Source organism: Mesorhizobium sp. M0848 (assembly GCF_040319805.1).
In the GTDB taxonomy this organism is placed as follows: domain Bacteria; phylum Pseudomonadota; class Alphaproteobacteria; order Rhizobiales; family Rhizobiaceae; genus Mesorhizobium.
In genome coordinates this window covers 57,672-288,357 of the sequence record NZ_JAMYOM010000005.1, presented here as the reverse complement: position 1 = coordinate 288,357, position 230,686 = coordinate 57,672, and the positions used below count along the sequence as shown (strand labels likewise).

The 230,686-nt window shown below is 63.1% G+C and carries 197 protein-coding genes, 1 tRNA gene and 2 pseudogenes (2 of these 200 only partly in view); 107 read left to right on the top strand and 93 right to left on the bottom strand.

The window, feature by feature from the left end; translation table 11 throughout:
* The 4 genes from NKH95_RS07955 to NKH95_RS07940 all read left to right on the top strand — a co-directional run.
* Nucleotides 1-335, top strand: the 3' portion of a protein-coding gene (locus NKH95_RS07955) for a polyamine ABC transporter substrate-binding protein (protein WP_023809177.1). 763 nt of this gene lie to the left of the window's left edge; the window shows 335 of its 1,098 coding nt (coding positions 764-1,098); its start codon lies beyond the left edge, outside the window; it ends in the stop codon at nucleotides 333-335.
* An 84-nt stretch (nucleotides 336-419) separates the two neighbouring features.
* Entirely contained in the window at nucleotides 420-1,559 is a 1,140-nt protein-coding gene (locus NKH95_RS07950) for an ABC transporter ATP-binding protein (protein ID WP_013530249.1), read from the top strand.
* Between the two features lie 8 nt (nucleotides 1,560-1,567).
* Nucleotides 1,568-2,542, top strand: coding sequence for an ABC transporter permease subunit (locus NKH95_RS07945; RefSeq protein WP_352891289.1), 975 nt, complete (start codon nucleotides 1,568-1,570; stop codon nucleotides 2,540-2,542).
* 4 nt (nucleotides 2,543-2,546) lie between these two features.
* Nucleotides 2,547-3,365 (top strand): ABC transporter permease, encoded by an 819-nt coding sequence (locus NKH95_RS07940; RefSeq protein ID WP_013530251.1) that lies wholly within the window; start codon nucleotides 2,547-2,549, stop codon nucleotides 3,363-3,365.
* 23 nt (nucleotides 3,366-3,388) lie between these two features.
* Here the strand turns inward: NKH95_RS07940 and NKH95_RS07935 are convergent, their stop codons facing one another.
* Entirely contained in the window at nucleotides 3,389-5,242 is a 1,854-nt protein-coding gene (locus tag NKH95_RS07935) for an AsmA family protein (RefSeq protein WP_352891288.1), read from the bottom strand.
* Between the two features lie 290 nt (nucleotides 5,243-5,532).
* Here NKH95_RS07935 and NKH95_RS07930 point away from each other — a divergent pair, with 290 nt between their 5' ends.
* Nucleotides 5,533-7,491 (top strand): acetoacetate--CoA ligase, encoded by a 1,959-nt coding sequence (locus tag NKH95_RS07930; RefSeq protein ID WP_352891287.1) that lies wholly within the window; start codon nucleotides 5,533-5,535, stop codon nucleotides 7,489-7,491.
* A gap of 268 nt (nucleotides 7,492-7,759) precedes the next feature.
* Here NKH95_RS07930 and NKH95_RS07925 read toward each other — a convergent pair whose 3' ends face one another.
* Complete coding sequence (locus NKH95_RS07925) at nucleotides 7,760-11,530, bottom strand: PAS domain S-box protein (protein ID WP_352891286.1); 3,771 nt, start codon at nucleotides 11,528-11,530, stop codon at nucleotides 7,760-7,762.
* Between the two features lie 247 nt (nucleotides 11,531-11,777).
* On the opposite strand from NKH95_RS07925, the gene NKH95_RS07920 reads away from it, so the two are divergent.
* From NKH95_RS07920 to NKH95_RS07895, 6 genes are all read left to right on the top strand, one after another.
* Nucleotides 11,778-12,236: a phasin gene (locus NKH95_RS07920; protein WP_013530255.1), complete on the top strand. Its 459-nt coding sequence runs from the start codon at nucleotides 11,778-11,780 to the stop codon at nucleotides 12,234-12,236.
* A 358-nt stretch (nucleotides 12,237-12,594) separates the two neighbouring features.
* Nucleotides 12,595-12,671, top strand: a tRNA-His gene (locus tag NKH95_RS07915).
* A 515-nt stretch (nucleotides 12,672-13,186) separates the two neighbouring features.
* Nucleotides 13,187-15,736, top strand: coding sequence for a caspase family protein (locus NKH95_RS07910; protein WP_023809172.1), 2,550 nt, complete (start codon nucleotides 13,187-13,189; stop codon nucleotides 15,734-15,736).
* A 17-nt stretch (nucleotides 15,737-15,753) separates the two neighbouring features.
* Nucleotides 15,754-16,053 carry a hypothetical protein gene (locus tag NKH95_RS07905; RefSeq protein WP_245273064.1) on the top strand — a complete coding sequence of 100 codons (300 nt, stop codon included), beginning with the start codon at nucleotides 15,754-15,756 and terminating at the stop codon, nucleotides 16,051-16,053.
* A 186-nt stretch (nucleotides 16,054-16,239) separates the two neighbouring features.
* Nucleotides 16,240-17,346 carry an OmpA family protein gene (locus NKH95_RS07900; RefSeq protein WP_023809170.1) on the top strand — a complete coding sequence of 369 codons (1,107 nt, stop codon included), beginning with the start codon at nucleotides 16,240-16,242 and terminating at the stop codon, nucleotides 17,344-17,346.
* A 7-nt stretch (nucleotides 17,347-17,353) separates the two neighbouring features.
* Nucleotides 17,354-18,598 (top strand): caspase family protein, encoded by a 1,245-nt coding sequence (locus NKH95_RS07895; RefSeq protein WP_352440785.1) that lies wholly within the window; start codon nucleotides 17,354-17,356, stop codon nucleotides 18,596-18,598.
* Here NKH95_RS07895 and NKH95_RS07890 read toward each other — a convergent pair.
* Nucleotides 18,580-19,209, bottom strand: a complete 630-nt coding sequence (locus NKH95_RS07890) for a DUF6931 family protein (RefSeq protein WP_245273063.1) — start codon at nucleotides 19,207-19,209, stop codon at nucleotides 18,580-18,582. The two genes, NKH95_RS07895 and NKH95_RS07890, sit on opposite strands and share 19 nt — an antisense overlap.
* A gap of 161 nt (nucleotides 19,210-19,370) precedes the next feature.
* Between NKH95_RS07890 and NKH95_RS07885 the strand changes: the two genes are divergently transcribed.
* The gene (locus NKH95_RS07885) at nucleotides 19,371-19,907 is read left to right on the top strand and encodes an OmpA family protein (protein WP_352440784.1); all 537 of its coding nucleotides are present in this window, start codon (nucleotides 19,371-19,373) and stop codon (nucleotides 19,905-19,907) included.
* A gap of 37 nt (nucleotides 19,908-19,944) precedes the next feature.
* Here the strand turns inward: NKH95_RS07885 and NKH95_RS07880 are convergent, their stop codons facing one another.
* The 8 genes from NKH95_RS07880 to tagH (NKH95_RS07845) all read right to left on the bottom strand — a co-directional run bounded on the left by NKH95_RS07880 (nucleotide 19,945) and on the right by tagH (NKH95_RS07845) (nucleotide 34,499).
* The gene (locus NKH95_RS07880; protein WP_023809167.1) at nucleotides 19,945-21,558 is read right to left on the bottom strand and encodes a caspase family protein; all 1,614 of its coding nucleotides are present in this window, start codon (nucleotides 21,556-21,558) and stop codon (nucleotides 19,945-19,947) included.
* A gap of 216 nt (nucleotides 21,559-21,774) precedes the next feature.
* Nucleotides 21,775-24,144: a M23 family metallopeptidase gene (locus NKH95_RS07875; protein WP_352891285.1), complete on the bottom strand. Its 2,370-nt coding sequence runs from the start codon at nucleotides 24,142-24,144 to the stop codon at nucleotides 21,775-21,777.
* A complete protein-coding gene (locus tag NKH95_RS07870; protein ID WP_023809165.1) occupies nucleotides 24,141-24,551 on the bottom strand; it encodes a DUF1036 domain-containing protein in 411 nt (136 codons plus the stop codon). The genes NKH95_RS07875 and NKH95_RS07870 overlap by 4 nt, the downstream gene beginning before the upstream one ends.
* A 105-nt stretch (nucleotides 24,552-24,656) precedes the next feature.
* Nucleotides 24,657-27,125: a serine/threonine-protein kinase gene (locus NKH95_RS07865; protein ID WP_023809164.1), complete on the bottom strand. Its 2,469-nt coding sequence runs from the start codon at nucleotides 27,123-27,125 to the stop codon at nucleotides 24,657-24,659.
* The gene (locus tag NKH95_RS07860; protein WP_023809163.1) at nucleotides 27,125-27,904 is read right to left on the bottom strand and encodes a PP2C family protein-serine/threonine phosphatase; all 780 of its coding nucleotides are present in this window, start codon (nucleotides 27,902-27,904) and stop codon (nucleotides 27,125-27,127) included. Before NKH95_RS07860 ends, NKH95_RS07865 begins: the two co-directional genes overlap by 1 nt.
* Nucleotides 27,905-28,069: 165 nt before the next feature.
* Nucleotides 28,070-31,627: a type VI secretion system membrane subunit TssM gene (gene tssM / locus NKH95_RS07855; RefSeq protein WP_023809162.1), complete on the bottom strand. Its 3,558-nt coding sequence runs from the start codon at nucleotides 31,625-31,627 to the stop codon at nucleotides 28,070-28,072.
* Between the two features lie 22 nt (nucleotides 31,628-31,649).
* The gene (gene tssL, locus NKH95_RS07850; RefSeq protein WP_023809161.1) at nucleotides 31,650-33,149 is read right to left on the bottom strand and encodes a type VI secretion system protein TssL, long form; all 1,500 of its coding nucleotides are present in this window, start codon (nucleotides 33,147-33,149) and stop codon (nucleotides 31,650-31,652) included.
* A 303-nt stretch (nucleotides 33,150-33,452) separates the two neighbouring features.
* Nucleotides 33,453-34,499, bottom strand: a complete 1,047-nt coding sequence (gene tagH, locus NKH95_RS07845) for a type VI secretion system-associated FHA domain protein TagH (protein ID WP_352609940.1) — start codon at nucleotides 34,497-34,499, stop codon at nucleotides 33,453-33,455.
* A gap of 240 nt (nucleotides 34,500-34,739) precedes the next feature.
* Between tagH (NKH95_RS07845) and NKH95_RS07840 the strand changes: the two genes are divergently transcribed.
* Genes NKH95_RS07840 through NKH95_RS07830 form a run of 3 tightly spaced genes read left to right on the top strand, consistent with a single transcriptional unit; the run spans nucleotide 34,740 to nucleotide 38,674 of the window.
* Nucleotides 34,740-37,067, top strand: coding sequence for a type VI secretion system Vgr family protein (locus tag NKH95_RS07840; protein ID WP_023809159.1), 2,328 nt, complete (start codon nucleotides 34,740-34,742; stop codon nucleotides 37,065-37,067).
* Nucleotides 37,068-37,077: 10 nt separating this feature from the next.
* Complete coding sequence (locus NKH95_RS07835; RefSeq protein WP_378978123.1) at nucleotides 37,078-37,500, top strand: DUF6484 domain-containing protein; 423 nt, start codon at nucleotides 37,078-37,080, stop codon at nucleotides 37,498-37,500.
* A gap of 10 nt (nucleotides 37,501-37,510) precedes the next feature.
* The gene (locus tag NKH95_RS07830) at nucleotides 37,511-38,674 is read left to right on the top strand and encodes a hypothetical protein (protein ID WP_352891284.1); all 1,164 of its coding nucleotides are present in this window, start codon (nucleotides 37,511-37,513) and stop codon (nucleotides 38,672-38,674) included.
* A gap of 1 nt (nucleotide 38,675) precedes the next feature.
* On the opposite strand, the gene NKH95_RS07825 is transcribed toward NKH95_RS07830, so the two are convergent.
* The 18 genes from NKH95_RS07825 to tssA are packed head-to-tail and all read right to left on the bottom strand — an operon-like array spanning nucleotide 38,676 to nucleotide 58,667.
* Complete coding sequence (locus NKH95_RS07825; protein WP_352752372.1) at nucleotides 38,676-39,728, bottom strand: hypothetical protein; 1,053 nt, start codon at nucleotides 39,726-39,728, stop codon at nucleotides 38,676-38,678.
* A complete protein-coding gene (locus NKH95_RS07820; RefSeq protein WP_050592625.1) occupies nucleotides 39,716-40,801 on the bottom strand; it encodes a DUF2169 family type VI secretion system accessory protein in 1,086 nt (361 codons plus the stop codon). Before NKH95_RS07820 ends, NKH95_RS07825 begins: the two co-directional genes overlap by 13 nt.
* A 3-nt stretch (nucleotides 40,802-40,804) precedes the next feature.
* Nucleotides 40,805-41,284, bottom strand: a complete 480-nt coding sequence (locus NKH95_RS07815) for a hypothetical protein (RefSeq protein WP_023809154.1) — start codon at nucleotides 41,282-41,284, stop codon at nucleotides 40,805-40,807.
* Nucleotides 41,285-41,287: 3 nt separating this feature from the next.
* Nucleotides 41,288-41,713 carry a hypothetical protein gene (locus NKH95_RS07810; RefSeq protein ID WP_023809153.1) on the bottom strand — a complete coding sequence of 142 codons (426 nt, stop codon included), beginning with the start codon at nucleotides 41,711-41,713 and terminating at the stop codon, nucleotides 41,288-41,290.
* Between the two features lie 9 nt (nucleotides 41,714-41,722).
* Nucleotides 41,723-42,568: a DUF4150 domain-containing protein gene (locus NKH95_RS07805; protein ID WP_196815287.1), complete on the bottom strand. Its 846-nt coding sequence runs from the start codon at nucleotides 42,566-42,568 to the stop codon at nucleotides 41,723-41,725.
* 19 nt (nucleotides 42,569-42,587) lie between these two features.
* On the bottom strand, nucleotides 42,588-43,136 hold the full coding sequence (tagF, locus tag NKH95_RS07800) for a type VI secretion system-associated protein TagF (protein WP_023809151.1): 549 nt from the start codon (nucleotides 43,134-43,136) through the stop codon (nucleotides 42,588-42,590).
* Nucleotides 43,118-46,654: a type VI secretion system membrane subunit TssM gene (gene tssM / locus NKH95_RS07795; RefSeq protein ID WP_352440780.1), complete on the bottom strand. Its 3,537-nt coding sequence runs from the start codon at nucleotides 46,652-46,654 to the stop codon at nucleotides 43,118-43,120. The genes tagF and tssM (NKH95_RS07795) overlap by 19 nt, the downstream gene beginning before the upstream one ends.
* A gap of 1 nt (nucleotide 46,655) precedes the next feature.
* Nucleotides 46,656-47,978 carry a type IVB secretion system protein IcmH/DotU gene (icmH, locus tag NKH95_RS07790; protein WP_023809149.1) on the bottom strand — a complete coding sequence of 441 codons (1,323 nt, stop codon included), beginning with the start codon at nucleotides 47,976-47,978 and terminating at the stop codon, nucleotides 46,656-46,658.
* Nucleotides 47,979-47,982: 4 nt separating this feature from the next.
* A complete protein-coding gene (tssK, locus tag NKH95_RS07785; protein ID WP_023809148.1) occupies nucleotides 47,983-49,317 on the bottom strand; it encodes a type VI secretion system baseplate subunit TssK in 1,335 nt (444 codons plus the stop codon).
* 39 nt (nucleotides 49,318-49,356) lie between these two features.
* Nucleotides 49,357-49,809 carry a type VI secretion system lipoprotein TssJ gene (gene tssJ, locus NKH95_RS07780; RefSeq protein WP_023809147.1) on the bottom strand — a complete coding sequence of 151 codons (453 nt, stop codon included), beginning with the start codon at nucleotides 49,807-49,809 and terminating at the stop codon, nucleotides 49,357-49,359.
* Nucleotides 49,810-49,812: 3 nt separating this feature from the next.
* Complete coding sequence (tagH, locus tag NKH95_RS07775) at nucleotides 49,813-51,285, bottom strand: type VI secretion system-associated FHA domain protein TagH (RefSeq protein ID WP_023809146.1); 1,473 nt, start codon at nucleotides 51,283-51,285, stop codon at nucleotides 49,813-49,815.
* Nucleotides 51,282-52,349 carry a type VI secretion system baseplate subunit TssG gene (gene tssG / locus NKH95_RS07770; protein ID WP_352440779.1) on the bottom strand — a complete coding sequence of 356 codons (1,068 nt, stop codon included), beginning with the start codon at nucleotides 52,347-52,349 and terminating at the stop codon, nucleotides 51,282-51,284. Before tssG ends, tagH (NKH95_RS07775) begins: the two co-directional genes overlap by 4 nt.
* Entirely contained in the window at nucleotides 52,313-54,187 is a 1,875-nt protein-coding gene (gene tssF, locus NKH95_RS07765) for a type VI secretion system baseplate subunit TssF (RefSeq protein ID WP_023809144.1), read from the bottom strand. Before tssF ends, tssG begins: the two co-directional genes overlap by 37 nt.
* 1 nt (nucleotide 54,188) lies before the next feature.
* Nucleotides 54,189-54,944 carry a type VI secretion system baseplate subunit TssE gene (gene tssE, locus NKH95_RS07760; RefSeq protein WP_023809143.1) on the bottom strand — a complete coding sequence of 252 codons (756 nt, stop codon included), beginning with the start codon at nucleotides 54,942-54,944 and terminating at the stop codon, nucleotides 54,189-54,191.
* Nucleotides 54,931-55,392 carry an Hcp family type VI secretion system effector gene (locus NKH95_RS07755; protein WP_027035516.1) on the bottom strand — a complete coding sequence of 154 codons (462 nt, stop codon included), beginning with the start codon at nucleotides 55,390-55,392 and terminating at the stop codon, nucleotides 54,931-54,933. The genes tssE and NKH95_RS07755 overlap by 14 nt, the downstream gene beginning before the upstream one ends.
* 47 nt (nucleotides 55,393-55,439) lie before the next feature.
* Complete coding sequence (gene tssC / locus NKH95_RS07750; RefSeq protein WP_023809141.1) at nucleotides 55,440-56,945, bottom strand: type VI secretion system contractile sheath large subunit; 1,506 nt, start codon at nucleotides 56,943-56,945, stop codon at nucleotides 55,440-55,442.
* Between the two features lie 3 nt (nucleotides 56,946-56,948).
* A complete protein-coding gene (gene tssB, locus NKH95_RS07745) occupies nucleotides 56,949-57,488 on the bottom strand; it encodes a type VI secretion system contractile sheath small subunit (protein ID WP_352440778.1) in 540 nt (179 codons plus the stop codon).
* Between the two features lie 6 nt (nucleotides 57,489-57,494).
* Nucleotides 57,495-58,667 (bottom strand): type VI secretion system protein TssA, encoded by a 1,173-nt coding sequence (gene tssA, locus NKH95_RS07740; protein WP_352440777.1) that lies wholly within the window; start codon nucleotides 58,665-58,667, stop codon nucleotides 57,495-57,497.
* A 312-nt stretch (nucleotides 58,668-58,979) separates the two neighbouring features.
* On the opposite strand from tssA, the gene tssH reads away from it, so the two are divergent.
* Nucleotides 58,980-61,760, top strand: a complete 2,781-nt coding sequence (tssH, locus tag NKH95_RS07735) for a type VI secretion system ATPase TssH (protein ID WP_352440776.1) — start codon at nucleotides 58,980-58,982, stop codon at nucleotides 61,758-61,760.
* 731 nt (nucleotides 61,761-62,491) lie between these two features.
* On the opposite strand, the pseudogene NKH95_RS07730 reads toward tssH, so the two are convergent.
* A pseudogene (locus tag NKH95_RS07730) lies at nucleotides 62,492-62,707 on the bottom strand (L-2-hydroxyglutarate oxidase); the annotation flags it as partial.
* A gap of 318 nt (nucleotides 62,708-63,025) precedes the next feature.
* On the opposite strand from NKH95_RS07730, the gene NKH95_RS07725 reads away from it, so the two are divergent.
* Nucleotides 63,026-64,372, top strand: a complete 1,347-nt coding sequence (locus NKH95_RS07725; RefSeq protein ID WP_352752469.1) for an NAD(P)/FAD-dependent oxidoreductase — start codon at nucleotides 63,026-63,028, stop codon at nucleotides 64,370-64,372.
* 57 nt (nucleotides 64,373-64,429) lie between these two features.
* On the opposite strand, the gene NKH95_RS07720 is transcribed toward NKH95_RS07725, so the two are convergent.
* From NKH95_RS07720 to NKH95_RS07695, 6 genes are all read right to left on the bottom strand, one after another.
* Nucleotides 64,430-65,698, bottom strand: a complete 1,269-nt coding sequence (locus NKH95_RS07720) for a D-tagatose-bisphosphate aldolase, class II, non-catalytic subunit (protein ID WP_352891283.1) — start codon at nucleotides 65,696-65,698, stop codon at nucleotides 64,430-64,432.
* Nucleotides 65,698-66,684, bottom strand: coding sequence for a tagatose kinase (locus tag NKH95_RS07715; protein WP_128302642.1), 987 nt, complete (start codon nucleotides 66,682-66,684; stop codon nucleotides 65,698-65,700). The genes NKH95_RS07720 and NKH95_RS07715 overlap by 1 nt, the downstream gene beginning before the upstream one ends.
* Before the next feature lie 155 nt (nucleotides 66,685-66,839).
* The gene (locus NKH95_RS07710) at nucleotides 66,840-67,469 is read right to left on the bottom strand and encodes an HAD family hydrolase (RefSeq protein ID WP_128302641.1); all 630 of its coding nucleotides are present in this window, start codon (nucleotides 67,467-67,469) and stop codon (nucleotides 66,840-66,842) included.
* Complete coding sequence (locus tag NKH95_RS07705) at nucleotides 67,469-68,989, bottom strand: FGGY-family carbohydrate kinase (protein WP_352774192.1); 1,521 nt, start codon at nucleotides 68,987-68,989, stop codon at nucleotides 67,469-67,471. The genes NKH95_RS07710 and NKH95_RS07705 overlap by 1 nt, the downstream gene beginning before the upstream one ends.
* A 160-nt stretch (nucleotides 68,990-69,149) precedes the next feature.
* A complete protein-coding gene (locus tag NKH95_RS07700) occupies nucleotides 69,150-69,950 on the bottom strand; it encodes a BtpA/SgcQ family protein (protein WP_023809131.1) in 801 nt (266 codons plus the stop codon).
* 39 nt (nucleotides 69,951-69,989) lie between these two features.
* Complete coding sequence (locus tag NKH95_RS07695) at nucleotides 69,990-70,850, bottom strand: DeoR/GlpR family DNA-binding transcription regulator (RefSeq protein ID WP_352609946.1); 861 nt, start codon at nucleotides 70,848-70,850, stop codon at nucleotides 69,990-69,992.
* Nucleotides 70,851-71,014: 164 nt separating this feature from the next.
* Here NKH95_RS07695 and NKH95_RS07690 point away from each other — a divergent pair, with 164 nt between their 5' ends.
* From NKH95_RS07690 to NKH95_RS07665, 6 genes are all read left to right on the top strand, one after another.
* Entirely contained in the window at nucleotides 71,015-71,815 is an 801-nt protein-coding gene (locus NKH95_RS07690; RefSeq protein WP_352610107.1) for an SDR family NAD(P)-dependent oxidoreductase, read from the top strand.
* Nucleotides 71,816-71,990: 175 nt separating this feature from the next.
* A complete protein-coding gene (locus NKH95_RS07685; RefSeq protein WP_023809128.1) occupies nucleotides 71,991-73,166 on the top strand; it encodes an ABC transporter ATP-binding protein in 1,176 nt (391 codons plus the stop codon).
* Entirely contained in the window at nucleotides 73,163-73,987 is an 825-nt protein-coding gene (locus NKH95_RS07680; protein ID WP_081734746.1) for a carbohydrate ABC transporter permease, read from the top strand. The genes NKH95_RS07685 and NKH95_RS07680 overlap by 4 nt, the downstream gene beginning before the upstream one ends.
* Nucleotides 73,988-74,082: 95 nt before the next feature.
* Nucleotides 74,083-75,378, top strand: a complete 1,296-nt coding sequence (locus NKH95_RS07675) for an extracellular solute-binding protein (RefSeq protein WP_081734745.1) — start codon at nucleotides 74,083-74,085, stop codon at nucleotides 75,376-75,378.
* A 113-nt stretch (nucleotides 75,379-75,491) separates the two neighbouring features.
* Nucleotides 75,492-76,406: a carbohydrate ABC transporter permease gene (locus NKH95_RS07670; protein ID WP_128302633.1), complete on the top strand. Its 915-nt coding sequence runs from the start codon at nucleotides 75,492-75,494 to the stop codon at nucleotides 76,404-76,406.
* A gap of 59 nt (nucleotides 76,407-76,465) precedes the next feature.
* The gene (locus tag NKH95_RS07665) at nucleotides 76,466-76,999 is read left to right on the top strand and encodes a hypothetical protein (RefSeq protein WP_352555009.1); all 534 of its coding nucleotides are present in this window, start codon (nucleotides 76,466-76,468) and stop codon (nucleotides 76,997-76,999) included.
* 44 nt (nucleotides 77,000-77,043) lie between these two features.
* On the opposite strand, the gene NKH95_RS07660 is transcribed toward NKH95_RS07665, so the two are convergent.
* From NKH95_RS07660 to NKH95_RS07615, 10 genes are all read right to left on the bottom strand, one after another.
* On the bottom strand, nucleotides 77,044-77,637 hold the full coding sequence (locus NKH95_RS07660; protein ID WP_352891282.1) for a hypothetical protein: 594 nt from the start codon (nucleotides 77,635-77,637) through the stop codon (nucleotides 77,044-77,046).
* Nucleotides 77,634-78,224, bottom strand: coding sequence for a L,D-transpeptidase (locus tag NKH95_RS07655; RefSeq protein WP_352891281.1), 591 nt, complete (start codon nucleotides 78,222-78,224; stop codon nucleotides 77,634-77,636). Before NKH95_RS07655 ends, NKH95_RS07660 begins: the two co-directional genes overlap by 4 nt.
* Entirely contained in the window at nucleotides 78,208-79,371 is a 1,164-nt protein-coding gene (locus NKH95_RS07650) for a CpaE/TadZ family protein (RefSeq protein ID WP_352891280.1), read from the bottom strand. Before NKH95_RS07650 ends, NKH95_RS07655 begins: the two co-directional genes overlap by 17 nt.
* Nucleotides 79,368-79,955 carry a TadE family protein gene (locus NKH95_RS07645; protein ID WP_352584239.1) on the bottom strand — a complete coding sequence of 196 codons (588 nt, stop codon included), beginning with the start codon at nucleotides 79,953-79,955 and terminating at the stop codon, nucleotides 79,368-79,370. Before NKH95_RS07645 ends, NKH95_RS07650 begins: the two co-directional genes overlap by 4 nt.
* A gap of 41 nt (nucleotides 79,956-79,996) precedes the next feature.
* Nucleotides 79,997-80,491 carry a TadE/TadG family type IV pilus assembly protein gene (locus tag NKH95_RS07640; protein ID WP_128302627.1) on the bottom strand — a complete coding sequence of 165 codons (495 nt, stop codon included), beginning with the start codon at nucleotides 80,489-80,491 and terminating at the stop codon, nucleotides 79,997-79,999.
* Between the two features lie 7 nt (nucleotides 80,492-80,498).
* Nucleotides 80,499-82,040 (bottom strand): TadE/TadG family type IV pilus assembly protein, encoded by a 1,542-nt coding sequence (locus NKH95_RS07635; protein WP_128302626.1) that lies wholly within the window; start codon nucleotides 82,038-82,040, stop codon nucleotides 80,499-80,501.
* 51 nt (nucleotides 82,041-82,091) lie between these two features.
* Complete coding sequence (locus NKH95_RS07630) at nucleotides 82,092-82,382, bottom strand: hypothetical protein (RefSeq protein WP_128302625.1); 291 nt, start codon at nucleotides 82,380-82,382, stop codon at nucleotides 82,092-82,094.
* Entirely contained in the window at nucleotides 82,369-83,811 is a 1,443-nt protein-coding gene (locus NKH95_RS07625) for a type II and III secretion system protein family protein (RefSeq protein ID WP_352774181.1), read from the bottom strand. Before NKH95_RS07625 ends, NKH95_RS07630 begins: the two co-directional genes overlap by 14 nt.
* A gap of 54 nt (nucleotides 83,812-83,865) precedes the next feature.
* Nucleotides 83,866-84,906: a Flp pilus assembly protein CpaB gene (cpaB, locus tag NKH95_RS07620; protein WP_352584244.1), complete on the bottom strand. Its 1,041-nt coding sequence runs from the start codon at nucleotides 84,904-84,906 to the stop codon at nucleotides 83,866-83,868.
* Between the two features lie 89 nt (nucleotides 84,907-84,995).
* Complete coding sequence (locus NKH95_RS07615; protein ID WP_352891279.1) at nucleotides 84,996-85,265, bottom strand: Flp family type IVb pilin; 270 nt, start codon at nucleotides 85,263-85,265, stop codon at nucleotides 84,996-84,998.
* A gap of 473 nt (nucleotides 85,266-85,738) precedes the next feature.
* Between NKH95_RS07615 and NKH95_RS07610 the strand changes: the two genes are divergently transcribed.
* The 5 genes from NKH95_RS07610 to NKH95_RS07590 are packed head-to-tail and all read left to right on the top strand — an operon-like array spanning nucleotide 85,739 to nucleotide 90,203.
* The gene (locus NKH95_RS07610) at nucleotides 85,739-87,127 is read left to right on the top strand and encodes a TadA family conjugal transfer-associated ATPase (RefSeq protein ID WP_352584248.1); all 1,389 of its coding nucleotides are present in this window, start codon (nucleotides 85,739-85,741) and stop codon (nucleotides 87,125-87,127) included.
* Nucleotides 87,127-88,098 (top strand): type II secretion system F family protein, encoded by a 972-nt coding sequence (locus tag NKH95_RS07605; protein ID WP_352584250.1) that lies wholly within the window; start codon nucleotides 87,127-87,129, stop codon nucleotides 88,096-88,098. The genes NKH95_RS07610 and NKH95_RS07605 overlap by 1 nt, the downstream gene beginning before the upstream one ends.
* A 47-nt stretch (nucleotides 88,099-88,145) precedes the next feature.
* Entirely contained in the window at nucleotides 88,146-89,066 is a 921-nt protein-coding gene (locus NKH95_RS07600; RefSeq protein ID WP_502895170.1) for a type II secretion system F family protein, read from the top strand.
* A gap of 53 nt (nucleotides 89,067-89,119) precedes the next feature.
* Complete coding sequence (locus NKH95_RS07595; protein WP_352584254.1) at nucleotides 89,120-89,662, top strand: tetratricopeptide repeat protein; 543 nt, start codon at nucleotides 89,120-89,122, stop codon at nucleotides 89,660-89,662.
* A gap of 1 nt (nucleotide 89,663) precedes the next feature.
* Nucleotides 89,664-90,203, top strand: a complete 540-nt coding sequence (locus tag NKH95_RS07590) for a prepilin peptidase (protein WP_352891278.1) — start codon at nucleotides 89,664-89,666, stop codon at nucleotides 90,201-90,203.
* 181 nt (nucleotides 90,204-90,384) lie between these two features.
* On the opposite strand, the gene NKH95_RS07585 is transcribed toward NKH95_RS07590, so the two are convergent.
* The 6 genes from NKH95_RS07585 to NKH95_RS07560 all read right to left on the bottom strand — a co-directional run bounded on the left by NKH95_RS07585 (nucleotide 90,385) and on the right by NKH95_RS07560 (nucleotide 97,035).
* Nucleotides 90,385-91,320: a nucleoside hydrolase gene (locus NKH95_RS07585; RefSeq protein ID WP_502895172.1), complete on the bottom strand. Its 936-nt coding sequence runs from the start codon at nucleotides 91,318-91,320 to the stop codon at nucleotides 90,385-90,387.
* Nucleotides 91,321-91,328: 8 nt separating this feature from the next.
* Nucleotides 91,329-92,342, bottom strand: a complete 1,014-nt coding sequence (locus NKH95_RS07580; protein WP_352891276.1) for a nucleoside hydrolase — start codon at nucleotides 92,340-92,342, stop codon at nucleotides 91,329-91,331.
* Between the two features lie 11 nt (nucleotides 92,343-92,353).
* A complete protein-coding gene (locus NKH95_RS07575) occupies nucleotides 92,354-93,340 on the bottom strand; it encodes an ABC transporter permease (protein ID WP_352679203.1) in 987 nt (328 codons plus the stop codon).
* The gene (locus NKH95_RS07570; RefSeq protein WP_352891274.1) at nucleotides 93,328-94,368 is read right to left on the bottom strand and encodes an ABC transporter permease; all 1,041 of its coding nucleotides are present in this window, start codon (nucleotides 94,366-94,368) and stop codon (nucleotides 93,328-93,330) included. Before NKH95_RS07570 ends, NKH95_RS07575 begins: the two co-directional genes overlap by 13 nt.
* Nucleotides 94,365-95,894: an ABC transporter ATP-binding protein gene (locus tag NKH95_RS07565; protein ID WP_502895171.1), complete on the bottom strand. Its 1,530-nt coding sequence runs from the start codon at nucleotides 95,892-95,894 to the stop codon at nucleotides 94,365-94,367. The genes NKH95_RS07570 and NKH95_RS07565 overlap by 4 nt, the downstream gene beginning before the upstream one ends.
* A 136-nt stretch (nucleotides 95,895-96,030) precedes the next feature.
* Complete coding sequence (locus NKH95_RS07560; RefSeq protein WP_013530296.1) at nucleotides 96,031-97,035, bottom strand: BMP family lipoprotein; 1,005 nt, start codon at nucleotides 97,033-97,035, stop codon at nucleotides 96,031-96,033.
* Between the two features lie 254 nt (nucleotides 97,036-97,289).
* On the opposite strand from NKH95_RS07560, the gene NKH95_RS07555 reads away from it, so the two are divergent.
* Together NKH95_RS07555 and NKH95_RS07550 are read left to right on the top strand one after the other, a co-directional pair.
* Nucleotides 97,290-97,874 carry an amino acid synthesis family protein gene (locus tag NKH95_RS07555; RefSeq protein ID WP_023809103.1) on the top strand — a complete coding sequence of 195 codons (585 nt, stop codon included), beginning with the start codon at nucleotides 97,290-97,292 and terminating at the stop codon, nucleotides 97,872-97,874.
* Nucleotides 97,871-98,455, top strand: coding sequence for an amino acid synthesis family protein (locus NKH95_RS07550; RefSeq protein WP_352891272.1), 585 nt, complete (start codon nucleotides 97,871-97,873; stop codon nucleotides 98,453-98,455). Before NKH95_RS07555 ends, NKH95_RS07550 begins: the two co-directional genes overlap by 4 nt.
* Nucleotides 98,456-98,458: 3 nt before the next feature.
* Here the strand turns inward: NKH95_RS07550 and NKH95_RS07545 are convergent, their stop codons facing one another.
* The 3 genes from NKH95_RS07545 to NKH95_RS07535 are packed head-to-tail and all read right to left on the bottom strand — an operon-like array spanning nucleotide 98,459 to nucleotide 100,930.
* Nucleotides 98,459-99,652 (bottom strand): amidohydrolase family protein, encoded by a 1,194-nt coding sequence (locus tag NKH95_RS07545; RefSeq protein ID WP_352461271.1) that lies wholly within the window; start codon nucleotides 99,650-99,652, stop codon nucleotides 98,459-98,461.
* Between the two features lie 44 nt (nucleotides 99,653-99,696).
* Complete coding sequence (locus tag NKH95_RS07540) at nucleotides 99,697-100,236, bottom strand: MarR family winged helix-turn-helix transcriptional regulator (RefSeq protein ID WP_352440745.1); 540 nt, start codon at nucleotides 100,234-100,236, stop codon at nucleotides 99,697-99,699.
* A gap of 49 nt (nucleotides 100,237-100,285) precedes the next feature.
* A complete protein-coding gene (locus tag NKH95_RS07535; protein WP_127319596.1) occupies nucleotides 100,286-100,930 on the bottom strand; it encodes a cysteine hydrolase family protein in 645 nt (214 codons plus the stop codon).
* Between the two features lie 232 nt (nucleotides 100,931-101,162).
* Between NKH95_RS07535 and NKH95_RS07530 the strand changes: the two genes are divergently transcribed.
* Both NKH95_RS07530 and NKH95_RS07525 read left to right on the top strand, forming a co-directional pair.
* Nucleotides 101,163-102,017 carry an NAD-dependent epimerase/dehydratase family protein gene (locus tag NKH95_RS07530; protein ID WP_352440744.1) on the top strand — a complete coding sequence of 285 codons (855 nt, stop codon included), beginning with the start codon at nucleotides 101,163-101,165 and terminating at the stop codon, nucleotides 102,015-102,017.
* Nucleotides 102,014-102,820, top strand: coding sequence for an SDR family NAD(P)-dependent oxidoreductase (locus tag NKH95_RS07525; protein ID WP_352440743.1), 807 nt, complete (start codon nucleotides 102,014-102,016; stop codon nucleotides 102,818-102,820). Before NKH95_RS07530 ends, NKH95_RS07525 begins: the two co-directional genes overlap by 4 nt.
* On the opposite strand, the gene NKH95_RS07520 is transcribed toward NKH95_RS07525, so the two are convergent.
* From NKH95_RS07520 to NKH95_RS07495, 6 genes are all read right to left on the bottom strand, one after another.
* Nucleotides 102,817-103,887 carry a Gfo/Idh/MocA family oxidoreductase gene (locus tag NKH95_RS07520; RefSeq protein WP_352891270.1) on the bottom strand — a complete coding sequence of 357 codons (1,071 nt, stop codon included), beginning with the start codon at nucleotides 103,885-103,887 and terminating at the stop codon, nucleotides 102,817-102,819. The two genes, NKH95_RS07525 and NKH95_RS07520, sit on opposite strands and share 4 nt — an antisense overlap.
* A gap of 1 nt (nucleotide 103,888) precedes the next feature.
* Nucleotides 103,889-104,797: a carbohydrate ABC transporter permease gene (locus NKH95_RS07515; protein ID WP_352440741.1), complete on the bottom strand. Its 909-nt coding sequence runs from the start codon at nucleotides 104,795-104,797 to the stop codon at nucleotides 103,889-103,891.
* Nucleotides 104,797-105,732, bottom strand: coding sequence for a carbohydrate ABC transporter permease (locus NKH95_RS07510; protein ID WP_352440740.1), 936 nt, complete (start codon nucleotides 105,730-105,732; stop codon nucleotides 104,797-104,799). The genes NKH95_RS07515 and NKH95_RS07510 overlap by 1 nt, the downstream gene beginning before the upstream one ends.
* Entirely contained in the window at nucleotides 105,729-106,667 is a 939-nt protein-coding gene (locus tag NKH95_RS07505) for a sugar phosphate isomerase/epimerase family protein (RefSeq protein WP_352891269.1), read from the bottom strand. Before NKH95_RS07505 ends, NKH95_RS07510 begins: the two co-directional genes overlap by 4 nt.
* Before the next feature lie 110 nt (nucleotides 106,668-106,777).
* The gene (locus NKH95_RS07500; RefSeq protein WP_352440738.1) at nucleotides 106,778-108,130 is read right to left on the bottom strand and encodes an ABC transporter substrate-binding protein; all 1,353 of its coding nucleotides are present in this window, start codon (nucleotides 108,128-108,130) and stop codon (nucleotides 106,778-106,780) included.
* 260 nt (nucleotides 108,131-108,390) lie between these two features.
* Nucleotides 108,391-109,176 carry an SDR family NAD(P)-dependent oxidoreductase gene (locus NKH95_RS07495; protein ID WP_128302613.1) on the bottom strand — a complete coding sequence of 262 codons (786 nt, stop codon included), beginning with the start codon at nucleotides 109,174-109,176 and terminating at the stop codon, nucleotides 108,391-108,393.
* A 98-nt stretch (nucleotides 109,177-109,274) separates the two neighbouring features.
* Here NKH95_RS07495 and uxuA point away from each other — a divergent pair, with 98 nt between their 5' ends.
* From uxuA to curA, 27 genes are all read left to right on the top strand, one after another.
* Entirely contained in the window at nucleotides 109,275-110,459 is a 1,185-nt protein-coding gene (uxuA, locus tag NKH95_RS07490; RefSeq protein ID WP_128302612.1) for a mannonate dehydratase, read from the top strand.
* 341 nt (nucleotides 110,460-110,800) lie between these two features.
* Nucleotides 110,801-112,210: an LLM class flavin-dependent oxidoreductase gene (locus NKH95_RS07485; protein WP_128302611.1), complete on the top strand. Its 1,410-nt coding sequence runs from the start codon at nucleotides 110,801-110,803 to the stop codon at nucleotides 112,208-112,210.
* Nucleotides 112,207-113,445 (top strand): acyl-CoA dehydrogenase family protein, encoded by a 1,239-nt coding sequence (locus NKH95_RS07480; protein ID WP_352440736.1) that lies wholly within the window; start codon nucleotides 112,207-112,209, stop codon nucleotides 113,443-113,445. Before NKH95_RS07485 ends, NKH95_RS07480 begins: the two co-directional genes overlap by 4 nt.
* Nucleotides 113,446-113,453: 8 nt before the next feature.
* Complete coding sequence (locus NKH95_RS07475; RefSeq protein WP_352440735.1) at nucleotides 113,454-114,878, top strand: LLM class flavin-dependent oxidoreductase; 1,425 nt, start codon at nucleotides 113,454-113,456, stop codon at nucleotides 114,876-114,878.
* Nucleotides 114,875-116,020 (top strand): LLM class flavin-dependent oxidoreductase, encoded by a 1,146-nt coding sequence (locus tag NKH95_RS07470; protein WP_352891268.1) that lies wholly within the window; start codon nucleotides 114,875-114,877, stop codon nucleotides 116,018-116,020. Before NKH95_RS07475 ends, NKH95_RS07470 begins: the two co-directional genes overlap by 4 nt.
* Nucleotides 116,021-116,070: 50 nt before the next feature.
* Nucleotides 116,071-117,333, top strand: a complete 1,263-nt coding sequence (locus tag NKH95_RS07465) for an acyl-CoA dehydrogenase family protein (RefSeq protein ID WP_206637988.1) — start codon at nucleotides 116,071-116,073, stop codon at nucleotides 117,331-117,333.
* A complete protein-coding gene (locus tag NKH95_RS07460; protein WP_128302608.1) occupies nucleotides 117,330-118,547 on the top strand; it encodes a GNAT family N-acetyltransferase in 1,218 nt (405 codons plus the stop codon). Before NKH95_RS07465 ends, NKH95_RS07460 begins: the two co-directional genes overlap by 4 nt.
* A 123-nt stretch (nucleotides 118,548-118,670) precedes the next feature.
* Nucleotides 118,671-120,428, top strand: a complete 1,758-nt coding sequence (locus NKH95_RS07455; RefSeq protein ID WP_352891267.1) for an ABC transporter substrate-binding protein — start codon at nucleotides 118,671-118,673, stop codon at nucleotides 120,426-120,428.
* Between the two features lie 29 nt (nucleotides 120,429-120,457).
* Nucleotides 120,458-122,104, top strand: coding sequence for a dipeptide ABC transporter ATP-binding protein (locus NKH95_RS07450; protein ID WP_352891266.1), 1,647 nt, complete (start codon nucleotides 120,458-120,460; stop codon nucleotides 122,102-122,104).
* The gene (locus NKH95_RS07445; RefSeq protein ID WP_081734743.1) at nucleotides 122,097-123,062 is read left to right on the top strand and encodes an ABC transporter permease; all 966 of its coding nucleotides are present in this window, start codon (nucleotides 122,097-122,099) and stop codon (nucleotides 123,060-123,062) included. Before NKH95_RS07450 ends, NKH95_RS07445 begins: the two co-directional genes overlap by 8 nt.
* Before the next feature lie 4 nt (nucleotides 123,063-123,066).
* A complete protein-coding gene (locus tag NKH95_RS07440; RefSeq protein ID WP_352553670.1) occupies nucleotides 123,067-124,059 on the top strand; it encodes an ABC transporter permease in 993 nt (330 codons plus the stop codon).
* Between the two features lie 238 nt (nucleotides 124,060-124,297).
* Complete coding sequence (locus NKH95_RS07435) at nucleotides 124,298-125,875, top strand: ABC transporter substrate-binding protein (RefSeq protein WP_352891265.1); 1,578 nt, start codon at nucleotides 124,298-124,300, stop codon at nucleotides 125,873-125,875.
* An 18-nt stretch (nucleotides 125,876-125,893) separates the two neighbouring features.
* Nucleotides 125,894-126,871, top strand: coding sequence for an ABC transporter permease (locus tag NKH95_RS07430; RefSeq protein WP_023809082.1), 978 nt, complete (start codon nucleotides 125,894-125,896; stop codon nucleotides 126,869-126,871).
* A 4-nt stretch (nucleotides 126,872-126,875) separates the two neighbouring features.
* Entirely contained in the window at nucleotides 126,876-127,718 is an 843-nt protein-coding gene (locus NKH95_RS07425; RefSeq protein ID WP_023809081.1) for an ABC transporter permease, read from the top strand.
* Nucleotides 127,715-129,352 carry a dipeptide ABC transporter ATP-binding protein gene (locus NKH95_RS07420; protein WP_352610007.1) on the top strand — a complete coding sequence of 546 codons (1,638 nt, stop codon included), beginning with the start codon at nucleotides 127,715-127,717 and terminating at the stop codon, nucleotides 129,350-129,352. The genes NKH95_RS07425 and NKH95_RS07420 overlap by 4 nt, the downstream gene beginning before the upstream one ends.
* Nucleotides 129,353-129,528: 176 nt before the next feature.
* The gene (locus tag NKH95_RS07415) at nucleotides 129,529-130,581 is read left to right on the top strand and encodes an isopenicillin N synthase family dioxygenase (protein ID WP_023809079.1); all 1,053 of its coding nucleotides are present in this window, start codon (nucleotides 129,529-129,531) and stop codon (nucleotides 130,579-130,581) included.
* A 29-nt stretch (nucleotides 130,582-130,610) separates the two neighbouring features.
* Complete coding sequence (locus tag NKH95_RS07410) at nucleotides 130,611-131,936, top strand: O-acetylhomoserine aminocarboxypropyltransferase/cysteine synthase family protein (RefSeq protein ID WP_023809078.1); 1,326 nt, start codon at nucleotides 130,611-130,613, stop codon at nucleotides 131,934-131,936.
* Nucleotides 131,937-131,996: 60 nt separating this feature from the next.
* Nucleotides 131,997-133,031, top strand: coding sequence for an ABC transporter substrate-binding protein (locus NKH95_RS07405; RefSeq protein WP_352891264.1), 1,035 nt, complete (start codon nucleotides 131,997-131,999; stop codon nucleotides 133,029-133,031).
* Nucleotides 133,032-133,042: 11 nt separating this feature from the next.
* Nucleotides 133,043-134,044 carry an ABC transporter permease gene (locus NKH95_RS07400; protein WP_352891263.1) on the top strand — a complete coding sequence of 334 codons (1,002 nt, stop codon included), beginning with the start codon at nucleotides 133,043-133,045 and terminating at the stop codon, nucleotides 134,042-134,044.
* Nucleotides 134,038-134,829 carry an ABC transporter ATP-binding protein gene (locus NKH95_RS07395; protein ID WP_352795679.1) on the top strand — a complete coding sequence of 264 codons (792 nt, stop codon included), beginning with the start codon at nucleotides 134,038-134,040 and terminating at the stop codon, nucleotides 134,827-134,829. The genes NKH95_RS07400 and NKH95_RS07395 overlap by 7 nt, the downstream gene beginning before the upstream one ends.
* Nucleotides 134,826-135,164, top strand: a complete 339-nt coding sequence (locus tag NKH95_RS07390) for a hypothetical protein (protein WP_023809074.1) — start codon at nucleotides 134,826-134,828, stop codon at nucleotides 135,162-135,164. Before NKH95_RS07395 ends, NKH95_RS07390 begins: the two co-directional genes overlap by 4 nt.
* A 2-nt stretch (nucleotides 135,165-135,166) precedes the next feature.
* Nucleotides 135,167-136,186, top strand: a complete 1,020-nt coding sequence (locus NKH95_RS07385) for an isopenicillin N synthase family dioxygenase (protein WP_128302598.1) — start codon at nucleotides 135,167-135,169, stop codon at nucleotides 136,184-136,186.
* Nucleotides 136,187-136,631: 445 nt separating this feature from the next.
* On the top strand, nucleotides 136,632-137,654 hold the full coding sequence (locus tag NKH95_RS07380; protein WP_127293017.1) for an amino acid ABC transporter substrate-binding protein: 1,023 nt from the start codon (nucleotides 136,632-136,634) through the stop codon (nucleotides 137,652-137,654).
* 58 nt (nucleotides 137,655-137,712) lie between these two features.
* Complete coding sequence (locus tag NKH95_RS07375; RefSeq protein WP_352553657.1) at nucleotides 137,713-138,861, top strand: amino acid ABC transporter permease; 1,149 nt, start codon at nucleotides 137,713-137,715, stop codon at nucleotides 138,859-138,861.
* Entirely contained in the window at nucleotides 138,858-139,940 is a 1,083-nt protein-coding gene (locus tag NKH95_RS07370; protein WP_032908639.1) for an amino acid ABC transporter permease, read from the top strand. The genes NKH95_RS07375 and NKH95_RS07370 overlap by 4 nt, the downstream gene beginning before the upstream one ends.
* Nucleotides 139,941-140,106: 166 nt before the next feature.
* On the top strand, nucleotides 140,107-141,429 hold the full coding sequence (locus tag NKH95_RS07365) for an LLM class flavin-dependent oxidoreductase (protein ID WP_352440725.1): 1,323 nt from the start codon (nucleotides 140,107-140,109) through the stop codon (nucleotides 141,427-141,429).
* A 24-nt stretch (nucleotides 141,430-141,453) separates the two neighbouring features.
* Nucleotides 141,454-142,473 carry an NADPH-dependent curcumin/dihydrocurcumin reductase gene (curA, locus tag NKH95_RS07360; protein ID WP_352440724.1) on the top strand — a complete coding sequence of 340 codons (1,020 nt, stop codon included), beginning with the start codon at nucleotides 141,454-141,456 and terminating at the stop codon, nucleotides 142,471-142,473.
* A gap of 169 nt (nucleotides 142,474-142,642) precedes the next feature.
* Here curA and NKH95_RS07355 read toward each other — a convergent pair whose 3' ends face one another.
* The 5 genes from NKH95_RS07355 to NKH95_RS07335 are packed head-to-tail and all read right to left on the bottom strand — an operon-like array spanning nucleotide 142,643 to nucleotide 147,624.
* Nucleotides 142,643-143,959, bottom strand: coding sequence for an aspartate aminotransferase family protein (locus tag NKH95_RS07355; RefSeq protein ID WP_352440723.1), 1,317 nt, complete (start codon nucleotides 143,957-143,959; stop codon nucleotides 142,643-142,645).
* Nucleotides 143,956-144,723, bottom strand: coding sequence for an N-formylglutamate amidohydrolase (locus NKH95_RS07350; protein ID WP_352440722.1), 768 nt, complete (start codon nucleotides 144,721-144,723; stop codon nucleotides 143,956-143,958). The genes NKH95_RS07355 and NKH95_RS07350 overlap by 4 nt, the downstream gene beginning before the upstream one ends.
* Nucleotides 144,723-146,045: a type I glutamate--ammonia ligase gene (locus NKH95_RS07345; RefSeq protein ID WP_352440721.1), complete on the bottom strand. Its 1,323-nt coding sequence runs from the start codon at nucleotides 146,043-146,045 to the stop codon at nucleotides 144,723-144,725. Before NKH95_RS07345 ends, NKH95_RS07350 begins: the two co-directional genes overlap by 1 nt.
* Entirely contained in the window at nucleotides 146,042-146,689 is a 648-nt protein-coding gene (locus tag NKH95_RS07340; RefSeq protein WP_023809063.1) for a cysteine hydrolase family protein, read from the bottom strand. Before NKH95_RS07340 ends, NKH95_RS07345 begins: the two co-directional genes overlap by 4 nt.
* Nucleotides 146,686-147,624, bottom strand: a complete 939-nt coding sequence (locus tag NKH95_RS07335; protein ID WP_023809062.1) for a MurR/RpiR family transcriptional regulator — start codon at nucleotides 147,622-147,624, stop codon at nucleotides 146,686-146,688. Before NKH95_RS07335 ends, NKH95_RS07340 begins: the two co-directional genes overlap by 4 nt.
* Nucleotides 147,625-147,769: 145 nt before the next feature.
* Here NKH95_RS07335 and NKH95_RS07330 point away from each other — a divergent pair, with 145 nt between their 5' ends.
* From NKH95_RS07330 to ocd, 7 genes are read left to right on the top strand one after another with little or no spacing between them, the layout of a single operon-like run.
* Entirely contained in the window at nucleotides 147,770-148,936 is a 1,167-nt protein-coding gene (locus NKH95_RS07330; protein ID WP_023809061.1) for an NAD(P)/FAD-dependent oxidoreductase, read from the top strand.
* A gap of 14 nt (nucleotides 148,937-148,950) precedes the next feature.
* A complete protein-coding gene (locus tag NKH95_RS07325) occupies nucleotides 148,951-150,792 on the top strand; it encodes a branched-chain amino acid ABC transporter ATP-binding protein/permease (RefSeq protein ID WP_245486042.1) in 1,842 nt (613 codons plus the stop codon).
* Nucleotides 150,793-150,836: 44 nt separating this feature from the next.
* A complete protein-coding gene (locus tag NKH95_RS07320) occupies nucleotides 150,837-152,003 on the top strand; it encodes an ABC transporter substrate-binding protein (RefSeq protein ID WP_023809059.1) in 1,167 nt (388 codons plus the stop codon).
* A gap of 4 nt (nucleotides 152,004-152,007) precedes the next feature.
* Nucleotides 152,008-152,712 (top strand): ABC transporter ATP-binding protein, encoded by a 705-nt coding sequence (locus tag NKH95_RS07315; RefSeq protein WP_023809058.1) that lies wholly within the window; start codon nucleotides 152,008-152,010, stop codon nucleotides 152,710-152,712.
* Nucleotides 152,713-152,717: 5 nt separating this feature from the next.
* Nucleotides 152,718-153,599: a branched-chain amino acid ABC transporter permease gene (locus tag NKH95_RS07310; RefSeq protein ID WP_027035600.1), complete on the top strand. Its 882-nt coding sequence runs from the start codon at nucleotides 152,718-152,720 to the stop codon at nucleotides 153,597-153,599.
* 4 nt (nucleotides 153,600-153,603) lie between these two features.
* Nucleotides 153,604-154,233: an FMN-binding negative transcriptional regulator gene (locus NKH95_RS07305; protein ID WP_352866080.1), complete on the top strand. Its 630-nt coding sequence runs from the start codon at nucleotides 153,604-153,606 to the stop codon at nucleotides 154,231-154,233.
* A gap of 29 nt (nucleotides 154,234-154,262) precedes the next feature.
* Nucleotides 154,263-155,309 (top strand): ornithine cyclodeaminase, encoded by a 1,047-nt coding sequence (gene ocd, locus NKH95_RS07300; protein WP_352891262.1) that lies wholly within the window; start codon nucleotides 154,263-154,265, stop codon nucleotides 155,307-155,309.
* Nucleotides 155,310-155,321: 12 nt separating this feature from the next.
* Here ocd and NKH95_RS07295 read toward each other — a convergent pair whose 3' ends face one another.
* From NKH95_RS07295 to NKH95_RS07280, 4 genes are all read right to left on the bottom strand, one after another.
* Entirely contained in the window at nucleotides 155,322-156,425 is a 1,104-nt protein-coding gene (locus NKH95_RS07295; RefSeq protein ID WP_023809054.1) for an alcohol dehydrogenase family protein, read from the bottom strand.
* Between the two features lie 8 nt (nucleotides 156,426-156,433).
* Nucleotides 156,434-157,813 (bottom strand): aspartate aminotransferase family protein, encoded by a 1,380-nt coding sequence (locus tag NKH95_RS07290; RefSeq protein ID WP_023809053.1) that lies wholly within the window; start codon nucleotides 157,811-157,813, stop codon nucleotides 156,434-156,436.
* 38 nt (nucleotides 157,814-157,851) lie between these two features.
* Nucleotides 157,852-159,345, bottom strand: a complete 1,494-nt coding sequence (locus NKH95_RS07285) for an NAD-dependent succinate-semialdehyde dehydrogenase (RefSeq protein WP_352795660.1) — start codon at nucleotides 159,343-159,345, stop codon at nucleotides 157,852-157,854.
* A 129-nt stretch (nucleotides 159,346-159,474) separates the two neighbouring features.
* On the bottom strand, nucleotides 159,475-159,966 hold the full coding sequence (locus NKH95_RS07280) for an Lrp/AsnC family transcriptional regulator (protein ID WP_023809051.1): 492 nt from the start codon (nucleotides 159,964-159,966) through the stop codon (nucleotides 159,475-159,477).
* An 81-nt stretch (nucleotides 159,967-160,047) separates the two neighbouring features.
* On the opposite strand from NKH95_RS07280, the gene ehuR reads away from it, so the two are divergent.
* The 11 genes from ehuR to NKH95_RS07225 all read left to right on the top strand — a co-directional run bounded on the left by ehuR (nucleotide 160,048) and on the right by NKH95_RS07225 (nucleotide 171,052).
* Entirely contained in the window at nucleotides 160,048-161,433 is a 1,386-nt protein-coding gene (gene ehuR / locus NKH95_RS07275) for a MocR-like ectoine utilization transcription factor EhuR (protein ID WP_023809050.1), read from the top strand.
* A 125-nt stretch (nucleotides 161,434-161,558) separates the two neighbouring features.
* Entirely contained in the window at nucleotides 161,559-162,344 is a 786-nt protein-coding gene (gene ehuA / locus NKH95_RS07270) for an ectoine/hydroxyectoine ABC transporter ATP-binding protein EhuA (RefSeq protein WP_352891261.1), read from the top strand.
* 87 nt (nucleotides 162,345-162,431) lie between these two features.
* Nucleotides 162,432-163,283, top strand: a complete 852-nt coding sequence (ehuB, locus tag NKH95_RS07265) for an ectoine/hydroxyectoine ABC transporter substrate-binding protein EhuB (RefSeq protein WP_023809048.1) — start codon at nucleotides 162,432-162,434, stop codon at nucleotides 163,281-163,283.
* 172 nt (nucleotides 163,284-163,455) lie between these two features.
* Nucleotides 163,456-164,115: an ectoine/hydroxyectoine ABC transporter permease subunit EhuC gene (ehuC, locus tag NKH95_RS07260; protein ID WP_023809047.1), complete on the top strand. Its 660-nt coding sequence runs from the start codon at nucleotides 163,456-163,458 to the stop codon at nucleotides 164,113-164,115.
* A gap of 34 nt (nucleotides 164,116-164,149) precedes the next feature.
* The gene (gene ehuD / locus NKH95_RS07255) at nucleotides 164,150-164,809 is read left to right on the top strand and encodes an ectoine/hydroxyectoine ABC transporter permease subunit EhuD (protein WP_352440712.1); all 660 of its coding nucleotides are present in this window, start codon (nucleotides 164,150-164,152) and stop codon (nucleotides 164,807-164,809) included.
* 3 nt (nucleotides 164,810-164,812) lie between these two features.
* Nucleotides 164,813-165,589: an ectoine utilization protein EutA gene (gene eutA, locus NKH95_RS07250; protein WP_352440711.1), complete on the top strand. Its 777-nt coding sequence runs from the start codon at nucleotides 164,813-164,815 to the stop codon at nucleotides 165,587-165,589.
* Between the two features lie 186 nt (nucleotides 165,590-165,775).
* Complete coding sequence (gene eutB, locus NKH95_RS07245) at nucleotides 165,776-166,768, top strand: hydroxyectoine utilization dehydratase EutB (protein WP_352440710.1); 993 nt, start codon at nucleotides 165,776-165,778, stop codon at nucleotides 166,766-166,768.
* A gap of 232 nt (nucleotides 166,769-167,000) precedes the next feature.
* Nucleotides 167,001-167,993 carry an ectoine utilization protein EutC gene (gene eutC, locus NKH95_RS07240; protein WP_352440709.1) on the top strand — a complete coding sequence of 331 codons (993 nt, stop codon included), beginning with the start codon at nucleotides 167,001-167,003 and terminating at the stop codon, nucleotides 167,991-167,993.
* Nucleotides 167,994-168,144: 151 nt separating this feature from the next.
* Nucleotides 168,145-169,323, top strand: coding sequence for an ectoine hydrolase DoeA (gene doeA, locus NKH95_RS07235; protein ID WP_023809042.1), 1,179 nt, complete (start codon nucleotides 168,145-168,147; stop codon nucleotides 169,321-169,323).
* Between the two features lie 5 nt (nucleotides 169,324-169,328).
* A complete protein-coding gene (gene doeB / locus NKH95_RS07230; RefSeq protein ID WP_023809041.1) occupies nucleotides 169,329-170,327 on the top strand; it encodes a N(2)-acetyl-L-2,4-diaminobutanoate deacetylase DoeB in 999 nt (332 codons plus the stop codon).
* A gap of 470 nt (nucleotides 170,328-170,797) precedes the next feature.
* Nucleotides 170,798-171,052: a DUF768 domain-containing protein gene (locus NKH95_RS07225; protein WP_023809040.1), complete on the top strand. Its 255-nt coding sequence runs from the start codon at nucleotides 170,798-170,800 to the stop codon at nucleotides 171,050-171,052.
* A 53-nt stretch (nucleotides 171,053-171,105) separates the two neighbouring features.
* On the opposite strand, the gene NKH95_RS07220 is transcribed toward NKH95_RS07225, so the two are convergent.
* The 3 genes from NKH95_RS07220 to NKH95_RS07210 form a co-directional block, all read right to left on the bottom strand.
* A complete protein-coding gene (locus NKH95_RS07220) occupies nucleotides 171,106-172,224 on the bottom strand; it encodes a DmpA family aminopeptidase (RefSeq protein WP_352440708.1) in 1,119 nt (372 codons plus the stop codon).
* Nucleotides 172,225-172,228: 4 nt separating this feature from the next.
* A complete protein-coding gene (gene xseA, locus NKH95_RS07215; protein ID WP_352891260.1) occupies nucleotides 172,229-173,860 on the bottom strand; it encodes an exodeoxyribonuclease VII large subunit in 1,632 nt (543 codons plus the stop codon).
* 83 nt (nucleotides 173,861-173,943) lie between these two features.
* Nucleotides 173,944-174,900, bottom strand: a complete 957-nt coding sequence (locus NKH95_RS07210; RefSeq protein ID WP_063170125.1) for a LysR substrate-binding domain-containing protein — start codon at nucleotides 174,898-174,900, stop codon at nucleotides 173,944-173,946.
* Nucleotides 174,901-175,078: 178 nt separating this feature from the next.
* On the opposite strand from NKH95_RS07210, the gene NKH95_RS07205 reads away from it, so the two are divergent.
* Complete coding sequence (locus NKH95_RS07205) at nucleotides 175,079-175,369, top strand: DUF1127 domain-containing protein (protein WP_127254768.1); 291 nt, start codon at nucleotides 175,079-175,081, stop codon at nucleotides 175,367-175,369.
* 157 nt (nucleotides 175,370-175,526) lie between these two features.
* Here NKH95_RS07205 and NKH95_RS07200 read toward each other — a convergent pair whose 3' ends face one another.
* The 4 genes from NKH95_RS07200 to NKH95_RS07185 form a co-directional block, all read right to left on the bottom strand.
* A complete protein-coding gene (locus tag NKH95_RS07200) occupies nucleotides 175,527-176,576 on the bottom strand; it encodes a DUF937 domain-containing protein (RefSeq protein ID WP_352891259.1) in 1,050 nt (349 codons plus the stop codon).
* 100 nt (nucleotides 176,577-176,676) lie between these two features.
* Nucleotides 176,677-178,050, bottom strand: coding sequence for a glutamate--cysteine ligase (locus NKH95_RS07195; RefSeq protein ID WP_127292773.1), 1,374 nt, complete (start codon nucleotides 178,048-178,050; stop codon nucleotides 176,677-176,679).
* A gap of 143 nt (nucleotides 178,051-178,193) precedes the next feature.
* Nucleotides 178,194-178,928 carry a 16S rRNA (uracil(1498)-N(3))-methyltransferase gene (locus NKH95_RS07190; RefSeq protein WP_352891257.1) on the bottom strand — a complete coding sequence of 245 codons (735 nt, stop codon included), beginning with the start codon at nucleotides 178,926-178,928 and terminating at the stop codon, nucleotides 178,194-178,196.
* Between the two features lie 31 nt (nucleotides 178,929-178,959).
* Nucleotides 178,960-179,607: a hypothetical protein gene (locus NKH95_RS07185; protein WP_128302576.1), complete on the bottom strand. Its 648-nt coding sequence runs from the start codon at nucleotides 179,605-179,607 to the stop codon at nucleotides 178,960-178,962.
* Nucleotides 179,608-179,695: 88 nt separating this feature from the next.
* Between NKH95_RS07185 and NKH95_RS07180 the strand changes: the two genes are divergently transcribed.
* Both NKH95_RS07180 and NKH95_RS07175 read left to right on the top strand, forming a co-directional pair.
* Nucleotides 179,696-180,394, top strand: coding sequence for a type 1 glutamine amidotransferase (locus NKH95_RS07180; protein WP_127292765.1), 699 nt, complete (start codon nucleotides 179,696-179,698; stop codon nucleotides 180,392-180,394).
* A gap of 292 nt (nucleotides 180,395-180,686) precedes the next feature.
* The gene (locus NKH95_RS07175) at nucleotides 180,687-180,818 is read left to right on the top strand and encodes a hypothetical protein (protein WP_013893872.1); all 132 of its coding nucleotides are present in this window, start codon (nucleotides 180,687-180,689) and stop codon (nucleotides 180,816-180,818) included.
* A gap of 39 nt (nucleotides 180,819-180,857) precedes the next feature.
* Here NKH95_RS07175 and NKH95_RS07170 read toward each other — a convergent pair whose 3' ends face one another.
* Genes NKH95_RS07170 through NKH95_RS07160 form a run of 3 tightly spaced genes read right to left on the bottom strand, consistent with a single transcriptional unit; the run spans nucleotide 180,858 to nucleotide 183,626 of the window.
* Complete coding sequence (locus tag NKH95_RS07170; protein ID WP_352440702.1) at nucleotides 180,858-181,631, bottom strand: metallophosphoesterase family protein; 774 nt, start codon at nucleotides 181,629-181,631, stop codon at nucleotides 180,858-180,860.
* 35 nt (nucleotides 181,632-181,666) lie between these two features.
* Entirely contained in the window at nucleotides 181,667-182,803 is a 1,137-nt protein-coding gene (locus NKH95_RS07165; RefSeq protein WP_127254774.1) for an alpha-hydroxy acid oxidase, read from the bottom strand.
* A gap of 19 nt (nucleotides 182,804-182,822) precedes the next feature.
* Complete coding sequence (locus NKH95_RS07160) at nucleotides 182,823-183,626, bottom strand: FadR/GntR family transcriptional regulator (protein WP_352891255.1); 804 nt, start codon at nucleotides 183,624-183,626, stop codon at nucleotides 182,823-182,825.
* Nucleotides 183,627-183,829: 203 nt separating this feature from the next.
* Between NKH95_RS07160 and NKH95_RS07155 the strand changes: the two genes are divergently transcribed.
* The 4 genes from NKH95_RS07155 to glcF all read left to right on the top strand — a co-directional run bounded on the left by NKH95_RS07155 (nucleotide 183,830) and on the right by glcF (nucleotide 189,698).
* Nucleotides 183,830-185,152 carry a DUF3422 family protein gene (locus tag NKH95_RS07155; protein WP_352440700.1) on the top strand — a complete coding sequence of 441 codons (1,323 nt, stop codon included), beginning with the start codon at nucleotides 183,830-183,832 and terminating at the stop codon, nucleotides 185,150-185,152.
* Between the two features lie 272 nt (nucleotides 185,153-185,424).
* Nucleotides 185,425-186,921 (top strand): FAD-linked oxidase C-terminal domain-containing protein, encoded by a 1,497-nt coding sequence (locus tag NKH95_RS07150; protein ID WP_292459771.1) that lies wholly within the window; start codon nucleotides 185,425-185,427, stop codon nucleotides 186,919-186,921.
* 235 nt (nucleotides 186,922-187,156) lie between these two features.
* Nucleotides 187,157-188,362: an FAD-binding protein gene (locus NKH95_RS07145; RefSeq protein ID WP_352722352.1), complete on the top strand. Its 1,206-nt coding sequence runs from the start codon at nucleotides 187,157-187,159 to the stop codon at nucleotides 188,360-188,362.
* 10 nt (nucleotides 188,363-188,372) lie between these two features.
* Complete coding sequence (gene glcF, locus NKH95_RS07140) at nucleotides 188,373-189,698, top strand: glycolate oxidase subunit GlcF (RefSeq protein WP_023809025.1); 1,326 nt, start codon at nucleotides 188,373-188,375, stop codon at nucleotides 189,696-189,698.
* 176 nt (nucleotides 189,699-189,874) lie between these two features.
* Here glcF and NKH95_RS07135 read toward each other — a convergent pair whose 3' ends face one another.
* On the bottom strand, nucleotides 189,875-190,795 hold the full coding sequence (locus tag NKH95_RS07135; RefSeq protein WP_023809024.1) for a bifunctional 5,10-methylenetetrahydrofolate dehydrogenase/5,10-methenyltetrahydrofolate cyclohydrolase: 921 nt from the start codon (nucleotides 190,793-190,795) through the stop codon (nucleotides 189,875-189,877).
* Between the two features lie 259 nt (nucleotides 190,796-191,054).
* Nucleotides 191,055-191,792 (bottom strand): L,D-transpeptidase, encoded by a 738-nt coding sequence (locus NKH95_RS07130; RefSeq protein ID WP_023809023.1) that lies wholly within the window; start codon nucleotides 191,790-191,792, stop codon nucleotides 191,055-191,057.
* 215 nt (nucleotides 191,793-192,007) lie between these two features.
* On the opposite strand from NKH95_RS07130, the gene NKH95_RS07125 reads away from it, so the two are divergent.
* Complete coding sequence (locus tag NKH95_RS07125) at nucleotides 192,008-192,646, top strand: DNA-3-methyladenine glycosylase I (protein WP_023809022.1); 639 nt, start codon at nucleotides 192,008-192,010, stop codon at nucleotides 192,644-192,646.
* A 29-nt stretch (nucleotides 192,647-192,675) separates the two neighbouring features.
* On the opposite strand, the gene NKH95_RS07120 is transcribed toward NKH95_RS07125, so the two are convergent.
* Nucleotides 192,676-192,930 (bottom strand): hypothetical protein, encoded by a 255-nt coding sequence (locus NKH95_RS07120; protein ID WP_023809021.1) that lies wholly within the window; start codon nucleotides 192,928-192,930, stop codon nucleotides 192,676-192,678.
* A gap of 227 nt (nucleotides 192,931-193,157) precedes the next feature.
* Between NKH95_RS07120 and hisS the strand changes: the two genes are divergently transcribed.
* The 5 genes from hisS to NKH95_RS07095 all read left to right on the top strand — a co-directional run bounded on the left by hisS (nucleotide 193,158) and on the right by NKH95_RS07095 (nucleotide 200,141).
* Nucleotides 193,158-194,663 carry a histidine--tRNA ligase gene (gene hisS, locus NKH95_RS07115; protein WP_352676024.1) on the top strand — a complete coding sequence of 502 codons (1,506 nt, stop codon included), beginning with the start codon at nucleotides 193,158-193,160 and terminating at the stop codon, nucleotides 194,661-194,663.
* A 178-nt stretch (nucleotides 194,664-194,841) separates the two neighbouring features.
* Nucleotides 194,842-195,963, top strand: coding sequence for an ATP phosphoribosyltransferase regulatory subunit (locus NKH95_RS07110; protein WP_023809019.1), 1,122 nt, complete (start codon nucleotides 194,842-194,844; stop codon nucleotides 195,961-195,963).
* Complete coding sequence (gene hisG, locus NKH95_RS07105) at nucleotides 195,960-196,658, top strand: ATP phosphoribosyltransferase (RefSeq protein ID WP_023809018.1); 699 nt, start codon at nucleotides 195,960-195,962, stop codon at nucleotides 196,656-196,658. Before NKH95_RS07110 ends, hisG begins: the two co-directional genes overlap by 4 nt.
* 418 nt (nucleotides 196,659-197,076) lie before the next feature.
* The gene (locus tag NKH95_RS07100) at nucleotides 197,077-198,849 is read left to right on the top strand and encodes an AMP-binding protein (RefSeq protein WP_352774882.1); all 1,773 of its coding nucleotides are present in this window, start codon (nucleotides 197,077-197,079) and stop codon (nucleotides 198,847-198,849) included.
* Nucleotides 198,850-199,037: 188 nt separating this feature from the next.
* Nucleotides 199,038-200,141: a calcium:cation antiporter gene (locus NKH95_RS07095; protein ID WP_352676029.1), complete on the top strand. Its 1,104-nt coding sequence runs from the start codon at nucleotides 199,038-199,040 to the stop codon at nucleotides 200,139-200,141.
* A gap of 48 nt (nucleotides 200,142-200,189) precedes the next feature.
* On the opposite strand, the gene NKH95_RS07090 is transcribed toward NKH95_RS07095, so the two are convergent.
* Complete coding sequence (locus tag NKH95_RS07090) at nucleotides 200,190-201,098, bottom strand: LysR substrate-binding domain-containing protein (protein ID WP_352676030.1); 909 nt, start codon at nucleotides 201,096-201,098, stop codon at nucleotides 200,190-200,192.
* A 101-nt stretch (nucleotides 201,099-201,199) separates the two neighbouring features.
* Here NKH95_RS07090 and NKH95_RS07085 point away from each other — a divergent pair, with 101 nt between their 5' ends.
* A complete protein-coding gene (locus NKH95_RS07085) occupies nucleotides 201,200-201,721 on the top strand; it encodes a DUF8737 domain-containing protein (protein WP_352891254.1) in 522 nt (173 codons plus the stop codon).
* A gap of 72 nt (nucleotides 201,722-201,793) precedes the next feature.
* Here the strand turns inward: NKH95_RS07085 and NKH95_RS07080 are convergent, their stop codons facing one another.
* Entirely contained in the window at nucleotides 201,794-202,471 is a 678-nt protein-coding gene (locus NKH95_RS07080; RefSeq protein WP_013530368.1) for an MIP family channel protein, read from the bottom strand.
* Between the two features lie 182 nt (nucleotides 202,472-202,653).
* On the opposite strand from NKH95_RS07080, the gene NKH95_RS07075 reads away from it, so the two are divergent.
* From NKH95_RS07075 to guaA, 4 genes are all read left to right on the top strand, one after another.
* Nucleotides 202,654-203,943: an RsmB/NOP family class I SAM-dependent RNA methyltransferase gene (locus NKH95_RS07075; RefSeq protein WP_352891252.1), complete on the top strand. Its 1,290-nt coding sequence runs from the start codon at nucleotides 202,654-202,656 to the stop codon at nucleotides 203,941-203,943.
* A 124-nt stretch (nucleotides 203,944-204,067) separates the two neighbouring features.
* Nucleotides 204,068-204,526 carry a PaaI family thioesterase gene (locus tag NKH95_RS07070; protein WP_013530371.1) on the top strand — a complete coding sequence of 153 codons (459 nt, stop codon included), beginning with the start codon at nucleotides 204,068-204,070 and terminating at the stop codon, nucleotides 204,524-204,526.
* Between the two features lie 141 nt (nucleotides 204,527-204,667).
* A complete protein-coding gene (locus tag NKH95_RS07065; RefSeq protein ID WP_352891251.1) occupies nucleotides 204,668-205,336 on the top strand; it encodes a 5'-methylthioadenosine/S-adenosylhomocysteine nucleosidase in 669 nt (222 codons plus the stop codon).
* A gap of 55 nt (nucleotides 205,337-205,391) precedes the next feature.
* Nucleotides 205,392-206,954: a glutamine-hydrolyzing GMP synthase gene (gene guaA, locus NKH95_RS07060; protein WP_352795646.1), complete on the top strand. Its 1,563-nt coding sequence runs from the start codon at nucleotides 205,392-205,394 to the stop codon at nucleotides 206,952-206,954.
* A gap of 522 nt (nucleotides 206,955-207,476) precedes the next feature.
* Here guaA and NKH95_RS07055 read toward each other — a convergent pair.
* The 8 genes from NKH95_RS07055 to NKH95_RS07020 all read right to left on the bottom strand — a co-directional run bounded on the left by NKH95_RS07055 (nucleotide 207,477) and on the right by NKH95_RS07020 (nucleotide 216,573).
* Nucleotides 207,477-208,577 (bottom strand): histone deacetylase-like amidohydrolase, encoded by a 1,101-nt coding sequence (locus tag NKH95_RS07055; RefSeq protein WP_352753669.1) that lies wholly within the window; start codon nucleotides 208,575-208,577, stop codon nucleotides 207,477-207,479.
* A 10-nt stretch (nucleotides 208,578-208,587) separates the two neighbouring features.
* Complete coding sequence (locus NKH95_RS07050) at nucleotides 208,588-210,171, bottom strand: GMC family oxidoreductase (RefSeq protein WP_128302562.1); 1,584 nt, start codon at nucleotides 210,169-210,171, stop codon at nucleotides 208,588-208,590.
* 10 nt (nucleotides 210,172-210,181) lie between these two features.
* Entirely contained in the window at nucleotides 210,182-211,249 is a 1,068-nt protein-coding gene (locus NKH95_RS07045) for a branched-chain amino acid ABC transporter permease (RefSeq protein WP_352891250.1), read from the bottom strand.
* 26 nt (nucleotides 211,250-211,275) lie between these two features.
* Nucleotides 211,276-212,163: a branched-chain amino acid ABC transporter permease gene (locus NKH95_RS07040; RefSeq protein ID WP_023809005.1), complete on the bottom strand. Its 888-nt coding sequence runs from the start codon at nucleotides 212,161-212,163 to the stop codon at nucleotides 211,276-211,278.
* Nucleotides 212,164-212,167: 4 nt separating this feature from the next.
* Nucleotides 212,168-212,896: an ABC transporter ATP-binding protein gene (locus tag NKH95_RS07035; protein WP_023809004.1), complete on the bottom strand. Its 729-nt coding sequence runs from the start codon at nucleotides 212,894-212,896 to the stop codon at nucleotides 212,168-212,170.
* Nucleotides 212,893-213,717, bottom strand: coding sequence for an ABC transporter ATP-binding protein (locus NKH95_RS07030; protein ID WP_031212363.1), 825 nt, complete (start codon nucleotides 213,715-213,717; stop codon nucleotides 212,893-212,895). The genes NKH95_RS07035 and NKH95_RS07030 overlap by 4 nt, the downstream gene beginning before the upstream one ends.
* Before the next feature lie 70 nt (nucleotides 213,718-213,787).
* The gene (locus NKH95_RS07025) at nucleotides 213,788-215,086 is read right to left on the bottom strand and encodes an ABC transporter substrate-binding protein (RefSeq protein ID WP_031212361.1); all 1,299 of its coding nucleotides are present in this window, start codon (nucleotides 215,084-215,086) and stop codon (nucleotides 213,788-213,790) included.
* A 53-nt stretch (nucleotides 215,087-215,139) separates the two neighbouring features.
* Nucleotides 215,140-216,573, bottom strand: a complete 1,434-nt coding sequence (locus NKH95_RS07020; protein WP_352866128.1) for an amidase — start codon at nucleotides 216,571-216,573, stop codon at nucleotides 215,140-215,142.
* 131 nt (nucleotides 216,574-216,704) lie between these two features.
* Between NKH95_RS07020 and NKH95_RS07015 the strand changes: the two genes are divergently transcribed.
* The 12 genes and pseudogenes from NKH95_RS07015 to NKH95_RS06960 form a co-directional block, all read left to right on the top strand.
* The gene (locus NKH95_RS07015; RefSeq protein WP_352891249.1) at nucleotides 216,705-217,673 is read left to right on the top strand and encodes a LysR family transcriptional regulator; all 969 of its coding nucleotides are present in this window, start codon (nucleotides 216,705-216,707) and stop codon (nucleotides 217,671-217,673) included.
* Nucleotides 217,674-218,092: 419 nt separating this feature from the next.
* Nucleotides 218,093-219,070, top strand: a complete 978-nt coding sequence (gene coxB, locus NKH95_RS07010; protein ID WP_352866130.1) for a cytochrome c oxidase subunit II — start codon at nucleotides 218,093-218,095, stop codon at nucleotides 219,068-219,070.
* On the top strand, nucleotides 219,067-221,595 hold the full coding sequence (gene ctaD, locus NKH95_RS07005; protein WP_352866133.1) for a cytochrome c oxidase subunit I: 2,529 nt from the start codon (nucleotides 219,067-219,069) through the stop codon (nucleotides 221,593-221,595). The genes coxB and ctaD overlap by 4 nt, the downstream gene beginning before the upstream one ends.
* Before the next feature lie 7 nt (nucleotides 221,596-221,602).
* Complete coding sequence (locus NKH95_RS07000) at nucleotides 221,603-221,977, top strand: hypothetical protein (protein WP_352866136.1); 375 nt, start codon at nucleotides 221,603-221,605, stop codon at nucleotides 221,975-221,977.
* Complete coding sequence (locus tag NKH95_RS06995) at nucleotides 221,974-222,594, top strand: cytochrome c oxidase assembly protein (protein ID WP_352891248.1); 621 nt, start codon at nucleotides 221,974-221,976, stop codon at nucleotides 222,592-222,594. Before NKH95_RS07000 ends, NKH95_RS06995 begins: the two co-directional genes overlap by 4 nt.
* A gap of 41 nt (nucleotides 222,595-222,635) precedes the next feature.
* On the top strand, nucleotides 222,636-223,658 hold the full coding sequence (locus NKH95_RS06990) for a c-type cytochrome (RefSeq protein ID WP_352891246.1): 1,023 nt from the start codon (nucleotides 222,636-222,638) through the stop codon (nucleotides 223,656-223,658).
* A 38-nt stretch (nucleotides 223,659-223,696) separates the two neighbouring features.
* Nucleotides 223,697-224,886 (top strand): annotated as a pseudogene (locus NKH95_RS06985) (PQQ-dependent sugar dehydrogenase).
* Nucleotides 224,887-224,967: 81 nt separating this feature from the next.
* A complete protein-coding gene (locus tag NKH95_RS06980) occupies nucleotides 224,968-225,171 on the top strand; it encodes a hydroxymethylglutaryl-coenzyme A reductase family protein (protein ID WP_352891245.1) in 204 nt (67 codons plus the stop codon).
* Between the two features lie 234 nt (nucleotides 225,172-225,405).
* On the top strand, nucleotides 225,406-226,386 hold the full coding sequence (locus NKH95_RS06975) for an AraC-like ligand-binding domain-containing protein (protein ID WP_023808993.1): 981 nt from the start codon (nucleotides 225,406-225,408) through the stop codon (nucleotides 226,384-226,386).
* Between the two features lie 104 nt (nucleotides 226,387-226,490).
* Complete coding sequence (locus NKH95_RS06970) at nucleotides 226,491-228,518, top strand: hydantoinase/oxoprolinase family protein (protein ID WP_352610064.1); 2,028 nt, start codon at nucleotides 226,491-226,493, stop codon at nucleotides 228,516-228,518.
* 3 nt (nucleotides 228,519-228,521) lie between these two features.
* Nucleotides 228,522-230,489: a hydantoinase B/oxoprolinase family protein gene (locus NKH95_RS06965; RefSeq protein WP_352610065.1), complete on the top strand. Its 1,968-nt coding sequence runs from the start codon at nucleotides 228,522-228,524 to the stop codon at nucleotides 230,487-230,489.
* A gap of 136 nt (nucleotides 230,490-230,625) precedes the next feature.
* On the top strand, nucleotides 230,626-230,686 hold the beginning of the coding sequence (locus NKH95_RS06960) for an FAD binding domain-containing protein (protein ID WP_352794549.1). It continues 791 nt past the right edge of the window; only the first 61 of its 852 coding nucleotides appear in the window; it begins with the start codon at nucleotides 230,626-230,628; the stop codon falls past the right edge of the window.

The window sequence follows — 230,686 nt, the reverse complement described above, 5'->3', positions numbered from 1 at the left end:
AGGGCGTCGAGATCGGCTATTCCGTGCCGAAGGAGGGCGCTCAGATGTGGTTCGACCAGATGGCGATCCCTGCCGATGCGCCGCATGTCGCGGAGGCGCTCGAGTTCATCAACTACATGATGAAGCCGGAAGTTATCGCCAAGTCGTCGAACTACGTGCTCTACGCAAACGGCAACAAGGCCTCGCAGCAATTCGTCGACAAGGCATTGTTGGAGGATCCTTCGGTTTATCCCGATGCCGAGACCATAAAGAAGCTCTACACCGTCTCGCCGTACGATCCCAAGACCCAGCGCGTCATCACGCGCACCTGGACCAAGATCGTCACTGGCCAGTAAGCAATCCGACACGGTCCCGGCAGCCACCTGCCGGGACCGTTTCTACCTGGGGCAAGAAGCAAGAAAATCAGGACGGAGTGGGACATGAAATCGCTTGGCAGCATCCGCAGGGATTTTGCACCGTGGAACGACCCGAATGCCAAGCCGTACATCCAGTTCGACAACGTCACCAAGAAGTTCGGTGACTTCACCGCCGTCAACAATCTGTCTCTGACCATCTTCGAGCGCGAGTTCTTCGCGCTGCTCGGCGCCTCCGGTTGCGGAAAGTCGACGCTGCTCAGGATGCTCGCCGGCTTCGAGGAGCCGACAGCCGGCCGCATCCTGCTTGACGGCCAGGACCTGCGCGGCATCCCGCCCTATCGGCGGCCGGTCAACATGATGTTCCAGTCCTATGCGCTGTTCCCGCACATGACGGTCGAGAACAACATCGCCTTCGGCCTCAAGCAGGACGGCATGCCGAAGCCCGAAATCGCATCGCGCGTTGCCGAGATGCTGAAGCTGGTCAAACTCGAGCAGTTCGCCAAGCGCAAGCCGCACCAACTATCCGGCGGCCAGCGCCAGCGCGTCGCGCTCGCCCGCTCGGTCGCCAAACGGCCGAAAGTGCTGCTGCTCGACGAGCCGCTTGGCGCTCTCGACAAGAAGCTGCGCGAAGAGACGCAGTTCGAACTGATGGACCTCCAGCAGAACCTCGGCCTGACCTTCGTCGTCGTCACCCACGACCAGGAAGAGGCGATGACCATGGCCGATCGCATCGCCATCATCGACAAGGGCGAGGTGATGCAGGTGGCAACGCCGGCCGAAGTCTACGAGGCGCCGGGGTCGCGCTTCGTCGCCGGCTTCGTCGGCAATGTGAACATGTTCGAGGGCAAGATCGCGCGTGGCGAGGCCGGCAGCGCCAGTATCGACGCCGGCAACGGCATCACCATCCGCACCGACAATGCCGGGACGGCCGGCGCCGGGACGGCCGTCACCTTCGCCATCAGGCCCGAAAAGATCAAGGTGTCGTCGAAAAAGCCGGCCGAGGCGGTCAACGCCATCGAGGGCGAGGTCTACGACATCGCCTATCTCGGCGACATGACCGTCTATCATGTCAGGCTGGACGACGGCCAGGTGGTGCGCGCCAGCACCATGAACGCGGCCCGCATCACCGAGGATCCGTTGAGCTGGAACGACCGCGCCTGGGTTTCCTTCCGGCCCGACGCCGGCGTCGTGCTGACGCGGTAGGGGCGACCATGTCGAGCGCCGCCGTCACCACCGCATCAGCCTCTCCGACGACCAATGCCGGCAAATCCATCCTCGCCAGGCTGGGTGCTGCCTTCGTTGGCCGACTGGTCATCATCATCCCTTATGTCTGGCTGCTGTTCTTCTTCCTCATTCCGTTCGTCATCGTCTTCAAGATCTCGCTGTCGCAGACGGCGATCGCCATTCCGCCCTATACGCCAGCACTCGATTTCAGCGGCGGCGTTTCCGGGTTCCTTGCCCAGTTGAAACAACTCAGTCTCGACAACTACACCTGGCTGACGCAGGACGCGCTCTACTTCAATGCCTATGTGACCAGCGTCATCATCGCCGCGGTCTCGACGGTCCTGACATTGCTCGTCGGCTATCCCATCGCCTACGGCATGGCTCGCGCGCCGGCGACGATCCGCCCGACTTTGCTGATGCTGGTGATCCTGCCGTTCTGGACCTCGTTCCTGATCCGCGTCTATGCCTGGATCGGCATTCTCAAGCCCGAAGGACTGCTCAATCAGCTGCTGCTCGCCACCGGCGTCATCCACCAGCCGCTGATCATCCTCAACACCTATACGGCGATCTTCATCGGCATCGTCTATTCCTACCTGCCGTTCATGGTGCTGCCGCTCTATTCCGCGCTTGAGAAGATGGACTATTCGCTGATCGAGGCAGCCAAGGATCTCGGCTGTCCGCCGACCAGCGCGTTCTGGAAGATCACCTTCCCGCTATCGCTGCCCGGCGTCATCGCGGGCTGTCTGCTGGTGTTCATTCCGGCCGTCGGCGAGTTCGTCATTCCCGATCTGCTCGGCGGATCGCAGACGCTGATGATCGGCAAGACGTTGTGGAACGAGTTCTTCGCCAATCGCGACTGGCCGGTATCGTCGGCCGTCGCCGTCGTCCTGCTGTTGCTGCTGATCGTGCCGATCATGCTCTTCCAGCGGGCCCAGGCGCGCGCTCAGGAAATGGACAGGTGACCTCATGAACGCCACCTGGAGCCGCTTCAACATCACCTCGATCGTGCTTGGATTTGCCTTTCTCTATCTGCCGATCGTGCTGCTCATCGTCTTCTCGTTCAACGAATCGAAACTGGTCACGGTCTGGGGCGGTTTCTCGACCAAATGGTACGTCTCGCTGTTCCACAACCAAGGCCTCATGGACGCGACCTGGGTGACGGCGCGTGTTGGCCTGATCTCGGCCACGGTTGCGACGGTGCTGGGCACCCTGGCGGCACTCACCTTGACCCGCTACACGCGCTTCAAGGGCAGGGTGCTATTCTCCGGCATGGTCTTTGCGCCGCTGGTCATGCCGGAAGTCATCACCGGCCTGTCGCTGCTGCTGCTCTTTGTCGCCGTCGGGCTCGACCGCGGCTTCCTCACCGTGACGCTCGCCCACATCACGCTGACCATGTGCTTCGTCGCCGTGGTCGTGCAGTCGCGCCTCATGACCTTCGACCGCTCGCTGGAAGAAGCCGCGATGGATCTTGGCGCAACGCCGGTGAAGACCTTCTTCCAGATCACATTGCCGGTTATCATGCCGGCGATCGTCTCCGGCTGGATGCTGGCTTTCACCCTTTCGCTCGACGATCTGGTCATCGCCAGCTTCACCTCCGGGCCGGGCGCGACGACGCTGCCGATGAAGATCTACAGCCAGGTTCGCCTCGGCGTGACACCGGAAATCAACGCCGCCTGCACCATCCTGATCGCTGTCGTGGCGATTGGCGTCATCATCGCCTCGCTTGCCAACAAACGGCGTGAGGTGCAGCGCCAGCTCGACGAGCAGGCCGCGCAGCGCGGGTGAAAGACAGAAGGCGCGGTGGCGGCCTATTCCCCCGAAACGCCGCGGCTGATCGGGGAAATGAACGGCGTGCTCCAGGTTCCGCCGACGAAGAACGACGACTGGTTGGGACCTTGCTGGCCGTTGGCCTGCGTTGCCGCCTGGTCTGGCTGAATGACGCCGCCGGACAAGGCCAGTCCGCGCCCGGCGTAGGACGCGATGCCGGACAGCCAGATCTTGTACTTCGCTGAATTGGCCTCGGCCTTGTCGAGCCGCGCCACGCCCTTCGAAATGGTGGCCTTGATCTCGGCGCCGTCGATCGGCAATGTTCCGTCAGAGACATCGTCGAGCGCGAAGAAGCCGCCCTGTTCGGTATGTTTGAGGAAGGCCGGCAGGTTGAGCTTGCTCAACGCACCCGGCCCGAAGGTCGCCGAGACCGAGCCGTCGGCATTGTCGAAGATGGAATCCCAGGTTCTGCCCGGCCCCTTGAGGATCACCGAGACGGTGCCCGTGCCGACCGGCACCAGCCGCGTCATCCCTGCCGCCGTACCGAAAGCACCGCCGTCGATGTCGGACGCCAGAAGGCGGATTTCGACCTGCGAGCCTTCCGGCTTGCGATCGAAGCGAAGGCTGGTCTGGATGTTGCCGCCGAAGGCCGAGGCATCGGAGATGTCGAAGACGGACAGACCATCCTTGACCTGGGCGGTGGCGGCGACGTCGGCGAGCTGGATCGGCCCCGCCGTGGCGTGCGCCGCCGACAGCCTGAGATCGAGATTGATCTTGTCGGCGAAACTTGTGTCGATTTCGCCGGGCCCCGCCCCTCCGGTCGGCACCAGCGGGGTGAAGGCTGACAGAAACGATCTGAGGTCGAGCGTGTCGAAGGCGAGCGTGCCGGAGATTACCGGTTGTGCTTCACCAAGCGAGAGGTCCAGCGCACCCATCCCCGGATTGTTGTCGAGCGCAATCGCCGTGTTGTCGAACTTGACGCGCCCGCCGGTCGCGGTGATCTTGCTCGAAATGCTGACCGAGCCGATCGCCGCACCCGGAGCGATGCCGGCCTGCGACCATTCCAGGACACGCCGCAGCGAGGGTGCCGAGAACTTCGCCTGACCGTCGAAATAGGTATTTTCAGACATGCTGGCCGTGCCGTCGAACGAGAAGGTGGCGGGTGCCGCCTTGAAGGACAGCGTCAGCGGCGCCGTGCCGCCAGCAAACAGCACAAGCGGTCTGGCCGAGGCGACGTCCAGCGCGACGCTTTCGCCCCGCCAGATCCCTGTTGCCGACAGCGTCGCATTGCTGTTCATCGCCGCCCAATTCGCCTGACCGTTCAAACTGCTCAGGATCTCGACGTCCTTGCCGCCGATGGAGGCGACCATACGGCCGTCGCGAAACTCGACCGTGCCGAAGGTGTCGGTAGGCAGCTTGTCGAGGTCCGGCTTGGCGGGGTCGGCATTGACCACGCCGCGCGCCGTGTCGATGGAACGCGTGATGCGCCCGCCGGTGGGGACAGCGGGCAGGAAAAGGCCGGCAGGTGTGCGCTGGACCCGGATCGTCGGCCGCACCAGCCGCGCCGTCGAAAACACCACGTCGCCGCGCAGCGCCGCCATGGCGGAAAGGTCGACCTCGACCCGTTCTGCCTCGACCACAGGCGGCGCCTCGGTGTCGGTCCATTGTGAAAGCGTCACATCGGTCAGGATTGCCCGGAATGTCGGCCAGACCTCGATGCGCGGCGAACCGTCGATGGCGACCCGGAAGCCGCTCCACGCGCTCATTTCCCAGGCGATGCGGTCGCGCACGATACGGGTGGAGGCGATCAGCGGCAGGGCGGCAACGACCAGCGCGACGACGATCACGGCAGCGCCGATCGCCCATATTCCGCGCCGGATCATAGATGATGGCATATGGCCCCGTATGCTTCCATTCCGACAAATCGCCCGACGGGTGTAACCCAGTCGTCACCACGACTTCCAGTCGTCACCACGACCCCCAGTCGTCACTACGACTGCAGTCGTGACCACACTTCCGGCCGCCACCACGACTTCAAGTTGTCACTACGACTTAGGGCTGAGGCATTTCAAGTCTTTATGGCCCGGCGATGGCATTTGCGCACATCTGGTCGCATCAGCCGAACAAAATCTTGCTCTGCTGCGCTGCGATATGCATAAGCGATGGCGACCGTGGAGGAACGATTATGGCTGCCGGACAACCGCTCTGGACCCCGACGCAAGACCAGATTGACGCAGCACCCTTGACCGCCTTCACCAAGGCCGCCGGAGTGAAAGCCGGCGTAGCGTTTTCCTCGTATTCGCAGCTTCACGCCTGGTCGGTCGAGGACCGTGAAGGGTTCTGGAGCCTGATCTGGGATTTCTGCGGCATCGTCGGCGACAAGGGCGATAACCTGCTCGTCGACGGCGACAAGATGCCCGGCGCTTCTTTCTTTCCCGATGCGACACTGAATTTCGCCGAGAATCTGCTGAAGAAGACCGGCTCAGGCGACGCAATCGTGTTTCGCGGCGAAGACAAGGTCGAGCGCCGGCTGTCCTGGAACGAGTTGCACGCGCTGACCTCGCGGCTGCAGCAGCTTTTCCTGTCGCTCAAGGTGAAGAAGGGCGACCGCATTGCCGCCATGATGCCCAACATGCCGGAGACCGTCGCCGCCATGCTGGCCGCCGCCTCGATCGGTGCCGTCTGGTCGTCCTGCTCTCCCGATTTCGGCGAGCAGGGCGTGTTCGACAGGTTCGGCCAGATCGAGCCCGTCGTCTTCATCGCGCCGGATGGTTATTGGTACAATGGCAAGGCGATCGAAGTCGCCGACAAGATCGCCGCGGTCGCGGCCAAGCTCGGCACTGTCCGCAAGATCCTGGTCGTCAACTATCTCGGCACATCGAGCGATGTCGCCGGGACCATCGACAAGGCGGTAGCGCTGGAAGAGGCGCTGTCGCCCTTCGCCGGCAAGCCTGTCACTTTCGAGCCGCTGCCGTTTTCGCATCCGCTCTACATCCTGTTTTCGTCGGGAACGACCGGCATTCCCAAATGCATCGTCCATTCGGCCGGCGGCACGCTGATCCAGCATGTCAAGGAACACCGGCTGCATGCCGGTCTCACCGATGGCGACCGCTTCTTCTACTTCACCACCTGCGGCTGGATGATGTGGAACTGGCTGGTGTCGGGGCTCGCTTCGGGTGCCACGCTGCTGCTCTATGACGGTTCGCCCTTCTATCCCGACGGCAATGTGCTGTTCGATTTCGCCGATGCCGAGAAGATGACCTTTTTCGGCACCTCGGCCAAGTTCATCGATTCCGTGCGCAAGGCTGGTCTCAAGCCGATCCGCACGCATGATCTGGCCACTGTGCGGGCAATCTCCTCCACCGGCTCGCCGCTGTCGCCGGAAGATTTCCGCTTCGTCTATGACGGCATCAAGAAGGACGTGCATCTGGCCTCGGTCTCCGGCGGCACCGACATCGTCTCCTGCTTCGTGCTCGGCGTGCCGACGCAGCCGGTCTGGACCGGCGAGATCCAGGGACCCGGCCTCGGCCTGGCAGTCGATGTCTGGGACGACGACGGCAGGCCGGTCCGGCAGGAAAAGGGTGAGCTGGTCTGCGCAAAAGCCTTTCCGGCGATGCCGATCGGCTTCTGGAACGACCCCGATGGCAAGAAGTACCGGGCGGCCTATTTTGAACGCTTCGACAATGTCTGGTGTCATGGCGATTTCGCCGAATGGACCGAGCATGGCGGCCTCATCATCCATGGCCGCTCCGACGCCACGCTCAACCCGGGCGGGGTGAGGATCGGCACGGCGGAGATCTACAATCAGGTCGAGCAGATGCCTGAGATCCTGGAAGCACTGTGCATCGGACAGGACTTCGACAACGACGTGCGCGTCGTACTGTTCGTGCGCCTGTCCGCCGGCGTGCAGCTCGACGAGAATCTGGAAAAACGCATCCGCGCCAAGATCCGCAGTGGCGCCAGTCCCCGCCATGTCCCGGCCAGGATCGTTGCCGTGTCGGATATTCCCCGCACCAAGTCGGGTAAGATCACCGAACTCGCGGTGCGCGATGTCGTGCATGGCCGCGCCATCAAGAACAAGGAGGCACTCGCCAATCCAGAGGCGCTCGAGCTGTTCAAGAACCTGCCTCAGCTGGCCGAGTAATTGGCAGCCGGCATGGTTAACGAAATATCTCGCTAGAATTTACCTAGATTTCATGAGTGGTACACATTCGTAAATTTTCCGGCGCCCCGGTAAGGAGTTGTTAAGGTCCGGCGTCGATAGTCGCAGGTAACTTGAGGGAGAAATCCCGTTCCTCAGCCCCGAGGATCCGAATTCGCTCAAGCCCCCGTTGTGACAGCAATCCCATCTCTTAAGGCGTCCTTTGGGCGCCTTTTCTTTTTATCGGGACCGAACCGCGGAGAGGGCTGACCTATTCCGCGAGCACACGGGTCGACGGAAAAGCCACCTCGACCAGGGTGCCTTCGCCCGGTGTCGAATTGATGGTGAACCGGGCACGGTTGGCTTCCACCATCGCTTTGGTCAACGGCAGTCCAAGCCCGGTCCCGTCGCCGCGTCCGCGCTTCAGGGCGTTGATCTGCTTGAACGGCTTCAGCGCCTGCTCGATCTCGGCATGGCTCATGCCGATGCCGGTGTCGCGCACCCGCATGACGACGTCGCCCGACGTCTCATAGGCGGTCGAGACGATCACCTGGCCGCCGGCCTGGGTGTAGCGGATGGCATTCGACAGGATGTTGAGCGCGATCTGGCGCACGCTGCGCAGGTCGGCCACCACTTCCGGCAGCCGCGAAGCGAAGCTGGAGCGGATGATGACCCGTTCACGGTTGGCCTGCGGCTGCATCATCGCCACCGTTTCGGCCAGCGTGTCGTTGAGCGACACCGCCTCATAGGCCATCTCCTGCTGGCCAGCCTCGATCTTGGAGATGTCGAGCAGGTCGTTGACCAGGTCGAGCACATGATTGCCCGAGCGGTTGATATCGCGCAGATAGTCGCGGTAGCGGTCGTTGGCGACAGGTCCGAATTTCTCGTCGACCATCAATTCCGAAAAACCGATGATGGCATTGAGCGGGGTGCGGATCTCGTGGCTGATGCGGGCCAGAAAATCGGTCTTCTGCGAGGACGCGCGCTCGGCCACCGCACGTGCCTGCGTCAAGTCCTCTTCGGCCCGCTTCCACTGCGTGATGTCGCGAACGACGGCGCAGAAGCCGCTGTCGTTGGGCAGCCGGCCGATGGTCATGAACAGCGGAATGAAGCGTCCTTGCGATTCGCGCCCGATCACCTCGCGGCCGTCGTTCATGACACTCGCCACGCCGGGCTCGGACAGCCCATTGAGATAGTCGCGTGCCGCGCGCTGGCTTTCAATCGCAAACAGCGAGGCGAACGGCTTGCCGGTCACATCGTCGCTGTCGAAGCCGAACAGCGCTTCAGCCGGCCGGCTGATCGATCGGATGGTGCCGTCACGGCCGATCAGCACGACGCCGTCGGTGGCGGTGTCGATAATGGTGCGCATCTCGGCGATGCGCACCTTGAGCTCGGAAATGTCCGGCTGCGTCTGCTCGTCGCCAACCACATGCAGGCTCGGCGGCGCATCATCCTCGCCGGAGCGTCGCACGACCAGCATCAGCGCCTTGCCGTCGCGCCAGGGGACAGAGCGCAAAATGGCCTCGATCGGAAATTCTTGTCCGTCACGCGTTTTCAGCCGCAGCGCGTGATCGGTGCCGTCGGAAACGCCGTCCTCGGCATAGGGGTCGGCAAACAGCGCGCCGAGGCCGCCGGCATCCGCCAGATCGTCAAGCGCCTCGTAACCCGTCAGGCTGAGGAATTCCTCATTCGCATAGTGCAACTGGTCCCCGGAATGGATGAGCAGCGGCACGGGCAGCTTGCCGAGCAGCGACGTGTCCGGAGCCTTGTGTTCATCTCCGGTGGAAAACGCCGATGGCACGAATCCTTCGGTCTTGAGCGGCGGAACCCGCAGGCGAGGGCGCTCGACGCGTATTTCCGCAGCGTCGCCTGCATTGACGACTTCCTCGGCAACCGCCTGCTCGTCGGGCGGCGCGGCTTCCTCGTCGGGCTGCGCCCAATCCTCACTGTCTTCGGCATCGCGAAAATCCGCTGACGTCATGCTGTCGTCATCGAGGCCATCATGTGTCGCGTCAGTGGCTTCAGGCTCTTCGCCGGGCGAAACGGCAGCGGTGTTCTCTGGTTCCGCCGCCGCGGGGCCACGTTCGTCATCTTGGCCGGCATAGTCGAGCAACGAGCCCGTCACATTCATCCCAGGGGGGGCTTCACGAGCCGCTTCGTCCGCGTGACCGTCAAGCCGTACCAGATCCCGCTCGTCTTCGGCATCGACATCGGGTGGCTCGACCGGTTCGTTCTCTGGCCCTGACGCAGGGATGACGCCGCTGTGCATCGGGTCGTCGGACGGCTTGACCGGAGCCTCGGCCTCCGCTGTCGACGCCTCCGCAGTCTCAGCCTCAGGCGGCTCGACCGGAGCACTATCCTTCTTCAGCCGCTCGCCGATTTCGCGGAACGCGCTGCGTTCCAGGGTCGACAGGCCCTTGTCGTTGGCTGGCTGGCGATGTTCGGCGAGCCGGATCACCTTGTCGGCAAAGCGCCGCTCCTGTTTCGGCACGATGGTCAGCGCAGGCACCTCGCCCTTGAACGGATCCGATGCCTGCGTGTCCTCGGCCTTAGGCTCCTCGGCGTTCGGCTGTTCGGGCGCGGGTTGGATGGCTTGCGGTTCCGGCGTTGCCGGTGCCTGGCTATTGGGCACCAGCGCCATGCCGATGGCCTCCGGATCGACGACCGCGTCGCTGGCGCGGGCGACGCCGAAGCCGCGGAAACCCTCGAAGGCGCGGCTGCGCCCATAGACAGGCAGCGCCGCCAGGTCGACCGGTATCATCAGATCGGTGCCGACGACCGGCCACAGCACGGAGCGCCCGGACCAGGTATCGCGCCGTTCGAGAAGCCCCGATATCTCGCCGGAGGGGTCGAGGCCGAATGTAGCGGCGACATCCCTGAAGCGTCGGCCTATTACGTCGGCCGCCGGCTTGCCGACGATGTCGGCGAATTCCGGCGACAGCGCGCTGAACTTGCCTTCGGCATCGGTGCGCCAGACGAAGCGCACCGGCGCCGCTGCGCGGTCCATCGCCGAGACGGTCGTCGGCGTGGCCGCGGAAGTGGACTGGATTTCAAGGGCCCCCGGTTCGGCCGGAGCTTCAGGTCCGGGCGCGGCAGGTCGCGGCGCCTGTTGCCCTCCGTCCTCGCCAGCGTTGAAGTACCAATGGTCGTGCTGCGCCGGCGTGCGCTCCAATGCCGGCTGATCGCTGTTGGCCGCTGTCGGCGTCTGTACGGTCGCGTCGGCGATCGCATGCGGCCGCGATCCGGCGACGTCCTCGGTCGGCAGCGAGGCGCCTGGTTCGTCGGTCTCTGCGCCCTGTTCCGGCCGGGAGGCCGCGTCGCCAGCCGGTGCTGCCTCGGCAATGGTTTGCGTAGGATGTTCGCCCGCAGGGGCGGTGTCGTCGAGCTGGTCCTCGTCGATCACCACCAGCAGATGCCGCTCCTCGGTCAATCTTGCCAGCCCCGCTGGATAGGAGGCCGTGCCGCCGGGGACAAGGCGCTTGACGATGCGGTCGCTCTCGGCTGCGACGTCGGCAACCAGTGCCGCCAGCGTCTCCGGCAGGATGCCCAGTGCCGAAAATCCTTCCGAGGCCGCCTCGACGCTGCCCCTGGCATCGACAAAGGCGATGAAATGACCATCCTCGGTGAAGCCGCTAATGGCGCGCGCGGCGATTTCGCTGGCATTGCGTGACCCGGTCTGAGCCGCCGGGACTGCCAGCATGATCGCCTTTTCGGCGTCCGGCATGGTCACCGCACTGGCCAGGAAGCCGACGGCGCGGCTGGTCATTCCGGTCGCCAGCCGCACCATGATGGCGCGGTCACTGCCAATCTCGGGAAATCCGCTGGTCGCCATGATCTGGCGCCTGGCGATCACGGGCAACTGCGCCGAGGCGCCGATGATCGCCTCGATGTCGGGATACCCGAACATCGCGGCTCCTGGCCCGTTGGCCCAGATCACCTGCTCCAGATCCGCCGACAGGATCGCGATCGCGTCGCCTGCCGCAAAGCGCTGGCGGACCGCGTCGAGCACGGCGACATCGAGGAAGGAGTATTCGGACGGCATGCGCTTGGCGGACCTCACGGAGCGGCGATTTTGCAGTTAACGCTTTGTTAATAAAAGCCGGAGGCGCGAAGGTCCACAAGCCAGAACGTGCAAAGGCCGGAATCTGGGCTCTTGGTTAACGGCCCAAAGAAATTTATGGTGCACTGCAACAAAGATATTGCAATGCACAAAATTTGCCTTTATATTGCCATCATACATGAACGAGACGGCTTTCTGTCAAAGCCGCTGCCGCTGAAAAGGATGGAAAATGTCCAGGACCAAGACCGCCGAGACGATCGAAAACGTTGAATTCCCGAGCTTCGACGCTTCCAAGGCCACCGACCAGATCCGCGCTTTCGCCGAAAAGGGCGTTGAGCAGTCGAAAGAGGCCTACGCCAAGCTGAAGACCGGCGCCGAGGAGACCCAGAAGGCTCTGGAGTCGACCTACGAGACCGCCAAGACCGTTTCCAACGACCTGTCGCTCAAGACCATCTCCGCTTTGCGTGCCAATGCCGAGGCCGGTTTTTCCCACCTCGAGGCCCTGATCGGCGCCAAGTCGCTGTCGGAAGTCGTCGAGCTGCAGACCGCCTTCCTGCGCAAGCGCGTCGAATCGACCGTCGAGCAGGCCAAGGACTTCCAGGCCGTTGCCTCCAAGGCGGCCGAGGACGTCTCCAAGCCGATCAAGACCGCCTTCGAGAAGGCGATGAAGGAAATCAAGGTTGCCTAACATTTGCGCATGATCGGAAGATGCAACAAAAGGTCGCATTTTCTTAAAAACGATCGGGTGTATGATGGCAGCCATCAAGGAATACCCGGTGAGTGGAACCTCCTCCCTCTGCTCCCCGGGGTGACCAGCCAGCACCTCCTCCCGCTGGCTCGTAACAGGAAAAGGCCGGCACCTCCTCCCGCCGGCCTTTTTCTTTGTCCGGCGCCTGGTCTTCTTGCCAGGCAAATGCCGCGTCGATGTGGGGAAGTGACCTTTGCTTTCCAAAAGCCTTGAATTAGAATCCATAAGCCCGTAAGGACGCATCGCCGAACGACAGAGCGGGCGGATGAGTTTCTGTTTCGATCCGCTCGGGCAACGTGCCGTTGTAGCTCAGATGGTTAGAGCGCCGGATTGTGGATCCGGAGGTCGCTGGTTCGATCCCAGCCAACGGTACCATCGGTTTTCCAGTAAGTAATTGAATTTATTGTAAAAGTTTACCTTTGGGACATAATTTGTATCACAGTAGGTCTCACAATGTGTATCACAAATAGGAACTGGGTGCGCTCGGAAGCGACGCGAAGTGATTGATACCAAAAAGCTTTTTTGCGACACGCGATGATCATTGTCGGAAACCGCAGGATTCTTGGCGAAGAAAATCGAACCGGAAAGGCTTCGGTGGACCGCTTCCCGTCCACCGTGGGAGCCGATGGATGGCATCAGGCGCACCCGTCGTTGGATTGGGACTTGGCGGGTGCGTCGGATCCAGACAGCCATGCCGGCGCCGTTTGACACTCATTGCGGATGGCTCGGCTCTGAGGTAATTTAGATCCTGATCGGATGGGAAAGTGCCTGCTGTCGCGACGGTTTTTTGTTTTCTGTTCCTGTCTCGGCTGATTGTGAGCTCTTTAACAGCCTTGATACCGCAACCTTGGGGGCTTGTGGTCATCAGGTAGCGACGGTGGAAACAGGCCATGCTCCGACTTTGCGGATTCATCGCGGTCTTCTTCGTAGCGGCCCTTACGACCTTCGATGCGTCGGCCGATCGACGGGTCGCCCTGGTGATCGGCAATTCCGACTACCGGCAATTCCCGGCGCTGAAGAACCCGGTCAAGGATGCCGAGGACGTCTCCAAGACGTTTCGACTGGCAGGGTTCGAAGTTTTCGTTGCAAGCAATCTCACCAAGCTGCAGTTCGAAGAGCAGTTCCGCAATTATCTTGCCGCGATCGATGGCGCCGACCTCGCCGTCGTCTACTATTCCGGTCACGGTTTCCAGATCGGCGGCGAAAACTTCCTGATTCCCGTCGATGCCTCGTTGAAGCAGGCGGCGGACATCGAGGTCCAGGCCATCAAGCTCAACGATGTCCTGGAACAGATGCGTTCGAAATCGAAGATCCAGGTGATCGTCCTCGATGCCTGCCGCAACAATCCGTTCCCGCGCAAGAATTACTGGCTGAGAGACCAGCTTATCACCTCCGGCAACGCCGGGCTCGCGCAGGTCAGAAGCTCGCTGAACACGCTCATTGCCTTTGCCACCGAGCCTGGGGCGGCGGCCTATGACGGCAGCGGCGACCTCAGTCCGTTTTCGGCGGCGTTTTCCCGTCGCGCGCTGGCCCCGAACCAGGAGATCCGCACGGTCATGGCGGCGGTGCGCCGGGATGTGGTGGAGGCAACAAAAGGCCTGCAGGTTCCCTGGGAGAACTCGTCGCTGATCGACGAAGTGGTGCTGATGCGCCGCAGCAACCGCCCCTCGCTGCCGCCGGTGCTGGAGAAAATCGTGTTGTCGGGAGTGGGCCCAGTCGATCTCGGCCTGCCGGAACCGGTCGATGTCGACGGCGGAACGATCACCGTGAGCATCGAGAGACCACCTGCTCTCGGCCGCCTCATGCTGGACGGCGAACCTGTCGAGGTTGGCGAACCGATCCAGGGCAAGGACCTGCCGCGTTTGCAGATGGATGTGCCCAAGGGGGTCGACGCGCAGGACGAGGTGGATATGCTGGCCTACGCCACGCATGACAATTGGGGCGGTCAAAGCCAGGGCATCCTGGTGTTCCGGGTCAAAAGCGGCGAAGGCGCCCATGGCGAACAGGTCATGGCCTCGCTCGCGGCCGAGCAAAAGCAACAGGTGGTGGAGCGCGGCATTCATATCACAGGTGCCGCCGAGGCGATCGAAAACCGTGACATTGATGTTCCCGTTGGCGTGGGCCCGGTTGCGCTTAACCTGGATTTCCCGACCGACGATCCCGCGGTCAGTCTCAAAGTTTCGGCATATCCCGCGACAGGAACCCTTTCGCTCCCCGACAGAACCCTGTCACCTCAGTCCAGCCTGATGGCCGCTGAAGTCGACCGCCTGCGCTACGAACCTCAGATCGGCGTAGCCGCGCCGGTCGAGGTCGGCTTCGAAATCCGTGCGGACAGCAGTTCGTCCAAGCCCGCCACGATGAAACTGTCGCCAACCGTCGATCCGTGCGACTCCGCCGCCGGCGAGCCTCTGGACCTGCAAGGCGTCGTTCCCGGCCTGCTGCCGAACGAAATCGGCGCCGGCGCCGTGGAGGTTTGCGAAGCCGCTGTGAAGGCTTATCCCGATGTCCCACGCTTCCGCTACGAACTGGGGCGCGCGCTGCTCGCAACTGGCAAGGTCGAGGAAGCGAAGACAGCCATCGAGGAGGCCGCCAAGAAGGGACATGTGCGTGCTGTGTTCGAACTCGGCTACATGTATGCGACGGGAACCGGTCTGGTCATCGACCGCACGCAGGCCAACGCGCTTTACGCCGCGGCATCCGACAAGGGCGATCCCTACGGCATGACGTCGTGGGGCCGCGCCTTGTTCAATGGCTATGGCGTCAAGCCTGATACCGCCAAAGGTCTGGACCTGCTGCTCAAGGCGGCCGCGATGGGGCACACCTATGCCATGAACGATCTCGCCGCGATCTTCACGGAAGGCCGCAACGGCGTGACCGCCGACCCGGCCCGTGCAGTTGCCTTCCTGGAGGCCGGCGTCCAGCGACAGGACATGTATTCTATGAACCTTCTCGGCCGTAACTACCTGGCCGGCGTGGGTGTCGAAAAGGACCCCAAGCAGGCGCAGGGGCTATTCCAGAAGGCTATGGATCTAGGCCAGCCCTACGCTCCGGCCAGCCTTGCGCGCATGTACCGGGATGGCGTTGGTGTCGAGCAAAACCTCGACGAAGCGCAAAGACTGTTCGAGTTGGCCACGGCACGCGGCGATCAGTCCGGCGCATATGATCGCGCAGCGCTCGAAATGCAGAAGGGCGCCAATGCCGACCAGACGATAGCGGTGCGCTATCTGGCCTTTGCGGTCGCGCTTGATCTTCGCAAGGAATTGCCGGGTGCCCAGACGACGCTGACGAAATTCGAAGTGAAGACGAAAACGGCCGCGCTCAAGCAATTGCGTGGCGAACTCAAGTCGAAGATCCCGGCGAAGGGCTCGCTTGACGACCAACTGGTCAATGCGGCCAGAGCGGTCTGGGAGCAAGCCAATCCGCGTCGGGACTTGTTTTGATCAGTGAGGAGGCAATCGTGGGCAGGGCAGTGAAGCAGGCATTGATCGCCACAGTTCTATCCGGCGCTCTGGTGGCAGTAGCGGGCTGCATGTCCGTTGCGCCCGCGCCCAAGGCCGAACCGACGGTGACGACGACAAAGCACAGGCCGAAGCTCATTCGCACGACGACCACGCCAAAGATCACCAGGCAGAAGAAGGCTATCGCCAAGAAACTCGTCGAACCGACTGAGGAAACCGCACCTGTCGTCGTTCCACCTTTGGGCGGCGGCAATGGCGGCACCGGTGGCACTGGTGGCGGAGGCGGCGGCTGGGGATAATGCTAACAGCAGGTCAGGGTTTCGCGGCACCGCTCGCCGAGGCCGCCTGCCACCATTTGACACGCCAACTCTGCCCCCGGACCTTGACCGGAAGACCGGCTGCAACTGCTCGCCAACCAGCCGCAAGTGCTCTATGCTCTCGCCAGGTGTCGTGTCGATACGGTGGTCCTGGTCAGGGGGCGTTCCATGTTCGAAGTCGTCGCATTCTGGTGGAAGACGAGGCTGAAAGGCCCCGCCACACGAGGTCTTGGCCTGATCGTCGCGCTTTCCGGCTTGCTGCTACTCGCATCGCAAGCCGCCAACGCAGCGCCGAACTGGACGCTTGATCCCACGGCTTCGGTGATCACCTACCAGTCGGTGAAGAAAAACACGATCGTCGAGACAAACAAGATCAGGAACATCACCGGCACGCTCAGCTCGGCGGGTGATGCCAAGGTCACCTTCGACCTCAATTCGGTCGATACCGGCGTCGACCTGCGCAATGTCCGCATGCGCTTCCTGTTTTTCGAGACATTCAAATACCCGACGGCCGAGCTGACGGCCAATGTGGATCCCGCCGCATTCGCCGATCTCGCGACAAAACGCAGGGTGAAGTCGACGCTGCCTTTCCGTCTCAATCTGCACGGCGTCGACAAGGACCTCGAGGCCAGCATCGTCGTCACCATGATCAGTGACGACATGGTCTCCGTTGCTTCGGAAGCTCCCGTCGCGGTTCACGTGGAGGATTTCGGCTTGCTGCCGAACGTGGACAAACTCCAGCAGGCGGCCAACGTCACCAACATCGTGCCCACCGCGTCGGTGTCGTTCGATTTCGTCTTCACCGCCGACGGCAGCAAGCCCGCTGCAACCCAGACCGCCGCGGCGAGTTCGACCGATGTAGGTCCCGTTGCCACCGACGCCGCCAAGGCGAACTTCAGCGATGAGGAATGCTTGAACAGGTTTGCCGTGCTCTCACGCACCGGCGCCATCTACTTCCGGCCGGCCAGCGCGCGGCTCGATGCGAAAAGCCGCCCATTGCTGACGGAGGTCGAAGGTGTCGTTGGCAAATGCCCAAGCCTGAAGGTCGAGATCTCCGGCTATACCGATTCCGATGGATCGCCGGACGCAAACAAGCAGTTGTCGGAGCGGCGCGCCCACGCGGTTGCCGACGCCTTGATTGCCGAGGGTATTCCGCGCAATCAGGTCAGCGCCGCCGGCTATGGCGAGGAGCGGCCGGTTGCCGCCAACGATACGCCGAAGAACAAGGCGCTCAATCGGCGGATCGAGTTTTCCGCCACCAAGCCCGTGAACTGAGGTTCCGGTGAGGTCCGATCTGATCGCCTGTTGCGGTGGCCTCTTTCGTGCCGCCGGGCTTGCCGCGCTTGCCTTGCTTTTGACTGTAACAGCCGCCAGTGCCGAGCGCCGCATCGCGCTGGTTCTGGGCAATTCCCAGTACCAGCACGCGGCGCCGCTCGCCAATCCGGTGCGCGACGCCCAGGCCATGGCCGAACGCTTGAAGAAACTCGATTTTGAGGTCGTTTCCGGCTTCGACCTGACCAAGCTGCAGACACAGGCGACGATCGTGCAGTTCGCGAAACAGGTGCGCGGTGCCGACATCGCGCTGTTTTTCTATGCCGGCCACGGCCTGCAGGTTTCGGGCAAGAACTATCTGCTTCCAGTCGACGCTGCGCTGGAAGATGAAACCTCCGTCGACTTCGAAGCCGTGTCGGTTGATTTCGTTTTGCGCCAGATGTCGCGAGAGACCAGCATCAGTCTGGTGTTTCTCGACGCTTGCCGCGACAATCCCCTCGCCGAGGTGCTGGCCAAGACCGCGGGCGTCAACGGCGCCAGCAGCGGCCTTGCCGAGATCCCGGTAGAGAATGGTGGCACCGGCACGCTCGTCGCTTTCGCCGCCAGTCCCAATCAACTTGCCTATGACGGGTCGGGCGAACATTCGCCTTTCACCTCGGCGCTCCTCAAGCGTATCGGCGAATCCAACGTCTCCATCACCGACGCCATGAACAGGGTCACCAGCGACGTCTTCAAGGCAACCTCCGGCAAGCAGCGTCCCTGGATCAACGTTTCGCTGAAAACGGATGTCGTTCTGCACAAGGTCGATCTCAATGCGCCGTTGATCGTGGGCGAGGCGAGCGCACCTCCAACCGAAGGCGGCTCCGACGCAAGCAACACCGGCGCTGCAGGCGCATCAGGCCAAAGTGACGACCAGCTTGCGCTCGATGTGCTGCGTCAGAAGATCCCCAGGCTGGCTTCGGACGATCCGATCTTTTTCGACCATCCGATCGATTTCGGTGATCCGGCAATCGATGGCAAGAGCATCGCCCAGCTGATCAAGGGCAAACCCCTGTTCAGCCCGGTGGAGGGATTGGACAAGTCGGTATGGGAGGACAAACATTGCGACGGCTGCCATGAATGGGACGAGGCACGGCTATGCGAACAGGCGAAAAATTTCGCCACCAACGATGCTTCTGTTTTGCGCCTGCAACATCCACTTGGAACGCGCTTCAAGGTGGCGCTTGCCAAATGGGCTCAAGGTGGCTGCAAGTAAGCATCCGCCGATTGGCGCAGGGCCTCGATCTCGGCCATCTGGATGCCCATTTCGACAAACGCGGAAAGAACGGCAAAGCGGTCCACCAGTGCGACACGCGCCAGCCCGGCCAGAACACCCGCATTGATTGCATGGGCGGCAGGAAACGGCTGCAAGGCCGATGGTGCTTCTGCGCCGACAACAGATCCGACAATAAAGGAACCATTGTCACGCCATCCCGCCGCCCGGGCAATCCAGGCTCCCGGCGTTGTTGGCGGCGTTGCCTCTGCCTGGCTCACCGCGGGGCGATGGCTGTCCGGTTCACCGACCCAGTCGCGAACATAGGCGAGCAACTCGTGATCAGTTCCATCGAGCAACTCGCTCAGATGGCTCAGGCATTCATGCGCCCACCAGACCGCAGCCCGGTCGGGAAGCAGGTAGGCACAGAACGTGATCGCCTCTTCGGGAACGCGCCCGGCGAGCAGGTCGCGGCAAAACTCGATCGATTGCTGTTCGGTTGGAAGGGCTCTCATGTCCCGGGCAATAGCGGGACAAGCCATGAAGAGATCCTGTGCCGTTTTGAATCGGAGCTCATTGGCCATGACCGCCACGCCTTCATCGAGAAGCTCCAACCACTCAAGCCCCAGGCGCGGCGCGGGTCAAGTCTCAACCGGTGACGCTGCAACAACTGCCGGCACCGCCGCATCCCCTGGCGTTTATCGACAGACAATTGCCCCGGAATTTGGTATGATCACCACCATCGAAATCGGATGCTCAAACAGGAGTAACCGCTATGCAGTGGGGCAGTTCAGCCTTGGTGTTGGCAGTCGTGTTTTTCTCGACTCACGCTTCCGCCGACCCTGTTCAGAAATCAGAAGACATCGTGAAGTTTTTTGCCGGCGCCGCCGACCTCGGCAAGTCGCGAGGAATTTGTGTAGGAACCGAGGAAGAGTGCAACAGCAAGACCAAGGCAAAAGACGCGCCGGCCGAAAAATCCAGCCTCGATATGCTGATCAATTTCGGGTTGGATTCGGCCGAACTCGACGCGACAGCGCGCAGTGAACTCGACGAGTTCGCCAAGGCCCTGAAGGACAGGCGGCTGAGCACATTCAACTTCGTTGTCGAAGGCTACACCGATGCCACCGGCACGGTCCACTACAACGAGGGCCTGTCGCAACGGCGAGCGCAATCGGTGGCAGCCTTCCTGACGGCCAATGGTGTCGAGGCCGCCCGCATCAACCCGATCGGCATGGGCGAAAAGAATCCGCGCAGCCCCAACCCGTACGATCCGGCTAACCGCCGCGTGGAAATGCGGATAAAGACGCAATAGCACCTACCGCGTGCCACTGTTCCAGGAACGCCGGCGGTCAGTTCTTGAGCACGCCGCCCACAGCCACACCGGTGCCGAAGATCAGCGCCTTGGTGAGGAAGTCGTTGTTATCCCGGGGCGGCGGAAGATCATCATCCTGCCGCACCACTGTGTCCCGGTTGCGCCGCTTCTGAACGACCTGCTGTTGTTTGCGGGGTTTCTGTGCCACCGGTCTCTGCGTGCGGACCTTCTTTACCACCTGTTTTTTCGGCTGCGTCGCACGGGCCTGATCGGCAGCATATCTGGCGCGCACGGTTTCCATCATCGGATCAGTCTGGATCACGAGGAATGCAAGTTGCTCGCGTGTCAGATAGCTGGTCTGCGGCAGGCCGTTCTCCACCTGCCAGATACCGATCGCCTGGCGGGTCTGTGGGCCTATGTTTCCGTCGACGCGGCCAAGCTCGTTGCCCAACGCTTCGATGCGCAATTGCAAGTCGATGCGACCCTGGCGGTCGAGGCCAATGGCATTTTCCGTCAACTCGGTGCCCGGTGTTTGCTTCACCTCGTCGGGGACGCCGACCGAGGTGCGCACTGCGGAGCCGGAACTGGCGTTCGCCTGGTCCGTATCGAGTGCCGCGACCTGCCGGTTCTGGGCTTCCGGGTCGTTCAATTCGTCGATGTTCAGCCGCGCCACCGTGGCGAAGCGGCCGTTTGGGAACTGCTCGAGATAGGCCTCGTAGAACGGCACCGAGTTGCGCTTGGAGGCTTCATCCCAGAGCCGCTGCTCGACTTCCCAGGAAGGCGGGTCACCAACCACCAGCGTGGGGGCGGTTGCCGCCCCGGCATTGGCAGGCTGTGCTTCAGGCGCCGCCACGACAACGGGTTTTCCAATGAAGACCTCGCGCCCCAGCGACGCGTTGTGCCAAGGCCTCTGGCGACCTTGCGTCGTCTCGGTCACTTCGCCGCGCACGCGCGTCAGCGCGCTCTGGATCTCAATGCCGGGTTCGGTCAGGTGCCTGGCGAGCGCCGTGGAGTAAGGGCTGTTGACGCCGTTGCCGTCGAAAGCGATGGCGCCCGGATCCGTTGCATAGGCGATCAGGATGCCGCCCGTGCCTACGCCGTCCGATCTTGCTTCGATCGGTGCCAGACCGGACCCCAACGAACGCGACTTCGGCAGCGAGGCGGCCAACGTCCTGGCGAGTGGATTGTCGCGGCAGGCATCGAGTATGATGACGCCGACCGCCGGATCAGGCGGCAGCGCCGCCAGGAAGTCTTCGACCTGAATGGTGCGGGTCTTGAGATAGGCCGGCGACGTCAACTCGGCGTCGACCGGTATCAGGAAATTCTTGCCGTCGACCTGCATGCCGTGCCCGGCATAAAAGATGACGGCGAGGTCGGCATCGTAAGACTGCTCTGTGAACCGGCTGATGAGGCTGTGCATGCCGGCATTGTCCTGATCCATCCCCTCGATCACCTCGAAGCCGGCATTGCGCAGCGTGGAGGCGATGAGGTGCGCGTCGTTGGCGGGGTTGGGCAAAGCGACAGCATGAACATACTTGCTGTTGCCGATGACCAGTGCGACGCGCTTGGCGTCGGGCGCGGCTGCCTCAGCGCTGAACGCGGCAAGGATAAAAAGGAGAAATCCGCTCAGAAATACGATGAACGCTTTCATGGACCAGCCCTCCGCCCAGCAGGGCGCACTGTTGATGTCTGCGCATGCTCAATTTCGTCAGCGACAATGTCGCTTATGCCAAAATGGCTCTTGGGCGTATGTGATCCTGACCACGGTCTTGGTTCACAAAGGACCCGAAAAAAGTTGTCCATAGTAACACTTTGCAGCCGGAACACCAATGGTCTGACGGTGAACTCATGAACCGCGAGGGCAGGTTCAAAGGGTATTCTGAAGCGAGCTTATGACGGCCGTGATGGCTTGCTTGTATTCTTCGAACTCTGGCGACGTCTGGCGCACTTCCGTCGTGGTCGATACCGGTTGGCCTGCGCCGGTCCCCGCGGGGCTGAGCTTTCGGCCCATTTTCCTTTCGGCCCAGTCCACGACATAGCCGGCGGTCTTGCCGGTGAGGAACGGGTTGGCCTGAATGACGGCCGACCCGAGCACGGCGCTCAATTGCGCCGAACTCGACGCCGACAATACCTGATGGGCGCCTTCCATGCCCAGGAAATGGCAGAGATAGAGCCGGCCGGCTGTGATCTGGTGGCCTCGCGCCCGAAGATAGGCTTCACCCTCGCGCGCAAGATTGCGCACCATCTCGCGCGAGATCGTGTAGTCGTAGCGCAGAGCAAGGAGATCCGCATTTGAAAGTGTGCGCGCCAGTTCGGGACGGTAGGTGTTCATCATCCTGATCCAGGTCTTCGATATGAATTGGCCGGCACCGGTTGCTGAAGAAAGCGGGTTCTTGGCGCGGGCGCTGCCACCACTTTCGACATGAACGATACGGTCGGTCAGTGTTTCGACAGCAGGATCGCTCGTTGCGACCGCGGCGGTCACCGTGCCCAGCGGGTCGATCGCCCCGCCATTCTGATAGAGTTCGAAATGCAGATGCGGCCCGGTCGACAGGCCGGTGGTGCCGATATAGCCAATGATGTCGCCGGCCTTCACCTTTGTGCCGACACCGCTTGCTATCGCGAATTTCTGCATATGCGCGTAGCGCGTCTCGCGTCCGTTGGCATGCGCAATCTTCACCAGGTTGCCATAACCGCCGCCGTCGCCCTGGAAGGTGACCTCGCCGTCGAAAGCGGCCGCGATCGGCGTACCCACCGGAGCCGCCCAATCGACGCCCTTGTGGATGCGAACCACGCCCAGAATTGGGTGCTTGCGTGGACCGAAGGTGGACGTCATGACCCCGTTGACCGGCGTGACCATGCCGTTGATGACCGTCAGCGAGCGGATCTGATCGTCGCCGGTAACGCATGCAAACTGACCGTCGCTCTGCTGGAAGACGAAGCATTCGAAGCTCTTTTCAGCACCCTGCACGCCGACATACAGCACGCGTCCGTCGGTCTCGCCCTTGCCGCGCGGCGTTTGTGAATAGATCAGGACAAGGCGCTGGTCCTCGCTGGCGAAGGCGTCCAGGTCCCGTCCTCTCGATAGGTACATGATCGCTTCGCCGATCACGCCGGTCGGAACTTTGTTGCGCGCCGCCGTCGAATAGATTGCGTCGAGCAGGCGATATTGCCGCTTGTGCGTGCCTTCTTCCGGTGCACCCGAATAGTTGAACAGATCTTCGCGGACCCAGGGATCGACACCCGATACGAATGCACCCGCGGCGTTGCGCGTCAGCGTGCCGACAAAGACGCTCTTGGCGTAGATCGACACCTGCATGAGCGACATTGTTGTCGTCTCGCGCGTCGGCCTGAAACCACGCATGGCGACGACATAACCCGGTTCCAGGCCTTCCCGGTTGAAAAGCGCCTTCAGCGCTTCGCCCGCCCGCCTGGCGTCCTCGACGGAGAAATGCGCATCGAGCGCAACGCTGTCCAGGCTGCGGTCGTTGAGGATTTTCACGAACGTGTCTTCGGTCGCCTCGAACCGCTGATACTCATTCGTGACGGTTGCGACACTCGTGTTGTTTTCGATCTGTGTCTTCTGGAATGCGGGCAGGGCTGCTTCGCCTGCATCGATTGTTTCACCCCAGCCGGCTTCGGGATCGTCGGTGCCCATCTGCTGCCCCGAAGCAGCCGGAGCCTCGTTGGGGGCAGGCGAGGGCTGAAGATCGTTCTGCAGATCCCCCGCCGGCGGCTGAAGATCGTCCTGCAGATCGTTGGACGGCGGCGGGGCGGTCTGCCGTTGCGCCTGGAAGAATGCGAAGTCTTCCTGCGTCGACGGTATCGTCGTCATGAATTTTTCGCTGGCGCTGAGCATCACATCCGACAGGATTTCGATCTGCGGAGAAATCCCGGCCTGATCGAGATCCGCCGGCTTCGCGATCGAACGGCCCCTCGACGTGGCGTCGGCGTCGGGGGCAAGGGTGATCCACATCGGGTCCCCGGCAAGGTCGATAATGGCAGGCACATAGACCGATGCATCGGCCGGCACGTCGTCCACCCCTTCGACCGCGTGAAGCTCTTTGTCTTCGTCGCCGAACGACCAATAATCGGCGGTGAGGTAGAAGCCCACGGCGATCGACAGCATGATGATCGCGGCAAGACCGGCAAGCAGCCGGCGCAAGAGCCTGCGTCTGCGAAGCGCAAGGCGCGCCTGCTTCTTCTGCCTGAAGCTCGTGTCGATAGTGTGCGTCACGGGCTGTTTCCGGTCAGGAAGAACGTCCACCGCGCCTGTTCGAGCGTATCGACTTCGAGAAATTGCGCCGCGATATGGCCGCGTTGCCAGCATTCGTCGATGCCGCGGGTCGAGAAACGCCTTCGCTCGATGCACATTTCGGTCGATCCCGTCAGGATCGCGTGGCCGAAGACGTCCGTTGCGTAGATGTAGATGTAGCGGTTGGTCAGTTCCTCGCGAATGACATTCACGCACTGATTGGCGCCGATGGTCCACCAGCCGTCTGTCTGATCGGCATTGTCGACCTTCTGGCCGACTGCGAGATTGACGACGTCGAGTGTCTGATTGCAGACCGTGAATTCGGCTCGCGCTTCGCCGGATGACAGCACAGCCAGCAGCGCGGCGCCCGCGATGACCGCAAGCTTCATGTGGCCCGCCAAGGCGAGCAGGGCGCGAACCGGTTCACACTGCTTTATGGGCAGGTCGGCAGACGAGTGGGGCAAACACGAGCAGCGTTCCATCGGGCGCCCATGCTATCCGCCGAGCCGGAAATACTTGGCAGTGGCTGAGAACTGAGATCCGTTGGTCTCGATTTCCTCGAGAATTTTGGGTAGCAGCGCCGAGGCTGGCGTCGGCGCCGAGAATGCGGCCGCCTCAATATCCTGGGGTCCCGTGATCACCATTATGATCTGCGGCACGGCCTTTCCAGCGGCCTTGTCGGCGGCGCCGAGGCCAATCGGGATGCTGAAGGTGGCTTTGTCCGACTGTGCGACGATGCGATCGTCGAGATTAAACACCATGCCCTTGTGATCGATCAGCAACACGCTGGAAATGAGCCCGCCACGCGTCACCAGCGTGCCGCTGATCGGCGTACCGTTCGGCACCGACGTCCGGTCGAGAACAAGCTGCGGCTTGTCGGCCGCGGTCTGTCCCAGAAAGCGCAGAAAATTGGTGACTTCGCACTGGCTCGGCTCAATGAGGCGGACGCTGATGTCGGGCTCCACATGGAATTTCGCCTGGAAATCGCCCAGCATGCGTTCGAATGGCTGGACCGCTGTTCCAAATCCTTCGATCGCGGCTGCGGTGTCGGTTGGCGAATTCATGGTCGCATAGAAACAGTCGCCGCCGCCGAAGTCGCGAACCCAGGAGACTCGTTGCGCGATGTCGTCCACGGCCGGAGGAATGGCCGGTTTGGGTACGTTCAACGCGACGACAGGTTGGTCCGGCTGCTTGGCCGCCGGTGGCACAGTCTTTTGGCTCTCGGCGTTCGCGGCATCCGTCTGGCTTGCAGTGGGTTTGGGCGCCGGCCCGGCAACCTTGGGTTCTGCCGGCTGGCTGATCTGCGGCTCCGGTTTGGGCTTTGGGCTCTCCACAAACTCTGGCTGGGCCGGCGGTGTCTTTTCGGATGGCTGCTGCGCGTCCGTTGCCGATGACTCCGGGGGGCCCGCGGTTTGCGCGGGGACAGTGGGCTTGGCCGGCTCCGGCGTTTGCACTGCCTTGGCATCTGCCTGGCTTCCAGCCGGCGGCACGCCCGCCTCTGTTTGCGGTTGCGCTTCCATTGCCGGCGGTTTCTCAGATTCCTCGGTCTGCGAAGGGAGTTCGGCGGGCTTGGCCGGCTGCGGCTTTTGAGCCGCCGAGGCATCTGGCTGGTTTTCAGCCGGCGGTACGCTGGCCTCCGGCTGCACGGGCGGAACTGGCTTTGCCGGCTCAGGGGCGTTCGCGACTTTGTCCGTGAGGGTCGGCGCCGAAGTTTCCGGTGTAGGCTTTGACGGTTCGGGCGCGGAAAGCGATGTCTTGCCGGCAATCGGCGTTGCCGGCGTCATGAAGCCGCTCAGATACAGGCCCGCGCCTGAGGCGACAGCTAGTGTCGCCAGGGCAGCGATCGCGATAGTTGGGGTCTTTGTGGATTTCTTGGGCATATCCGCAGTGACCGCGCGCGGAGGGCCGGCGACCGGCGAAGGCAGCGGTTCGGACAAATGCGCGGGCCGGACATGCGGGACGAAGCGCTGCTCGCCCGGGCCCGTTGCCGTCGGCGCGTTGCGTCCCGCGACATTGGATGCCTGGCCGCCCTTGGGATCAGGAGTAAGGGTTTGCCCGGCTGGCCGGTTGCGGGGTGTGATGGACGTCGGCGGCGTTGTTCCTTCGTCTTCGCCACGCGTCATCCTGGCGATATCAGCCATGCTGACCGGCCGGTCTCGCGGATCCGGTTGCAGCATGGCTTCGACAATGTCACGAAAATCGTCGTCGATATCAGAGAGGTCAGGCACGGCCCGGCGCTTTTCGATGATCTCGAACTGCGATCCGCTCATGTCGATCGGTTTCCCGCGCAGAGCGGCAGCCAGCACCAGCCCAAGGCTGTAAATGTCGGACTGTTCACTGACGTCGCCGCTGTACAGCCCGAGCTGTTCGGGCGAAACGTAGTTGTACTTTCCCGCGAACTTCCCGCCGATCAGTGTCTCCCCGCCCACGGTCGCCGATCGCGCTATACCGAAATCGATGATCTTTGCGCGGTCGACCCGGCCCCCCGGCAGGATGATATTGTCCGGCGAGAGGTCGCGATGGATTGCTCCCGCTTGATGCACGGCGCTCAGGCCGGATGCGAGGCGATGGCAGAGCTTGCGCACCTCATCCGTCGGCATCGGACCACGTCGCATGATGTCGTACAGCGACTCGCCGTCGACGAATTCCATGGCAAGGTAGGGACGGCCGATCCCGGGATCGATGGTGAAGACGTGGTATCGCACGACCGCATCATGCGACAGGTGGTTGAGGATCGAGGCCTCCTTGCGGAACAAGGACAAGATCGTCTGGTCACGGGCAAATTCGGGCAGCACGATCTTGATCGCGACATGGTCGCCGGTCTGGATGTTGTGGCCGCGATAGACCTCGCCCATGCCGCCGAATGCGATCCGTTCGTCAAGTTCGTAGATGCCGCTGAGCTGCGTACCGACAGCGGTGTTGGCCACTTGCGGCGATATTCGCGTCTTGTCATCGGCGCTCATCAGCCTCGGCCCTCCGCTCTGGACAGATCAGGGTGGAGCGATTGTCCATTGCGCCCGTTCCCAATCTTAACCAGCACAATGGTGACATTGTCCGTTCCGCCTCGCGCCAGAACCGTTTCCAGCAGGTTTTCTCCGGCCGCCTGAGGTGTAGCCGACACGACGGCGGCCTCGATCTCGGGGTCGGTGACATGTGCCGTCAGCCCATCGGTGGCCAGCACGAAAATGTCTCCCGGCATCAGTTCGCCCTGCTGGAAATCGATGACGAAGTCGTCACTGACCCCGATCGCATGTGTGATGACATTGCGGCGTGGCCAGGTGAGCGCCTCGACCGCGCTGATCATGCCTCGATCCAAGAGTTCCTGCACTTCGGTGTGGTCTTTCGAAATCTGCGAGATCGCGGCGTTGCGGATCAGATAAACCCGGCTGTCGCCCGCCCACAGGCAGGCAAATCGTCCGTCCATCGCCAACAGGGCGGCGACCGTGGAGCCGATGGTGATGCCGCGCGATTCCGATATGCTGCGGATTTCGGCATTGGCCCGGCTCAGCCTGTCCTCGAAGCGGGCCCGAAGATCGGGTGCCGAGCTCGCGATGCCGATTGTTGACAGATGATCGACGATACTGGCGGAAGCGACCTCTCCGGCGTCATGTCCACCCATTCCGTCGGCTACCACCCAGAGGCCAGTTTGTGGCTCGACTAGATAGCTGTCTTCATTGAGCTCACGGACACAGCCTTTGTGGCTCACGCCGAAGCTTTCGATGGAAAGGGCGACAGTATTCAAATTGCCACCAAGCGCTTTTCAAGCGTCCTTCTGCGGCGCACCTTTGGACGCTCGCTGGCGCCACTTTGCCACAGGCTCGAACATTAAAGTACCGAAAACTAAGGAAAACCGGGGTTTGAACTCTGGTCAGCGGATCGGCGCCATGATCAGCAGATCAAACCCATCTCAAAACGCCTTGGGACAGCTGAATCCGGAAAGGGCCGGGAGGAAGAAGTGGTTGGAGCCTGAACCTGTCTGGAGCGTATAAGTAACGTCGCGTCCGCCAATCACGAAGCGTGCTTGCATGTTGCTGTCGTGGCCGGTGACGGCAGCCTTGTCCAGAAGTCGCTTCAGGGCCCACGGCCCTTCGAACTTGATGGCGGATTCGCGGCCTGGCATCTCCGGCGTCAGGCTCAGACTGGCGGATCCGGAAGCCGCGCCGCTCGGCCAGGTCACTATGCTCGGCATGTTGCCCGCTTGGTTGCTCTGGACGGTCTGGCCGTCGACATCGAGCACCGCCGCATCGGCATCGCCATGCAGTGAGAAGGGCGTGAAGGTCACGCTCACCGAGGGCACCGAACCGCCCTGGGGAAAAAAGGCGCTACGGATTTCGGCCGCCAGCTGGAAGTTCTTCAGCGTCGACTTCGACAGGTCGCGGCCGAAGCGAGCATCCTGTTTCCAGCTCCAGTCCTGACCGGTCATATCGATCAGCGATGCGAGGTTCTGTGCGAAGAACCGGTCCATCAGCCCGCCCGGAGCGAACAGTTTGGCGAAATCCGCCATCGCGATGTCCTCGGTGCCATTGCGGGCGAAAGGATAACGGCCGTTGACCGCCGCCTCGCAGGGCTGTGTGACCGTCTGGTCGAGCATCTGGTTCAAATTTGCCACCGAGGTCTCGGTGACGTTGCCTTCAAACTCGTCTGCCGTCGCATTGACCATCCGGCCGAGTTGCTTGGGCAGTCGCGAGACATTGGCGCGAAGGGTGGCTATCTGGAGCTGCAGGTTTGCGTTGACGCGTTCCGTCTGGGAGGGGACGTCGGTCGCCAGTTGCAGGCTCTGGTAGATATCGCGGAAATTCTGGGTCAAGGCATCGATCGGGCGGTGTCCGGCAGCACCGCTCACCAGGGCCTGGAACGGCCTGAATTGCGCTTCGATGTTGGCCCCGGGATTCTGGTTTTGCGCGCTTAAGGATCCCGTGCCGGCACGGGTTTGCGATTTTCCGGTGGCGATTTGTATGCCGATGCGAGCCAGACCCTTGGCCACGCTTGCTGCGTCCTGTAACTGGCCCGCGCCGCCTTCAACCCCGGTGGCTGAGTCCTTGCCGGAAGCAGCGTCCCGCGTCAGAGCGGTTTCGTCGGCGATCGCCGTAAACAGCAGTTCGATCGGCGAGGTTGGCGAGGCGACGGCGGAAAGCGCGATATAGCGCGGCTTGTCCTTCAGCATCGCCTTGAATTTCAACCCGTCGAGAACGCTGTTCCACGCCGTTGCGAACTCCTTGCCATAGCGGTCGAGAAGTTCGGGACCGAGCTTGGGCAACTCCTGATCGATGCCGCCTTGCTCGCCGCCGCCACCGAGGACCCACTGGTCGTCGACGAGCGTCTGGGCAATGCGCGAGAGTTGCACGAGATAGAAGCTGTTGAAGCCGGCATAAGTATAGAGGCCGGGAACACGAAGGCCTGACAGATCGCCGCCATCGACCCGCTCGAACAGTAACGGGGCTTCCGGGCCGCTTTTCAGGGAAACAGAAAAATCATCCAGAGCTGCCGCGTATACTGCGGATTTGACCAAAGCCGAGGCACGGTCGGCAAGGCTCATGCGCCCGAGCGACCGTTGAGCGGCTTGGACGAGCGGCTGGTTGAGTTCGAAAACCGGATCGTAGGCGTCGTCCAAGGCAAGCATGGCACCCAGGTGCTTTTCGAGATGCTCGCGTCCTTCGCGGTTGTTTTCACCTGGATACCGGTTCTGCTCCCAATCGTGCTTCATCCAGGAAATGATCAACGCGTCGTCGACCTTCGGCGCCTTGCCGCCAAGCATCAGGTAGATTTTCAACGGCTCGTAGAGCGCGGCGGGATCGGCCATCCTGGCCTGGATCGTCCGCTCGGCCTGGATCAGCAGGCGCGATCGGAACATTCGTTCCAGCGCTTCCCGGTAAGCCGTCTTGGATGCCGAAAGAAGTCTCTCCCGCTGGCTGAGGCCGAACGTCTCCTCGATCGGTGTCGGCACGTCGCCGGTTTCGAACCCAGCCGGCAGATTGCGCAACTGGTCGAGCGGGCCAATGACGTTTTCGAGGTCGACATCGGTGACCTCGGTGCTTTTGAGCAACGCGTCCGCCGTCTGGCGATACTGGCTTATGGCCTGCGTGGTGGAGGCGATCAGCGACCTGTTGGCTGTGAAGCTCAGGGCTAGGGTGCCGAGGGCCGCCGCAGCGATCAACGCGATGGCGCCAAGGCCGGCGAACCTGGCGATCGTTGCACGTCTTACAGCTGATTTGTCATACGAAACCCATCCGGATTCGGCAAAAATGACGCCCGTCAGCAGATCGTGCAAAAAGAAGCTTTTGCCGGTTCCGGAAAGATGGGCGCGGGGGCTGCTGCCGAAATTGCGACCGATCGCGCCCAACACCTGATCGATTGGCGTTCCCTCTTGCGTGCCTGAAGAGAAGTAGAGTCCACGCAAGCTGACATTCACCTGGCTGCGGGTCGGATCGAACAGGCTGGCGATGAAATTGGTAATTCGCTCCTTCAGCGCGCCAAACTGCGCCGGAAAGCCAAAGATGGATATACGCGCGACCGGATCGGCCTCTTCCTGGAGGCGGTCAGGCATCTCCTCCACCAAGCGTCTTGCCAGTGCATCGAATTCGGCCGGAGCCTCGGCGGCCATATTCTTGTTGCGATCCGTGGTCTGGAATGTCGCGCCCCAGACCTTGCGCCGGCGCGGCTCGTCGAAGCCGCCGAAGTAATCCATGAACCCTGAAACCAGGTCGGCCTTGGTGAACAGCAGGTACACGGGAAACTGGATTTTCAGCGTCTCGTGGATTTCCCGCAGACGACTGCGTATCTCGACGACGTGAGCGTCAAGCTGCTGATCGTCGAGGCTGACGAGGTCGGCGAGGCTGATGGCCAGGATGACGCCGTTTATCGGTTGCCGTGCGCGGGCTCTCTTGAGCAGTGACAAGAAGGCAAGCCAGCTCTTCTTGTCGGTCTCGGCATTGGAATCCTGCGTCGTGTAGCGTCCGGCTGTGTCGATCAGGACGGCCTGGTCGGTAAACCACCAGTCGCAGGAGCGTGTTCCGCCAACGCCCGCAACTGGCTGGGCATCACCCGAACCGGCCAGCGGAAAATTCAGACCCGAATTGACCAGCGCCGTTGTCTTGCCGGCACCGGGCGGGCCGATGACGATGTACCAGGGGATCTCATAAAGGAAATTGCGTTTGCCGCTCGACCGCTTGAGCGCCGCCACGGCCTCATTCACGCGGGCCTCGAGCACCCGCGAGTCGTCATCGCGGTCGTCATTGTGTGTGACCACGGTTTCGAGTGCTTTTTGCGCTTTTCTCGCTTGCCAGAAACGCAGGCCGTAGAAAAGCGTGAGCGCTGCCACGATCACCCCGATGATAGTCGCGCGCAGCCAGGCAGGCCCGAGAGGACGGGTATCGGCGAAGCGGATCAAGGGTCCGGCAAACCACACTGCCGCCGCAAAGCCGGCCAGCGCAATCATGCTGAATATCCGCAGCAGCCAACGCGTCATGGCCGCTCCCGACTGGCCGTGCTCACAATGTTTCCTCCTTGGCGATCATCACATCGACACGGCGGTTCTTGGTGCGGCCTTCCGGCGTCGCATTGTCGGCGATCGGTTCGTCCTCGCCCTTGCCGTCCACCGTTAGTCGCGAAGGATCACTGAACTTCGGTGCCATCATTGCTTCGACGGCCTTCGCTCTGGCGACGGAGAGATCGAAGTTGGACTTGAATGGGCTCGATTTCCGCGGCTTCACATTGTCCGTATGGCCGACAATCCTGATCGGTCCGCGCTCGGGTTCCAGAGCCGCGGCGATATCTGCGGCAATGGGCTGGAACTCCGGCTTCGCCTCGGCCCTGCCGGACTGGAACAGCAGGAGATTGTTGATTTCCACAACGATGAAGTCGCCCTTCGTGCCGATGGTCAGCCCGCCGCCTTCGACTTCCTTGGCCAGTGCCGAACGGATGCGATCGATCTGCGTGGTTGTGGCGACGGGTGGGACGATTTTCGCCGGCTCCGCCAACGGCGCCACGCTGGCCCGTTCGATGGTAATCGGCGTCGATGGGTTGAGCGCCAGCAATTCACCGGCGGCAGCGTCGCCTTCGTTGGTGATGAAGACCCGCAGTGCGAAGAACGCAGCAGTCAGCAGCGCCGACACGGCTGCCGCGACGACCCAGAGCGGCAGGCGTGTCGACGGCTGCGTCATGGTCGACGCCAAGCCCTGCCAGTGGGGCGAGATGTCCGCGTCCGCGCGTGCCCTGAAATAGCGAAGCGTTTCGTAGACGTCGCGCCGAACGCGTTCGAGATTGCTGTCTTCGCGCGTCAGGCCCCGGTACTGGCCCTCGAACCCCAGCGACAGGCAGACATGCATCAGTTCGAGCAGATCGTAGTGTGCCTCGGGACTGGCCAGGACCTTGTTCAGCGCTTCGAAGAAGCCTGTGCCGCTGGGCTCGACGTGAAAGAACTGCGACAGCATGCTGTGCTGCGCCCAAGTATCTTTCTGTGGCCAAGGCAGGTTGCCGACGAGATCGTCGGCGGTTTCGCAGAGGATGAATTTCGCAATCCGCGCATCCTCTTCGGCAACACCTGATTTCTCGACTGTCCTGTCGAACCTATCGATCGCCTCAGTGACATGTTCGGCCAACGGCTCGGCTTGTCTCTCGACGGGGATAAGCCTGAACTGGCCGAACAGCATCAGCAATGGTGCGGCCGCGGCAAGGATCGGGTTTGCCGCGGAATATCTGACACTGTCCGTGACATTGAGCAGGGTCTCCTGCCGTAGAGCTGCCTCGGAAGCGCCGCTTCCTGCCGAAGCGGAAGGGGCTCCTTGATAAATCACTGTCCCGGATGCCCAGCCCGGCGGTGTATGCCGGCCGATGCCGGGATCGAATACGGTCGAATCCTTGATCTGCGAGGTTTGCCCGTCATCCGCGACGGGCACTTGAGGGACCGGCGCCGGTTTTCGCTCACGCCGTGGAGGGGCGCGAATGACGGTCTTGCCAGCCGGGCCGAAAGGATCGTCCTTCGAACTCATGGACGATCGTCCGTGCAGGCGGTGTGCCCGCGACTGGGTGAGACAGGCGCAAAACGGTTTCTCGTCAGGTGAAGGAAACGCAACCCCTGCCGACCCTGACAGTGTCCGGAGGAAGGTAGGCTATATCTTACTATCCCGCCGAAAGATGACATTTGCCGCAGACCCCCAGGTCGATCAGCCTTAGCCGCTTAGCGAATTGTCGTATGCGATCGTAATCTCACAAACTCTCGATTGGAACCGGATGCCGCGCACCAAAGAGGTTTTCTTCGTCGACTTCAGCCTCGCATCCCCCTTTGGGCCTGTCTATTTCTGCTTGTCGGCCTTGGCATAGGCCTCGCTGAAATAGGCCAGGAATATGTCCAGCATGCCGTTCTCGTGGGCTTCCTCCATGGTTCGCCAGGTCGCGACAAAAGCGTCCCAGGCCTGGCTTTTCTTAGACGAGAACGATGTCGGGGGGAGTTTCTTTCCGATCGCCTCGGGCGACAGATCGTCGAGCAGCCGCGACAGCGCAGCTTGCATGGCGGCATAGGTGGCGAATTCGTGCGTCTTGAGATCGCGGAATGCATCTTTGATGCTGCGCCTGGCATCCAGATAGCCGGCCCTGCGGCGGGCGAACATGATTTCGAGGATGTCGTCGGTTCCCGGGCCGAACTTCAGGGGGTTGTTGTCGGCGGCGCTGATCATCGTCCGTTGTGTGCTCTTGGCCAGTATTTTCGCGGCCGTGCGCGCTTTCAAAAGCATGGTCAGTTCCTCGACCACAGTCCGCAGGACCGTGCCGATTTCGGCGGCAACTTCATGCGGATCGCGCGATTGAAGCAATTCCGGCGAGATGCCGGCCGCGATCGCGATTTCCCGCAGCACTTCGTCTCTGGTCGAGGGGAGAGGCGGTTGCGACGAGAACGCCGGAGCCGGAACCCGCTGCCCGGAATGTTGCTCCGAAGGAGTGAAGAACGGCTCGGCGGCGAATTCGAGCGGCCGGCCTGTCGCGGCCGGCATTTCTCGTTGTGTCGAACTGATATGGCCTGTCGTGGCGGGCTCGTCGTCGATCGATACGAAGATGACATGGCGGCCGATCAGCACCCGGTCGCCATGGCTCAGCCGATGCGGGCCGGTCATGCGCTGGCTCGATCCGTTGATGTAGGTTCCGTTGCGCGAGACATCGTGCAGCCAGAAAGCGCCTGCCTCGTAGCGAACCTCGCAATGCCGGCCGGAGATGAACTTGTCGGGGTCCGGCAAGGTCCAATCACAAGCCTCGCGTCCGATTTCGAAGCCGCGATCACGCGCCGCGTAACTGGTCGAGATGCCCGCAGGCAAGGCGTCGACATTGTTGATTTGCAGACTGATATACATCGAGGATCGCCGTCGAACGCTGATCGATACTCCACATTCTAGCAGTTTGCACATCCAGCAGGACAGCGGCGTTTCGAGCCAATGCATCGGCAGGGTAAGGTTTTTCCGCTGTGCATCTCTTTGGTCGGCCGGACAACATGTGGTAGGCTCAACATAGCCTGGTGCGGCGGGCCAAAAAGTTCCTGGATGCGGGAACTTCAAACCCACTGCCGGCGGCCGCGTCCAGGAGGGGCACGACCCATGCCGAACGAACGTGCCACGGTTGTGCAAACACCGGTTGGCGCCGAGCTGTTGACCTTCACGCATCTTGTCGGTCGCGATGAGATCAGCCGTTGTTTGGCCTATACGGTAGGGTTCGTCAGCCCCAGCCCCGATATCGATCCGCTGAAGATGCTGGGGGGTGTCGTTTCGGTGGAAGGCGAATCCGATCCGAAACGTTGGTTCAGCGGTCTTGTGTCCGAGTTTCGCCTGACCCGCATAGAAGACCGGCTGGCCTACTACGAAGCGGTCGTCAGGCCGTGGCTCTGGTTCCTCGGCAACACCACCGATTGCCGTATTTTCCAGAACAAGAGCGTCGTCGACATCGTCAAGGACGTCTTCAAGAAATACAGCACGGCGGAGTTCGATCTGCGTCTGCAGGGTTCCTACCCTCCGCGCGAATACTGCGTACAATATGACGAGACCGATCTGGATTTCGTCCAGCGGCTGCTCGAGCATGAAGGCATCCTGTATTTTTTCGAGCATGACGAGGGCAAACACACGCTTGTCCTGACCGATGCGATGAGCAAGCTGAAGCCGGCGCCGGGCTACGAGAAAGTACCTTATCATTTTGAAGGGCAGGGCTCCCGGCGCGATGTCGAATACATCACCGAATGGATACCGGGCAGTTCGGTGCGTCCGGGCGCCTATGCCCACACCGACTATGATTTCAAGAAGCCGGGCGCCGACCTTATGGCCAAGTCGGCCCAGCCGTTCAGTCACAAGCTGGCCGCCGGCGAAAACTACCGCCAGCCCGGCGCGCATCTCGAAGTCGGCCGGGGCGACAACCTGGCCGCGATCCGACGCGAGGAGATCCAGGCCGTCCACCAGCGTATCGCCGCGGTCGGCACCGTGCGCGGCCTGTTTTCGGGCTGTACGTTCAAGCTCGATGGCTTTCCGCGCGAGGACCAGAACCAGGAGTATCTGGTGGTCAGCGCCGAATACAGGCTGTTCGATCCGGGATACAGAAGCCATGCCGACGTCGACAGCGAGAACTTCAAGGTGATCCTGGGCGTGGCGCCGACCGCCTTGCCCTATCGTCCGCCACGGATCACGCCCCGACCGATCATGCGTGGGCCGCAGACGGCGACCGTGGTCGGTCCGTCAGGCCAGGAAATATTCACCGACAAATACGCCAGGGTGAAGGTGCAGTTCCACTGGGATCGCCTGGGCAAGAAGGACGAGAACAGCTCCTGTTTCGTGCGGGTCTCACAGACCTGGGCCGGCAGCGGCTGGGGCTTCATCCAGATACCGCGCATCGGCCAGGAGGTGATCGTCGACTTTATCGAAGGCGACCCTGACCTGCCGATCATCACCGGCCGGGTCTACAATGCCTCGCAGATGCCGCCCTACGGGCTGCCGGCGAGTGCCACGCAATCCGGCTGGAAGTCGGACTCCTCGCTCGGCGGCGGCGGCTACAACGAGCTGATGTTCGAGGACAAGGCCGGCTCCGAACTGGTCAATTTCCAGGCGCAGAAGGACCACAACCTTCTGATCAAGCATGACCGTACCAAGCTGGTGCAGCACGATCAGTCGGACCGCATCGACCACGACGCCAAGCATTCCGTCGGCCACAACCTCGACGAGGACGTCGGCAACAACAAGACAGTCAAGGTCGGCGTCGACCAGACAACCGACATCGGCAAGAACGATACCGAGACGGTGGGCGTCAACCGCTCGCTTACGGTTGGCTCGAACGAGACGATCGGCATCGGCGCGAACTCGACGGAGACGATCGGGTCCAATCACACGCAGACCGTCGGGTTGATCCAGACGATCACCGTGGGCGCGGCGCGAGTGGATTCAGTGGGCGCAGCGGAAACCCGAAGCGTTGGCGCCGTCCAGACGAATCAGATCGGCGCATCGCGCTCGATGACAGTGGGGGCCGGACAGACTCACACCATCGGAGCGGCGGACAATTGGACAATCGCGGCCGCGCAGAGCGTGAAAATCGGCGCGGACCAGAGTTTCGCCATCGGCGGCGCGCAGTCGTCGCAAATCGGCAAAGGCAGGTCGGCAAAAATCGGCGCTGACGACGCAACCGATGTCGGAGGCGGGCACGCGCTCAAGGTCGGCAAGGGCAGCGGAATCCAGATTGCGGACGACAGCTCGATCAAGGTCGGCAAGAACCTGGTGATCGAGGCGGGTGACTCGATCACACTCAAATGCGGCTCGGCGTCGATCACGATGAAAAAGGACGGCACCATTGTTGCCGACGGCAAGGACATAACGCTCAAGGGCAGCGGCAAGATTACCGTCAAGGCCGACGGCGACGTGATCGTCAAGGGAAGCACCATCAACAACAACTGAGGGCGTCATCATGGAAGTGCTGGATCGTATCGACGGCGTCGTGATCGGCCTGCTGATCGGTTTCGAGGGCGGGGCACCGCTTGTTGTCTTCGTTGGCAATCCGCGCGAGACGGCGATTGCGGCGCGCAGCCTGACTGAACTGGACATTTCGGCGATCGGTTCAGAACTGGCCCTTCTGTTCGAGGAGGGTGATCCAACGCGGCCGTTGGTCGTTGGACGCATCGTCGATCCGGCGCACAAGAACAGGGAGCTGAAAGTCGCTCGCGAAGGCGACCGTGTCGTCATCACCGGAGACGAGCGCATAGAACTGCGCTGCGGCCTGGCGTCGATCATTCTGGAAAAGAATGGCCGCGTGACCATTCGCGGCAGCCAGTTGACGAGCCAGGCCAGCGGGACCAACCGTATTCGCGGTGGGGCCGTGCATCTCAATTGAGGCGTTGCCTATGCACCGCGTCGCGACCATCGCCGCCATCGTGGATCAGCATGCCGAGGACGCGGCTTTCCTGTGGCTGCGCCGTCGTCGGGAGATCGACGGTCCAATCCTCGACGAAACCGATATCGGTCGCATAGACCAGCGTCTCGAAGCCAATCTTGAAGGGCTCATGGCAGCCGGCAAGGCCGGTTGGGAAGCTGCTCAAGCGCGCTTTGCTGACTACGCCGAACCAGGCGAACTTTTCGTGCTCGGCACTCTGGCAATGCGTTGGAGCGATGCCAAACTGGTAACCTCCGCAATCGACGCCGGCGTAAGCGTGGGTGAAGCCGGCTTTTCAAGCTTGTCCGCTGCGATCGCGCGCACGCCGCGCGATAACCTGCGTCCCTTCGTGGCGCAATGGCTGGACACAAGCGATGCGCGACTACGCTGCCTTGGGCTGTCTGCGCTCTGGCATCACCGCGTCGATCCGGGACCGCGCCTGCATGATCTGGCCAGCCATTCCGACGCGAACGTCCGCCGGCGCGCCGTTCGGCTCGCCGGTGGGCTCGGGCGGCGCGACCTGCTTCCGGCAGTCCTGGCTGGCCTTGATGGCGAGACGGCGAGAGAACGTCTTGCGGCCGCCTTCGCCGCTTGCCTGCTTGGTGAGGCGCGGTCCGCGCACCCAGTGATCGACAAGATCGTGCTGACGGAGACGGACCAAGCGGAGGCGGCGATCGAGATACGCCTGCTGACAACGCCGCCCAAGGCCGCGAAAGGTTGGTTGCAGACGCGCCTCGGCCAGCCCCTGCTACGCGTGGCGGCAACGGCGTCGATCGGCCTGTTTGGCGATCCGTCGCTGATGCCCTGGCTGATCGAGAAGATGCGCGAACCGGAACTTGTCTTTGCCGCCGGGCTGGCGATGCGCGATCTGTTCGAGGTGGATTTCAACGACACCGACCTGTTCACGATAGACCCGGCCGATTTGGGGAAGGCGTTTGAATCTCTGAACCACAGCCCGTTGCCTGTCGCCGATCGCGTTGCTGCTTGGTGGGACGAGGGACGGGGCGGGCGCGGCCGCACGCCTTTCCATTCGATGCGCCGGTTGCGGCTCGACGCGTTGCGCGCGGCCATCGCGGCAACCGATACGCCGCTGACCGATTGGCGCAGGACGCGCCGGTTCCCGGCCTGGATGTAATCTATCGGCGGTTCGCCCGCGCCACGACGGCGGCGGCGCGCAATCCGTTCTCGGATGCGACTTCGCACATGGCAATCGATCCCGGCGCATAATTCTGGACAAGACTGTCGGCGGCCAGCATCAGCGCCAGCGCGCCGCTGGCCGCGCCGGTGTCGCCGACCGTCATCGCCGGATAGGCCGTCGCCATCAGGGTGCGGTGCGTGCGATAGAAGCGCGGTCGGGCAATCAGCATCTCCCAGCCATGATAGCGCTCGCCATTGCCGTTCGAGACGACGAAGTCGATGTCGGGTTCCGATGGTCCCGATCCCGAAACGGCGTCGCGCAGCGCGCCGAGCATGGCGCGGCCCTGGCTGTAGCGCTCGGAAAGGATGCTGTCCGTCTCCTGGGCCATGCCGATGCCATGGATAGCGGCCACGACAGGCTCGCGGCCAGGTTCCCGCAGCAGCCGCACGAAGACGGCCGCCTCGCCAGGAACCAGTCCTTGGGCGTTGTCCGCGCCCTGTAAACGTCCGGTCCGGCTGAGCCGGCCGAGGTCGGTGTGGTTGACGAGGCTGTCGACGCCACCGAGCAGCACTTGTGCGGCGCCTTGATCCTCCATCAGTGCAAGCGCCCGTTCTATCAGTCCCACACTTGCCGCCGCGCCGCCGTCGATGACGCACGAGGCGTGGTGGAATCTCAGGCCTGTTGCGTCGACAACCGCGGCCAGGAAATCGCGCGCCGGAATATCAACGAAAGCCGGATGGTTGCGAAAGCTCTCCGGCGTCGTGATGAGCAGCGCGGTGGCCGCCGCGACCCCCGGCTCGCCCGCGCCGAGCGCTTCGTTGATAGCGCGGGCGGCCATGTTGACCAGCCATTCGCCTTCGTTGCGGCGCAGATGCCGGTGAGTGGGTATGCGCGCGACTACCTGTGGCACTCCGAACGGTTCGGCGAGCGTGATTTCCTCGAAGGCCGAAAGGCTCGCCCGAATGGCTGCGATCGTTTGCCGCGCGTTCAGCCCGGCGGGCGTGACGGCGCCGCCGCCGGCGACGTAGAGCGGCCGCTTCATGGCTGCCACACGGCGCGGTCGACTGTGCCGTCGCCGCCACGCGGGCTGAGATAGCTCTTGCGCTTGCGCCGGGCCACGAGAAAGGCGGGCGTGACATGGCCGAAGACGATTTCCCGCAGCGCCGGCGTGTTCCGTTTTGTCACGTGTGAAAAGCGCGCTTTCAGTGTGACGCGCCACAGATCCGGCTCGACAATCACCGTGTCCGCGGCAAACGGACGTTCCTCGACCCGGTCGTCATAGATCAGCCGCACAGGCGCAACGATGCGCGGCAGGCGGAAGTCCCAGCGGCCGTTCGGTGTCATGCCGATGATCGTGACAGTCTCACCGCCATGGATTGCCGGCAGGTGCTGGTCCGCCGGGGCGCACAGATTGTAGCGCGGATCGAAATCCCCGGGAGGCAGTGGCCACTGCGTGTCGATCCAGGCTTGGTCGTAGGTGCCCGCGAGCGGCAGTCTCGGCATCCAACCCCGCCCGAGCGGGCCGAAGCTGGCCGGTCTGGGCCGATCGGAGGGACTGAGATAAGGTTCGGCGGGGTAGGTGACATTCGGGGCTTGTGTTCGCACTGCCGGATCGGCGGACGAGGCATGGTGATAGCCGACGCCGACCGGGTTGCGTCGGTCAAGCCGGCCATCTGGCAGCGTCCCACCATAGGCGCGCTCGTAAACGATCGGCATGGTTCGGAACAGGGCCGGCGCACTGTAGCCGCCGGCATCGTAGATGCGGTCTCCGACAACGTTGAGCACCTTTTGCAAGCCACCGACGCGGAAACCGACCTGCATCTCCGCCACCGGACGGCGGTTCGGCGCGTGCGCCGAACCGTTGACAAGGATTTCGGCGGCCGGCTTATGCGGCGCAATATCGGCTTCGTAGCGATTGGAGGAATTGGCTGGATCGCCGAACGGGATATCCCAGAGCGCGACCGGCATCTGGTCTTCGCAGACGTCCAGTGCCGGTGCGCCGTCGAGCGCATCGAAGCTTGCCGAGAACATGACGACCAGGACTTCCTGGCCGTCGGCGTCGAGTTGCACATGTGTTGCGGTGGCGAACGGCGTGCGATTCTCGATCCCGACCGCGAACGCCATCGCTCAGCACCAATTGCCGTGTTCGTCGAGGCCGATCGGCCAGTAGGGCATCGCGGTCAGCAGCGTCGCATAGTCGTCATGGCCGCCCTGGATCAGCCACTCGAGAAGTAACACTTCGGGAGGCACCGCACTCGACGCGGAACGCCGGTTTTCCTTGTCGCACGCGAGCCAGTACTTGCGCACGAGCCAGACCACCCTCGGGTGGCCGGCGGGGCCGGCAAGCCCCTTGGCCTCGATCGTTCGGAGGATTGCCTCGCCCATCGGCAGGCCGGTCTCCATGCGCTCCTCGACACTCGCGTTCCATGTCTCGGACGCGACAGCGAACACGTCCACGAAATCGAGCAGATAGGCGGCGAACAGGCTGCGATGTCCAGCCGAGCCGGTCCCCGGCGCCGTCCCTTCCGCGCGGCCTCGGACGTCACCGGGCGCGCGCAGCAGCCGGTAGGTCCCGTTCTGGATGTTGTGGTTGACGAGCAGTGCCATCGCTCAGGACTCCTCGAATTCCGGATCTTCCCCGATGGGAATGAAGTCGAACGGCCTCATGAAGTCCGCCAGCTCGGGCTCGGTGTCGCCCAGCCAGGAGAGGAGCAACGTCACGGGTGGGACCGGCCCGTCCCCCTCGCTCCCTTCGGACAACTGCTTGGCCTCGGAGCCCCACATCTCGCTCCTCCCGGGCTCCGGCCCGCCGCCCGAAAGCAAGTCGTTCAGTCGCGTCGTTTCGAAGTAGTACTTCCGAAACAGGGCAATGACCCGAGGGTGACTCGCTGGTCCCGCCGGCCAGCGGGCGTCGACAAGCTCCCTGTTGACTTCCTGCGCACGAAGGTCATGCCACCATTCCAGCAATGGTGGCACGACGATCTTCAACTCGTCTGTCCAACGATCATAGATGTCTTGATACGTTATCGAGATCATTTCATATCTCTATATGCCCAGGCCGCCAATGTGCTTGTTCATCGCATCGTAAAGCTCGCGGCGATCCAGTGCGCGCATATCCTGGGACTGCTCCATGCTGTGAGCATGACAATGCGGCTGGCACGGAAGGTCGCGCATCCGCTGGGCGAAGCTGCCCGGATCGTGGCACGCTCCCATCTCCCACGCGGTCTTCTGCGGCGGCTGGTGATCGGCGATCATCGTGACCTTGCCGTCAGTCTGCCTTTTGATTTTCTTGTCAATGTCCTTCAGCGCCTTGTCCTTGGCTGGGCCTGAAGCCCGACGAAGGATGTTGGCGCGGTCCTTCTTGCACTGCCAGCAGGTCTGCCCCTGCACGGAAGCGCGCTGGGTCTCGGTCGTGGGGGTATAGTCCTCCGAGTACTTGTAGTCGCGCGGGCAGTCTTCCTTCATCGCGTCCTTGCCCAGCACCACCGAGAAGTCGACCATGGCGGACACGTCGACCGTGTTCGGCAGCGGGCTCGCGGTATTCTGCTCCATCGGATCGCCGTGGCGGCAGACTCCCTTGCCCTCGACCTTGACCGTGAACGACCAGAGCTTGAACGAGCCCTTACCCTTGATGCGATGGGTGACCACGCCGGCGCCAAGTCCAGGCGTGGCCGCTTCGTTGCCCGTACTCAGCGCCACTTCGGAAGAGTTCTCCAGCGCCGTCGGTGTTCCCTGCACCTTGACGCTCTTGCTGCCTTTGATGAGATCGCTGGCCGAAAGCATGTTGACATATGGAACCGGCACCGGTCCCGCTGGCGGCGGCGGCGGGCTGAGGCAGACGTCGCCCGGCGCGACGCCCTTGCCGCCGCTTGCCTGGTGGAAGAAGCCCATCTTTTCGGCGTAGACCGTGTTACCCATGGCTCAGGACCCCGCCGTCTCCGGCGATGCCGCGCATCGCGGGCAGGGCATTTTGAGCAAGGTCGTGGATGTCGGCGAAGCCGAACTCCCTGACCTCCCAGTCGTCGCTCCAGAATGCGATCTTGTCGGTCGCGGCGGCGGCGCCCGGAGGTGGCAAAATCTGAAGGCTTTCGGCCAGCCGGGTCTGCGCCCAGTAGTTGTCGACGCAGTTCTGAAGAAGCGAGGCCACTGCATCGTACCACGGGTCGCCCGGCTCCGGCGGGGCCCCAAGCCGGACGATGGCGAACGGATAACGGCGGCCGACGCGATCCTCGCTCATGCGCCAGACGCCGGCACAGGGCTGGTCGCCGAAAATGCCGCCCTTGACGATGAAGCGCCAGACACGCGAATCCAATTCCCCCTCGTCTGGCCTCTCGCGCAGTTCCATCGACATCCACCGGTCCCAGCGGTCGATGAACGCTCGCGGCAAGTTCGCGGCGACAAAATCTCCGGTCGCCGGAATCTTGCCGAAGAAGCCGGTGCTCATATCTGCGGCGGACATGAGAATTTCTTGAACATTTGCAGGTTGTAAGGGTTTTCGACGCTGGCGGCCTTGAGCTCGAAATCGGCGTACATGCCTTTCGTGCCCAGCCGCAGGCTGTAGACATCGGACAGCGAGGTTCCAGTGAATCGGCCGCTGCGCAGCATCCTCAGCCACGCCCAGCTGCCGGTCTCGTTGAGCATGATTTCGGGCGAACCATCGATGGGCTGGAAGGCGAGCGAGATGACCCCGGTGCCGTCCTTGCCGGGCCAGGTCATCGGTTGCGGCCGCGTCGCGTTGTTGAAGTAGACGAGGGTCTGGCCATCGAGATTGAGCGTTACGCGCGTGACGTTCGGAGACAGGTCCTTGGGTTCCAGCGTGAAGCTCATCACCGGTCCTGTACCGCCGGGAAAGAGATCGTCGCGTATCCGCCTGGCCTGCTCGAAAGCCGCCAGCGCCGAAGGGTCGAGGCCGAAATCGGCACGCCATTTCCACGGCTGGCTGGCGGTGTCGACATAGCTGATCAAATGGTCGTTGGTGAACGCGTCGATCAGGCCCGCCGGTCCGAACAGGCGGGCGAAGTCGCGGACATTGACGTCCACCGCGCTTTCGGGACTGAACGGATAGCGGTCGTTGAGCGCCGCCTGGCAGAAGGGCAGGATGTCGGCGCGCCAGATGGCGTTGAGCTCCGAGGTGACCGCCTTTTGCGTCAACCCGCTGGTGTCGCCGGCGACACCGCCGAGCCAGTCGTCGACCGGGTCGGGCAGGATTTGCGCTTGCCTTGCGACCGCCCCCGTCAGTTCGGCGAGGCCGCCTTGCTTCTTGATGGCATCCTGGGGATCGGGATTGGCCGTGACCGTCTGCAAAACGTTGGACAGCGCCGTCAAAGCCACCACCGCGGCGTCGAGTGCTGGCGGCTGGCCGTCGACCTCGGCAATAGCACCTTTGAGCGGCTTGAAGTGTTCGGCCACCAGGTTGCCGGTAAGATCCACCTCGTCAGCTGAGCCCGCGCGTGGAAGCAGCTTTGCCCCCGTTTTGACGATCTTGCCGAGCTTGCCGAGTTTGCCGAGCAGTTTCGAGCCGCCCTTGGCCGCCGCCTTGTCGTCGGCCGGCGCTTCATCGGACCGGGTAAGCTCGGTCTCCTGAACGACCGCCGTGAGCAGGCGTTTCAGCGCTGAATCGGCGCTGGAAAGATCCTTCAGATTCTCACTGGCGACATTGAGGTCGCTCAACGGCGCCAGCCTCATATCGCGCAGGAAGCTGTCCCACTGTGCGATATAGTCGTCGTAGTAGAGCTTCAGGATGTCCTCGGACAGCGCCGACACGGACGTTTCGGAGTTCTCGGAGCAGCCCCCGGCGAAGACCGCCCGATCCAGCGCCGCTTGTGCTGCCACATCCTCGATCCGGTCGAGAACGGCGTCATGGAAGCCTGCATAGGTGAATGCTCCCGAAATGCCGACGCGAAGCGTCTTGCCGGAGCGACGCGCAAAAACCTTGGCGCCGTTGGGACCGGCGAAATTCGCCGGAATCCATTCTTTGAGCCCGGCCACTACCGGATCGGCCAGCAATTGCTTGTAGGCACGCGCCGGCAATGAAATCGTGCATACCGTTTTCAGCGCTTCGGCAACCAGCGCCTGGTCGGGCTCGATATAGCTTTCGTCGACCGTCATCCGGCGGATGGCCGCAAGCTGATGCTCTTCGGCATCGGCGGTTGGAAATGGTGCTGCGGCCGCGAATTCGGGAAGGCTGTTGACCCACCAGTTCTGGGTGTAGTCGGGATCCATCTGCGACAGACCCGTCATCATACGATAGGTCTTGAGAGCGCCGAGCATGAAATCCGGATCGCGGATCTGCCGCCACATGGTGGCCTCGAGAAGGGCCACCATGTGCGGCTCAAGCACGTTGCGCAAGGCGTGATCGTAGGTGTCGGTCTGAGCCCGCACCAGTTCCGCCGAGGCCGATGGCCCTAGCAGATCCTGGACAGCGGCCGGCGGTGCTGTCCGGGCATTTGAGACCGCGTCCATTGCCTCGAGCGCGCCGTCGATGGCAGGCTGCTGCACCGATGCCGGGTTTGCGGCAGCCGAGGTCAACGGCGTCTGCAGCGCTTCGAACTGGCTTGCCTGGGCCGAGATCGCATTGCGGTTGTCGTAGTAGGACCAGGCAAACACCGCACTGGCCAGCAAGCCCGCTGTGGCACAGGCAGCCGCCGCGCCCCGCCAGATCCAGGCGCGGCGGCGTTGCGCCAGCGGGTCGAACGTACCCAGGCCTGCTTCCTTGAAGATGACTTCGGTGAGCAGGTTCTTCAGGAAGAAGCTGCGTTTCTCGACCCTTGGTGCGGGCAGGACCCGCCGTGGCGGAAGACCGAAAGACGACGACAGCGCCGCGGTCAGTCGGTCGATAGGCGCCCCTTCCTGAGTCGCCGACGTCAGGTAGAGGCCGCGCAGCCATGCAGCCTCTTCATACCGGCTTTCGCCGAACATCGCCTCGACCAGCACCTGGATCGGTTCGGACAGGCTTGCGAGTTGGGCAGGAAACCGGAAGATCTCTGCACGGGCGGCGAGTTTTTCCTCATCCTCCAGGCGCGGCACCAGCCGCCGCTCCAGCTCCGTCGCCAGCGTCGAAATTTCGCGTTCGATGGTCTTGGCATCCACGCGCGCATCCAGCGCGAAGGTCGTTCCCCACACCTGCTCGCGCGAGGCGGTGGACAGACCGCCGAAGAAGGCTTCGAAACCCTTGATCAGATCGGCCTTGGTCAGCATCAGATAGACCGGAAGGCGGATTTCGAGCCGGTCGTTGAGCTCGGCCAACCGGCGGCGGATCTTGCGGCCGTGCGCCTTGATGGCTTCGTCGCCCTCCGAAAGCACGTCGATCGAAAGCGCCACGATGACGCCGTTGAGCGCGCGGCGGCCGCGATGCTTCTTCAAAAGGTCGAGGAAGCCCAGCCATTCCGCCGCGTCCACATCGGGCTGGCTCTCCTGCTGCACATAGCGGCCGGCGGTATCGATCAGAACCGCGTTTTCGGAAAAGAACCAGTCGCAGTTGCGGGTGCCGCCGACCCCTTGCAGGTCGTCGGTGAGGTCGATCGGAAAATTCAGTCCGGACTGCCGCAGAGCCGTGGTCTTGCCGGTGGCCGGCGGCCCGACGATCACATACCACGGCATGTCGCGCAGAAACTTGCGGCCGCCCAGCTTGCGGCGCTTCAGTTCGGCCATCACCTCGGCGAACTTGGCACCCACGGCAGCGACGTTCTCTTCGCCGGGGCTCAGCGGCTTTTCCACCGCGGGCGCGGCAATGTCGGCGACGAACAGGCGGTTGGCGCGGATCGCCCGGCGCTGGGCGACGATCAGCCAGATCAGCCAGAAGATGACCAGCAGCGCGATGATGACGATGCGCACATTTTCAGAGGCGAACGGTTCGTAGGCACCGACCCTGACGATCGGACCGAACACCCAGATGACCAGGGAAAGCAGCGTGATGCCGATCAGCGTCCACAGCCAGCGCGATGTCAGAACCGCCCAGAGGAAGCGCAGGATGAACATCTCACAGCCTCTTTTCGACAAGCACCTCGGCGCGGCGGTTCAAGGCTCGCCCCTGGCGCGTGCTGTCGCTGGCCACTGGATCGGTGGCCGCGCGGCCCTCGGAATGGACGCGGTCCCGTGGCACTCCGTTCTGGACCAGCATGTCGGCAATCGTCTGGGCGCGAGCCTCGGACAGCCGCTGGTTGGTCGACAGCGGATTGGTCTTTTGCAGAGGAACGCCGTCCGTATGACCGATCACCGTGATGTTTCCGATCAGCTCCTGATTGGCGAGGATCACCTTGGCGATCGAACCGATCAGAGGCTCGAAGCCTTCGGTCAGTTGTGGCCGCGACGACTGGAACAGTTCGGGGTTGGAGGCCTGGATGATCAGCTTGGCCAGCGAGACGCTCTCGGTGCCGCTGAGGGCGGATCTGAGGTCGGCCGGTGCACCGGCCTGAAATTCCGGCAACAGCGCAAAATCCACTTTCTCCGGCGGCGGGGCCTCGACCTTGGGCGACGTACGGCTGATGTCGCCGCGTGCAGGCGGCGGCAAGGTGCGCACAAGTGCGGAAAGCTCGACCGCCTGGCTGCTCAGTCCCATCGAGAGCCCGATATGGATCGCTGTGGAAACAACCGCCGCACCGAGCGCCATGACCCAGATCGGAACGATGAAGCGCTGCGGCTCGTCGGATGCGATCACGCCCTTCCAGTTTGGCGACAGTGGCGCGCCTTCAGCGTCGGCATCGCGCAGGAAGCGTGCCGCCGCCACGCGAACGGCATTGAGCGAACGGTCGCCTGATCGCCCAGGCACGCGATATTTGCCGCGGAAACCGAGCGCCATGCAATCATACTGCAGTTCCAGCAATTCGCGATCGCGGTTGGGATGGCGTTCCAGTTCGTCGAGACGCGTGAAGAACTGCGTGCCGGCATCGACATCGCCACGCAGCATGACCACAAGCGGCTGCCGAGGCCAGGCGCTGGCCCCACCCCAGGGCGTGTTCAGAGCCAGATCATCGAGCAACGCCGCCACGATCCAGGCTGCCTGGTCGGCCCTCTCCATCGAGGATCCCGTCGACATTGCCATGTCGCGTGCCCGAACCAGTTCTTCGAGCAATCGGGTGCGCAACGTTTCCGGATTCTCCGGCGGCAGCGCACTCTCGAGCTCGGGAGCGAACTCGAGCAAGGGTGCGAATGCGTTGACAAGCGCGTTCGGGTGGGTCCGAGACCGCTTTACCACCGCCCCCGGCAACAGCGGCGCCATCGGTCGCGGCATCGGCGCGCCGGTCAGTCGTATGCGGGTGCGTTCGCGATCATCCGACAGTCCGAACGGATCATCGCGGCTCATGATCTCACCTGTTCACCGAATAGCAGTCCACCTGCGGCTCGCTTGGCAACACGCCCGAAACGCCGATGACAAAGCCGGGAGCATCGAGCAGCGAGGCCCAATGCTCGCTTTTCTGGTCCAGCTCGAGGCACAGCCGATCGCCATCGTAGGGGATCTCGCGCGGCTGGGAATGAAGCGGTTTCAGCGGAATGCCGGGCAATCGCGATTTCCACAGGCCCTCGAACTGGTCGGCCGAGCCGACAGTCGCCTGATTGACGAATATCTTGCGCAGCGCGTCCTCCGACAGCTCCGAACCGACCCGGATGACGATCCGGCTGGCCACCAGCAGCTTCGGGTTGTCGATGCGGATTTTCCAGACATTGGTCGAATGCCGCATGACAGGCAGCGCACGCGATTTAGGCTCGATGTAACGCAGGCTGAGGATGAGCGAGCGCAGCGCATCCGCCAGCGCCGAATAGGCGGGGCCTGGCGCCATGTGATCGTAAGCGGGTAATTCGCCCAGGCGCCGCGCGCTCGATCCGTAGGTCGCCATCGAACCAGCGAGCCCGGCAAGTTCCAGGTAAAGCTCGGCCGGATGGAAGACATCCTGCGCCAGCATGTGGGCGAGCCGCGGACGCGCCGCATTGGCGAGATTGAGCATCAGCAGATCTTCGACGCTGCGCCCAGGCCCGCCCATGACCATCTTGCCATGCGCCTCGGCGATCTGCTCGAGGCCTGTGACAACTTCCAGAAGCAATTGCCGATACCAGGCCACCGCGCCGGTAATCAGTGTCGGCGGCAGGAAGGTCTCGTCCAGAGAGACGCCACCATCGGCTCGAACCCCCTTGAGGTCGGCTATCGGCAAGGCTGTGTAGCCACCGACCGACTTGCCGGGTGCAAGCAGCAGCGCCTGCGGACGGGCGATCTCGATTTCTTCAGGATCTGAACCGCCCTGGACGGCGTCACGCACCGAAACGACCCGCCCGTGATAGCGTGCTCCCGAGGCGGCTGCGTGTGCCGGATCGAAGCCGACACCTCCCGGAGGCTCCAGAGGCAAGGCCACCAGCACCGGCCCGGCGCTCGTGTCCGGGGTGACCGGCAATGGTCGCGGCGCGTCCATCATGTCTGGAATGGAGAAAGGTGTTCCGTCCGGAAAGATGCCCCGTGCGGACAGGATCGAGATCTGGCCGGCCTCCAGCAATGCCTGATCCAGCGTCAGCTGCTGGAAGCCGAACGTATGCAACTGCCCGGCCTGCAACGCGCCGCGCACCGTCGCCTCGAAAAAGCGATCCTGCTGCTGGAAATGCTGGGTCCGGAGAAACAGACCTTCGGACCACAGCACCCTGTTTGCATCGCTCATGCCGCTACTCTCTGCATCGAGCTCCCCTTGCCCTGGCCGTTAGGCGGAAATGCCGCCGCTGCCAAGCGAGACGTTGACCGTAAATTGTGATCCCGCCGACACTGACTTGGTCGTCCGCCAGTTCCGGCCGCCGGGCTCGCGGATCAGTGCAACGAAGCCCAGCGCCGTCGCGTCCGGCTCGACCGTGATGGTCTTGGACGCGGTCTTTCCCGGCCCGACGGCTATCTGGTCGGATCCGATGAGGTCGCCTGCGAGTGCCGAACCGGCATCCCCCTGCAAGGCAAAGTAGTCGGCGGAATTGAATTTGCCGGTGCTGCGCAGCCGCATGACGAGGACCGTCACCGGCCGGTCGCCGCCGCCCGGTCCCGGGTTCATACCGGCCCCGCCGGTCAGTTTGACGGTGATCACCGATGGTTTCGGCGGCCCGCTCTGGCAAGCCGTAAGCAGCCCGGTTGCGCCCAAGGCGACAATGAATTCGCGTCGATCGATCATGTCTCACTCCTCCTCATATGCATCCCGAAAATCAGCGCCGATTTCGCCCAGAAAGCTTTTTTCCGCGCTCTCGGCGATTTCACGGTGGCGTTTCTGGTAAAGCTCCCACAGCTTGGCGCTGCGTCCGCCCGAAAGCAGCGTGCCGATCGCGGAATTCGATTTCAGCTCTTCCTCGATCGCTGTCGGGTCAAAACGGTCAATCATCCGCCGCAAGGCGCCCTGTACGCCGCGCCAGGCGCGCACGTGATGTTGGGCGAGGTCGCGAACCGCGTCGGCGATTGCCGCTTCGCCGGCGAGAAATCCAGGGCTGCGCTCGGCGAGAAGCGTGACGATGGCGTCGTCGACCGTCGGCAGAAACTTGAGCGGATTGACTTCGGAAGCCCCAACCATGGTCTGGGCGACGCGAGCGTTTCCCTTTTCCTCGGCCCGTTTGCGCAGAAGCTGCATCAGGCCTTCCATCATCAACCGATATTCGCGGCCAAACTTCTCCATTTCCGCAATGCTGTCGCGCTCGGGGAAATCGGCTTCCTCGACACCCATGCCATGCAGGAATGCGGAGCGGAGCGCCATGTCCCCCAGTTGCGGCGCTGCCGGCAGGCGGGCGGGTTTGGCAGCAGCACCTGCCCGCGCCGGAGGCGGGACGTCAGCCGCTTGCGCGGGCAAATCCCAGGGATTGGCGGATTGTGGTCGTTGGGCGATGCGCTCGCGCTGCCCGGCCGAGCCGGTGCCGTTTGCCGAACCGGGCGCCGCGGCCGATCCGAAACCAAAATCATCCTTGAAATCGGACGGCTTTCCATGAGCGGGCTCGGCTCCCCGGCTGGGAGACGGCACGGGGTCGAGGCCGAAGGGGTCCGCCTGGTTCGCCGCGCCGCCCGGTTCGCGGTAAGAGGCGGCATTTTTCGACACAGGCGTTGAAACCGGATCGAGGCTGAACGGGTCATCGAAACCAGGCGAACTGCGCTGGCCGGAGGTGGCACGCTCGAACGCGCCTGGAACCGGCCGTTCGAACGGGTCCGGCAAATCCGCCGGACGTGGCCGTCGCGGCTCTTCTTCGACCGTGGCGGAAAAGAAGTCGTCGTGGCCGATGCTCACCGGCGCCCGGGATGCCGGCGGCAGGCGTTCCGGAGCCGGCTGGCCGGCTGTGGGTGCTTGGGCGGTTGGCGTCTGCAGATCGACATAGACGACGTAGTCGCCCAGTCTTAGCCGCATACCGCTTTGAAGACGCGTCGACTTGCCGGCGCCGAGCGGGCTGTCAGAATCGTTTATGAACAATCCGCTGCTTGACGTATCGGTGACGAAATATCCATCTCGCCCGCCCGAGATCCTGCAATGAGCTCGCGAAACGAACATGTCGGGATCGTCGATCTGCCAGCCTGCGTCCGCGCTGCGGCCGATCACCAGGTCGCCTTCGTCCAGCCGGGTGTGCCGTACGGCCTGGGTGCGTGGCCCTTGCTCCAGCGTCAGCAGCAGGCTCATGTCGCGACCCCCGCCATTTCCGGCTGCCATCCGACGATTGTGCGCAGCCGCAGATCGTCAGCATCGCCCCTTTCGGCGGGCCGCGCAAGCCAGGCGGTCCGGCCGAGCTGGACCGCGCCGATACGCGGCGGCGGCACGGCTTCCCGCGCAAGCACGATGCGCAGATCGACGTCGAGCGATTCCCCGACCATGTCGCGAACGGCTTGCTTGAACAGTTTGAACCGCTGGCCACCGGGCAGGAACGCCTTGAAGTCCTCGTACCCCAGCGGGCCGACACGGAGCTCGATTCGGCTTTGGCGGTTGAAAACGCGCGGGCCGATTGTCGCTCCTCGGCCAAGCCCTGCATAGGCTTTTGCAAGACGGGTCTGGAGCCCGGTTGGGATGATTATCCAGGCGGCGATGAACTCCTTAATCTGAACCGGCACCTTGAACGCTTCCGCCAGGAACAGCGTCAGCCGTTCCGGGCCGTCGACCTGGCTGGCGAGCGAAGCCGCCTGGCGAAGCTTCACCGTATCGAGATCGGTGTTCTGGGTGCCCGGAAGTCCTATTCCCGCCATGGCTTCGAGCATGGCGCGAACGCGCCCGCCGACCGCGCGTTCGACCTGTACGGCCGGATGCGCATCCGCCCATGCCCGATAATACAGGGCGATCATGCGGTGCTGAAGAATGTTGACGAAGTCCACGAATGTCGTGTCGCTGGTTTGCTGGGCATCGGCGCCGGTGAACCAGCGCTGCGACAGACGATCGAGCACCCAGCGTGTCAGATGCAGCGGCAGCGGACCTTCGGGTCCCATCAGGCCGAGATTTGCGACGGTGACCCTGGCCGGAGCCTTGTCCTTCGCGTCGTGGAATTCAACCACGTCCCTGGCCGAAAAGCTAAGACGCACATGCTGTCCGAGCCTTGCAGGCTCGCGCTCTGGCGAGCCGGAATAGCCGAACAGCCCGCCCCTCCGTTCGAGTCGGCGCAACAGTTCGAAGAAGTCGAACGTCCCGGACAGCGCCTCGGCATGGTTCGGGTCGACTGTGTCTAGATCAGGTAGCGATTGCCGGGCGTCATCGGCCATGGCACATCCTCCTGCTTCTGCAGCAGCCGCGTACGGGTTCGCACGAAGCCGTTTATCCCGGCATGCCGGGCAAACAGCCGTGCCAGCAGGGCCGAAAGCAGCAATGTGCTTTGCCCTGCCAGGACCAACTGGTCGACATGCAATGTTACTTCCGTGCCACGTCCAAAGCACATCGGGCCGTCGATCTGCAGCCGTTCGATGACCGACCGCGAGTCGATGCGAACGATCGAATGCACGTTGCGGGCAAGGCTCGGATCTCCCCGGTCGGCGTAAAGATCAAGCAGCGCATGCAGCGGATCGACGCCGCGGCCTTCCTTGGCAAGGCTGAGAAAATTGAGCGCCAGTTGCGCCACCAGCCGCCAGGCGAGATTGTCGGCGCGCGATTCGCCCGCCGCGCCCGAAGGCAGCGCCGCGGGGATGGCCGGGCGAGGCGGACGCAACGCGCCGAGAAGCCGCACCGTTTCGACCGGGTCGCCGGCCTCCAGCGTCAAAGTGGGATTGTCATCGAGGATCGGCAGATCGCGGTTGGTGCAAAGCGCCACGATGTCGACACGCTTCAGCGACCGGTTCGCCTGGCTTTCCACCGGGCGTGAAATTGCCAGGAAAACATCGTCCCCTGCGTAGGAGGTGCGGGTCAGCCCGTCGCGCCGCTCGTCTTCCGTCGCGCGACGAGGACGCCGCTCGGTCGAGTAGACCCAGCCACTGCCACGATTCTGACCCAGGCTGAAGAGCTCCGGAATTTCGGCATCGCTGCCCCCGGTGTCGGCGTCCTCCACGCGGATGACCCGATAGATTTCGAAGTCACGCGCCCGCGTTCGGTCGGCATGCAGCACCTGGCGCGTCCTGCGCGGATCAAGCTCGATGACGTTGCACTCACGCTCGAAGAGATTGATGATCGGCGTTGCGAAAAGTTCGAAATCGGCCGGGGTCAAGTCGGCAAGCTCGGGCACTGGACGCCTGAACATGAAGATGATCTCGAGCCCGGCGGCGCATCGGCGCACGACGGGCTGCAGTCCGGAAACCCGCGCATAGTGAAAGCGCTCGGGCATCATGAAATATTCGCGCAGCAGACGGTACCCCTCGAATGTCGGACGGGTCCGAGGCATCAGGGCTTCGTCGTCGCTGATGCCGATCATTTCGGGTTCCGGCAAGGGCGATACGGGGTTGGTCTTGCCTTCCGCGCGTGCGCCAACGGCCGAACAAGCGCCAAAAATCGCGTCGAGAATCAAGGGTGCCTTGGTGCGCCCGGAAAAATAGAGATCAAGCTTGTCGAGCGACAATTCGTCGAGCCTGCCTTTTCCGGTTCGGGCCAGCACGATGCGGAGCGCCGCCTCGCCGGCCACACCGCCGATCGGCCCTATGCCGGCCGCCGCCAGCGCGCTGCGATCTTGAAAATAGCTTACCGAAGTCACCGCTATCGGCCACAGCGTGACGTCCTGGGCGGTGGTGAAGGTGCAGCGCGTCGAAAGGCCGGGCTGCAGGCCGGAAACCAGCCGGGTGTTGCGCTTGACGACATGGCCGGCAACCATCGTCTGGACCTGCTGGCCGGGTTTCAGCACCACCATAGCCGTTGCCGGCGCCGGCGTGACCAGATCGGGATAGAGGACATCCAGCACGCTGCGTGAAAACCGCGAGCGCTCGGCATCGACTTTCAGCCGGGTGCGCGCCGCGAGAAAAGCGACGCCGTCAAGCAACCGCTCGACATACGGATCCGGACACGGCACCGTGTCGAGGGAGAGATTGCGCGCCACCGCCGGATGCAGGTCGGCAAATTCCGCCGCCAGCGCACGGATATGGGTCAGTTCCTCCTCGTAATATTCCACGAAGACCCGATCCATCTCAGGCCTCCCTAAATTCGGTCCGCGCCAAGCCGTTGTCGAGATTGATCGTGGTGCGCAGACGCATGCGTTCCGGCGTCGGCGTCATGATCAGCACCGCGTCAATCTCGATCTTCAAACCCACGCTCTTGTCGCCAAGCGTCACCGTGACCTTCGTCGTACTTTCCTTGAGGCGTGGCTCGAAGGTAGCAAGCACCGAGCGGATCTCGCGGGCGAGCGCCTCGCGATCAAAATCGCGGGAGGAACGGCCCGAAAAGGAGGGCACGCCGTAGTTGATCACGCTTCGGCGCACCTCCGGGAAATCGGCGAGCGACGGCGGGTTGTCCGCTGCCTGCTCGCTTTCGAGATCGGAAAGAAGCGGAACAGCCTCGAAACGCTCGGTGTTGAACAGGGCCTCGATATCGCGCCGCACGGCCTCCCGGAGCACGCGGGCCGACACGACCACGCCGCGGCTTTCCATCTCCACGCGATGCTGGATCTGAAAGGCCAGGCGGTGCAGGCGCCGCTTCTGATCGGCCGTCAGCTCCGCATCGGCATCGATGAGCCGCGCGCTGCCCGCAACCAGACCCTCCAGCCGGTCGGCGCCGAGTTCGTCCTGCAAGGCCTGGCGCAGCCCGTCTATCTCGGAGGTCATGCCCGGCAGGTCGTTTACGAGGCGGTCCCAGAGAGAGGGCTGGACCGCTTCGCGTTTTGCTCGCGAACCAGCGGTGACCTGCAGCTTGTCCGCGTCGGGCCGCCGGCCCTCACTTGCCGACATAGACATCCATTTCGATTTCGTCATTGCCGTCATAGACGAACTTGATCTTCTTGTAGGCGAAGCTGACCTCTTCCTCGATCAGGTCTTCCTCATCCTCCGCCTGCGACAGGTCGTATTCCATGATCGAGGCGTCGGTGAGGGTGACGACCAGGTAATCATTCGTCTCGCCATCGATGGTCCGGCGAGCCGAGAACACCACTTCGTCCAGCGCCTTGTTCTCGAACAGTGCTTTCTTCAGATAGGGCGAGGACTTGTCGTAGTGCTTGGTGAACTTGATCATTCCCAAGGAGACACGGCCGCGGCGCGAGAGCGAATTCGGATCGTATGGCGCGACTATCTTGTAATCGACCCCATGGATTTCGATTTCGTCCTCGTGGCCGTCACGAACGCTTGGGCCTTTGATATCCGGAACTTTTAGAAAGCCATCAATCTTCGTACCTGTGGGCATTGTCTTTCTCCACCGCTTTCAAAAAACCAAGATGGTGTTGCTGCAATTCAAGTCTTCACGGACGGTAGTTCCGAGACCAGTCGGAGCGAGGCATTGATGCCCTCGAGCTGGTAATGCGGACGCAAATAGAAGCGGGCGTTGTAATAGCCCGGCCGCCCCTCAACGCTGTCCACCTGAACCTCGGCCGCGGCAAGCGGGCGCTTGGCGCGCGCCTTGTCGTCGGCGAAGGCCGGGTTGGCCAGCACATATCGGTTGATCCATTCGGTCAGCCAGATCTGCATGTCGGAGCGCTCTTTGAACGAGCCGACCTTGTCGCGCGCAATGGCCTTGAGGTAATGCGCAAAGCGCGAGACCGGGAAGAGATAGGGCAGGTTGGCACTCAGCCGCTCATTGGACTGCGCGTCGGGGTCGACCAGCCGCCCCGCCCGCGTCTCGTCGTCCTGCAGTGAGTGTGCGCCGATGAAGGCCGCGAGATCGGTGTTCTTTCGATGCAGGATCGGCATCAGGCCTAGCTTGGCCAGTTCCGCTTCGCGCCGGTCGTCGATGGCGACTTCGGTCGGACATTTCATCGCGATCGATCCGTCATCGGTCGGGAAGCTGTGCACCGGCAGGTTAAGCACCGTGCCGCCATTCTCGACGCCGCGGATCTGCGTGCCCCAGCCATAGAGCTTGTGGCTGCGGTTTATGTTCACGCCCATAGGGAAGGCGGCGTTCATCCAGACATATTTGTTGTGATCGCCCTGCACCTCTTCCTCGAAGGTGAAGCCCTTCACCGGAACGGTATCCGTGCCGTATGGCAGCCGCGCCAGAACACGCGGCATGGTCAGGCCGATATAGCGAGCGTCCTCGCTCTCGCGCAACGACTGCCACGAGGCATAGGCCGGGTTGGAGACGATCTGCTGGAGATCTTGCGGGTTCGGCAATTCCTGCCAGCTGTCCATGCGGAACAGGCGCGGCGAGGCGGCTGCGATAAACGGCGTGTGTGCTGAAGCACAGATGCCGGAGATGTTACGCAACAAACCGACGTCGCGCGGGTGGTTCGAGAATTCGTAGGCGCCAATCACACAGCCGATCGGCTCGCCGCCAAGCATCGAATACTCGTCCGTATAGACTTTCTTGAAGATCGGGCTCTGATCCCACATCTGGCCTTCATAGTCTTCGAGCGTGTCGGCCAGTTGCTCCTTGGAGATGTTCATCACCCGGATCTTCAGCTTCTGATCCGTCTCGGTGTTGTTGATGAGATACCAGAGGCCGCGCCATGTGCCTTCCATCTCACGCACTTCGGGCGCGTGCAGGATCTCGTTGACCTGTGTCGTCAGCATCTTGTCGATGCCCGCGATCAGCGACTTGATCGACTTGATCGCATTGGAGGAGATGGTGGTGGTCTCGGAACGGGACTGCGCCGCGAGTGCGAGATTGCGCACGAGTTGCTGCAGTTTCTCGCTGTCGTCCTTCTTGACCTTGAAATCCTTCTCGAGAAGCCCGCTGAATTCTCCAAGATCTATGGCTTCCGCCTCGGCGGCGACGGCGGCGGTCTTTTGCTGTTCGGCCATGATTTACTCCCCAACCTTGTCGTCGTCGGCCAGCGCCTGGCTGGCGATCTTGCCAAGAAGTGGTTCGTTGTTCAGAAGTTGCGCGATGCGTTTTTCGGCGTCGACGCGGCCATCCATGAAGCCAAGCAGCTCCTCGAGCTGGCGCCGCATCTTGAGGATCTCGGCCAGTTGCGGAACTTGCTCGGCAATCTTGTCCGGGGCGAAATCGCCCATTCTGGAAAATGTAAGGTCGAGCGCCAGTTCCTCGTCCCGCTCGGCGCCCTCAACCTGAGGCAGCGTATTCTTCACGCGGGCTTTCACTCGTGGTCCGAGCGCCTCCATGAATTTGGGGAAGCGGTTTGCGTCGGTCTCGACAAAGGAACGGTCCAGCACCGACTTTGACGCTTCCTTGGTCTGCGAAGCACCGGAAAGGTCGGCCATCACGCCCATGACAAACGGCAATTCGATCGTCGTCGGGCTACCGTAGGTTTCCACGTCGTAGGCGATCTGCACCCGCGGTGCGCGATTTCGTTCGATAACCTTCGCTTTGCTTTCGGCTGGCATGTGCTGTTACCTTTCATCCTTCTGAGCCGTCTTCTTGACATCGGGAACGCCGGCAAGGAGCCGGAATTCCTTCAGCCCCGACGGCGCGAGATCTTCCATCAGTTCAACGAAATCCATATGCACCATCCGGCGCACGCGCCGCGCTAGGTGCGGAATCGGGCTCGACGGTTCAGTGCGGTCATAAAAGGCGACGACGAGGTCGAGGCATTTCACCACGTCGTCGCGCGAGGAAATCCGGTTGGGAAGCCCCGTGCTCGAGTCCGCGTAGCTTGCCGCACTTGCCATAGTATCGGCTCCATGACCGTTTCGAGCAGGCGTTGCCGGTTCTGCCGGCGTGGGCGGCTTGGCCGCGCCATTCGCCAAGGCGCCGGCTGCCGAATTCCGTTCGAGGGTCGTCAGCAGACGCTGCAGAAACCGCTTCAATTCCGGAACAGGAGCGCCGCCGCCCTCGAGACGGGCGTTGAGAGCGGTCTCGACCGCATCAAGGGCTGCGATCGCTGCCCGGGCGTCGGCGACGAGCAAGACCATTTCTGCGTTGGCTTGATCCATCTGTGCCGCACATCCAGCACGCACCCGGTTCAACAATTGTCCGTGCGCACTGACCAGTGCGGCCTTTTCTGCCGCGTTCAATCCCGAGGCGGCTTCCTGGAGCATGACACGGTCGTCGAGCGCACACCTTTCCAGATCCTTGCCCTGGATCGGGCCGATCGCACGTGGCGCAAAGAACGTCATTTGCCGCAGGTTCGCCAACAACCCCTCCTGACCATTCTGGAGGTCGAGCAGCGCGTTGATACGGCGCAAGGCGGCATCGCGTGGCAAAGCGTTGGGCCGCAGTGCCGGATGCATTGTTTCCCAATGCTGATCGAAGGTCTGCGCAATAAGGGCCAGCCCCTGCGCGAGCCCGGCCAGTCCTTCTTCATTGGCCAGCGCGCGCGTGACGACGACGAGCAGGCGCAGGTCCCGGCCATGCGCACGCAATTCCTCCGCCTTGGCGAGCACCGCGGGCCAGTCGACCGGAATGGTGCTTTGCGAGGCGGGTTTGTTCTGGCCGTCGTGGACGACCTTGATCTCGGGTTCCGTCAGGCGCTCCAGCTCATGAAAAGCCGGGTCGTTGCGCAAATCCTCCCCTGACGGATTTTCACCGTCGAGCGGAGCAAGCCAGAGTGCGACATCAATCACACCAACCCCCAGCGATCGGCCCTCAAACCGTACGTGACCCTACGGTATCACACGGTTGCACTTTACCACAATTCAAGCACTGCTCAAAAAATTAACGAAAGCTGACCAAGCCGCGTCTTGGGTGCTGGAACCCTTGACCAGATTGCTGACCCTGTATGTGAAATGCATTACACCGAGGCGGACAATTGCGTGGTTGTTTGCATCTGATGGCGCGGCACTCTCCACAAGTGGAAGGGGCGCTGTTCATCACGCTTTGTCAAGTGACGGCTTATGTGGCAGGTTATCGACTGGCAGATTGCAGGAGCACGTTCGATGGAACAGCGCCGGTCATCGCAGACCTTCAAACGCAAGGAACTGGTCGGCAAGCTCAATCCTGTCGGTGTGCGCGCCTTCAAGGCTGCGGCCGACACCGCCAAACTGCGCGGCAATCCTTACGTCGAGCTCGTCCACTTCATCGAGCAACTGGTACTTTCCGACCGTTCGGATATGCAAATGATAATCGCCGATGCGGGCCTTGATGCGAGCCGGCTCACGGCCGATATGACCCGCGCCGTCGACAAGCTGCCTTACGGCGCAACGTCGATCGAGGAATTTTCCGACCATATCTTCCATGCCATCCAGGAAGCCTGGAACCTAGCCACGCTGGAGTTCAGCGTCGAGGAAGTCCGCAGCGCCCACATTCTCCTTGCCTGCCTGAAGACGCCGGTCCTGGAAGGCCTGCTGTCGAAGATCAGCGGCGAGTTTGACAAGATCGACGCCGCCGCGGTCATCGCACGGTTCGCCGTTGTCATGGAGGGCTCGCTCGAAGCCGGCGCCTCGACCACGGTCTCCACCGCAGAGGCGCCGCGGCGGCCTCCGGGTGGGGATTCGGCGCTGGCGAAATACGCCACCGACCTGACCCAGCGCGCCCGCGACGGTAAGATAGATCCGGTTGTCGGCCGCGATCCAGAGATCAGGCAGATCGTCGATATCCTGATGCGACGCCGGCAAAACAACCCGATCTTGACCGGTGAGGCCGGGGTCGGCAAGACCGCGGTCGTCGAGGGCTTTGCCTTGCGTATCGCTGCGGACGACGTGCCGCCGACACTGCAAGGGGTCAGTGTGCGCATGCTCGATGTCGGATTGATGCAGGCGGGTGCAAGCGTAAAGGGGGAGTTCGAAAAGCGGCTGAAGGCAGTCATCGATGAGGTGCAGTCTTCCGAAACGCCGGTCATCCTGTTCATCGATGAGGCTCACACCTTGATTGGCGCTGGCGGCGCGGCTGGAACAGGCGACGCGGCCAATCTGCTGAAGCCGGCGCTGGCGCGCGGCGAACTGCGCACGATCGCGGCAACGACCTGGGCCGAGTACAAGCAGCATATCGAGAAGGATCCGGCGCTGACCCGCCGTTTCCAGGTAGTCAAGATCGACGAGCCGTCCGAGGCGGTGGCCGTTCTCATGTTGCGCGGTATCGCCGGCGTTCTTGAACAGCACCACAAGGTGCAGATATTGGATGAGGCGATCGAGGCGGCGGTTGGTCTCTCGCATCGCTATATCCCGGCGCGGCAACTGCCTGACAAGGCGGTGAGCCTTCTCGACACCGCTTGCGCCCGTGTCGCCATATCGCAGCACGCCACGCCGGCGGAGGTCGAGGACATCATGCGCCGACGCCAGGCGCTGGAGGTCGAGCGCGGCATCATCGGTCGCGAGGCCGCGATCGGCATCGAGGTGAGCGACCGGCAGGCACGGGTCGACACCGGGTTAGCCGAAACCGAAGTCATGCTCGCCGCCGCACAGGAGCGTTGGGACGGGGAAAAGGCACTCGTTGCCGAAATACTCGAACTGCGCGCCAGGCTGCGTGGCGAAGGTGTGCCGCTCGATGCGGTGGAGACGCCGGAGACCAATAGGGAAACAGCAGGCACGGACTCGGTTGAGACTCCGCTGCCCAAGGTCGAAACGCCCAAGACCAAAACGGCCAAAATCAATGTGGAGGCACCGGCGGCTGCCAATGCCCCTCCACCCGATCCGGCCGCCGATCTCACCCGGTTGCGCGAACTGATGGTCGAACTGGCCGAGGCGCAAGGCGAGACGCCGCTGATCCTGCCGTCGGTCGACCGCAACGCCGTGGCGGCGGTCGTTCAGGACTGGACCGGCATCCCGACGGGGCGGATGCTGTCGAGCCAGACCGAAAAAGCGCTGCGGCTGGCCAGCACTCTGTCCGAACGCGTGGTCGGCCAGGATCACGCCATGGAGATGATTGCCAAGCGTGTGCAGACCAGCCGCGCCGGGCTCGGCGCGCCGGAGAAGCCGGTGGGCGTGTTCCTGCTCTGCGGCCCCTCGGGCGTTGGCAAGACCGAAACCGCATTGGCCTTGGCCGAGACGCTCTACGGCGGCGAGCAGAACCTGATCTCGATCAACATGTCCGAGTTCCAGGAGGCGCACACGGTCTCTACCTTGAAGGGGGCGCCGCCCGGATATGTCGGCTACGGCAAGGGCGGCATCCTGACCGAGGCGGTCCGCCGCAAACCCTATTCGGTGATCCTGCTCGACGAGGTCGAGAAGGCGCATCCTGACGTGCACGAAATCTTCTTCCAGGTCTTCGACAAGGGGATGATGGACGACAGCGAGGGCCGGCGCATCGATTTCAAGAACACGCTGATCCTGCTCACCTCGAATGTCGGCTCCGAAGTCATCATGGATCGGACCAGGAATGGCACGCTGCGGGCAGGGCTCGACGATCTGGACACCGCGCTGCGCAGCCCGTTGCTGAAGGTCTTCCCTGCGGCCTTTCTTGGCCGGGTGGTGACCATTCCTTACTATCCGCTTTCGGGTTCGATGATCGAAGCGATCACCCGTCACCAGTTTGCCAAGATCGCTCGCCGGCTGCGTGCGACCAACGACGCAGAATTGGTGATCGGCGATGGCGTCATGGACCTAGTCAAGGCCCGCTGCACCGAGATCGAATCCGGCGGGCGGATGATCGATGCCATCCTGACAAACACGCTGCTGCCGGAATTGAGCCGCGGCGTGCTGAACCGCTCGCTCGAGGGCGAAAGGATGACAAGGGTAACCGTCGGCGCCTCCAAGGAGGGCTTCACCTATTCCTTCGAGTAAGGAAAGTTGATGACGGTTTGCTTCGGCTTCTTCGTGCATAGGCAAGCTGAGCCGACTAGCCTGGGAGCGGCCGGTGGCGGTGAATTCGTATGACGCAATCGGTTAGAAGAATGACGGTATTCTTTTACCTGCCACGACACCGGATCTGCGAGTGGCTTTAGTCAAACACGCTGCGGCCGCTGTGGGCGAAGGCATCCAAGGGTCGCGGAGAAGGTGCTACAGATTGTGATACCTATTGTGATACAAATCGGACGTTGGAGCAGAAAAAACATAATAAAAACAATAGCTTGATCCGGGGATAGGTCCCAGCCAAGGGTACCATAAATAGTCAGGTCATTTCAAAGACTTAAAGATTTCTGGCTTAGCCAAGCTGGCTTGAGTGTCAGTGCATTCTGTGAACGTGTACCATAGGGAGCTCGTCGAGCTATGCCTATGACGGTCGAACCTGCGACGTCGGCCGTCGTTTCGCTTGAGATCTTTGCGCAGCCAAAAATGCCGGCGTCCACAGGAGGCTAACGCTTGCGGAAACCGCAGGCCTGAGGCCGAGCGGCTATGGCCGGCAGGCCAAGTACCTTCTCGCCGGGAGCGGAATTGCTGGCCCGGTGGTGAGCGGATCTGGTTCTGACGCAAAAGCTGCGTTGCCCGCGGCCGGTGCCCCAATCCCTTTCTTGGCCAAGACGGATACTCCAGCGTTCAGCGGGCGTTGCGGCTCCATGCATACCGCCTCGTTTTCAGCAGCCCTGCATGAGGCGATCTCGAATCATCTCTGCAATCGGGATCGCCGAGGAGGCGGCGGGTGAAGGGGCGTTACAGACGTGCAGCATGCGGTCCGTTTGTGCGAACAGGAAATCATGGATGAGGGCACTGTCTTTGCGCACGGCTTGCGCGCGGATGCCTGCTTCGTGCGGGAGCAGGTCGGCGAGGCCGAGGCTCGGACAGTATTTCCGGCCAACAGCATCAGGCTGCAGCCGGGATATGTCTCAACCAGCCGCATGGCCGTCGCCAGGCCGACGATGCCGCCGCCGATAACGCAATAGTGGGGCACGCTTGCACAGTCGCCAGCCTTTGGCCGGCAGTTTCAAAACTCATTGTCCAGAGGGGCTTCCAGACCCGCGATCTGTCGCCGTCCTTGTCGGCAAGCAGTAGCTGACGATCAATCTCCTCGCGTGGTATCGACATTTCACGGCGGCCAGATATCGCTGCCCAGATCTCGCTGCCAGCGTGGACCGGATGTCGCCGCAGCATACCAAGAAGGACGGTGCTCTTTGACAATCTTCCCCTTCACCGAAGCCACCCCGATCCAGTTCCAGCAGCCCCTGCCGAAGACTTCGGACGTCGTGATCATCGGCGGCGGGGTCATTGGCGTGAGCACGGCACTGTTCCTGGCGCGACGGAACGTCTCGGTGACGCTGCTGGAAAAGGGCCGCATCGCCGCCGAGCAATCCTCGCGCAATTGGGGCTGGATCCGGCAGCAGGGCCGCGATGCCGACGAACTGCCGATCGTCATCGAAGCGCAGCGCCTCTGGCGGCAACTGGCGCAGGAATGTGGCGAGGACATAGGACTGAAGCAGACGGGCGTTACCTATCTTGCGCGGACAGACAAGGAGATGGCCGGTTTCGCGAAGTTTCTCGAGATTGCCCAGGCTCATGGCGTCGACACGCGTCTCCTCGACCAAGGTGAGTTGGCAAGCCTGATCCCGGCCATGTCGCGACCGTTCAAAGGCGCAATGATCACCCCATCGGACATGCGGGCGGAACCTTGGGTCGCGGTGCCCGCGCTTGCTCGCCTGGCGGCCCGCGAAGGTGTGACGATCATCGAGAATTGCGCGGCACGTATGCTCGACATCTCCGCGGGACGCATCAGTGGCGTCTGGACCGAGAAAGGGCGCATCGCGACCTCGAGCGTCGTCGTCGCCAGCGGCGCGTGGACGTCGCTCTTTCTGCGCGCCCACGGCATCTCGATTCCGCAGCTCAGCGTCAGGGCGACCGTCGCCGCGACAGCACCGATGCCGGAGATCCACGCCGGTGCCGCCGCGGATGAACGCATCGCTTTCCGGCGCAGGCAGGATGGCGGGTATACGCTCGCATCGGGAGGCAGCAGCCAACTCTACATAGGGCCGGACGCATTTCGCCATGCGGGCAAATATTTCAGCGCCCTGATGGCCAATCCCTTCGGCACGCGCTACCTGCCGGCCGCGCCGCGAGGATACCCGGATGGCTGGTCGACGCCGCGCAGATGGAACGCGGATGAAGAAAGCCCTTTCGAACGGATGCGGGTCCTCAATCCCGCTCCCGAGACGTCGGCGCTCCGCGCCATCGACCGCGGGTTCAGGGAGCTTTTCCCTCAGTTCACGACTGTACCGCTCAAGGCGAGCTGGGCGGGCATGATCGATGCGATGCCTGATGTCGTGCCCATCGTCGATCGCGCCGCTGCGATCCCGGGTCTCGTTATAGCGACCGGGATGAGCGGCCACGGCTTCGGCATCGGACCCGGCATCGGCCGTGTGTTGTCCGACCTCGTCCAAGGCAACGAGACTGGGCACAACCTCTATAGGTTCCGTCAATCCCGTTTCAGCGACGGCAGTCCGATCCGATTGGGGCCATCGCTGTAAGCGTTCCTGCCGCCCGCCAGCCCATCCGCTCTGGCCTTGAAGGACCGGACGAGGATCTCAGGTGCCGCATGCCCGGGCGTAGGCCTCGATGCTCCGCCGGACGTGACCGATCGCGATCTCCTCGACGTCGCAGGCGCGGTCAGCCCATGTGACTGCAGAAGGCAGGTGCTGGAGAAACAGCATCACCGGCACCTTGCGGCCGTTCAACGTATCGAAGAGACGGTTGCAGGCGGCACGGGCTTGCGGGATCGCCCAATAATATCGGATGCGATCGGAATAGGAGTAGTGGCGCAGCGTCCGCTTGTCGGCATCGCTTCCATGATAGTGGCTTGCCCAATTCTTGGGGGTGCTTTGCATCAGCTCTTCCATTGCGTGGTAAAGCGGCCGCTCGCCATAGTCAGGCACCAGGTCGGAAGCGATCAGGTCGAGCGAGTACAGCGCCTCGCGCAGCTTGAAGGTCAGCTCGGGTCCGACCTTGAGGACGGCGAAGCCGTCCTCGACGAGTTCACGCAACGGCCTCTCACCCTGATAGTCCGTCGAATGGGCTTCGAAAATGAGCGACGGCAATCTGTCGAGGGTTGCCGCCAGGTCGCGGGCCTTTGCCCGATCGTAGAAAATCACATTCTGGTTGCCGAACTCCACGCCCGGCTGCACCACAAGCCCGATGACGCGGGAAAATGCGCTTTCAAGCCCGGCGGTTTGGAATGCCTGGGCGTGAATGGCATGTGTCTGGCTAGCCGCCTCCGGACTGGTCGGGGTGATCGCATCCAAAGCGTGATCGGCGCCACCGGGCGGCGGCACCTCCGTCCCGATGATGTAGACCGGGCTTGCCCCGCCGCTCTGCGCTGCCGCCTGCTCCGCGACGCCCGCCAGCCTGGCCGCGCGCCCGGCCACCGTGTGGTCGTCTAGCGTCGCCGGTTCACCCGCGCAGCCCATCGAAGCATCGAGGTGGATCTTGCGGAAGCCGGCGCGGACATAGGCATCGACCATCGTCCCGGCCTGCGCCATCGCCTCCTCGGCGGGCCGGTCTTTCCAGGGATTAGGACCGAGATGATCCCCGCCAAGCACGATCAGCTCTTCCGGGCACCGCTCGGCTGCCGCGAGCGCTTCCACCATCGCCGCGAAATCGGCCGGCGTCATGCCCGTATAACCGCCCAGATGATTGACCTGATTGCACGTCGCCTCGATCAGCACGGTGGTGCCGGTTTCCCGGCCGTGGCGCAGTGCGGCTTTAAGCACCAGCGGGTGCGCCGAGCACACCGAGGTTACCCCGATTTTCTTCCCGTCTCTGTGCAGGGCCGGCAAATCTTCGATCGCCACACGCATCAATTTCTTCTCGCCGTTCTTGCCATGAAATCTTCCAGCTCGGCCGGCGTGCCGGCTCCCTCCATGGGACCGTGGCGTGTGACGTTGCGCGCCCCTGCCGCGTTGGCGAATTCGAGCGCCGTCTGCAGCGCCATGCCCAGCCGCCGGCATGCGACATAGGCTCCCCCGAAACAGTCGCCGGCGCCGGTGGGGTCCGTTTCCTCGACGATGAGGCCGGGGCAATCGGCGCGGGCTCCGGTGCTTTGACGGGCTGACGCGCCATGTTCGCCGCGCTTCACAGCGATCTCCTTGACCCCTCGTCTGAACAGCGCCTCGATCGCGCGTTCCTCCCCGTCCGTGCCGGCGGCCAGGAACAATTCATTGCCCGACGGCAGCAGCAGGTCCGCTTCGTCCACCAGACCGGCGAATTTCTCCTCGGTCTGGCCGTGCGCCAGCAATTCCTTGCGCAGGTTCGGATCGAGCGACATCGTGCCGCCGCGTGCCTTGATCAGCGGGATCGCGCGTTCGGTGATCGCCCAGGCTGCGGGACTTGCGAACACCGTTCCCATGACATGGATATGCCCGCAACGCGCGATCAGCGCCTCGACCTGCGGGGTCCATTCCAATCGAGCGGCGGCGGATTTGGCGATGTTGTAGACGAAATCGCGGCTTCCGTCCGTGCGGTAGCGAACAAAGGCGCTGCCCGTCGGATAATCCGGGGAAACAGCGATGGCGGAAGTGTCTACGCCGTCCCGCTTCAGGCGCTCCACGTTGACGACGCCGAAATCGTCGTCGCCGACCACGCCCACCATTGCGGCCGCTCCGCCCATACGTGCGCATTGATCGATGAAGATGGCGGGCGCGCCGCTCGGAAAGGGGCCAATGAGGTCGATAGGTTCCCGGAAGCCGGTGCCTGTCTGCCTCGCGACGATCTCTACCAGGATTTCTCCAATCGTCACGGTTGGCCCGAGCGAGTCCGCTGCAAGTGTTTGGGGGAGGTCGTTCATCAAGCGTCCATCCTGGTGTGGTGTCGTTTGCGGTTTCACGACGCCGAGGCGCAAGGGGGATTCCTACCGGTCGATGTGAATCGATCAGTTGCCATCACGCTACGATCCTGATGCATGGTCAAGCGCACACCTGGAAGGTAACGACGCGCAAACCCTCAGCCTGGAAACAGATCCAGGATCGACGACAGACGGTTGGTGCTGAGATCGACGTCGCCGAGCAGGCCGCCACTGGGGAGATAGCCAACCACGAACAGACCGGCGGCTCGTGCTGCCTTAGTGCCGGTGCGGCTGTCTTCCACGGCCACCACCGACCCTGGAGCTACGGCGAGCTGCCGGCAGGCCTCGCAATAGGGCGTGGGGTCGGGCTTGCCGGCCGACACGTCGTCGAGGCTGATTGTGAGACTCATATGATCGAGCACGCCGAGCGCATCGAGATTGGCATTGACGACTTGCCGGCCGGAATTCGAGACGCAGACCTGCGGGACGCCGCGGTCAGCCAGGGTCCGAATCGTCTCGACCGCCTCGGGGATTGGGACGGCGTTCGCCCGGTTCGCGACGTAGTGGGCATTGATAGCGGCGAGCCACTCCGCCTGGTCGAGCCCGACTGGGAGACGCGGACGCAGCATTGTCCAGACGTCGCCCATATGGATGCCGCGAAAGGCTTGGTCGGGCAGGTCGTCAAGATCGACGTTCCAGTTGCGGCAGCCGGCGAGGAGGGATTGATGATGCAACGGCTCGCTGTCGATCAGCGTTCCGTCGATGTCCCAGGCGACGGCGCGATACATCACGATGACGATCCCGCTCTGGTCGCGCCAGGAGCCGACAGGCGCGCATAAAGATCGCGATAGCGGCGATAGCCGTCGCGGTAGATGTCAGCCTTGCGCGGGTCGGGATCGAGCCGGTCGGCGAAGCTGACGAAACCGGAAACGCCCGACCAGTCGTCGGTTAGGCCGACGCCGATCGCCGCCGTCCAGGCAGCGCCGATGCAAGAGCCGGGGTGCCCGGTCAGGCGTTGGACCGGCTTTTGCAGGACATCCGCGACAATCTGCATCCAGACCTTGCTGCTTGAGCCGCCGTCGGAGGCGAGATAGCGCTCGGTCCGGTGGCCCATGTCGTTGAGCACCTCGACATGATGCGCGATGGCAAAGGCATAGGCCTCGAGCAAAGCGCGCCAGACATGGCCGATATCGTGCGACAGCGTCAGCCCATCGATCACGCCACGGGCCGCTGGATCATGGATCGGCGTCTTCTCGCCGAGGAAATAGGGCAGGATGATGAGGCCATCGGCACCGGCGGGACGCTCTGCCGCCAGCGCATCGAGCCGCTGGTGTACCGAACTACCCTCGGCCTGTGCCGCGACCATCTCGCCGCCGGCGAAATTGCGTACGAACCAGTTGAGGCCCGAGCCGCCGGTCGACATGCAGCCATTGGGCATGAACAGGCCCGGCACCAGATGGTAATCGAGATACATGCGCGGATCTGGCTTGATCTGATCGGTGGCGATCAGGATATCAACCGAGCCGCCGAATTTCAGGAGGACATCGCCTGCTTTGGCAACTCCGGCGCCGAGCGCGGAAGCGATCATGTCGGCCGCACCACCGACGACAGGTGTTCCCGCCATCAGGCCGGTCTCATCCGCGGCCTTTGCCGAGACGGAACCGAGGATCTCATGCGAGGCGATCTTTCGTGGCACGGCCGAGCGCGGTATGTGAGCGAGCGCCACCAGATCGTCGTCGATCCGGTGCGTCGAAACATCGACGAAGCCTGCCTCCAGCGCCCAGTTCTGCTCGACCGCACGTTCGCCGGTGAGGCGCCAGTTGATATAGTCATAGGAGCCGAAAACGGTGGCGATGCGGCTGAACACCTCCGGCTCGTGACGCTCTATCCAGCGCAGCTTTGCGGTGACGAGCTGTTGGTTGATGCCGTTGCCGGCCTTGGCGATGAAAGCCGCCTCATCGCATTCGGTCCGCAGTTCGGCCACTTCGGCGCCACAGCGGCCGTCGCTCTGCTGAATGCTTGGCCGCAGCACTTCGCCCTGGTCGTCCAGGAGAACGACCGCCGGCAGCATGCCGGTGGTGCCGACCGCCACGATCTCCTCGGCCTTGATGCCGCTGGTCCTGAGCAACTCCTGCACGATGTCGCGGACATTGATCCACCATTGCGCGGGATCTTCCTCGGCCCAGCCCGCATGCTCGGAATGCAGCGTGACGGGGCGCGAGGCGAGGCCCAGCACCTGATCGGGAAGCCGGATCAGAATGCCGATCGTCGAGGTGGTGCCGATATCGAGACCGAGAACGAACGCCATGTCGAATCCATTGAAATGCCGGGAAGGGCAGGCGGGCGAACCTGTCTGCCTCGTTGTGTCCCACTGCTCGATACCAGTCGATCATTCCGGACGCCGGCCCGCAACGATCGATATGATCACCGCGAGCCGGCGGTGGCCGGCATCGCCGTGGAAGCCGTCCTCAGCGCAAGGTGGCGACAACGTCCATGAAGCGCTTGACCCGATCGCCGTCGACGGCGTTCCAGGTATTGCCATCGATCTTGAAATGGGTGCCGATCACGACGCCGCTCGCCAGCGAAAGGACATCGCGGACATTGTCGATGTTCACGCCGGTGTTGGCGAAGACCGGCACGTCCTTGATCGTCTCGCAGACGCTGCGCAGGTGGGACTGGTCGGCCGGCTGGCCAGTGATCGGACCGGAAACGAGGATGGCGTCGGCCATCGACGAGAACACCGCGCTCTTGGCGCGCAATTCAATAGGACGCTGGTCGAGCGAGTGTGCGAACTCTGCATTGATGTTGAAGAGAAGCTTCATGTCGTCGCGGCCAAGATTGTGCCGCAGGCGCGAGGCGGCGGCGCAATCGGGCTCCCACAAGCCCATGTCGGAAGCGAACAGGCCGGTGAAGATCTCGCGCACGAAACGGGCTCCGGTGGCAGCCCCGATCGCGACGCTGGCGGTCGGATCCCAGAGATAATTGACGCCAAACGGCACTTTCAGTTCGGGCTTCACCGCCTGGACGATCGCAGTCATGGCGGCAATGCCTTCCGGCGGCGCCTTGAAGACATAGGGGCGGTCGTTCTCGTTGCCGAACATGATGGCATCGACGCCGCCGCTCTGCAGCTTGCGGATGTCGGAGAGTACGCCATCGATCAGCTTGTCGAGGCCGCCATCGGCATCATAGAGGGGCGTTCCCGGCAGGGCACCGATGTGGGCCATCGAGATGACAGCCTTCTTCTTGTCGCCGAAAAATTCAAATACCATCGAGTCGTCTCCTTGGGGATAAAGTGAGAATGTTGCGCCTCAGTCGCGCGTCAGTGGCGGCGCGATGCGCAGGTCGACCTTGGCCGCGGCGAGCGCCGCGGCGATCTTGGCCGGCGGCTCGGCATCGGTGATGAGGATATCGATGTCCGATAGTGGCGCTATCCGCACCAGCGACATGCGCAGGAATTTGGCGGAATCGCAGAGCACGATCTTGGTGCCTGAGCGTCTCAGATAGGCGCGCTTCATATCGGTATCATCGAAGGAATAGTCGAAAAGGCCGTCCGCCGTGATGCCGGAGACGCCGATCACGGCGACGTCGAACCACAGCGCCTCGAACTGGGCGATAGCCGCGGGTCCGCCGGTCGACATCTCGTCGGCTCGTACGCGGCCGCCGGCAACATAGACTTCGGGCATACCGCCGTTCAGCGCCGCCGCGATCCTGAGGCTGTTGGTGAACACCTTGGCGTGCGGAAGGTCCTTGAGGTGCTCGGCCATCAGATAGGTGGTGGTGCCGACATCCAATGCGATCGTGCGGTATCCCGAAACCAAGGCGGCCGCGGCGGCGGCAATCGCGGCCTTCGGGTCACGGCGCTGGCGCAAGCGCGAATCGAAACTCGGCTCCTCACTGTCCATGGCGACCAGCGGCGGGTTATCGGCCTCGATCGCGCCGCCATGGATTCGCACCAGCCTGCCCTCGCGTTCCAGTTCGACGAGATCGCGGCGGATCGTCATGTCGGAAACGGCGAGTTCGGCCGCTGCCGCGGCGACGGTGAGCGACCCCGTCCGGCGCAGGAAAGCGAGGATGCGGGCTTGTCGATCGTGCGCGAGAAGGCGCTGACGATCGGCATCGCGCGGTGCGCCATGCGTGGATGTCTCAGGAGCGGCGGTGTCGTCTGCCATCGATGTATCCGGTGGGTAAGCCGCTGACGAAGCGGTCTGCAGTTTTGACTCTATCGCATGATCAAACATTTTCAAACAAAAATATGTTTGCAGTGTTCGAATTTATGGTATGCATCTCCATATCAACAGAACGCATTCCGTCACCAAGCAGAGAGAATACGACCATGCCGGCTGTCTCCGTCATTCCTCCAGTGCTTGCCGAACTCGCGGGCAAGCGTGCCTTCGTGACGGGCGGCGGCGCGGGGATCGGTCGCGCGATCGCGACCGCCCTGACGCGGCAGGGCGTCGCCGTGGCGATCGGTGATCTGGATCCCGACGCGGCACGCAAGGCGGCTGAGGAAATTGGCGGCGATGCCGCCGCCGTCACGGTCGATGTTCGCCGCCGCGATTCCGTCGAGACGGCCTTTGCCACTGTGCTGGAAGCGCTAGGCGGCTGCGACATCCTGATCGCCAATGCCGGCGTGTCCACCATGCAGCATGCGCTGGACCTGACCGACGAGGAGTGGGACTTCAACTTCTCCGTCAATGCACGTGGTGTATTCCTGGCAAATCAGATCGCTGGACGGCATTTTGTCAAGCAGGGCACGGGCTGTATCGTCAACACCGCCTCGCTTGCGGCGAAGGTCGGTGCGCCGCTCCTAGCGCATTATTCGGCGTCCAAGTTCGCCGTGCTCGGCTGGACGCAGGCCTTTGCCCGCGAGCTCGCGCCCAAAGGGATACGCGTCAATGCCGTCTGCCCGGGGTTCGTCAAGACCGGCATGCAATCGCGAGAAGTCGAGTGGGAGGCGCATCTGCGGCAAGTCACGCCCGAACGGGTGGTCGCCGACTATATCGCGCAGACGCCGCTCGGCCGGCTCGAGCTGCCGGAGGATGTCGCCGACGTCGTCGTCTTCCTCTGTTCGGATCAAGCCCGCTTCATGACTGGCCAGGGGGTCAACGTGACCGGCGGCGTCTACATGACCTGACGGCTTTTGGCGGCTGTAACCGGATCCTGATGCTGGCACGCGCCATCCAAAAAAAGTGAACACATATGATCAGAAGGCAGGCTTTCAATGTTATATTTTGTTCTCTAAGATGACCGTTCGCTCGACTCCGGCCTTCGGCGTTCAGCCGGGTCAGACGGGTTCATGAGGAAAGTCTATGGCGTCTATCGAGCTCGATCGCGTTTCCAAGCTCTACGGCAATGGCAATTACGGGGTGCATGAGGTCGATCTCACCATTCCTGACGGTGAATTCGTGATCTTTCTCGGCCCGTCGGGATGCGGCAAGTCGACGACGCTGCGGATGATTGCCGGCCTGGAGAGTATCTCTTCCGGCGATCTCCGCATCGGTGGCAAGAGCGTCGCCAATGTCGCGCCGCGCGACCGCAACGTCGCGGTGGTTTTCCAGAGCTACGCGCTCTATCCGCATATGTCGGTGCGGCAGAATATGGCCTTCGGGCTGAAGATGCGCGGCACCGACGCAGCGGTCATCGATGCCAAGATTGCGGACGCCGCTAACCTGCTCGGGCTGCAGAATCTTCTCGGCCGCAAGCCGGCAGCGCTTTCGGGCGGCCAGCGGCAGCGTGTCGCGCTCGGTCGGGCGATCGTTCGCGAACCGGCGGCCTTCCTGCTTGACGAGCCGCTGTCCAACCTCGATGCGCAGCTGCGTGCAGAGATGCGGCTCGAACTCGTCAAGCTGCACCGGCGCCTTGGCCGCACCATCGTCCATGTCACGCATGACCAGGTCGAGGCCATGACCATGGGCGATCGCATATGCATCATGCGCGATGGTCGCCTGGTCCAGGCCGGCCGGCCGCTTGAAGTCTATGCCGACCCGGTCAACACCTTCGTCGCGCGCTTCCTGGCGACGCCGCCGATGAACCTCATTCCGGCCACGCTTCAGCCCGCACCTGGCGAAGGGCTCTCCGTCGTGACCGACAGTGGTGCCGTGCTTACCGTCCCCGCCCGCCACCGCAACGCCTATGGCGAGCGTGTCGGGCGCCGCGTCATTCTGGGCGTTCGAGCCGAAGATTTCCACGAACGCGCCGACAAGCCGGACTGGCAGAAGATTGCCGTACGGGTCGTGGCCGTCGAGGCTCTCGGCGCCGAGAACGTCCTGATCGGCCAGATCGCGGGTCAGGCCACCGGCAAGGATCATGCCCACCCCGCCGGAGACGACAAGCCGTTGGAGATCGCCGCCCGCCTGAGCCGTTATTTCACGGCGCCCGTCGGCTCGATCGTCGAGCTCTACATCGACCCGCTGCCAATGCACCTGTTTGATCCCGAGACCGAACTGGGCATCGCGCGGCCGAGCCTCATGGGGGCCACTCGATGATGGACAGAAACGAACGGCCTGCCTTTCGCCGCCGCTTCGGCCTGCATTTCGGGCTGATTGTCGTTTGCGCCATCGTGCTGCTGCCGCCGCTCTGGGTGCTGCGGACGAGCTTCGTGCCCGAGCAGCTATCCTACAGCAACGAGCTGATGCCGGCCTTTACGACGGACAATTATTCGGCGCTGCTGTCAGGTCGCTTCGGTCAGTCCTACCTCAACAGCCTGATCGTCGCGCTCGGCTCGGTTCTGCTCGCTTTGCCTTTCGCCGCCACCACCGGCTATGCCTTCGCCCGCTTCCGTACGGGCGGTCGTTGGGCGCGCTTTGCCGTTCTGGCGACGCAAATGCTGCCGCCCGTGGCGCTGGTGCTGCCGACCTTCACGCTGTTCCGAAGCCTGGAGCTCAGCAATTCGCTGACCGGGCTGATCATCGTTTATGCCGCGCTCAACCTGCCTTTCCTGACCTGGATCCTGATGGGCTTCTTCGAAGGCATTCCAGTCGATCTGGAGTGGGCGGCGATGACCGACGGCGCGACCGCCTGGGGCGCCTTCTGGCGCATTGTGCTGCCGGTGTCGATGCCCGGTATCGCGGCCGCCGGCGTGCTCGGTTTCATCCTGGCGTGGAATGAGTTTTTGTTTGCCCTGGTTTTGAGCGGGCCGAAGACGGCGACCATACCGGTTGCGCTCGCCGCGTTGCAGACCTCGAACGGCGTCCAGATCGCCAAGGTTTCTGCCGGCGTCGTGCTTGCCATCCTGCCGCTGGTCGTGGCTTCCCGCTTCATCCAGCGTTTCATCGTCCAGGGCTTGACGTTCGGCAGCGTGAAATAGGCCGGCCGCTCCGAGAGCCGACATGGCTCGCTAGCCGGTTAGGAAATCGTGGCGGGATCACCGCCGCGTCCAGAGGGAAAGAGGAGTAGAGAGTTATGACTTGGAACAAGCAGACCTTGATCAAAATGCTGATGACGGCCGTGAGCGGGGCAGCTGTTGTCAGCGCATCGCTTCCGGCCAGGGCGGCTGAGCCCATCACCTTGCACGCCTTGATGGAGGACGTGCCGGAAACCAAGATCATCGAAGCGCTGTTGCCCGAATTCGAGAAGCAGACCGGCATCAAGGTCGAGTTCGAGAAGATCGGCTATCCCGACATGCACGACAAGCTGGTGTCCCAGCTGACCGCGTCGCAGAGCTACTACAATGTGCTCGAGGTCGACTTCCTGTGGGCCGGCGAATTTCCGGCGGCCGGCTGGCTGGCCGACCTGAAACCCTTCGTCGAGAAATCCAAATACGATCTGAGCCCCTTCATTCCCTCGACGCTTGACCTGCTCGGCCGGACCAAGGACCAGCTGTTCCTGGTGCCCATGTACAACTACTCGATGGGCCTCCTCTACCGCACGGACCTGATCGGCGACGAGAAGCTCAAGGCCGCCTACAAGACGGCAACCGGCAAGGAGCTCGCTTTGCCGACGACGCTCGAAGACTATGTGACGATTTCCAAATTCATGAAGGCCAATGCCGGCGTCGCCGGAGCCGCGATGCAGGGCCAGCGCGGCGATCCCAACAGCATGGAATTCTCCAATTACCTGTTCTCCGCCGGCGGCAGCTATCTCAATGCCGACGGCAAGGCGAGCCTCGACACGGCAGAGGCCAAGAAGGCGCTCGATCTCTATGTCGACAACATCCAGCACGGCGCCCAGCAGGGTGCCGTGTCGGCGACGCTCGATGACACCATGCGCCTGATGTGCAGCGGTTCGGCCTTCAGCATGGTCACCTATTGGTGGATGCTGCCGCAGATGGACGATGCCGTGAAGTGTCCGACGGTCGCCGGCAAGGTCGGCCTGTCGGTGATGCCGGGTGGCCATGGCGAAAGCGGCGGTTGGGGCTGGGGCATTCCCAAGAACACGTCGCCGGAAGAGCAGGAAGCCGCCTGGACCTTCATACAGTGGGTGCAGAGCAAGGATGTTTCGGTGAAGCGCGCGCTCGAGGGCCACGCGCCCGTGCGCAGCGACGTCTATGCCGATGCGGCGGTGCTGGCGAAATATCCCTTCTACAAGACCGCCGAGGATGTGGTGGCGACCGGCAAGTCGTTCCCGATCTTCACCTATTCGGCGCAATACGAGGATCTGCTCGGTACCCAGCTCTCGCTGGCGGCTGGCGGCCAGGCGACATCGGACGCAGCGCTGAAGGCGGCTTCCGACGGCCTGCAGGGGCTCCTCGATAAATAGCGGTCCGGCTCGGCAAGGAGATCCGGCGCGGCGGTGTCAGCCGCGCCGGATCTTGTCCAGACCCCGGATCCTGACGAGATCAGCAACGCCACCCCGACCAAGGCTCGGCTACGATGCACAATGCGATCAAAAAAGGATGGGCTGCCCGTGGCCGCGAGTGGCGGACCGGCTGGGCCTTTGCCTTGCCCGGCCTGCTGCTGCTGGCGATCGTGATGGGCTTTCCGCTGGCCTATGCCTGCATCCTCTCGATCTCCTCGATGACCTTGATCAAGCCGCAGCTTCTGCCGCTTGTCGGGTTCAAGAATTTCGCCTCGATGATCGGCGATGAGCTGTTCTGGAACGCGCTCTGGCTCACCGTGCGCTATTCGGCGGTGACGGTTGTCGGCGAATTCGTGATCGGGCTCGGTATTGCCCTGATGCTCAACCGGACGGTCCGGATGAAGCCGGTCTATTTCGCGATTCTGACCATTCCCATGGCGATGTCGCCGATCAGCGTCGCCTTGATCTGGCGCATGCTGCTCCAGCCCAATCTCGGCATCGCCAATCATCTGATGGAAACGTTCGGCCTGCCGCGCCTCGACTGGCTCGGCACGCCAGGCATGGCGCTCTGGACGATGGCGGCGATCGACATCTGGCAGCAAATGTCCTTCGTCGTGCTGATCCTCGCCGCGGGGCTCGCCGCTTTGCCGCGAGATCCCTATGAGGCAGCTGAAGTGGATGGCGCACGCGGCTGGCAGCAATTCTTCTACATCACGCTGCCGATGCTTCGGCCGGTCGCGGCGATCACCATCATCATCCAGCTGATCAACGAGTTCCGGACCTACGATCTGCCCTATGTCCTGACCAAGGGCGGGCCAGGCAATGCGACCGAAGTGCTGAGCTTCTTTGCCTATCGCCGTGCCTTTCTCGGCCTTTCGCTCAACGAAGGCGCGGCGGCCGCGTTCGTGCTGCTGCTGATCGTCCTTCTGCTCACCGTGATCTTCTTCGCCGTCCTCGAACGCTCGCAATCGGGAGAGGGCCGGAAGTAGGCTGTTAAGCCTTGAGCAATCTATACGGCCTATCCTGGCTTGCAGATTGTCGAGGGAACATGAAACGCAAGCCGCTTCTGCTTTTCGCCTTTCCGTTTCTCATTCTGGCGGTCCTGGCAGGGGAGCGCGTGGCGACCTTGTTGCTGGGCACCTATCCAGCCAGCCCCACCGCATGGTGGCTATGGCTTGAACTGCGCCCTCTGTCGACGGTGCTTTGGCAGCAGGTCGATGTCTGGCTGGGTGGTTCCATGGCTGTCGACGCCGTCATTCTTGCCGCGGCAGCGATCGTCTGCTGGGTGGCGTGCCACACCAAAAAGTCGGCATTCTCGTTCCTCGCCAACCACGTCGCCTTGATTTTCGCTGGCCTGATGATCGCCGTCGGCAGCCATTCGGAAACGGCGAGCACGATTGCCGAATTCACGTCGCCCAAGGGTCTTCCGTATTCGCTGGCCGTCGATTTCACCTTGAAAAACAGCCTGGTTCTGCTTTTGGGCATCGTGGCCTGTGCCTACTGCCACATCGCCTTCCTCACTGAGGCGCGGGAGCGGTCCGTCCGGGCCATCCGTATCCTGGCGCTGCAGCGCGATCTCTAGACCGATCGCCACCTGCAACCCGCCCGCTCCGGGCTCTGCCGGGTCTAGTTGATCCGGCGGTAATAGACCTTGCCGTCGGGCTGCTGGATGCGCTGGTAGTTGGAGCTTGGAGCAGGGGGCGAGGCCGATGCGATTCTCTTCCTGGGTGCGGGCGCTTCGATGACGCCGGGTTCGCTCACGCTCTCGCCGTCGAGGGCTTCGGGCGCTTGCGCCAGCGTGCTGGTGGCGAATTCGGACGGTTCTTCCGCACCCGGCATGGCCTCGCCGCCGGCGACCGGCGCATTCTGCCCCAACCGGGCAATGCTGGCATCGATCTCGTTGAAGCTGCCTTGCAGCTGGCTGTCCAGTTTCTCGAAACGGCTCTGGAAGCCGTTGTTGACCGTGTCGAGCCGTGCCGCGATCCGCTGCTCGAACGCGCCGAGCTGCTCCAGCCGCGCTTCGACGAAACGCAGGTCGCTCATGCCCCGATAGAGATAGACCGCGGCCGCCATGTTGATCGCGGTGATCAGAAGCGCGCCACCGGCGACGATGACGCCGATCGTCTTTGCCTTGCTGGGTTTCTCGGCGGCAGCCGATTTGCGCTGTTCCTGGTTTCCGATATCGATCGCCGGCATGTCCGGTTCGCTGATCATCGTCATTGGACCACCACCTTTGCGCCGACCGCGACGCGTTTGAAAAGATCGATCACATCCGTGTTGGTGAGACGAAAACAACCCGATGTCCCGTCGAAGCCGACACCCGATGGGTCGTTGGTGCCGTGTATGCGGTAGAGCGTGTCGCGCCCGTCCCGCGACAAATAGAGCGCCCTTGCGCCGAGCGGATTGTAGGGGCCGGCGGGCACCATTTTCGGCAGCTCCGGCTGGCGAGCCCGCATTTCCTGCGGCGGGCGCCACTCCGGCCATTCTGTCTTCGCCCCGACCTTGACGACGCCCGTCCAGCCGAACCCGTCACGCCCGACGCTGATCTGGTAGCGCAGCGCCTGGCCTTGGCGGGTCACCAGGTAAAGCGCCTTCTCGTCCTTGCGGATGACGATCGTGCCCGGCTGCTCGGCGGTTCTAAAGGCAACGGCCTTGCGCAGGCTGGGCCCCATCGCCGGCAGCGGCGGCCGCTCCGAAAGCGCCGATCGCGCCTCGGCGAAATCGTGGACGGACAGCGCCAGCGCCACGCCGAGCGCACATGCGCCGGCGAGCTTTGGGACGATCCGATATCTACCGGGCAGCGTCATCGAGCCGCTCTTTGAACATCCGCTTCAGATCCTTGTTGAAGCGCGCCCGTCCATCCACTTCCGATGGCGGGATGGCCCTGTTCAGCGCATCGGTCAGAAGCGCATTGTCCAGCGCCACCGACTTGATATGCGGCGCCTTGAAGATCTTTTCGAGTTCGCTGCGCGAAAAATGGTTCCCGAACCATTTGCGCTTGTGCTTGTTGGCGACCAGCGTGATCGAGACCGCATTGCCGCGCAGCTCGCGGATCTTCTTGTAGAGCCGCTTGCCTTGCCGCAGCGACGCGACATTGAGTTCGAAGACGATGAAGATCTCGTCGCTCGTCGACAGCACGGAATTGTGCCAGGGCGTTTCCAGATTGGGCAGGTCGATGACGATGTCGTCGAAGCGGTAGGCGACGAGGTCGAGCAGCCGGAAGACGAAATCGCTGCCATGCGGCTCGAACGGCAGTTGCGGCCGCTCGAACGCGTAGAGGGTGAGGCCGGACGGGCGCGACAGCTTGATGACGTCCATCAGCTCGACATCGAGCCGCTCCGGCTGGCCGATGATGCCGGCAAGGTCGAACTGGTTGAACAGATTGAGATAGGCGCCGCAATTGGCGCTCTGGAAATCCAGGTCGACGAGACAGGTGGACGCCGCGCGCTCGGCCGATTTCGACGCCAGGAATTCGGCCGCCGACAGCGCCAGCGTCGTGGCGCCGGCGCCGCCGCTGGCGCTGATGAAGGTGATGATCCGGCTCTTCGTTCCCTGGTTGCCGGTGTCGTGGAAGGTCACCGCATTGAGCAGTTCCTTGCCGTCGAGCGGCTTGTGCAGCCAGTCCGAGGCGTTCATGCGCACCAGCACGCGCGTCTGCTCCGAGCTCAGCTCGTCGGAAACCGCAATCAGCGGCACGCTGGCCCACAGCGCGCGCGCCTCGACGATGCCCGGCCTGCCGAGCAGCTCGCCATTGCCGAGATCGAGGATGACGATGCCCGGCCGCGTATCGGCCGGCGGTCCTCTGAGAAAGTCGCTCGTCTCGGAAACCCTGACGTCATAGATCGCCAGCGCATCGAGCCGCGTCGCCACATCGCGCTTGAAATTCGGATCCGACGAAAACAGCGCCACCTGCTTGCGCTTGGTCGGCGTAACCTTGGTGTTGATGGCATTCATGGCCAGGTACTCTTTAGGTCTTCGCCCGTAACCGTGCTCAGCATGGAGGGCATGGTGATGTTCCCGAATCCGAGCAGTCCGCCTAGGAAGAAGAACTGGAAGGGATGATTGGTGATGCTGACAGTGATGGTCGGCACCGGCCCGCTGGGACGCGTCCAATAGCCGAGACCGGACGCCTGATATTGTATCCGCACTTCGGACTTAGCCAGCATTGGCAGGAATGTCTTCATTCCGGCCCGGCTGCTGTTGCCGCTGAAAATGAAATCAAAGGCGGCCTGGCTCACATTGAGGTTCTGACACGTAGCGCCTGTGCCGCAAATGCAAGAGACGCTTCCGGCGGTATTGGCCGTGCAGATATAGTTATAGGTGTTTGCGGCCACCGCAGTGCCGACTTTGGTTACATCGCTCTGCGTTATCGTCTCGGCCAGGAGCCCGCTGGCGACGGGTGTAGAAATCTGCGCCAGCCTTGCGCCGGCTTGCACCGCTTTATTCCCTGCATTCCATTGGTAAAACGCATAGCCGAAATCGACGAAGCCAAGCAGAAGCGTCAACAGCAGCGGCATTGCAATGGCCATTTCGACCATTGCCGCTCCAGACTGGTTAGCCCAAAACTTGGTGCGTCCCGTCACCATCCAATGACTCGTTCCTGATGGGATACGCTAAGGGTCAGGGCCCCAAAGCCAAGATACGACCAGAATCCAACGCCCGGATAAGAATAGGACGTGCTGACGTCCACGACGTCGACATTGGCCGTGCTGCTAAGATAAAGCTGCGTGCCCGTGGCCACATCGACCGCCGGCGTGGACAAAGCTTTGGTGATCAAAACTGTGGCTGGAAGCCATCCGGTCACCCTAGCGCTACCGCCAGCGACCGCCCCATTGGCGGCAAGGTTTTGAGCCCGCGCCTTGCAGGTATCCCAATCGCTGCTGCATCGTGCCATGTAGCGACCCGCATCCTCGACGCCGGCTTCGAGAAGCAGGCGCGTGTTCAGGATGTTGGAGAACTCAAACACACCAGCCGATAACAGCAGCACGAGTGGTGCGGTAATCGCGACTTCCACCAAAGCAGCGCCACTTTCGTCGCCTCGGAACCGCCCAATGATTTTGCCGAACCTGGTCATGTCGACTTTACCGATACAGCTGGGCTTCGTTGCGGAATGCTTTGTCTAGAAGGGTGTTGTTGGCAAACCCTCCATCGACGTCGACGATCTCCAGACTGATGGGCTTCTCGCCGGCCGTGGAGTCCTCATCGTCCTTGCTGTTGTCCTGCTTCTGGATCGGGCTGTTCAAAAAGACGCTGGCATAGCCGTCCGGCTTGAGCTGGATATGGCCATTGATCTTGGCTCGGTTGGCAATGCAGTCGACGATCGCCATGTTGAGCAGCCGGCGATCGGGATCCAAGTTCGGCGTCGCGCCTTTGAAGCAGGCTGGAACGCCGGTTTCCTTTGTCGGCGCGAGGGACTTGTCCCCGACGAGCCCGTTCGCGATCTCGTATTTATAGACGTCATATCTGGAAGCCGGCACAGCGGCGCCGGTCGGGTTGGTGGTGCTAGGGACGTTGGGATATGACGCACCATGATTGATCTGCCAATAATTGCTGCGGTCCCATGTCGAATTCGTCATGCCCGTGGCGGAATCGAAGCTATCGCCCGGCGGCAGCGCCATGGCCGTTCCGTCTGTGTTGGGTGTGTATTTGTTGCAGTTAGCGGTCTTGTCCACGCCCTTGCGCACATTGGTTGCCGGCCGATATGCCCAGTCCTTGTCATGTGACTTAAGCGAGGAACTGTAGATGTCGAAGCGGACGTTGAGCCCAGCATTGACCTGACCCAAGGTGACGCCGGTTTTCGTGATGAGCTTGTCGCGTTGATAGCAAGTGCCTGCGGTACCGGTAGCCAGGGCGTCGCGCAGTGAGGCCAGGCTGTTGTCGATCAGCCCGAAATTGCCAGGGCCAGGATTCGAGTCAACCTTGAGAATACGGTACTCGCGGCTATAGGTGAGGCCGGCGGCAAAAGCCTGCTGGATGGTCTTGCTGGTTAACGGGTCGGTCGTCTCGAACGGATTGCACATGAAGATTGGCACCGTTTCGCAGATCGACTGGACAAATCCGGCCACAGCCTGGGGCCGGATGTCGAACGTATTGTTGCTGCCGACAAAGCTGGCCGGAAAAATTGTCGCGAAAGCACCGGGGCCATCCGCCAGGCCGGAAGCGTTCACCGTCACCAGAGAGAATGTCACGGCTTTGGGGTCGGTGCTTGCCCAGTTCACGCCATTGGTGTCGACACCGGCGGCATTCAACCCGATGCTGTCGTCGGCAGGTATTCCGGTCAGATATGTGACGGTCACATCAGCCACGCCAAGCGTGTGATCGTGAGAAGTGGGATCGTCGGAGGTAGAGAATTTGGTTTTGTTGGTAAGTAGGGTGGTCTTCGCCAAGTTGGCCCGAGTGATTGAATCGGCTCTGCCGTCCAGTTCCGCCGCTACAGCAAGCGCGAGCGCATCGACACCTTTCTGCAGATCGTTATGCAGTCCGTTGGCCCGGCTCATATCGATTGCCAGCAGAGCGAAGCCGATGATCACCGGCAGCATGATAGCCACGAGGATCATCGCAACGCCGCGTTGATCGTTCCAGAAGGCCCGAATGGTCCCCAACATGACCTTGCTTTCTCTCATTGCGCCAGGGCCCCTCGCATGCCCGGCGCCCTCCGCATCCTTCCGTTCAGTTCACTGCGTCACGCCCGACCCGCCGACATTGACCGTGATCGCCGGCGGCGGCGGCGGTGGCGGTGGAAATTTGTAGTTACGTGCGACAAGTGCGGCGCGCGTGCCGTCGCCTTCGATATGTGTGTTCCTGGACGCCGGGTTGAGCGGGTCGACCGTCTGCAGCATCGAATTGAATTTCTGCGTGTCGCCGGCGGCCAGGGTCACCGTGTCATAGTGGTTCAGATAGTCCGCGGCGCAACCCGACAGCGCACCGGCACAGAGAATGAGGATCAAGGCGCTATTTCTTGACATAGAGCATCTTGTCCTTCGATTTGAAGTCGAGCATGTGGCCATAGGGGCCGGTGACGCCTTCGCCCAGTTCATATTTGCGGACCATGTCCTTGGTCACTTCAAGCTGGCCCAGCACGAAGAATTCCGGATCGTTGGCGGGCCGTGTCTTGTCGAACGGCGTTGCCAGCTGCTCGCCGGGCTTCACCGGCCGCACGATGTGCGGCGTGACGATGACAACCAGCTCGGTCTCTTCCTTCTGGTTGCTCGAATTGCGGAACAGCGTTCCGATCACAGGCACCTGGCCGAGCCATGGCACCTGCTCCTGAAGCTTGGTGGTCTTGCTGGACAGCAGCCCGCCGACGGCGAAGCTCTGCCCGTCGCGCAATTCGACGACGGTGGCCAGCTTGCGGTTGGTGAAGATCGGGTCGCCGGCGGTGGTGAAGCCAGTCAGGTCGCTGACTTCCGGTGCCAGCCTCATGTGGATCTTGCCGTCGTCGAGTACCACCGGTGTGAACATCAGATTGACGCCGAATTGCTTGTACTCGATGCTTATCTGGCCATCCTTGTCGAGAGTACGGATAGGCACTTCGCCGCCGGCATTGAAGCTGGCTTCCTCGCCGGAAAGCGTAGTGAGGTTGGGGTTGGCGAGCGTGCGCACCACGCCCTTGGCTTCGAGCGCCTCAATGTACAAATCGACTTTGATGTTGCTATCAATGACGCGTGTCAGCAGTGCGCCAAACGGAGAGGATACAGACAGCAGGTTGCTGAGCAATCCTCCAGTGCCTAAAATCACGTTGTCTTTATCGGCAGCGGCGATGCCTGTTCCGACCTGAGTGGAGCCGTCGCGGTTCGTGGTTTTGATCGACACGCCGAGATCGCGGCCGGCGTTGCGCTTGGCTTCCAGCACGCGCACTTCCAGATTGACCTGCTGGCTGTCGTCTACGATGACCGAGTTGATGATGGCATCGGGTCCATATTGCTGCGCCACCTCCAGGATCGCCGCCAGCGTGGGGCCGTCCTTGACATGGCCCCCAAGCCTGACCCTGCCGTTGACCGAGCCGATTTCGATGCGCGACTTTGGCGCCACCTGGCGGATCGCCTGCGCCATGTCGCTGACATCGACGCCGACCTCGATCTGCAGGGCGCCGAGCGAACGCTTGTCCGTCGAGAACAGGTTGACCGTGGTGGTACCGGCCCCCTTGCCGATGACATAGAGCGTGCGGTCGGTCATCGGCTGGGCATCGGCGATCTTCTCGTCGCCGACGACGATGTCGCCCAGATTGGCGCTCACCTGGATCGTCACCGATTGCGACATCGGCAGGAAAACCCGGTGGACGCTGGGGGTCGACACGTCGATGAAGCGGTCTGCAGCCTGAACGGCGAAGCTAAACGACAGCAACACACAGAAAAAGGCCAGAACGGTGGTCAGTGATCCCCGAAATACGCGCATTAACACTACCCCCTCGCCGGCTGATTCGCTCTCCACGTATCTGATATGCCGGTGTTATTTTTGTCGCGGCACATCATATGTTTCAAGCTTTATACCCCGAAAGACACCGACTGTCGCCCGCGCCGGTGGTTCCGGCTGCACATATTTGACCACTTCCTTGACAACTTCTTTCACCTGCGGCTCAGCTGCCACAGCCGGCGCCGGTTTTACCTTGCCCAACTCATCGAGGCGGCTTCCCACTTTCTCCACAGCCTGGGTCAACCCGGCGATCTTGTCTTCGGCGCGCTTGCGCTCGGCTGCAGCCGCGGCTTCCGCCGCTGCCTTCCTGTCGAGCTCCGCCTGCCTGGCGACGACATCGGCCGGCGTCTCGCCGGTCAGGTCGGAAAGCGTCACGCGTTCCGTCGTCTCGCCCTTGCTGGCCGCGGCCTGGCGAAGCGCCAGCGACAACTGGCCGGCCCCTGCCGCCAGTGTCAGCTTCTGCGCGTCCCTGGTGCTGGCCTCCAGCGTCACGGACTTAACTACCGTCGGGCTGTCCTTGCTTTCGTCGGCCACCTGGTCGATGGCCAGCACCTTCATGCTCTGCAGCAGCACGTCGACGAAACTCTTGTCCGTGCCATCATCGCCGCGCGCCGTGCGGGTGAGTAGAATATCGACTCGATCGCCCGGGAAAACGAAGCCGGCAACGCCGAGCACGTCATTGACGCGGATGGAAACGGCCTTCATGCCTTCGCCAAGCACTGCCGAAAGTGTGGCGCGTTGGCCGGGGCCAGTAATCTTGGTAGCAAGAATCGGCTCATTGACGCCGATCGCTTGCAGTGCCTGCTTGGCACCGTCACCTGCTAACAGGTCTTTCGTTGTCTTGAACGCCCCGGCCGGAACCGCACCAGCAGGCCATGCGACTTCGCGCAATTTGTCTGCGCTAAGCGCATCGCCGAACTTCAGCGGCATCGCCGCAACGACAACCGTGCTGCCTTGGACGATGCCCGTTTGCGCAATGGCGCTTCGCTGACCAGCGAGCCATATGTTGACAAGTACGACCGCGAGAACGCCGAACACGCCGGCGAGCACGATCATGATCAGTGTGTTGGCACGCATGAACCCCAAGCCCCAGCAGACGCGGGAATTCGCCCGCAGCGATTTGAATCCAGGCCCGGAAGGTCAATTCCGGGCCTGGGGATTATCGATCAGCTGCCGGCACCAGTAGCGCAGGCGCCGACGCCGCTGGCTTGCATCGCTGCGCAAAGACCGGTGAAGCGGCCCGTTACCCACCCGCCAATGCCGATGATGAAACCAATCGCGGCGACCGCGATGATTCCGATCAGGATGGAATATTCGACCATGGCAGCGCCGTTTTCATCGTCGCGGAACTGCCGGGTCATCGTCATGAGCTTGTTCATGTCAATTTCTCCCTTGGAGTTTGAACCCGACGAGACAGAGCAAGAGATGAAATCCATACCCAAGCATCCCCCGTCATCTCGATCCTAGGTCCCGAGAAAACGCAGAGTCAAACGACATTAAGGGTTCCTTAACTTTCATGTACCTGATTCGGCAAGAAGATTGCAAAGCAGAATCTCGGCAAGGGATTGATTCGTTTGAATTTTCAATCTCCCTTAACCATTCGTTCACAATTTGGCCGCGGATGTGGCGGAATTAGGGAAGTATTAGTCATAACGCATATTCCTTTATATCTAAGGGGTTAGGGGGCAGTTCTTGCCGGGCTTTCCCGACAAGGACCGGGTGAACCGAAACTCGTGGCAAATGGGGAAGCCCCCAGCGCCGACCCGCATCAAATAAACAAGGGATTGCCAGCTCTTGCTCTTAACTATGTCTGAAGTAATGACCGTACGGAGGGCATCCAGGCGCTTGTGTCGTCGTTGGTTAACGTTTAGTTTCCGCTAATACGCAGCCGAGGGGAGTATAAGCGACTATGCTGGGGCGGTTCATCAAGGGACCAGGCGATCCGAAGGTCGAGGCAAGAGCCGAGCCGACAGCAGCGCTGACTGTTGTTCCAGCACTATCTCCGGCCCCCGAAATCGAATCGTATGGTGACGATTTCCTGACGCTCAAAGTCGAGCTTCATCGCCATTTGATTGATCGCTTCAATCTGACCGCTCTTGAAAATGCCTCCAAGGATGAGATCCTGAACGAGATCCGCCCCATCGTGCGCGAGTTCGTTCGTGCTCGTGCGGTGCCGCTCAATGCCCGCGAACTCGATCTGCTGACCAGCGACACTGCCGACGAGATGCTGGGACTTGGGCCGATCGAGCCCCTGCTCAAGGACGATTCGATTACCGACATCCTGATCAACACCCACAAGCGCGTTTTCATAGAGCGGCGTGGTATTGTCGAAGAAACGCCGATCCGGTTTCGCGACGAGGCGCATCTGTTGCGCGTCATCAACAAGATCGTTTCGGCCATCGGCAGGCGTGTCGATGAATCGTCGCCTATGGTCGATGCCCGCCTGGAAGATGGATCGCGCGTCAACATCGCGGTGCGGCCGGTCTCGGTCGACGGTCCCCTGGTGTCGATCCGCAAATTCTCGAAAAATCCATATTCACTCGAGCGTTTGATGGCGTTCAATTCGATCCGCCCGCCGATGATCGAATTGTTGCGGATCGCCGTGCAGGCGCGCAAATCGATCCTGGTTTCAGGCGGCACCGGCAGCGGCAAGACCACCTTGCTCAATGCATTGTCGAGTTACATCCCCTCGAAGGAGCGCCTGATCACCATCGAGGATGCGGCCGAACTGCAATTGCAGCAGCCGCATGTCGGGCGCCTGGAGACGCGTCCGCCCAATGTCGAGGGTCGGGGTGAGGTGCGCCAGCGCGAGTTGCTCAAGAACGCGCTGCGCATGCGGCCGGACCGCATCATCGTCGGCGAGGTGCGCGGCGAGGAAGCCTTCGACATGCTGCAGGCGATGAACACCGGCCATGAAGGCTCGATGACCACCATCCATGCCAACACGCCGCGCGATGCGATCTCGCGGCTGGAGCAGATGGTGGGCATGGCCGGCATGCCGATGACGCATGATTCAATCCGCGCGCAGATCGCGTCGGCCATCGACATCATCGTGCAGACACAGCGTCTTTCGGACGGCGGCCGGCGTGTCACCTCCATATCGGAACTGACCGGCATGGAGGGCAATGTCGTGCAGCTCCAGGAAATCTATCATTTCGTCCGCCGTGAGGTTACAGCCGAGGGCAAGGTCATCGGAGATTTTCGCGCAACCGGTGTCCGTCCGCGCTTCGCTCCGGAGGCCGCGACGCTTGGTCATCATTTCGCCAAGGACGCCTTCAACCCGCAGGTTGCCCTCTGATGCCGACCGGTCAAGCTCTGCTCTACTTCATCTATATGCTTGCGGCGGCTTCACTCATTCTCGCCGGCGAAGCCCTTTATCTTTCCTTTGCCGGCCGCCGCTCCCGGTCCATGGCAGTCAATCGCCGCCTGAGGCGGCTCGCCGGCGAGGTTCCGGCCGAACAAACGTTACAGGGATTGCTGCGGGAGCGTGGCCTCACGGACTCCGGCGATTTTCTTTTCGGCATGGTCTGGCTGAACAGGCTCTATACCCAATCCGGCATTACCGGAAATCCCCTGACCTTCGCCGCAACGTTCCTGTTTGCGGGGCTGGCGATGGCGTTGCTGCTGGCGTTCCTTTTCAATGTCTCCACCTTGGCATCGCTCATTGTCTTTCTGGTCGTCGGGCTCGTCTTGCCGCTTCTCGTCCTCCGGCGTGCCCGCAACAAACGAATTCAGAAGTTTGCCAAACAACTGCCGGATGCGCTCGACATGATCGTTCGTTCGCTGCGCGCCGGACACCCCGCTTCGGTCGCCATCGGTCTGGTCGCGCGCGAAATGCCGGATCCGCTCGGCACCGAGTTCGGCATCGTCTCCGATGAGATCACCTTCGGTCTCAGCATCGAGCAGGCCGTGCGAAAGCTTTCGCAGCGTGTCGGCTTCGAGGGCCTTCAACTGCTATCGGTGTCGCTGTCGATCCAGGCCAAGACCGGCGGTAATTTGACCGAAATTTTGTCCAACCTGTCTTCTGTACTCCGCGAAAGGCAGAAGCTTCGAATGAAAATCCGGGCGCTTTCCGCCGAGGGGCGCGTGTCGGCCTGGGTCATATCACTGTTCCCCCTCGTTATGTTCGCGGTCCTCCAAATAATTTCCCCATCTTATTATGGGGGCGTGTGGCACGACGAACTAATATTCCCAATCTTCACATTATTCGGGATGTTGGCTCTGCTAGGAGATTTTATCATGTATCGGATGGTGAATTTCGATTTCTGACAGGAGCGAAGAATAACTTGTCTCCATATATTCAGGATATTGGTTTCTTGGTGTCTATCGTCGTATTTGCGGCGGCGGCGTCCTTTTTCCTGTTCGGTGCGCTTGTCTTCTTGCCGGCTCTGCAAACACGAAAGCTTGTCGCGCAGAGCTTGATTGGGGAGGGAATTACAGACCGCCGGTCCATGCTTGGACAAGACGTGCTTGCCAAGGTTGCGGCGCAGCGGCCGGTCGACGCATATTTCAAGTCGATCGAGAAGGAACGCGATGAGCCAAATGCTTTGGAAGCGAAGCTCTTTCGCGCCGGCTTTTATAAATCAAGCGCGCCACTGCTTTATACTCTGTCCCGTCTGGTCGCGGTCTGCCTGGGGTTTTTGGCCATCTATGCGCTTTTGTCTCGGATACTTCCGCCACAACTGCCAGGTTTCATAACCTTTGCTGGATCTGCTCTGTTTGGCCTGGCCTGCATGGTGATTCCGAGCATCATGCTCGATCGCTTCGAGAACGGTCAGAAACGAATCTATCGCCGTGCCTTTCCCGACTTCATGGACATGATGATCACTTGCGCCGATGCCGGTATGAGCCTGGAGGCGGCGGTCGAACGTGTCAGTCATGAAATGGCTGCCACCCACAAATGGCTGGGAATACAGCTGTCGATCATGAATTTGCAACTGCGTGCCGGCAAGCCGTTGCGGGAGGCACTACGGGAACTCGCCGATCGCATCGGTCTTGAGGAGGCGAGGGCACTGGCGGTGCTGTTCCGGCAATCGGAAGAACTCGGCACCAGCCTTACCGATGCCCTGCGTGTTTATAGCGCCGAAATGCGCAGTCAGAGAATTCTGAGTGCCGAGGAGCGCGCCAATGCACTCCCGGTGAAGATGATGATTCCGTTGGGCCTCTGCATCTTCCCAGTCGTTATGATGGTGATAATGTTGCCGGTCATCATCCGGATGAAAGGCATTTTCTTCTAGTTTGCTATATGATTTTATCCTAATGTGAGTCGGGGGGCCAGGGGACACAATTTATGAAGAGGGTTATCGCGGCCGCGGCCTGTCTGCTCATGGCGGTGCTTGCCGGCTGCCAGACGGCGGACGTAACCGACGGTGTCGTTCGCACCAACGAACCGTCGAAAGGCGACCTGACGTCTTTTGGCGATGCTTTCGACGGGCTGAAGACGGTCAGCGATGTCGAATACTATGCCTCGGACCAGGCTGTCGCCGAAGCCAAGAACCAGTTCCGTGCCGAGAATTACGGCAATGCCGGCGCGCTGTTCTTCAAGGCGACGCAACTGGCGCCCAATGATGGTAACGCCTGGATGGGGCTGGCCGCCTGCACCGACCGGATCCACCGCTTCGACCTGTCCGACAAGGCCTATGCCAGGGCGTTCAAGCTGGTCGGCGCGACGCCCGAATATTACAACAATGTCGGCTATTCCTACCTGCTGCGCGGCAAGCTGCAGGATGCGCGCTCGAACTTCCTCAAGGCTTACGAACTGGCGCCCAACGACCCGACCGTCGCCAACAATCTGAAGCTTTTGTCGTCAAGCGTGCAGAACGTCGAGCGCTAGCATGCTGCTGGTCGAGGCGCTGCTGCTGAAGGTGCTCGCCATCCCTCTGCTGGCAAGGATTGGCTGGCTCGATTTCACCACCCAGAAGATTTCCAATCGCGACGTGCTGCTGCTGCTCTGCCTGGGCGCCGGGGGCCTGCTGTTGCTGTCGCTCCAGTCCGGCTCGTGGTGGGACATGGGGCTGAGCGCTCTCGCCGGACTTCTGCTGTTCGTCGCGCTCTTCCCCTTCTGGGCCTTGCGCAAGATCGGCGCCGGCGATGTCAAGCTGCTGGCAGTCGTGCCATTCCTGATCGGCGGCAGCGATCTCGCGGTGTTTTCAGTGCTGCTTCTGGTTTTCGCCTTGGCAACCGCGGTCATCGTGAAAAACCCGTTCATGCTGCCCGCGGGCGCTTTTCGGCTTGTCGTGCAGCATCTGGACCGCAAGGGCGTGGTGCCGTTCGGCGTGCCGATCTCGCTCGCCGCGATCTGTACGCTGGCGTTCCTGATCTACAGGAGTTTGATGGTCGCGAGCAGCTCTGGAATCCTCAACCAGCTCAACTGACCCTGACATCTCACGCGGCTGAATTTGTCAGGGAGATTTGACGGAGCATCAAACGAAAACCCGCCTGTGCGGCGGGTCACGGCGCAACTTTGCACCATAGCCAAAAATGTACCATAGCTGAGGGCAGGGTGTCAAGAAAAAATTCCTATCGTGAAACGCTGCCTGCGCCGCGGCGCTCCGTTCAGTCCCGCAGCAGATCGAACATCAGCTTGAAGAAGCGGTCCGCGTCGACCTCATGGGCGATGCGGGCATTGTCCTTTTCACCGCGCTCGCCCCAGTAGTCGGCGATGGTCGCGCCGAAGGCGTAGGTTCCGGACAGATCGACGCCGATATGGGCAGGGCGCGTGCGCACCAATGTCGGGTCGATGGCCAGCGCCAGCGCCAGCGGATCGTGCATGGCGCCGCCGACGCCCATCGAGCTGCGGTGCAGCTTCTCGTAGAACAGCAGCCAGTCGTTGACGAGCCGGCCGAGCGGCGTGTCGATGGTGGCCAGTTCGGCATATTGCGGCGCCTCGATCAGCACCTGCATGGTGACGTCGAGGCCGACCATCAGGATCGGCACGCCGCTGTCCAGAACGATCTTCAGCGCTTCGGGGTCGCAGAACGCATTGAACTCGGTCGGCGTGATGATCTCGCTCTTGCGGTAGAACACGCCGCCCATCCAGATCAGCTCCTTGATCTTGGGCAGCACGTCGCGATGCTTGAGGATCATCAGGCCGATATTGCTGAGCGGGCCGGTGGCGACGACCAGGATCGGTTCGGGCGCGGCGCGGAGCCTGTCGGCCAGGAAATCGACGGCGTGCTGGTCAACCGGCTTGATCGTCGCCTGCGGCAGGTAGGGCGAGCCCTCGAGCCCGCTTGGGCCATCGGCGGTGCCGAGCACCAGCGGGCGCGCCAGCGGACGGTGACAGCCCTGCGCGACAGGCACGTCGCCGGCGCCGATATACTCCAGGATGCGCAAGGCATTGGCGGTTGTCTTCTCGACTTCCGCATTGCCGCAGGTCGTGGTGACGCCGAGGAGTTCGATGGCAGGCGAACGATGCGCCATGACCAGCGCGATGGCGTCGTCGTGGCCGGGGTCGCAGTCGAACAGGATAGGAGTTGGCTTGATCATCATGTCGTCTTTCACGCCGCCCGCTCGTAGCGCGCTATGGTTTTCTTGAAGCCGTCGAGGAAACGCCGGCCGTCCAGGCCGGTGCAGATGCGGGTGGTCTTGGGCCCGCCGCCGGGCAGCAATTGCCGGCCGCGATAGGCGACGGTCTGGCCGCGCGCCAGCCGGCCGTCGAGCACGACGTCGGCGAACAGCGGCTCGGTCATCGTCGCCAGGCCCGGATCGAAAGCCAGCGCCACGGTGATCACGTCGTCCATCGGGAACCCGACGAGGTCGAAGAACTCGCGCCAGATGTCGATGTAGATCGGGAAGCTGTCGGCGATCATCTCAAGGACGGGATTGTCCCTGGCGACGGCCTGCATGTCGGCGATGTCGTCGCGTGTCAGCATCGAATCGGCGACGCGGTTGTCCTCGCAGATGTCGAGCGGGACGAGGATCTTCTCGACATCGGCGTTCAGCACGATGCGCGAAGCCTCCGGATCGGCCCAGATGTTGTACTCCGACAAAGGCGTGATGTTGCCGGGCGTCTGGAAATTGCCGCCGAGCACGATCAGCCGCTTCAGTGCAGCGGTCAATCCCGGCTCCTGCAACAGCGCCATCGCCGCGTTGGTCAACGGGCCGGTCGTCACCAGCGTGATCTCGCCCGGATTGGCCATGACCGTCTCGATGATGAAATCGACCGCATGTCCCGATGTGGCCTGGCGCACCGGCGTCGGCGCCGGCGGGTTGAACTTCTTCAGGCGATCGCCGAAACGGGCGACAAGCCGCTTTTCGAAATGCACCGGCGCCTCCATGTCGGCCTTGGCGTTGCCGACGATCGGCCGCCACGCGCCGGCGTGAACCGGGATATCGTCACGCCCGGCGAGCGTCAGCGTGTTGAGGACGACGTTGGTGACCTGCTCGATCGGGCCGGCAGCACCGGTCACGGTGGTCACGCCCTCGAGCCGGAGCTTCGGATTGACCGCTGCAAACAGCACGGCGAGAATATCGTCGCCGGCCGAATCCACGTCGAGGATTATGCGTTCCATAAAGGCTTCCTTCACTGGGGATTTTTGCGGCCGGGTTCAGTGTTCTTGTCTACCGACAGCAGCTTACGCATCGATTCCAGCGTCTCCGCGATAACCCTTGGACGCGCCCGGTAGGACAGCGCGAACAATGCGATCAGCGCGACGACATAGGGGACGGTGAGAACCAGGTAGGACGGATAGCCGAACGTCTGCAGGCGCAACGAAAAAGCATCCGCAAAGCCGAACAGCAGGCAGCCGGCCAGCACCTTCAGCGGATCGCCGTTGGAAAAGATCAGGATCGCCACCGCCATGAAACCACGGCCCGACGACATGTTTTCGGTGAACATGGTGATGTAGCCGAGTGACAGATGCGCGCCGGCGAGGCCGGCCAGCAATCCGCACAGCAGGGACGCGATGTAGCGGACGCGGGTGATCGAGATGCCGAGCGCCTCGGCGGCTTCCGGCTTTTCGCCGACGACACGGATATAGAGGCCGAGCCGCGTCCGCTTGTAGCAGACGACCAGCAGCGGCACGGCGATGAAGGCGACATAGACGAGCGGCGTGAAGCCGGAGATCAGCGGCGCCCACGAGCCGAGAAGGTCGCGGGCACCGGGCAGCTGGACTTTCGGCAGGCCGACGATGCCGTGACCGACGATCGAACCGCGCGTGCCGAAGATCGCTTTCATCAGCGAGATCGTCATGCCGCCGGCCAGGATGTTGAGCGCCAGCCCGACGACCACTTCATTGGCCTTGAAGCTCACCACCAGGACGGCAAAAACCAGGGCGAAGACGAGCGCCGCCGCGACGCCGCAGGCGACGCCCGCGAGTGCGGAACCTGTCCAGATCGAACCAAGGACGGCGAAGAAGGCGCCGACCAGCATCTGCCCCTCGAGGCCGATGTTGAAGATGCCGGCCTTGGTGGTGAACGAGCCGCCAAGCGCGACCAGAAGGATGGGCGCGGTGGTGCGAAGCGTCGCCGCGATCAGCGCGACGTTGATGAGCTTGTCTAGAATTTCCATCGCCGCTCCCCTGCCTGGCTGTCGCCGCGCTTTCTCACCAGCACCTGGGCCGACACGCTGAGGATGATCAGCGCCTGGATCACGGTGATGATCTCGCGCGACGCGCTGGTATCGACCTCGAGCAGCAGCGATCCGTTGCGCAGGGCGCCGAAGAACAGTGCGGTGAAGATGGTGGCGACAGGCGAGCCATTGGCAAGCAGGGCGGCGATCAGCCCGTCGAAGCCGAAACCGGGGGCAAATCCTTCCATGAAGCGGTGATGGACGCCGAGCGTCTCGACGCCGCCGGCCAGCCCGCCGACGGCCCCCGAAAGCAGCAGGACCAGGAAACCCTGCCGTTTCACGTTGACGCCGCCATATTCGGCGAATTTCGGCGCCGAACCGACCATCGTGAGGCCGTAACCCCATTTGGTGTAGCGGAAGACAAGGGCTGCGCCGACCGCCAGCACCAGGCCAATGACCAGGCCCCAGTTCAACCGCGAAAAGGTGAAGATCTCCGGCAGATAGGAAGTCGCCAGGATCGGCGGCGTCTCCGACCAGCCACCCGGCCGCTTGAACAGGAAAATGGTGAAGTAGGACGTGAGCAGCACCGCCACGTAGTTCGACAGGATCGTCGAGACGACCTCGTTGGTGTTGTAGCGGGCGCGGAAGTAGGCGGGGATGGCGACCCAGGCCGCGCCTGCCACGACCGCGAGCGCCAGCGCGGCCAGCGTGTGAATGCCCGCGGGCAGGGGCATGGCAAAGCCGACCCAGGCGGCGGCGAAACCGCCGAGGAACAGCTGGCCCTCGATGCCGACGTTGAACATGCCGCCGCGCAAGCCGATACAGGCGGCGACACCGCAGATCAGGATCGGCGTCGTCTGCAGCAGGGTTCCGGCGATCTTCTCCTGATCGCCGAAGGCGCCGCGCAACAGCGTCATGAAGACACGCACGGGGCTTTCGCCGACCATGAGGATGATGATCGCGCCCATCAGCAGCGCCACACCGATGGCGATCACCTGGCCGGAAACGGCACGCAAATGGTCTGTCATGATGCGGTCTCCGCGGCGAATTCCGGCGCGGCCACGCCTGCCATCATCATGCCAATGCGCTCCTCGTCGGCATCGTCGCCGGCGACCTCGCCCATGATCCGCCCGTTGAACATCACCAGGATGCGGTCGGCAAGGGCGGCCAGTTCGTCGAGCTGCACGGAAATCAGCAGGATCGCGCGGCCGGCGGCGCGCTGGCGCATGATCTCGTCATGAATGGCCTCCTGGGCGCCGATGTCGACGCCGCGCGTCGGCTGGTCGATCAGCAGGAAATCGGCGCCGTTGGTGAATTCGCGCGCCAGAACGACCTTCTGGATGTTTCCGCCCGAAAGCCGCTTGACGGCATCGCCGGTTGCGCGCGCGCGAATATCGAAGCTCTTGATCAGTGTTTCGGCGTTTTGATTTATGGCATTCCAGTTGAGCATGCCGCCGCGGCTCCATGGTGCGCGATGCTGGCGGCCCATCAGGGTGTTGGCCGCTATCGAAGCGTTGCGATCGACCCCGCGCACCATGCGGTCGCCTGGAACATGGGCGAGGCCTGCCTGGCGGATCGCGGCGGGGGAGAGAGCGGTGAGATTCCGGCCCTTCAGCCACGCCCCGCCATGGCTTGCCGGTCGCAGGCCCGAAAGCACTTCCGCCAGCTCCGTCTGACCATTGCCGGCCACACCCGCGATCCCCACCACCTCGCCGGAGCGGACGGTGAAACTGGCGTTGCGAAGGGCCGGCAGCAGGCGATCGTCGCGCGCCCACAGATCCTTCACTTCGAGCACTACATCGCCGTGCAGCGACGCACGCGCCCGGCGGTCGAAGCTGACCTCGCGGCCGACCATCATGTGCACCAACTCGTCCTTGCTGAGCTCGGCCGTCGGCCGGGTCGCCACCTTCCTGCCATTGCGCAGCACCGTCACCGTGTCGGACACTTCCACCACCTCCTCCAGGTGGTGCGAAATGAAGATCACCGTCATGCCCTCGGCCACGAAGCTGCGCAGCGTCTGGAACAGCTCACGGCTCTCCTGCGGCGTCAGCACGGCGGTCGGTTCGTCGAGGATGATGGTGCGCGCGCCGCGCACCAGGACCTTCAGGATTTCGATGCGTTGCTCTATGCCGACCGAGAGCAGCCCGACGCGCTCGGTCGGATCGACCTGCAAGCCGAAGCGCTTCGACAGGTCGCGCGTGCGCGCAATTTGTGCGGCGTGGTCGATCAGCCCATGGCGACGGATTTCCATACCGAGAAAGACGTTGTCGGCAACCGAGAGCGAGGGAACCAGCTTGAAATGCTGGTGAACCATGCCGAGGCCGGCCTTTATCGCCACGGACGGGTCGGCGATCACGATCTCTTCACCGTTCAGCCGGATCGAGCCTTCGTCCGGCTGCAAGAGGCCGAACAGGATGTTCATCAGCGTCGTCTTGCCGGCACCGTTCTCGCCGATGATGGCGTGGATCTCGCCGCAGCGGACCGCAAGGTCGATGCCGTCATTGGCGACGAATGCGCCAAAACGCTTGGTGATGCCAGTCAACTCGACGGCCATCGCGGCATTGCTGTGGAGGGTCGGCGACCCCGGCGTGTTCGACAACGTGGCTCTCGCAGATTGGACACTGATCCGCCGCGGCAAGCCGCGGCGGATCAGTGTAGCGCTTTCTTGGCAGGGAGGCGCTGTTGTTGGCTTATTTTGCCTTGGCGATCACGATCTTGCCGTCAACGATGCCCTTTTTGATCTCATCGAGCTTGGCGGTCATCTCTGCCGGGATCTTGGCGGCGATGTCATCGCAGACCTTGACCTCGACACCGCCCGAGGCGAGGTCGAAAGTGCGGGTGCCGGCGGTGATCTTGCGGCCCTCGACCTCGTCCTTGATCAGCGTGTAGACGGCGATGTCGCCGCGCTTCAGCATGCTGGCGAGCACATTTCCGGGAGCCGAGCCACACATGTCGATGTCGACGCCGATCGAATATTTGTCGACCGCGGCACTTGCCTGCATCACGCCTTCACCCGTCGGGCCGGCGACGTTGTAGACAATGTCGGAGCCTTGGCCGTAAAGCGCCTGGGCAAGTTCGCTTCCCTTGGCCGGGTCGTCGAAGGTTCCGGCGAAGACGGAGTTTACCTTGACGTCGGGCGCGGCATATTTGGCGCCTTGCTCGTAGCCGCCCAGGAAGTTGCGGATCACCGGGATATCTCGGCCGCCGACAAAGCCGATCGCCTTGCCGTCGCCGATCTTGTCGAAGGCGGTGCCCTTGGCTTCGATCATGCCGGCAAGCGCGCCGGCGACGAAGGATCCCTGCTCCTCGGCGAAATTGGCGTAGATCATCTTGGGGTTGTCGAGGACGCCATCGATGAACACGAAGCGCTGGTCAGGATATTCGGCGCTGACCTTTTGCAGCGAGTCCACCAGCTCCCAGCCCATCACGAAGATGAGGTCGTACTGTTTGCCCTTGGCAAGATTCTCGAACTGCTGCTGGTAGTCGAGCGCGCGATTGCCGGTGTCGACCAGCTTGAGGTCGATGCCGAAATCGGTCTTGGCCTTGTTGAGGCCGTTGACGATCGAAACGCCGAAGCCCTGGGCAAAATATCCCGAGATGGCGGCCACGGAAACCTTGGCCTGTGCCGCGGCCGGTCCGAACGAAATGGCAAGCATCGTGCCGGCCAGAAATAAACTCTTGAGCGCCCTTTTCATGTCATTCCCCTTCAGCTTTTTTCAGCTTTTGAAGCCACGCTTTGACCATCCCCACGTGTCCGCCGGGACAACGGCGAGTTCGTTGATGGTCATATGAGTTTAGGAGCGGCTTAACAGGCTGTCAATCGTCATCCGATGCAGTTTTCTTGGCCCTTCGCCCACTTGCTCGACGTCTGCGCTTGACAAATGTCCATGGGCATAATTGTTGATACTCTAATGAGTTTTTATGAACGACGGGATGAAGGAAGCGAACGATGCCGGCTGTGGTGGTCAGGAAATTTCTGGTTCAGGTCGAAGAGATATTCCATGAGGGCGGACCCCACGCGGCACGCCCGCTCAAGCGGGGCGCGGTCGTCGCGGTCATCGCCAACCCTTTTGCCGGACGTTATGTCGAAGAGATCACCGGCTTCATGGAAGACCTGAAGCCGCTCGGTCTCGATATGGCTCGGCGCCTGATCGACGCCATTGGTGAAGGCGGCCAGGCTATCGAAGGCTATGGCAAGGGTGCCATAGTCGGTGCCGCCGGCGAGCTTGAACATGGCGCGCTCTGGCACAATCCGGGCGGCTATGCGATGCGCGAACTGCTCGGCAATGCCAAGGCGATCGTGCCTTCGACCAAGAAGGTCGGCGGCCCCGGAACGCGCATCGACATCCCGATCACGCACATAAACGCCTCCTATGTGCGCAGCCATTTCGATGCGATCGAGATCGGCATTGCCGATGCGCCGCGCGGCGACGAAATGGCGGTCATCCTGGCGATGACCACCGGCGCACGCGTTCATGCACGGGTCGGCGGCCTTGCCGCCGCCGACATCAAGGGCGAGGACGGCTTGCGATGAACCCGGAAATCCGCCGTATCATCACCATCGTCGAGGAAACCCGGATCGAAGGCGGGCGACCCGTCGATCCGCCGACGCGGCGTGCCGCAGCCATCGCGGTGATCCGCAACCCCTATGCGGGTACCTACATCGAGGACCTGTCGGCACTGAGCGCCATAGGCGAAGCCTTGGGCGATATCTTGCCCAAGCGCGCCGTCGCTGCTCTGGGCATCGCCGGCGACCGGGTCGAGAGCTTCGGCAAGGCCGCCGCCGTCGGCGCCGATGGCGAGCTCGAACATGCCGCCGCCATCCTTCATCCAAAGCTCGGTGCCCCGTTCCGCGACGTGCTCGGCAAGGGCGCCGCGCTCATTCCTTCATCGAAGAAGCGCGGCGGCCTTGGCGTGCCACTCGATATTCCGCTCGGTCACAAGGCTGCGGCGCGGGTGCGCAGCCATTTCGACGGCATGGAGGTTCGCGTGCCCGACGCACCGCGTGCCGACGAGATCGTCGTCGCTATCGCCGTGACCGATTCCGGCAGGCCGCACCCGCGCGTCGGCGGGCTGACCAAGGACAAGATTGTCGGGATTGACGGCGTCGGCTGACCGTCAGGCCGCCAGGACTTCCGGCACCCGCATCGCCGGCGGGGTGTTGCGGCTCCGGCCGGTCCGCACCACGCCGTCGATGACGACCATTCCAATGCCTGGAAGATTGCCCAGCGCCACGCTGTCGAGCAGCCCGTCGCCGGCGCCGCCGATCGCCTGATCCATGAAGATCAGGTCGGCGGCGCGACCGACCTCGATCAAACCGCGATCATCCAGTCCGCGCACACGCGCCGTGTTGCCGCTGGCAAGACAGAACGCCACTTCCGGCGCGATACCACCCAGCGAAGCCAGCATGGTCAGGGTTCGCAGGATGCCGAGCGGCTGCACGCCGGATCCGGCCGGGCTGTCGGTGCCGAGGATGACGCGCGAAAGTTCGCCGCGCTGCCTTGCCAGGTCGAGCACGAACAGTCCGGTGCGCAAATTGCCGTTATGGACGATTTCAAGCGCCCTCGAGCCCTTCTCGCAGATCTGCCGTATTTCCGCGTCGGGCAGGGCGGTTGGCCCGCCATTGACGTGCGCGACGATGTCGGCGTCGACCTCCAGCACGACATCCGCGCCGATGCGGCCGGAGCCGGGCAGGGATGGACCGCCCGTGTGGGTCATCGAGGTCATGCCGTATTTGCGCGCCCAGGCGATCATCTGCCGGCCGGTCGGCCCGTCCTTGACGCCGCCAAGTCCGACCTCGCCGACAAGCGTCACGCCGGCCTCGGCGAGACTGCGGAAGTCTTCCTCGGTAAGGCCGGGTTCCAGGATCGGTGCCCCGGCCAGGATCTTCATGCCGTTCGGACGGAAGTTGGAGAAGGTGCGTTGGGCAGCGATCGCCAGCGCCTTCAGCCCGACAAGGTCGCGCGGTCGGCCCGGCGTGTGGACTTCACCCGCCGAGATCATGGTGGTGACGCCGCCATGCACAGTCGAATCCATCCAGCCGATCTGGTTCTGCCGAGGCGTCCAGTCGCCGGCCACCGGATGGGCGTGGTTATCGATAAGACCCGGCGAGACCGCACAGCCCATCGCATCGATGATCGTCGCCGCGCTGCCGCCATCAATGTCGCCTGCCTTGCCAATGCTGGTGATGCGTCCATCGCTCACGACGATGGTGTCGGCGTCGATGATCGGTTGTGCGAGATCGCCACTCAGCATGAGACCGATATTGCGGACGACGAGCGTGTTGGCAGACGACTGGAGGTCGGACGACATCGGTTCTCACTTTTGCTGTTATGGAAAAAAGGACTGGACGCGGCTTATTTGCCGCTGTCGCCATTCGTTGGGTCGTCGTCGTTGATGCGCTGGAGCAGGCGAAGCAGCGTCGCCTGCTCGGCCGGTGAGAGCGGCGACAGGAACCGCCGCCCGACCTCGACGCTGCGTTCGAGCCGCTCCAGCGTATAGTCGGTCCCTTTGCCGGTCAGCGCGATCATCGTCAGGCGTTGGTCGGTTTCGGAGGCGCTGCGCGTGATCAGCCCGTGTTTGAGCAGTTTGCGCATGACGATGCTTATGGTCGATGGGTCCATCGCCGTCAGCCGGCCGAGATGGTTCTGCGAGACTTCGCCATGCTTGAGGATCGTGGCGAGCGCCGCGAATTGCGTTGGCGAAAGGTCTTCGCCGGCCATGACCTGCTGGAAGCGCAGTGTCGCGCGCTGATGCGCCCGGCGGATGACGTGCGCCGGGTGGCGGTCCAGTTCATAGCCGGTCCCGGCGTATTGCTGCAGCACCTGCTCGCGGCTCGGGGGTGCATCGCCGCTCGGCGTTTTCGGCGTCGCGTCTTTTTCGGATTCAGTCGTCACACCGGACTCCTATCGCCGCTGTCTTGGATGTCGCCGGTTCGGAAAAAGCTCAAGCCGCGACCTCCGCTGGTTGAAGCGACGTCCCGTCGCGGAGGGCTGCGACGACATCAGCCGAATCGCTGACCACGCCGAAATGGGTCGCTATGTCGTAGAGCGAGCTTTCCTGCTCGCGTGGTCCCGTCGCCGCGCAGCAATCGCTTGGCACCACCACCTCATAGCCCTCGAAAAAGGCATCATGGACGGTCGAGCGCACACAGATGTTGGTGACCACGCCGAAGATGATCAACTGATCGGTCTGCATGTCTTTCAGCGTCAGGTCGAGGTCGGTTTGAAAGAAGGCCGAGTAGCGCCGCTTGATCACATGGATCTCATCGTCGCGGGCGCCGAGATCCTCGATGATCTCCGGCCCCCAGCTTCCATCCAGGCAATGCGGTGTGCGCTTCAGCCATTCGCGCTCGCGGCGCATGCCCGGCCGGTGGCTGTCATGGACCCAGATCACCGGCACGCCGGCGGCGCGCGCGGCTTCGATCACGGCCAGTTGCGGCGCTACCAGCGTCTCGTACCCAGGCAGGACCATGGCCCCGCCGGGCTTGCAGAACTCATTGACCATATCGATGACGACAACGGCCGCACGGCGTGGATCGAGGCGCACCGCGTCATCGTGCCGATGTGAGGAAAAACTGTCCACGGACATGGCGAGCTCCTTTGACCGATCGTTGATGCTCATACAAAAAACCCTAGCGGATGCCAAGTCAATCCCGTTCGACGCAAAGCGTGCTGGTCGGCCTTGCGCACCGCGCTCCGACAAGCGTATGCGCTATTTGTCCATCGCGAAATGGCCTTGACAACGCTTGTCAGGCATGTGCTCGATTTGTGTGACCATCAACAATATTCAAGCCGCTTAATTGCGGAGCCGAGGCCGAGATATGAAAACCATCGTCACCGGAGCCAGCGGCCTGCTTGGCCGCCATGTGGCCGAGGCTCTGGTTGCGGCCGGCCACGATGTGCTTGGTGTCGATGCCGTGGTGCCGGGTGAGGTCGCATGGCGCCACGCAACCGCCGATTTGACCGATCTGGGATCGACACTGCAGCTGGTGCGCGATTGCGATGCCGTTGTGCATGTCGCGGCCATTCCGCGGCCGACCGGCCGGGCGGGCGGCGAGGTGTTCAAGACCAACATCGCGACCGCCTACAATGTGGTCGAGGCAGCTGCCATGGCCGGCGCCAGGCGCTTCGTCTATGCCTCGTCCTTCAGCGTTTTCGGCTATCCCTTTTTCGAGAAACCTGTGCGGCCGCCCTATCTGCCGGTCGACTTGAACCATCCGGTCGGCGCGCAGGACCCGTACGGCCTGTCGAAATGGCTGGGCGAGGAAATCGTCGACGCGGCGGTGCGCCGGGGGGCCTTCTCGGCGGTCAGTATCCGCATGCCGTGGATCCAGACGCTGGGTTCTTTTTTCGACGGCGTAGGGCCGCGCCGCGCCACTGCCGACAGTGCCCGCGACCTGTGGGCCTATCTGGATGCGCGCGACGCCGGGCAGGGCTTCCTGCGGGCGCTTGAATGGCAAGGCGACGGCCATCTGCGCGTCCTCCTGAGCGCCGCCGACACATTCATGGAAGAGGAGACCGAAGCGCTCGTGCGCCGGGTCTATCCTGATGTCGCTCTGTCGCGGCCGATCGCCGGCTTCGGCGCCGTTCTGGACACGATCCATGCGCGCGAAACGATCGGCTTCGAACCACAGTATTCATGGCGTTCCTATCCAAAGCCGGAGACCCTGGGATGAAACGGTTCGACCAGAAAAAGGTCCTCGTCACCGGCGGCGCCGGCGCGATCGGCAGCGCAGCGGTGCGGCGTTTCCTTGACGAAGGCGCGCGGGTCGCCATTGTCGACCGCAATGACGCGGCGGCGCGGCAATTGGCCAGCTCCCTCGGCGACGACGCCCTGGCGATCGAGGCTGACGTCACCGATGAAGCGGATGTGCGGCGCGCCGTCGCAACGATCGTCGAGACGTTCGGCGGCCTCGACGTGGTGTTCAACAATGCCGGCATTTCCGGCGTCGTCGCTCCCGTTCACGACCTGCCGGTCGAGGACTGGGATACGACCATCCGCATCAATCTGCGCGGCATCTTCCTCGTGCTGCAGGCGTCGCTTCGGGCGATGATCGAGGCCGGGACCGGTGGCTCGATCGTCAACATGGGCTCGTCCATGGCCGGTTGGGACGTCCTTTTGGGTGGTGCCGGCTATGTCGCTTCCAAACACGGGGTGGTCGGCCTGACGCGGGTCGCAGCGCTCGATGCCGCGCCTTACGGCATACGCGTCAACGCCATCTGCCCCGGCGTGATCGAGACGACGCTTGGCGTACCGGTTTCCGGCGACGGCGAATTCAAGAGCAGCGTCCAGCATTTCGCCGACCGCATTCCGTTGCGCCGCATCGGCCAGCCGGACGATGTCGCGGCCGCCGTGGCTTTCCTGGCCTCCGACGAGGCGAGGCACGTCACAGGCGTGGATTGGCTGATCGACGGCGGCCAGACCTTGCAGAGCTGGGCCAACGCGCCGGCTGGCGGCGCGTTTCCGAAATTTCGCTAAAGTCTTTTCGGCGGCATTGCCTGGATGATCCGAACGGCAAGATCGAGATCGGCGAGCCCGCCCGAAAGCGGCGTGCGCGGCTTCGCGCCGCCATGGACGCAATCGGCGAAATGCAGCCATTCGCGGCGGAACGACGTATCCGGAACGCCAGGCAGAGCGCGTTCGGATGCAGCTTCGCCTGTGGTTTCGCGCAGCCGGACGGTCGCCGAGGCATTGCGGAAATAGGGGTTCTGGAATTCGATCCGCACCTCGTCGCGCTCACCATGCACGTGGATCCACTCGTCCCACCATTCATACTGGGCAAGTGCCATGTCGAAGAGGCAAGAGACGCCGCCATAATCGAGCACGGCCAGCAGCTGGTTGGGACCGGTCTGCTGTGCATGCACGACGCGGTCCGGCGTGCCGAAAGCGCCGCGCATGACGGCAAGGTCGTGGCTGGCGAGGCTGAGCAGTACAAGATAGAGATCGCGATAGCCGGCATGGTCCACACCGAGCGCCGCCTCGATGCGCCGAGCGACCGTTTCGCGTCCCGCCGCTAACACATCGGCCGGCACGTCGGTGACCCTGGTCTGCGTGTAGAGTTGGCCATAACGGTCGAAGCGGCCCGCGAAATCGTGGACATGGATCGACTTCGGCCGGCCGATGGCGGCGATGCGCTCCAGCCCGATCTCATAGCCGGGATCATAGAATTTCATGTAGCCGACAAGGGCGACGAGGCCGCTCCGCTCGGCCTGCTCGACCAGCGGGCGCGCCTCCTGCGGCGTGAAGGCAAGCGGCTTCTCGACGATCAGGTGCTTGCCGGCTCGGATTGCATCGGCGACCATCTCGCCATGATCGTAGGTGCAGATCACGACCGCATCGACATTCGGGTCGGCAAGCAGCGCGCGATGGTCGGTATATCTGGCAGTGACGCCATAATGTTCCGCCACCTTGTCGACCGTGCCGGGAGAGATGTCGCACAAGGCGGCGATGCGAAACGCCGGCAATTCCATGAGATAAGGCAAGTGCATCAACTGGGCGATCTCGCCGCAGCCGATGACGCCAACGCCAATGACGCGATCCTGCATGTCAACCCTTCACGGCGCCGGCTGTCAGGCCGGCGATGAACTGCCGTTGCATGGCGACAAAGACGACGATCACCGGCAGTGTCGTGATCGTCAACGCGGCGAAATAGAGCGTCCAGAGCGAGTCGTATTGCTGGAAGAAGCTGACCAGTCCAAGCGGAATGGTCTGCACTAAAGGGTCGCGCAACAGCAGGAAGGCCAGGAAGAAATCGTTCCAGATCTCGATGAAGCCGAAGATGAGGATCAGCGCCACGCCCGGCCGCACCAGGGGCAGCATGATGTGGATCAGGATCTCGAGCCGGCTGGCGCCATCGATGCGAGCGGCATCTTCGAGGTCGGCCGGCAATGTGATGAAGAAGCTGCGCAGGATGAAGACCGAAAGCGGCAGCGACGTCGCGGCATAGATGAAGGCAATGCCGAGCCGGCTGTTTATCAGGCCGAGATCGCGCGCCACCAGGAACAGCGGAATGGCCATCACCTGCGGCGGCACCAGCATGGCCGCAACTGCGACTGCGACCACAAGACCGCGTCCGGGGAAACGAAGACGCGCCACCGCATAGGCGCACGGCGTCGCGACGGCCACCAGGATGATCAATGCCGAGCCGGTGACGAAGATGCTGTTGACGATGCGCGATCCCATGCCGGCGATCCGCCAGGCATCGGCATAGTTCTGCAGCACCAGGCTCGATGGCGGACCCCAGACATTGCTGAGCATTTCCTGTTTGGTCTTGAGCGAACCGAACAGCACCCAAAGCAGCGGATAAAGGGTCTCGAAGAGCACGAGAATGAGCGCGGCATAGATGCCGCCAAGTTCGAGGATGCCGCGCATGCCGAGGCGCTGCATGAGCCCGCGACGGCGAGAGCCGGCGGCGCCATCATCCAGGGGAAGCGGAGGGTTGGCGGCTGCTCTCATCAGACGTCGAGCCTTTGCCGCCGCATCAGGGCCAGCAGGCCGACGCTGGCCAGCCCGACGATCATGAACAGCACATAGCCGATCGCCGCGGCGTAGCTCATGGCGCCGTCCTGGAAGGCCTTGCTCATCATGTAGGTGAGCACCACTTCGGTGGCGTGGTTCGGACCACCCTTGGTCAGGACATAGACGATGTCGAAGTTGCGCACGAAGGCGCCGGAAAGGCCGAGGATGGTGTTGATGAAGATGATCGGCATCATCATCGGAACGGTGACGTGCCGGAAGCGCTGCAAGGGGCCGGCGCCGTCCATCTTCGCCGATTCATAAAGCTCCGAGGGGATCGTCTGCAGCCCGGCCAGATAGATGACGGCATGGAAGCCGAGCCATTTCCAGACATCGACGACGATGATCGAGTAGAGCGCGATGTCGGCGTCGCCGAGCCATGATCGTTTCAGCCCGGCGAGGCCAATGAGATCGAGCCCGCTGTTGAGCAGGCCGAAGACGGGATTGTAGATCCAGGACCAGAGCAGGCCGACGGCGACGAAGGACATCGTCACCGGGATGAAGGCGGCGGCGCGAAAGAAGGCGCGGCCGAGCAGCGCCCGGTTCAGAAGCAGCGCCAGCCCGAGGCCGAGCACGTTCTTCAGGACGACGACGGCAACGACGAAAATCAGATTATTGCGCAGCGCACCGAGGAAGATGCGATCATGCGCCAGGCGCATGTAGTTGGAAAAGCCTGCCCAGGTCGGGTCGGAAAACCCGTCCCAATTGTGCAGGCTGAGCCAGAAGCCGTTGACGAACGGCCAGAGGTAGAAAAGACCGAAGAGGATCGCGGCGGGCAGGATCATGACGAAGGCCGTAGCCCCGTCCCCGGCATCGAAACGCCAGGTGCCGGATCGGCTCGAAACAGGAGCCGCCTTTTGCGGTCGCGTGCTCACGCGGCCTTCGCGCCTTGCGGGGTCAGCACCAGCCCGAGCGTGTCCCTGACATAGGCGATGCTCTCGAGCGTGCTTTGCTCTGCCGTTTTCCTGGACGCATCCAGCTCGATGATGGCGAGCCCATCGTAGTTTGCATCCAGCAGGACGTCGACGATGCCGGCGAGATCGACGACCCCGGCGCCGAGCTCGCAAAAGGCGCCATAGCGGTCATAGCCCTTCAGCGCCGGATCGACCCTGGTGTCCTTGAAATGCATGTAGCGCACGGCCGAAATGTAGGTCTTTACCGCGTCGACCGGATCGGAATTGGTATGCGCAAGATGCGCCGGATCGATGCACAGGCCGGCCAGATCGGTATCCAGTTCATCCATCATGCGATCGAGCTGGTCGCGGCGCTCGATGAAGGTGTCGAGGTGCGGGTGATAGACCGTCTCGATGCCAAGGTCCTTTGTCCGCCTGCCGATATCCTCGAGCGCCCGGCAAAAGGCGCGGTAGTCGTCGGCCGTGTGCGCCCCGGCAGCGGCTTCCGATGGACCGCCGCCGAGAACCAGCACCGGTGAGCCGAACCCCTTCAACATCCTGGTCAGCGCGACGAGCACATCCCGTTCATAGGGCCAGGCGACGGGGTTGGTGAAGATCGCATTGACGTAGAAGGAGGAGAGCTTGATGCCATACTCGCTCTGGCCTTCCGACAGCAGCGCATAGCGCCGCAAGATGTCGGTGTCGGTGGTCACCCCCATCGGCGCCTGGTTGCCGAGCTGCATGTATTTGCGGGCGTATTGGTCCGACAGGCTGGTGAAGGCGAGGATCTCGAAACAGCCGAAGCCCTGGTCTGCCAGGAACTTGATGGCTGGCCGTAGCGGAAGGCCGGTCAGGTCCCAGCTGTTCAGATGATAACCGATCGAGAAGCGCTGCCGTTCGGCGCGATGTGTCGTCATGTGTTCTCTCCGATGGGCGAGGCTGCCCGAAGCAGGCAGCCTCTGTTTTTCTTGCCTGGCGCATCAGCCCGACCGGATGTGCGCTCGCTTGCAGGCGCTACTTCAGGGCCTCATTTGGGCGGCCAACTGCCCTGGGCCTTGAGGTCGTCGAAAATGGCCTGGATCGATGCGGCGGCATCTTCGGGCGTGGTCGTGCCACCGACGATGCCGGCGATTGCCGAAGACGTGGCGCTCGCGACCTCCGAGGGCCAGATCCAGTCGAGGAACTTGATCGTGTTCGGGAAGGCTTGCTTGCGCAGTTCGACGGCATAGGCATCGTCGACCTGCGGCACGCCCTTGATCGAGGCCGCGATCGGCTGTTCCGGCGCGAGGTAGAGCGTCGCGACCTCGGGCCTTGTCAAATATTCGATGAACTTGACCGCGGCATCGAGCTTCTCGGGCGGGATCGAGGAGGCGACGCACATGCCGTTGTCGGCACCGCCGCCATGGCCAGGCGCGCCCGGCGTTCCGTCCATTTTCGGAAAGGCGAAGACGCCCCATTTGAAGTCCTTGACGCTCGACTGCAGCGACGGGATTTCCCAGGTGCCGCCATAATACATGGCGCTCTTGCCGGCGGCGAAGGCCGCACGCATGCCGTCCTGGTCGACGGAAAGCGAATCCTTGGAAAGGATGCCATCATCGACCCATTGCTTGATCAGCTTGAACCCCTCGACATCGGGCGCGTCGGTGAATTTCGCCGTGCCCTCGAGGTTCTTCTGCGTCTTGCCGACCGGGTCGCCCGAGGCCTGCGAAAAGGTCTCGAAGTACCACATCGGCCACATCACGGTGTTAGAGCCCTGATGCAGCAGAGGGATCACGCCCGCGGTCTTGAACTTCGGCACGGCTGCCTTCAGGTCGTCATAGGTTGGCGGGACAGGAATGGCGAGCTTCTGAAAGAGATCGACATTGTAGAAGATCGTCGATGTCGACAGCGTCGAGATCGGCACGCCGTAGACTTGGCCGTTGACCGTGAAGGCGCCAAGTGCGGCGGCGTCGATCCTGTCCTGGAACGGCTTGATCTTGTCGGTAATCGGCATCACCAGTTTTCGCCTGACATAGGCGCCATTGGTGTAGAAGGCCGGGCAGGCGATCAGATCCATTTCCTGGTTTGCAAGTTTTGCGGTCATCACGCGCTGGATGGAATCGGTTTGCGGCCCCTGGGCATCCCACTCGACCGCGGCGACGTCGGGGTTGGCCTTGAGGAAGCCGTCGATAACCTGCTGCTGGATTTTCTTCTGCTCGTCCGGCGGTTGGCGCGGCGCGAGTTCGTCGAGCGCCGAGCCGCCGAAGATCTTGAGCGTGATCCCTTCGGCGTGGCCGATGCCGGGCACTGTGATCAGGCCGAGGCCTAGCAGTGCGGTGGCAAGGATGGGAGCGGCGGAACGTTGTTTCGGACGATGGGTCACTCTCTGCTGAAGGGGCATCTGGCTCTCCTTTACGCCAATGCCGAGGGGCAACCTCGGGACCAATATCGTTGATGGTCATATGATCTTGGTCGCCTGTTGATGTTTTTGTCAATCGGCAAGAATGCCTATTATTTCATCGATCGCACCGCCCCCCTTTCGTGTTCGGCGTGGCCCGTGCGGTGTTCGATTTGCCTGGGCAGTGATCTGCAAGAAGATCGGCAAACCAATTGTCGGATGCCGGCTGGTCCCGGTAACGGACAAGCCCCAATCTTCGCGATCTACTTCACGCCGATGCCGGCGGTCAGGCCGCCATCGATCTTGTAGTCCGCGCCAGTGCAGAAGCCGGCCTTCGACGAACACAGGAAAGCGATGAGTTCAGCCACTTCCTCCGGCTCGCCGATGCGCCCGATGGGGTGCGCTTCGCCGAAGCGCTTGTAGGCGGCCTCGACATCGGCATCCGTGCCGTTCTCGCCGCGGGCGGCCTTCTCCAGGATCGGGGTGCGGATCGAGCCCGGGCTGACGGAATTGACGCGGATGCCGGAGCGCGCATGGTCGAGGGCCAGGGCACGCGTCAGCGTGTGGATGGCGCCCTTGGTGGTGGCATAGGCGGCGACGTTTTGCTGGCAGGCAAAGCCCTGCACCGAAGCGACGTTGATGATGGCGCCGCCGCCCCTGCGGACCATTTCCGGGATGCCGAAATGCGCTGTCAGATAGATCGACCCGACATTGACCGACATCGCCCTGTTCCAGGTCTCGAAATCGGTGCTGGTCGCGGTTCCGTACGGATGCACCGCCGCCGAATTGACGATGATATCGAGGCCGCCGAACCGCTCGACGCCAGTCGCGACCGCGTCGCGAACCTGATCGGGCACGGAGACGTCGGCGCCTATGACCAGCGCCCCGGCTGCGGAGCTTTCCAGTTCCCATTTCAGCGCAGCGTTGGCCGCGCGGTCGATGCCGCAGGCGACGATCGCAGCACCCCCTGCAGCGAGGCGTCTGGCGGTTGCGAGGCCAATCCCGGTCGTGCCCGTCACCAAAGCCACCTTGCCGTCGAAATCCTTCATTGGGAAAACTCCTTCATTCGCTGTCCGAAACCGTTCCTAGTTTGACACCCATTGTGGTCCAACAATAGGTTGCCGTTCTCTCGCAGAAGGAAGCGGCAATGGAACAGTGCTGGCGCTGGTATGGACCGAACGATCCGGTAACGCTCGATCATGTCAGGCAGGCCGGTGCGACCGGCGTGGTGAGCGCCTTGCACGATATCTACGACGGTCGCGCCTGGCCGCTCGAGAGCATTCTGGAGCGCAAGCGTGTCATCGAGGCCGCCGGCCTGACATGGTCGGTGGTCGAGAGCATTCCGGTCCACAACTCCTTCAAGATCGGCACGCCGGAACGCGAGCGCTACGCCGGCTACTATCGCGACTCAATCCGCGCGCTCGCCAAGGCCGGCATTGCGACGGTCTGCTACAATTTCATGCCGGTGGTCGACTGGACGCGCACGGATCTCGCCTATCGGCTGCCAACGACAGGTTATGCGCTGCGTTTCGACGCGATCGATTTCGCGGCCTACGATTTGTTTGTGCTGAAGCGCGTCAATGCCGAGGCCGGCTATACCCCCGCCCGCATCGCCGAGGCGGAAGCGCGGCTGAAGGAATTGAGCGGCGAGGCGATCGACAGGATCGAGCGCAATCTGATCGCCGGCCTGCCGGCAACCGAGCGCAGTTATAACAGGGACAGTTTTCGCGAGGCCCTGGCGGAATACGACGCGATCGGGCCAGGGGAGCTGCGCGACAACCTTGCCTGGTTCCTGCGCGAGATCATTCCTGTGGCCGAAGAGGAGGGGGTGCGCATGTGTATCCATCCCGACGACCCGCCCTTCTCGCTCTATGGCCTGCCACGCATCGTTTCGACCGCCGAGGATGCGCGTTTCATCCTCAACGCCGTCGACAGCCCCGCCAACGGCCTGACGTTCTGCACCGGCTCTTATGGCACGCGCGCCGACAACGACATCGTCGCCATGGTCAAGGAATTCGCCGACCGCATCCATTTCGCCCATCTGCGCAACATCACCATCGAGGATGACGGCTCGTTCCACGAGGCCGAGCATCTCGAGGGCGGCACGGACATGGCGAATGTGATTCTCGCTCTGATGCAGGAAGAGGCACGCCGCCGCCGAGAGGGCCGTGCCGACTGGCGTATTCCGATGCGGCCCGACCATGGCCATCTGCTCGCCGACGACATCGGCAAGACCAGGATCAATCCCGGCTATTCGCTGATCGGCCGGCTGAAAGGCCTCGCCGAGCTGCGTGGCATCATGCGCGCCATCGAGCGGTTCGAGCTGGCTTGAGCGGGCCCCTCAGTTCGGCTGGCAGGATCTGAAACTATCGCGCCGGTTTTGCACTTCCGCGGTGCTTATATGCCACATTGCTGAGAAACGCCCTGGGTCGCATCGCGCCAGGGCAGCCATGCGCTGCCGCAGTTCGGCGAAGCTGGGCATGGATTGTCCGCATGGCTTGACGACAACCTTGGTGATGCGGCTCGACACTGGCCGCTTCGACACCATCCAGTAATGGATTGTCACAAACACCGCGATCTTTAGGAAAAATCTCCACGCGCGATGCTTTGAATTACACTAAATCCATAGACAAAGATCGATCCCGTGCTGAGCGCGTTTGTCTGGGTTGTCATATGGCAAAATCTCCTATTATTCTCAATGGCTTCACCATGAATGCCGTCTCCCATGTCGCCTACGGCCTTTGGCGTCATCCGGCCGACCAGGCCTATCGACATGCCGAGCTCGACTACTGGATCGAACTTGCCAAAGCACTGGAGGAGGGCGGCTTCGATTGCTTGTTCATCGCCGACGCGCTGGGCCTTCTCGACGTCTATGGCGGTGGATACGACGCCTCGCTGGCAAAGGGCGTGCAGTCCCCCGTCAACGATCCGCTGTTGCTGGTCTCAGCGCTTGCCGGCGCGACAAGCCGGCTGGGTTTCGGCGTCACCGTTTCGACGACCTACGAAAAGCCATATCTGCTGGCGCGCAAATTCACCACGCTCGATCATCTCACCAAGGGGCGGATCGCCTGGAACGTCGTCACCTCGCAGCTCGACAGCGCGGCGCGCAATCTCGGTCTCGACAGGCAGGTGGCGCATGACGAGCGCTACGAGATCGCCGACGAGTTCATGGATGTCGCCTACAAGCTCTGGCAGGGTTCCTGGGAAGACGGTGCCCTGGTGCGTGATCGCGGCAGCGCCGCCAACCCGGACGGTCTCTATACCGATCCGGAAAAGGTCCATCCGATCGGTCATTCCGGTCGCTACTTCAATGTTCCGGGTCCGCATCTCTCGGAGCCCAGTCCGCAGAGGGTGCCGGTGCTGTTCCAGGCGGGCGGTTCGCCGCGCGGCCAGCGCTTTGCCGCTCGTCACGCGGAGGTGGTCTTTGTCGCCGGTGCCGATGTCGATGGCATCCGCCGCAATGTCGCTGAGGTGAAGCGGCTTGCCCGCGATGAAGGCAGGGCTCCAGGCAGCATCAAGTTCATATCCGCGGTCTCGGTGATCACGGATGAAACCGACGCCGCCGCGGCCGCCAAGCTCGCTGACTACAGGTCGCACTACGATGTCGAAGGCGCGCTGGTGCATTATTCGGCAACGACCGGCATCGATTTTTCCAGGCACGATCTCGACCAGCCTATCCGCTACACCGAAACCGATTCCAACCGCTCCCTGCTGCGCATGTTCGACGACCCGTCGTCGGGCCGCCAGTGGACCTTGCGCCAGGCGTTTTCCCCGGAGGGCGGTTTTGGGCGCGGCAAGTCGTTTGTCGGCGGTCCGAAGACCGTTGCGGACGAGCTCGAGCAATGGCTGGAAGCCACCGATACCGACGGCATCAATTTGACGCATGTGGTCAGCCCCGGCAGCTTCATCGATTTCTCCGCCCATGTCGTTCCCGAGTTGCGGCGGCGCGGGCGCATTCGCGAGGATCTCGGTCCCTCGCTGCGCTCCAGGCTCTTCGGGCGTGACAGCCGCCCGCCCGCCGATCATCCGGCGGCGCAACACGCTTTCTCGCAGGGCCGTCAGCCGGAGGCTTTGGTATCATGACTATCCACGCCACCGTTCAGCATGAACAGCGCAGCGATTTCCAAGGCTGGGCCGAGAAGGCCGAGGAGGTCGTGCGCGAACTCAAGCGAACAGCTGCAGCGCGCGATCTGGCCGGGGCCGCCCCGCATGCCGAGATAGACCTTTTGCGTCTGGCCGGCCTGCTGACGATCTATATTCCCAAGCGATTTGGCGGCGGTGGCGCGACGCCGACCGAAGTGCTCAGGATCGTCCGCATCCTGGCCAGGGGCGATACATCGATAGCCCAGATCGTCATCTACCATCTCTTCGGCACGGCAATCGGATTGGACGGCGACAACAAGTCCCTGATCGAAAGACGGCTTCAAGGCTTTCTCTCCAAGGGCTGGTTTCATGCCGGCATCGCGCAGGCCGCCTATGAGCCGCTTGTCGAGGCGAGGCAGGTGGACGGCGGTTTCGTGCTCAACGGCGCCAAGCCTTTCACCAGTGGTGCGCAGGTGGCCGACACGCTGCAGGTCTGGGTGCGCTTTGCCGGGAGCACGCGGATCGCCGGCACCGATGCCAGCGGTCATATCGGCCAGTTCATCGTCGCCAACCCCACGTCAGGCCTCAGCTTCGGCAATGACTGGGACAATATCGGCCAGAGGCTAACGGTGAGCGGCAGTGCGGCGCTCGAAAATGTCGCCGCATCCGCCGACGATCTGGTCGGGCATTGGCCTGATGATACGGTTCATCCGCCGCATGCCACGCTGCATGTGCCGATCGTTCATGCAGCCTTCGGCGAACTTTATCTCGGCACCGCCCTTGCCGCCCTGGAAGACGCCAGGGATTACGTCACCCAACGCGGCAGGCCATGGCTGTCCTCGCCGGCAAAGAAAGCCTCCGAGGATACGCTGGTTGTCGAGCGCTTCGGCCGGCTTTCGATCGCGCTGGCGTCCGCGCAGGCGCTCGCGGACGCCGCCGGCGAGGCCGTGCAGCGCGCCTTCGAGCGAGGCAGGGATCTCACCGCGGAAGAGCGTGGCCATGCCGCGGCAATCGCCTACCAGTCGAAGGTGCATTCGACCGAGGTCGCCCTGGAGGTGACGTCGCGCATATTCGAACTGACCGGCGCCCGCTCCACGGCGCGCTCGTTCGGCTTCGACCGCTACTGGCGCAACGTCCGCACCCACAGCCTGCATGATCCCGTCCACTACAAGGTGCTGGAAGTCGGTGACTTCGCGCTTAACGGCCGTGTGCCGCCGCCAACCTACTATTCGTGAGCCGAAGCATGGTAAGTTCCACCCATAAGGCGGTCAAGCCTCTCATCCTCAACGGCTTCGGTATGACCGTGGTCGGTCACGTGTCGGCGGGCCTCTGGCGTCATCCGAGCGACCGCGCCAACACCTACACCAGCCTCGAATACTGGACCTCGCTGGCCAAGCTGCTCGACGACGGCGGCTTCGACGCGCTGTTCCTCGCTGACGCGCTTGGCCACCTCGATGTCTTCCGGGGGACACCGGATGCGTCGCTGCGCACCGCAGCCCAGTCGCCGGTCAACGACCCGCTGCTGCTGGTCTCGGCAATGGCCGCCGCCACCAGGCATCTCGGCTTCGGCATCACCGTGTCGACCACTTACGAGCAGCCCTATCTCCTGGCCCGCAAGTTCACCACGTTGGATCATCTGACCAAGGGCCGCATCGCCTGGAACGTCGTCACCTCGGTTCTGGAATCGGCGGCGAAGAATCTCGGTCTGGAACGCCAGATCGACCATGACGAGCGTTACGATCTGGCGCAGGAATTCCTGGATGTCACCTACAAGCTCTGGGAGGGATCCTGGGAGGACGGGGCGGTCGTGCACGATCGCGAGAAGGGGCTCTACACCGACCCTTCCAAAGTCCATCCGATCGGCCATCTCGGCAAATATTTCTCCGTGCCCGGCGCGCATCTCGCGCAGCCCAGTCCGCAGCGCACGCCGCTTCTGTTCCAGGCGGGAACCTCGCCGCGCGGGCGCGAATTCGCTGCTCGCAACGGCGAGGTGGTGTTCCTCGGCGGCACCAGCACGGCCTCCATCCGCCGCTCGGTCGAGGCGATCCGTGCCCGCGCCGTCGAACTCGGACGGGCGCCGGATGCGATAAAGTTTATCACCGCGGTCACCGTCATCACCGGAGCCACGGACGAAGAGGCTGAGGCCAAGCACAAGGACTATCTATCCTACACCAGTGTCGAAGCGGCCCTGGCGCTGTTTTCGGCATGGACCGGCGTCGACTGGTCGCAATACCCACTCGACCACCCGCTCGAATATATCGAGACAAATGCCGGCCGTTCAGCCCTTGCCAATCTGACGCGGATCGATGCCGACCGGCGCTGGACCGTGGCCGGGATCGCCGAGTATATCGGGCTCGGCGGCATCCATCCCAAGCTGGTCGGCTCACCGCAGAGGATCGCCGACGAGCTCGAACGCATCGCCGATGAATCCGGCGTCGACGGCTTCAACCTGGCCTATGTCGTCAGTCCGGGCACGTTCGAGGACTTCATCGAATTCGTCGTCCCGGAGCTGCGGCGGCGGGGTCGCATCCGGGAACGTGGCGCGCCCGGCACCACGATCCGCGAGCGCTTCCAGGGAGCGGGCCAGCGGCTGCTGCGCGACGACCATCCGGGAACAGCCGCACGCGACCGCTCGAACTGGGGTACCATCGTCGAGGCGGCCGAGTGAGCGGCATCCATCTCCACTGGTATCTGCCGACCAACGGCGACAGCCGGGAAATCGTCGGCTCTGGCGATGATTCCCCTCTCGGCAACGGCCCGTCACGATCGCGGTTTCGGGAAGCGAGCCTCGATTATCTCTCGCTGGTCGCCAAGACCGCGGAGACGTTGGGCTTCGAAGCTGTGCTGACGCCGACCGGAACCTGGTGCGAGGATGCCTGGATAGTCACGGCAGCACTGGCGCAGGTCACCACGCGGTTGAAGTTCCTCGTCGCCTTCCGTCCCGGCCTGATCTCGCCGACGCTGGTCGCCCACCAGGCGGCGACCCTTCAGCGCATATCGGGTGGGCGGCTGCTGCTCAACGTCGTCACCGGAGGCGATCCGCTGGAGCAGAAACGCTTCGGCGATCATCTCGGCCACGACCAGCGCTATGAACGCACGGGAGAGTTCCTCGAGATCCTGCGCGGCGTGGTCCTGCCAGCCGGTTCGGGCCGGCGCTTCGATTTCAGGGGAAAGCACTATGACATCGAAGGCGCCCAGATCGATTTCGGCAAATGGCCGCTTCCCGATATCTTCTTCGGTGGCGCAAGTGGTGCTGCGCAAGCGGTCGCCGCGCGCCATGTCGACACCTATCTGGTCTGGGGCGAGAGCCCGGCAACCGAGGCTGCCCGGATAGGCCATGTGCGGGAACTCGCCGCCGCGCAGGGCCGCAAACTAAGCTTCGGCATACGCCTGCATGTCATCAGTCGCGATACCGAGGCGCAGGCCTGGGAGGAGGCCGAGAGGCTGCTGGAGAGACTGACGCCGGAGCGGATCGCGCAGGCGCAGGCAATCCTGGCGCGCACGGAATCGGCCGGCCAGCGCCGGATGAACGCGTTGCATAGCGACAGCGGCACCGCGGCGCTCACCGCGCGCAGCGTGCGCGATCTCGAAATATCGCCGCATCTGTGGGCCGGCTACGGCCTGGTTCGCGGCGGCGCCGGCATCGCGATCGTCGGCAGCCACGAGCAGGTGGCGTCGCTCATCGAGGAGTACCACGCCGTCGGTTTCGACCACTTCATCCTGTCGGGCCAGCCGCATGTCGAGGAAGCCTATCATTTCGCCGAACGCGCGCTGGCGGTCTTGAAATCGAAGGGGCTGCTCGCAGCCTGAAACATGTGCGGCCTTTGGTGGTCGCGACAATGGAGCATGACGAGAAGACAATGTCGGACATTCAGATCTATCCGGGCCTCAGCGACGCCGAATTCGAGACCTGGGCCGAGAAGGCCCGCGACGTGGCGCGGCAACTCGCGGCAACGGCGCTCGAACGCGACCGGGCAAACAAGGACCCGGTGGAAGAACTGGCGCTGCTGCGCGAAAGCGGCCTGCTCGGCTTGGCTGCGCCACGCGAATTCGGCGGCGCCGGCGCAAACCTCGTCCAGGCGCTCAAGATCAGCCGCATCATCGCGGCCGCCGACGGCTCGATCGGACAACTGATCGCGTATCATTATTCCAACGGTGTCTGGACTTACATTCTCGGCACGCGTCAGCAGTGGGAAAAGACGGCGCGTGGCGTCGGCGCACAAGGCTGGTTCCAGGGCGGCGTCAGCAACCCGCGCGACCAGTGGAACGAGATCGAGCATGTCGGCGACCGCCGCTTCCTGAACGGCAGACGCACCTTCGCAACCGGCGCCTCGGTGGCCCAAGTCATCACCGTCAGCCTCTGGGACAACGGCAAACGCGCTCACTATCAGATCCCGCCGACGCGCAAGGGCATCAGCTTCGGCGGCGACTGGGACAATCTCGGCCAGAGACTGACGGCGAGCGGCAGTGTCACTTTCGACCGTGTCGAAGTCTTCGAGGATGAGCTGCTCAGCGCCCTCGACGATTATGAGGGCGATGTCGAATTGCGCGACGGCCTGCGCGTCCTGTTCAGCCAGCTCATCTTCATCAATTTCTATCTCGGCATCGCCGAGGGCGCTCTTGCCGCCGCCGCCGATCATGTCCGCCGCTTCGGCCGGCCCTGGCCGGAGTCCGGGCTGGAACGGGCGATCGACGATCCCTACCATCTGGTGCTGTTCGGCCGGCTATCCGCCGGCATTGCGGCGGGCATAGCAATCGCCGACAAGGCCGCGGCGCTTTACGAGGCGGCACTGCATGCCGGAGCGTCGGTGACGGCGCAGCAATGGGGCGAACTCGCAACGATCATCGACCAGGGCAAGATCGTCGCCAACGACGTCGTGCTCGACGTGACGGCGCGCATCTTCGAAGCGACGGGCGCGCGCTCGACGGCCAACAAATATGGCCTCGACATCTATTGGCGCAACGCGCGCACCCATACCGTCCACGATCCGGTCTCCTACCGGGCGCGCGAGGTCGGCACATATCTGCTGGCCGAAACGCTGCCGAGACCGCGAACCTATGCGCAGCCGCCGCAGCCGGAAGCGCACAAGCCTGAAGCCGTGCCCACGCGGAAGGCATCATGATATCGGATGTGCGCCTGCTGACCGGGAAGGCCGAACTAGCGCAGGCCGCACGCACCTTCCGCACGGCCATGGTCGGCCTGCCGCCGCTCGGCCCGATCGACGACGCGCTGATCGACAGACTCTTCGAGCCGGATCGCACCTGGGGCGCCTTCGACGGCGAGACACTCGTTGGCACAACCGACTCCTATTCGGGACGGATCGCGGTTCCCGGCGGCGCCTGGTTGCCGCAGGCCGCGGTCACCCATGTCGGCGTGCTGCCCACCCATACGCGGCGTGGCGCCGCCACGGCGCTGTTCAAGGCGCAGCTGCGCGCCGCGCGCGAACAGGGCGAGGCGGCGGCCACCTTGCGGGCCTCCGACGCGCGCATCTACGGCAACTTTGGCTATGCGATCGCCAATACTTCTGTCAGCCTGGAAGTCGACACCCAGCGCGCGCGCCTGCGGGCAGGGCTGACGTACTCCGACAAGATTCGGCTGATCGACAGCGACGATGCCTGGGCGATACAGGCGCGCATCTACGCGGGTCAGCCTGTTTCGCGCGCGGGCGTCATCACACGCTCGGCCTATTGGTGGGATTTTCAGGCGTTGCGCCAGACGCACAGCGGCACGCCTAACTACGTCGCCGTTCACGGCGACAAGGGTTCGGAAACCGGGTTCGTGCGCTATCACCCTGTCGGCCTCGACAGCTGGTTCACCAGCTCGGAACGCACCATCGTGGTCGATGATATCGTGGCCTACAGTCCGGCCGCCTATGTCGCGCTGGTCGCACATCTGCTGGCGGTCGACCTGCCGCATCGCATCGTCTTCTGGAGCCGTCCCGCGGACGATCTGCTGCCGTGGCTGTTCGAGGATTTTCGAAGCGTTCGCGTTTCGGCGGCGCGCGACGAAACATGGCTGCGGCTCCTGGACGCTGAAAAGGCTCTAACAGCCCGGTCCTATGCCGGGCAGGGCAGCGTCGTGCTGGAAGTCTCCGATGCCATCCTGCCCGAGAACGCGACCAGGCTGCGCCTCTCGCCAGAAGGAGCCGAGCGCACCAATCTGTCCGCCGCCGTGGTGACGGACGTGGCCGCGGTTTCGGCGGCCTATCTCGGCGGCGTGAAGTGGTGGCAGCTCGCGCAGACGGGGCGCCTCGGCGACTTCGACCGGGCTGCGGTCGAAACGCTCGACACGCTGTTCACGGCGCCGGCCTTGCCTCATTCCGGAACAATGTTTTGACAGGCGGAGCTAATATAAAATGTATTTTGAAAGTGTGTTTGAAAAATGGGTAATTTTATCTCAAAATTATTCTCGCTAAATGCGATGGTATTTTGAAGAATTATTTATAATCGGAGAGAAGTAATGACAACACATGTTGCGCGTAAGTTACTATTGGGAATTGCAGGTGGCATTCTGTCGATTTATGTTCTTGGTTCATCCGCGCAGGCGGAAGATCTGAAACATGGCGGGGTCCTGCGGATTGCTTCGATCCAGTCCGATCTCGATGCGTTCGATCCGCTCACCGGCTACAGCATCGATTCCTGGGAAATCCTGCGCGCAACAACGCGCCAGTTGGTGACCTATCCCGGCTCGCCAGCCGGCCTCAAGGAGGACACCACGCTCGTGCCGGATCTCGCCAAGTCCTGGGACATCAGCGACGACGGCAAGGTCTACACCTTCCATTTGAAGGACGACGTGTTCTTCTCCGGCAGCCTCGAGCGCAAGATCGTCTCCAGTGATTTCGTCTATGGGGTCAAGCGCTTCTGCGATCCCAACAAGCAGGTCGCCGCCATCAACTATTTCAACCTCGTGATCTCCGGCTTCGTCGATTACTGCAAGGAATTCGCGAAAGTGCCGACAGGCGATCTCGCGGCGACCAAGGCTTTCACCGACACGCACGAGATTGCCGGCGTCTCGGCTCCCGACGAGCACACGCTGGTCATCAAGTCGGACACCAAGAACTACGACTTCCTCAACATCCTTTCGATGAACTTCGTGTCGCCGGTGGCGCCCGAGATCGCGTCCAAATATTTCCCGGACTCGCTGGAGTCGCGCAAGAACCTGCCGTCCAGCGGCCCTTACTATGTCGACACCTACGAGCAGGGTCAGAAGCTGGTCCTGAAGAAGGCAAAGAATTTCAAGCCGGAGTCCGACCAGGCGCGCAAGGCCTATGCCGATGAGATCGACATCGATTTCACCGCCAACAGCGAGGACAGCGTCGTCCAGAAGATCATCGCCGGAGAGGCCGATCTGTCGCTTTATCTCGACATCCCGCCCATCCCGACGATCCAGCGCTTCCTGTCGCAGAAGAGCCCCGATATCCATGTGACGAACAGTGGATCGGCGAACTTCATCACCTTCAACCAGCGGCCGGAGGTCAAGAGCGACGGGGCCGAGGCGCTGCGCAAGCTGAAGGTCCGGCAGGCGCTGACCTATGCGGTGAACCGCGAACATCTGGCGCAGACCCAGGCTGGCTCGATCGGCGCGGTGCCGCTCACCCAGATCATCACCTCGACCATTCTCGGCTACGAGAAGTTCGACCCGTATCCGACCGAAAGCTACAGGGGTGATCCGGCCAAGGCAAAGGAACTGCTCGCCGAAGCGGGATATCCGAATGGCATTGCGTTCGACGCGATCTACAGGGGCAACGCGCAGTTCGAAGCGATTGCCGTGACGCTGAAGGAGGATCTGGAAGCAGCGGGTATCACGCTCAACCTGATCCCGATCCCGCCCACACAGTGGTACGCCTTCATCCAGGATCCGAAGAGCCGTTGGGATCTTTCCCTGGGCGGAACATTCTCCCCGGATTGGCAGGGACCGAGCACGCGCATGCTCCTCGGCGGCTGGCTGAATTCGGACGCGGCACCTTGCGGCACCGGCAACGTCCACGCCATCTGCTACAGCAATCCGGAACTCAACAAGCTCGCGGCGCAGGCCTATCCCTCCGACGATCCGGGACCGATCTGGACGAAGGCCGACAAACTCGTCTCCGCCGATCTGCCATGGATCCCGTTGTTCGAGAAGCGCAAGGTCGTGGTCACTTCCGATCGCCTCGCCAACTGGGTGTGGTCGTCGCTGGCCGTGAATGCCGACATCACCAACATAGCCCTCAAGCAGTAGCAAGGCCGGATCGGCAAAAGGAGGCGCGCGTGCCCATCTTCTCTGTCGCCGATCTGCGCGTCGCATTCGGCGCGGTGGAGGTGGTGCATGGCGTCTCGTTTGGAGTCGAGCCAGGCAAGACACTCGCCATCGTCGGCGAATCGGGCTCGGGCAAGAGTGTGTCGCTGCTCGGCGCCACCGGCCTTCTGCCGCCGGCGGCGAGCGTTCGCGGCAGCGTGCTGCACAAGGGCGATGAGATACTGGGCCTCTCCGCCGGCGACCTGCGCCGGCGGAGAGGCGCCGATATCGGCTTCATCTTCCAGGACCCGCTCAGCAACCTTCATCCGCTGAAGACCATCGGCCAGCAGATCGCGGAAGCGATCACCGCGCACCGCAAGGTGGGACGCCGGGAGCTGCGTGGGCGCGTTCTCGATCTGCTGGCCGATGTAGGCATTCCCGATCCTGCGGCCCGAGTGAACGACTATCCCAGGCAGTTCTCCGGCGGCATGCGCCAGCGTGTGATGATTGCCGCGGCGATCGCGCTCAATCCCGGCCTCATCATCGCCGACGAGCCGACGACGGCGCTGGACGTGACCGTGCAGGCCTCGATCCTCGACCTGCTGAAGCGAATTCAGCAGGACCACGGCACGGCAATGATCTTCGTCAGCCACGATCTGGCCGTCGTTTCGGACATCGCCGACGATGTCCTGGTGATGCGCGCGGGGCACGTCGTGGAGCAGGCGCCGGCCGAGCTGATCTACAGGGCACCGCGCCAAGCCTACACCAGGGAGCTGCTCGGTGCAGCGCGGCTTGGCGGCCTGGTGGCCCGCGCGGCGCGATCATCGCTACTCCCGGCCCTGCCGTCGATGCCCGATTTGCTCTCCGTCTCGGCAATCGCGCGTTCGTTCGCAGGCCGCTCCGCCGCAGGCGGTCTGATCAGGCCGGTGCTCACGGATATCTCGTTCACCGTCCGCGAAAACGAGATCGTCGGCCTCGTCGGCGAATCCGGTTCCGGCAAGTCGACAATCGGCCGGCTGATCGCCGGGCTCGACCGGCCGGACGAGGGCAGCATCTCCCTGCGGGAGCGTATCTATTCGCGTCCGGGTGTCGGCGGCATCGCCATCGACCGGCAATTGCGGTCGGACATACAGGTTATCTTTCAAGACCCCTATGCAAGCCTCAACCCGCGGCGGCGCATCCGGTCCATTCTGGCGGAACCCTTCATCATCGGCACCAGACTGGACACCGCGGCGATACGCCGGCGCGTGCAGGATCTGGTGCGCGACGTGGAACTTCCCGACGACGTGCTGGATCGTTTCCCGGCCCAGCTTTCAGGTGGCCAGCGGCAGCGTGTCGCCATTGCGCGCGCCATCGCGCTCGAACCCTCGCTGATCGTCGCCGACGAGCCGGTATCGGCACTCGACATCACGACGCAGGCGAAGATCATCAGGCTGCTGCAGACCATTCGCCGGCAGCGAGGCCTGTCGTTGCTCTTCATCTCGCATGATCTCGGCGTCGTGTCGGAACTGTGCGACCGCGTCATCGTGCTGGAGAAGGGCGTCATCGTGGAAGCCGGCGAGACAGGCCGTGTCTTCGGCGCTCCCCGGCATCCCTACACGGTCAGGCTGATAGACGCGATCCCCGGCAAGGTCCTGCGGCGCAACCCGGTTCCCGAGCGGATCGCCGCGCATGCCTGAGATCCGTGCCCTGGCGTCCGTCCAGGACCACGTCCTGCTGGGGCATGGCGAGGTGGTGAATTCCTACAGGTCGCTGCTTCTGCGAGCGCTGCTGCGCGAACGGTCCTTTCGCATCGGCGCGCTGATCATAGGCTTCGTCACCGCCGGTGCGCTGCTGGCGCCAGTGGTCGCATGGCTGCTGGGGCACGGGGTGACGGAGCAGTTCCGCGATACGGCGTTGACCGAGATGGGACTGCCGACTGGCCCCACGTTCGAATTTCCACTTGGCGCCGACGGCAACGGCCGCGACGTGCTGGTCAGAACGCTCTACGGCGCGCGCGTATCGCTGGCCATCGCCATCCCGGCGACCACGCTTGCCATGATCATCGGCACCGCCATTGGCCTCGTCAGCGGATTTCTTGCCGGTCGCGTCGACCGCGTCATTTCGCAGGCGGTGGACGTCGCTTTGTCGTTTCCGTTCATCGTCACCGCGCTCAGCCTCCTGTCGCTGAACCGGGGCGTCGATGGCAAGCCGTTTGTTGCGCCCTCCCTGGTGGTGGTGCTGATCATAACCCTGTTTTCCTGGACCTACTTTGCCCGGCTGACGCGTGGCCTGGTGTTTGTCCTGCGCCGCAGCCCGCTGGTGGAAGCCGCGCAGACGATCGGCGCCTCGAAGGCCAGGATCATCATGCGCGAGATCCTGCCCAACATCGCGCCGGTCATCCTGGTCTACTGGGCGGTACAACTGCCGACCAACATCATCGCCGAAGCGACGCTCTCCTTCCTCGGCGTCGGCGTGCAGGCGCCGCAGCCGAGCTGGGGCAATATGATCGCCGAGGCGCAGCGCTCATCCCTCTACCAGTTGCAGCCATGGTTCCTGCTCGGACCCGGCATCGCGCTGTTTCTGACCGTGGCCGGCTTCAACACGCTGAGCGCTGGCCTGCGCAACGTCCTCGACCCCCATCGCCGCAGCGGGTGACGCCATGATCCGGCATACAGGCAGGCTGATCTTCCGGGCGCTCTCGACGCTGCTGATCGTGCTGGTGATTGCATTCTTCATCACCCGCATAGCCTACCGCAATCCGGCCGCCATGCTGGCGCCGCGCAACGCCAGCCAGCAGGCGATCGATGCCATAGCGCACGCGCTGCGGCTCAACGAGCCATGGTATCTGCAGCTTTGGTACTATCTCTACCGCGGCCCCGACATCCAGGGCGCGCCGATGGGGATCGCTCACTGGCCGCCGGCGCTAGGCTACTCCTTCCGCAAGCAGACACCGGTGACCGACCTCATCCTGTCCAAGGTGCCGGTGACGCTTTCGCTCGCCCTTGGTGCAGTCGTCATTTGGATGACGCTGTCGATCCTGCTTGGCGTGATTGCCGCGCGCCGGCAGGGCTCCTGGCTGGACAGGCTGATATCGGGCTTCGCCTATGCGAGCCTGTCGGTGCCGACGTTCCTCTCCGGCATCCTGATCTCCTATTTCCTGTTCTTCCAGCTCTCCAACCATGGGGTCTTCTGGTTTCCAAGCAGCGGTTATGTGCCGCTGACGAAAGATCCGTTCGAATGGGCCCGGCATCTGGCCCTGCCGTGGCTGACGCTGGCACTTGCCGAGATCGGCATTTTCCAGCAGCTGATCCGCGCAAGCATGCTTGAGGTTCTGGGCGAGGACTACATAAGGACGGCGCGCGCCAAGGGTGTTCCGGAATGGCGGGTCTATTACGATCATGCGTTGAAGGCCGCGCTCAACCCGGTGATCACGCTGGGTGGCCTGGAGCTTGCCGTCATCATGGGTGGGGCGATCGTCACGGAGACGATCTTCGGATTGGACGGCGTCGGCCGGCTGGCGATCAACTCGGCGCTTGAAGGCGATTTTCCGGTCGTCATCGGGACGACGATCTTCGCCGCGGCATCGTTCGTGTTCTGCACCTTCGCCGTCGACATCACAACCAGATGGCGCGACCCGGCGAGCCTGTCGTGACCGCCCGCCATCAGGCAATTCGCTCTCATTTCAGCACGGATATTGGGAAAAATATTCGCTCTGGCTGACATCGATGAAGCATGTTCCCTTATCATAATCCCCTTTGTCTATAATCTTAGTGCACAAAGTACGCCGCAACTCGCAAGAGGCAGGTCAGCTGCGCCATCCGGCGGAGCCACACTCCCGCGGAGCGACATCTCAGGCTCCGCGATAAATCATTCGACAAGGTGAATTCACGATGATCTCCCGCCTGTTGCGAACCATCATGCTGTCTCTGGCAGCCACGCTTCTGACGCTGACCGGACTTGCGGCAGAGGAGGCGGGCGGGACGCTCAACCTGATCGTCCAGCCCGAGCCGCCGACGGTCAATATCGGCGTCAACCGTCTCGGGCCGACGACCTATGTCGGCAACAAGATCTACGAGAGCCTGTTGACCTATTCGGCCGATCTGAAGCCGCTGCCGCGCCTGGCGCAAAGCTGGTCGATTTCGGATGATGGCCTCGTCTACACCTTCAACCTGCGCCGCGATGTAAAATGGCATGACGGCCAGCCGTTCACGGCCAAGGACGTGGTGTTCAGCTTCCAGAAGTTTCTGCCGGCACTTCAGGCCCGCTCGCGACTCAACCTGGCGGAGGTGAAGGACATCGCCACGCCGGACGACCACACTGTGGTGTTCACGCTCAAGGCACCGTACCCGGCCTTCATCTACGTCCACAACACCGCCGTGCTGCCGGCCCATCTCTATGAAGGGGTGAGCGACTTTCGCACCGCCGAGGCAAACAGCAAGTTCATCGGCACCGGGCCGTTCAAATTCGCCGAGTGGAAGAAGGGGTCCTTCATCCACCTTGTCCGCAACCCTGACTATTGGGATGCCGGCAAGCCCCATCTGAACGACATCTTCTTCCACGTCATCCCTGACGCCAACAGCCGCGCCATCGCTTTCGAAACCGGTCAGGTGGATGTGCTGCGCGCAGGCGACGTCGAGAACTTCGACATTACGCGGTTGGCCGGGCTCGATGGCGTGCAACTGACCGAGGCAGGCTGGGAATTTCTTCAACCGGTCGGCTACATCCACCTCAACAACCGCCACAAGCCGCTCGACGATGCGCGGGTGCGCCGGGCGATCGCGCATGCGATCGACCGCCAGTTCATCATCGACACGATCTTTGGTGGATTCGGCCACGAGACCAACGGCCCGCTGTCGCGCCTGTCGCGGTTCAAGGACACATCGGTCGAAACGAAATATGAATTCGACCTGGCCAAGGCGAACGCCATCCTCGACGAGGCCGGCCTGAAGCCCGACGCCAACGGCGTGCGCTTCGAACTGCAGTTCGTTCCGCTGCCCTATGGCGAGCTGTGGCAGCGCGAGGCGGAATATGTCCGGGAGGCGCTGGCGTCTGTCGGCATCAAGGTCAACATCGTGGCGACCGACGTGCCGGGCTGGTTCAAGCGGCTGACCACCTTCGACTATGATCTTGCCGAAAACTTTGTCTACACCACCCCTGACCCGGCAATCGGCATCAGCTATGCCTACACCACGCTCGAAGGCGACAATGCGGGCACGACCGGCGGCAATGTGCATGGCTATTCCAACCCCGAGGTCGACAGACTGCTGGCCGACGCCGCCCATGAGAACGACTTCGACAAGCGCAAGGCGCTCTATTCGCAAGCCCAGAAGATCATCTCCGCCGACGTGCCGCTCATCTGGACGCACGACATCGTCTTTCCGACGCTCTACCGAACCAAGGTTCACAATCTGATCGCGACCGGTCTCGGCACAGATGAAAACTTCGCCGATGTCTGGCAGGCGAAATAGCTGGCGGGGCTGGGTAGGATGGATCGTCTTGGCTTCCTGACGGGACGGGCCGCCCGCGCGGTTCTCATCCTGTTTGGGGTTATCGTGCTCAACTTCGTGCTGCTGCGCCTCGCACCGGGAGATGCGGCATCCGTCCTGGCCGGAGACCAGGGTGCGGCCGACCCGGCCTTTGTCGCGGAACTGCGCCACGATCTCGGGCTTGATCGCTCCGTGCCCGAGCAATTGTGGATCTACACCAAGTCGCTGGCGCGTCTCGACTTCGGCCAATCCTACCGCGACCAGCGTCCTGTTGTCGATATCATCGCGGAAAGGCTGCCGGCCACACTGCTTCTGACATTGACCGCCTTTTGCTTTGCGTTGGGGACCGGCATTGCGCTCGGGTCTATCGCCGCTCGGCACGCCGGCAGTCTGCTCGACACCGTGCTGACCGGCATTTCGGTGATGTTCTTTGCCATGCCGCTGTTCTGGACCGGCCTGATGGCGATCCTGCTGTTTTCGGTCTGGCTGAACTGGCTGCCGTCCTACGGCATGCAGACGGTGGGCGAGGGCGGGTCGGATCTCTCGCTTGTCGGGGATGTCGCCGTTCATCTCATTCTTCCGGCTCTGACGCTCGGCCTGTTCTACATGGCCATCTACATGCGCGTGACGCGCGCCTCGGTGCTCGACGTGCTCGATCGCGATTTTGTCCGTACCGCCAGGGCCAAGGGCCTGAAACCGGGATTGATCTGGCGCCAGCATGTGCTGAGGAACGCGCTGCTGCCGATCATCACCTTCGCCTCCTTGCAGGCCGGACAACTGATTGGCGGGTCGATCCTGATCGAGACGGTGTTCGCCTGGCCGGGCGTCGGGCGTCTCGCCTTCGATGCCCTCATGCAGCGGGACTACAACCTCTTGCTGGCGATCTTCTTCATCACCTCGACAATCGTCGTCGTCATCAACCTGGCCGCGGATTTTCTCTACGTTGCCGCCGATCCGCGCATCGAAATGGGAGCTTGAGGCGATGGCCTTGCCGCGAACCCCGTTCCTTAGGCATCCGGGCGCCGTCGCCGGCGCGCTGATCCTGATCGCGATCCTCCTGATGGCGATCTTCGCCGGTATCCTCTTTCCGGGCGATCCCTGGCGCATGGTTGCGCGCCCGAACCTGCCGCCCTTCAGCCCGGGTCATCTGTTCGGCACCGACATGCTCGGCCGTGATCTTGCGGCCGGCATCGCCCACGGGGCGCAGGTCACGCTGCTGATCGCTCTGGCGGTGACGCTGCTCGCCGTCGCCTTCGGCACGGCGATAGGTGCTGTCGCCGGCTATTTCGGCGGCTGGGTCGACGACGTCGCCATGCGGTTCACCGAGTTCTTCCAGACCATCCCGAGCTTCCTGCTGACGGTCGTCATCGTTGCGATCGTCGCGCCTTCGCTGGCTTCGATCATCCTGGCCATCGCAATCGTCAGCTGGCCGCAGATCGCCCGGCTGGTCCGGGCCGAGGTGCTGAGCCTCGTCAACCAGGACTTCGTGCGGGCGGCACGGGTTGGCGGGCTGTCGACTGCCCGGATCATCTGGGGGCACATCCTTCCCAACGTGCTGTCGCCCGTGATCGTTGCCGCTTCGTTGATGACGGCGACCGTCATCCTGATCGAATCGGGCATCAGCTTCCTTGGTCTGGGCAATCGCGAGTTCGTCTCCTGGGGCTATCTGCTCGGCACCGGCAGGACCGCCTTTCGCGTCAACTGGTGGCTGTCGACCATTCCGGGCCTGGCGATCTTCCTCACCGTTCTTTCCCTGAACCTCGTCGGCGACGGCCTGAACCATTGGCTCAACCCTCGCAACAGCAATCGCGGTGGGCGCGCATGACGGCTCTGGTCGAGATCGCGGGTCTCTCCATCGCCTTGCCGGAGCACGCCGATCGAGCATTGGCCGTCGAAGACGTGTCGTTGCGTATCGATCGTGGCGAAGTGCTCTGCCTGGTCGGCGAATCCGGGTCCGGCAAATCGGTATTGGCCGCGGCCATTGCCGGCCTGTTGCCTGCCAAGCAGCTCCGGATCGCCGCCGGTGCGATCCGTTTCGATGGCCGCGACATTGCCGGGATCAGCGAGGCTTCGTTCCGCCTGTTGCGCGGCAAGCGCATTGGCTTCATCTTCCAGGAACCGATGAGCGCGCTCAATCCGGTGCTGACCATCGGCCGCCAGATCGAGGAAGCGCTCGCCGCGCATGATGGCGGCGACCGCAAGGCGCGCACCGCTCGCGTGCTGGAACTGGCGCGGGCAACCAGGCTTCCGGATCCCGAGACGATCATTCACCGTTACCCGCACCAGCTCTCGGGCGGACAGCGGCAACGGGTGATGATCGCCATGGCGATCGCCAACGATCCGGACCTGCTGATCGCCGATGAACCCACCACCGCGCTCGACGTCACGACGCAAGCGGAAATCCTGCGGCTGATCCTTGAAATCCGCGAAAGGCTCGGCCTCGCCGTTCTGTTCATCACCCATGATATCGGCGTGGTCGCCGATATCGCCGATCGCGTCGTGGTGATGAAGGAGGGCCGGGTGATTGAGAGCGGCAGAGCAAACGACGTCCTCGAAGCGCCATCGCAGCCCTACACACGCCGCCTGATCGAAGCCGTTCCGGTTCTTCATACCAGTGCAATTCAAAGACGGGACGCAGGGGATCCGTTTCTCGTTGTCCGCGGGCTGAGCAAGACCTATCGTGATCGCCGCGCCCCTTGGCGGCGGCAGGCCTCCGCCACCAGGGCGCTGGACGGTGTCAATTTGACGATTGGGCGCGGCGAGACGGTCGCCCTCGTCGGTGAATCCGGTTCGGGCAAGACGACGCTCGGCCAATGCGTCGTCGGACTGGCCGACTGGGATGAAGGCAGCCTGAGCTTCGACGGTGGCGATCTCGCCGGCACGACACGGGAGCGCACTTTACGTCCGCGTATCCAGATGGTGTTTCAGGATCCGATCGCCTCCCTCAATCCGCGCCATCGCGTCCGCCGCATCCTTACCGAAGCCGCCATAGTCAACGGCCTTTCACGCGAGAGGGCGGAGGAGAGCATGTCCCGCCTCCTTGTCCGCGTCGGACTTGACCCCGGTGCGGCCGATCGTTTCCCGCATGCCTTTTCAGGCGGCCAAAGGCAGCGTATTGGCCTGGCGCGAGCTCTCATGCTTGAGCCCGACCTGCTCGTCGCCGACGAACCGGTCTCGGCCCTGGATGTCTCGATACAGGCGCAGATTCTCGACCTTCTGGCGGAAATCAAACGCGATCTTGGCCTGTCGATGCTGTTCATCACGCACGATCTTCGTGTCGCCTCGGCGATCGCCGACCGCATCGTCGTCATGCAGAGCGGCAAGATCGTCGAGGACGGTCCCGCCGAACAGGTTTTGACACGTCCCGGATCCGACTATGCGCGTGCGTTGCTGGCGGCGGTCCCAGGCCTGTCCTGGGAGCGGAGCCGCAGCCAGATCGACCGGGCCGCCGCGGAATAGGGGCGTGATACCGGTCGCAGGGCAAAATCTACCAATCTTGTAGAATTAACAAAAACGCGCTGTCGGTCTTGCCCGAGCGATACTGGAATTTCCCCACCTGTCACCGAAAGGGATGGCGTTTTCTTTGTTTCCATCGCTTGCGGTGCGACGCTTCGATCACCAAACAAGAGGTCGAAATGAGCAGTTCTGCTGGTAAACAAACGATTCCGGTGCTGGATTTTTCCCGCTATGAAGCCGATCCGGCATCTCGCAAAGAATTCATCGAGGGACTGCGGCGCGCTGCACGCGATGTTGGCTTTTTTTACCTGACCGGACATGGCATCGCACAATCGCTGATTGACGATGTGCTTGGCACGTCACGACGTTTCTTTGCCTTGCCGGACAAGGACAAGCTCCAGATAGAGATGGTCAACTCGCCGCATTTCCGCGGCTACAACCGGATTGGACAGGAACTGACGAAAGGCCAGAGGGACTGGCGCGAGCAGGTCGACATCGGCTCGGAGGCACCGGCGCTGCCGCGCAATGCCTCGTTGCCGGCCTGGACGCGCCTGCAGGGACCAAACCAATGGCCGACCGCCTTGCCCGAGCTGAAGCCGCTTCTGCTGGAGTGGCAGGATCGCCTCACCGATCTTTCGACGCGCCTGCTGAAAGCCTTTGCCATTGTCCTGGAGCAGGATGAGGGTGCTTTCGAAGCCATCTATGCCGGCACGCCGAACCACCTCATCAAGATCATCCGCTATCCCGGCCGTGACGCGACCGAAAGCGAGCAAGGCGTCGGTGCGCACAAGGACAGCGGCTTCCTGACGCTCCTGCTGCAGGAAAGGCAGAAGGGGCTGCAGGTCGAAAGCGCCGATGGCGATTGGATTGACGCCGAGCCGCGCGCCGGCACCTTTGTCGTCAACATCGGCGAACTGCTGGAAATGGCGACCGATGGCTACCTGAAGGCCACCGTGCACCGGGTCGTAACGCCGCCAGCCGGCACCGACCGGCTGTCGGTCGCCTTCTTCCTCGGCGCTCCGTTCGATGCCGAGATTCCGCTCCTGGATTTGGCGCCGCACCTGAAGGCGCAGGCGAACGGGGTCACCCGCGATCCGCAGAATCCGCTCTACCGCAATTCCGGGCAAAACGCGCTGAAGAGCCGGTTGCGTTCGCATCCCGACGTCGCGCGGCGCCATCACGCCGATCTGCTGGCCGTCCAGGCACGCGCCGAAGCTGTCCCGGTCGCTTGACCGCCACAACCATCAGGAAGGAACGATAAATGACCCTGGAAAATCTTTCTCCCGAGACCCTTGCCCTTCACGGCGGCTCCTGGCGCGCCGATCCCGCCACCGGCGCCGTTGCCGTACCTATTTACCAGACCACGTCTTACCAGTTCCAGGACACCGGCCATGCCGACCGGCTGTTCGCCCTCGATGAGATCGGCCATATCTACACGCGCGTCTCGAACCCGACGCAGGATGCGCTGGAGACCCGCATCGCGGCGCTGGAAGGGGGTGCTGCTGCCCTTCTTGTGTCCTCCGGCCAGGCGGCTTCAGCCTATTCGGTGCTGAATCTTGCCGGCGCCGGCGACAACATCGTCTCCGCCACCGATCTCTATGGCGGCACCTGGGCCCTTTTTGCCGCGACCCTGAAGCACCTGGGGGTGGAAGTACGGTTCGTCGATCCGTCCGACCCTGAGAATTTCCGCCGTGCCACCGATGCGCGGACACGCGCCTACTATGCGGAATCGCTGCCCAATCCGAAGCTGCAAGTCTTCCCGATCAAGGAAGTCGCTGACATCGGCCGGTCGCTCGGCGTGCCGTTGATCGTCGACAACACCGCGGCACCGCTGAGCATCAGGCCGTTCGACCATGGCGCGGCTGTCGTGGTCTATTCGGCGACGAAATACATTGGCGGCCACGGAACCTCGATCGGCGGCATCGTCATCGATGGCGGCAACTTCCCATGGGAAGACCATGCCGAACGCTTCCCGACGCTGAACCAGCCCGATCCAAGCTATCACGGCAAGGTTTGGGTCGAGGCGGCCAAAGCGCTTGGACCGGTGGCGTATGTACTGCGCATCCGCACCGTGCTTCTGCGCGACGTCGGTGCCGCGATCAGCCCGTTCAATGCCTTCCAGCTGCTGCAGGGCCTGGAGACGCTGCCCTTGCGCCTCCGTCAACACAATGAGAACGCCATCAAGGTGGCGGAGTTTCTGCGCGGTCATCCAAAGGTAAGCAACGTCATCTTCCCACGCTACCAAAGCGGCGAGAGCAAGCGCCGGGCCGACGCCTATTTCCGTCAGGGCAGCTACGGCGCGCTGGTCGGGTTCGAACTCAAGGATGGCCGCGAGGCTGGACGTTCCTTCATCAACGGGTTGAAGCTGCTCTATCACGTCGCCAACATCGGCGATGCGCGCTCGCTGGCTATCCATCCATCGACCACGACCCACTCGCAGCTTTCGCCGGAAGAGCAGCTCGCGACCGGCGTGACGCCCGGTTATGTCAGGCTTTCCGTCGGCATCGAGCATCCCGACGACATCATTCGCGATCTTGAACAGGCGCTCGATCAGGCCGTCGGCGATCGCGAATTGAAGGCCGCCTGAGGCATTTCTGCTGGCGAACAAATCGTCGGCTCCACATCGATCCGGTCACAGGAGGGTACAATGACTTCCAGCAGGAAAATCGGGGCAACATCGAAGATCTCGCGGCGCGGCGTGTTGCGCGCCGCCGGCACACTCGGTGTTGGCGCCGCGGCTGTGGCCCTGCTCGCCAGGCCGACCAGCTACGCCATAGCCGGCAATGCGACCAAGGTGCGGTTATCATGGACCGAGTTCGCGGCCTGCCATTCGCCGATCGCCTTCGCCCTTTCGAAGGGCATCTATGCCAGGCATGATCTCGACATCGAACTCTACTATCAAGGTGCCAGCGGCCAGACGCTGATCCAGTCGATCGCCACCAACAAGACGGATGCCGGCGCCGGCTTGCTCTATGACTGGGTCAAGCCGTTGGAGCAGGGGCTGGACGTCAAGCTGTTCGTCGGCTCACATGGCGGCTGTACAAGGCTGCTGGCGTCCAAGGCCTCCGGCGTCACCACGCTCGAAGGTCTGAAGGGCAAGACCATCGTCTCCTACGACGTCGCCAGCCCGCCAAAGCACTCCTTCCAGGTTGCGCTGGCCAAGGCAGGTCTCGATCCCGAAAATGATGTGAACTGGCTCAACGTGCCGTTCGATCTGGTCGGCGAAACGGTTGGCAAGGGTCAGGCCGATGCGCTGGCGCATCTCGATCCGTGGGCCTATTCCCACAAGAAGAAGTTCGACCTTGTGGAAATCGCCAACACGCAAACCGGCTTGTTCGAAGGTGCAGTCTGCTGTGTGCTTGGCGTCAATTCGGCTTTCTTGGATGCCAACAAGGATGCCATCCGGCGGTTGGCCGAGGCCGACATCGAGATCCACGAATATGCCGCGGCGCATCCAGATGAGGTGGCAAAGTGGTTCGTCGACAATCTCAACCCGGGCTTCCCCTTTGAAGATATTCGCGACGAGATTGCGTCATGGGTGTTGCACAACCATCCGGTCGGCAAGGACCTGCAGGATCAGGTGAAGCATGCGGCCGCTGATCTGTCGCTGATCAAGGTGCTCGATCCCACCACCGACCCGGCGGAACTCGCGCAGCGGGTGACGGTCGACATTCTGGCCTGACGGTTGCGGTGATGAGCGCAGCGATCGACGAGGACGCAGGCGAAAAGAGTGTTTCTTCCGCTTCTGCCGGGCCCGTGTGGAAGCACGGGCTCTATGCCGCCTCGGCTTGGCTGCTCGCTGCCGTTGTCACGATTGCCTTCCCCGATGTCGTTCCGTGGGGTAGCCGCGATGTCTTCGTCGCCCTGCTGGTCGCCGGAGCGATGATCCTGGCCGGTCTTGCATTCAGCGTCGAAAAGCTTGGCGGATTTGGCCGCGGGCTGACGCACTACGGTCCATGGCTGATTGTGCTGGGCCTTTGGTTCGCGGTCTGGGAGTTGATCACCGCCAAGCTCGGCTGGATGCCGAAACCATTCTTCACGCCGCCGCACGGCCTCCTGCATGTCTATATCGTCGACTGGCAACGCATCCTCATCTGCATCGCTTACACCGCGCGGCTGTGGACGATCGGGTTCTTCAGCGGCATCATTGTCGGCTTCATCGGCGGCGTGGCGCTAGGCTGGTCCAAAACCTTCGCCTATTGGGGCATGCCGGTGCTGAAGCTGATCGGGCCGGTGCCGGCGAGCGCCTGGATTCCGGCAACCTTCTTCCTGTTCCCGACGACATTCCAGGCCAGCCTGTTCCTTGTCGCGCTTGCATCCGGCATACCGGTCGCGATCCTGACCGCGTCGGGCGTCAACTCGGTCAACCGCTCCTTCTACGACGTGGCGCGTACGCTTGGCGCCAGCAGCCGCTATCTGGTTCTTCGCGTGGCGATACCGGCCGCTCTGCCGCATGTCTTCGTCGGCCTGTTCATGGGGCTCTATTATTCCTTTGCCGTGCTGGTGGTCGCCGAAATGCTCGGCGCGAAATACGGTCTGGGCTGGTATCTGCAGTTCCAGACGGCCTATTCGGCCTACGCCAACGTCTACGCGATGCTGATCGTCATGGCATTGCTCTGCTCGGGTCTGGTCAAGCTGCTGTTCGTCGCGCGCGACCGGCTGCTCGGTTGGCAGAAGGGTGTCGTACAATGGTAGCCTTCGGCACCACTCGCGTCGCGGTCGATAACTCTGCCGGTCTTTCCGTCGACTTTCACGGCGTCTCGCATCAGTACGATCTGGATGGGCAACCCTTGCCGGTGCTGCGCCAGATCGACCTGGCCGTGGCGCCAGGCGAGTTCGTGGCGCTGCTCGGTCCGTCCGGCTGCGGCAAGTCGACCCTGCTGCGGCTGGCGGCAGGGCTGGAACGGCCAAGCAGCGGTGAGGTGCTGGCAAACGGGACAATCGTCGCCAGACCGGATCCGTCGCGCGTCCTGGTGTTTCAGGACCCGACGCTGTTTCCGTGGCGGACCGTTCGCGACAATGTCGCCATCGGGCCGGAAGCGCGCGGCGTCCTGCCTGGCAGTCAGAAGCGGATCGATGGTGCGCTTCGCCTGGTCAAGCTCGAGGCTTTCGCCTCCGCCTTTCCGCACCAGCTGTCCGGCGGCATGGCGCAACGCGCCGCGCTGGCGCGTGCCCTGATCAACGACCCGCGCCTGCTGTTGCTCGATGAGCCGCTGGGCCGGCTGGACTCACTCACCCGGCTGACCATGCAGGAGGAGCTTTTGGCGCTCTGGCGGCAGGCCGGATACACGGTCATTCTGGTCACCCACGATGTCGAAGAGGCGCTGCTGTTGTCCGGGCGCGTCATCGTGCTTACCGAGCGCCCGGCACGCATCAAGGCCGAGGTCGCGGTCGATCTGCCCTACCCCCGGCGGCGTGACGATCCGCGCATCGTAGCCCAACGCCAGCACATCCTCGAGATTCTCGGGTTCTCGGCATGACCGAAAATACGTCGGCATCGGTCAGAAAACTGTTTTCGCCGCGCTGGCTGGAAGCGGCGGGAATTGTCCTGACGCTCATTGCTCTCGTCTGGTGGGCGATCGTCTACGCACAGGTCATGTCGAACACCGGATTTCCAATCGAGCGCACCCTGCCATGTCTGCTGCAGACGTCTGACCGCTGCTCGCTTGCCATGTCGTTGTGCAAGACTTGGCATTTCCTCGGCATCCGGCGCTATTCGCCCGAACTGTTGTGGGCCGGAGCGATCATTTCCAGCTTCGCGCTTCTGTGGGGGAGCTTCATGCAAAATCCAAAGCAGAAAAAAGAAGGAACCTGACCATGCCCAGAATTGTGCCGGTGCTCGATCTGAGCCGTCTCGAACAAGGTGCCTCCGAATATCGTACCTTTCTCCTGGACCTGCGCACGGCGGCGCGAGACGTTGGCTTCTTCTATCTCAGCGGCCACGGAATTTCCGCCTCGGAGATCGACGACGTGCTGGATGCCTCGCGCCGGTTCTTCGCGCTGCCGGAGGCCGACAAGCTGGCGATCGAAATGGTCAAATCCCAGCAGTTCCGCGGCTACACCCGCGCCGGCGGCGAACTGACCAGGGGCGCGGCCGATTGGCGTGAGCAACTCGATTTAGGCGTCGAGCGCCAGCCCATAGCGCAGGGACCTGGAATTGCACCATGGACAAGGTTGCAGGGACCGAACCAGTGGCCGTCTGCACTGCCGGAACTCAAGCCGGCACTGCTTGCATGGCAGGCTAAGGCGACCGCGGTGGCGATTCGGCTGTTGAAAGCTTTCGCACTATCGCTCGATCAGCCCGAGGACGCCTTCGACGCGATCTACCGGGACTCGCCCAATCATCGCATGAAGATCGTGCGTTATCCCGGCCGTGACGCGACCGAAGGCGACCAGGGCGTCGGCGCGCACAAGGATGGCGGTTTCCTGACACTGCTGCTGCAGGACGACAACAAGGGGCTGCAGGTCGAATATGACGGAAGCTGGGTGAATGTGGATCCGCTGGCGGGAACGCTGGTCGTCAACATCGGCGAACTGCTCGAACTGGCATCGAATGGATATCTGCGGGCCACCGTGCACCGCGTCGTGACGCCGCCTGCCGGCGTCGAGCGGATTTCTGTCCCCTTCTTCTTCAGCGCGCGGCTCGATGCGACCATCCCGCTTCTCGGCCTTTCCGAGGAACTGGCGGCGCAGGCGCGCGGACCGGCAAGCGATCCCGACAACCCGTTGTTCCGCGATGTCGGAACCAACGTGCTCAAAAGCCGGCTGCGTTCACATCCCGACGTGGCACGCCGCCACTACGCTGATCTCCTCCAGACCGGAACCGCGGGCTCGTAACGGCTGCTGAGCACGAATTTTTGCTCATTTGTATATTTTTGGAATTCCATTCGTCGCCAAGTAACCAAAATAGGCTCAAACAGGTAAAATCGTTCGGCGGTTTCCTCCCATTCCGCTGAACGGTGTTCCCCTCTGAAGGTTTAACCTTCTTTTGGCCGGGCCGTATTCGAGCCCGGCCATTTTTTTGTCCCGGGATATTCTTCTTCAGCCGCGCTGGAACGTGTCTTTCGCGAGGGAACACATTCGGGAACGGTGCAGGTTCGCATTCGCCGCCAATGGGCATTTTCGAAGCAATCTGCTTTCCGGACAGGCAGAAAATTGGATTGCCGTTCCTTAGTCTACAAAAATTATAGAGTTAACTTCGGGGCAGTCGAACAGAGCGGGGGACGTTCCGCGATCGGCTGACAACAATGAACCTCAGGAGTTGACTGACATGACGATTGCAATGCGGCTTGGCGCCGGTTGGAGGACGGCACTGGCGACGACGCTGGTGGTGGCGGCGGGATTGTTTTCGACCGCGACCTATGCGGGCCCGACGCTCGACAAGATCAAGGAGCGTGGCTCCATCAAGGTCGGTGTCGGCACGACACCCGGTTTCTTCTCGCCGGACAGCAACGGTCGCTGGCAAGGCTTCTTCGCCGACTATGGACGCGCCCTGGCGATCACTGTCTTTGGCGACCCGGACAAGGTGGAGTTCACCAACTCTTCGCCGCAGCAGCGCCTGCCGGCGCTCCAGGCCGGTGAGTTCGACATTCTGCTGTCGGGCGTGACGGTAACGATCACGCGTGCCTTCCAGCTCGGCTTCCATTTCGGTCCGACGGTTTTCTACGACGGCCAGGGCATCCTTGTGCGCAAGGACCTCGGCGTCACCAAGGCTGCCGACCTGGACGGTGCCACGATCGGCGTTCAGAGCGGTACGACCGGCGAGTTGAACATCGCCGATTTCTTCCGCAAGACCGGCAAGAAGTTCACACCGGTGACGATCGAGGATACCGGCGAATTCATCAACGCACTGGAGACAGGGCGCGTCGACGCCATCACGCAGGACTCGTCCGATCTCGTTGGCAAGCGCACCCAGCTGAAGAAGCCCGATGACTACATTATCCTGCCCGAGCGGCTGTCGAAGGAGCCGCTCGCACCGGCAATCGCCGGTGGCGACGACCGCTGGCTCGAAATCGTCAACTGGACGGTCAACGCAACCATCCAGGCCGAGGAATGGGGCATCACCAGCAAGAATGTCGACGAGTTCCTGAAATCGCCGGATCCGGCCATCCAGCGCTTTCTCGGCGTAGACCCGTCGCTCGCCCAGGCGATCGGCCTCGATCCGAAATGGGCCTATAATATCGTCAAGACCGTCGGCAATTACGGCGAAATCTATGACCGGAACCTGAAACCGCTCGGTTGGGAGCGCGGCTACAACAGCCTGTGGACCAACGGTGGTCTGCTGTACTCACCGCCGTTCCGCTGAGACCCTTCAGCCAATGTCATTGACGGACGAAACCGTGCCGGGTCCAGACGGACCCGGCATGTTACGCAAGTTGTCCAGGTGGTGGGGCGACTGGCCGCTGACCCAGATCGCGGTGATCGCGGCTGTCATCGCCCTGTTCTGGCTGCTCGGCCACAACACCGCCGCGACCATGGCGCGCATCGGCATCACGCCGGGGTTCGACTTCCTCGGCAGGCCGGCGAATTTCGAGATCGGCGAGGCGCCGATCGCCTTCAGGGCGGGCGACCCCTATGCGCGCGCGATCCTGGCCGGTCTTCTGAACACGCTGACGGTGGCAGCGCTTGGATGTCTGCTCGCCACGATCCTCGGCGTTGCTCTCGGTGTTGCCGGCCTCTCAGGCAATCTGTTGCTGGCCGCGCTCGTGCGCTGGTATGTCGAGATCGTCCGCAACACGCCGCTTCTGCTTCAGCTGTTCTTCTGGATTTCGCTGGCAAAATCGTTTCCCTCGCCACGCCAGGCGCTCTCGGTCTTCGGCAGTTTCTTCCTCACCAACCGGGGCGTGTTCGTTCCCGGGCTCGCCTTTCATGGTGTGTCGGCGCCGACGCTCTGGCTGCTTGTCGGCCTCGCCTTGGCCTATATGGCTTTCCTTTGGAGGGCGCGGCGCGAGGGCAGCTTGCCTGCCAGGCGGCTGGGCATCGCAACCGCGGGGCTGCTGGCTGGCGTTGTGCTGACCTTTCCTCTAACCGGAGCCGGTGCGAGTTGGGAGATACCGGCGCTGGCTGGCTTCAACATTCGCGGCGGCTACAATCTGACGCCGGAATTCACGGCACTGTTGACGGGCCTGGTGGTCAAGTTTTCGGCGGCAATCGCCGAGATCGTGCGAGCCGGCATCCAGTCGGTCGACCGTGGCCAATGGGAAGCGTCCCGGGCGCTTGGCCTGCACAGCGGCCAGATCATGCGGCTCGTCGTGCTGCCGCAGGCCTTGCGCGTCATCACGCCGCTGACAACTTCCAGCTACCTGGACCTGACCAAGGATTCCAGCCTTGCGGTTGCCATCGGCTACCCTGATCTCGTCAGCATCATCAACACCACCGCCAACACGACCGGGCAGTCGCTGGAAGCGCTGACACTGCTGATAGGCATCTATCTGGCGATCAACCTGTCCGTATCGGCCGCCATGAACCACTACAACCGGCGTGTCGCTCTCAGAGGAATTGCGAGGACATGAGCATCTCCGACGCTGTTTACCTACGACCGTGGCGATCGTCGGCAACGCTGCGGACGTTGAAGATCGGGCTTTTCGGCACCCCGCTCAATTCAGTCATCACCCTGGTTACGGTGGCGTTGCTGGGCTGGATCGTACCGCCACTGCTGCGCTGGGGCGTATTCGACGCGACATGGACCGGAACCTCAGCCGACTGTGCACTCGCCAACGGCGCATGCTGGGCGTTCGTGGGGGCGAAATTCCGCTTCATCCTGTTCGCCTTCTATCCGCCGGCGCTGCAATGGCGCCCGCTCGTCGTCATGGTGCTGCTGCTGGGGCTCCTCGTCATCACCGCTCAGCCGCGATTTTGGCGCAAGGGATTGCTCGTCGCCTGGCCTGTCGTCGTCGTCGCCAGCTGGATCTTGATGTCCGGCACGCTGGTGCCTCCCGCCGTCCCATCGAACCAGTGGGGCGGGCTGGCCGTGACGCTGTTCGTATGGTCGGTCTGCTTCGGACTGGCGACGCCGCTGGCGATCCTGCTCGCCCTGGCGCGGCGTTCCGGCATGGGCGGCCTGCGCACGCTTGCGATCGCCTTTATCGAACTGATGCGTGGCACGCCGATGGTGGCCATCCTCTATGTGGCGATGCTCATCCTGCCAATGGCCATTCCGAATGGCCAGCTGATCGACAAGAATGTCCGGGCGATGATCATGATCACGCTGTTCTGGTCGGCCTATGTCGCCGAGGTCGTTCGTGCCGGCCTCCAGGCAATACCGGCGGGCCAGCACGAGGCCGCGACCGCGCTTGGCCTCGGCTATTGGCGCACGATGCAGCTCGTTGTCCTGCCGCAGGCGCTGCGTCTGGTCATTCCCGGCATGGTCAATCTGGCGATCGGCTTCCTGCTGGCGACATCGCTGCTTGCCGTCATCGGCATTTTCGACCTGCTCAATGCGGCCCGATCCTCGGCGGCCGATCCGCAGTGGCTCGGCTACTACGACGAGGCTTATCTGTTCGCTGCGCTGATCTATTTCGTGCTGTGCTTCGGCGGCTCACGCTACAGCCTCTGGCTGGAGACATATCTGCGCCGGTCGCAGCGACACTGAGCCCATAAAGCTCGCCGGCGGAGCGCTGTGCCATTTTGCGCTGGCGGCGGGGAAGCGAATGCTGCGGAAGCGCGTGGCGGGGGAACGCAATACCTTCCCCGTGCCTTGATGGAGGTCGATCCTCGTCGAGATTTGTTCAATCTCCAACGTCCGAGATATCCGCCACATGACACGAAAACAATTGCGCCTCGGCGCCTTCATGCGCCCCGTCAGTCTGCACACCGGCGCCTGGCGTTACCCGGGCGCCTATCCCGATGCCAATTTCAATTTCGCGCATCTGAAACGCTTCGCCCAGACGCTGGAGGCGGCGAAATTCGACGCGTTCTTCCTGGCCGACCATCTGGCCGTTCTCAACATGCCGATCGAGGCGCTGCGGCGCAGCCACACTGTCACGTCGTTCGAGCCATTCACGCTGCTGTCGGCGCTCGCCGCCGTCACCGACCATATCGGGCTGGTCGCTACCGCATCGACGACGTTCGACGCGCCCTATCATGTTGCCCGCCGCTTCGCCTCGCTGGACCATATCAGCGGCGGACGCGCCGGCTGGAACATCGTCACCACGTCCAACCCTGACGCGGCGCTGAACTTCGGCCTCGACGAGCATGTCGAGCATGATGAGCGTTATCGGCGGGCACGGGAATTCTACGATGTCGTCACCGGCCTGTGGGACAGCTTCGCCGACGATGCATTCATCCGCGACGCCGAAAGCGGGCTCTATTTCGACCCCGCAAAGCTGCATGTGCTTGACCATAAGGGCGAGCATCTTTCGGTGCGCGGTCCGCTCAACATCTCGCGGCCTATCCAAGGCTGGCCGGTCATCGTCCAGGCCGGCGCCTCGGAGGCGGGGCGACAGCTGGCTGCCGAAACGGCGGAAGTCATTTTCGCCGCCCATGCCGATCTCGCCTCGGGGCAGCGTTTCTTCGCCAACGTCAAAGGCCGTGCGGAGAAACTTGGCCGCTCGCGCGACGACATCAAAATCCTGCCCGGTGCCTTTGTCGTGGTCGGCGACAGCGTCGAGGACGCGCAGGCCAAACGGGCTAAGCTCGACAGCCTCGTCTATTACGAGAGCGGCATCGCCTCGCTGTCGATCGCGATCGGACATGATGCGTCCGGTTTTGATCCCGACGCGCCCTTGCCCGAAATCCCCGAGACCAATGCCTCGAAGAGTGGCCGCGAGCGCGTCATCGAACTGGCGCGCGAGGAGAACCTGACCGTTAGGCAGCTTGCGCAAAGGCTGGGCGGCTATTCCGGGCTTGCTTTTGTCGGCACGCCTGAAACAATCGCCGACGAGATGGAGGAATGGCTGGTTGCCGAGGGCTCCGACGGGTTCAACATCATGTTTCCCTACCTGCCGGCAGGGCTCGATGATTTTGCCGAGAAAGTGGTGCCGGAATTGCAACGGCGAGGCATCTTCAGGCGGCAATATGAGGGGTCGACACTGCGCGAGAATCTCGGCCTGAAGCGGCCGCCCAACCGGTTTTTCGAGTAGAACATCCTTCGCGGAGAGGTCTCCATGTCAATCCAGTCCAACACCCGCATCGTGCTCGCGGCGCGACCGCAAGGCCGGCCGAAGCCGGATCATTTCCGCATCGAGACGGTTGACCTTGACCAGCCGGGAGAGGGCGAACTGCTGTTGCAGATCCTTTATCTGTCGCTCGATCCCTATATGCGCGGTCGTATGAACGCCACCAAATCCTATGCCAGGCCGGTCGATGTCGACGGTGTGATGGAGGGCGGCACCGTCGCGCGTGTGATGATCTCTCGCCATCCGGAATTTGCTGAAGGCGACATCGTCCTGTCCCACTCCGGATGGCAGAGTTTTGCATTGTCCGACGGTGTTGGGCTGCGCAAGCTCGATCCCGCGGCGGCGCCCATCACGACCGCACTGGGTGTGCTCGGAATGCCGGGCTTCACCGCCTATGCCGGTCTGCTCACCATCGGACAGCCGAAGCTTGGCGAAACGGTCGTCGTGGCGGCCGCCAGCGGTGCGGTCGGGTCGGCCGTCGGCCAGATCGCGCGCATCAAGGGAGCGCGTGCCGTCGGCATTGCCGGCGGTGCCGAAAAGTGCGCCTTCGTGCGAGACGAGCTGGGCTTTGACGCGGTCGTCGATCACCGGGCCGACGATTTTGCAGAGCAGTTGAAGGCAGCTTGCCCCGGCGGCATCGACATCTATTTCGAGAATGTCGGCGGTCCTGTCTGGGACGCGGTGTTTCCGCTGTTGAACGAGTTTGCGCGTGTGCCGGTCTGCGGGCTGATCGCGCAGTACAACGTCATCGCGGATGCCGGCACCGACCGGTTGCCGACATTGATGCAGCAAGTGCTGCACCGCAGCCTGACGATCAGGGGTTTCATCCAGCGCGAATTTGTCGACCAGCGCCCGGCCTTCTACCGCGAGATGGCCGACTGGATAGCATCCGGCCGGGTTCGATACAGGGAAGATATCGTGGATGGCATCGAAAATGCGCCACAGGCCTTTCTTGGCCTTCTCGAAGGCAGGAATTTCGGCAAGCTGATCGTGCGTATCGCGGAATAGTTGCTGCGCAACAATCAGTCGGGGCTGCCTCGAGCAATTTCAGGAAAAGTGTGAAACGCTTTTCCGTCCGGATTGCGTAAAAACAAGGAGTTAGAGCGGGTCGCCGTTTCCGTGAAACGGTGAACTGCTCTAGGCAATTTCTGCCGCAGCCGTGGCCGCGCCTTTCTGTTCACCACATCATGAAGGAGGCGACGTCCGCGTCCGAGACCTCGCCGGCGTTGACGTCGGCGATCGCCTGGTCGACGATCGCCACGCCCTCCGCCACTTCGTCTTCCGTCAGCGTCAGCGGTGGCATGAACTCCAGCACATTGGCCTTCAACCCGACATAGGTGAAGGCTGCACCCAGCTCATAGCCGCGATAGATGATCTTGGCCGTGGTCGCCGCCGCAACCGGCTCACGTGTCGTGCGGCCCTTGACCAGTTCGACGCCGATGGCAAGGCCGCGCCCGCGCACATCACCGATGATCTCATGCCTGGCGGCAAGGGCTCGCAGCGCGTCGGAAAACAGCATGCCGATCCGCGCCGAGCGCTCGACCAGGCCGTCCGTCTCGATCGTCTTCAGCACCGCGTTGCCGGCCGATGTCGCCACCGGATTGCCGGCGGTTGTCTGCAGCGCGAAGGCCGGCGCATGGTCCATGATCTCCTTAGGGCCGATCACGGCCGACAACGGCAAGCCACCGCCGATGCCTTTGCCGAAGACGACGAGGTCCGGCGTCAGTCCTTCATGCTGGAAGCAGTGCATCATGCCGCTGCGAGCGAGCCCGACCTTGACCTCGTCGACGACAATCTTGATGCCGTGCCTGCGGCAACGCTCCTGCAATGCCTTGAGAAAGCCAGGCGGCGGCACGATCAGCCCGCCATCCGACATCAACGGCTCGATGAACACCGCCGCGACCTGATGCGGCGGGCAGGTGGTCTCGAACTGGTAGTCGAGCAGCGCAAGCACGTCGTCGCTGCTGAAATTCGGTCGGAACGGATCGGGATAAGGCAGCAGAAGCACGCCCGGCCGGGGTAGCGTGTGGGTCATGGCGGTATGGCCGCTGATGCCCATCGAGCCGGAGAGATTTCCGTGATAGGAGCCGATGAACGAGATGAAGCGCGAACGGCCGGTGGCCGCCTGCAGCACGCGCACCGCGCAGTCGTTGGCATCCGACCCGGAATGGCCGAACCAGACGCGCCGTTCGCCTTCTCCGGGCGTAATCGCCAGCAGCCGCTCCGCCAGCGATACGGCGGGCTCGTTCGGGTAGAGCAGCAGGCTGGCGCCGGCCATGTCGCGGATCGACGTCTCGACCGCTTCGACGATGGCCGGATGGCCGTAGCCGAGCACCGCCGGACCGGCCGATCCCGAAAGGTCGAGCAAGGAGCGGCCGTCTTCCTCGATCAGCCGGTTGCCCCGGCCGCCGATGACGCTGAGCGGCGAGAAACGCAGCTTGCCGATCTGGGCGATGGTCGCGGCGTCACGTTCGCGCAAGCTGAGATTGCTCACGACACCTTCTCCGCCTTCTGTGCCGGCAGTGCCGCCGCCAGCCGGTCCGCCCATTCCTCGATGCCGCGCCGTGTCGACAAAAGGTCCTGCCGGATCTCGATGAGGACGGCGGCGATGCCGCGATCATCGCCATGGATGGGCACGGCGTAGTCGGCGTCACGGCTGATCACATAGGGCACGTTGGCCGCGACATTGAGCCCGGCGTCGGTGCGCAGGCCCGAAAGGATCGCTTCGGCGAGATCTCTTGCTTGGTCGTGCAGCACGCCGGCATGCCAGGGTCTGCTGACACCGAGGAAGACCGGCGTGAAGGAATGGATCGTCACGATCCGCGTCCGCCGGCCTGCCTGTGCCCGGCAGTCGAGATGCGCGGTCACCCGGTCATGAAACGGCGAAAAGATGATCTCGGCACGCCGGGTCCGCTCCGTCGCGTCGATGCCGACATTGCCGGGAATGCCGGTATCTTCCGACAGCACCGGAATGCTGCCCTGGGTATTGAGCGGCCGGTTGAGGTCGATCAGCAGCCGGGAGTAGCCGCTGAGGAAAGCTGGTGAATCGAGCTTCGCGGACAGCAGGCGGGTCACCTCGGCGGCGCCGATATCCCAGGCGATGTGGCGCTGCAGATGATTGGCATCGAGGCCGAGCTGTCGATACTCGGCCGGCATGTGGTTGGAGGCATGCTCGCACAACAGCACGATATCGGAACGGCCGTGCTCGTTGAGGACCTCGACGGCCTCCGGCCAATCTTTTTCGGTCCGTGCGGTCATCAATAGAGCGTCCGGTAGAGATCGCAGATGGAGGCCGGATCGAGACCGGCAAGACGCTCGGCTTCATGTCGTTTGAGGCCGACGAAAGTGTCGATGAAGACAGGCGCGAACCATCCCGTCACGGTGCCGTCGGCCAGCAACGCGTCCAGTGCCGCGGGCAGGGTTTCGGGCAGGCGCACTAGACCGAGACTTGCGCGCTCCGCCTCGCTCATCAGCGTCGGGTCGCCGGTGACCAAAGGTGGCGACGGCAGGCCCGCCTTCAGCCCTTCCAGCCCGGCGCGGATAATCGCCGCCAGCGACAGATAGGGATTGCCGGTGGCGTCCGCCGCCCGGTACTCGATATTGTACTGCCGCGCCGGATCGCGCCCCCCCATCGTCACTGTCGGGCAGATGCGCAGCGACGCCTCGCGGTCGCGGTCGGCGAGCCAGGTATAGGACGAACTCCAGCTGTGCGGCTTCAGCCGGTAGAAGGACGACACGCTCGACGCCGTCATCGCGGTCATTCCAGGCAGATGGCGCAGCACGCCGGCACAGAAGGCGCCGGCTTTGGCGGAAAGGCCGCCCGCCAGTGCCGGATCGTATGTCACCGGCTTGCCGGCCTCGTCGACGAAGCTGAAATGGATGTGGACGCCGTTGCCGACGGCAGTTGGCGCGGTTTTGGGCGCGAAGCTCGCACGCCAGCCGGCATTGCGCGCCAGTTCGCGCGTGATTTCGCGGATGGCGACGGCGCGGTCGGCTGCCGTCAGCGCGTCCGCCGGCTCGTGCGTCACCTCGAACTGCTCGTCGCCGAATTCGGCGATGACCACTTCGGGTGCGACGCCGGCCTCCTCCAGCGCCGCCATCAGGTTGGGCGCGAAGGGGTCGGTTCGCCTGAGCGCGGCGAAAGACATCGAATGCGCCGGCGCGAAGCCGCCGTCGGCGACGTTGAATTCATGCTCGAAGGCGGCGATGACCGACAGGCCGGTCGCGGCTTTCAAATCGGCCGACGCCTCTTTGAGCATCGTGCGGGTGCAGCCGAGCCATGGGCTGCCGTCGAGCTCGACGATGTCGCCGGCGACCATGTCGAACGGCGTCGCCGATCCGGTGCGTGTCGTGCGAAAGCGCGCCTTGAGATCGGGGATCAGCCGCAGGTCGCCCGACGAGCCCCAGGGGTTGGGATCGACGATCGAGTTGAACGGCGTCAGCGACAGATTGGCCTGCAGCCAGCCGACCCCGGTCGTGGCGGTCTTCTGCAACTTGCTTTCGGCAACGAAACGGCCCCGCGTGACGGCGGAGAGATCCGTGGTGACGACGGCAACCAGAGGCTCGACGGTCGATGTCATGCCGGTTTTCCCAAAGCGTTGAAGCGGTCGACGACCGTGTCGGTGTCGGCCACCCAGCAGTAGCCGCCGAAGGCCTTGAGCGCGATGTCGTGGCGTTCCTGGGTGATGGTGGCGCAAGCATCCGATACGCAGGTGACGAGATAGCCGCGGTCGGCGCCGTCGCGCACCGCCATGTCGACGCATTGATCGGTCAGCACGCCGACCACGACGAGATAGCGGATGCCGAGGTTCTTGAGGAGATAGTCGACATTGGTCGAATTGAAGATGCCCGACGACGTTTTCGGCAGCATGATCTCGTCGCCAACCGGCGCCAGCGATGCCACCGGCAGTCCCTCGGGGAGGCTGGGTGCAATATGGATCGGCGTCAGCTTGTGGTCGAGCGAGCGGTCGCGGCCGTCTTCGGTCAGGCTCTGGATGATGGTGTGCAGCACCTCGACGCCATTGGCCCGCGCCGCGGCCAGCAGGCGCTCCTGGTTGGGGATCGTCCGCGAGGATGTCTGCCGGTAGAAATAGTGATCGGGGCCACGCTCCGGATGCGACGGATCGGCGCCCGGCTCCAGCCAGATGCGCTGCATGTCGACGAGCAGCAGTGCCGTTTCGCCGGCACGGAAGGCTTCGTCTCGTTTGGGTAGGGCCTGGGTCATGCTTTGTCGTCCTGCTTTGCTGATTTGGGTCCCGGCGTCTTGCGGGGTCCGGGTATCTTGCGCGCGCCGTTCTCTTGCGGGTCGCTGTCGAGCGTCACGGCATTGGCATGTCGCACCCTTTCGAGCCGCTCGATGCGGGCGCGGGCCTCGTCGCCCAGCGTCGAAACGATATGGGCGACCAGCGCCTCCATCTGGGCGATCGCCGGCGCCAGCGTGTCGTAGGGCGAGGCGACTTCGAGCGGGCTGACGATGGTGACTTCGGCGAGATCTGATATCGGCGACAGCCATTGGTCGGTGAACAGGACGATGCGCACATTGAGCGCCGCCGCTTGGCTCGCATAGGCCATCACATCAAGCTGATAGCGGCGATAGTCGAACACGACGAGCACGTCGCGGCGGTCGAGGTCGGCGAGCGTGTCGAAGGTCTGCGGGGAGAGCACACCAAGATCGCGAACCCCGGAGCGAAACTGCACGAGATAGCCGGCCAGCATGCCGGCGATGTGGCGGCTGAACCGGCCGCCAACCAGCACGACCTCGCCCTTGACCTCCATCAGCAGGCGGGCCGCCCGTTCGTATGTCTGGATGGGTGTCGCGGCGGTGGCTTTCTGCAAGGCCGTGGTGACGCTATCGAGATAGGCCAGCACGGCGCTGTCGTTGGAACCGCTCTGCCGCTTGGCCTCCATCATCAGCAGCGGCGAGTGCAGTCTTGCCTCGACTTCGGCCAGAAGCTTCGCCTGGAAATCCGGAAACCCTTCATAGCCGAGTTTTACGACCAGCCTCACCACGGTCGGATCGCTGACGCCAGCGCGCCGCGCAAGCGACGAAGCGGTGCCGAGGCCGGAGGTCGGATAGTCCGTCAACAGCAGCCGGACGATCTTCTCTTCCGACGGCGTCAGCGCAAGATCCCCGCGCATCAGAACATCGCGTATCGCCATGGGCCTCCCCGAAATCCATGTTCTCTTGTTTTGTCGAGTTTATTACAGAGATTTAAATCTTGGTCAACAATGAAGAGATGTTGACATTGTGTGATCGCTGGCCCTACCTTGTCGGAAAGCAGCCAAGAGACTGTGGGGAACAGCCATGCGAAACGGAAGCGACGTCATCGTCGTCGGTGCCGGTATTGTCGGATCGAGCGCCGCCTATCATCTGGCCAAGGCCGGTGTGAAGGTCACGTTGGTCGAGCAGACCCACCCCGCCGGCGGCCCGTCGGGCAAATCGTCGGCGCTGCTGCACGCCTTCTACCTGATGCCGGAACTGTCGCAGCTGTCCATCCGTGGCCGAGAGATCCTGGTGTCGCTGCCGGAAATCGCGGGCGAAGGATCCTTTGTCACCGAAATCGGCATGATGTGGGTCTGCGGCAACGACAACAAGGTGAGTTGGACGGCGGCAGCCGAACGCATCCGCGGCGAGGGCGCGCGCATCGAGACATTGTCGCCGCAGGCCTTTGCCGACGCGGCACCCGGCTTTGTCCTGGACAATGTCGCAATGGCGCTGTGGGAGCCGGAATATGGCTACGCCGATGCCTTCGGCGCCACCAACGCCATCGCCCGTGCCGCCCGCGCCAACGGTGCTGGGATCATGCAGAACACGTTGGTCGAGAGCCTCCAGCGGCAGGGCGACCGCATCACCGGCGTCACCTTGACCGATGGAACGGTGCTGGAAGCCGGTACCGTCGTCCTGGCCGCCGGGCCATGGACGCGCCGGCTGCTGGCGACAGTGGGCCTCGATCTGCCGCTGCATGTCGAGCGCCATCCGATGGCCGTGCTGGACGCTGCCGGCAAGGCAAGGCAGGTCATGCCGTTCGCCTGGTGCGACGACATTTCCTGCAACTATGCACGGCCCGACAATGACGGCGTCATCCTGGCCGGCACCTGGGCCGGCGGCGGCACCGGCCTGCGCCATGAGCATGCAGGCCGTCCGCGCCTTGTCGAAAATCCCGACAACTACATGGAAGGTGTCGAGGAAGCTGAATCGGTCGAGATCCTGGAGACCTTCGCCACCCGCTTGCCGGCCATGGCCGAACTTGGCATCCGCCCCGGCTATGCCGGGCTCTACGACATGAGCCCCGACGATCTGCCTGTCATCGGCGCCATGCCTGGGGTCGAAGGGCTGGTCGTTTCTGCCGGATCCTCCGGCCACGGCTTTAAGACCGGTCCAGCCGTCGGCGAGGCCGTGGCCAGGCTGGTCACCGAGGGAGCACAGCCGATCCTGGCGCCGTTTTCGCCCGATCGCTTCAGGGCCGCGTGATGGCGTCGCCGACGATGAGCGAGAGCAACTCACGCGGCCTCATGCCGGCCGCGTTTCGCAACGCCACCGCCGATGCCCTGTGCATGGTCGCGGTGCTGCTGCTGGTGGCGCTTGCCGCCTTTGTCTTCGGCAGCGCCGCCATGCAACGTGTGGTCACCTATGCAGCGATCATGCTGACGGCGGTGCTTGGCCTGCAGATATTCTCCGGCAACAGCGGCATCGTCTCGTTCGGCCAGGCCGCCTTTGTCGGCCTCGGCGCCTACGCTACGGGCATCCTCACCATGCCGACCGCATTGCAGCGAACGGCGCTGCGCGACCTGCCGCAATTCCTCGCAGGCCATCAACTCTCCTTTGTCGCGGCGCTGGCCGTCGTCCTTGCTCTCGCGGTCATCGTCGGCCTGTTGACCGGCACGCCGCTGCTCAGGCTTTCCGGATCGAGCGCTTCGATCGCAACGCTTGCCATGCTGATCATCGTCTACACGCTGCTGGTCGCCGGACGCGAAATCACCCGCGGCAGCCAGCCATTTTACGGCGTGCCGCGCGAGGTCGGGCTGTGGACGGCTGCCGCTGTCGCTTCGGTGGCGCTGGTGGCGGCGAGGTTGTTTCGCGAAACCTCCTTCGGCCTTGCCACCCGCGCCGCCGCCAATGACGAGCGTGGTGCGGCCGCCGTCGGCGTCGACCAGCGCACGGCGCGTCTGGCCGCCTGGGTGGCGGGCGTCGTCGCCGCCATGGCCGCCGGCGCCATGATGGCGCAATTCCTTGGCGCGTTTTCGCCGCGCGATTTCTATTTCGACCTCGGCTTCACCATGCTCGCCATGCTGATCGTCGGCGGCATGACCTCGTCGCTCGGCGCTTTCGCCGGCGTCATCGTCACCATCGTTTTGGTCGAAGTGGTGCGCCGCTTCGAGGGCGGCGGCGAGGTGCTCGGCCTGCATCTGCCTGTCCTGTTCGGCTTGACCCAGGGCGTGCTGGCCATCGCCATGATCCTGGTCATCTGGCGACGCCCGACCGGTCTGTTCGGCGAGCGTGAGCTCAACCTTTTGCGCCGGCCGGGACGCCAGGCCGTGACGGCTTCGGCGGCACCTCCGCAGCATGTCGAGAGTGACCGGCTCACCGCCGACCATCTGTCGCGCCGCTATGCCGGCGTCGTTGCCGTCGATGACGTCAGTTTGAGCTTCGGGACAGACAGCATCACCGGCATTATCGGTCCCAATGGCGCCGGCAAGACCACGCTGCTCAACATGCTGGCCGGTGATGTCCAGCCAAGCACCGGCACGGTGTCTGTCGGCGGCGCGGTGCGGCAGGCTTCGGCCTTTCGCTTCGCCCGCTCCGGCGTTGCCCGCACCTTCCAGAACATCCGCGTTTTTCCGCACATGACGGTGCTCGAAAATGTCGTTGTCGCAGCACGCCAGGTGGAACCTGATCTCGGCCATGCCGAGGCGGCGGCGATGAGCGAGCTTGCGCGCATGGGGCTGGAGAGATTTGCCGATCAGCCGGCCGCCAGGCTTGCCTATGGCCAGCGCCGCCGGCTCGAAGTGGCACGCGCCCTGGTGTTGAGGCCACGCTTCCTGCTGCTCGACGAGCCGGCCGCCGGCATGAACGCCGTCGAGACCGCCGAACTGGTCTCGATTCTATCGACGGTTCGCGCGGAGCGCCGCATCGGCGTCGTGCTGATCGAACACGACATGCGGCTGGTGATGAATTTGTGCGAGCGCATCGTCGTCATCGATCATGGCCGCGTCATCGCTGACGGCACGCCCGGCGACGTCCAGAAGAACCCCGCCGTGATCGCCGCCTATCTCGGCAGCCGCACGGCGCGTGCCAAGACCGCAACAGCTGAAAACCAGACCGCATGACCTGCAACGACAACCAATCATAAAAATCCAGAAGGAGAACCGACATGCCAAGCCTCTATCGCCTCCATCGCGCCGCCCTGTGCGCTGCCGTGTTCGGCATCGCCGCCATTTCGACGGCCAGCGCCGAGGAGATCATCATCGGTGCCGCGACCGCGCAGACCGGCGGCCTTGCCCCTTACGACCAGCCGGCACTTGCCGGCCTGCGCATGTCGCTCGACGAACTCAACGCCAAGGGCGGGCTCGGCGGCAAATACACCGTCAAGCTTTTGATCAAGGACACGCGCTCCGATACCGCGCAGACCGCCACCGTCGCCCAGGAGCTGATCGACGCCGGCGCCAAGATCATGATCACGCCGTGCGATGCCGATCCCTCGATTTCCGCCGGCCAGCTCACCCAGCCGCTCGGCATTCCGACCCTGACGCTGTGCGGCTCCGCCCCGGTGCTGACCGGCGCGGTCGGCGACGTCATGTTCGGCACCTATCCGGCCGACAATGTGCAGGCGACGGCGGTCGCCGACTTTGCCGTCTCCGAAGGCAAGAAGAAGGTGTTCCTGCTGACCTCGCCGGACTCCACCTACACCGCCAATCTGCCGGAATATTTCGGCAAAGTGTTCGAGAAGAAGGGCGGCGCCATTGTCGGCCGCGGCACCTTCAGCATGGGCCAGCCCGACTTTTCCGCCGAGATCACCAACATCAAGGGCCTGGCCGACAAGCCCGACCTGATCATGACGGCGGCCTACGAGCCGGATTTCCCGGCCTTCATCCAGCAATTGCGCGGCGCCGGCGTCACCATCCCGGTCTATGGCGCCGATGCCATCGGCACGCCGACCATCAAGGCGCTCGGCAAGCTGGTCGACGGCGTCGTCTACACCGCGGCCGGCTATGCCGAGCCGGGCAGCAAGCTAGAGGCCTTCAACGCCGCCTTCACCAAATATGCCGGCCACGCACCGGAATCGACCTATGAGGTCAATGGCTACGAGATCGGCCTGATCCTCGACCAGGCGGTCAAGACGGCCGGCTCCGACGACCCGAAGGCGATCCGCGACGCCATCGCCGGCCTCAAGGATTTCGAAGGCATCACCGGCAAGATCACCTATGCCGGCACCGATCGCATGCCGTTGCGGCCAGTGGCGCTGATGCGCTACGAGGGCGGCGAGGGCAAGCATGTCCAGACACTGATCCCCGACGCTGCCGACGTTCCCGCGCCGTGATGTCATGCTGAGCGTCGAAGCCCTGAAAATCCGGTACGGCGAGGTCGAGGCGGTGCGCCGCGTCGACCTCACCGTCGGCAGCGGCGAGATCATCGCGCTGGTCGGCGCCAACGGCGCCGGCAAGAGCTCGACGCTCGGCGCCGTCGCCGGGCTGGTGCCGGCGGCATCCGGCAAGGTGGTCTTCGACGGTGTCGACATCACCGGCCTGGCGCCGGAGGCGATAGCCCGCAAGGGCGTCGCGCTGGTTCCCGAAGGCCGCCGTATCTTCGCCAGCCTGACGGTGGCCGACAATCTGCGTCTCGGCGGCGCGGTGCATCAGCCGGCGGCCGAGGCAAGGCTGCGCGAGGAGGAGATGCTGGAGTTGTTCCCGATCCTGCGCCGCTACCATCGCGTCAAGGGCGGCAATCTGTCGGGCGGCGAACAGCAGATGCTGGCCATCGCCCGCGCGCTGATGGGCAAGCCGCGCATGATCCTGCTCGACGAGCCCTCGCTCGGCCTTGCCCCGCAACTGATCGACACCGTCTTCGACCTGATCGCCGAACTGCGCCGCAAGGGCCTGACCATCCTTCTGGTCGAACAGAATGTGGCGCTGGCGCTCGAAATCGCCGACCGCGCCGTCGTGCTCGCCAATGGCGAAGTGGTGCTGGCCGGCACGGCAAAAGAACTCGCCTCCTCGGACCTCGTCCGCCAGGCCTATTTGGGAGCTTGAGAAGCATGATCGCGCAGCAGATCATCAATGCGGTGAGCCTCGGCGGCGTCTATGCGCTGCTGGCGCTCGGGCTGGCGATCGTCTTTTCCATCGTCGGCCTCATCAACTTCGCCCATGGCGAGCTGATGACGCTGTCGGGCTACGCGCTTCTGGCCTCGCTGGTGCTCGGCTTTCCCTTCCCGGTAGCCGTGCTTGTCGCCGTCTCCTGCGGCGCGCTCGCCGCTGTCGCCATGGAGCGTATCGCCTTCAGGCCGATGCGCGGCGCCAGCGTCACCAGCCTGCTGTTGACCAGCTTTGCCGTCTCCAGCCTGTTGAAGGTCGTATTCCAGAACGGCATTTCGGCGCGGCCGCAAGCTGTCGCCATGCCCGGTTGGATGACCGGCGCCTTCTCCTTCGGCGATTTCACCATCGGCGTCGGTCCCAGCATCTCCATCGTCGTCTCCGCACTGGCGCTGATTGCGCTGGAAGTCTTCCTTCGCCGCTCGGTGACCGGCACGGCGATGCGCGCCGCGGCGGAAGATTTCGACGTCGTGCGCCTGATGGGCATTCCGGCCAGCCGCATCATCGCCACCGCCTTCCTGCTCTCCGGCCTGCTTGCCGGGCTGGCGGCCATGCTGTGGGTGGCGCAGCGTGCCTCAGTCGATCCGCTGATGGGCTTTACGCCGGTGCTGAAGGCCTTCATCGCCGCCGTCGTCGGCGGGCTCGGCAGCTTGCCCGGTGCTGTCGCCGGCGGTTTTCTGCTCGGCATCATCGAGGTTTTGTTGCAGGCGACGCTTCCGGGAGCGATCGCGCCCTACCGCGATGCCATCGTGCTGTCGGGGGTCATCGCGGTACTGCTGGTTCGCCCGCAAGGCCTGATCCCGGCGGTTCGCGCTCAGCGAAGCTGACCTGATGTATACCAAGCCTGAATTTGCGCCGCTGTCGTCGGACGAGGTGTTCGGCCTGATCGAGGCTGCGGCCTTCGCGACGGTGGTGACAGCGGGACCGCAGGGCCTTGTCGTCTCGCATCTTCCCTTCGTGCTCGATCGCGCGCGTGGTGAAAACGGAACGCTGGTCTCGCATCTCGCCAGGGCCAATCCGCACAGCACCTTGATCAGCGAAGGCTGGGAGACGGTCGCTATCTTCCACGGCCCACATGGCTACATCTCGCCGTCCTGGTATCCGCGCAACCCGGTGCGCGACAGCGCGCCGACCTGGAATTTTGCTGTCGTGCATTGCCATGGGCATCCGGTTCCGCTCGACGATCATGCCACCGCCCGGCATCTCTTGCAGCTTGTCGACGTGCTGGAGAAAGATCGCGAGGATCGCTGGCGCATGCGCGAGCTCGGCCCTGGCGGCATGGAGCGGCGCATACCTGGTGTCATAGGGTTTGACCTGCCGATCGATCGGCTCGAGGCCAAGTTCAAGATGGGTCAGGATGAGCGCCTCTACGACACAGGCGGAGCCATCAGGGCGCTGGAGCAAAATGACCCTGCGCTGGCAACGATGATGAAGACGCACAACGCGCATCGCCAGGACTGACCGGCTGCATGCGGCAAGGACAAGAAAAAATGATTCCCAATCTCAACATCGTCCCCTTCGTCAGCGTCGACCACATGATAAAGCTGGTGCTGAAGATCGGCGTCGAGCGCTTCCTCGTCGAACTCTCAGGCTACATCGAGGACGATTTCCGCCGCTGGGAACTGTTCGACAAGACGCCGCGCGTCGCCTCGCACAGCGCCGAAGGCGTCATCGAGCTGATGCCGACCAGCGACGGCGAGGTCTATGGCTTCAAATATGTCAACGGGCACCCCAAGAACATGCGCGAGGGCCGCCAGACGGTGACCGCCTTCGGAATGCTCGCCGATGTCCACAATGGCTACCCCGTATTGCTGTCGGAAATGACCATCCTGACCGCGCTGCGCACGGCGGCGATGTCGGCCCTGGCCGCCAAGTACCTGGCGCCGACTGGCTCCGACTGCATGGCGCTGATCGGCAACGGCGCTCAGGCCGAATTCCAGGCGGTAGCCTTCAAGGCGCTGCTCGGCGTCGACAGGCTGAGGCTTTACGACATCGATCGCAAGGCCACCGAAAAATGCATCCGCAATCTGGCCGGCCTCGGCTTCGACATGGTCGCCTGCGGCACCGCGCAAGAGGCGGTAGAAGGGGCCGACATCATCACCACCGTCACCGCCGACAAGCAGTGCGCCACCATCCTCACCGACAACATGGTCGGCTCCGGCGTGCACATCAACGCCGTCGGTGGCGACTGTCCCGGCAAGACCGAACTGCACCGCGATATCCTGCTGCGCTCCGACATCTTCGTCGAATATCCGCCGCAGACGCGCATCGAGGGCGAGATCCAGCAGCTTGCACCAGATCACAAGGTGACCGAGCTGTGGCAGGTGATGTCGGGCGCCGTACAAGGCCGGCGCGATGCGACCCAGATCACGCTGTTTGATTCGGTCGGTTTCGCCATCGAGGATTTTTCGGCACTGCGTTACGTCAGGGATCAACTGCGCTCGACCGGCCTCTATCAGGAACTCGACATGCTGGCCGACCCCGACGAGCCGCGCGACCTGTTCGGCATGCTGCTGCGGGCGGCCCAGCAGGGTTGAGACATCGGTCGTTCAGATAGCCGAACCCCACATGGCATCCGGCACCACCACCAGCTTGCCGACGAAATCCTTGGCGATGAAATCCGCTTGCGCATGGTGGAAATCGGAGAGCTTGTAGACGCCGCCGACCAGCGGCCGGATCTTTTTCGCCTCGATGTGCCCGACGATGCGGCGGAAATCCGCGCGCGTGCCCTGGCTTGAGCCATGCAGCTGCAATTGCTTCAGGTACATGGTCCTGAGATCGAGCTGCACGACCGGGCCGGCGATTGCGCCAGCCGTGGTGTAGCGGCCCTCGGGCCTGAGAATACGCAGGAGGTCATTGAAGATGGCACCGCCAACGAGGTCGGCGACAACGTCGATCGGCTGGCCTCCGGTCGCCTCGTTCACGGCATGCGGCAGGTCGGCAACGCCACGGGTGATGACAGCCTCTGCGCCGATGTCGCGCACCGCCTGCTCCTTGCCCTTGCCGACGACGGCATAGGGGATGGCGCCGCGCGCCCGTGCCAATTGCACGATGCCGGAGCCGACGCCGCCCGAGGCGCCGGTGACCAGCACGCGCTCGCCGGCCTTGAGCGCGGCGCGCTCCAGCATCTGTTCACCGGTCAGGTAGGCGCAGCAGAAGGTGGCGAGTTCGATATCGCTCATGTCGGTGTCGATGACATGAGCGTTCTCGGCCGGCACCGCCTGGTATTCGGCGTAACCACCGTCGCGGCCGTGGCCCATATAGTCGATGTCGGCGAGCGAATCGTCGTCGCGATTGTAGATCGAGAAATCGACCATCACCCGTTCGCCGATACGGTCCGGCGACACTCCTTCGCCGACAGCGGCGACGATACCGACGGTGTCCGTGCCCTGGATGCGCGGGAAAACAAGCGTGTTGCCCTGGCGGCGCCATGTCGACACGGCGGCAGCGTCCTCCTCCGTGCCATAGGCGCCCTGGCGCACCCAGACATCGGTGTTGTTCATCCCGCAAGCGCTGACCTTGACCAGCACTTCACCGGGAGCGGGCGAGGGCACTTTCACGTCGCTGCGGTAGACGAGTTTTTCCGGTCCGCCGTGCCCGGTCAGCAGCACGGCGGCCATGGTGGCGGGGAGGGTCCTGGTCATGGCATTCATAGTCACTCTCAGAGATCGGCAAACACGTTTTTCACCGCATCGGCTGTCTTCGACACGACGATGTCGGCTTCCTCGCGGGTCAGGCAGAGCGGCGGCGCAAAGCCCAGAATGTCGCCCTGCGGCATGGCGCGGCCGATGACGCCGCTTGCGGCAAGCGCCGTCGCCACCTGCGGCCCGATCTTGAGCGAAGCGTCGAAGAACACCCGGTCGTCCTTGTCGGAGACGAACTCCACCGCCGCCAGCATGCCGTCGCCGCGGACGTCGCCGACATTCCTGTGGCCGCCGACCGCCTTGGCCAGTTCGGCGCGGAAATAGGCGCCGGTCTCGCGGGCATTGGTCACAAGATCCATCTCGTCGATCAGTTCGAGATTGGCGACGCCGGCGGCAACGCAGATCGGATGCGCGGAATAGGTCCAGCCATGGCCGAGCGAACCGAGTTTGTCGGAGCCTTCAACCAGCACCTGCCACATCTTGTCCGCGACGATGACGCCCGACAGCGGCGCATAGGCCGAGGTCAGGCCCTTGGCGATGGTGATCAGGTCCGGCTTGATGCCGTAGTGGTCGGAGCCGAACATGGTGCCCAGCCGGCCGAAGCCCGTCACCACTTCGTCGGCGACCAGCAGCACATCGTACTTCTTAAGCACCGCCTGGATCTTTTCCCAATAGAAGGCCGGCGGCGGCACGATGCCGCCGGTGCCCAGGATCGGCTCGCCGATGAAGGCAGCGACCGTTTCCGGGCCCTCAGCCAGGATCATCTCCTCGAGCTTGTCGGCGCAATGCTGCGAAAATTGCTCCTCGCTCATCGAGCGGTCGGCGCGGCGGAAATAATAAGGCGCCTCGGTGTGCAGGATCGGCGCGCGCGGCAGGTCGAAGGCGTTGTGGAACAGGTCGAGCCCGGTCAGCGATCCCGTCATCACGCCCGAGCCGTGATAGCCGCGCCAGCGCGAGATGATCTTCTTCTTCTCCGGCCGGCCGAGCACGTTGTTGTAGTACCAGATCAGTTTGATGTTGGTTTCGTTGGCATCCGAGCCTGAGAGGCCGAAATAGACCCTCGACATGCCTTGCGGCGCGCGGTCGATGATCATCTTGGCGAGCGTGATCGAGGCTTCGGTGCCGTGGCCGACATAGGCGTGGTAGTAGGCGAGGTTCTTCGCCTGGGCGGCGATGGCGTCGGCGATCTTCTGGCGGCCGTAGCCGACATTGACGCAATAGAGGCCGGCGAAGGCATCGAGGCTCTTCCTGCCATTGTTGTCCCAGACGGTGACGCCTTCGCCGCCGGCCATGATGCGCGTCGGGCTTTCGCCCCGCGCATGCGTGCCCATATGCGTCGAGGGATGGAAGAAGTGGTCGCGATCCCAGGCGGCGAGTTCGTTGGACTGGTCGAGCATTCTTTTAACTCCTGACAAAAGGGTGATTCCGGTGCAGCTTAAGCTACATCGAGGCAGAGATATTTGAGATCGGTGAAAGCCTCGAGTCCGTGGCGCGAGCCTTCGCGCCCGATGCCCGATTGCTTGACGCCGCCGAACGGGATCGGCGCGCCGGTGATCTTGACGCGGTTGATGGCGACCATGCCGTAGTCGAGCGCGCGGCCCATGCGCTGCTGCCGGCCACCATTCTCCGTTACGACATAGGCGACGAGGCCATACTCGGTGGCGTTGGCGCGGGCAATCACTTCATCCTCGCTGTCGAACGGCGTCACGGCGGCAACCGGGCCAAACGTCTCCTCGCGCATGATCAGCGCCTCGTCGGAAACATCGGCCAGCAGTGTCGGCTGGTAGAACAGGGGGCCAGCCTGATGTCGCTTGCCGCCGGTGAGGCAGCGCGCGCCATGGGTCAGCGCGTCTGCGACCTGCTCTTCCACCTTCTTGATGGCGCGCTTATGCATCAGCGGCCCGATGTCAATGTCATCTGCAAGGCCATTGCCGGTCCGCAGCGTCTCGATGCGCTTGGCGAAGGCGGCGCAGAACCGATCGTAGATCGGACGCTGGACGTAAATGCGGTTGGCGGCGAGGCAGTCCTGGCCCGACGTGGCGAATTTGGCGTCGATGGCGATATCAACCGCTTTGTCCAGATCGGCATCGGCAAAGACGATCAGCGGGGCATGGCCGCCAAGCTCCATCACCAGCCGCTTCATGGTCGCAGCACTCTGCGCGGCGATCAGCCGGCCGATCTCGGTCGAGCCGGTAAAGCTCATGGCGCGAACGCGCGGGTCTTCGCACATCCGCCCGACGATGGTCGAAGCCTTGCCGGTGACGATGTTGAAGGCGCCTGCGGGCAGGCCGGCGCGCTCACCGAGTTCGGCCAGCGCCAGCGCCGACAGCGGTGTTTCCGAGGACGGATGCGCAACGATGGTGCAGCCGGCGGCAAGGGCTGCCGCAGCCTTGCGGGTCAGCATCGCCGACGGAAAGTTCCACGGCGTGACGATGCCGACGACACCGAGCGGCTCGCGCCGCACGATCATTTCGGCGTTCGGCAGATGGCTGGTGACGCTCTCGGCGTTCAGGCGTTTTGCTTCCTCGGCATACCACTCGATGAAAGAGGCGGCGTAGTCGATCTCGCCCAGCGATTCCTGCAGCGGCTTGCCCTGTTCCAGCGTCATCAGCAGAGCCAGATCATCCTTGGCGCCGATGATCAACTCGAACCATTTGCGCAGGATTTTGGAGCGCTCCTGCGGCAACAGCGACCGCCATGCCGGAAAGGAGCGTGCGGCGGCATCGATCGCCTTTGTCGTCTGCCGTGCATCTAGCGCGGCGACGAAAGCGACAGTCGTGCCGGTGGCCGGATCGGTGACCTCGAAGCTTTCAGCGGCTTCGCTTGCCGTCCAGTGGCCATCGACATAGGCGAGTTCACGCAGCAGCCGGCGGTCGGTCAGGCGGTCGAGCGCTTCATGGCGATGCGAGCGGGCGAAATGCGCGGACATGGTCGAGACCTCCCGGTTCGGACTGATGCGGGAAGACTATCCGCCCGATGCAGATAGAGAGGCTGTTTGGATGCCTCGAAGGAGAGAGACTCTCTCTTTTGTCCCGCCCCGACAGATGATCTCTCCGCCTTAAGCCGACGCCGGCAGCAGGTCGGCTATGGGCAGCGCGATCTCGTCCTTCACCGTCTTGGTGACGATGTAGGTGAAGTAGCGGTCGATCCCGATTTCCCGTTCGAGCAAGCCATCGACCAGCCGCTGATAGGCGTCGATGTCGCGCGCCATCACCTTCACCACATAGTCGACGCCGCCGCCGACAGACCAGCAGGCGACGATCTCGGGAACATCGCGGATGACGCGCTCGAAGCGGTCGAAATCGGCCTGGCGGTGGTTTGCCAGCGTCACCTCCATCAGGACGGTGGCAACGGGTGCGACGACGCGCATGGCGATCCTGGCGTGATAGCCCGAGACGATGCCGGCCTTCTCCAGCTTGCGCAGCCGCATCCAGCACGGCGTCGGCGACAGGCCGACCTGCTCGGCCAGCGCCAACTTGGTGATGCGTCCGTCGCGCTGGATGGCGTCGAGGATTTTCAGGTCGATCGGGTCGAGTTTCGCGGATGTCATCAGAGCTCACTTTTCGTCCGAGTACCATGACGGCGCATTATTTCGATTGTCAATTGCACTGATTTCGATCTCTAATAAGTCATGACATTGTGGCAACCCGATCCCGCGCTCATCCGGCGCCCGGCCTATCAATCGCTGGCCGACCAGTTCGCGCGCGCCATCCATGACGGGCGCCTCGCCAATGGCGCGCGGCTGCCGACCCATCGACGTCTGGCCGACGACCTCAAGCTTTCTGTGCAGACGGTGAGCCGCGCCTATGAGGAATTGATCCGCCGCGGGCTGATTTCGGGCGAGATCGGCCGCGGCAGCTTCGTCCAGACGCAGCGCCGCGAGCCGGAACCGCCCTATCTGCCGGAGCGGCTCGGCGAAGTCATCGATCTGTCGATCCTGAAGCCGGTCTGCGAGCCGATGCATCTGGAGCGGCTGAAGCAGGCGCTGGGCTGGCTGGCCGAGAACCTGCCGTCGAGTTCGGCACTGTCGTTTCGGCCCAACATGGTGTTTCCGCGCCACCGCGCGGTGGCGGTCGAATGGCTGAAACTGTGCGGTCTCGACACCTCCGCGCAGAACATCAGCCTGACCAACGGCGCCACCGCCGGCATGACGGTAGCGCTGATGAGTGTCGCCCCGCCGGGCTCGACGGTCGCCACCGAGGCGATCGGCCACCATACGCTGGTGCCGTTGGCACGCTATCTCGGCTTCAACCTGGAAGGCCTGCCGATCGACGACAACGGCCTGATCCCGGAAGCGCTGGACGAAGCCTGCCGGCTTTCCGACATCCGCGCGGTCTTCGTGCAGCCCTCGGTGATCAACCCGACGGCGACGTTGATGGATGCGGCGCGGCGCGAGCAGATCGCGGCGGTTGCGCGCAAGCACGACATCGCTATCATCGAGAACGATGTGCTCGGTCCGCTGGTCGAAGACCGGCCGCCGCCGGTTGCCGCGTTCGCGCCGGAGCGCACGCTCTACGTCACCTCCTTCACCAAGATCACCGTGCCCGGGCTGCGCATCGGCTATCTCGTCGCACCCGACCGCTATGTCGCCGCCGTCGCCAACCGGCATCTGGTTTCGAACTGGATGGCGACGCCGCTGGTGGCCGAGATCGCCACAAAATGGGTGACCGACGGGACGGCGATGGAGCTTGTCCACTGGCAGCGCGCGGCTTTGCGGCGCCGGCAGGATATTGCAGCGCAAGTGCTGGCGGGGGTCGGCTATCGCGCCCGGCGAGACGGGCTGCATGTCTGGCTGCAACTGCCGGCCGACCGCGCCGAGGAAAGCTTTGTCGCCCAGGCCCGCCTGCAGGGTGTGGCGATTGCACCCGGCACGTCCTTCCGTATTTCGGCTGCGCCGTGGCATCCGGCGGTGCGTATCTCGCTGGGTTCGACCACCGAGGGGGAACTGCGCGCCGGCCTCGGCGTTGTCACCAAGCTGCTGCTTGGCGATCCGGAACACCTGCTGCTCGCTATCTAGGCTGGGGTTGCTCGGAAATTGTGCGGAATCAGAAATAATTGTCATGATATTATTTTCTCAATTGACATGATTTGGCGCGTTCCGCATCGTTAAGAGCATAGACCTCTCCAGGACGGGGAACTGCAGTGCCCACGCCCATCATCAAGATCGACGCCATTTCAAAAAGCTTCGGCACTTTCAAAGTGCTGGACGGCCTGTCGATGCAGGTCATGCCTGGCGAAAAGCTGGCACTGATCGGCCCGTCGGGCTCGGGCAAGACGACAATCCTGCGCATCCTGATGACGCTGGAGCGCATCGATGGCGGTCATATCCAGATCCACGGTGAGCAGCTCTATCACATGGAACGCAACGGCCAGTTGCTGCCCGCCGATGAGCGACACCTGACAAGGATGCGCCAGAAGATCGGCATGGTCTTCCAGCTGTTCAACCTGTTTCCGCACAAATGCGTCATGGACAATGTCACGCTGGCGCCGATGCTGACCAAGGGCACGCCGCGTGCGGCCGCCGAAAAGCGGGCGATGGAACTGCTCGAGATGGTCGGCATGGCCGACAAGGCGAAAAGCATGCCGGCACAGCTTTCCGGCGGGCAGAAGCAGCGCGTGGCGATCGCCCGGGCGCTGGCGCTGTCGCCAAAGATCATGCTGTTCGACGAGGTGACGTCGGCGCTCGATCCGGAGCTGGTCGAGGAGGTGATGAACGTCATGCGCAAGCTTGCCGCCGAGACCGACATGACCATGCTGCTGGTCACCCACGAGATGGGCTTTGCCCATGATTTCGCCGACCGGGTGCTGTTCTTCGATCGTGGCAGGATCGTCGAGGAGGGCAAGCCCGACGAGATTTTCCGCAATCCCAAGCAGGAGCGCACGCAAGGCTTCCTGAAGAAGATCATCGCGGCCGGACATCGCGTCTGACCGCAATGCCCAAGGCGACGAAGTCGTCCCGAGGTGGCGAGAGCCGCCTCGTAACAAAGCAAGACAAGAAACAAGGAGTTGGGAACAATGAAAAAACTTGGCATTCTGGCTGGCGTCGCCAGCCTTGCGTTGGCGGCGGTGCTGGCCGCCTCGAACGTGGGTTCGGCCGATGACAGCAAGCTCGAACAGCTCAAGGCGCAAGGTTTCGCCCGCCTCGCCATCGCCAACGAGCCGCCCTATACGGCGGTCGCCGCCGACGGCAAGGTTTCGGGTGCCGCGCCTGATGTGGCCCGCGAGATATTCAAGCGGCTCGGCGTCGCCGACGTCGCCGCTTCGATCTCCGAATATGGCGCCATGATCCCTGGCCTGCAGGCCGGTCGCTTCGATGTCGTCACCGCCGGCCTGTTCATGAAGCCGGAACGCTGCGCCGCCGTCGTCTATTCCGAGCCGGTGCTTTGCGATGCCGAGGCGATGTTGGTGAAGAAGGGCAATCCGAAGGGCTTCAAGAGCTATGAGGATGTCGCCAAGGATACGACTGCGACCATCGGTGCGCCGGGCGGCGGCACTGAGGAGAAGCTCGCCCTCAATGCCGGCGTGCCACGCGATCGCGTCATCGTCGTGCCGGATGGCCAGAGCGGCGTGAAGATGCTTCAGGATGGCCGCATCGACGCTTATTCGCTGCCCGTCCTGTCGATCAATGATCTGGTCAAGAAGGCCAACGATCCGAACCTCGAAGTCATCGCTCCGGTGCAGGGCGCACCGGTCTATTGCGACGGCGCCGCCTTCAAGAAGGGCGACGAGGCACTGCGCGACGCCTTCGACGTAGAACTGGCCAAGATGAAGAAATCAGGCGAGTTCGCCAAGATCATCGAGCCCTACGGCTTCTCGGCGGCGGCCGCGATGTCGACCAGCCGCGACAAGCTCTGCGCGGCGAAGTGAAGTAAGGAAGACCCCTTCATCCGGCCCTTCGGGCCACCTTCTCCCGGCTGGGGAGAAGAGGCTGGCGCCGACGCTGGTGGTCTCCTCTCCCCGCCGGGGAGAGGTCGGCCGAGCGTAGCGGAGGCCGGGTGAGGGGGCTTCGACCAAACGTCCAGGTGGAACAGTACATTAGATGACCCAGTGGTCCGGCTATTTCGGCCTGATATTGCAGGGAGCGCTTGTCACCATCGAGCTGACGCTGATGGGGTCGGTGCTTGCGCTGTTCATGGCCTTTCTTGCCGGAATGGGGCGGCTGTCGCGTTTCTTCGTGCTGCGCGCGCTGGCTACCGCCTACATCGAATTCTTCCGCGGCACCTCGATCTTCGTGCAGTTGTTCTGGGCCTATTTCGTGCTGCCCTTCATCGGCATTTCGCTGACCCCGTTGCAGGCCGGCGTGCTGGCGCTCGGCCTCAATGTCGGCGCCTATGCCGCCGAAGTGGTGCGTGGCGCCATCCAGTCGATCGGCCGCGAACAGTATGAGGCCTGCACAGCGCTCAATCTCGGCCGCTGGCAAGGCATGCGCCACATCATCCTGCCGCAGGCGCTGCTGGTGATGCTGCCGACTTTTGGCAACAATGCCATCGAATTGCTCAAGGCGACCGCCGTGGTGTCGCTGATCTCGCTCACCGACCTGACCTTCCAGGCGCAGGTGGTGCGCGCCCAGACCGGCAACACCCTGGTGCCGTTCACCACCATCCTGATCATCTATTTCGTCCTCGCCCTGCTCATCTCGTGGGGCGTGCGCTCGCTGGAACGACGCATGGCGCGCGGCCTCGATGGGGTGCGTGCCTGATGGCCAATTCCCTTCTGACAAATTGGGCTTGCTGATGGAGTGGGATTGGAACTTCGTCTGGGAAATCATGCCGACGCTGATCCAGGGGGTGAAGATCACCATCCTGGCGACGCTGCTCGGCTCGGTGCTGGCGGCGATCGTCGGGCTTGGCATTGCGCTTGCGCGCCGCTCGCCCAACAAAGCGCTGTCGCGCACGGTCGGCTTCCTCGCAGAGTTCATCCGCGGCACGCCATTGCTGGTGCAGCTCTATTTCATTTTCTACGTGCTGCCCGACATCGGCATCCTGCTGCCGCCGCTGGTCGCCGGTGTCATCGGGCTCGGGCTGCACTACGGCACCTACACGGCGGAAGTTTATCGCGCCGGCATCGACAATGTGCCGCGCGGCCAGTGGGAAGCGGCCAAGGCGTGCAATCTGAGCGCCACGCAGACCTGGACCAACATCATCATTCCGCAGGCTATCCCGCCGATGATACCGGCGCTCGCCAATTACTTCATCGCCATGTTCAAGGAAACGCCGCTGCTGTCGGCAATCACCGTGCTGGAACTGATGAACCAGGCCAAAAGCGTCGCCAACACCTACTATCGCTATATCGAGCCGATCACCCTGGTCGGTGCTTTCTTCCTGGTCATCAGTCTGTTTTCGGTCGTGCTGCTGCGCTGGCTGGAACGCCGCTACGGCAAGATCGAGAGGTAGCCGATGAAACCCTTGCCCGAGATCAAGGTCTACCCGAAACGGTCGGCGCTGGATGCGCGCCCGCTGGAGCGGCGCGTCGGCCTGATTATCCTGGCCACCGACCATACCAGCGAACCGGATTTCCGCCGCATGGTGGCGGGCGAGCGGGTCGGCGTCTATGTCGCGCGCATTCCCTATGCCAACCCGACGACGCCTGAAAACCTGCGCAAGATGCAGCCGGCGCTGACGGCGGGCGCGGCCCTGATCCTGCCGGACGAGAAGCTCGATGCCATCTGCTATTCCTGCACTTCGGCCTCGGTGGTGATCGGCGATGCCGAGATCGAGGCGGCGATCCAGGTCGCAAAGCCCGGCGTGCCGGTGGTCACACCGCCGATGGCGGGCGTGCGCGGGCTGCGTGCTCTGGGCGCAAACAAGATCAGCATTCTCACTCCCTACACGGTCGAGACATCCAGGCCGATGGCCGCCTATTTCGCCGCGCGCGGCTTCGAGATCGTCAGCTTCACCTGCCTCGGCTTCGAGGACGACCGCGAGATGGCACGCATCGCACCGGCAACGCTTGTCGACCTGGCGCGTGAAGCGACCGACGCCAGCGCCGATGCGCTGTTCGTGTCGTGCACGGCGCTGCGTAGCGCCCTCGCGGTCACCGGCATGGAAAATTCTATTGGACGTCCCGTGGTGACCAGCAACCAGGCGACCGCCTGGAACTGCCTGAGATTGTGCGGGGATGAGGCGCCGCATCCTGAGTTCGGGCGGCTGATGACGTTGCCCTTGGTTCAGTAAGATTATGTCCAGTGTGAGCGAGCACCCCCCTCTGGCCTGCCGGCTATCTCCCCCTCAAGGGGGGAGATTGGCAGTTCATGCGTCACCGCTCTTCCTGCAACATCGACAATTGGCGAAGGTGTTGCAGCCGCTAATCTCCCCCCTTGAGGGGGAGATGGCCGGCAGGCCAGAGGGGGGCGTTTCGTGATGCCCGCCGTCATTCTCACCGACATCCGTACCGCCCGTGAGCGTATCGCTGGTAAAGTCGAGCGCACGCCAACCGTCTTGTCCCACAGCCTCTCGGAACAGTTCGGCGTCCCCGTTCACCTCAAGCTCGAGCATCGCCAGACCACCGGCAGCTTCAAGCTGCGTGGCGCCTCGAACGCCGTCGCCTCGTTGAACGCCGAACAGAAGGCGCGGGGCGTGGTCGCGGCCTCGACCGGCAATCACGGCCGCGCGCTGGCGCATGCGACGAAGCTTGAGGGCATGCGCGCCGTAATCTGCATGTCGCGCCTGGTGCCCGGCAACAAGCTCGACGAGATCCGCCGGCTTGGCGCGGAAGTCCGCATCGTCGGCGACAGCCAGGACGATGCCCAGCAGGAGGTCGATCGGCTGGTGGCGCAAGAGGGGCTGGTTATGCTGCCGCCCTTCGACCATCCCGACATTATCGCCGGGCAAGGCACGCTCGGGCTTGAGATGATCGAGCAGGTCCCGGATGCCGCCCTCGTTCTGGCCCAGATCTCCGGCGGTGGGCTCGCATCAGGGGTTGCTACAGCCATCAAAGGCGTCAGCCCCCGGACAAAAGTCGTCGGTGTCTCGATGGCGCGTGGCGCGGCGATGAAGGCCAGCCTCGATGCGGGCCAGCCGGTGCTGGTGGAAGAATTGCCGACGCTGGCGGATTCGCTCGGTGGTGGCATCGGCCTCGACAACCGGCTGACCTTCGCCATGTGCCGCGACCTGCTCGACGATGTCGTCCTGCTCAGCGAAGACGAGATCGCCGCCGGCATCCGCCACGCCTATGCGCAGGAGCGCGAGATCGTCGAGGGCGCCGGCGCGGTCGGCATCGCCGCACTGCTCGCCGGCAAGATTACGGCGAACGGGCCGGTGGTTGTGCTTCTTTCTGGCCGAAACATTGATATGGAGCTGCATCGGAAAATCGTCTGCGGTGACACTTCGATAAATGCGGGTCGCGCCGGATGAAACGTCTTTCACGCCGAGTTTCTTCACACCCCCCTCTGTCCTGCCGGACATCTCCCCCGCAAGGGGGGAGATCGGCAGCTTCGATGCTGCCGCTTTTCTTGCGGCGTCTGAGATTGGCGAAGGCAAAGATGAAGTCCAATCTCCCCCCTTGCGGGGGAGATGTCCGGCAGGACAGAGGGGGGTGTGACAGAACGCTGTCCTTTGCAGAGCTTGCCACTCCGGAGCGCGCCGCATGAGCCGGATGACCATCCTTACCGAGAAAGAGTTGCGGGCGATCGTGACACTCGATCTCGATGCCGTCGCCTGCATTGAAAACGCTTTCCGCGCGCTCGCTACCCTGCCGGTGGCGATGCCGCCGATCCTGCGGCTCGACATTCCCGAGTACCACGGCGAGGTCGACGTGAAGACAGCCTATGTGCCGGGCATTGACGGCTTCGCCATCAAGATCAGCCCCGGCTTCTTCGACAATCCGAAGCTCGGCCTGCCCAGCGTCAACGGCATGATGGTGCTGCTTTCGGCCAAGACCGGCCTAGTCGAGGCGCTGTTGCTCGACAATGGCTATCTCACCGACGTCCGCACGGCTGCCGCCGGCGCCGTCGCCGCCAAACATCTGTCGCGGCAGGACTCGTCCGTTGCCGCGATCTTCGGCGCCGGCGTCCAGGCCGGATTGCAATTGGAATCCCTCATGCTGGTGCGGCCGATTGCCGAGGCGCGCATCTGGGCGCGCGATGCGGCAAAGGCCGAGGCGACCGCCGGAGCCCTGCGCGAAAAGATCGGCATCGTCGTGCGCGCTGAATCCGACGCGGCAAACGCGGTCGCCGGCGCCGACATCATCGTCACCACCACGCCTTCGACCGAGCCGCTGATCAAGGCGGGATTCGTTTCCGCCGGCCAGCACATCACCGCGATGGGTTCCGACGCCGAGCATAAGAACGAGATCGCGCCGGCAATCCTGCGCATGGCCGATCTCTATGTCGCCGACAGTGCCCGCCAGACAAGGCGGTTGGGTGAGCTGCACCATGCCATCGCGGCGGGCGTGATGGCCGCCGAGGAAGAGGTGACCGAACTCGGCCAGATCATCGCCGGCGAAAAACATGGCCGGCGCTCGGCCAGCGACATCACCATCGCCGACCTCACCGGCACTGGCGTCCAGGACACGGCGATCGCCACGCTCGCTCGAGATCGCGCGAGGGTGGCCAACTCCGGAACGATTTTCGAAAGCTGATGCTGGCCAAAGCGTGATCCGGAAAAGTGGGAACAGGTTTTCTCGGACAAACAGTTTCCGTTTTGTCCAGAGATCACTCTCAAACAAGAACGACGAGTTGGATTCAAAGCTGATACCGGCCGCAAGGCCCAACAAACGAGGACCAAGAACAATGCAACCGAACCTGAAGTTCTCGCGCGGCGAATTTGCGGATCGTCTCGCCAAAACGCGCAAAGCCATGGAGGTGAAGGGCGTCGATCTTCTTGTTATCAGCGATCCTTCCAATATGGCCTGGTTGACCGGCTATGATGGCTGGTCGTTCTATGTGCACCAGGCGGTTATCGTGCCGCCTTCGGGCGAGCCGGTCTGGTACGGCCGCGGCCAGGACGCCAACGGCGCCAAGCGCACCGCCTATCTCGCGCACGACAACATCGTCGGCTATGCCGACCACTATGTGCAGTCGACCGAGCGCCACCCGATGGATTTTTTGGCGAGCGTGCTTGCGGATCGCGGCTGGGGCAAGCTGACAGTCGGCGTCGAAATGGACAATTACTGGTTCTCGGCGGCCGCCTTCGCGTCGCTGCAGAAGCATTTGCCCAATGCCCGCTTTGTCGATGCCACCGCGCTGGTCAACTGGCAGCGTGCGGTGAAGAGCCCGACCGAGATCGACTATATGCGCAAGGCGGCCCGCATCGTCGAAGCGATGCACCAGCGCATCTTCGACAAGATCGAGGTCGGCATGCGCAAATGCGATCTCGTTGCCGAAATCTATGATGCCGGCACGCGCGGCGTCGACGGTATCGGCGGTGATTATCCGGCGATCGTGCCGCTGCTGCCGTCGGGTGCCGATGCCTCGGCGCCGCATCTGACCTGGGATGACAGACCGATGAAGCGGGGCGAGGGCACCTTCTTCGAGATTGCCGGCTGCTACAATCGCTATCACTGCCCGCTGTCGCGCACCGTCTTCCTCGGCAAGCCGACGCAGGAATTCCTCGATGCCGAGAAGGCGACGCTGGAAGGCATGGAAGCGGGGCTGGCCGCGGCGAAACCCGGCAACGCCTGCGAGGACATTGCCAACGCCTTCTTCGGTGTCCTCAAGCGATACGGCATCATCAAGGACAACCGCACCGGCTATTCGATCGGACTGTCCTATCCGCCGGACTGGGGCGAGCGCACGATGAGCCTGCGTCCCGGCGACCGCACCGAACTCAAGCCCGGCATGACCTTCCATTTCATGACCGGCCTGTGGCTGGAAACGATGGGACTGGAAATCACCGAGTCCATCCTGATCACCGAAACCGGTGTAGAGTGCCTGGCCAATGTGCCGCGTAAGCTGGCGGTGAAGGATTGAGCCCGATGTCCAGCACCCGCCCGTCGCCGATCGCGCCGACCGTCGATTTCGACCGCGACGGCATCCAGCACGGTTTCCTGCGCTTGCCCTACAGCCGCGACGATTCCGCGTGGGGCTCGGTGATGATCCCGATCTGCGTCATCCGCAACGGCAACGGGCCGGCAGCGCTGCTGACCGGGGGCAACCATGGCGATGAGTATGAGGGACCGCTGGCCCTTTACGATCTCGCCCGCACGCTCGACCCGAAAGATGTCAGCGGCACGGTGATCATCGTGCCGGCAATGAACTATCCGGCCTTCCGTGCCGGCAAGCGCACCTCGCCGATCGACAAGGGCAACATGAACCGCAGCTTTCCCGGCCGGCCGGACGGAACGGTGACCGAAAAGATCGCCGACTATTTCCAGCGTGAGCTGCTCCCCCGCGCCGACATCGTGTTCGACTTCCATTCCGGCGGCAAGACGCTGGACTTCGTGCCGTTCTGCGCCGCGCACACCTTGCCCGACAAGGCGCTGGAACAGAAAGCCTTCGACGCGGTCGCAGCCTTCGCCGCCCCGTTCTCGATGCGCATGATCGAAATCGACGCCATCGGCATGTATGACACGGCAGCCGAGGAGATGGGCAAGGTCTTCGTCAGCACCGAGCTTGGCGGCGGCGGCACGTCGCGCGCGCAAACCGTGCGGATCGCGCGGCACGGCATTCTCAACGTGCTGCGCCACGCCGGCATTGTCGCCGGTGCGGTGGAGAAGACCTCAACCCAGTGGTTGGATATGCCATCGGGCGATTGTTTCTCCTTCGCCGAAGATGACGGCATGATCGAAACCATGGTCGATCTCGGTGAACCCGTCGAAAAGGGCGCGGTGCTGGCGCGCATCCATTCCACCGGCCGCACCGGCATCGCCCCGCAGGAGATCCAGGCAAAAATGTCGGGCATGCTGGCGGCGCGGCATTTCCCCGGGCTGGTCAAGGCCGGCGACTGCGCGGCGGTGGTGGCTGTGCCCGTCTGAGCGATTCCGCCGAGGCTTGCTCCACCCCGTTCGCGTCCATCGTCACTTGCTCTTGGTCCGTTGCGGAGCCTTCGGCGCGGCGGAAAGAAGCAGCATGGCGAGCGGAGTCGACATTGCAGGAGGATGTCACTATATAGCGGCGGCTTCGACCCGCGCGCTCGAGGGCCACACCTCGAAGCAACTGTGAATGTGTAGTATGTTGCGCCATCTATTGTGACGGAAATCGGCTCGGAAACCGGAAAAAAGCAAATAGAAACAGTGGCGCAGCGCTGGGCGTGACCTAGCCAACGGTACCGACTCCTCCAGAATCAGAAAATGCTCTTGACCCCTCGATTTCCTATGGCTCTGTGGACCTTGGACGGCATTGGCTTGCCGGCCGACCGCGACTCGGCTGGAATGGGGACATGCATCCTTTGCGGGATGTCGACGTTTATGATTACCAACCGGCTTTGCCGCCAGGGAACAGCAGTATGAGTGAACACGCCATCGAATTCTTGCGGGGATGGATCGGCGAAAAGGTCCATTGCCAGTCCTCCCAGGCAAGGATCGACAAGCAGGCCGAAACCCTGGCCAAGGAGTGCGCCGCCGAGGCGGCCGAGGTCGGCATCCCGCTGGAGGACATCCAGGAAGAAGTCGGCGATATCCAGGAACTTATCGCATCCCGGCTTGAGGAAGCCGCCGAGGCCGAGGAAAGCCAGCAGCCCCCCGGAAAAGCCGCGGAATGATCGCATAGCGGCGACGTTGTTCCAGCGCGGGCTTCTGGCCCGCGTTTTTGTCTTCAGCCAAACTTCTCCTTCAGCCACGCCTTCGGCAGCGCCGGCACGAAATTTCCGTCGCGTCCGGTCATATCGTCGTTGGCAACCACCGCGTTGAGGATTGCTTCCTCCACGGTCTGGATCACCGCATCGAAAAACGGATCGATATCGGTGTCCGGAATAAAATTGGCGCTGGCGATGCGGCCGGAGGGCGCCAGCGCTGCGCTCGCATTGGCGGTTGAGAAGGCGATAAAAATGTCGCCTGAGCTGTGATAGCCGAAGCCGCCGGTCATGGCGACGCCGAGCGGCACCCGGCGGGCCAGCCGCTTCATCTGATGCGGCAGGAACGGTGCGTCGGTGGCGACGACGGCAATGATCGAGCCCTTTTCAGCACGCGGTGTGCCTTCGCGGACCGCCGGCTCGACGAGTTCCGGCCCGACGCGCAGGCCGCGAATGGTGATATTGCGCCGTTTTCCAAAATTAGACTGCACGAAGGCGCCGACGGTGTAGGCACGGCCGTGCCATTCGACGATGCGCGATGCGGTGCCGGAGCCGGCCTTGAAGCCGAAAGTGATCATGCCGGTACCGCCGCCGACGCTGCCTTCCTCGATCGGTCCGCCGGCGGCGCCGTCGAGGGCCTGCGCAACATGCGCTGACGTCAAATGGTGACCGTTGATGTCGTTGAGGAAGCCGTCATAGGTCTCCGCCGCCACCGGCAGCCCCCAGCCGCTGTCGAGCGCTGCCGGCAGCACGCTTTGCATCCAGCGCAGCGTGCCGTCGCGTGAAACACCGCAGGAATGCGTGTTGGTGATGGTGATCGGGAAGTTGAAAGCCCCGGTTTCCTCGACGATGTGCGAGCCGGTCAGTTCGCCGTTTCCGTTCTGGCTGAAGATGCCGGCGAAGACCGGCGTGGCGAGGTCGGCGAGCGGCCTGGGCAGGATCGCGGTCACGCCGGTGCGCACTGGTCCCCCGCCGACGACAAGCGCGCCATCGCCCGAGATCAGCGTCGCATAGCCGACAGCCACGCCGGGCACGTCGGTGATCGCATTGAACGGTCCGGGCCGCCCGTCGAAGCCGATGCCGAAATTCCGCGCGCGCGGTTTGCCTGAGGGCGTTGTCAGATGATGCGGATTGTCGGTCATGGTGTCAGAACAGGGATCCCTGATTGCCAGGCTCTTTGGCCTTGGCCGCCGGCTTGGCCACGGCTTTCGGTTTTGCCGTGCCGCTGATCGCCACCGCATCGGCGGTGCCGTCGGCGAACTCGAGCGAAAGCGCCATTCCCGACGCCACATCGGCAGCCTGCTTGATCACCGCGCCATCCGCATCCCTCACCAGCGCAAAGCCGCGCGCCAGGACGGCCTTGTGCGACAGTGTTGCCATCAGCCTGTCGGCCTGGACGACGCGGCCGCGCAGGCGCTCCAGCCTGAGCACCACTGCTTGCGTGCCGCGTCTTGTCAAAGCTGTCAGCAAATCCCTCTGCACGCGTTGCCGCCGTGCCGTCGGCTCGATCGTGATGCGGCCTTGCAGCATGGTCAATTGCTGCTTGTGCCGCTGCAGCGATGCCCTGGCACATTTTGGCAATTGATCCGCCGCTCGGTTAAGCTCCGCACGCCGGGCTCTTGCCAACGTTCGCAATGCCCCTTGTGCTCGCAAAAGATTGCGTTCGTTGGTGCGCCGCGCCTCGGCAATGCGCTGCGACAGCATTGCCGGTGTCAGCTTTACGGCAAAAAACCTTGCACGCTTACGTTCGGTGGAGACCAACAGGCCCCGGCCGAGCCTGGATGTCGCCTCATCGAGGCGTCGGCGCGGCAGCGCCAGCAATTGGTCGGGCGAAGGCAGTGCGCGGGCCGCCGCACGAGCAGCCTGCCGTTTGCGCTCGAAATTGCGCAGGACCGCCGCTTTCAGCCGCGCACCGAGGCTGGCAAGCGTTGCTTCAAGGTCCGCCTTCACCGGCACAGCGATTTCGGCCGCACCCGTCGGCGTCGGCGCCCGCACATCGGCAACGAGGTCGATCAGCGTCCAGTCGGTCTCGTGGCCGACAGCCGAGATCACCGGAATGCCGGAAGCGGCAACCGCGCGGGCGAGCGCCTCGTCGTTGAAGCCCCAGAGGTCTTCGAGGCTGCCGCCGCCACGCGCCACGATCAACAGATCGGGACGCTGGATGGCGCCATCCCATGCCAGCGCGTTGAAGCCGTTGACCGCAGCAGTCACTTCCGCGCCTGACATCTCGCCCTGAACACGCACCGGCCAGACCAGGATGTGCAGCGGAAAGCGGTCCTTGATGCGGTGGATGATGTCTCGGATGACGGATCCTGTCGGCGAGGTGACGACGCCGATGATGCGCGGCATGAATGGCAGCAACCGCTTGCGGCCGGCATCGAACAGCCCCTCGGCCTGTAGCCGCCGCTTGCGCTCCTCCAGCAGCGCCATCAGCGCGCCGGCGCCGGCAGGCTCCAGATTGTCGATGACGATCTGGTAGTTGGACTTGCCGGGATAGGTGGTGAGCTTACCGGTGGCGATCACCTCCATGCCCTCTTCGGGACGGAATTTCAGCCGGCTCATCGTGCCTTTCCACACCACGGCGTCGAGCCGGGCGCGGTCGTCCTTCAGCGCGAAATAGGCATGACCTGAGGAATGCGGCCCGCGATAGCCTGATATTTCGCCACGCACCCGCACATTGCCGAAAACGTCCTCGACCGTGCGCTTCAGCGCGCCGGAAATCTCGCTCACCGTATATTCGGCGGCGTTGGTGCGTGATTCGGATGCTGCGTCGCTCATCGGCCGATTGGGGAACGGTTGGGCGCCCGCGTCAAGGCGGTTGCGTCGGGCCAGCCGTTCATAACCTGCATACCTGAGCCTGCCTACCAGCCGGGCAGGATCTGGTTCGGCTTGGTTCGCCGCAGCTTGGTGAAGGCCAGTGCCGCGAAATCGAATGTCCCGGGGTCTTCGCCGACCGGCACGGAGATATTGTCCAGGCTTTCCGAAATATGGCGGGCGAGCGCATCGACGATCTCCGGCCGCGACGTCTGACCGCGCATGATGCCGATGCGGCAATCGGGCAGGGCGCCGAAGCCGTCGGCTTCGCCCAGCACCCGCATGCCGGGCCGCAGCGCGCATTCCGGCAGCACCGAGATCGCCAGGCCGGAAAGCACCGCGGCGGTGATGACGGTGGCCGAGAAGCTGGTGAACAGGATGCGATAGTCGCGGTTCTGCTGGTCGAGCACATCGACGGCGGCGCGCCGCCAGATGCAGTTCGGCCGGCCAAAGGCCATCGGCAGCGTTTCCTGCTCATGCGTCGCATGGTTGGCCGAGGTGACCCACAGCAGCGGTTCGCGCCGCACCACCTCCGACTGGCCACGTACGTCGTTGTGAGTCACCAGCGCGAGGTCGAGATTGCCGCGCTTGATATGCTCGACCAGCCCCGGCGTCGGCTCGCAGATGACGGTCAGTTCGACGCGCGGATTGGAGCGCGTGAAGCGTGCCATGATTTCGGGCAGGAAACGATCGGCATAGTCGTCGGGCGTGCCGATGCGGATCGTGCCTTCGAGCCGCCGGTCATCGAAGGCAGCCAGCGTCTCGCGGTTGAGATAGAGCAGCCGCCGCGCATAGGAGAGCAGCTTGTCGCCTTCCTCGGTCAGCCTGTTGGTGCGCCCGTCCTTTTCGAACAGCGGCTTGCCGAGCCGCTCCTCCAGACGGCGCATCTGCATCGAAACCGCCGACTGGGTCCGGTGCACCTCTTCGGCCGCCCTGGTGAAGCTGCCGGTATCGGCAATCGAGATGAAGGTCTGCAATTGATCGAGATCGAGCGGCGATTTCATCGACATGATCCATCACTAGTGTTGATGGTAAAGATTAGAAACATTCGTTGGATTAATCAATCACTCGATGGCAAATTGGCATTGTCCACATGAAGGCATGTGAATCGAAGCCGGAACGGCCGCTGTCGCCAGCGCCGATTGCAAGGCTTTGCCCGTTCGAGTCTGAAGGAGACCGACAATGACCACGTTCGATTTCGCCACCGAGACCTCGCGCATCACCTCGCGTCCGGCCGTTGCGACTCGCGTGGCCAACACTGTCTCCAACATCTATCGCGCCTGGAAAAACCGCCGCGCCTTTTATCGCCTTGGCGAGATGTCGGACGCCGAACTCGCCGATATCGGCCTGACGCGCGCCGATCTGCACGTCGCCATCGACGTGCCGTTTGGCCGCGACCCGACGGCGATGCTGCGCGAAATCGCCAGCGATCGCGTCGAAACGATCGAGGACATCGCCCGCAAGGTGGCCTGATCTGTTGCTTGTTGTTTAGGTCGTGAACCTTTTCGGGGTTCGATGCGACTGACGAGTATGCAGGCTCCCACTCCCTGCCGGATCCCCCCGGCCCGCCTGCATTCTGCCCGGTCCTCCCAGGACCGGGCTTTTCTCTTTCTACCTCAGCGAAGACCGCCTACCGCCGATCCATATCCCGCTTGAACTGGTCGAAGATCGTCTCCACGCCCTTCTGGTAATCGTCACGCTGCTGGGCGCCGGTCTCGAACATCTTGCCGAACAGGTCGTCGAACGGATTCGTTGGCCTGCCGCTCGGATTGGCCTGTGGCTGCGGTGCCTGACGCTGCTGTGGGGGCGCTTGAGGCTGTTGCGGCGCCGGCTGTCCGCCGGGGATGCCGCCTAAGCCACCGCCACCTTGCCGCAGCATCTCCTCGAAGATTTTCCCTAGCGGATTGTCTCCGTAGGGGCTCTGTGTCTGCTGAGGCTGCGGCTGCGTCCGCCCTTGCGGCTGCGGCTGAGGCGCGCCACCGCCGAACATGTCCTGCAGCACCTTGCCGAGTGCATTGTCGCCGTAGGGATTGGGCTGCGGCTGCGGCTGGCTTTGCGGCTGTGGCTGAGGCGCACCGCCGCCGAACATGTCCTGCAACACCTTGCCGAGCGGGTTGTCCATCGGGTCCTGGGGCGGCGGCGCCTGGCGCGGCTGCGGCGCCGGGGCCTGCATGCCGCCGCCTTGCCGCATCATCTGCTCGATGATCTCGCCGAGCGGATTGTTGCCGCCGCCGCCAAAACCGCCGGCGGCCTGCATCTGGTTTGTCGTCTGTTTGAACAGCCCGCCCATGACCATCGAGGCGATCGCCGGCAGCATCTGCTGCAGGATCTGCTGATTGACGCCGCTGGCTTGCGCCGCCTGGCTGGCCACGGCGCGAGACAGGTCTTTCGAGCCGAACAGGTGCCCGAGAATGCCGTTGCCCTCATCCACGCCTTGCGGCGAGAAGGCCCGGGTTGCGTCCTCGAAATACTTGGCGTGCTGGCCGCTGGCCATCGCCGTCATGAAGGCGCCGAGCCCGTAAGGGTCGGCGGTGTTGCGCTGCAGCCCTTGCGAAAAGGCCGGCAGCAACGCGGCGACCGCCGCTTGCGTCTGCTGCATAGAGAGCCCGTATTGCTGGGCAAGGGCCTGCATGCCGTTGCCGTTCTGGGCCTGCGTCAGCATGTCGAACAAGGAAGGCATTGGTCTCTCCTCCGGAAATCCTCGCCGAAGAAGCCTAGTTTGTTTCCACTTCCGATTGAAGCGACTTTTGCCGGCCGGTCAGCTTTCCCAGATCCGAGGGTTAATAGGCGTATTCCATGAAAACCGGCTCGATCGAGCCGCCCCAGCGCGTGTGATAGGCCGACAGCATCTCCTCGGCGCTGGTGGTGCCGCGCGCCACGACTTCGTCCAACGTGTTGAGGAAGGAGGTCTCGTCGTAGCCGTCGCGGTTCTTCTTGCCACGGTTCTTCAGGCCCATGCGGGAAATGACCATCACGTCACGCGCGATCTCGCGCAGCGTGGTGTTGCGGAATGGTGCGGAAATGCCTTGTTCCGGCACGGCGTTGCGCATCGCCAGCGTTTCTTCATACGTCCAGCTCGAGGTCAGCGCCTCGGCGGCATCGAGTGCGGCCTCATCATAAAGCAATCCGACCCAGAAGGCCGGCAGCGCGCAGATGCGCCGCCATGGCCCGCCATCGGCGCCGCGCATCTCGAGGAAGCGCTTCAGCCGCACGTCCGGGAACAGCGTTGACAGATGGTTCGCCCAGTCGCCCATTGTCGGCAGCCCGTCCGGCACTTCATTGCGCGCGGCCCCGGCCATGAACTGGCGGAAGGTGATGTGGGTCATGTCGTGATAGCGGTCGTCGCGGATGACGAAATACATCGGCACGTCGAGCGCCCATTCGACATAGTCGGCAAAGCCGAAATCGGGCGAGAAGCAGAATTCGAGCAGGCCCGAGCGCTGGTTGTCGGTGTCGCGCCAGATGTCGCCGCGCCAGCTCTGCAAGCCGTTCGGGTGGCTTTCGGTGAAAGGCGAATTGGCGAACAATGCCGTCGACAGCGGCTGCAGCTTCAACGACACCTGCATCTTGCGGCGCATGTCGGCCTCGCTCTCGAAGTCGAGATTCACCTGGATCGTGCAGGTGCGGTACATCATGTCGAGGCCCTTGGTGCCCACCTTGGGCATGTAGCGCGTCATGATCTCGTAGCGCGATTTCGGCATTTTCGGCGTCTCGGCCAGCGACCATTTCGGGCTGCCGCCGAGGCCGAGGAAGCGGATGCCCATCGGCTCGGCGATCTCGCGCACCTGCGCCAGATGGGCGTTGCCCTCGCGGCAGGTCTGGTGGATCGTCTCCAGCGGTGCGCCGGAGAGCTCGAACTGGCCGCCGGGCTCCAGCGAAATCGCTCCCTGGCCGGTCGGTTCGACCAGGCCGATGATGCGGCCGTCATCGACGATCGGGTCCCAGCCGAGCTTTGACTGCATGCCTTCGAGGATGGCGCGGATGCCGCGCTCGCCGCCATAGGGGACCGGTGCATTGCCGTCGACATAGAAGGGGAATTTCTCGTGCTCGGTGCCGATGCGCCACTTGTCGCGCGGCTTGTTGCCTTCGGCCAGATGCTCGACGAGTTCGTCGATGCCTTCGATGGGCCGGAAATCGGTTGTGTCGCGCGCCATGATCAAGCCCTCAGAGGCGGTTGGAGAACCGCCGGCGCTAAATGGACGAAATGTCAGTAGCCGATCAAGCGAAAAATCCTGAGCCACAGGTCAACAGGAATTGAACCTTACCGCGCTCACCGTCCCTTGCAAGAGATGACGTTTCACCAGTCTCCGACTGTCGCCTGCATCACCGCGAGCGCGGCCACCGCCGCCGTGTCGGCGCGCAGGATACGCGGGCCGAGCGGAATGGCGGTGACGAAGGGCAGGGCGCGCAGCATCTTGCGCTCGTCGTCGGTAAAGCCACCCTCCGGCCCGACCAGCAGCCCAAGCTTCTTTTCCTTGACCGCCTGCAGCGCGGCCAGCGGATTGTTGGTCGAAGCATCCTCATCGCAGAAGATCAGCCGTCGCCCTGTGTCCCAGCCGATCAGCAGGCGGTCGAATTTTTCGGCTTCGTGCACCTGAGGTACCGCCAAGATGCCGCATTGTTCGGCGGCTTCGACGACATTGGCGCGCAGACGATCGATCGACGGCTTGGCCACTTGCGTGTGCTGGGTGATGACCGGCTGCAGGACGCCGGCGCCCATCTCGACCGCCTTCTGCACGAGATAGTCGAGCCGACCCTGCTTCAGTGGCGCAAAGCAGTAGATGAGATCAGGCAGCGGCGGCTGCGGCCGCTGCAGCGCTGACACCTTCAGTCGCACCGACCTTTTCGTCTTCGCCGCGATGGCCGCCGACCACTCGCCGTCGCGGCCATTGAACACCAGGATTTCGGCGCCTTCGCCAAGCCGCAGCACATGCAGGAGATAGTGGCTCTGCTGTTGGCCGGCGTCGAACTCGATGCCCGGCGCGAGATCGTCGGGCACGAACAGACGTTGCATCTTGTAATTGGCGCGCATCGCCGAGGAATGAGCGAGCCGGCTGCCGGCGTCAAGCCTCGGCGGTCGGATGCCACACCGGCCGAAAGCCATACCCCAGCACGGCGAGCGTTGTGGCCGGCGTCAGCAGCGAGAGTGTCTTGCCGTTGAGCAGGCCGAAATCGCCGGGATGCCCATACCCGGCAAACGACCAGCGCAGCGTTTTGCCCCGACGCAAAGCATAAACCGTGGCGCCATCCGCGACCATGGCGCCGTCCGGCAGGCCGGCAAGGTCTTCAACCGCAACCACTGGCGGCCTGCCGCCCGAGGCCAGCCGCTCCTTGTGCAGCGGCCTGTCGACCATCGGCGCGCGCGGCTCGGCGATGCCGAAAGCTTCGCCGAAGCGGCTGACGAAATCCCTGGCCCGTTCGCGCTGGCAAAAGAAGCAGGGGCGATGCCCGGCAGCCAGTGCCGTCACCTCGTCGAGGAAGAACAGCTCGGTCCAGCCCGCTTTGCCGCCCTTCCTGTTGCGGCCCATCGGTTCGCGCCGCACATCGCGGAATTGGCAGACGCAGATGATCCAGGCCTGAAGCGCCCAGCGCTTTTTCTTGAGCGTCTTCGTCTCGGGATCGTGGAGGATGCCGCGATTGCCGGTGAACAGGCCGCGATCAGGCACGGCGTGGATGGTACCGAACGGATCGACCCGGTTCTGCAGTGGCATAGTTTTCTCTCCGGACACGCATCTTGGCTGCAATGCGAGCGGCATGATATCGCTCGTCGCATCTTTTTCATGTCAGCAGGGTTTTGTGATGCGGGTGCTGGTGGTCCAGAACTACGACAATACCGGCCTCGGCCAGGTCGGCGCAGCACTTGCGGAAGCGGGTGCCGATCTCGACCTGCGTCTCCCTTACAGGGGCGATCCCCTGCCGGACGACGCGGCCGGTCATGATGCCATGGTGGTGCTCGGCGGTGGCCAGAATGCGCTGGCCGACGATGAGTACCCCTATTTCCCGGCGCTGCTCGAACTGACCCGCGATTTTGCCGACAAGGATCGCGCCGTGCTCGGCATCTGCCTCGGCAGCCAGCTCGTCGCCCGTGCCTTCGGCGGCGAAAACCGCATCGGCGGCGCCAATGAGTTCGGTTGGCGCGGCGTATCGCTGACGGCGGACGCCAAGGCCGATCCGGTGCTGGGGGCGCTGCCGGAGAAATTCCCGATCTTCCAGTGGCATGACGACACCTTCGTGCTGCCCGAGGCCGCCGTGCGGCTCGCCGGCAACGATGTCGCCGAGAACCAGGCGTTTCGCGTCGGACGCGCCGTCTACGGTTTCCAGTTTCACTTCGAGGCCGACCGGCCGATGGTCAAGGACTGGAGCACGTCCTTTGCCCCGACCATCGCCGCGCGCCATCCCGACTGGGCCGGCAAGCTCGATGGCGAAATGGCCCGCAACGGACCCGATGCGGATGCCGCTGGCCTCGCCATTGCCCGTGCCTGGGTAGCAACCATCTGAGCGTTGGTCTCTCCGTACCCTCCAGCGTGACATAATTGGCACGCGGCGGTGAAACCGCCTGGGGAAAACCGTTTCATTCTTGGCTTATGTCCGCCCGCCATCCTAGAAGGCGCGCGCTCTGCATCTTCTGTGCAACGGCCATGAACCTTTTGTGTGACCCGCGCGACACACCGTTGATACAGAACATGCCTAGAAGCGCAAAATCGTCGAAACTTTGAAGCGAATTCTCCGTTTCAACGCATTGGTAACCGCCTGGTGCACAGATGCAGAAAGCTCAACAGAGATGACCTCCGTGAAAGCAGCGCTTCTGTCCTTTGCCATGTTGTCCGCCATCGTGCTGTGCGGTCTCGGCATCTATGCTGCCGACGCAGCCAACAACCACAATGCCGTAGACGGTTACGGCGTCACCGCCTCGCTGCGCTAAAGGCGGGAAGCGCCTTTCGCGTCCTCCGACGCGCGACGCTCAAGCTTCCTTGATCGTCATTGTCAGGATGCGTTTATCCGCGCCGTCGACGACGAGCGCGCTCAGCATGCCTGATTGCCAGGCAAGCGTGTCGACATTGACGCGGTTGGCCATCACTTCCGCCTCCGGCACCGGGGTGTGGCCGTGCACCACGATCTTCGGATAGAGGTCGGTGTGGTTGTGGAAGACGTCGCGGATCCAGATCAGGTCCTGTGGGTTTTGCTTCTCCAGAGGATTACCCGGCCTGATGCCGGCATGACAGAAGAAGAAGTCCCCGAAAATCGCGGAGAACGGCAGCGATCGCAGGAAGTCGATGTGGCTTTGCGGTACGGCCTCGACCAGGGCCTGATGTCCTTTGCGCACGGCCGATTCGGCTTTGCCGAACCACACGCTTGTGCCTTCACTGATCGCCACGCCGTAGGACTGTGCCGTCTGGATGCCGCCGAACCGGATGAAAAGCCCTTCCGGGTCAGGGGTCTTGAGAAAGTCGAGAAAACCGATGTCGTGGTTGCCGGCCAGCATCAGGTGACGAGGGTCGCGCTCTTGCGCTTCGATCAGGAAATCGATGACGCCCTTCGAGTCCGGCCCGCGGTCGACATAGTCGCCAAGATGGATGATGCGCCAGTCGGCAGGCGCCTCCTGCTCGATCTCGGCCCTGATGCGCAGATGCATGGCGGCCAGCAGGTCGAGCCGGCCGTGGACGTCGCCGATCGCGTAAAGACGCACACCTTCCGGCCCATGCGCGTCGAGAAAATGGATGCCGGGTTCTGCCAATTTTTCGGTGTCTCCGTGGTCACGCGGTCACGGGCTTAGCGCCGGAGCTGGTCCTTGCCCATGTCGGTGACAAGACGCTTTCCGCACAGCGCCAGCGTGATGTCCATCTCCTTGCGGATGATTTCCAACGCCTTGGTAACCCCTTCCTTGCCAAGCGCACCCAGGCCGTAAAGAAATGGCCGGCCGATATAGGTTCCCTTGGCACCGAGGCAAAGCGCCTTCAGCACATCCTGGCCGGAGCGGATGCCGCCATCCATATGCACTTCGATCGTGTCGCCGACCGCGTCGGCAATCTCTTCCAGCACGCCGATCGACGACGACGCACCATCGAGCTGGCGCCCGCCATGGTTGGAAACGATGATCGCGTCGGCGCCGGTCTTGGCCGCCATCAGCGCGTCCTCCTTGTCGAGAATGCCCTTGAGAATCAGCTTGCCGCCCCAGCGCTCCTTGATCCAGGCGACGTCCTTCCACGACAGATGCGGGTCGAACTGCTCCGTCGTCCACGATGCCAGCGAGGCCATGTTGCCGACGCCCTTGGCGTGGCCGACAATGTTGCGGAAGGTTCGCCGCTTCGTGCCGGCCATGGCGGCGCACCAGTGCGGGCGGATGGCCATGTCGACGATGTTCGTCAGCGTCAGCTTGGGTGGCGCCGAAAGCCCGTTGCGGATGTCCTTGTGGCGCTGACCGAGAATCTGCAGGTCGAGCGTCAGCACGAGCGCCGAGCATTTCGCCGCCTTTGCCCTGTCGATCAGGTTGAGCACGAAATCCTTGTCACGCAGCACATAGAGCTGAAACCAGAACGGCTTCGTGGTTACCGAGGCGACATCCTCGATCGAGCAGATGCTCATCGTCGACAAGGTAAACGGCACGCCGAATTCCTCCGCAGCCTGAGCCGCCAGCATCTCGCCATTGGCGTGCTGCATGCCGGTCATGCCGGTTGGCGCCAATGCCACCGGCATCGACACTTTTTCGCCGATCATCGTCGATGCCAGCGAACGGTTGTCCATGTCGACGAGCACGCGCTGGCGGAACTTGATCTTCTGGAAGTCCTCTTCGTTGGCCCGATACGTGCCTTCGGTCCACGAACCGGAATCGGCATAGTCGAAGAACATCTTCGGCACGCGCCGGCGGGCGAGGTCCTTGAGGTCGGCGATGGTCAGGATCTGGCTCATGGGCTTCCCGTCTCGATAGCTAGGAGCGTTTGCGTGCTGGTTCTGTATCGGTGGCGTCGACGCGCTGTTTCAACCTCAGCCGCGAGACGCGCTGCCAGTCGCCGCTGCGCTCGGCCTCCGCCATCGACCGTTCGACATAGGTGATGTGGTCCATCGCCGCTTGCCGGGCAGCATCCCGATCGCCGGCCTTCACCGCCGCATGGATCGCGCGGTGCTGCGCGAGCAGGGCGTCGCGCGCGCCGGGCACGCTGAACACCAGCAGCCGGTTCTGGAACACGCCCTCCGACAACAGCCGGTAACAGGAGCGCAGCGTGTGCAAAAGGATGATGTTGTGCGCGCATTCGCAGATCGCGTGGTGGAACTCGACATCGATCTCGGCTTCGTCGTCGAAGTCGCCGGTCCGGTGCGCATCGTCCATGCGTGCCATGATCTTGTCGAGCAGCGCCATGTCGTCCGCAGTGGCGCGCCGTGCCGCGTATTCAGCCGCGACCCCTTCGATCTCGCGGCGGTATTCCAGATAATCGGTCACTGCCTTGCGGTGCATCGAGATCAGGTCCGTCACCGGCTTGGTGAAAAGCTGGCCGATGACATCGGCGACATGCGTGCCGCCGCCGGGCCTTGTCGTCAAAAGGCCGCGTCCTTCCAGTGCCTTCAGGGCGTCACGCAGGATCGGCCGGGATACGTCGAACTGGCGTGCAAGCTCGCGCTCGCCCGGCAGCCGGTCGCCGGTGCGCAGCACGCCTTCGAGGATGAGGCTCTCGATCTGCTGCACCACCTCGTCGGCGGTGCGCGAATGCTCGATCCTGGAAAAAATGTCGCTCAACAGAATGCCTGGAAGGTGAACCGGTGTCGCAGAATAGAGCCTGCCTCGCCAACTGGTCAAATTATTTATCCAATTGACAAAAGCGTGCCGATTTTTCGCCCTGATGCCATCATCTTCGGCTAACTTTGCTGTTTGCGTCATAAGGCCATTGGCACTAGAGGGACGCACGTGCAAGAGGGTTCAAGGAACCCAGGGAACAAGCCGTGTCAGACGACCCGTCCGATCTCGAATTCCAGCCGCGCGCCAAGGGCAGCGTCATGGGCTTTCCCGCGCATGAGGGGCGGCCCGGCGCACTCGGCGAGGTTCATGCCCGGCCGCATCCGCTGATCGAAAAGCCACGCGTCCTGATGCAACTCGCCTTCATGACGGAGGGTGGCTCCGGCGTCGACCACGCGGTGCTTTCCGAACTGTCGCGGCGCCTCGGCATCGCCGCGCCCGACCGCCAGGCCCGCCACCATGCCATGAAATGGGGCAAGGGCTCGCTGCGCTGGGAGCGGCACACCGAATTCTCGACCTATTTGTGGGAAGGGCCGCTTTCCGAAAGCGGCAGGACGCAGGAGGACTCACCCTTCGGCAACGGGTTTTCGCCGCCGGGAACCTGCATCTCCGGCATCAGGCTCGAAATCCGCAAATGGACGCAAGCGAGCGAGCAACTGATAGCCGGTTTCGACCCGACCAGTCTGTGCTACTCGCTGGTCGAGCGCGGAAACGCCGCCATCGTCACCGATTTTCGCCAGGATGGCGATGGCCTGACCCGCATGCTGCTGCTCGATCGCGGTTTGACCCCGGCGCGCACCGGCGCGTTGTCGCAGCGGCTTATCGACATCGAAACCTATCGGACGCTGGCCATGCTCGGCCTGCCGCTGGCGTTGACCTTGTCCGGCCGCGCCCGCCGCATCGAAGACCGGCTGGCGCAGACCACGCTGGAGATGAAGGTCGCCGGGACACGCGACAGCCAGACCTTGCTGGCCGATCTGACCGAACTTGCGGCGGAGCTGGAGGCGGACGCGGCATCGAGCCTTTACCGCTTCGGCGCCAGCCGCGCTTATGACGGCATCGTCGGCGAACGGCTGGAGGCGCTCGAGGAAGAGGCTGTGCCCGGTTATGACACATGGCGCGGGTTCCTGCAGCGCCGTGTGGCACCCGCAATGCGCACCTGCCGCTCGGTCGAGGAGCGGCAGGAAAATCTGTCGCGAAAACTGACCCGCGCCACGACGCTGCTGCGCACCTGGGTCGATGTCGAGGTCGAGAAGCAGAACCGCGACCTGCTTGCCTCGATGAACAACCGCGCCCGCCTGCAACTGCGCCTGCAGCAGACCGTCGAGGGGCTCTCGGTCGCCGCCGTCTCCTATTATGTGGTCGGCCTTGTCGGCTATGTCGCCAAGGGCGCCTCGATCTTCGGCCATGCCTTCGCGCCGGAGATCGTTACCGCTGCTTCGGTGCCTGTCGCCATCCTGCTGGTCTGGTGGGGCGTACGCCGTGTGCGCCGGATGCATTCCGAGCCCGGCAAGCCGCCCGGCGAATAGATCTGCTCACCCTTGTGGGGAGGGTCGGCTCATGATCGCAGCGAAGCGAAGATCGTGAGACGGGGTGGTGGTCCTCGTAGAGCGCCGCGCGGACCCCCACCCCGCTCGCTTCGTTCGCGACCCTCCCCACAAGGGGAGGGTGAGAGAGCGGCAGATTGCCGCTGAGGAAGCTTGCCTCAGCCTTGAAGCGGATTCCCCGCCGCCACAGGATTTGCACCCAACGCGCTTCACTGGTAAAAGATTTTGACCAGTCAAGCGAAATGAGGCTGCTGATGTCCGGCTTGGCCATGCCGAAACCAGACGACGCCACGATGCGCCGGCGCGACGAGATCGTCGCCGACATGCGCATCATCGTGCCGGGTGAGGGCGTCGTCGACGCCGCCAATTCCATGCGCGCCTTCGAGAGCGACGGCCTGACCGCCTATCGGCAGCTGCCGCTGGTTGTCGTGCTGCCGCAAACGGTGGCGCAGGTTTCGCGCGTGCTGAAATACTGCAACGACCGCAACATCCGCGTCGTGCCGCGCGGCTCCGGCACCTCGCTGTCCGGCGGCGCGCTGCCGCTCGAGGACGCGGTGCTTTTGGTAATGAGCCGCTTCAACCGTATCCTCGAGATCGATTTCCCCAATCGCGTCGTCGTTGCCCAGCCGGGCGTCACCAATCTCGGCATCACCACCGCCGTCGAGCAGGAGGGCTTTTACTACGCCCCCGATCCATCCTCCCAGATCGCCTGCTCGATCGGCGGCAATGTCGCGGAGAATTCCGGTGGCGTGCACTGCCTGAAATACGGCCTTACCGCCAACAATGTGCTCGGCATCGAGATGGTGCTGATGAATGGCGAGGTGGTGCGGCTGGGGGGCAGTCACCTTGATGCGGAAGGCTACGACCTGCTCGGCGTCATGACCGGCTCCGAAGGGCTGCTCGGCGTCGTCACCGAGGTTACCGTACGCATCCTGAAGAAGCCGGAGACGGCACGTGCACTGCTGATCGGCTTCCCGACCAGCGAGCAGGGCGGTCAGTGCGTTGCCGACATCATCGGCGCCGGCATCATCCCGGGCGGCATGGAGATGATGGACCGGCCGGCGATCCATGCGGCGGAAGATTTCGTTCATGCCGGCTATCCCCTCGATGTCGAGGCGCTGCTGATCGTCGAGCTCGACGGCCCCGGCGTCGAGGTCGATCATCTGATCGGGCTGGTCGAGGCGATCGCCTACAAGAACGGCTCGACCACCTGCCGCATTTCGCAGTCGGAACAGGAACGGCTGAGCTTCTGGGCCGGCCGCAAGGCGGCGTTTCCGGCCGTTGGCCGCATCTCGCCCGACTACTACTGCATGGACGGCACCATCCCGCGCAAGGAGCTGCCGCGCGTGCTCGCCGGCATGCGCGAGCTGTCGGAAAAATACGGTCTCGGCGTCGCCAATGTCTTTCATGCCGGCGACGGCAATCTGCATCCGCTGATCCTCTACGATGCCAACGTACCGGGCGAACTCGACAAGGCCGAAAGCTTCGGCGCCGACATATTGCGGCTCTGCGTCAAGGTCGGCGGCGTCTTGACCGGCGAACACGGTGTGGGCGTGGAAAAACGCGACTTGATGCCGGAAATGTTCACCCAGATCGATCTCGACCAGCAGATGCGGGTCAAATGTGCCTTCGATCCCAACCATCTGCTCAACCCGGGAAAAGTGTTCCCGCAGCTGCGGCGATGCGCCGAGCTTGGGCGGATGCACATTTCCGGCGGCAAACTGCCGTTCCCAGACATTCCGAGGTTTTGAGGGATATGTCGGCGCTTGAACACCCCCCTCTGTCCTGCCGGACATCTCCCCCGCTAGGGGGGAGATTGGATGTCGTTTTGGCTTTCGCCAATCACCAAGGTTTGAAAGGCGCGGTCGTGCGAGCTGCCAATCTCCCCCCTTGCGGGGGAGATGTCCGGCAGGACAGAGGGGGGTGTGAAGAAACGCGGCCGATGTGGCCTTCCCCGCTTCGCTGGGCGAGGAACAGGGGTCGCCCATGACCACCTTCACCCCGACCACCTCATCCGAAGTCCCCTCCACCGTCGCCTGGGCAGCGGCGGAAGGCTCGCCGCTGGAAATCCTCGGCCACGGCTCCAAGCGTGGCATCGGCCGGCCGCTGCAAACCGAACACACGCTCGACTTGTCGAAACTCTCTGGCGTCACGCTCTATGAACCGGCTGAACTGGTGCTGTCGGCAAAAGCCGGCACACCGCTGGCCGAGATCGAAAAGCTGCTGGCGGAAAACGGCCAGCAGCTTGCCTTCGAGCCGATGGACTACGGCCCACTGCTCGGCGGCGAAGCTGGCAAAGGCACAATCGGCGGCGTGCTCGCCGCGAACCTCTCCGGTCCGCGCCGGCTGAAGGCGGGCGCGGCGCGCGATCATATCCTGGGCATCAATGTGGTGTCCGGGCGCGGCGAGGCCTTCAAGTCGGGCGGTCGCGTGGTCAAGAACGTCACCGGCTATGACATGTCCAAGCTGATGGCCAACAGCTGGGGCACGCTGGCCGCCTTCACCGACGTCACCTTCAAGGTGCTGCCGGCAGCCGAGACCGAAGTCACGCTCGCCATCCGTGGCTTGCTCGACGATGCCGCTGCCGCCGCCATGGCCCTGGCGCTTGGCTCGAGTGCTGAAGTGTCGAGTGCCGCCCATCTGCCGGAGCGGATCGCCGCGCGCGTCGCCGGCGGCAGTCTCGGCAGCGAGGCCGCCACGCTGCTGCGTGTCGAGGGTTTCGGCCCGTCGGTTGCCTACCGTATTGCCGCGCTGAAAACGCTGCTCGGCAAGGCCGGGCCGCTGCAGGAGATTGCCGGTGAAACCTCACGGCTGATCTGGCGCGATGTGCGCGATTGCAGGCCCTTCGCCGACAACGGCGAGAAACCGGTCTGGCGTGTCTCGATGACGCCGGGACAGTGCCACCAGATGGTCCTGACACTGCGCATGCAGGCCGCCGTCAGCGCCTTCTATGACTGGCAGGGCGGGCTGGTGTGGCTGCGCATGGAACAAGGCGACCCGGAAGCCGCCCTGCTGCGCGGGCTGTTGAGGAAACATGGCGGCGGCCATGCGACGCTGGTGCGTGCCGCACCTTCGCATCGCGCCGCTCTGCCGGTGTTCGAGCCGCAGCCGCCGGCGCTTGCCGCACTAGCGGTGCGCCTGAAACAGGAATTCGACCCGAAGAATATCCTCAATCCCGGCCGAATGGCCTAGGACATCAGCGATGCAGACCAATTTTTCGCTTGCCCAGCTTGCCGATCCGCATGTCGCGGAATCGGAAAAGATCCTGCGCAAATGCGTGCATTGCGGCTTCTGCACCGCCACCTGCCCGACCTATGTGACGCTTGGCAACGAGCTCGATTCACCGCGCGGGCGCATCTACCTGATCAAGGACATGCTGGAAAACGGCCGTCCGGCCGACAAGGAGATCGTCACCCATATCGATCGCTGCCTGTCCTGCCTTGCCTGCATGACCACCTGCCCGTCGGGCGTCAACTACATGCATCTGGTCGACCATGCCCGCGCCCATATCCAGGAGACCTACAAGCGGCCGCTGCTCGACCGCCTGACCCGCGCCATGCTGGCCTTCGTGCTGCCCTATCCCCAGCGTTTTCGCGCCGCGCTCAAGCTGGCGAAGCTGGGCAAGCCGTTTATGGGCTTGTTCGACAAGGTTCCGGCGCTGAAGCCGCTGAGTGCGATGCTCAAGCTCGCGCCGGCCTCGATCCCGACAGCATCGTCGATAGCTTCACCTGGCATCCATGCCGGGCAGGGGAGCAAAAGAGGCCGCGTCGCCATCCTCACCGGCTGCGCGCAATCGGTGCTCGATCCCGCCATCAACGACACCACGATTTCGCTGCTGACGCGGCTCGGTGTCGAGGTCGTGGTGCCACCGGGCGAGGGCTGCTGCGGGGCGCTGGTTCATCATATGGGGCGCGAGCAGGCCGCGCTTGCCTCTGCGAGGCAGAATGTCGATGCCTGGACGCGCGCCATCGAACAAGGCGGGCTCGATGCCATCGTCATCACTGCCTCCGGCTGCGGCACGACGATCAAGGACTACGGCTTCATGCTGCGGCTCGACCCGGCCTATGCCGACAAGGCGGCGCGCGTTTCGGCGCTGGCCAAGGACATTACCGAATATCTCTCGACCTTCGACCTGCCTGAACCGGCGCGCAAGCCGGGCACGGTCGTCGCCTATCACTCGGCCTGTTCGATGCAGCACGGCCAGAAGATCACCCGCCAGCCGAAGGAACTGCTCGCCAAGGCCGGCTTCATCGTGCGCGAGCCGCGCGAAGGGCATTTGTGCTGCGGTTCGGCCGGCACCTACAACATCCTGCAGTCCGAAATCTCGGCCAAACTGCGCGACCGCAAGGTGACAAACATCGAGGCGACGGGGGCTTCGATCGTCGCCACCGGCAACATCGGCTGCATCACCCAGATCGCTTCCGCCGCCAAGCTGCCGGTGGTGCACACGATAAAACTGCTCGACTGGGCCTATGGCGGACCGATGCCGGAAGGGGTCCCCGAGGAAAGGCTGGTTGCGGCTGAGTAGCGTGGCGTTGCCGCTGTCAGAGTTAACGGCAAGTCTCCCTCATCCGGCCGCTTCGCGGCCACCTTCTCCCCGAGGGGAGAAGAGGTTTGCGCCGGCGGTGACAATCTCCTCTCCCTCGGGGAGAGGTCAGCCGAGCGAAGCGGAGGCTGGGTGAGGGGGCTGGCGCCGCTCTGTGCTTACTCCGCCGCGAGCCTGTCCGCCGTGCCGTAGGTCGCCTCATAGAGCGCGCGCTGGCGGCTGAGCGCGACCATGGTGTTGCGCAGCAGGATGGCGACCGTGATCGGGCCGACGCCGCCCGGCACCGGGGTGATCCAGGAGGCGACCTCGCGGACGCTCTCGGTGTCGACGTCGCCGACGATGCGGCTTGAGCCGTCGGGGCCGATTTCGGAATTGATGCCGATGTCGATGACGGCCGCACCCGGCTTGACCATGTCGGCCTTGATCAGCCGCGGCTTGCCGACGGCGACGAACAGCGCATCGGCACGTCGCGCATGGGCGGCGACCGACCGCGTCATGTGGTGGCACACGGTCACCGTCGCGCCTTCGCTCATCAACAGGAAGGCGATCGGCTTGCCGACGATTTCCGAATGGCCGACGATGACGACTTCCAGCCCCTTGAGGTCGGGGCCGGTTTCCTTGAGCAGTTCGACCGAGGCCGCCGCCGTGCAAGGCGCGAGATCGAGCTGGTTGTAGACGATGTTGCCGATCGAGGCCGGATGCATGCCTTCGACATCCTTGAGCGGATGCACCGCCGCCTGCAGCGTCCTGATCGGGATATGCACTGGGACCGGCCGCTGAATGATGATGCCGGTGACGCGCGGATCGGCATTCAGGCCGTGAATGGCCGCTTCCAACTCGCCTGCCGTGATGGTGGCGGGAAAGCGCCGTTCCTCGAAATCGATGCCGGCGAGCTCAGCCTTGGCGCGCTGGTTGCGTACATAAACATCCACCGCATCGGTGTCGCCGACGGTGATCGAGATCAGCTTGGGCGGAAAACCCTCGGCTTTGGCGATCGCGGCGTCCTCGCGAACGGCGGCGATGATGCGCTGGGCGACCGGGCCGCCCTTGAGATAACGGCTGTCTTCGGACAGGAGCATGGGTGAACTCTTTTGTGGAACTAGCCACCGAGATAGCAAAAGAATGCGGTAAAGGGCAGCATGAAAGCGAACCGCTATGCCCGTTGCGCGACGCGTGGGTGACCTTTGCCCTCGATTTCTGCTCAAAAACGGAAAGGGCAGCGCGGTTTCCCGTGCTGCCCTTCCTGACCGGCCGCATCCCCATACGGCCCGTCCCCCGTTGTCCCTAACCGGCTCGAAAAGCGGACTGCTTTGCCGGCCAAGTGATTCGCAAGACCTACTATATCACCTCGACCGTGGTTCCGACATTGACCCGTTCATAGAGGTCGACGACGTCCTCGTTGCGCATGCGGATGCAGCCCGATGACACCGCACCGCCGATCGTCCACGGCTGGTTGGTGCCGTGGATGCGGTACTCGGTCGTGCCGAGGTAGAGCGCGCGGGCGCCAAGCGGGTTCTCCGTGCCGCCGGCAAGATAGGTCGGCAAATAGCGGCCCTTGGCGGCTTCACGCTTGATCATCTGCGCCGGCGGGCGCCAGTCCGGCCATTCGCGCTTGTTGGTGATCTTGTGCGTACCCGACCATTCGAAGCCCGGCTTGCCGGTGCCGACGCCATAGCGCCTTGCCTTGCCGTTCTTCTCGACCAGGAAGAGGAAATTCTGCGTGGTGTCGATGACGATCGTGCCCGGCTTCTGGCCTCCGTCATAGTCGACTTCCTGCGGCAGGTAGATCGGGTTGATCTGAGGACGCGCGACCATGCGCTTGGCCGGCGGCTGCACCGCCGCCGTCTGCACCCGGTCGGGCTGCGCCGGGCGCAGGCGCCGCTGTTGCTGGACGACCTGGCGGTTCTGGCGCACGATGCCGGGTGCCTGGCCAAGCTGCAGCACCCAGGGTGCGGAAAGGTCGGGGCTCACCATCACCGGCGGCCTGTCGGCATAGCGGTCGCCGGCGGTTGAGGGTGTGACGCCGGCGGCAAACACAGCCACGGCGCCGAGCACGGGAAACAGAACTGTCTTCATCGTAACGCACCTTGATCGTCTGATACAAAACGGGTGGAAACGTCCTCCCGGTTCGGCGATCATTGGCGCGCAAGCAGCAACCGAAACATGAATCGGAATGCGTAAAATGCGGAACTGTCGGTAAACCTTTTGGTGTGGTTACCGCCGGGTTCAGGAATCTGGTAAAGCCGCAGTAAATGCCGCGCAAAAGCGCGTTAACGAACGGATTTTGGCTTATGGACAAGGAAAACACCGGACTGCTCGCCGGTCCCGATGGTGTCGCGCGCTGCTTCTGGCACGGCAATCTGCCCGACTATCTGCACTACCACGATCATGAATGGGGCCGGCCTGTGGCCGACGACCGCAGGCTGTTCGAAAAGATCTGCCTCGAAGGCTTTCAGTCTGGCCTGTCGTGGCTGACCATTCTGCGCAAGCGGGAGAATTTTCGCGAAGCCTTCGCCAATTTCGAATTCGACAAGGTCGCCGCCTTCACCGACAAGGATGTCGAGCGCCTGCTCGGCAATGCCGGCATCATCCGCCATCGCGGCAAGATCGTCTCGACCATCAACAACGCCAAGCGCGCCCGCGAAATGGCCGACGAGTTCGGCTCGCTGGCCGCCTGGTTCTGGAAGTTCGAACCCGGCAAGGAGGAGCGGCCGCAGATCGTCGATCTCGCCCATCTGCGCGCCAACCCGACCACGGCGGTCTCGGTGCGGATTTCGAAGGAGTTGAAGAAACGCGGCTGGAGCTTCGTGGGGCCGACCACTGTCTACGCCTTCATGCAGGCGATGGGCCTGGTCAACGACCATCTCGAGGGCTGCATCTGCCGCAAAGAGGTCGAGAAGCAGCGGAAGGCGTTCAAAAGGCCGAAGTAGCCCCTCTACTTCCGGTAAAGCGAGTAATTTCAGGTGCCGTTGGCGCTGGCCAGCACCAGGCCGGCGACGATCGCCACCACCGTGGCCACGGTCGGATAGATCACCAGCAGGCCGGTCATCAACGCGTCGCGCATGGATGGGCCTTTGCCGGTGTCGGCCGGCACTTCGAACGGGCCGGCAGCCTGGCTGACCATTTTCGGAGCGTGGATGTCGGCCGGGCGCAAGCGCGCGGGCAATTCGCCGGCTTCGCCATCAATAGCGTAAAATCTTGCTGTGCTGACCATGGCCCCGAGCCCTCATTTACCCCGCCTTATCGGCGACGATTGTGTCGGCACGATGCCGCACCCGTGTCGGGATTGTTTCATTTTCGATGCGGTTTTGTTTCACGGAGGTTCGAGCGTGGTGCTGGGTGCCGACCCTTGCCGCTCCCGGCTGCATCAGTTAGGAAACGCGCGCTGCCGAATAGGAAATTTCCTATCCCGCAACGCCACGAAACACCGGATGCTCACTCATGGCCGACAAATCGGAAAAGACGAAAGCGCGGCTGCCGCGCGGTTTTGCCGACCGCAGCGCCGAGGATATCCGCGCCGTCGAGAAGATGATGGCGACGATCCGCTCGGTCTATGAGCTTTACGGCTTCGAACCGGCAGACCAGCCGCTGATCGAATACACCGACGCGCTCGGAAAATTCCTGCCCGACCAGGACCGGCCGAACGAAGGCGTGTTCTCCTTCCAGGATGACGACGACCAGTGGCTGTCGCTGCGCTATGACCTGACCGCGCCGACGGCCCGTTTCGTCGCCGAGAATTACGAGCGCCTGCCCAAGCCTTACCGCAGCTATCGCTCCGGCTGGGTGTTCCGCAACGAGAAGCCAGGCCCCGGCCGCTTCCGCCAGTTCATGCAGTTCGACGCCGACACGATCGGTACGCCGGGCGTGGCCGCCGACGCCGAAATGGCGATGATGATGGCCGACGTCATGGAAGCGCTCGGCATCAAGCGCGGCGACTACGTCATTCGCGTCAACAACCGCAAGGTTCTGGATGGCGTGCTGGAGGCGATCGGGCTTGGCGGCGAGGAGAATGCCGGACGAAGGCTGACGGTGCTGCGCGCGATCGACAAACTGGACAAGCTCGGGCCGGAAGGCGTGAAGCTTTTGCTTGGCCCGGGCCGCTGGGACGGTGGCAAGGAAGGCGAAGGCGACTTCGCCAAGGGCGCCGGGTTGAATAACGGGCAGGCCGAGGCAGTCCTTCTCGCGACAGCGAGGAATGCACAGGTAGGCCAGGATTCCATGGTCAGTTCGAATGCCATCTACCAGGAAGGCGTCGGCGAACTCGCCACGATTGAAGCGCTGGTCAGGGCGGCAGGATATGGCGAGGACCGTATCGCCATGGACCGCTCGGTCGTGCGCGGCCTCGAATACTACACCGGCCCTGTCTTCGAAGCCGAGCTGCTGGCCGAAATCCCCAACGAGGACGGCCAGATCGTGCGCTTCGGCTCGGTCGGTGGCGGCGGTCGCTATGATGGTCTGGTTTCGCGCTTTCGCGGCGAGCCGGTGCCGGCGACCGGCTTTTCCATTGGCGTCTCCAGGCTGATGACGGCGCTGAAGAACCTCGGCAAGCTCGACGCCTCGGATGTGATCGCACCTGTCGTCGTGCTGGTGATGGACAAGGACACCGACAGTCTCGGCCGCTACCAGAAGATGGTGGCGAGCCTGCGCGCCGCTGGCATCCGGTCCGAAATGTATCTCGGCGGCGCCGGCATGAAGGCGCAGCTCAAATATGCCGACCGGCGCGGCTGCCCGGTCGCGATCATCCAGGGCGGCGACGAGCGCGCCAAGGGCGAACTGCAGATCAAGGACCTGATCGAAGGCGCCCGCATGTCGGCCGAAATCACAGACAATGCCGAATGGCGCGCCGTCCGCCCGGCGCAGGTGACGGTGGCGGAGGGCGAGCTGGTCTCCGAGGTTAGGAAGATCCTGGGGGCGCAGGCTGCTGATCGCGCGAAAGGTGGCGCTTGAACACCCCCCTCTGGCCTGCCGGCCATCTCCCCCGCAAGGGGGGAGATTGGATGTCACGTGGGCTTTCGCCAATCTCCAGCGTTGAAGAAGAGGCGCTGAGCCTCAAGCTGCCGATCTCCCTCCTTGCGGGGGAGATGGCCGGCAGGCCAGAGGGGGGTGCCTCGCGCCCATCCGCTCCATGACCTCCCGCACCCCCGCCATCTCCACCGACATCACCAACCTCTTCGCCACCCGCAACACGCATGCGGTCGAAGTCGCCATATTGCAGCCGGCCGACCCGTTCCTTGACATGGCCGGCGAGGATCTACGCCGCCGTATCTTCCTGACCGAAAGCGAAACCGGGCAGACATTGTGCCTGCGGCCGGAATTCACCATTCCGGTCTGCCTCGACCACATAAGCTCGCAGGCCGGCACGCCGCGACGCTATTCTTACCTGGGCGAGGTGTTTCGCCAGCGCCGCGAAGGCGGCAACGAGTTCTTCCAGGCCGGCATCGAGGATCTTGGCGACCGCGATACCGCTGGAGCCGATGCCCGCTCGGTGGCCGATGCGCATGCGCTGCTGTCGCTGGTGCTGCCTGGCCAGGCATTGGCGATCACGCTCGGCGATCAGACTATTTTCGAGGCGGTTCTGGCTGCCCTTGGCTTGCCGCGCGGCTGGCGCATGCGCCTTGCCCGTGCGTTCGGCTCGGCGCCGATGCTTGAGGCGGCTCTCGCCGATCTCGCCAACCCGCCGCGCAACAGCCAGCTCTCCGGCCCGGTCGCGGCCCTTGTGCTAGACGGTGATCTGGACGGTCTTTCCGCCCATATCGCCAGCGGCATGGAAGAGGCGGGCCTGTCGGCGTCCGCCGGGCGCGCGCCGTCCGACATTGCCCGGCGGCTGATCGAGAAAGCCGAATTGCGCAGCGTTCGGCTGTCGAGCGAGGCCTTTTCCGCGCTGAAGGATTTTCTGGCGATCGACGTTCCGCTTGATGGCGCAACCCAGGCGCTGGAGTCCTTCGCCACCGGCGCCGGGCTGTCGCTCGATGTCGCGCTGGAAAAGTTCGCTGCCCGCGCCAAGGCGATCGAAACGTATGGCTTGCCGGCCGATAAAATCCGCTACGACGCCGCCTTCGGCCGCCCGCTCGATTACTACACCGGTCTTGTTTTCGAAATCGCGGCCGACAATGGCGACCGGCCGCTGGTCGGCGGCGGCCGCTATGACCGGCTGCTGACCCTGCTTGGCGCGAAGACGCCTATCCCCGGCGTAGGCTTTTCGGTCTGGCTCGATCGCATCGAGGCACTGCGGGAGACGGCGCCATGATCACGCTGGCGATCCCGTCGAAAGGCCGCCTGAAAGAACAGGCGCTGGACGTGCTGGCCAAAGCCGGCCTCGCCGTCAGCCTGCCAGGCGACGAGCGCAAGTACCACGCCCGCGTCGAGGGTCTGGATGATGTCGAAGTGGTGTTCCTGTCGGCTTCCGAAATATCAGGCGAGATCGGCCAGGGCGCCGTCGATCTCGGCATCACCGGCGAGGACCTGGTGCGTGAAAACCTCGCCGACTGGGAGGCGCGCGCCGAAATCGTCGCCCGTCTCGGCTTCGGCAATGCCGATGTCGTGGTGGCTGTGCCGGATATCTGGCTCGATGTCGACACCATGGCCGATCTCGACGACGTCGCCGCCGATTTTCGCCAGCGCCATGGCCGGCGGCTGCGCATCGCCACCAAATACTGGCGGCTGACCCAGCAATTCTTCTCGCAGAAGCACGGCATCCAGGTTTATCGTATCGTCGAGAGCCTAGGGGCTACCGAAGGCGCGCCGGCGGCCGGTCTGGCCGATGTCATCGTCGACATCACGACCACCGGCTCGACGCTGCGCGCCAATCATCTCAAAGTGCTGGGCGATGGCCTTGTCCTGCGCTCGCAGGCCTGTCTGGTGGCGTCGAAGAAGACACGGGCGGCGGCTGATGAGGCGCTCTTGCGCGACATTGCCGCGAAGATGGCGGCTGCGGCCGGATAGCGGCGGGGCCCACTACCCTTAGGGCCCCGACCCAGCTTAAGAACCCTGACGGCCGCCCAGCGGTGTCGGTAGCGTTTGCGCCGGGGTTTTCATGTTGATAGGAATTTTTTCTTGACCCGTGAGGGCAGCTATGCTACATTTTTGCCCATGGTGCTGATTTGCGCCAGCGACCCGCCGCCCAGGCGGGTTTTTGCGTTTTGGGGCTTCGTCAACCAACGCGAAGCTCCGAAGCATCGTTGACCTGCCACGACGATCGGCGGGTTTTCACCACCCCCTCAGGCTGATAGGTTCGGCCAATGCATGTCGCCCAAAAGTGATCTCGGTTTTGGGAGAACGACATGCATAAAAACAAGGACCTAAAGCGCGTCGCATGATTCCGTTTCAGCGCGACACGCTTTAGTCCCGGGAGGAGAGAGCGATGCCGGTCAATCTCGACGAGCTGAAGAACGCCAGCAATTTGCGCGGACGCGGCGCGCGTGCTGGCGGTGTCTTCGTGGCACCCGTCGACAACAGGGCGCATGTCTCTGGCGAACGCAGCGTGCCGCTGCTCGACAAGACCATCCCCGCGCTGTTTTCCGACACCGTCAGCAAATACGGCACGCTCGACGCCGCCGTTTTCGTTGATCAGGACAAGCGCTTCACCTGGAGCGAACTGTCGGACACAGTGGACGCGCTGGCTGCCGGCTTCCTGGCACTGGGGTTGGCAAAGGGCGATCGCGTCGGCATCTGGTCGCCCAACCGCTGGGAATGGCTGGTGACGCAGTTCGCCACCGCCCGCATCGGCCTGATCCTGGTCAACATCAACCCCGCCTATCGGTTGACCGAGCTCGACTATGCGCTGAACAAGGTCGGCTGCAAGGCGCTGGTCACCGCTGCCAGGTTCAAGACGTCAGACTATCTCGGCATGATCGAGACGCTGGCACCCGAGATCGCCAAGGCCACACCGGGCAAGCTCAAGGCACAGAAACTGCCGGCGCTGAAGATCGTCATCCGCATGGGCGACGAGAATTCGCCCGGCATGTTCAATTTCGGCGACGTGCTGGCCATGGCCGGGCGTGACGAGCATGACAGCCTCGACCGCATCTCGGAGAAGCTGAAGCCGGGCGAGGCCATCAACATCCAGTTCACCTCAGGCACCACGGGAGCCCCCAAGGGCGCGACGCTGACCCACAGCAACATCGTCAACAACGGCAATTTCGTCACTTCGGCGATCAAGCTGACCGTCGACGACCGGCTGTGCATTCCGGTGCCGCTCTACCACTGCTTCGGCATGTCGATGGGCACGATGGGTTGCGTCTCGAAAGGCGCCACCATGGTTTTTCCGGGAGAAGGGTTCGACGCCGGCGCCACACTGAAGGCGGTGGCGCAGGAACGCTGCACCGGGCTTTATGGCGTGCCGACCATGTTCGTCGCCCTGCTGGATCATCCGGATTTTTCCGCCTTCGATCTCTCCAGCCTGCGCACCGGCATCATGGCCGGCTCGCCATGCCCGATCGAGGTGATGAAGAAGGTGGTGTCGCTGATGCATATGGAACAGGTGACCATCGCCTACGGCATGACCGAGACCAGCCCGGTCTCGTTCCAGAGCGGCGTCGACGACCCCTTGGAAAAGCGCGTCTCGACCGTCGGGCGCATCCATCCCCATGTCGAGGTAAAGGCGGTCGATGCCGATGGCGCTACCGTTGCGGTCGGCGTACCGGGTGAGCTTTGCACGCGCGGATATTCGGTGATGAAGGGTTACTGGGACGACGAAGACAAGACCCGCGAGGCGATCGACAGCGACGGCTGGATGCACACCGGCGACCTCGCCACCATCGATTCCGAGGGTTATTGCAACATCGTCGGCCGGGTCAAGGATATGGTCATCCGCGGTGGCGAGAACGTCTATCCCAGGGAGGTCGAGGAATTCCTCTACCGCCATCCAAAGGTCAAGGAGGTGCAGGTGTTCGGCATTCCCGACGCCAAATATGGCGAGGAGCTGTGCGCGTGGATCGTGCTCAAGCCCGGCCAGATCGCCACCGAGCAGGAGGTCAAGAACTTCTGCGCCGGCCAGATCGCCCATTACAAGATCCCCCGCCACATACGCTTCCGCACCGAATTGCCGATGACGGTGACCGGCAAGCCGCAAAAGTTCTTGATGCGCGAGGCCATGGTGGAGGAACTGGGGCTGGTGGCGCAGAAGACGGCGTGAGCGAAGGCGGCGCTTCGGTTTGTCCGGCGCGCTGGGTGCGGTCAGGTCGCGATCCTGCTGCATCATTTGGAGCGCGTTGTTTGTGAGGGGGCGAACGCCGGCCGTCGGGCCTGCCGGATGTTTTCCAAGGCGCTCCACACTCCACATGGGGTTTTCCGCAAGGTTCGCAGAAGCGCATAGGGGCTTGAATGGTTGGTTTCAAACGATCGGTGGTTTCTTATGCGTTGCCCTTGGCCGCCTTGGTGATGGCTGTTGCAGTCAGGGCAGGCGGGCTGTCGGCGGACGAAGGTTCGCTGAGCGCCAGGATACTCGTCGGAGCGCTTTCGAGTGCGATTATGTTCACCACCATTTTCGTGGTGCTCGACCACGCCGAGGCGGTGGCCCGGCGTGTAGGAGAGCCCTATGGCACATTGGTGCTGACTTTTGCCGTGACGGCAATCGAGGTGTCGATCATCGTTTCCATGATGCTGCATGGAGAGAACAACCCTACGCTTGCACGTGAGTCCGTCTTCTCAACGGTGATGATTGCATCTACCGGCGTCGTCGGCACGTGTCTTGCGCTCGGCGGCTGGCGTCATCGCAAGCAGGCAATTGTTCGACAAGGGACCAGCGCATATTTGGCGGTTCTGATCGCGCTGACCATCATGACGCTTATTCTGCCGACCTACACACAAGCTACGGGGCCGGGCACATTTTCGGCAGCTCAACTTGGCTTTGTGAGCGTGCTTTCGGTGCTGCTTTATGCAAGTTTTGTGTTCGCGCAGACTGTCCGCCACCGAGAAGACTTTGTCGAAGGGCAGGCCCACGGCGTTGCGCTGCGGACTGCCCCTCACGAAAGCGTCTTTGCCGGCGCATTGCTGCTTTTGATCGGGCTGATTGGCATTGTCATGCTCGCCGAGCAGGTCGCCGCAAGTGTTGAAAATACGCTCGTTGCCTATCAGGTGACACAGGCTGACAGCATTGTGGGGGCATTGATCGCCGGGCTGGTTTTGATGCCGGAGGCCATTTCGGCGGTTCGCGCTTCACTCAACAATGAGCTGCAACGCGGTTTGAATGTCGCGATGGGTTCCGCTTGTGCCACGATTGGTTTGACAATACCGGCGGTCGCAGCCGCCAGCCTGCTGACGGGAAGAGGGTTAACCCTGGGGCTGCCGGCTGCTGATGCGGTCCTTTTGGTCTTGGCGCTTTTCATATGCAATGTAAGCTTCAGCACTGAAAGAACGACGTTCTTGACCGGAATGGTCCATCTTGTAGTATTTTTTACTTATGTATTTCTGATATTTATACCATGAGAGCTTTGGTGCAAGCGAAGCGCCAAGGGGGCGGTATCCTTCGTTACCTCACGCCGTGGATTTGAGGTGGTCGATGAAGGCGCGCAGCTTCGGCAGGATCTGGCGCTTGCCGGGATGGTAGAGGAAGACGCCCGGCGTCGTGGCGGCGATGGTGTCTAGGACCGGCTCGAGTTTTCCCTGGCCTATCGGACCTTCGGCGACGGGTCGGGGGATCTGCGCCAGCCCAATGCCCTGCATCGCGGCCCCGAGCAGCGTCGGATAGTCGTGCGCGATCAGCGGGCCTGAGACCATCGCCTCGATCTCCCCGTTGCCGTCGACGAAAGACCAGGGCGCGATGGCGCCGTTCGAACGGCGCAAGCGCAGGCAGGCGTGGCGGCACAAGTCGTCGACGTGCTCGGGGTAGCCATGGCGCTCGAGATAGTCCGGACTGCCGACGACCACGAACGGGAACGACGGCGTCAGCCGCACCGCGACCATGTCGGGCGCGATGAACTGGCCGAGGCGGATGCCGGCATCGAACCCGCCGGTCGCAAGATCGACCATCTCGTCACTCGCGGCGATCTCCAGCTCGACCTCGGGATAGGTTCGGCAGAACGATGCGATCATCGGCTCCAGGATCAACGGCACGACGGCGCGGGGGACGGACAGGCGTAGCAGCCCGGTCGGCCGTTGGCCGACATCGCGCGCGGCCTCGCCTGCCGCGACGAGCTCCTCGAAGGCAGGTCCGGCAAGATCGAGGAACCGCTGGCCAGCCTCGGTCAAACCGACGCTTCGCGTCGTGCGCACGAACAGCGCCGCACCCGTGCGGGCTTCCAGCGTGCGCACCGCCTGGCTCACGGCGGACGGCGTCACGCCGAGATCGGCGGCGGCACGGCGAAAGTTGCGGCGCCTGGCAACCGCCAGGAAGGTCTCGACCCCCTCCAGCGCACCGTGCCGGACTGTGTAGTTCTGCTTCATAGGTTGTTGTGATTACACCGGGTAGTCGAATTATGGAAGCAGGCTTAGAGGTAACCGACTGAAGCTGGGGCCGCGTGAACCGGCTGCTGACAGGAGGCCAAATGTCCACGGAAATGGTGTTCCAGACCCATCTCGTTCTAGGCTACGTCGCGTGGCTGCTCTGCTTCGGCGCATACGGCCTCCCGTGGCTGAGCTCGCTGGACCGGGTCGCGACGCAACGTGCCATCGCCACCCTGCACAGCTTCCGTTTCTTCGGGCTCGTGTTCATCCTGCCGGGCGTCGTAAGCCCCGATCTGCCGGCCGGTTTCGCCGTGTTCGCCGCCTACGGCGACTTCGCAACAGGGGTACTGGCCATGCTGGCGCTGCTCACGGTGAGGCTACCCCGGCTCTTCTGGCCGTTGATCGTCGCCTTCAACATCGTCGGGACGGTCGAGCTCGTCGTCGATTATTACCACGCCATCCAGGTCGGCCTCCCTGCACATGCGGGGCAACTGGGCGCCGCCTACGCGATCCCGATCATCTATGTACCGCTGCTGATGATCACGCACATCGCCGCATTCTATTTTCTGCTACGCCCTCCGAAGGTCCGGATCCTAACGACGACCGCCCCGGCTGTGCTTTGACGGCAAGAGTATCCCCCAAAGAAAAAGGCGCGGGCTTGGCCCGCGCCTTTGTTCTGTCCAGGCTTTCGAAGCTCAGTCCTTCTCGAAGATGCGCGCCTTCGCAACCACGCCGGCGATGGCGCCGCCGATCAGCGGTGCAACGATGAACAGCCAGAGCTGGCCGATCGCGGCAGTTCCCGAAAACAGCGCCGGGCCGATCGAGCGGGCCGGGTTGAGCGACGTTCCGGTCACCGGGATGATGGCGAAGTGCAATCCTGCCAGCGTCAGGCCGATGACCAGTCCGGCGAACGCCGTCGAGTGCTTTTCAGCCGTGACGCCAAGGATCACGGTGACGAAGGTGAAGGTGCCGATCACTTCCCACAGAAATGCCGAGCTGACGCCCCATTTCGTCACATCCCAGCCATTGGCGCCGAAGCCGGTCGTGTGTCCGCCAACCTGGCCGGAAACGATGATCCACAACGCCAGCGAAGCAAGGACGCCGCCGATGACCTGCGCGATCCAGTAGGGGATGACGTCCTTGGCCGGCAGCCGGCCCGCCAGAAAGACACCGAGCGTCACCGCTGGGTTGAGATGCGCGCCCGAAATCGGGCCGATCGCATAGGCCGCCGCGATGAGGCCGATGCCGAACGCCAGACCGATGCCTTCCTGGCCGAGCGGCAGCGCGCCGCCGAAGCCGCCCGTCACCACAGAAGCCGTACCGATGAACACCAATAGAAATGTGCCTAGAACTTCCGCCAGATAAGTCTTCATTGCCCTCTCCTCGTGTCGATCCGCCGGTCCGCCTTTTGCGCTCCGCGAATCACAACCGGAAGAGTATTCGCAACCAGAAAAGTTGGAAAGCAGAGCGGTTGTGCAGGCCGACCTGCTTGTGCGCGCCGGTTGCGCGCTCTAGAGCAGGGCCGGAATAATTTTCTGCGTGACGGAACAAGACCATGCGATTGGGCGGACGGCTGGCTGCGGCCATCGAAGTGCTGGAAGACATCGGCCGGCGCCACCGGCCGGTGGCGGACGCGCTGAAGGATTGGGGCCTGTCGCATCGCTTCGCCGGCGGCGGCGACCGTGCGGCGATCGGCAACATCGTCTATGACGCCTTGCGCCACAAGCGTTCCGCCGGCTGGCTGCTGGGGCAGGACACGCCGCGCGCCATCGGCTTCGGCGCGCTGCTGCTCGAATGGGGCCAGACGGCACAATCGCTCAACGAGGCGCTTGATGGCGACAAGTTCGCACCGCCGCTGCTGACCGCCGCCGAGCTTCAGGCCATCGCCGACCATCGGCTCGCCGACGCGCCGGACGCGGTGCGGGCGGATGTTCCCGACTGGTGCGCGCCGCTTTTCGAGCGAGCCTTTGGGCCGACCTGGGCCGACGAGGGCGCGGCGCTGGCGACGCGCCCGCCGCTCGACCTCAGGGTCAACACCTTGCAGGCCAATCGCGACAAGGTGCTGGCCGAACTGACGGGAACTGGCGCGAAACCCTCGGCAATCGCGCCACACGGCATCCGCATCCCGCCGATCGACGGCGACGGCCGGCACCCGAACGTGCAGGCCGAGCCGGCTTTCCAGAAGGGCTGGTTCGAGGTCCAGGACGAAGGCTCGCAGATCGCGGCCGCCCTTGCCGGGGCCGAAGCCGGCATGCAGGTGCTGGATTTCTGCGCCGGCGCCGGCGGCAAGACGCTGGCACTGTCGGCTTCGATGGAAAATCGTGGCCAGATCTTTGCCCATGATGTGGAGAAAGCACGGCTGGCACCGATCTTCGACCGCATCCGTCGTTCGGAAAACCGCAATGTGCAGGTGGTCACCAAACCCACAGAACTCGCGCCGCTCGGCAATCACATGGACATCGTGCTGGTCGACGCCCCATGCACCGGCAGCGGCACCTGGCGCCGCCGTCCCGACGCCAAATGGCGGCTGACGCAGAGACAGCTCGATGCCCGCAAGGGCGAGCAGTCGGCGATCCTCGATGCGGCCAAAGCCTATGTCAAACCGGGCGGCCTGCTGGTCTACATCACCTGCTCGGTGTTTGATGAGGAAAACGGTGAGCAGATCGCGGCCTTTCGGGACCGTAACAGCGGTTATGTTCCCGTCGACCACCGCAAGCTCTGGGACAGCCGTTTTCCCGGCCATGAGGCAGCCGCACGCATCGGCGCCAAAGGCGACATCTCGCTGTCGCCGGCGCTCAGCGGCACCGATGGGTTTTATCTCTGTGCGTTACGCAGATCGGCCTGAATCCAATTCCTGACGGATGCGCGGCGCCGGCCGGCATGCCAGGTCGATTGTGCAGTGCAGCAAAAGCATTTGCCTGCCGTCCATGCCTCTGCAATAAGCTATCCGCGTAAAGGAAGCAGCGGCAATGGCAGCAAAGATCGTACCCGCCCCGGACTATGAGGATCGCGTCAGGACATCCTTCGCGCGCCAGAAGGCGATGGCCACGATCGGCGCCGAACTGACGCTGGTGACCCCCGGCATCATCGAGATCGAGATGCCCTATTCGGCGGCACTCACCCAGCAGCATGGCTTTCTCCATGCCGGCGTCATTTCGACGGCGCTGGACTCGGCCTGCGGCTATGCCGCCTTTTCGCTGATGCCGGAAAATTCCGGCGTGCTGACCATCGAGTTCAAGGTCAACCTTCTGGCGCCGGGCAGGGGCGAGCGCTTCCTGTTCCGCGGCTCGGTGACCAAGCCAGGCCGCACCATCATCGTCGCCGACGGCCAAGCCTACGCCTTCGCCGCCGACGGCGAGGCCAAGCTGATCGCCACCATGACCGGCACCATGATGACCGTGGTCGGGCGTGATGGCATAGAAGGGTGAGTGGCCGGTTCGCCGCAGGCGAATCCATCGTGCCGGTGGCACGATGGAAGGCCACGAACGCCGGGAGCTGCCGGAGGCAGCGGGTCCCGGCGAGCGGCGGTGCAGATAAGCAGATGATCCGGCGGAGAGGAGCAAATCATCATGACCGGTAAAGTGTCGCGCCTGTCGGGCAAGGACGTCCTCTTCGTCATGGCGGCGCAGGCCGAATACGGCCCGCACCTCAAGCAGTTGTTCACGCCGTTGATGACCGGTGTCGGTCCCGTCGAGGCCGGCGTCAGGCTGGGTGCGGAACTCTCCTGGCTGAAATCGCAAAGAGCACTGCCGGATCTCGTTGTTTCGCTCGGCTCAGCCGGCAGTCGGACGCTGGAGCAGACGGAGATCTACCAGGCGGTTTCGGTCAGCTACCGTGACATCGACGCTTCGCCGCTCGGCTTCGAAAAGGGTGCGACACCCTTCCTCGACCTGCCGGTAACCGTGCCATTGCCCTTCAAGATACCGGAGATCAGGCAGGCGACCCTGTCGACCGGCGCAGCGATCATCACCGGCGCGGCCTATGATGCTGTTAGCGCCGACATGGTCGACATGGAGACCTTCGCCTGCCTGCGCGCCTGCCAACTGTTCGACATTCCGCTGATCGGTCTGCGCGGCATTTCCGACGGGGCGGCGGATCTGCGGCATGTCGGCGACTGGACCGAATATCTTGAAGTCATCGACGAGAAGCTGGCGGACGCCGTCATGCGGCTCGAACGGGCGATCGGCGACGGCGCCCTTCGGACGGAACCATCCCATGAAGATGCCAGACCAGCCTGAAAGTCGGGCTACGCAACCCATTGCGCCGACTCGTTTCTTTCTCTAAACGCTCGCCATGAAAACAGCCAATCATCCCGACACCGTCCTGATTGTCGATTTCGGCAGCCAGTTCACCCAGCTCATCGCCCGCCGCATCCGCGAGGCCGGCGTGTTTTCCGAGATCGTGCCGTTCCAGTCGGCCGAAGCGGCATTCAAGCGCATCAATCCGAAGGCCGTCATTCTGTCCGGCGGTCCGGCTTCGACCGGCGATATAGGCAGCCCGCGCGCGCCGCAGATCGTCTTCGATTCCGGCGTGCCGGTGCTTGGCATCTGTTACGGCCAGATGGCCATGTGCGTGCAGATGGGCGGCGTTGCCGAAAGCTCCGACCATCGCGAGTTCGGCCGCGCCTTCGTCGAGATCCAAAAGGACAGCCCGCTGTTCGAGGGCCTGTGGGCACCCGGCCAGCGCCACCAGGTGTGGATGAGCCATGGCGACCGCGTCATCTCCTTGCCCAAGGGCTTCGAAGTGTTCGGCAAGTCGGAAGGCTCGCCCTTCGCCATCTTCGGCAGCATCGAGCGAAAGATGTACGGCATCATGTTCCACCCCGAGGTGGTGCATACGCCCGACGGCGCCCGGCTGCTGCGCAACTTCGTCCACAACATCGCCGGCATCGAGGGCGACTGGACCATGCGCGCCTACCGCGAGCACGCGGTCGAGACGATCCGCAAGCAGGTCGGCAAGGGCAAGGTCATCTGCGCGCTGTCGGGCGGCGTCGATTCCTCCGTTGCGGCGCTGTTGATCCACGAAGCGGTCGGCGACCAGCTGACCTGCATCCTTGTCGACCACGGCCTGATGCGCAAGGACGAGGCCGCGGGCGTGGTGGCGATGTTCCGCGAACACTACAATTTACCGCTCATTCTGGTGAACGCGTCGGACCGTTTCATCGACGCCCTCGAGGGCGAGTCGGACCCGGAGAAAAAACGCAAGACCATCGGCCGGCTGTTCATCGAGGTGTTCGAGGAAGAGGCCAAGAAACTCGGCGGCGCCGAATTCCTGGCGCAGGGCACGCTCTATCCCGACGTCATTGAAAGCGTCTCCTTCACCGGCGGCCCGTCAGTGACGATCAAGTCGCACCACAATGTCGGCGGCCTGCCCGCGCGCATGAACATGCAGCTTGTCGAGCCGCTGCGCGAGCTGTTCAAGGACGAGGTCAGGGCGCTGGGCAAGGAGCTTGGCCTGCCTGAAAGCTTCATCGGCCGGCACCCGTTCCCAGGCCCGGGTCTTGCCATCCGTTGCCCCGGCGGCATCACCCGCGAAAAGCTGGAGATCCTGCGCGAGGCCGACGCCATCTATCTCGACGAGATCCGCAAGGCCGGCCTCTACGACGCCATCTGGCAGGCCTTCGCCGTGCTGTTGCCGGTGCAGACGGTCGGCGTGATGGGCGATGGCCGCACCTACGAGTTCGTCTGCGCGCTGCGTGCCGTCACCTCGGTCGACGGCATGACGGCGGATTTCTACCACTACGACATGGCCTTCCTCGGCGCCGCCGCCACCCGCATCATCAACGAAGTCCGGGGCATCAACCGCGTCGTCTACGACGTGACGTCGAAGCCGCCGGGAACAATCGAGTGGGAGTAGGAGTTAGTAGTCTGGACTGCTCCGGCGTAGTTTTTCGCAGAAAAAGCAACGATTTGCGGTTTATCTCATTCACTATCGATGCTGCGTCATCAACTGAAGTCTCCGACTGTCTAAGTCACTGATTTTTCTGGCCCCGTGCAAACGAGGGCTTCGTTGCGTGTGAAGGGCAGCAGATCAATCTGGCGGTACTTTTGACGGTACTTTTCGTACGTGAATCAACGTCCGAGAAAGGACCGTCACCCGTTTCTCGGCCTGACGCTTTTTGTAGGTCAACCATTTGAAATAAATGGCTTTCCCGGTGACGTTTCGGCGCGAACAGTACTTTAAAGCGCGTCGCGTTGAAACGGATTCATGCGACGCGCTTTAAGTCTTTGTTTTCATGCATGTCGTTGTCCCAAACCGGGGCCACTTTTGGGCGACATGCATCAGCCGCACGTCCTACCGTCAGCGCAAGTCCGCATTTGTGAGATTGGGCGCCGTTGTGTCTTGAGATCGCCTCATTGGCTGACCGCAATCAGAATTCTAGGCGATGCCGCCCAAAAGTTCCTCCGCTTTGGAAACAGCGGCCGCCTGATGTGGCTGCAAGGGTTGGCCGGCATAGCTTTCGAAGACCGGCAGGAACGGGTCGTCGATATGCGTCCTGATGCCGGACAGCTGCTCCATCACCGCCAGCCCGCAATAGGGAACGTAGGAGGCCGAATAGCCGCCCTCATGCGACATCATCAGGCGCCCGCCGCAGAGGTCGTCCGCCGCCTGCATCAACATCCGCGTCATGTCGCGGTAGCTGCCGCTATGCAGCATCATGCGCCCCAGCGGATCGGCCGCCGAGGCGTCGAAGCCCGACGGCACGACGATGAGATCAGGCTTGTAGCGATTGAGCGCCGGTAGCACGACGCGTTCGAAGACGGACATGTAAGCGCCGTGGCCGCAGCCGGCCGGCAGCGGTACATTGATGTTGTAGCCTTCTCCCTTGCCCTCGCCGCGTTCCTTGTGAAGACCGCTGTCATCCGGATAAAGCCCGTCCTGATGGATCGAGATGGTCAGCACCGACGGGTCCGAATAGAAGGCGGACTGGGTGCCGTTGCCGTGATGAACATCCCAGTCGACGCTGGCGACCCGCTCGAAGCCATGTTTGGCCCGGTTCTTCAGGATAGCGACCGGAACGTTGCCGAACAGGCAAAAGCCCATGCCTTGCCCGCGCTCGGCATGATGGCCGGGCGGTCGTACCAGCGCATAGCCATTGTCGACATCGCCGCTCAACACCGCATCCATCACCGCTGCCGTGCCGCCGGCGGCCAGACAGGCGATTTCGTAGCTGCCATGGCCGAAGGGGGTGAGATAGCTCGCATCGCCGCCGCGCCCGTCACTGAGCAGCTTGATACGGCTGATGTAGTCGCGGTCGTGAAACAGGGCGAGGTCGTCCTCGCTCACCGCGACGGAGGCGATCTTGGATAATTTTTCGGTCAGGCCCGAAACCTCCATCAGATTGCGGAATCTGCGTTTCGTGTCGGCATTCTCCGCATGCTCGCCGGGCTCGATGGTCAGGCTCGGCTGAAAGAACTGCGCGGCATTGCCGGTCTCGTGCCAGAGATAGAGTTCGTGGAAATTCCAGCCTGTCGTCATGTTTTGTTTCCTAGCCCGCCAGGATCATTGACGCGGCGCGTTCGGCGATCATGATCGTCGGCGCGTTGGTGTTGCCCGACACCATTTTCGGAAAGACCGAGGCATCGGCGATGCAAAGCCCGTCCAGCCCATGAACCTTCATCGACGTGGGATCGACGACGGCCATCGCATCTGAACCCATGCGGCAGGTGCTGGTCGGGTGATAGAGCGTCGTGCAGTGGCCGCGTATATAGTCGGCGATCTCGGCGTCGCTCTCGCATTCGGCGCTCGGCGTGATTTCGCCGACGAGCATTTCGGCAAGCGGCGACTGCGCCGCGATGCGCCGGCTGATGCGGATGCCTTCGACCAGCGTGGCAATGTCCGAGCCATCCTCGTCGCTGATGAAGTAACGTGGGTCGATCGCCGGATATTCGATTGGATTGGCCGAGCGCAGGCGAATCTCGCCGCGGCTGTCTGGCCGCTGCAGCGTGGTGTGCAGCGTGATGCCGGGCCTGGACGAAAGGAACCGAACATAGTCGCGATGCGGGCTGATGGCGCCGTAAAGCTGCAGGTCCGGCTCGATGTCGGGCCGGCTCTTGACGAAGCCGCCCGCCGCCACCCAGGGTGAGGAACGCGGACCGCTGCGCGATGTCTGCCATTCCGCGAAGTCGCGCTGCAGCGTCTCGTTGGTCCAGGCGCCGACGCCGATCTTGTCCTTGGTATAGAAGGTGATCGGAATGTTGATGTGGTCCTGCAGATCCTTGCCCACGCCCGGGAGGTCGTGCACGGGAGCAACGCCGACCTGGGCGAGTTCGTCGGCCGGCCCGATGCCCGAAAGCAGCATCAGCTGGCAACTGCCGATCGAGCCCGAGGACAGCACCACCTCTGTGTCGGCGAAAGCGGTCTCCGGCACGCCGTTTGCCAGATAGCGGATACCCCTGACCCGGCCCTTCTCCACGATAAGGCCCGTCGCCAGCACGCCGGTTTTCACGGTGAGGTTGGGTCGTTCCCGCGCCGGGCGCAGATAGGCCTTGCCGGTGCCCCAGCGTTCGCCGTTCTTGATGGTGAACTGGAACAGGCCGACACCTTCCTGCTCGACGCCGTTGAAATCGCGATTGTGCTTGTAGCCGGCGGCCTTGCAGGCCTCGATCCAGGCAAGCTCGTTGGCATCGACATGCGCGACATTGCCGATATGCAGCGGCCCGTTGGCGCCGTGCAGCGGGTCGTTGCCGAGTTCGGCATTGCTTTCGCAGGCCTTGAACACGGGTAGCACGTCTTCCCAGGCCCAGCCGGGGCAGCCCATGGCGGCCCAGCCATCGTAATCGGACGGCAGGCCGCGAATATAGATCATGGCATTCAGTGCGCCGGAACCGCCGATCATCTTGCCGCGCGGCCAGAACACCCGCCTGCCGCGGCAACCGGCCTGTGGCTCGGTGTAATAGCCCCAATCGACGGCTGTGTTGAACATGGTCGGCCAGTCCGAGGGCACGTCCGAGGCGAGCGGCGCCTCGCGTCCTGCCTCCAGTAGCAACACCTTGCGGGCAGGATCGGCGCTGAGCCGGTTTGCCAGCACGCAGCCGGCCGAGCCGGCGCCCACTATGATCGTATCGAACATCGTCAGTCTCTCACTTTCCAGCAGGGGTCGGACTTTGCACAATGCTGCTTGCTGCCGGCTTGCTGTCGGGGCTGGTGCGACGGCGTCCGAGCCAGTCGATGAGATCGCCAAAACGGCCGACCAGCCCCTTCGGCATCAACACCACCGACAGGGCGATGATCAGGCCGAGCCCGAGCGTGCGGAACTCGCCGCTCTCTCGCATCAATTCGTCAGCCAGCACCAGCACCACCGTCCCGACCAGCGGTCCCCAGAACGTGCCGACGCCGCCGACCACGACGATGGCGATGATGAACATAAGTTGCGACATCGACAGCACACCGGGGCCGATCGCCTGGAAATGCGCGGCATAGAAACCGCCGGCCAGCCCGGTGAAGAAGGCGGAGATGCCGAACACCAGAAGCTGCGCCTGGAAGCGGTTGACGCCGCGGGCCACCGCATAGCCCGGATTGTCCTTCAGCGCCCGGAAGGCAAGGCCGATCGGGCTTTTGACGATCGCGTAGGTGAAGACCATGGTGAGCGCGAACAGCACCGCGATGATGGCGTAATTGCCGACCAGCCACTGCGCCCGGAGCAAGGCCCTGGTGCCGAGGTCGCCGAAGCGGGCAAAGCCGACGGCGCCGCCGGTGAACTGGCGGCAGACGGAGCCGACCATGACGAAACATTCGGTGTCGGTGACGATCAGCAGATACATCGTCTGGGCGATCGCCAGCGTCAGCAGCGCCACATAGACGCCGGTCAGGCGAAGGCAGGCGAGGCCGACGACCAGCGAGAACAGCACGGAGCCCAGCGCGCCCGGCACAAGTGCTGCCCAGACGTTCCAGCCGAAATAGAAGCAGAGCATCGCCGTCGCATAGCCGCCGAACGCAAAGATCGCCATTTGCGCCAGCGAGAAGATGCCCGAGAAGCCGAACAGGAGGTTCCACTGCGAGGCGATCGTCGCATAGAACAGCGCCAGCACGATCTGGCCAAGGATGTAGCGGCTGTCGACCAGGAACGGCAGCGCGATCGCCGCCGCGATCAGCATCAGGCTGATGGCAAGATCAGTCCTGGCCGAGCGAGACATGGAGGAACGGGACATGGGGCGTGTCTCTGTCATGATGCCCCTCACATGCGCCGGATTTCGGCGTGGCCGAAAAGGCCGGACGGCCGCCAGATCAGCACGGCAATGACGACGAACAGCAGCGATGGAAAGCCCCACCTGGCGCCCAAGGCGTACTGAACGAAGGATTCGAGCAACGCCAGCCCAAGTGCTGCTGCGATGGCGCCCGGCAGATTGCCGAGACCGGCGACCACGCACATGATGAAGGCCTTCAGCATCGGGTCGTTGCCGAGTGGCGGCGACAATTGCGTCATCGACGAGACCATGACGCCGCAGATGCCGGCGAGCGCGCCCGACAGCATCAGCACCTGCAGGTAGACGCGGTTGACGGCGACGCCCATGAGCTGCGCCGCGTCGCGGTTCTGCGCCGTCGCCCGGATCGCACGGCCCATCCGCGTGCGGCCGAGCGCCGCCGAGACGACCACCATCATCACGACCACCACCGCGATGATCAGAAGGTTCTGCCAGGGCAGCGTCAGCGGTCCCAGGCGTAAGGCACCGGCGATCGAAACCGGCTGCTTCAGCGGCTGCCCGCCATAGGTCAGGAGGATGGCATTCTCGAGGGCGATGCCGATGCCGACCGTGGCGATCATGACGTTGGCTTCGAATGTCGATTTGTCATTCTGCAGGAGATTGCGAACGATCGCGAAATAGAGGATGGCGCCGGCCAAAGCACCCGCGACGATGGCACCGGCGAAACCGATCGCGACCGGCAGGCCGAGCGAGGTGATCACCGTGAAGGCGACGTAGCCGCCAAGCGTCAGCATCGCCGCATGGGCCATGTTGAGCATGCCCATCGAACCCCAGACCAGCGACAGCCCGACCGTCGCCAGCGCATAGAGCGCGCCCGAGGTGAAGCCGGCGACGAGAATGGCCATGAGAACGTCGGTCATGGCGTCAGCCTCCGAGGTAGGTTGCGAGGAGTTCGTCGCGCGCCATCAGTTCGGCGGGCTTGCCTGACCAGACGATGGCGCCGTCGTCGAGCAGATGCAGGCGGTCGGCGAGGTCCTCGACCCGGGCCGGGTTCTCCTCCACCAGCAGGATCGTGCGCCCAGCCTTGCTCAGTTGCGAAATGACGTCGTAGACCTGATCGATGATCAGTGGCGCGAGGCCAAGCGACGGCTCGTCGATCAAAAGGATGCGCCCGCCCATCATCAGGCCGCGGCCTATGCCGACCATGCGCCGTTCGCCGCCCGACAGGCTCGAGGCGATCTGGTTGCGACGGTCGGCAAGCTTCGGCAGAAGCGCGTAGACCTCGTCCAGCCGACGCGTGATCTCGGCCTTGTCCGGCGCGAGATAGCCGCCCATCAAAAGGTTTTCGAGCACGCTCATCTGCGCGAACAGCATATCGCCCTGCGGCACGTGGGCGACGCCCAGCATCGCCGTCTCATGCGGCTTGCCGGACAGGCGCCGGCCGTCGATGCTGATCTGACCGCCGCGCAGCGGCACCAGGCCGGAAATGGTCTTGAGCAATGTCGACTTGCCATGGCCGTTCGGGCCGACGACGGTGATGAATTCACCGGCGTGAACGGTCAGCGAAATGCCCTTGAGCACGTCGAGTCCGTCATAGCCGCAGACGATGCCGTCGAGTTGCAGGACAGGTGGTTTTGCGGCTGCGCCCGTCATGGCGTTCCCCCCACCGCCGGATTCGTCATGGCGGCTTGCTCATCGAAGAATTTCTTCAGCCGTTTCTGCGTGCCCTGGCCGAGATAGGTTTCGACAACGGTCTGGTCCTCGGCGACCTTGTCCGGCCGGCCTTCGAATATCACCTTGCCATGGTGCATGATGATCACGCGGCTGGAGAGCGCCAGGAGAAAGCGCATGACGTGCTCGATCAGGACGATCGTCAGTCCCTGGTCGCGCAGTTTCAGCACCATCGCCATGATCTGGTCGATCTCGGCGACGTTGAGCCCGCCCACCGGCTCGTCGAGGAAGAGCATTTTCGGCCGGGTGGCGATGGCGCCGGCAATCATCAGCAGCTTGCGGTCGAGCACCGGCAGCCGCGCCACGGTCTCGTCGGCCTTGGCCGCAAGCCCGACGAAGTCCAGCGCTTCGATCGTTGCCTGCCGGACATCCTCGCCGAGGCGGAAGCCGGCCAGCCTTCGCCGCTGCCGGCCGAAATAGGCGGCGATCTCGATGTTTTCGCGAACGGTCAAGCTGTCGAAGGCGGCATTGAGCTGGAAAGTGCGGGCGATGCCGAGTTGGCAGATGCGGTCGGCCGGAAGCGCCGAAATGTCGGTGTCGCCGAAATGCACCCGGCCGCCACTGGCCGGCGTGATCCCTGTCACCACGTCGAAGAAGGTCGTCTTGCCGGCGCCGTTCGGCCCACCAATGCCAACGATCTCGCCCGCATTGACCACCATCGACACGCCGTCGACGGCGGCCAGCGAGCCGAACCGTTTGACCACACTGTCACAAACCAGCATCGGACCGGCGGCCTCAGTCATATTTCTCACCCAATGGAGCCGGTCGGGCAAAGGGCCCGGCCGGTGTCGTTGGTTTCATTTCCGCGTCCGGTCACTTGATCCATGGCGGCAGGATGAAGCTGTCCGTGGCATAGAGCGCCGGCGCGATCAGCTTCGGATCGGTTTTGTAATCCTGATGCTGCAGGAACTGGTGCGGCATGCCAAGCGACGGATCGGCCACCTGCGTCGGATAGCAGAAGGCCGATTGGCCGGCCGGATCGGCCCGGTAGGTGCCGTTGACCCCGCGATAGACCAGGCGCTTCATCGCATTGGCCACCTTGGTGGTCTGCGCCTTGTCCATCGGTTCGCCTGGACCACCGGCGATTGCCGCGGCAAGCGCCCACATCCACAGGCCGTCATAGGTCTGCGATCCCGTGATGTAGGCCGAGTTCGGACCGAATTTGGCCCGGTAGCTCTCGCGGAACGGCTTGGAGAAGTCGTCCGGCAGGCAGCCGATCACCGTCGAATAGACGACGCCGTTGACCGCCTCGCCGCCGATCTCGCGGAAAGCCGGCAGCGATGGTCCGTACTGCATGTAGATCAGGCTGTTGATCGGCTCGGCGAGGAATTGGACCATGAACTGCGCCAGGTCCTGCGGCAGGAAGTGCGTGACCAGGATCGCCGCCGGCGGGTCCTGGCGGAGTTTCGCCAGCGTCGGTCCCCACTGGTTGGTCGGGAACGGAACGGTCTCGAACAGACTAACCTCGAAGCCGTATTCGGCGGCCTTGTCGCGGATCGCGTTGGCGATGACGATCGAATATTCGTTGGCAGACGGGATGATGGCGATCTTCTTGTTGGGCGCCTTCCATTTGCCGTCCGCGGCAAGCGTCTTGAGGAAGTTCAGGCAGCCCGGTCCATACCAGAACTCCGGCGGATCGCCCTGGAAGGAGCTGTAATAGCGGGCAGGGTCGGTCTTGAACTTCTCATTGTGCGAAATCAGCGTGTTGTAGTGCATCATGATGACGTCGTTGTCGGCGGCGACGTCCATCTCGATCATGTTGGTGCCGAGATTGTAGCCATTGATGATGACCGGCGCCTCGAAGCGGTCGATCAGGCGCTGCATCGACTGGCTGACGAGGTCGGCGCCCATTTCCTTGGTGTCTTCGATGTGGATCTCGACAGGCCGGCCGAGAATGCCGCCCGCCGCATTGATCTCCTCGGCGGCAAGTTCGAGACCGTTCTTGAACTCGATGCCGTCGGCGGCGGCGATGCCGGACATCGGCAGGGCCGAGCCGACCGGAATGGGCTTGGTGTCCTGGGCGATCGCCGCAGTGTTCATATCGGCAAGAAGCGCGGCACCGGCCGCACCCGCGCCGACCACGCCCTGCAGCATTGCACGTCTGTTCATCATGGCAAAGTTCCCCTTTTGGCGTTGGTTAGAGTCTTTTCTTCATGCGAAATCTTTCACACCAGATCTTTCTGGCGAAACGCGTGGGTCATGGGCACGAAAGCGGCTTCCAGGTCGACTGCCGCCGAAAGCACGCGGGCATCGTCGCCGCGCGCGCCGATGATCTGGAAGCCGACGGGCAGGCCCGCCTCGGTCATGCCGCAAGGGATGACGCAGGCCGGTTGCTGGCTGAGATTGATCGGGTAGCTGAACGCCGCCCATTCGATCCATCGCGAGAGGCCGCTGCCCAGAGGCACTTCAAGGCCAACGTCGAAGGCTGGAATCGATGTCCCCGGCGAAACGATGAAATCATAGTCGTCTAGCAGCCGGTCCATGGCGGCGCCGAATTCGGCGCGCTCCAACTGTGCGGCGACGAGCGTATGGACGTCGAACGCTGCCCCAGCCTGTGCGATCTCCAGGAAGCCCGGATCGATGCCCGCCCGTTCGCTCGGCGGAACCAGCGCCAGTCGCGCCGCGGCGCCGGTGAACCAGTGATGCTGGAACAGATCGAGGAGATCGCCACCGGGAAGATCAATCGGCTCGACCGTCGCGCCGAAGGCGTCGAAACACGTCAAGGCGTGGGAGACGACGGCGGCGATCCCGGAATCCAGCGCTCCTGAAGGCGGCTTCGACCAGTAGCCGATCCGGGCGCCCCGCAAAACTTCTTCGATCCGGCCAAGCGGCGCCAGCGTTCCCACGCCTTGCTGCCAGTCGCTGATATCGCGGCCGGACATGGCGCCGGCCATGACGGAAAGATCGAGTGCTGTCCGCGCCATCGGTCCGATATGGGCGACGGTTCCGAACGCGCTGGACGGATAGGCGGGCACGCGGCCGAAGGTCGGCTTCAATCCGGCGATGCCGGTGAACGAGGCCGGAATGCGGATCGAGCCGCCGCCATCGGTGCCGAGATGGAAGACGCCGGCGCCGGTGGCGGCGGCCACCGCCGCTCCGCCGGAGGAACCGCCGGGAGTCTTTTGCGCATTCCAGGGATTGCGCGTGATGCCGCAGAGGCCGCTGTCGGTAATCGCCTTCCAGCCGAATTCGGGCGTCGTCGTCTGCCCGATGAAGACCGCACCCGCTCTGCGCAGCAGGGCAACGGCGGGGGCATCCTTGTCATAGGCGGCGGAAGTCGTCGTCCTGCTGCCGTAACGCACGCTCCAGCCCTCGACCCAGACGATGTCCTTCAGCGTCGTCGGTATGCCGTCGGCCGCCGACAGCGGCTCGCCTGCCCGCCAGCGTTTCTCGGAAGCACCTGCGGCCTCGATCGCACCCTTGCGGTCGATCATGGTGAAAGCGTTGAAAAGCGGATTGATCGCTTCGGCGCGATCCAGCGCCGCCAGCGTCACCTCGACGGGCGACAGCGATCCAGCGCGGTAGGCGGCGCTAAGCTCCGAAGCAGCCAGGCGGCACAGAACATCGGCGTCGGCAATGGGAGACAGCCCATTCGGCATGCAGTTCGAACCCCTCACTTCATGGCCGCTCTTACGGCAGCCTTGTCAGCCCGGGCAATCTGGCGGTTTTTTTCATCACCATAAAATGTATTGTTGTGGGGAATATTCGCTATTTAATGTAACAAAGAGCCATGAATCTGACCATTCGGCAGTTGCGCTATGTCTGCGAAGTCGCCCGCCTTGGCAGCGTGCTGGCGGCCTCCAGATCGCTCTACATCTCGCAATCCTCCATCCTCGCGGCGATCACTCTGGCCGAGGCCGGGATGGGGGCGCGCATTTTCGACAGGCGGCCGGCGCGCGGCGTCTCCATCACGCCGGCCGGCCAACGCTTCGTCGCCGCCGCCCGCATCATGCTGGCGGCGGAAACGGAGTTCAACCGGTCGATCGGAGACCTCAACGGGCGCGTGCCGAAGGTCCTGCGCATCGGCTGCTTCGAGCCGTTCGGCGCGCTGTTCATGCCGGAGATGCTGCGCAGCTACCTCGACAACGTCGGCGATGTCGAGATCGACCTTGTCGAGGCCGACCAGGTCCAGTTGCAGGAACGGCTTGTCGCCGGCCAGATCGATCTGGCCATTCTCTACGACATCGGTCCAATCGGTATCGACAGCGTCACCCGCATCTGCAAGGTACCGGCGCATGCCGTGCTCAATGCGGACGATCCCCTTGCCGCGCGCGACGGCATCTGGCTGGCGGAACTGGCGGCACGGCCGCTGGTGCTGCTCGACCTGCCGCACACGGCGACCTATCTCCTGACCCTGTTCGACGTGCTGGCGAAACGGCCGGAGGTGCGCTTTCGCACGCGCTCTTATGAAACGGTGCGCTCGGCCGTCGCATCCGGCTTCGGCATGGCCGTCCTCAACTTGCGGCCGATCGGTCGCGCCACCGCCGATGGCGAGGAGATCGTTCGAAGACCAATCCTCGATGAACTGCCGCCACCGACGCTGATCGTCGCCGACATGTACGGTTCGGCAAAGCCACTCTTCGTGCGTGTCTTCATCGACATGTTCCATCGCTTTTTCAGCGCGGTGGGCCCTTCGGGCTTTTCGGTGACGACGCCGGAGCGCGAACCTTTTCTACTGGTCGCCAGGGAGGATGGCTGAGCCGCCCCCTTGGCGTTGCGGACATTTACAGGACTGGCGTTGCAACCGCGCCGGAGGTGCGGGTTCCTGATCGAGGTGTTCGAGATCGACGGGCGGCCCGGCGACAACTCTTCGGTGCGCGCCCACGTTTTCACCCGCACCAATGCTCAGTCGCCTGCTCGCAGGTTGGAGCGGAGACGGCACTTTTCGAGACGGCTTGGGCACGCCGTCGAACGCCGCAAAGTGCAAGAAATCGCCTACCAGCGCGACAAATGACGAAACCGGCGCGTAGATTGCATGAGCACTGGCCATTGCCGCTAAACTGAAGTTTTGGCGCAACCACTCGGTTGCGGGCGCGTTTGTGAGCAAGGGCATCGATTGGAGGGATAGATTCGTCAACAGTTCCAAGCACAAGCGCCCGGATTACGAAACTCGCTGCGGTGCGCTGGCTCGCGCTGTGGTTATGCTTGGGAACCTGTTCCAGCTGCTCGGGAGCCCAGTCGGCGCTTGATCCGGCCGGAGAGGAAGCGCGCCAGATCGCTGACCTTTTCTGGCTCATGGCCATTGCTGGCGGTTTTATCTGGCTGACGGTCATCGGTCTTCTGGTCCACGCGACACGTCATGAGCGCACTCCCATAGACGAGCGTATTGCAAGCCGGCTGATTTTCTGGGGCGGGGCAGCCATTCCTTCGCTACTCCTCTTTCTCTTGCTAGGCTATGCGCTTTGGTTGATGCCTGGACTGAGACCTTTCGCACGAGCCGGCGAAGCCAATGGTCTCAGGATCGAAGTGACTGGTGAGCAATTCTGGTGGCGGGTCGCCTACCACCTGGCTGACGGCGGAGTTCCTATTCTTTCCGCCAACGAGATCAGGCTGCCGGTTGGCGAGCGCGTCGAGTTCTTGCTGAAAAGCACCGATGTCATCCATTCCTTCTGGATTCCCGCGCTCGGTGGCAAGATGGACATGATCCCGGGTCGCGTGAATCGGCTCTCGTTGCTGGCGACCAAACCTGGCACCTACCGCGGCCCTTGCGCGGAATATTGCGGGACCTCGCACGCGCTGATGACCTTCACGGCCGTCGCCATGCAGCCCGCTGCCTTCCGGGAATGGCTGTCTGTGCGGGCGAACCCTTCGCCCGGCGCATCCTTGCCCGGACGCGACATATTCCTTCGCAACGGCTGCGGCGCGTGCCACCGCGTTGCGGGCACACAAGCTGAGGGTGGTGTCGGCCCGGATCTCTCGCATATGGGTTCGCGGGGAACGATTGGTGCCGGCGTTTTGCCCACCGACGATGAGGCCGTTCGTAGCTTCATCGCCCATCCGCATTTGATCAAGCCGGGTTCGAAGATGCCCGACTTCAACATGTTGCCCCAACAGGACATCGCCGAAATCGCCTCCTGGCTGAAGGGACTCGAATGACAACCCTCAAAGCCCGCATCAAGCGAAACGCCTTGCCCTCCGCAGAGAAGATCGAGGAAGAACAGCTGCGCCTCGTCTGGAAGACGCCGATCGGCTGGCGTTACTGGACTTCGGTCAACAATACGCAGGTTGGCCTCTGGTACGGGGGTGCGGCCTTTGCCTTCATGCTGTTTGGCGGCGTTCTGGCGCTTCTTGTGCGCACGCAGCTCGCGGTTCCGGGAAACAATTTCCTCTCTGCCGACTTCTATAACCAGGCCTTTACGCTGCACGGCACCGTGATGATGTTCCTGTTTGCCGTGCCCATCTTCGAGGCTGTCGCGATCTTTCTGCTGCCGCCGATGCTCGGTGCGCGTGAACTGCCATTTCCCCGTCTCGGAGCCTTCGGCTTCTGGAGCTTTCTGATCGGCGGTGTCTTCGTTTGCGGTTCGATCTTCTTCGACGCCGCTCCCTCTTCAGGCTGGTTCATGTATCCGCCTCTTGCCACTGACAAGGCATATTCCGGCATTGGTGCCGACATCTGGCTGCTGGGCCTCTCCTTTATCGAAGTCGCCTCCATTGCTGCGGCGGTCGAACTGATCGTCGGCATCATGAAGTGCCGCGCGCCGGGCATGCGCATCAACCTAATGCCACTGTTCGCCTGGTACCTGCTGATCGTCGCGGGCATGATCCTATTCGCTTTTCCGCCGCTGATCGCCGGCGACATCCTGTTTGAGATGCAGCGCATGTTCGACTGGCCGTTCTTCGACCCGACGCGGGGCGGCGACCCACTGCTGTGGCAACACCTGTTCTGGATCTTCGGGCACCCCGAGGTCTACATCATCTTCTTGCCCGCCATCGCGCTGATGGCGATGATCGTGCCAACCTTTTCGCAACGTCCGATCGTCGGCTATTCCTGGATCGTGCTTGCCGCTGTCGGCACCGGCTTCCTATCGTTCGGCCTCTGGGTCCACCACATGTTCGCGACCGGCCTGCCGCAGATTTCGCTGGCATTCTTCTCGGCCGCCTCGGAAGCGGTCGCGATTCCAACCGGCGTGCAGATCTTCGTCTTCATCGCCACCATGCTGGCCGGACGTGTCATCTTCTCGGTGCCGATGCTGTTTGGCGCCGGCGGGCTCGCTATCTTCGTCATCGGCGGGCTGACCGGCGTGATGGTCGCGCTCGTGCCGTTCGACTGGCAGGCGCACGATACCTATTTTATCGTCGCACATCTGCATTACGTGCTGATCGGTGGAATGCTGTTCCCGCTGGTCGCCGGCGTTTACTATTACTATCCGCTGATCAATGCGCGGATGCTCTCGTCCCGTCTCGGGCGCACCGCCTTCTGGCTGATGTTTGCCGGCTTCAACGTCGCCTTCTTTCCGATGCATCTCAGCGGCCTGCGCGGGATGCCGCGCCGCGTCTTCACCTACCCCGAGGGGATCGGTTGGGACTGGCTGAATCTCATCTCCACGATCGGCGCCTATGTTTTCGCGGCAGGGGTGCTGGTGGTTGTCTTCGATGTTGTACGGCCGAAGCATCGCGAACCCCGCAGCGAGCAGAATCCGTGGAAGGCGGGCACGCTCGAATGGCTGAACGAGCCCGAGGAGAACTGGGGCGTTCGATCCATTCCGATCATCGAGAGCCGGTATCCGCTTTGGGACCAGGCGGATCTGATGCAAAAGGTCAATGAGGGCGCCTATTATCTTCGCAGTGCCAAGGAGAATCGCCGCGAGACGCTCATCACCTCGGTGCTCGACGCCCATCCGCTGCAGTGCCAGCGCGTGGCGACATCAACCACGATCACAATAATCTCGGCCGCATTGCTCGGCGGCGTTTTCGTCGCGCTCACCTTCGAACTCTGGATCCTCGCCCTATTGTCGGGCATCGGCACGCTCTCTGCCATTTTGTGGTGGCTCTGGACCGGCACCGGCGAAACCCCGGAAAAGAAGACCAAGGATGTCGGCCTTGGACTGCGCTTGCCGCTCTATGCCTCCGGTCCGGATTCTGTTGGCTGGTGGGCGATGTTCATTACAATGGTTGGCGACGGAACTGCCTTCGCCAGCCTCATCTTCGGCTATTTCTTCTACTGGACCATCCATCCCGACTTCACTCTGGGGCAGCCGGGTCCCGGTATGCGGTGGCCGATGATCGCGCTGTCTCTCTTCGTCGCCGCATGGGTCGCGATGCTTGGTGCGCGCCGACTGAACGCAAGCGGGTGGATCGACGGCGCACGCGTTGCGCTTGTTGCCGCGTTTCTGCTGACGCTTGCTGCCTCTGCAGCCGGTTTTGCCGGACCCTGGCAGCATGACATGCAGCCGACCGCGCATGTCTATCCGGCGATCGTCTGGATTCTCGTCATCTGGGCGCTTGCTCATGCCGCGGTTGGATCCGTCATGCAGCTCTATTGCCTTGCGCGCAGCCTCGCCGGTCGTCTGACGCGGGAGCACGACATGGAACTGCACAACGTCGCGCTCTACTGGCATTTTATGGCGATCACCGCTGTCATCACCTTCGCCGTCATCGGTCTTTTCCCGGAAGCGATGTGAGACGGTGATGCGCATCATTCCCAAAGAGGTCGAAACGCTCTGGACGCTCTTCACCGCGCCCGTGATCTGGGCCGGACATTTCCTCGCCTGTTACGCACTGGCCGCAATCTGGTGTGCAAAGCGCGGTGACCTCGGTTTCGCTGTCGTCCAGGCTGGCATAGTGGCTATGACGCTGGCGGCACTCGTGATGATCGTCTTGTCCGGGTGGCTCGCCTGGAGGCAGTGGGGCTTCGGCACGAACGATCCGCCGCACGACGATCCCACAGCGACGGACCGCAACCTCTTCCAGGGGTTTGCCACGCTACTGCTTTGCGGCCTGAGCTTCGTCGCCGTGCTCTACGTGGCGCTGCCGCTGCTCTTCATCGACGGATGCTCTTCATGAGGACGGCAAGCCTGTTGCTGGGCTTCGTCACCCTCGCGCTGGTCTGGGCGGGACCGCTGCTCGATGCGTGGCGTGGCTCGTTCGCGGCCCACATGCTTGCCCACATGGGCGTCGTCGCGATCGCGGCGCCGCTGATCGCAATCGGTATTGCCAGGACGATACGCTCCGTGGCCACCGCCGCTCCCCTTATCGCCTCTCTCGTCGAACTGATTGTCGTCTGGGGCTGGCATGCGCCGGCTGCGCGCCAGTGGGCCGAGACATCGACCATCGCCACCATGATCGAGCAGGTGTCCTTCCTTGGCGCCGGGCTGTTCCTGTGGCTGACGTGCGTGGCGCCGCGCAATTCCGATGCGCCGGCTAGGGACGCTGCCGGCGCCTTCGCGTTGCTCCTGACCTCCATCCACATGACGTTGCTTGGCGCGCTGCTCTCGCTCGCCTCGCGACCGCTCTATGGCCTCGGCGATGTGACGTGCTTCGGCCTCGTGCTCGGGGCGGGACTGGACCAGGCGCTCGGCGGCATCATCATGTTGATGATCGGCGCTGCCGCTTACCTCGCTGGAGGTGTCTTCCTCCTTGCCAGGCTCCTAGGCGGCAAAACCGAGAGGCTGGCCGGCTGATGCACGTCAACTGGAAACACTTGGCGATAGGCTTGGCGATTTTGCCGGCCGCCGTGCTTTTCGCGACCTGGATCGGATTCTTCAACGTTGGCGCCTCGACCGGCCACTGGAAGGTGACCGAGTGGTTCCTGCACTTCGCCATGCGCTCGGCCGTACGGACATACGCACTCACGGTCAAGGTGCCGGACGAGCTGCCGCGCTATGCTATTCAGCCGGCTGCCGGCCATTTCGCCCGCGGCTGCGCCATCTGCCACGGCGCGCCCGGTGAACCGCGCTCGCCCGCCGTCCTTGCGATGCTGCCGCAGCCGCCGGACCTTGTCGGTAAGGTCGGCGAATGGACGGACGCCGAACTCTTCCGCATCGTCCAGCACGGCGTGCGCTTCACCGGCATGCCGGCCTGGCCGACGCAGCAGCGCGACGATGAAGTCTGGGCGATGGTCGCCTTCCTGCGCGAACTGCCGATGATGGACGAGGCGCGGTGGCGCGACCTTGCTTATGGCAGTAGCGAACCGTCGACTGGCCAAACACAAGGCCTCGAGCGCGCACTCGCCGATTGTACCCGCTGCCACGGCACGGATGGGCTCGGCCGGAGCCCCGCAACGCCCGTCTTGGCCTCTCAGCGCGAAACCTATCTTCTTGAAAGTTTGAGAGCCTACGCTGCCGGCCACCGCCAGAGCGGTGTCATGGGAATTTCTGTCACCGCTGTCGACCCTGCACTCCTCGCCGATCTCGCGCGGCATTTTTCCGCGCTGCCTGCGCCTGCAACGTCGACGCAACCGGACCGTGCCCGGATCGCGCGTGCCGATGAGATCGCGCGACGCGGCATCCCGGAGCGCGACGTTCCGGCATGCCTGGGTTGCCACGGTCGTCCGGACCGCAACCCCATCTATCCGGAACTGTCCGGACAGCCCGCCAAATACATTGCGACCCAGCTCGAGCTTTTCCGCGAGGAAAAGCGCGGCGGCACGCGCTTCGCCCATCTGATGCGCAACGCTGCTAAAAACCTCTCGGACGCCGCCTATTTCGCGCAAATGTCGCGTGCCGCCGCAACCGGAACGCCCTGATGGCGTTACGTCACTGTCCCAATCTTCGGGAATATCTGATGCGAAAAATTCTCGGCGTTTTACTCGTCATTGTCGCCTTCGTCGTAATCGCGGGGGCGAGCTTGTTCTTCTTCTCGCGCGAACAGGCCACCGTTCCGATCGAGCAGACCTACGGTCCAAACCCGACGCTCGCCGAACCCAATCCGACCTGGATACCCACGGTCCACGTTGCCGAGGCGACCCCTTGGCCCCAAGGCAAGATGCCGGTCGCCGCCCAAGGCTTCGCCGTCAACGAATTCGCTGGCGGCCTCGACCATCCGCGCTGGCTGCACGTGCTGCCCAATGGCAACGTGCTGGTCGCCGAAAGCAACGCGCCGCCAAAACCTGACGAAGGTTTTTCCATACGTGGCTGGTTCATGAACCTGTTCCAGAGCCGGGCTGGCGCCGAGGTGCGGAGCGCCAACCGTATCTCGCTGTTACGCGACGAGAACGGCGATGGCGTGGCTGAGACCAGGACAGCCCTCCTCAGCAGCCTCTTCTCGCCCTTCGGCATGACGCTGCTCGACGGCAAGCTCTATGTCGCCAATGCCGACGCGGTCGTCGCTTTCCCCTATCGCGATGGCACCACCGAGATCACTGCTCCGTCCGAGAAGATCGTCGACCTTCCGGCCGGCCGCAATCACCATTGGACCAAGGACGTCATTGCCAGTCCGGACGGGATGAAGCTCTATGCCACCGTGGGCTCCAACTCCAATGTCGGCGAAAACGGCGGGACGAGATCGGCAGCGACCTCGTTCCCGACTACATGACATCGGTCAGGGATGGCGCCTTCTTCGGCTGGCCCCACAGCTATTTCGGCCAACACATCGATGTCAGGGCGCAGCCACCGCGTCCGGACCTCGTCGGCAAGGCGATCGTGCCCGACTACGCACTCGGGGCGCACACCGGGTCGCTTGGGCTCACCTTCAACACCGCCGACCTGTTCGGCCCGCACATGAAGAATGGCGCCTTTGTCGGCCAGCATGGTTCATGGAATCGCATGCCGCGAAGCGGCTACAAGGTGATCTTCGTGCCGTTTGCCGACGGCAAGCCGTCGGGGCCGCCACAGGACGTGCTCACCGGATTTCTGAGCAACGATGACAAGGCATTCGGCCGTCCGGTCGGCGTCGCCATCGACCGAACTGGAGCATTGCTGATCGCGGATGATGTGGGCAACAAGATTTGGCGGATTATCCCGGCGGCCGACTAGGCCGGAGCATTGCTTCGGCGCGTGGAAGGGTTGGGCTCATGGGCCAAAACGACCGAGGAGCCGAGCGGATCGTCACCATTTTTGGCGAAACAGGGTTTCTTGGGGGACGATCGAGATGCCGATGGCGCTCGGTCTGGTTGGCGGCGCCACCGGACGCGTCCGCTGGCCCACATCGCGCTCAAGATCCTCGGGGTGAAGGGTGCGCAGGAACTGGCCGAGGCGGCGGTGACCGTCGGCCTGGCACAGAACATGGCGGCGATCCCGGCGCTGGCCAACTTATCCTGAATGAGTGTGCGAGAAGAATGCATGGCTCCAAGTTGGCTTGCGGTTTGCGCGCCCAAGGCTGGTTTGATCAACTGCACACCAGGACCGTGACGATAATTGAAACCGTCGCGAGCTCCGGCCCTTGGGCCAAACGGCCACATAAGTTTATTCGTTTTTGACCAATACGCGCCGGCGGATTCCTGTAATCTTCAGAAAAACACCGGGCTAACCGGGGCCAACCAGAAAGGTCGGGGAATGAAATACGTCGTCGATACGATCGGCGGTCCCACAGGCGGTGATGCCTGGCAAGCCGCTGTTACCGAAGCCTATTTTCCGCTCGACACCGAGTATCGGAACCGTCGTGAATTTTCAGGCACGCTGGAAACCTTCTCGCTTGGGCTCGTCAGCGTGTCTAAAATGCGCTGCGATGCCGTAAGCTATCGCCGCCATCGCCGCCACTTCCTCAACGAACGTGACGCCAGCCTGCTCATCACCATCCCGGAGATGTCGGAGGTGAATTTCTCGCAAGGGTCGAGGACCGTCAATTGCGGTCCGGGGGGCTTCCTCGTTGAGAGGGGAGATGCGCCTTACGAATTCTGGCACGGTAAGCCAAACGCGCTGTGGGTCCTGAAGGTGCCGTCGTCGAGCGTTCGGGCGCGGATCGGGTCTGCCGAACGGCTCAGTGCGCTCAGTTTCGACGCAACCCAAGGCGTCGCCGCGCTCTTCCTTGACACGGTGCGAACCACGATCGGCCATGTCGATGAGATCACTGAAGTCGCTCGTGAGATGATGGGCAGGCACATCCTGGAAATGCTGTGCCTGTCGATCGTGAGCGACGATCGCGTGCTGGACAGCAGCATCTCGTCGATCCGGGCCGGCCATTTGCATCGTGCCGAGCAGTATATTCGCGACAATCTGAAGAATTCCGGCCTCGGCCCGCAGGCGGTGGCCGATGCCTGCGGGATTTCCCTGCGTTACCTGCAGGTTCTTTTTCAGGACAGCAACCAGTCGATCAACGGCTTCATCCGCGACGCCCGGCTTGAACTTTGCTCCGAGGAACTGATGTCGGTGACCAACATCAGCAGCGTTGCCGAGATTGCTTACCGCTGGGGCTTTGCCGACCAGTCTCAATTCTGCAAGCACTACCGGACGCGGTTCGGTTGCGCACCGACTGATACCCGTCGCGAAGCAGCGAACCGGGCAGGCCGCGCTTCGACCTCAAGAGAGCGGCACTAGACCCGGCGAAATCCGGGCCAATTCCCATAATCTATTGCGACGCCGCCCCGGCAAGGGCGGCGAAAGCCGGGCCTTGCCCGCAAATATCCCGCGAAGGAACTGTCATGAGCAGAATAAGAGTTGCCGTCGATGTCGGAGGGACTTTCACCGACATTTGCATCATGGACGAAGATAGCGGCGCGATCCGCATCGAGAAGACCGCCTCCACGCCTGACGATCCCATGCAGGCGATCATGAATGGCGTGGAGCAGGGCCGCATCGATCTTTCGGAGGTGACGCTGTTCTCTCATGGTACGACGGTCGCCACCAATGCGCTGATCACCCGCCGCCTGCCACGCACCGCAATGGTCTGCACCGAGGGTTTCCGTGATGTTGTCGAGATCCGCCGCGCCAACAAGGAAGACCTCTGGGACACCTACAAGGATGTCGCCAAGCCCTATATCCCGCGCCGCGACCGGCTGACGGTCCGGGAACGGGTCAGTGCCGAGGGCACGATCCTGGAAGCACTGGACGAAGAGGCCGCTCACCGCGTCGCGGAAATTCTCGTGAAACGGCAGGTCAAGTCCATCGCCGTCTGCTTCATGAACTCCTATGTCAACGGCGCCAATGAGCGCCGCATGCGTGAGATTCTGAAGGAGGCCATGCCGGATCTGCCGGTTTCGATCTCCTCGGAGGTGATGCCGGAAATCTTCGAGCACGAGCGTTTTTCCACCACCATGGCCAACGCCGTCTGCGCCCCGGTCGTCGTCGACTACGTGTCGCGTCTCGGAGAAAAGCTTGCCGCGGCCGGATACAAGCGAGATCTCCTGTTGCTGCACAGCGGTGGCGGGGTCATGACACCCGCAAGCGTCAGGGATTTCTCAGCCCGGCTCGCAGGATCGGGCATCGCCGCCGGTGCGATCGCAAGCCGCTTCATCGGAAATCTCTGTGGCTTCCAGAACTCGATCGGCTTCGACATGGGCGGCACCAGCACCGACGTCTCGCTCGCATGGAACGGGGAGTCGCGCATCACAAAAGACTGGTACATCGAATTCGGATATCCGATCCGCTTCCCCTCCATCGAGGTGCTGACCATCGGCGCGGGCGGCGGTTCGTTGGCATGGCAGGACGAGGGCGGCAGCTTGCGCAACGGACCGCAGTCCGCCGGCGCGTTTCCGGGCCCTGCCTGTTACAAGAATGGCAACCGCACCGCCACCAACACCGACGCCAATGTCGTGCTCGGTCGTCTCGGCACCAGCCTTGCGGGCGGCAAGATCACGCTCGACCCCGCTCTGGCCGCCCAGGCGGTGCAGGAGACTGTGGCGACACCCTTCAGCATGGAACTCCACCAAGCGGCCGAGGCGATCATCGCTGTCGCCAACGCCAATATGGGCAATGCCGTCCGGCTTCTCTCCATCAGCCGGGGCTATGACCCACGAGACTTTGCGCTCGTCGCATTCGGCGGTGCAGGCGCTTTGCACGGAGCGGCCGTGGCGAAGGAGCTTTCGATTCCAACCGTGATCGTGCCGCCCAATCCTGGCGTCACCTCCGCGCTCGGTTGCCTTCTCGTCGACGTGCAGCATGATTTCTCCGAAAGCTTCATGGCCGATGCTTCGACGGTCTCGCCCGCCGAGATGCAGACGGCCTTTGTTCTGATGGAAGAACAGGCGGTTGAGCGTCTGACCCATGAGGGCGTGGCGCGCGAAGACATGGCGCTGCAGCGTACGGTCGAGATGATGTACCAGGGCCAGTGGCGCTCGCTCGCGGTGTCAGCCCCGGCGCGGATCGAGAGCATCTGCTCGCTGATAGAGGCATTCCACAACGAGCACGAACGCGAGTTCAACTACCGCCGCGAAGAGGCGCCGGTGTCGATCTTCCGCATCGCGGTCAAGGCGATCGGCATCGTACCGAAAGCCGAGATGCCGCGGCATGAAGTCTTGCCGCACAAGCCACAGCCGGTCGGCCGCCGCGGCGTCTGGTTCGACGGCGTATCTCATGATGCGGCTGTCTATGAACGCGACCAACTCAGCGCCGGCGCTGCCTTTGCGGGACCCGCCATCGTCGAACAGTTCGATTCCACCACCGTGGTTCCGCCGGGAATGAGCGCCACCGTCGACGACTTCCTGAACATTCTCATCGTGACGAAAGGCTGAGACATGACAAAGCTGATTGAAACGAGCCCTGGCCTCGATCCGGTAACGTTCGAGGTGCTGAAAAACTCCTTCATCACCACCGTCGACCAGATGGCCGAACAGATGCTTCGCACCTGCTATTCCTTCGTCATCTACAACCGAGACTTTTCGAACGCCCTGCACGACGCCGATGGCAACTCCGTTGCCCAGGGCAACTACGACATCGCGGTCCATGTCGGCACACTGCACAACACATGCAAGGAGGTGATCCGGGTCTTCGAAGGCGATATGGCACCCGGTGACGTCTACGCAATCAACGATCCCTATGCCGGCGGTACGCATTTCAGCGATGTTCGGCTCGTCCGACCGATCTTCGATGAAGACAAACTGATCGGCTTCTCCCAGTCGAACGGACACTGGTCGGATCTCGGCGGCTCGGTGCCGGGTTCCTTCGACGTCACCGCCCGCGACATGTTTCGCGAAGGCCTGCGGATCACGCCGTTGCGCCTTTTCCAGCGCGGCCGCTTCTGCTCCGACGTCGCCAACATGATCGCGGCCAACACGCGCGATCCCGCGTCGATCATTGGCGACATCCATTCCCAGGCGCAGGCGACGCAGGCCGCCGAGCGCGAACTGTTGCGGCTGGTCAAGAAGTACGGACGCGGCCAGGTCATGCGCGGGATGGAGGAGGTTCAGGACTACGTCGAACGTGCCGTGCGAAAGCGTCTCGCGGAACTGCCCGACGGCACTTGGGAGACGGTCGACTACATCGACCGGGATCTCGGTGCCGGCGAAGGCATGATCCCGATCCGCATCAAGATGACGATCAAGGGCGACACGATCCACTACGACTTTACGGGAAGCCATTCGACCATTGCCTCGATGTACAATTCCGCCCCGGGCGCGACCTTCTCGGCCGTGGTCGCCGGCATGAAAACCTTCTTTCCGGACCTCCCGCTCAACAGCGGATTTTACCGGATGATCGAGGTGACTGCGCCAAAGAACAGCATCGTCAGTGCGGAATGGCCGGTGGCGGTGACCGGGTTCCTGATGCCGTTCGAAAAGATCATGAACGCGATCTTCGAGATGTGGTCGAAGATCATGCCCGAACGCGCTATCGCCTGCGCCTTCAACCTCGAATATCTGCTGGCCGGGGGACGGGACGCGCGCAAACCCGAAAAGCCGATCTTCATGTTCTACGAATGGCTGCCGGGCGGTTGGGGCGGGCGCAACGGCAAGGATGGTGCCGATGTCACCACCGCCTGCTTCGGAACCGGGTTGATGTCGCAACCGAACGAAGGCAACGAACGGGTGAATCCGACTCGGACGGTCGAGTTCCAGATCAAGCAGGATTCAGCCGGGCCCGGCAAATGGCGGGGCGGCGTCGGCGTGCAGAAGACCTCGTTGCTGCTTGAGGCTGAAAATGCCGTCATGTCCTATATTTGCGACCGCGAGCGCGCTGTCGTCTGGGGTGTCGAAGGAGGCCTGCCGTCGATGCCCCACGGCTTGACCATGAAGCGCGCCGGAGAAGAGACCGAGATCTGGCTCGGCTCCGTATTCTCCGATTACTCCGTCCACACAGGCGACCAGTTCGCTCGTCCGACGGCCGGCGGCGGCGGTTTCGGCGATCCACTGCAGCGCGAGCCCCGCAAGGTGATGGAGGACGTGATCGACGACTACGTTTCCCTGGAGCGCGCCAAGACTGACTACGGCGTGGTGATCCGCGAAATCGACCGCGACCTGTGCCAGTACGAAATCGACGGGACGGCAACCGAAGCCTGCCGTGCCGACATCCGGGCGAAACGGAAGGACTGGGCACGCATGGATCCTGAGGAGGTCGCGCGCAAATATCGCTCCGGCGAGATCGATACGCTCGATGCGGTTCGGCACTATGCCGTGATCCTCGACTGGGAGACTGGCGAACTCCTCCCCAGAACCACCGCCCAGTTCCGTGAGAGCTTTGAGAAACGCACGGTCGCTCACTGGGCCTGAGCGCCAAAGAGCACGCCGCAGAGTTATCTGTTTTTTCGATACGATACTCAAAGAATTACTATTTCACAGGAGCCTAAAGCTGGAGCAACAATGCTGCAGCGCCGCGAAAGTTGGCTGCTTCCGAGGGGTATGACAGATGGCACCAAGCGTGGAACGATCGTTCACCGCAGCCAGCACGATTGAAGAGGCAATGGCCG

Bases quoted from the DNA above. Each gene is read 5' to 3' on its own strand.
- NKH95_RS07950 (WP_013530249.1), top strand. From the start codon at position 420: ATGAAATCGCTTGGCAGCATCCGCAGGGATTTTGCACCGTGGAACGAC.
- NKH95_RS07945 (WP_352891289.1), top strand. From the start codon at position 1,568: ATGTCGAGCGCCGCCGTCACCACCGCATCAGCCTCTCCGACGACCAAT.
- NKH95_RS07940 (WP_013530251.1), top strand. From the start codon at position 2,547: ATGAACGCCACCTGGAGCCGCTTCAACATCACCTCGATCGTGCTTGGA.
- NKH95_RS07935 (WP_352891288.1), bottom strand. From the start codon at position 5,242: ATGCCATCATCTATGATCCGGCGCGGAATATGGGCGATCGGCGCTGCC.
- NKH95_RS07930 (WP_352891287.1), top strand. From the start codon at position 5,533: ATGGCTGCCGGACAACCGCTCTGGACCCCGACGCAAGACCAGATTGAC.
- NKH95_RS07925 (WP_352891286.1), bottom strand. From the start codon at position 11,530: ATGCCGTCCGAATACTCCTTCCTCGATGTCGCCGTGCTCGACGCGGTC.
- NKH95_RS07920 (WP_013530255.1), top strand. From the start codon at position 11,778: ATGTCCAGGACCAAGACCGCCGAGACGATCGAAAACGTTGAATTCCCG.
- NKH95_RS07910 (WP_023809172.1), top strand. From the start codon at position 13,187: ATGCTCCGACTTTGCGGATTCATCGCGGTCTTCTTCGTAGCGGCCCTT.
- NKH95_RS07900 (WP_023809170.1), top strand. From the start codon at position 16,240: ATGTTCGAAGTCGTCGCATTCTGGTGGAAGACGAGGCTGAAAGGCCCC.
- NKH95_RS07885 (WP_352440784.1), top strand. From the start codon at position 19,371: ATGCAGTGGGGCAGTTCAGCCTTGGTGTTGGCAGTCGTGTTTTTCTCG.
- NKH95_RS07880 (WP_023809167.1), bottom strand. From the start codon at position 21,558: ATGAAAGCGTTCATCGTATTTCTGAGCGGATTTCTCCTTTTTATCCTT.
- NKH95_RS07870 (WP_023809165.1), bottom strand. From the start codon at position 24,551: ATGAAGCTTGCGGTCATCGCGGGCGCCGCGCTGCTGGCTGTGCTGTCA.
- NKH95_RS07865 (WP_023809164.1), bottom strand. From the start codon at position 27,125: ATGAGCGCCGATGACAAGACGCGAATATCGCCGCAAGTGGCCAACACC.
- tssM (WP_023809162.1), bottom strand. From the start codon at position 31,627: ATGACGCGTTGGCTGCTGCGGATATTCAGCATGATTGCGCTGGCCGGC.
- tssL (WP_023809161.1), bottom strand. From the start codon at position 33,149: ATGAGTTCGAAGGACGATCCTTTCGGCCCGGCTGGCAAGACCGTCATT.
- tagH (WP_352609940.1), bottom strand. From the start codon at position 34,499: ATGTATATCAGTCTGCAAATCAACAATGTCGACGCCTTGCCTGCGGGC.
- NKH95_RS07840 (WP_023809159.1), top strand. From the start codon at position 34,740: ATGCCGAACGAACGTGCCACGGTTGTGCAAACACCGGTTGGCGCCGAG.
- NKH95_RS07835 (WP_378978123.1), top strand. From the start codon at position 37,078: ATGGAAGTGCTGGATCGTATCGACGGCGTCGTGATCGGCCTGCTGATC.
- NKH95_RS07830 (WP_352891284.1), top strand. From the start codon at position 37,511: ATGCACCGCGTCGCGACCATCGCCGCCATCGTGGATCAGCATGCCGAG.
- NKH95_RS07820 (WP_050592625.1), bottom strand. From the start codon at position 40,801: ATGGCGTTCGCGGTCGGGATCGAGAATCGCACGCCGTTCGCCACCGCA.
- NKH95_RS07815 (WP_023809154.1), bottom strand. From the start codon at position 41,284: ATGGCACTGCTCGTCAACCACAACATCCAGAACGGGACCTACCGGCTG.
- NKH95_RS07810 (WP_023809153.1), bottom strand. From the start codon at position 41,713: ATGATCTCGATAACGTATCAAGACATCTATGATCGTTGGACAGACGAG.
- NKH95_RS07805 (WP_196815287.1), bottom strand. From the start codon at position 42,568: ATGGGCTTCTTCCACCAGGCAAGCGGCGGCAAGGGCGTCGCGCCGGGC.
- tagF (WP_023809151.1), bottom strand. From the start codon at position 43,136: ATGTCCGCCGCAGATATGAGCACCGGCTTCTTCGGCAAGATTCCGGCG.
- tssM (WP_352440780.1), bottom strand. From the start codon at position 46,654: ATGTTCATCCTGCGCTTCCTCTGGGCGGTTCTGACATCGCGCTGGCTG.
- icmH (WP_023809149.1), bottom strand. From the start codon at position 47,978: ATGAGCCGCGATGATCCGTTCGGACTGTCGGATGATCGCGAACGCACC.
- tssK (WP_023809148.1), bottom strand. From the start codon at position 49,317: ATGAGCGATGCAAACAGGGTGCTGTGGTCCGAAGGTCTGTTTCTCCGG.
- tssJ (WP_023809147.1), bottom strand. From the start codon at position 49,809: ATGATCGATCGACGCGAATTCATTGTCGCCTTGGGCGCAACCGGGCTG.
- tagH (WP_023809146.1), bottom strand. From the start codon at position 51,285: ATGAGCCTGCTGCTGACGCTGGAGCAAGGGCCACGCACCCAGGCCGTA.
- tssG (WP_352440779.1), bottom strand. From the start codon at position 52,349: ATGGCCGATGACGCCCGGCAATCGCTACCTGATCTAGACACAGTCGAC.
- tssF (WP_023809144.1), bottom strand. From the start codon at position 54,187: ATGGATCGGGTCTTCGTGGAATATTACGAGGAGGAACTGACCCATATC.
- tssE (WP_023809143.1), bottom strand. From the start codon at position 54,944: ATGTCGGCAAGTGAGGGCCGGCGGCCCGACGCGGACAAGCTGCAGGTC.
- NKH95_RS07755 (WP_027035516.1), bottom strand. From the start codon at position 55,392: ATGCCCACAGGTACGAAGATTGATGGCTTTCTAAAAGTTCCGGATATC.
- tssC (WP_023809141.1), bottom strand. From the start codon at position 56,945: ATGGCCGAACAGCAAAAGACCGCCGCCGTCGCCGCCGAGGCGGAAGCC.
- tssB (WP_352440778.1), bottom strand. From the start codon at position 57,488: ATGCCAGCCGAAAGCAAAGCGAAGGTTATCGAACGAAATCGCGCACCG.
- tssH (WP_352440776.1), top strand. From the start codon at position 58,980: ATGGAACAGCGCCGGTCATCGCAGACCTTCAAACGCAAGGAACTGGTC.
- NKH95_RS07720 (WP_352891283.1), bottom strand. From the start codon at position 65,698: ATGCGTGTGGCGATCGAAGATTTGCCGGCCCTGCACAGAGACGGGAAG.
- NKH95_RS07715 (WP_128302642.1), bottom strand. From the start codon at position 66,684: ATGAACGACCTCCCCCAAACACTTGCAGCGGACTCGCTCGGGCCAACC.
- NKH95_RS07710 (WP_128302641.1), bottom strand. From the start codon at position 67,469: ATGTATCGCGCCGTCGCCTGGGACATCGACGGAACGCTGATCGACAGC.
- NKH95_RS07705 (WP_352774192.1), bottom strand. From the start codon at position 68,989: ATGGCGTTCGTTCTCGGTCTCGATATCGGCACCACCTCGACGATCGGC.
- NKH95_RS07700 (WP_023809131.1), bottom strand. From the start codon at position 69,950: ATGGTATTTGAATTTTTCGGCGACAAGAAGAAGGCTGTCATCTCGATG.
- NKH95_RS07695 (WP_352609946.1), bottom strand. From the start codon at position 70,850: ATGGCAGACGACACCGCCGCTCCTGAGACATCCACGCATGGCGCACCG.
- NKH95_RS07690 (WP_352610107.1), top strand. From the start codon at position 71,015: ATGCCGGCTGTCTCCGTCATTCCTCCAGTGCTTGCCGAACTCGCGGGC.
- NKH95_RS07685 (WP_023809128.1), top strand. From the start codon at position 71,991: ATGGCGTCTATCGAGCTCGATCGCGTTTCCAAGCTCTACGGCAATGGC.
- NKH95_RS07680 (WP_081734746.1), top strand. From the start codon at position 73,163: ATGATGGACAGAAACGAACGGCCTGCCTTTCGCCGCCGCTTCGGCCTG.
- NKH95_RS07675 (WP_081734745.1), top strand. From the start codon at position 74,083: ATGACTTGGAACAAGCAGACCTTGATCAAAATGCTGATGACGGCCGTG.
- NKH95_RS07670 (WP_128302633.1), top strand. From the start codon at position 75,492: ATGCACAATGCGATCAAAAAAGGATGGGCTGCCCGTGGCCGCGAGTGG.
- NKH95_RS07665 (WP_352555009.1), top strand. From the start codon at position 76,466: ATGAAACGCAAGCCGCTTCTGCTTTTCGCCTTTCCGTTTCTCATTCTG.
- NKH95_RS07660 (WP_352891282.1), bottom strand. From the start codon at position 77,637: ATGACGATGATCAGCGAACCGGACATGCCGGCGATCGATATCGGAAAC.
- NKH95_RS07655 (WP_352891281.1), bottom strand. From the start codon at position 78,224: ATGACGCTGCCCGGTAGATATCGGATCGTCCCAAAGCTCGCCGGCGCA.
- NKH95_RS07650 (WP_352891280.1), bottom strand. From the start codon at position 79,371: ATGAATGCCATCAACACCAAGGTTACGCCGACCAAGCGCAAGCAGGTG.
- NKH95_RS07645 (WP_352584239.1), bottom strand. From the start codon at position 79,955: ATGGTCGAAATGGCCATTGCAATGCCGCTGCTGTTGACGCTTCTGCTT.
- NKH95_RS07640 (WP_128302627.1), bottom strand. From the start codon at position 80,491: ATGACCAGGTTCGGCAAAATCATTGGGCGGTTCCGAGGCGACGAAAGT.
- NKH95_RS07635 (WP_128302626.1), bottom strand. From the start codon at position 82,040: ATGAGAGAAAGCAAGGTCATGTTGGGGACCATTCGGGCCTTCTGGAAC.
- NKH95_RS07630 (WP_128302625.1), bottom strand. From the start codon at position 82,382: ATGTCAAGAAATAGCGCCTTGATCCTCATTCTCTGTGCCGGTGCGCTG.
- NKH95_RS07625 (WP_352774181.1), bottom strand. From the start codon at position 83,811: ATGCGCGTATTTCGGGGATCACTGACCACCGTTCTGGCCTTTTTCTGT.
- cpaB (WP_352584244.1), bottom strand. From the start codon at position 84,906: ATGCGTGCCAACACACTGATCATGATCGTGCTCGCCGGCGTGTTCGGC.
- NKH95_RS07615 (WP_352891279.1), bottom strand. From the start codon at position 85,265: ATGGATTTCATCTCTTGCTCTGTCTCGTCGGGTTCAAACTCCAAGGGA.
- NKH95_RS07610 (WP_352584248.1), top strand. From the start codon at position 85,739: ATGCTGGGGCGGTTCATCAAGGGACCAGGCGATCCGAAGGTCGAGGCA.
- NKH95_RS07605 (WP_352584250.1), top strand. From the start codon at position 87,127: ATGCCGACCGGTCAAGCTCTGCTCTACTTCATCTATATGCTTGCGGCG.
- NKH95_RS07595 (WP_352584254.1), top strand. From the start codon at position 89,120: ATGAAGAGGGTTATCGCGGCCGCGGCCTGTCTGCTCATGGCGGTGCTT.
- NKH95_RS07590 (WP_352891278.1), top strand. From the start codon at position 89,664: ATGCTGCTGGTCGAGGCGCTGCTGCTGAAGGTGCTCGCCATCCCTCTG.
- NKH95_RS07585 (WP_502895172.1), bottom strand. From the start codon at position 91,320: ATGATGATCAAGCCAACTCCTATCCTGTTCGACTGCGACCCCGGCCAC.
- NKH95_RS07580 (WP_352891276.1), bottom strand. From the start codon at position 92,342: ATGGAACGCATAATCCTCGACGTGGATTCGGCCGGCGACGATATTCTC.
- NKH95_RS07575 (WP_352679203.1), bottom strand. From the start codon at position 93,340: ATGGAAATTCTAGACAAGCTCATCAACGTCGCGCTGATCGCGGCGACG.
- NKH95_RS07570 (WP_352891274.1), bottom strand. From the start codon at position 94,368: ATGACAGACCATTTGCGTGCCGTTTCCGGCCAGGTGATCGCCATCGGT.
- NKH95_RS07565 (WP_502895171.1), bottom strand. From the start codon at position 95,894: ATGGCCGTCGAGTTGACTGGCATCACCAAGCGTTTTGGCGCATTCGTC.
- NKH95_RS07560 (WP_013530296.1), bottom strand. From the start codon at position 97,035: ATGAAAAGGGCGCTCAAGAGTTTATTTCTGGCCGGCACGATGCTTGCC.
- NKH95_RS07555 (WP_023809103.1), top strand. From the start codon at position 97,290: ATGCCGGCTGTGGTGGTCAGGAAATTTCTGGTTCAGGTCGAAGAGATA.
- NKH95_RS07550 (WP_352891272.1), top strand. From the start codon at position 97,871: ATGAACCCGGAAATCCGCCGTATCATCACCATCGTCGAGGAAACCCGG.
- NKH95_RS07545 (WP_352461271.1), bottom strand. From the start codon at position 99,652: ATGTCGTCCGACCTCCAGTCGTCTGCCAACACGCTCGTCGTCCGCAAT.
- NKH95_RS07535 (WP_127319596.1), bottom strand. From the start codon at position 100,930: ATGTCCGTGGACAGTTTTTCCTCACATCGGCACGATGACGCGGTGCGC.
- NKH95_RS07530 (WP_352440744.1), top strand. From the start codon at position 101,163: ATGAAAACCATCGTCACCGGAGCCAGCGGCCTGCTTGGCCGCCATGTG.
- NKH95_RS07525 (WP_352440743.1), top strand. From the start codon at position 102,014: ATGAAACGGTTCGACCAGAAAAAGGTCCTCGTCACCGGCGGCGCCGGC.
- NKH95_RS07520 (WP_352891270.1), bottom strand. From the start codon at position 103,887: ATGCAGGATCGCGTCATTGGCGTTGGCGTCATCGGCTGCGGCGAGATC.
- NKH95_RS07515 (WP_352440741.1), bottom strand. From the start codon at position 104,797: ATGAGAGCAGCCGCCAACCCTCCGCTTCCCCTGGATGATGGCGCCGCC.
- NKH95_RS07505 (WP_352891269.1), bottom strand. From the start codon at position 106,667: ATGACGACACATCGCGCCGAACGGCAGCGCTTCTCGATCGGTTATCAT.
- NKH95_RS07500 (WP_352440738.1), bottom strand. From the start codon at position 108,130: ATGCCCCTTCAGCAGAGAGTGACCCATCGTCCGAAACAACGTTCCGCC.
- NKH95_RS07495 (WP_128302613.1), bottom strand. From the start codon at position 109,176: ATGAAGGATTTCGACGGCAAGGTGGCTTTGGTGACGGGCACGACCGGG.
- uxuA (WP_128302612.1), top strand. From the start codon at position 109,275: ATGGAACAGTGCTGGCGCTGGTATGGACCGAACGATCCGGTAACGCTC.
- NKH95_RS07485 (WP_128302611.1), top strand. From the start codon at position 110,801: ATGGCAAAATCTCCTATTATTCTCAATGGCTTCACCATGAATGCCGTC.
- NKH95_RS07480 (WP_352440736.1), top strand. From the start codon at position 112,207: ATGACTATCCACGCCACCGTTCAGCATGAACAGCGCAGCGATTTCCAA.
- NKH95_RS07475 (WP_352440735.1), top strand. From the start codon at position 113,454: ATGGTAAGTTCCACCCATAAGGCGGTCAAGCCTCTCATCCTCAACGGC.
- NKH95_RS07465 (WP_206637988.1), top strand. From the start codon at position 116,071: ATGTCGGACATTCAGATCTATCCGGGCCTCAGCGACGCCGAATTCGAG.
- NKH95_RS07460 (WP_128302608.1), top strand. From the start codon at position 117,330: ATGATATCGGATGTGCGCCTGCTGACCGGGAAGGCCGAACTAGCGCAG.
- NKH95_RS07455 (WP_352891267.1), top strand. From the start codon at position 118,671: ATGACAACACATGTTGCGCGTAAGTTACTATTGGGAATTGCAGGTGGC.
- NKH95_RS07445 (WP_081734743.1), top strand. From the start codon at position 122,097: ATGCCTGAGATCCGTGCCCTGGCGTCCGTCCAGGACCACGTCCTGCTG.
- NKH95_RS07440 (WP_352553670.1), top strand. From the start codon at position 123,067: ATGATCCGGCATACAGGCAGGCTGATCTTCCGGGCGCTCTCGACGCTG.
- NKH95_RS07435 (WP_352891265.1), top strand. From the start codon at position 124,298: ATGATCTCCCGCCTGTTGCGAACCATCATGCTGTCTCTGGCAGCCACG.
- NKH95_RS07430 (WP_023809082.1), top strand. From the start codon at position 125,894: ATGGATCGTCTTGGCTTCCTGACGGGACGGGCCGCCCGCGCGGTTCTC.
- NKH95_RS07425 (WP_023809081.1), top strand. From the start codon at position 126,876: ATGGCCTTGCCGCGAACCCCGTTCCTTAGGCATCCGGGCGCCGTCGCC.
- NKH95_RS07420 (WP_352610007.1), top strand. From the start codon at position 127,715: ATGACGGCTCTGGTCGAGATCGCGGGTCTCTCCATCGCCTTGCCGGAG.
- NKH95_RS07415 (WP_023809079.1), top strand. From the start codon at position 129,529: ATGAGCAGTTCTGCTGGTAAACAAACGATTCCGGTGCTGGATTTTTCC.
- NKH95_RS07410 (WP_023809078.1), top strand. From the start codon at position 130,611: ATGACCCTGGAAAATCTTTCTCCCGAGACCCTTGCCCTTCACGGCGGC.
- NKH95_RS07405 (WP_352891264.1), top strand. From the start codon at position 131,997: ATGACTTCCAGCAGGAAAATCGGGGCAACATCGAAGATCTCGCGGCGC.
- NKH95_RS07400 (WP_352891263.1), top strand. From the start codon at position 133,043: ATGAGCGCAGCGATCGACGAGGACGCAGGCGAAAAGAGTGTTTCTTCC.
- NKH95_RS07395 (WP_352795679.1), top strand. From the start codon at position 134,038: ATGGTAGCCTTCGGCACCACTCGCGTCGCGGTCGATAACTCTGCCGGT.
- NKH95_RS07390 (WP_023809074.1), top strand. From the start codon at position 134,826: ATGACCGAAAATACGTCGGCATCGGTCAGAAAACTGTTTTCGCCGCGC.
- NKH95_RS07385 (WP_128302598.1), top strand. From the start codon at position 135,167: ATGCCCAGAATTGTGCCGGTGCTCGATCTGAGCCGTCTCGAACAAGGT.
- NKH95_RS07380 (WP_127293017.1), top strand. From the start codon at position 136,632: ATGCGGCTTGGCGCCGGTTGGAGGACGGCACTGGCGACGACGCTGGTG.
- NKH95_RS07375 (WP_352553657.1), top strand. From the start codon at position 137,713: ATGTTACGCAAGTTGTCCAGGTGGTGGGGCGACTGGCCGCTGACCCAG.
- NKH95_RS07370 (WP_032908639.1), top strand. From the start codon at position 138,858: ATGAGCATCTCCGACGCTGTTTACCTACGACCGTGGCGATCGTCGGCA.
- NKH95_RS07365 (WP_352440725.1), top strand. From the start codon at position 140,107: ATGACACGAAAACAATTGCGCCTCGGCGCCTTCATGCGCCCCGTCAGT.
- curA (WP_352440724.1), top strand. From the start codon at position 141,454: ATGTCAATCCAGTCCAACACCCGCATCGTGCTCGCGGCGCGACCGCAA.
- NKH95_RS07350 (WP_352440722.1), bottom strand. From the start codon at position 144,723: ATGACCGCACGGACCGAAAAAGATTGGCCGGAGGCCGTCGAGGTCCTC.
- NKH95_RS07345 (WP_352440721.1), bottom strand. From the start codon at position 146,045: ATGACATCGACCGTCGAGCCTCTGGTTGCCGTCGTCACCACGGATCTC.
- NKH95_RS07340 (WP_023809063.1), bottom strand. From the start codon at position 146,689: ATGACCCAGGCCCTACCCAAACGAGACGAAGCCTTCCGTGCCGGCGAA.
- NKH95_RS07335 (WP_023809062.1), bottom strand. From the start codon at position 147,624: ATGGCGATACGCGATGTTCTGATGCGCGGGGATCTTGCGCTGACGCCG.
- NKH95_RS07330 (WP_023809061.1), top strand. From the start codon at position 147,770: ATGCGAAACGGAAGCGACGTCATCGTCGTCGGTGCCGGTATTGTCGGA.
- NKH95_RS07325 (WP_245486042.1), top strand. From the start codon at position 148,951: ATGAGCGAGAGCAACTCACGCGGCCTCATGCCGGCCGCGTTTCGCAAC.
- NKH95_RS07320 (WP_023809059.1), top strand. From the start codon at position 150,837: ATGCCAAGCCTCTATCGCCTCCATCGCGCCGCCCTGTGCGCTGCCGTG.
- NKH95_RS07315 (WP_023809058.1), top strand. From the start codon at position 152,008: ATGCTGAGCGTCGAAGCCCTGAAAATCCGGTACGGCGAGGTCGAGGCG.
- NKH95_RS07310 (WP_027035600.1), top strand. From the start codon at position 152,718: ATGATCGCGCAGCAGATCATCAATGCGGTGAGCCTCGGCGGCGTCTAT.
- NKH95_RS07305 (WP_352866080.1), top strand. From the start codon at position 153,604: ATGTATACCAAGCCTGAATTTGCGCCGCTGTCGTCGGACGAGGTGTTC.
- ocd (WP_352891262.1), top strand. From the start codon at position 154,263: ATGATTCCCAATCTCAACATCGTCCCCTTCGTCAGCGTCGACCACATG.
- NKH95_RS07295 (WP_023809054.1), bottom strand. From the start codon at position 156,425: ATGAATGCCATGACCAGGACCCTCCCCGCCACCATGGCCGCCGTGCTG.
- NKH95_RS07290 (WP_023809053.1), bottom strand. From the start codon at position 157,813: ATGCTCGACCAGTCCAACGAACTCGCCGCCTGGGATCGCGACCACTTC.
- NKH95_RS07285 (WP_352795660.1), bottom strand. From the start codon at position 159,345: ATGTCCGCGCATTTCGCCCGCTCGCATCGCCATGAAGCGCTCGACCGC.
- NKH95_RS07280 (WP_023809051.1), bottom strand. From the start codon at position 159,966: ATGACATCCGCGAAACTCGACCCGATCGACCTGAAAATCCTCGACGCC.
- ehuR (WP_023809050.1), top strand. From the start codon at position 160,048: ATGACATTGTGGCAACCCGATCCCGCGCTCATCCGGCGCCCGGCCTAT.
- ehuB (WP_023809048.1), top strand. From the start codon at position 162,432: ATGAAAAAACTTGGCATTCTGGCTGGCGTCGCCAGCCTTGCGTTGGCG.
- ehuC (WP_023809047.1), top strand. From the start codon at position 163,456: ATGACCCAGTGGTCCGGCTATTTCGGCCTGATATTGCAGGGAGCGCTT.
- ehuD (WP_352440712.1), top strand. From the start codon at position 164,150: ATGGAGTGGGATTGGAACTTCGTCTGGGAAATCATGCCGACGCTGATC.
- eutA (WP_352440711.1), top strand. From the start codon at position 164,813: ATGAAACCCTTGCCCGAGATCAAGGTCTACCCGAAACGGTCGGCGCTG.
- eutB (WP_352440710.1), top strand. From the start codon at position 165,776: ATGCCCGCCGTCATTCTCACCGACATCCGTACCGCCCGTGAGCGTATC.
- eutC (WP_352440709.1), top strand. From the start codon at position 167,001: ATGAGCCGGATGACCATCCTTACCGAGAAAGAGTTGCGGGCGATCGTG.
- doeA (WP_023809042.1), top strand. From the start codon at position 168,145: ATGCAACCGAACCTGAAGTTCTCGCGCGGCGAATTTGCGGATCGTCTC.
- doeB (WP_023809041.1), top strand. From the start codon at position 169,329: ATGTCCAGCACCCGCCCGTCGCCGATCGCGCCGACCGTCGATTTCGAC.
- NKH95_RS07225 (WP_023809040.1), top strand. From the start codon at position 170,798: ATGAGTGAACACGCCATCGAATTCTTGCGGGGATGGATCGGCGAAAAG.
- NKH95_RS07220 (WP_352440708.1), bottom strand. From the start codon at position 172,224: ATGACCGACAATCCGCATCATCTGACAACGCCCTCAGGCAAACCGCGC.
- xseA (WP_352891260.1), bottom strand. From the start codon at position 173,860: ATGAGCGACGCAGCATCCGAATCACGCACCAACGCCGCCGAATATACG.
- NKH95_RS07210 (WP_063170125.1), bottom strand. From the start codon at position 174,900: ATGAAATCGCCGCTCGATCTCGATCAATTGCAGACCTTCATCTCGATT.
- NKH95_RS07205 (WP_127254768.1), top strand. From the start codon at position 175,079: ATGACCACGTTCGATTTCGCCACCGAGACCTCGCGCATCACCTCGCGT.
- NKH95_RS07200 (WP_352891259.1), bottom strand. From the start codon at position 176,576: ATGCCTTCCTTGTTCGACATGCTGACGCAGGCCCAGAACGGCAACGGC.
- NKH95_RS07195 (WP_127292773.1), bottom strand. From the start codon at position 178,050: ATGGCGCGCGACACAACCGATTTCCGGCCCATCGAAGGCATCGACGAA.
- NKH95_RS07190 (WP_352891257.1), bottom strand. From the start codon at position 178,928: ATGCGCGCCAATTACAAGATGCAACGTCTGTTCGTGCCCGACGATCTC.
- NKH95_RS07185 (WP_128302576.1), bottom strand. From the start codon at position 179,607: ATGCCACTGCAGAACCGGGTCGATCCGTTCGGTACCATCCACGCCGTG.
- NKH95_RS07180 (WP_127292765.1), top strand. From the start codon at position 179,696: ATGCGGGTGCTGGTGGTCCAGAACTACGACAATACCGGCCTCGGCCAG.
- NKH95_RS07165 (WP_127254774.1), bottom strand. From the start codon at position 182,803: ATGAGCCAGATCCTGACCATCGCCGACCTCAAGGACCTCGCCCGCCGG.
- NKH95_RS07150 (WP_292459771.1), top strand. From the start codon at position 185,425: ATGTCCGGCTTGGCCATGCCGAAACCAGACGACGCCACGATGCGCCGG.
- NKH95_RS07145 (WP_352722352.1), top strand. From the start codon at position 187,157: ATGACCACCTTCACCCCGACCACCTCATCCGAAGTCCCCTCCACCGTC.
- glcF (WP_023809025.1), top strand. From the start codon at position 188,373: ATGCAGACCAATTTTTCGCTTGCCCAGCTTGCCGATCCGCATGTCGCG.
- NKH95_RS07135 (WP_023809024.1), bottom strand. From the start codon at position 190,795: ATGCTCCTGTCCGAAGACAGCCGTTATCTCAAGGGCGGCCCGGTCGCC.
- NKH95_RS07130 (WP_023809023.1), bottom strand. From the start codon at position 191,792: ATGAAGACAGTTCTGTTTCCCGTGCTCGGCGCCGTGGCTGTGTTTGCC.
- NKH95_RS07125 (WP_023809022.1), top strand. From the start codon at position 192,008: ATGGACAAGGAAAACACCGGACTGCTCGCCGGTCCCGATGGTGTCGCG.
- NKH95_RS07120 (WP_023809021.1), bottom strand. From the start codon at position 192,930: ATGGTCAGCACAGCAAGATTTTACGCTATTGATGGCGAAGCCGGCGAA.
- hisS (WP_352676024.1), top strand. From the start codon at position 193,158: ATGGCCGACAAATCGGAAAAGACGAAAGCGCGGCTGCCGCGCGGTTTT.
- NKH95_RS07110 (WP_023809019.1), top strand. From the start codon at position 194,842: ATGACCTCCCGCACCCCCGCCATCTCCACCGACATCACCAACCTCTTC.
- hisG (WP_023809018.1), top strand. From the start codon at position 195,960: ATGATCACGCTGGCGATCCCGTCGAAAGGCCGCCTGAAAGAACAGGCG.
- NKH95_RS07100 (WP_352774882.1), top strand. From the start codon at position 197,077: ATGCCGGTCAATCTCGACGAGCTGAAGAACGCCAGCAATTTGCGCGGA.
- NKH95_RS07095 (WP_352676029.1), top strand. From the start codon at position 199,038: ATGGTTGGTTTCAAACGATCGGTGGTTTCTTATGCGTTGCCCTTGGCC.
- NKH95_RS07090 (WP_352676030.1), bottom strand. From the start codon at position 201,098: ATGAAGCAGAACTACACAGTCCGGCACGGTGCGCTGGAGGGGGTCGAG.
- NKH95_RS07085 (WP_352891254.1), top strand. From the start codon at position 201,200: ATGTCCACGGAAATGGTGTTCCAGACCCATCTCGTTCTAGGCTACGTC.
- NKH95_RS07080 (WP_013530368.1), bottom strand. From the start codon at position 202,471: ATGAAGACTTATCTGGCGGAAGTTCTAGGCACATTTCTATTGGTGTTC.
- NKH95_RS07075 (WP_352891252.1), top strand. From the start codon at position 202,654: ATGCGATTGGGCGGACGGCTGGCTGCGGCCATCGAAGTGCTGGAAGAC.
- NKH95_RS07070 (WP_013530371.1), top strand. From the start codon at position 204,068: ATGGCAGCAAAGATCGTACCCGCCCCGGACTATGAGGATCGCGTCAGG.
- NKH95_RS07065 (WP_352891251.1), top strand. From the start codon at position 204,668: ATGACCGGTAAAGTGTCGCGCCTGTCGGGCAAGGACGTCCTCTTCGTC.
- guaA (WP_352795646.1), top strand. From the start codon at position 205,392: ATGAAAACAGCCAATCATCCCGACACCGTCCTGATTGTCGATTTCGGC.
- NKH95_RS07055 (WP_352753669.1), bottom strand. From the start codon at position 208,577: ATGACGACAGGCTGGAATTTCCACGAACTCTATCTCTGGCACGAGACC.
- NKH95_RS07050 (WP_128302562.1), bottom strand. From the start codon at position 210,171: ATGTTCGATACGATCATAGTGGGCGCCGGCTCGGCCGGCTGCGTGCTG.
- NKH95_RS07045 (WP_352891250.1), bottom strand. From the start codon at position 211,249: ATGTCCCGTTCCTCCATGTCTCGCTCGGCCAGGACTGATCTTGCCATC.
- NKH95_RS07040 (WP_023809005.1), bottom strand. From the start codon at position 212,163: ATGACCGACGTTCTCATGGCCATTCTCGTCGCCGGCTTCACCTCGGGC.
- NKH95_RS07035 (WP_023809004.1), bottom strand. From the start codon at position 212,896: ATGACGGGCGCAGCCGCAAAACCACCTGTCCTGCAACTCGACGGCATC.
- NKH95_RS07030 (WP_031212363.1), bottom strand. From the start codon at position 213,717: ATGACTGAGGCCGCCGGTCCGATGCTGGTTTGTGACAGTGTGGTCAAA.
- NKH95_RS07025 (WP_031212361.1), bottom strand. From the start codon at position 215,086: ATGATGAACAGACGTGCAATGCTGCAGGGCGTGGTCGGCGCGGGTGCG.
- NKH95_RS07020 (WP_352866128.1), bottom strand. From the start codon at position 216,573: ATGCCGAATGGGCTGTCTCCCATTGCCGACGCCGATGTTCTGTGCCGC.
- NKH95_RS07015 (WP_352891249.1), top strand. From the start codon at position 216,705: ATGAATCTGACCATTCGGCAGTTGCGCTATGTCTGCGAAGTCGCCCGC.
- ctaD (WP_352866133.1), top strand. From the start codon at position 219,067: ATGACAACCCTCAAAGCCCGCATCAAGCGAAACGCCTTGCCCTCCGCA.
- NKH95_RS07000 (WP_352866136.1), top strand. From the start codon at position 221,603: ATGCGCATCATTCCCAAAGAGGTCGAAACGCTCTGGACGCTCTTCACC.
- NKH95_RS06995 (WP_352891248.1), top strand. From the start codon at position 221,974: ATGAGGACGGCAAGCCTGTTGCTGGGCTTCGTCACCCTCGCGCTGGTC.
- NKH95_RS06975 (WP_023808993.1), top strand. From the start codon at position 225,406: ATGAAATACGTCGTCGATACGATCGGCGGTCCCACAGGCGGTGATGCC.
- NKH95_RS06970 (WP_352610064.1), top strand. From the start codon at position 226,491: ATGAGCAGAATAAGAGTTGCCGTCGATGTCGGAGGGACTTTCACCGAC.
- NKH95_RS06965 (WP_352610065.1), top strand. From the start codon at position 228,522: ATGACAAAGCTGATTGAAACGAGCCCTGGCCTCGATCCGGTAACGTTC.